The sequence below is a fragment of the Acidovorax sp. Leaf191 genome, assembly GCF_001424425.1.
In the GTDB taxonomy this organism is placed as follows: Bacteria; Pseudomonadota; Gammaproteobacteria; order Burkholderiales; family Burkholderiaceae_C; genus Acidovorax.
Window position 1 is genome coordinate 36,540 of sequence record NZ_LMPT01000019.1, and the last position, 225,528, is coordinate 262,067.

Here is a 225,528-nt window from a genome sequence, read left to right on the forward strand (position 1 = left end):
GAAGTGGCTGCCGAAGCCTCCACCGTTGCCCAGACCCGCAGCATCGAGCCTGCTGGTTCGCGCGTCGTGACCTACAAGTCCACGGCCGACCGCGCTGCTGTGCGTGCCCAGGCTGCTGAAGCCGTGCGCACCGGCACGATCCCTTCGGGCGAAATCAGCGCGATGTAATTCGGCTGACGGCCATCAAAAACGGGCTCCATTCGGAGCCCGTTTTTTTTGGCGCCGCACCTGCGGCGACCGGATGTTTTCCAGGGCGGCGCTGCGTTGAGCGAAGCCCTGCGATCACACCATCAAGCGATCAACGTCACACCCGTCTTGGCCTGCAGCGCCTCGAAGGTCACGCCCGGTGCCAGTTCGACCACCTTGAGCCCCTCGGGCGTCACATCCAGCACGGCCAGGTCGGTGATGATGCGGTCCACCACGCCCACGCCGGTCAATGGCAGCGTGCAGGCGGGCAGGATCTTGAGGTCTTCGGTGCCGTCCTTCTTCTTGGCCACATGCTCCATGAGCACGATCACGCGCTTGACGCCGGCCACCAGGTCCATCGCGCCGCCCATGCCCTTGACCATCTTGCCGGGGATCATCCAGTTGGCCAGGTCGCCCTTTTCGCTGACCTGCATCGCGCCCAGGATGGACAGGTTGATCTTGCCGCCGCGGATCATGGCGAACGACTGGTCGCTGCCGAAGATGGACGATCCCTTGATCGTCGTCACGGTCTGCTTGCCAGCGTTGATGAGGTCCGGGTCCACCTTGTCGTCGGTCGGGAAGGGGCCGATGCCCAGCATGCCGTTTTCGGACTGCAGCCACACTTCCTTGTCGCCCGTGAAGTTGGCCACCAGCGTGGGAATGCCGATGCCCAGGTTCACATAGAAGCCGTCTTCGAGTTCTTGGGCCGCGCGGGCGGCCATCTGGTCTTGGGTCCAGGGCATGGTTCAGGCTCCTTCTTTCTTTTCCGTGATCGTGCGCTTCTCGATGCGCTTTTCCGGGTTGGCATTGAGCACGATGCGGTGCACGTAGATGCCGGGCAGGTGGATGTCGTCGGGGGCCAGTTCGCCCACTTCCACGATCTTTTCCACCTCGACGATGCAGACCTTGCCGGCAGTGGCGGCTGCGGGGTTGAAGTTGCGCGCGGTGAGGTTGAAGCGCAGGTTGCCCGACTTGTCGGCCACGTCGGCCTTGACCAGGGAGACCTCGGGCACCAGGGCGCGCTCCATCACATAGGTTTCGCCATCGAACTCGCGCAGTTCCTTGCCGTCGGCCACGATGGTGCCCACGCCCGTTTTGGTGAAAAAGGCCGGAATGCCCGCGCCGCCCGCGCGCAGCTTTTCGGCCAGCGTGCCCTGGGGCGTGAATTCCAGTTCCAGCTCGCCGGCCAGGTACTGGCGCTCGAACTCCTTGTTCTCGCCCACGTACGACGAGATCATCTTCTTGATCTGGCGCGTCTCGAGCAGCTTGCCCAGGCCGAAGCCGTCCACGCCAGCGTTGTTGGAGATCACGGTGAGGTTCTTCGCGCCCGAATCGCGCAGCGCGTCGATCAAGGCCTCTGGAATACCGCACAAACCGAAGCCGCCAACGGCCATGAGCTGACCGTCTGCCACGACGCCCTGCAGGGCTTCGGCGGCCGAGGGGAATATCTTGTTCACCACGATCTCCTTATGAATTGGGATGCGCTACGATACTACGTATCTGCATAAGTAGTTTCTCGTAAAGACTTGTACCATGGACGTTGATTACCGGCTGGCTTTCGACATGGCGCCCGTGGGCCTGGTGCTGTCGCGCAACCGCACCATGGTGGACTGCAACCGGCATGTCTGCGAGATGTTCGGCGCCTCGCGCGAGGTGCTGATCGGCCAGTCGTTCCAGGTCCTGTACCCCAGCGCCGACGAGTACGAACGCCTGGGCGCGCACATGGAGCCCATCCTGAACGCCAAGGGCCACTACGCCGACAACCGCATCATGAAGCGCGCCAACGGCGAGGTCTTCTGGTGCCATGTGTCGGGCCGCGCCTTGAACCGCGCCGACCCGCATGCCTCGGGCATCTGGAGCTTCGAAGACCTGTCGGCCCAACGCCCGGTGAAGGCCGAACTGACCGGCCGCGAGCGCGAGGTGGCCGCCCGGCTGCTCGAAGGGCTCACGTCCAAGGAGATCGGCAAGGCGCTGGAGATCAGCCACCGCACGGTGGAGATCTACCGGGCGCGGCTCATGCGCAAGTACAACGCCTCCACCGCGGCCGACCTGGTGCAGAAACTCCTCGCTGGGAGTTAACAAGCCCCCCTGAGCCGCTTCGCGTCTTCCCCCAAGGGGGCCGCACCCGGTGGCCTGGCAAAGCCAGTTCCACGGGTGCACTGGCGTGGATCGCGCCAGTGGCAAAGGCCGCGTGCAGATCGCAGGACTCGGTTTTGAACCTCCTGTCCGTTACCCCTTCATGGGTCCGTCAACCACTTCGGCAGCCGTGCGGAATGCGTCCACGGCGCTGGGCAAGCCGCAATAGATGCTCGCGTGCAGCAGCAACTCCTGCAGCTCCTCGGCCGTCACACCGTTGTTGAGCGCGCCGCGCACGTGGGCCTTGAGTTCGTGCTGTTTGCCCATGGCGATCAGCATGGCCACGGTGATCATGCTGCGCGTGCGGCGGTCCAGCCCGGGCCGCTGCCACACGTCGCCCCAGGCGTTGCGCGTGATGAACTCCTGGATGGGCTGGGTGAACGCCGTGGCATTGCCCAGCGCGCGGTCCACGTAGTCGTCGCCCATGACCTGGCGACGGGTGGCCAGGCCTTGTTCGTAGTCCTTCGATGCGGGGGTCTGTGTCATGCGGTCTTCTCCTTCATGGTTTCGGAATGGTCGGTTCGGCAACCGATCAATGGTAGCGATGCCCACAAACACCAACGCCGCGCAAGCCATGGGCTGCGCGGCGTTGGTTTGTATTGAGTGAACAGCAGGCTACTAGCGCTCACTCAGCGGCGCTGGGCATCATCACGCCACGTCAAATCGATCAAGGTTCATCACCTTGGTCCAGGCTTTGACGAAGTCCTGCACGAACACCGCCTGCGCATCGCTGCTGCCATACACCTCAGCCAGGGCGCGCAGTTGCGAGTTGGAGCCGAACACCAGGTCGGCCACGGTGCCCGTCCACTTCGGGGTGCCGCCGCTGCGGTCCACGCCTTCCAGCACGCCGGGGGCCGAGGCAGACTTCTGCCACTTGGTGCGCATGTCCAGCAGGTTCACGAAGAAGTCGTTGCTCAGCGTCTGCGGGCGCTGCGTGAAGTTGCCGTGCGCCGACGCGGCCGCCACGTTGGCACCCAACACCCGCAGGCCGCCCACCAGCACCGTCATCTCGGGCCCGGTCAGCGTGAGCTGGTTGGCCCGGTCGATGAGCAGCTCGGCCACGGCGCCTTCCAGGCCGGGCTTCACATAGTTGCGGAAACCATCGGCCACAGGTTCCATGACCTCGAACGATGGCACATCGGTCTGCTCCTGCGATGCATCGGTGCGGCCTGGCGTGAACGGTACCGTCACGTCCTGCCCGGCCTTCTTCGCTGCGGCTTCCACCGCGGCGCCACCGGCCAGCACGATCAGGTCGGCCAGCGAGATCTTCTTGCCGCTGCCGCTGGTCTGCTGCGCAGCATTGAAGGCCTGCTGGATCGCTTCGAGCTGGCCCAGCACCTTGGCCAGCTGCGCGGGCTGGTTCACCTCCCAGTCCTTTTGCGGCGCCAGACGGATGCGGGCACCGTTGGCACCGCCGCGCTTGTCGCCACCCCGGAAGGTGGAGGCCGACGCCCAGGCGGTGGACACCAGCTCGGCGATCGACAGGCCCGATGCCAGCACCTGGGCCTTGAGCGCCGCCACGTCCTGTGCGTCGACCAGCGCATGGTCCACATCCGGCACCGGGTCTTGCCACACCAGCACCTCGGCCGGCACGTCTGCGCCCAGGTAGCGCGAGCGCGGGCCCATGTCGCGGTGGGTCAGCTTGAACCAGGCACGGGCAAACGCGTCGGCGAACTGGTCGGGGTTGTCGAGGAATCGGCGCGAGATCTTCTCGTAGGCCGGATCGAAGCGCAGCGACAAATCGGTGGTCAGCATGGTGGGCAGCAGCTTCTTGGACGGGTCGTGCGCATGCGGGATGGACGCCTCGGCATTCTTGGCCGTCCACTGGTGGGCGCCTGCGGGGCTCTTGGTCAGCTCCCACTCAAAGCCGAACAGGTTCTCGAAGAAGTTGTTGCTCCACTTCGTGGGTGTCGTCGTCCAGGTGACTTCCAGGCCGCTGGTGATGGCGTCGCCACCAAAGCCGCTGCCGTGCTTGCTGATCCAGCCGAAGCCCTGGTCCTCGATGCCGCCGCCTTCGGGCTCCAGGCCCACCAGGGCCGCGTCGCCCGCGCCGTGGGTCTTGCCGAAGGTGTGGCCGCCGGCGATCAGCGCCACGGTTTCTTCGTCGTCCATGGCCATGCGGGCAAAGGTGTCGCGGATGTCGCGCGCTGCGGCCAGGGGGTCGGGGTTGCCGTTCGGGCCTTCGGGGTTCACGTAGATCAGGCCCATCTGCACGGCGGCCAGGGGCTTGGCCAGGTCGCGCTCGCCGCTGTAGCGCTTGTCGCCGCCCAGCCAGGTGGTCTCTGCGCCCCAGTACACGTTTTCATCGGGTTCCCACACGTCGGGGCGGCCACCGGCAAAGCCGAAGGTCTTGAAGCCCATCGATTCCAGAGCCACGTTGCCCGTGAGGATCATCAGGTCCGCCCACGAGATCTTGCGGCCGTATTTCTGCTTGATGGGCCAGAGCAGGCGGCGGGCCTTGTCCAGGTTGGCGTTGTCGGGCCAGCTGTTCAGGGGCGCAAAACGCTGCTGCCCTGCCCCGGCGCCGCCGCGGCCATCGGCCAGGCGGTAGGTGCCGGCGCTGTGCCAGGCCATGCGCACGAAGAGTGGACCGTAGTGGCCGAAGTCGGCCGGCCACCAGTCCTGCGAGTCGGTCATCAGCGCGTGCAGGTCGGCCTTCACCGCGGCCAGGTCCAGGCTCTTGAACTCTTCGGCGTAGTTGAAGCCATCACCCATGGGGTCCACCAGGGGCGAGCTCTGGTTCAGGGGGCGCAGGTTGAGCTGGTTGGGCCACCAGTCCGCATTACCCCGGCCCTTGGGCGCGGCGGTTTGGTTGTGGTCGAACGGGCACTTGCTTTCTTGCGTCATGGGGCACTCCTTGTTGTGGCTGATGAGCGACCGATGCTAAGGAATGCAGACCCTCTTTAAAAGACAATCGTTTCGATTGATTCAATAGCTTTTATCTAATCAATCACGGCAAGCGCAGCGGGCTCCCGGCCTCCTCGCACCCGCAAGTGTCAAACAGCACGGAGCGCACCCAGCGGTGCCCTGGTGAGCGGTGGGTGCGCTCGTGCCAGGCGGCGGTTTTCACAAAGCCCGGAATCGCCACCGGTGGCTCCAGCACCACCAGCCCACGGGCATCGGCCACGACCCGCTGCGGCACCACCGCAATCATGTCGCTGTTGCGCAGGATCTCCGGCAGCACCAGAAAGCTGGTGATGGACAGCACCACCCGCCGCGACCGGCCCAGGCGTGCCAGCACCTCGTCCGTCACGCCGCAGAAGCTGCCGCCAGTGTACGAGATGAGCGCATGGTCCAGCGCGCAGAAGCGGTCCAGCGACAGCGCGCCGCCCCTGGCGTCCGGGTGTCCCTCGCGCATCACGCACACATAGCGCTCGTCGAACAGGTGGCGGGCATACAGGTCGGGAGCGGTGTTCTCCGGGCTGATCAGGGCCAGGTCGATATCGCCGCGCTCCAGCCGCTCGTACACCGGCAGGTGCTGGGCAGGCACCACGGCCACACGCACGCCGGGCGCATGCCGCCGCAGCAGGGCCAGAAACGGTACGACCACCGCCTGCAGCGCATAGTCGGTGGAAGCGAGGTGGACAGTCATCTGCGCCGTTGCCGGGTCGAACGCCCGGGGCTGCAGCAAGGACTCGATCCCGCCCAGCAATTCCTTGACGGGCGCGGCCAGCTCCTGCGCCCGCAAGGTGGGCGTGATGCCGCGCTGCGTGCGCACGAAAAGCGGGTCGTCGAAGCTTTCGCGCAGACGGGTCAGCATGCCGCTCACTGCCGGCTGTGTCAGGGACAGGCGCCGGGCGGCGCGGGTCACGCTGCGCTCGTCGAGCAAGGCATCCAGCGCCTTGAGCAGGTTCAGGTCCATGGCCCTGATATCGATCGCCATGATTTCAAGAATAAGAAATATCGATTTGGTTTATGGCTGCATCGTACCCACCATCCTCACCGTGTGTGGCCATGACTAGTTTTGGCCCTCCCGCTTCACCCCCTTTTCAGCCTCCCACAAGAAAGAAAGCTGCATGTCTGCCCTGTTCACCCCGTTCCAGCTCCAAAGCGTCACCCTGCGCAACCGCATCGCGGTCCCGCCGATGTGCCAGTACAGCGCCACCGACGGCCTGACCAATGAATGGCACCAGGCGCACTACGCCGGCCTTGCCCGTGGCGGCGCAGGCCTCGTGATCGTCGAGGCCACCGGCGTGTCGCCCGAAGGCCGCATCACCCCGGCCTGCACCGGCCTGTGGAACGACCAGCAGGTCGAAGGCCTGGCCCGCATCGCCGCCAACATCAAGGCCGCTGGCGCCGTGCCCGGCATTCAGATCGGCCACGCCGGGCGCAAGGCCAGCGCCCAGCGCCCGTGGGAAGGCGACGACCACATTCCCGAAAGCGACCCGCGTGCCTGGCAGCCCATCGCCCCGTCCGCCATTGCCTACGGCGGCGACCTGCCCCGCGTGCCCAAGGCCATGACGCTGGAGGACATTGCCCGCGTGCAGGCCGATTTCGTCGCCGCCGCCCGCCGTGCGCTGGCCGCGGGCTTTGAATGGCTGGAGCTGCACTTTGCCCACGGCTACCTCGCGCAGAGCTTCTTCTCGCCCCACAGCAACCAGCGCACCGACCAGTACGGCGGCAGCTTCGACAACCGCGCACGCTTTCTGCTGGAAACCGTGGAGGCCGTGCGCAAGGTCTGGCCCGCGCACCTGCCGCTCACGGCACGTTTCGGCGTGATCGAATACGACGGCCGCGACGAGGAAACCGTGGCCGCGTCCATCGAGCTGGTGCGCCAGATGCGCGAGCGCGGCCTGGACATGGTCAACGTCAGCGCCAATTTCGTGATCGCAGAGACGCAGATCCCCTGGGCCACGCCCGCCTTCCTGGCCCCGGTGGCCCAGCGCGTGCGCAGCGAGGCCGGCCTGCCCGTGGCCTCGTCATGGGGCATCGACGACCCGCACATTGCCGAACGCGCAGTGGCCGGCGGCCAGATGGACCTGGTGATGATCGGCCGCGCCCACCTGTCCAACCCGCACTACACCTACCACCTGGCACAGGTGCTGGGCGCGCCCAAGCCCGAATGGACCACGCTGCCCGCGCCGTATGCCCACTGGCTGTCGCGCTACCGTGGCGCGGCCAAGGTCGCTGCAGCGCAGTAAACCGACTCCAACCGCCGCTCAGCCCCGGCCGGGCGGTGCAGCGGCAGCCCCGGCGCATCCAGCCGGGCGCGCAGGATGCGGCCGTGGGTCGAATCGGTCACGAACACCGTCCGGCCGCCCTCCCCGCCCTCCCTGCCAAACGCCAGGTTCGTGGTCGACGCCCCCGCCGGCCCGCGCAGCACCAGCTCGGGCTCGGCCCGGTGGTTGAGCACCCAGACATAGCCCAGGCCCGGGTTGGCCACCAGCAGCCGGCCCGGCGCATCCACGGCCAGCCCATCGGGGCCGCTGGGCCCGTAGGACGTGAAGAACTGCCCCACCTTGGCCACGCTGCCGTCGGGCAACAGCGGCACGCGCCACACGCAGTTGCCGCGCGTGGCGGCCAGGTACAGCACGCGCCCGTCGGGCGACAGGGCCACGCCGTTGGGGCTGGGCACATTGGCCAGCAGCAGGTCGAGCTGGCCGTTCGGGCGCAGGCGGTACAGGCGGCCGCTCGGGTCGTGCAGGCCGCTCTGCCCCTGGTCGGTGAAATACAGGTTGCCGTCGGCGTCGAAGATCAAATCGTTCACGCCCTTGAAGCGCTCGCTATTGCGGCGCTCCAGGTGCGGCGTGACGGTGCCGGTGGCCACATCCAGGCGCATGAGGCCGTTCTTGTAGTCGGTGATCAGCAGCGTGCCGGCGTCCATGAACTTCATGCCGTTGGGCTCGCCGTCGTACTCGGCCACCAGCGTCCACGCGCCCTCTGGGCTGATGCGAAAGATGCGGCCCCACGGGATGTCGGTCACGTACAGGTGGCCTGCGTCGTCGAACACCGGGCCCTCCAGAAACGAATCGGTGACGGTGCCGCCCCGGTTGGCATCGGCCCACTCGCTGCGCTCGCGGCGGCGAAAGTGGTCGGGCATGGCGGTGAACACATCCAGGTCACGGACCTGGGGTGGTTGCAGCAGAAACATGGCGGTGTCTTTCTTGTCGTTCAGGCAGGAGCGCCGAAACCATACCGCCGCGCCGGGTTGTCGACGAGGCGGCCCCCACCGCATCCATGCGGCATGGCATCGCGCAACGGCAGGACCATGGGCGATCAGTCCAGCTTGATGTTGCCCTTGCGCACCACATCGCCCCACTTGCTGTCTTCCTTCTTGAGGAAGGCCGCGAACTCGGCGGGCGTGGAGCCCACGGGCTGCGCGCCCATGTCGGCCAGGCGCTGCTTGAGCTCGTCTTCCTTCATCACCTCCTGCACGGCCTCGCGCAGCTTGGCAGCGATGGGTTCGGGCGTGCCTGCGGGCAGGAACAGGCCGTTCCATTCATATGCTTCGTAGCCGGGGATCACCGTCTCGGCCACCGTGGGCACGTCGGGCAGGCGCTTGGACCGTTCGGGTGCCGACACGGCCAGTGCGCGCAGCTTGCCGCCCGACACGTGCGGGTAGGTGGCGGCCACGGTACCGAACATGAAGTCCACCTGGCCGGCCATCACGTCGGTGATGGCGGGGCCGCCGCTCTTGTAGGGCACGTGCACCATGTCCAGGTTCAGCTGCTGGCGCATCAGCTCGGCCGCCAGGCGCTGCACCGTCCCGCTGCCGCCCGAGGCGAAGTTGAGCTTGCCCGGCGCCGCCTTGGCCCGGGCGACCAGGTCGTTGATGTTCTTGAGCGGCGAGTCCGCCTTCACGATCAGCACGTTGGGCGCCAGCAGCACCAGCGACAGCGGCTGCAGCGCGTTGGCGGCATACGGCATCTTGGGGAACAGGTGCGGGTTGATGGAGTACGGCGTGGCGTCGTACAGCACCGTGTAGCCATCCGCATTGGCCTTTGCCACGTAGCTGGCGCCGATGGTGCCGCTGGCGCCGGCCTTGTTGTCCACGATCACGCTGGTGCCCAGCCTGGCACCCAGGCGCGTGGCCAGCACGCGGGCCACGGCGTCGGCCGCACCGCCGGGCGCATACGGCACGACGATGGTGATCGGGCCCTCGGGGAACGCGGCATGGGCCAGGCCCGTGGCCAGGGCGCAGGCGGTGATCAGGGGTTTGAGAAAACGCAACATGTCTTGTCTCCGATCCATCGTTCATGCGGGCATTCAGCCCAAATGCTATCAATAAAATAGCTATAACCGCTTGATGGACAAGCGGTAGAGGCCATTTTTTATTCAGAATCTTGTTCGCAGGGCTTTCCCTGCCATGCCTACGCGGCACGCATCGCTGGCGTCTCGCGGGCCAGCACTGCCAGCAGGTTCGTGGCCGCACCCACGCCCATGTTCACGTAGGCGTCGCTCGTCACGCCGCCGATGTGCGGGCTGAGGATGAAATTCTTCTCGCCCTGGAACGGGTGGCCGGCCACCATGGGCTCCACCGCAAAACTGTCCAGGCCCGCCGCCATCACCTGGCCCGAGCGCACGGCTGCGAGCAGCGCGGCTTCGTCGATGAGGCCGCCGCGCGCGGTGTTCACCACGATCACGCCGCGCTTGCACTGAGCGAGCGTGGCGGCGTTCAGCATGCCGCGGTTCTCGTCGGTCAGCGGGCAGTGCAGGGACACGGCGTCCGCTTCGCGCCAGATGGTCTCCAGGCTCACGCTCTGCACGTAGTCGGGCAGGTTCTTGGCGAATGGGTCGAAGCCGATCACGCGCATGCCCAACGCGTCGGCCATCTTGGCAAAGCGCATGCCGATGGCGCCCAGGCCCACCAGGCCCACCGTGCGGCCGCCGAGCTCCAGGCTCTTGTGCGTGGCCTTGTCCCAGTGGCCGGCATGCATGCGCGCATCCAGCTGCACCACCGACTTGGCGCAGGCCAGCAGCAGCGCCAGCGCCTGCTCGGCCACGGCCGCGGCATTGGCGCCCACGGCGGCCACCACCTCGATGCCGCGCGCCTGGGCCGCCACCTTGTCGATGGTGTCGGTGCCGCTGCCGTGCTTGGAGATCACCTTGAGCGAAGGCGCCGCGTCCATCACGGCCGGGCCCACCTTGCCGTAGCGCACGATGATGGCCACCGGGTCGTGTTGCCTGGCCAGGGCGACCAGGTCGTCTTCGGTCGGCGTCTTGCCGGCGTAGACGATGTCGTAGCCGGTGAGCAGGCCGAGCGCCTGCTGCGCCAGGTCGGCGCCCGTGACGATGATGGTGGGGTTGGTGCTCACAGCGATTCCCCTTCCGCCAGCACACCCGCCGCACGCAGCGCGGCGGGCAGCCACTTGGAGGCCGTGTCGCCACGGGCGATGGCCTCAATGCGGGCGGCCTCGTCGGCCACCTTCTTGTCGGCCAGGGCCATCATGCCGGGGGCCTTGGCGCGCTCGATCACGACCACGCCGTCGGCATCGCCCACCACCAGGTCGCCGGGGTTCACGGTGGCGCCGCCGGCAGAGATGGGGTGGTTGATGCGGCCGGGCACGTACTTGGTGGGGCCGGCGGGGTTGAAGCCCGCGCTGAACACGGGGAAGTCCAGCTCCAGGATCTCGAGCTTGTCGCGGATGGCGGCATCCACGATCACGCCGGCGAGGCCCCGCTTCTTGCAGGCGCTGAGCATCAGCGTGCCCATGAGCGCGGCGGTCAGGTCGCCCTTGCCGTCGATCACCAGCACGTCGCCCGGCTGGGCCAGCGCAATGGCAGCGTGGATCATCAGGTTGTCGCCGGGGCGCACTTCCACGGTGAAGGCCGGGCCTGCGACCTTCATGCCCTGGTGCACCGGGGTCACGCGGCCGTGCATGGTGCCGCGGCGGCCCGCCACGTCGGCCAGGATGGCGGCCTGGAAGGTCGCGGCTTTGCGCACGACGTCGGCGCTCACGCGGTCGATGTCACGGATGATGTCGGGGAGTTGGCTCATGGTGTTCTGTCCGTTTGAAAAATGAAGAAGGGGTGCGTGCAGGCAATGCCGGTGCAAAAGCCGTCTCACTCAGCTTTTATGTTTCCGTCTTTGATGACCTTGGCCCACTTGGCGGAGTCGGCCTTTTGCAGGTCGCCCAGCTGCTGGGGCGTGCCGCCCACCAGCGTCACGCCCAGCTTGTCGGCCAGGGCGACCACGGCGGGGTCCTTCAGGGCCTTGTTGATCTCCTGGTTCAGGCGCGACACGACGGCGGTGGGCGTCTTGGCCGGCGCGAACACGGCCTGCCACTGCTCCACCACGAAGTCCTTCATGCCCACCTCGGCCATCGTCGGCACGGCCGGCAGGGATTTGAGGCGCTGGGCCGAGGTGACGGCCAGCGCGCGCAGCTTGCCCGCCTGCACATGCGGCAGCGCGGCGGCCGCCGGCGCGAACATGAACTGCACCTGGCTGGCCAGCGTGTCCTGCAGCGCCGGGGTGTCGCCCTTGTAGGGCACGTGGATGAAGCGCGCGCCGGTCTGCTGCTGCAGCAGCTCGCCCTGCATCTGCAAGATGGTGCCGTTGCCGCCCGAGGCGAAGGCGAGCTTGCCCGGCTGGGCCTTGGCAGCGGCCAGCAGGTCAGCCACCGTCTTGAACGGCTGGTCCATGCCCACCACCAAAATGTGCGGAATGGTGCCGATGATGACCACGGGCTCGAACGCCGTGATGTGGTCGTACGGCAGCTTGCCCATCAGGTGCGGCGCGATCGCCTGCGGCCCGATGGAGGTGCCCAGCAGCGTGGTGCCATCGGGCGCCGCCTTGGCGACGAAGGCCGCGCCGATGGTGCCGGTGGCACCGGCCTTGTTGTCCACGATCACGTTGGTGGACAGCGCCGCGCCGATGCGCTGCGCCACATTGCGGCCCAGCACGTCGGTGCTGCCGCCCGGGGGGTACGGCACCACCCAGGTGATGACACGGCCGGCGGGCCAGTCACCCTGGGCTAGTGCCGGGGCGGCCAGCCAGGGGGCCAGCAGCGCGGCACCGCTGGCGGCGAGCACGCTGCGGCGCGGCAGGCCGGCCGATGGGGTGGGGGTTGCGGATTCGGTCATGGGCAGGTCTCCCGGTGTCGTCAAGGCAATGAAGAATTGGTCGGCGTGAAGCCGTAGAGCGCGGCCGGGTTGTCCACCAGCACGCGCTGCAGCGTGGCGCTGCTGTCGCCAGCCTCGCGCGCCCAGTCGGCCAGCCGGTCCACCTGGCGGGCGTCGTCGGGCAGGGGCTGCACGCCGGCCGATGCGGTGGCATGCGGCCAGTCGCTGCCCCACACCACGCGGTGGGGCGCGCAGCGCAGGTAGCTGGCAGCCAGGGTGTCGAGCGCGGGGTCTTCCACCGAGTGCTGCTCGCTCACGATGTAGCCGCCCGACAGCTTGACCCACGCCTGCCCGCCCTGCAGCAGCGCCAGCAGCAGCGCATGGGCGGGGTGCCGCCCCGCCTGCGCGGGAGCGATGCGGCCGAAGTGGTCGAACACCACCGGCACGGGCAACTGGCGCAGCACATCGGCCTGCGCGATCAGCACATCGGGCGCCATCAGCAGTTGCAGGTGCCAGCCCAGCGGCGCGATGCGGCGGGCCAGCGGCAGCAGCGAATCCGCCGTGCCCGACACGCCCAGCGACAGGTTCAGCCGCACGCCGCGCACGCCGGCGGCGTGCAGGCGCTGCAGCGCTGCATCGCTCTCGGTGCCGTCGATCACCGCCACGCCACGGGCTGGCACGCCCATGGCGCGCAGCGCGGTCAGGCCTTCCAGCATCGGGCGGTTGTCGGTGCCGTAGGTCGACGGCGTGACCAGCACCACCCGCGTGGTTCCGATGCGCTGCTGCAGCGCTGCATAGTCCAGCGCCGACGCATCGGGCGGCAGCAGCCTGGCCTGCGGCGCGGCCGGAAAGCGGCTGTCGTACACATGCACATGGCAGTCGCAGGCACCGGCCGGCACCAGGGTGCGCGGCACGGCAGTACCGGCTGAAAACCGCACGGCGTGGGCGGTACGCACAGGCGTGACAAGGCTGTCGCGGTGCATGGCGCGGACTCTTGGGGGGACGTGAAGCGGTCGCTGTGGCGGTGCTGCCGGTCAGTCCAGGCTGGCGCCCGAGTCCTTGACGATCTTGCCCCAGCGCGGCACTTCGGTGCGCAGCAGCTGGCCAAACTGGTCGGCCGATCCGCCCAGGATGTCGCCGCCTTCGGAGCGCAGCTTGTCGGCCACTTCGGCGTGCTGCAGTGCCTGGTTGATCGCCTTGTTGAGCTGCGCCACGATGGGCGCGGGCGTGCCAGCCGGCGCCAGGATGCCGAACCAGGTCACGGCCTCGAAGCCCTTGTAGCCCGACTCGGCCAGCGTGGGCACATCCGGCAACTGCGACGAGCGCTTGGCCGACGTGATGGCCAGCACCTTGAGCTTGCCGTTGCGCACCTGGCCCAGCAGCGTGGGCACGGAGGACATGTACAGATCGATCTGCCCGCCCACCAGGTCCGTCATGGCCTGGGCCGCGCCCTTGTAGGGGATGTGGCGCAGCTTGATGCCCGCCGCGTTCTCGGCCAGCTCGCCGGCCAGGTGGGCCACCGTGCCGTTGCCCGAGTAGCCCAGGGTGAGTGCGTCAGGCTTGCCCTTGGATGCGGCCACCACGTCGGCAAAGGTCTTGTACGGCGAATTGGCCGGCGCGGCGATCACGATGGGCGACGACGACACCAGTGCCACGGGCACCAGGTCCTTGATGGGGTCGTAGGGCAGCTTGGGGTACAGCGTGGGGTTGATCGCCAGATTGCTGGTCTGGCCCATGACCAGCGTGTAGCCGTCGGGGGCCGACTTGGCCGCGGCGTCCACGCCCAGGTTGCCGCCTGCGCCGGGGCGGTTGTCCACGATCACGTTCCACTTGTTCTGGTCCGTGAGCTTTTGCGCCACGGTGCGCGCGATCATGTCGGTGCCGCCACCGGGTGGGAACGGCACGATCAGGCGGATGGGTTTGTTGGGGTAGGCGGCCTGGGCCTGGGCGGCCACGGGCACGGCGGTTGCGGCAAGGCCCATCAAGGCTGCGCACAGGTGCGCGCCGACAGCACGCGAAAGCGATGAAAAAGCTGGCATGGATTTGTCTCCGTTTTATGGTGGGTCGTCACGCCGGTCCGCAGAACCTGCGAGGGCCCGGCGCCGTGGCCGCGACTTTACGCAGACGTTTCAACCCATACAATGGCGTTGCACACAATGAAACGAATGGCACCATGAGCAACAGCCCCAGCAAGCCAGCGCGCCCTGCCGCCCACCGTGCACCGGCGCCCGAGCCACCGGCTCCAACGCCAGCCCCAGAGGCCTCAGGGGCTGCAGACTCCGAGCCTGCGACGGGTGTGATCGCCGTCACCCGGGCCCTGCAGGTGCTGGAGGCTTTTGCCCTGGGCGAATCCAGCCTGCCACTGGCCGAGCTGAGCCGCCGCTGCGGCCTGCACAAGACCACGGTGCTGCGCCTGGCGCGCACGCTGGCGCAGTCGGGCTTCATGGTGCAGCGCGAGGATGGCGACTGGCGCCTGGGCCCCGCCGCGGGCTGGCTGGGCGCGCGCTACCAGGCGGGCTTTGACGTGCAGAACGTGCTGGAGCCCGCGCTGCGCGAGCTGACCCACGCCACGGGCGAAAGCGCGGCCTTTTACGTGCGCGAAGGCCAGGTGCGGACCTGCCTGGTACGCGTGGAGGGCCCGCAGGCACTGCGCCACCACGCCCGCATGGGCGAAGGGCTGCCGCTGGACAAAGGCTCCCCGGGCCGCGTGATCCTGGCGTTCTCGGGCGAGCCGGGCAAGGCCTACGAGGACATCCGCAAGAAGGGCTACCACTGGTCCATCGGCGAGCGCGAGCAAGGCGTGGCCACGGTGTCGGCGCCGGTGTTCGGCATGCACTGGCGCCTGATGGGGTCCGTGTGCATCTCGGGCCCCGCATCGCGCCTGCCCGCTGAAAAGCTCGAAGCGCTCGCCCAGACGGTGATTGCCGCGGCGACGCAGCTGTCGTATGCGCTGGCAGGCAACACGGCAGCGCCCGCGCAAAGCCCTGTGCGGGCCACGCACTGGCATCCTTGACCCCCCCCTGAGCCGCCTGGCGGCGTCTTCCCCCTAAGGGGGACGCACCCAGTGGACCGGCGGAGCCGGATCCACGGGTGCACTGGCATGGCCAGCGCCAGTTTCGGGGGGCGTGGGCGACGCATGCATCGCGGATACTGGCATCCACGACACAACACAACACAGCCAAGGAGACCTTCGTGAGCCGCTATCCCTTTCCCGACCTGAACACCCTGCCCGACGACATCCGCGCACGCATCGTGGAAGTGCAGGAAAAGGCCGGCTTCATCCCCAACGTGTTCCTGGCGTTTGCGCGCCGCCCTGCCGAGTGGCGCGCCTTCTTTGCGTACCACGATGCGCTCATGCTCAAGGAAGAAGGCAGCCTGACCAAGGGCGAGCGCGAGATGATCGTCACCACCACCAGCGCTGCCAACCAGTGCCTGTACTGCGTGGTGGCCCACGGCGCCATCCTGCGCATCTACGAGAAGAAGCCGCTGATTGCCGACCAGGTGGCGGTGAACCACCGCAAGGCCGACATCAGCCCGCGCGAGCGCGCCATGCTGGACTTTGCGATGAAGGTCTGCCAGCGCTCGCACGAGATCGAGGACGCCGACTTCGAGGCCCTGCACCCGCACGGCTTCGACGACGAGGACATCTGGGACATCGCGGCCATCACCGCGTTCTTCGGGCTGTCGAACCGCATGGCCAGCTTTGCCGGCATGCAGCCCAACCCCGAGTTCTATCTGATGGGCCGCCTGCCGCGCGAGAAGAACAAGTAGGTGCGGCCCCGGCAAGCCCGGGGGCCCTTACAACGTGGCCGATCCGGCCGCGGCGTCAGCCCGGCACGGCTGCGGTGGAGGCCCGCTCGATCAGCTCGAACCCCAGGTCGAACGTCGAGCGCTGCGGCTGCACGCCGCGGCAGCGGTCCATGATGAGCTGCGCTGCCAGGCGGCCGATCACGGGCCCGTCCACGTGCACGGTGGTGATGGGCGGCACCATGTGCGCGCTGAAGTCCGCATTGCCAAAGCCGGAGATCGCCAGGTCCTGCGGCACGCGCAGGCCGCGCGCCTGGGCCTCCACCAGAATGCCGTGGGCCAGCATGTCCGAGCTGCACACCACCGCCTGCAGGCCGGGCTCACGGGCGAGCAGCTCGCACAGCGCCCTGCGGCCCAGTTGCAGCGTGCTGGGCGCAGGCACCACGGCCGTGGGTACGTCGCGGCCCCAGGCGGCCAGAAAACCCTCGCGCCGCTCCATCGCGCGCTGGTCGCCGCCGGTGGCGATGCCCACGCGCTGGTAGCCCCGCGACAGGAAGTACCCCGCCAGCGCACTGCCGACCTTGAGGTGCGAAAACCCGATCACCATGTCCACCGGCCGGTCGCTGATGTCCCAGGTCTCCACCACCGGCACGCCCGCTTTGCGCAGGCGGTCGCGCGCGGCTTCGGACTGCACCAGGCCCATCATCACGATGCCGTCCGGCTGCCGGCTGACCATGGCGTTGAGCACATCGATCTCGCGCTGCGCGTCGTAGAACGTCTGGCCCAGCAGGAGTTGGTAGCCCTCTTCCGCCAGCGTGGCCGTGAGCGACTGCACCGTGGGCAGGAACTGCGACACCGACAGCGCCGGCACGATCCCCGCCACCATGCGGCTGCGCTTGGACTTGAGCCCGCCGGCCAGCAGATTGGGGATGTAGCCCGTGGCCTCCACCGCCTGCTGCACGCGCGCCCGCGTCTTCTCCGACACGATGCCGGGGTTGCCCAGCGCACGCGACGCCGTGATGGGCGAGACGCCGGCCGCCTGGGCGACGTCGTGCAGGGTGGCGGGCTTGCGGGGCGGTGGCAGGTTCATGAAGGGTACGGCGGAGACTGCGGAAAGAGCGGAAAGAGCGGAAGGGGCGGACAAGCGGATGTCGGTGCGAGAAGCGGCCGGTGGGGGCCACGGCCAGTGCAGTGGGCTCTGGCGGCCGTGCGCTTCAGGGCACAACCCACAGCGCGACTCGCCATGCGCGACTCGCCATGCGCGACGTTAGCAGATAGCGCAGCGGCCCCGCCCCCCTGCCCGCCTGCGCGAAGACCGCGCGCAGAGCCTGCCAAGCACCCCCGATGGACGCGCCCAGCCGGCGCCCTGGGCGCCGCACCCAGCGAAACATGCAGCAGATCACCCCGCATTGACTTTTGAAATGACAACGATATCATTTATCCGGCCAACAAAAAAACAGAGTTCATGGCGACAGAAATAAAACAGATGCTGGCATTCGCCCAAAAATGACAACGATGTCATTCAACCATCAAGGAGACAAGCATGAAGAAACTTTGGATCACCGCCGCGCTGGCCATGGCGGCGTGGAGCACCTCGGCCCTCGCCTGGCCCGACAAGGCCGTCACGCTGGTGGTGCCCTTCCCGCCCGGCGGCTCCACCGACCAGGTCGCCCGTGCCGTGAGCCCCCGCCTGACCGACAAGCTCAAGCAGCCGTTCACGGTCGACAACCGGGCCGGCGCCACCGGCACGATCGGCGCCACCTTCGTGCAGCGGGCTCCGGCCGATGGCTACACCTTCCTCGTCACGTCGCTCGGCCCGCTGGTCATCGTGCCGCACCTGCTCAAGAGCCTGCCCTACGACCCCACCAAGGACTTCGACTTCATCACCGTGGCCGTGGCCTCGCCCAACGTGCTGGTGGTGCCCGCCAACTCGCCCCACAAGAGCGTGGCCGACGTGATCGCGCACCTCAAGGCCAACCCCCACAAGATGAGCTTCGCGTCCGCCGGCAATGGCTCCAGCGACCACCTGACGGCCGAGCTGTTCTGGCAGCAGACGGGCACCCAGGGCGTGCACATCCCCTACAAGGGCGGCGCTCCCGCGCACACCGACCTGATCGGCGGCCAGGTGGACGCGTCGTTCCAGAACATCAACGCCGTGATCCAGTACATCAAGGGCGGCAAGATGCGCGCCCTGGCCGTGACCAGCCCCCAGCGCTCGCCCGTGCTGCCGGATCTGCCCACGCTGGCCGAGGCAGGCGTGAAGAACGTCGAAGTCGCATCCTGGCAAGCCATCGTCGCGCCCAAGGGCCTGCCGCCCGCCGTGCGCCAGAAGGCCCATGCCGCGTTCGTGGAAGCGCTGAACGACCCCAAGGTGAAGGAGCAATTCGTCTCCATCGGGTTCGAGATGGTGGCCAACACGCCGGAAGAATTCGCCGCCTTCCAGCGCAAGGAATACGACCGCTGGAAGACCGTGATCCAGGCCGGAAAGATCACCATCGACTGACCCCTGGCCGCCGGGAAACCCGCGCAGGCCGCCGCGGGTTTCCCTTGCACGCATCGCCCTGCTCCCAGTCCGTTTTTTGCCTTTCGTCCTTTCGTCGCCCCCCGCTTGAACGCCATGACCGCCCTCTCATCCGCCGACAACACCCCGCTGAGCCCCGACAGCATCGCCTGGATCCGCCTCTCGTCGTGCTACCTGCCGCTGGCCCACCCCATCAGCGACGCCAAGGTGCTGACCGGCCGTCAAAAACCCATGACCGAGATCGCGATGCTGTTCGCCGAGATCGAGACCCGCGACGGCCACCGGGGCCTGGGCCTGAGCTACTCCAAGCGCGCCGGCGGCCCCGGCCAGTTCGCGCATGCCAGGGAGATCGCCCCCGCGCTCATCGGCGAAGACCCGAACGACATCGCCCGCCTGTGGACCAAGCTGTGCTGGGCGGGCGCCTCGGTGGGCCGCAGCGGCATGGGCGTGCAGGCCATCGGCGCGTTCGACGTGGCGCTGTGGGACCTGAAGGCCCGCCGCGCCCACCTGTCGCTGTCCAAGCTGCTGGGTTCGCAGCGCGAGTCCGTGCGCTGCTACAACACCTCGGGCGGCTTCCTGCACACGCCGCTCGACCAGCTCAAGGTGAACGCCCGGGCCTCGCTGGACCGGGGCATCGGCGGCATCAAGCTCAAGGTGGGCCAGCCCGACTGCGCGCTGGACATCCAGCGGGTGCAGGCCATGCGCGAGCACCTGGGCGACGCCACCCCCATCATGGTCGACGCCAACCAGCAGTGGGACCGCCCCACCGCCCAGCGCATGTGCCGCATCTTCGAGCAGTACAACCTGATCTGGATCGAAGAGCCGCTGGACGCCTACGACTACGAAGGCCACGCCGCGCTGGCCGCACAGTTCGACACCCCCATCGCCACCGGCGAGATGCTGACCAGCGCCGCCGAGCATGGCGAGCTGATCCGCCACCGCAGCGCCGACTTCCTCATGCCCGACGGCCCGCGCCTGGGCGGCATCACGCCCTTCCTCAAGGTCGCGGCGCAGGCCGAGATGGCCAACGTGATGCTGGCCCCGCACTTCGCGATGGAGCTGCACGTGCACCTGGGCGCCGTGTACCCCAGCGAGCCCTGGGTCGAGCATTTCGACTGGCTGGAGCCTCTGTTCAACGAACGCCTGGAACTGAAAGACGGCCGCATGCTGGTGCCTACCCGCCCAGGCCTGGGCCTTTCGCTCACGGACCAGGCCCGCGCCTGGACGCGCGAGACCGCCGAGGTGGGCCCGTGCGCCTGACCGCCGTCCCTGCTCGCTCCCGCACCGACAGCAACCTGCCATCCCAATACCCACACGCCAGCGCATCCAACCCGCGGCACGCCCTGCGTGCCCAGGAGCCAGCCCCATGAACGCCAGAACCACTCCCTTGCGCCCTCCTCTGTGCATCCAGATGCACGAGGCCGACAACGTCGCGATCGTCGCCAACGACGGTGGCCTGCCCGCCGGCACCACCCTGCCTGCGGGCGTGACGCTGGTGGATGCCGTGCCCCAGGCGCACAAGGTGGCGCTCCAGGACATCCCCCAAGGCGGCGTGGTGCGGCGCTACAACATGCCCATCGGCTATGCCATCCGCGCCATCCCGGCCGGCAGCTGGGTGCATGAAAAGCTGCTGGACATGCCCGATGCGCGCTCGCTCGACGGCCTGCCCATCGCCACCGTGAAGCCGGCTGCGCCACCGCCGCTCACGGGCTACACCTTCGAGGGCTATCGCAACGCAGACGGCTCGGTGGGCACGCGCAACATCCTGGCCATCACCGAGACCGTGCAGTGCGTGGCCGGCGTGACCGATTTCGCGGTGCAGCGCATCAAGGCCGAGCTGCTGCCGAAGTACCCGAACGTGGACGACGTGGTCGCCCTGGCCCACACCTACGGCTGCGGCGTGGCCATCGACGCGCCCGACGCCGTGATCCCCATCCGCACGCTGCGCAACATCAGCCTGAACCCCAACTTCGGCGGCGAGGTGATGGTGGTGAGCCTGGGCTGCGAGAAGCTGCAACCCGAGCGCCTGCTGCCCCCCGGCACCATCCCGCTGGTGGACGAACGCACGCAGGCAGACACCCCGCTGGATGTGGTGTGCCTGCAGGACGAGGCGCATGTGGGCTTCATGTCCATGGTCGATTCGGTGATGCGCCAAGCCGAGCGGCACCTGCAGCGCCTGAACCAGCGCCGCCGCGAAACCGTGCCCGCCAGCGAACTCGTCGTGGGCGTGCAGTGCGGCGGCAGCGATGCCTTCAGCGGCGTCACCGCCAACCCGGCCGTGGGCTTTTGCACCGACCTGCTGGTGCGTGCGGGCGCCACCGTGATGTTCAGCGAAGTGACCGAGGTGCGCGACGGCATCGACCAGCTGACCGCGCGCGCCTCCACCCCCGAGGTGGCCGAGGCCATGATCCGCGAGATGGCCTGGTACGACGCCTACCTGCAGCGCGGCCGGGTGGACCGCAGCGCCAACACCACGCCGGGCAACAAGAAGGGCGGCCTGTCCAACATCGTGGAAAAGGCCATGGGCTCCATCGTCAAGAGCGGCAGCTCGCCCATCACCGGCGTGATCTCCCCGGGCGAAAAGCTCAAACATAAGGGCCTGATCTACGCCGCCACGCCCGCCAGCGACTTCATCTGCGGCACGCTGCAGGTGGCAGCCGGCATGAACCTGCACGTCTTCACCACCGGCCGCGGCACGCCCTACGGCCTGGCCGAGGTGCCCGTCATCAAGGTCGCCACGCGCGACGACCTGGCACGCCGCTGGCACGACCTGATGGACGTCAACGCCGGCACCATCGCCACCGGCGAGAAGACCATCGAAGACGTGGGCTGGGAGATGTTCCACCTCGTGCTGGAGGTGGCCAGCGGCCGCAAGAAGACCTGGGCCGAACACTGGAAGCTGCGCAATGCGCTGGTGCTGTTCAACCCGGCGCCGGTGACTTGAGCTGAGCTGAGCCCCAGCGGAATGCTACTATTTCAATAGCTGCTGGCGCTTTACCAGTGCGCGGTAGAGCACTATTTCGCTTGAATTTTCAATACCCCATCAGGCACTGACGAGCGCCCGCATCCAGTCGGGCAGATCCGTGGCCTTCTGCCGCGGAAAGTCCACCCAGATGGTGGTGGCGCCGCCTGCCGCGCACACCACGCCCGGCTGGTCCACGCGCTCCATGGTGCCCCAGGTCTCGAACGTGGTGCGGCCCGGGTCGCTCACGTAGAGCTTGAGCAGCACATCGGCCGGGTACTCCAGCTGCCGGTAGAAGTTGCAGAACGCGTTGACGATGACCGGCCCCTGGCCCTGCGGGTCGGGGTTGCAGCCCACCGACACCAGCCAGTCGATGCGCGCCGTCTCCAGGTACCTGAAGTACACCGTGTTGTTGACATGGCCCATCGCATCCATGTCGCCCTAACGCACGGGAAAGCGCATCTCAAAAACCAGCTTCTTGACTTCAGGAATTTCAATCTTCATCGATAGTCCAGTTTGGTGGTACCGCCCAGCGCTCTGCAACTGGCGCGCCCCCAGGCCAGTGCCACCGTGGAACTGGCTCCGCCAGGCCACCGGTGGCGTCCCCCTCGGAGGATGGCGCGCAGCGCCTCAGGGGGGCTCTTCTACACAGCGAAGCCGTCGTCGGCGGCGATGACGGCGCCGTTGATGAAATGGCTCTGGTCGCTGGCCAGCATGACCAGCAAGGCATCCAGGTCCTGCGGGCTGCCCACGCGTCTGCGGGGGAGCATGGCGATGAGCTTCTTGCCCTGCTCGGTGTCCCAGTGGTGGTGGTTGATCTCGGTGTCGATGTAGCCGGGGCAGATCGCGTTGGTGTTGATGCCGAACTTGCCCCATTCCATGGCCATGGCGCGGGTCATCTGCACCACGGCGGCCTTGCTCATGCAGTAGGCACCGATCTGCGGCAGCACCTTGAGGCCCGCCATCGAGGCGATGTTGATGATGCGCCCACCCGTGAAGCTGCCCGGCGCCGCACCGCGCGAGCGGGCCAGCATGCGCTTGCCGACCTCCTGCGCCACGAAGAACGCACCCTTCACGTTGGTGTCGAAGATGAAGTCGTAGTCCTCGGGCGTCACGTCCTGCAGGCGCTGCGTGGTACTCACGCCCGAGTTGTTGACCAGGATGTCGATGGAGCCCATTTCGGTCTCGGCGTGCGCCACGGCGGACTTGATGGAGTCGTGGTCAGTTACGTCGAGCTCGATCACGTGGGCGTCACCGCCCTCGCCTTCGATGCGCGCGCGCAGCTCCTTGAGCTTTTCCACCCGGCGGCTGGCCAGCACCACCCCGGCGCCGGCGCGGGCCAGCGTGCGGGCGAACTGTGCGCCCAGGCCGCTGGAGGCGCCGGTGATGAAGGCCACCCGGCCGGACAAGTCGATGCTGTAAGCCATTTAGAGTCTCTCCACTCAACAAAATAGAACGGTCGTTCGATTGTCGCTATTCCATGAATACAATCAGTCGCCAGCCAGACAGGGCATTGCATCCTGTACTGTTCAAAATATCCATTATCAAACGCCCGACGAGAAGCCCATGACAAACGAAGAAATCATCGCCCAGTATGGTCCCCGTGAATCGATGGAATACGACGTGGTGGTCGTTGGCGGCGGCCCTGGCGGCCTGGCCACCGCGATCCGCCTGAAGCAGCTGGCTGCCGAAAAGGGCCAGGATGTCTCGGTGGTGGTGCTGGAAAAAGGCTCCGAGCCCGGCGCGCACATCCTGTCGGGCGCCATCATGGACCCCAAGGCACTGACCGAGCTGATCCCCGACTGGAAAAAGCGCGGCGCACCCCTCAAGCAGCCCGTTACCGACGACGCCTACATCTTCCTGTCGGAAAAATCGGGCCTGCGCGTGCCCAATGTGTTCTTGCCCCCCTTCGCGCAGAACCACGGCAACTACATCGTGCGCCTGGGCGACGTGACCAAATGGATGGCCGAGCAGGCCGAGGCCCTGGGCGTGGAGATCTTCCCCGGCTTTGCGGCCGCCGAAGTGCTCTACAACGAGAATGGTTCGGTCAAGGGCGTGGCCACCGGCAACATGGGCGTGGGCAAGGACGGCGAGCCCACCGAGAACTTCCAGCTGGGCATGGAACTGCTGGGCAAGTACACCGTGTTCGCCGAAGGCGCGCGCGGCCACCTGGGCCGCCAGCTGATCGAGCGCTTTCACCTGTCCGAAGGGCGCGACCCGCAAAGCTTCGGCCTGGGCGTGAAGGAGCTGTGGGAGATCGACCCCAAGAAGCACCAGCCCGGCTTCGTGATGCACACCGCCGGCTGGCCGATGGAGAACGACACCTACGGCGGCGCATTCCTGTACCACCTGGACGACAACAAGGTTGCGCTCGGCTTCGTGACCGGCCTGGGCTACAAGAACCCCTACCTCAGCCCGTTCGAGGAATTCCAGCGCTGGAAAACCCACCCCAACGTCCGCTACTACTTCGAGAACGAAAAAGGCGAGATCACGGCGAAGCGCCTGTCGTATGGCGCGCGCGCCATCAACGCCAGCGGCATCAACGCCCTGCCCAAGACCATCTTCCCGGGTGGCGCACTCGTGGGCTGCAACGCAGGCTACCTGAACGTGGGCCGCATCAAGGGCAGCCACGCCGCCATCAAGACGGGCATGCTGGCCGCCGAGGCTGCGTACGACGCCGTCGTGGCCGGCCGCCAGCACGACGAACTCAAGGCCTACCCCAAGGCTTTCGAGGAAAGCTGGCTCTACACCGAGCTGAACAAGGACCGCAACTTCAAAAACTGGTTCAAGTACGGCCTGACCACGGCCACGGTGATGAACGGCTTCGAGCAGCTGATACTGCGCGGCCGCATGCCCTGGACGCTGCACCGCGACAAGCCCGACCACGCCTACCTCAAGCCCGCGGCCGAGTGCAAGCCCATCGTCTACCCCAAGCCCGATGGCAAGCTCACGTTCGACCGCCTGAGCAGCGTGTTCATCAGCAACACCAACCACGAAGAGAACCAGCCGGCGCATCTGACGCTCAAGGATGCCAGCGTGCCGGTCAACATCAACCTGGCCAAGTACGCCGGCCCCGAGGCGCGCTACTGCCCGGCGGGTGTGTACGAGTTCGTGCCCGATGTGGCCAAGGGCGGCGACGCGCAGCGCCTGCAGATCAACGCGCAAAACTGCGTGCACTGCAAGACCTGCGACATCAAGGACCCGACGCAGAACATCGTGTGGGTCACGCCCGAAGGTGGCGGCGGCCCGAACTACTCGGGCATGTGACCCGCGCTGGCGATACACCGCCAGCCACCCAGATCAAAGGGCCTGCCATGCAGGCCCTTTTTCATGGCGCGGGCCCGCAGGCCCGGTTCACTCAGCGGCCACGCATTCGCCGAACCCGCCACCGCCCGGGGTGGAGATCTCGAACACATCGCCCGGCTCCATCTGCGCGGCGCCGATGTGGCCCAGTTCCTCGACCTGGCCGTTCGCGCGCAGCACCCGGTTGGCGCCTGCGCGGCCCGGCTGGCCGCCCGCCATGCCGAAGGCGGGGTTGAGCCGCCCGTTGGACAGGATGCTGGCCGTCATGGCCTCCAGAAAGCGCACGCGCCGCACGCCGCCGTCACCACCGGCCCAGCGCCCCGCGCCGCCTGACCCACGCTGGATCTCGTAGCTGTCGAGCACCACCGGGAAGCGGAACTCCAGCACCTCGGGGTCCGTGAGGCGCGAGTTGGTCATGTGGGTCTGGACCACGCTCGTGCCGTCGAACCCGCGCACCGCGCGGCCTGATGCATCGAACACCGCACCCGCGCCGCTGCCGCCCGCGATGGTTTCGTAGTACTGGTACTGCGCGTTGCCGAAGGTGAAGTTGTTCATCGTGGGCTGGCTGCCCGCCATCACGCCCAGGGCGCCGAACAGCGCGTTGGTGATGCAGGTGGAGGTCTCCACATTGCCCGCCACCACCGAGGCCGGCGGGTTGGGGTTGAGCATGGAGCCCTGCGGGATGATGACCTGCAAGGGCTTCAAGCACCCGGCGTTGAGCGGAATATCGTCGTCCACCAGCGTGCGGAACACGTACAGCACCGCGGCCATGCACACCGCACGCGGCGCGTTGAAGTTGTTGGTCTGCTGCGCGCTGGTGCCCGCAAAGTCGATCACCGCGCTGCGCTCGGCCACGTTGACCTTGACCGACACGCTGATCTGCGCGCCGTTGTCGAGCGGCAGGGTGAACTGCCCGTCCTTGAGCTGCGTGATCACGCGGCGCACCGACTCTTCGGCGTTGTCCTGCACATGGCGCATGTAGGCCTGCACGACGGGCAGGCCGAACTGCTCCACCATCTTGGAGAGTTCCTGCACGCCCTTTTCGTTGGCCGCGATCTGCGCGCGCAGGTCGGCCAGGTTCTGCTGGGGGTTGCGGCTGGGGTACTGGGTGGTGCCGCCGCCCGTGGCCAGCAGCGTGCGCACCTCCTCTTCCAGGAAGATGCCGCGGTCCACCAGCTTCACGTTGTTGATCTGCACGCCCTCTTCGTCGATGCGCGTCGAAAACGGCGGCATGGAGCCCGGCGTGGTGCCGCCAATGTCCGCATGGTGGCCCCGGCTGCCGACGTAGAACGTGGGCTCTGCGCCTGCGGCCACGTAGACCGGCGTGATCACCGTCACATCGGGCAGATGGGTGCCGCCGTGGTAGGGGTCGTTGAGCATGAATACATCGCCCGGGTGCATCTTGCCGGTGTTCTCGCGGATCACGGTCTTGATGCTCTCGCCCATCGAACCCAGGTGCACCGGCATGTGCGGCGCGTTGGCAATGAGGTTGCCGGCAGCATCGAACAACGCGCAGCTGAAGTCCAGGCGCTCCTTGATGTTCACCGAATAGGCCGTGTTCTGCAGCTGCAGGCCCATCTGCTCGGCGATGTTCATGAACAGGTTGTTGAACACCTCCAGCAGCACCGGGTCCACCGTGGTGCCGGCGGCGTACTGGACCTTGCGCGCGGTCACGCGGTCCAGCACCAGGTGGTCCAGGTCGGTCAGGCGCGCCGACCAGCCTGGCTCCACCACGGTGGTGGTGTTCTTCTCGGCAATGATCGCGGGGCCCGGGACCACGTCGCCGGGGCGCAGGTCCTCGCGCACCACCAGGGCTGCGTCGTGCCACTCGCTGCCCGAATACATCTGCACCGTCTCGCGCAGCGGGTGCTTGCGGTGGGCGTGCACCGGCAGGCGCGGCTCGGCGGGCGCATCGCCGGCGATCACCGCCTCGACCGACACGGCTTCCACCACCAGGCCCTTGCCCACCATCAGGAAGGCAAAGCGCTGGCGGTACGCCGCTTCGAAGGCGGACTGGATGGTCGCCATGTCGCCGAAGGGCACGACCAGCGCGGAGTCGGTGCCCTCGTAGCGCACATGCACGTTGTGGCGCACCTGCACGGGGTTGGCGCTGACCTGCTGGCGCTCCAACTCGGCCTGGGCGGCAGAGCCCAGCGCGTCCAGCCGCTCGGCTATCAGGGGCAGCACCTCGGTGGCGAGCGGCATCTCCACCGCCTGCTCGCGGATCACGTTCTGGTCCGCCAGGCCCATGCCGTAGGCGCTGAGCACGCCCGCCAGCGGGTGCACGAACACCCGCGTCATGCCCAGGGCGTCGGCCACCAGGCAGGCGTGCTGGCCGCCCGCGCCGCCAAAGCACTGCAGCGTGTAGCGCGTGACGTCGTAGCCGCGCGCCACGCTGATCTTCTTGATGGCATTGGCCATCTGCTGCACGGCGATCTGGATGAAGCCTTCGGCCACTTCCTCGGGCTTGCGCTGGGTCTGCGTGGCGATGTCCTGAAAACGTGCGCGCACCGCGTCGGCATCCAGCGTCTCGTTGGCGGCAGGGCCGAACACGCTGGGGAAGTAGCGTGGCTGCACCTTGCCGACCATCACGTTCGCGTCCGTCACGGCCAGCGGGCCGCCGCGGCGGTAGCTGACGGGGCCGGGGTTGGCACCCGCGCTCTCCGGGCCCACCCGGAACCGCGATCCGTCGTACGCCAGCACCGATCCGCCGCCGGCTGCCACCGTATGGATGCTCATCATGGGTGCGCGCATGCGCACGCCGGCCACATGGGTTTCGAACTCGCGCTCGAACGCACCGGCGTAGTGGCTCACGTCGGTGGACGTGCCGCCCATGTCGAAGCCGATGACCTTCTCATGCCCCGCCAGCCCTGCCGTGCGCGCCATGCCCACGATGCCGCCTGCGGGGCCGGACAGGATGGCGTCCTTGCCCTGGAAGGTGCCCGCATCGGTGAGGCCACCGGACGACTGCATGAAGAACAGCTTGACGCCCGGCATCTCGCTGGCCACCTGGTCCACGTAGCGGCGCAGGATGGGCGAGAGGTATGCATCCACCACCGTGGTGTCGCCGCGGCTCACGAACTTCATCATGGGGCTGGTTTCGTGCGATGTGCTGATCTGCGTGAACCCGACCGATCGCGCGATGCGCTGCGCCGCCTTTTCGTGCTGCGCGTAGCGGTAGCCGTGCATGAACACGATGGCCACGCTGCGCAGGCCGCGCGCGTAGGCTGCCAGCAAATCGCCGCGCAGCGTGGGCTCGTCCAGGGGCAGCATCACGCTGCCGTGCGCACCCATGCGTTCGCGGGCCTCGATCACCTCGGTGTAGAGCAGCTCGGGCAACTGGATATGGCGGTCGAACAGGCGCGGACGGTTTTGGTACGCGATGCGCAGCGCATCGCGAAAGCCGCGCGTGGTGACCAGCAGCGTGGGCTCGCCCTTGCGCTCCAGCAGTGCATTGGTGGCCACGGTGGTGCCCATCTTCACGCACTCGACCTGGGCGGGCGTCACCGGCTCGCCGGGCTTGAGCCCCAGCAGGTGGCGTATGCCTGCCACCGCGGCGTCCTTGTACTGCTCGGGGTTTTCGGACAGCAGCTTGTGGGTGGTGAGCGAGCCATCGGGCCGCTTGGCCACGATGTCGGTGAAAGTGCCGCCCCGGTCGATCCAGAACTGCCAGCGGGGCGTGTGTGTTGGGGGTGTCAGGTTATTCATGGTGTGATGGTTCCGACAGTTGAGAAAGGGAAAAACGGAATGCCGCAGCGCCTTTCAGCGCTGCGTGTAGTACGGAATGAAAAGCTGGTTGGCCTCGCTGCCCACCGAGCGCACCCACTCGCGCGAGAAGCGTTCGCCCAGCCGCTTGAGTTCGGCGTTGAGCTCGGCGGTGGGGCGCTCCACCTTGATGCCCTTGCGCTGCAGTTCACCGACCGACTCCTGCGCGATGGCCTCGCTCATCGCCCAGCCGCGGGTCTCCGCCTCGGCTGCCGCCTTGGTGACGGCCTGGCGCACGGGTGGCGGCAGCGCATCGAACGCCTGCTGGTTGACGAACACGATGTTCTTGGGGAACCACGCGTCGATGCCGTAGTACTGGCGGATCTGGCCCCAGACCTGGTTCTCCACGCCGGTGAGGGCTGAGGTGATCATGGAGTCGAGCTGCCCGCCGGCCAGCGCCTTGTTGACCTCGACCATGGGCACGTCCACCGGCGTGGCGCCCAGCAGCTCGGCAATGCGAACGGTGGCGGGGTTGTAGGTGCGCATGCGGGTGCCCTTGAAGTCGGCGGACGACTTCACGGGCGCCACGGAGAACAACCCCTGCGGCGGCCACGGCACCGCGTACAGGGCCTTGAGCCCCTTGCGCGCGAAATGCCCCTCGATCAGCGGCCGCTGCAGTCCCCACATGCGCCGCGCGTCGGCATAGCTGTGCACCACGAAGGGCACGGCATCGGCCCCTGCGATGGGCATCTCGGCCACGAGGCTGGTCATGATCGTCTCGCCTGCCTGGACCTTGCCGCCCTGCACTGCCGCAGGAATGTCGGCCAGCTTGGCCAGCGTGTTGTTGGCGTGCACCTCGATGCGCAGCGCACCCGACGATGCGGCCTCGACGTCCTGCGCGAACTGCACCAGGTTGCGCGTGTGGAACGATTCGGCACGGTAGCCCGTGGCCAGCTTCCATTGCACCGGGGTCTGGGTCTGGGCCTGCAAACCGAAGGCGCAGCCCATCCCAGCCGCACACAGTGCGGTCATCCAAATAGTTTTCACAGGAACTCCTGGGAGGTGAAATGACCGGCTGGCTGGGCGTGGCAGGTCGGGCACGCGGGCGCGAAGGCTCAGAGGCCCAGGTACGCCTTCTTGACGCCTTCGTCGTGCAGCAGCGTCTGGGCCGGGCCTTCCATCGCAATGCGCCCGGTCTGTATGACGTAGCCGCGGTGTGCGATGGCCAGCGCCTTGTGCAGGTTCTGCTCCACCAGCAAGATGGAGACGCCCTTGGCGTTGATCTGCTGGATCACATCCAGCACCTTGGTCACGAACTTGGGCGCGATGCCCCACGAGGGTTCGTCCAGCATCAGCAGCTTGGGTCGCGCCATCAGCCCGCGGGCGATGGCCAGCATCTGCTGCTCGCCACCACTCATGGTGCCCGCGAGCTGCGTCGCGCGCTCCTTGAGGATGGGGAACAGCCCCAGCATCTCGTCGATGCTGCTGGCCACCTCGTGCTTGTCTCCTCGGGTGAAGGCGCCAAGCTCCAGGTTGCGCAGCACCGTGAGTCGCGGGAACAGCCGGCGCCCTTCGGGCACCAGGGACAGCCCCAGCGACACCCGCTTGTGGGCTGGCAGCCCGCCGATGGACTGGCCGTTGAAGGACACCTTGCCAGCCGCAGCCGCGTTGAGCCCTGCCACTGCGCGCAAGGTGGTGGACTTGCCGTTGCCGTTGCCGCCCACCAGGGCCACGATCTCGCCGGCCCCCACGGTAAGGCTCACGTCCGAGATGGCCAGCACGTCGTCGTAGCAGACCTTGAGGTTTTGGATGTCGAGCATTTTCATTCGTCTCCCAGGTAGGCGGAGATGACGTGCGGGTCGCTGGAGACCTGCTGCGGCGTGCCCTCCGCGATCTTCACGCCCCGGTCCAGCACCACGATCTTGTCGGCGATGGGCATGATGCCCTCGAGTACATGTTCCACGATCAGGCAGGCGATGCCGCGCTCGCGGATCTTGAGCACCACGTCCACGGCTTCGCGCACTTCGGACGGGTTCAATCCCGCCATCACTTCGTCCATCAGCAATATCTGCGGCTCGATGGCCAGCGCGCGGGCCACCGCCAGGCGGCGCTGCTCGCTGATGGTCATGCTGCCCGCAGGCTTGTCGGCAAAGCGGTGCAGGTTGACGAACGCCAGCCACTGCATCGCCGAAGCCCGGGCCTTGGCCACGTTGTGCTGCAGCAGCATGGCGCCGGTCATCACGTTCTCGCAGGCCGTCATGCTGGTGAAGCTGCGCGCCACCTGGAAGGTGCGGCCCACGCCGGCACGGGCACAGGCCTCGGGCGGCAGCCCGGCGATGTTGCGCCCGCCCAGCAGGATGCTGCCCTCGGTGGGCGCGAAGTAGCCCGCCACGCAGTTGAACATGGTGGTCTTGCCCGCGCCGTTGGGACCGATGAGCCCCACGACGGTGCCCTTGTCCACATCGAAAGAGACGTCCTGGTTGGCGGTCAGCCCGCCAAAGCGCTTGCTGACCTGTTTGACTTCGAGCAGTTTCATCAGACCTCTCCCTTTGCCGACTGCAGGGGCGCAGCGCCGGCTGCATGCTCGGCCACCTGGCGCGATGCGTCGGCCCGGGCCGCCCGCCGCTCTTTGAAGCTCTTGACCCATCCGAGAATGCCCATGGGGTAGTACACGGCGATCAGGATGATCATGGTGGCGTAGATGATCACGTCCGTGCCCCGGCCCGTGCCACCGAAGACGATGCGTGTGAACTCTTCGATGCTGGTGAGCACGATGGAACCCACCACCGGACCGAACAGCGTGCCCACCCCGCCCAGGATGGCCACCAGGGCCATCTTGATCGACAGCGCCGTGGACAGCACCGAGCCCGGGTCGATGAACAGCTCCTTCTGGGCATACAGGCTGCCCCCCAGCGCCGCAAAGAAGGCGCTCAGCGACAGGGCCACCTGCTTGTAGCGGGCGATGTTGATACCCACGCTCCGCGCAGCATCGGGCTCGTCCTTGATGGCCCGGAAGTAGTAGCCCAGGTAGCTGCGCTCCACCCACCAGTTGGCGGCCAGGGTCAGCACCAGCAGGCCCAGCGCCAGCCAGTAGTACGGCAGCTTGGTGGCGAAGTTCATCCACAGCCAGCCCTGCTTGTCCATGGGCACGTACAGGCCCACGGCGGCGCCGCCGTATTCCCACTCGTTGAAGAAGATCTGCACCAGCTCGGCCACGGCAATGGTGGCCATGGCAAAGTAGTGGCCTTTCAAGCGAAAGCACGACCAGCCGAACGCCAGGCTGAGCAAGGCCGACAGGGCGCCGCCGATCAGCGCGCCGATCCACGGGTTGACGCCGAACTTGAGCAGCAGCAGCGTGGAGGTGTAGGCCCCCAGCCCGAAGAACGCGGCATGGCCAAGGGACACTTGCCCGGCGTACCCGCCGAGCATGTTCCACGCCACGCCCAGCTGGGCGGCCATGAGCACGAGGATGGCCATGTTCAGGTGCGACGCATCCACGAAGGACGGCAGCGCCAGGGTGGCCAGCAGCAGCGCTGCGATAAGGATTGAGTTTTTCATGGTGATCACGCCTTGCCCATGAGGCCTTGCGGGCGGAACATGAGCACTCCGAGGAAGAGCACCAGCACCACCGCGGTCTTGTACTGGGGCCCGAGCAGCAGCCCCCCCATCACCTCGATCACGCCGACCAGGATCCCGGCCCAGAACGCACCGGTGATGCTGCCGAAGCCGCCCAGGTTCACCACCACGAAGGCCAGCAGGATGAAGTTCGCGCCGACGTCCGGAAAGATGGGAAAGAAGGTGGACAGCAGCACCCCGGCAGCGCCGGCGCAGGCAGCAGCAACACCCCAGGCCAGCGCAAACATCTTGTGCGAATCGATGCCCATGAGGCGCGCGGCTTCCTTGTCGGACGCGGTGGCTTCCAGCGCCGCCCCCAGGCGTGTCTTGTTGAGGAAGAAGTAGATGAGGCCGGTGATGACGATGGCCCCGATGCCCGCCACCAGCTGGGGCTGCCCGACTTGCACGCCGAAGCCCTTGACGGTGCCGCTGACCAGCGAGTTCTCGATGGAGCGGAAGTCAGGCTTCCAGAAGAACTGGGCCACCCCCCGCAGCAGGATCATGATTCCGAAGGTCGTGAAGATCTGCGAGAGCATGGGCGCATTGATGATGCGCACGATCACGAACTGGTACAGCAGCACCCCGAACGCGAACAGCATGAGCACCGTGAGCGGCAGGGTGTAGAGGGGGTCGAGCGCATACAGCGAGAACATCCAGAACGCCGAGTACATGCCCAGCATCAGGAACTCGCCGTGCGCGAAGTTCACGATGTCCATGACCCCGAAAATCATGGTCAATCCGATCGCAACCAGCGCATATATCAACCCGATCATCACGCCCGAGGCCAGCGTCTGAAACAGAATTTCCGCAGTCATGGTTTTCTTTCAGGATTCAGCCCGTGGGGCCTTCACTTGCGCTGGTCCCACTTGGGCATGGGCCACACCACTTCGCGGGTCGCCATGTTGAAGGGCCAGACCGTGTGGTACTTGCCGTCGATGATCTGCACCAGGATGCCGCGGCCCAGCGTGTTCTGGCCCGAGGTGTCGAACTTCACACCCTTCCACGGCATGATGATGTCGTCGGCCCGGATGTTGGTCTGCGTGAGCGCGGTGCGCACGGCCTCGGGCTCGGTGGAGCCCGCACGGTTGATCGCGTCGGCCATCACCATCAGACCGGTGAAGGTGCGCGAGCTGTTGCCGGTGAAGTTGATCTTGTAGCGCTTTTGAAAGAGGTCGTTGACCTCCTTGATCATCGGGTTGCGCGTGGCCAGGTCCAGCGCCCAGGTCTCGCGGGTGATGATGAAGTCGGCGTCCTTGCCCAGCGTGCGGATGAAGTCGGTGTCGGTGAAGCCCGCGTTGTTGGCCAGGATCATGTCCGGCGAGAAGCCCAGTTCCTTGTACGTCTTGATGGACATGATGGCGTCTGCCGTATAGGACGACTGCAGTACCAGATTGGGGTTGGCCGCCTTCAGGGTCTGCACCTCGGACGTGAGCTGCGTGGTCTTCGCCGGGTAGGACACCTGCTTGACGATGTTCTGGCCGAACTCTGTCGCCAGCTTGGTCTGCAGCTTGGTCGTCTCGGCGCCCCACAAGCCGTTCTCGTTGAGCGATGCGATCACCTTGGGTTTGATGCCGCGCTTGGCCTCGAACTCCTTCAAAAACTCGAACGCGTTGTGCACGAACAGGTCGTCATGCGGCGTGGTGCGGAAGAACCACTTGAAGTTGCGCTGCGTGAGCGAGGCCGAGGACGACTCGGGGTTCAGGAACGGAATGCCGGCCCGTTCGGCCACCTGGCTGGCCGTGGCCGTGACGTTGCTGTTGTACGAACCGATCAGGGCGACCACCTTTTCCTGGGTGATCAGGCGCTCGGCTTCCGTCGCGCCGATCTGCGGGTTGGACTGGTGGTCGGCGAACACGAGCTTGATCTTGGCGCCCTTGAGGTTGGGCAGGCCCTTGCCGGCCGCGAACGGCAGGTTGGGGACCGAGGGAGCACCGTTGTTGACGATGTCGGCGGCCAGCTCCAGCGCACTGCGCAGCTCGGCGCCCACGGCCGCGCCGGTGCCGGTCAGCGGGTAGATCACGCCGATCTTGACTTCCTGCTGCGCATGGGCGGCCAAGGTCATGCAGGCACCGCCGATAGCCGCGGCCACACGGGCCCAGAGGGTCTTTTTCATCTCAGATACTCCTTTGAAAGGTTGAAGGATTCGTCGCGGGGTGAAGAACTCAGAAAGACGCGAGGTGGTGGTTGAGCAACGAGGTCACCAACATGGCCCCGGGTGCGTGCGTGATGCAGAACGCAGGCTGCGCGGTCAGGATGGCCGACTGGGGGGTGACGCCACAGGCCCAGAAGACAGGGATGTCGCCGGGGGCCAGCTCCACCGCGTCGCCGTAGTCGGGCCGGGCCAGGTCCTTGATGCCGATGAGCGACGGGTCGCCGATGTGCACCGGCGCGCCGTGCACGTTGGGAAAGCGCGAGGTGACCTGCACCGCCCGGATGACGTCGGCCGCGGGCATGGGCCGCATGGACACGACCATGGCGCCGCTGAAGGGACCGGCAGGCTCGGTCGCGATGTTGGTGCGGTACATCGCCACGTTGCGGCTCTCGTCGATGTGGCGCAGGCGGATGCCGGCCTCCTGCAGCGCATGCTCGAACGAGAATGAGCAGCCCAGCACGAAAGTCACCAGGTCGGGGCGCCACAGGTCCGTGATGTCGGCGACTTCGTCCTTGAGCTCGCCGTGGCGCCAGACGCGGTACATCGGCACATCGCTGCGGATGTCGATGTCCTCGCCCAGGCTGGGCAGGCCCACCTGGCCCGGCTCGCCCACGGCCAGCACCGGGCAGGGCTTGGGGTTGCGCTGGCAAAAGCGCAGGAAGTCGCCGGCCAGTGCCTCGGGCAGGATGACGAGGTTGCCCTGCACATGGCCATGCGCCAGGCCACTGGTGTGCAGGGTCCACAGCCCTTTGCGAATGACGCCGCGCACATGGGCTGCGTCGCCGTGGCCCTCAGGGCCGAAGGCTGCCAGTGTGTTTTTTGCTTCCGGTTCCACCGTGTTTCCTCGCATCGAAAAATGTCAAATGCATGACGATGGGAGGATTGTGTTGGCGGGGTGCGAGCACTGGCAAATTCAAAAATTTTCTCTCACTTCATCGATTTTTTCGATGCACTACGCTGGAGCACAATTCACCCAACTTGGTGCTCAGTGAAAACCCTAGACCCCTGGAATCCGCACCGTCGCGCGCCTGGCCGATACCGCCGCAAGCCCCGTGCGGCGGGCTTTTGGGGCCCATGGTGATGGCGCGCCATCCAGACGATGCCGGCCGCACCCGGGCTTGTGCGTGCCGATGGCATGCACCAACAGCAGGCACTGGAACGCGATGGACACCGTTGGAGAGTGCGCGCGGCAGCCACGCAGCGCACCCCAAAGGCTTGCGCAGTGCGCAGGCCACCGCCGTGGCGACGCGGGAGACGCGCCGTCCGTCAGCTTGGCTTCAGGTTTTGGCGCGCACCTTGGTGCTTTCGGACTGCAGTTCGAGGAACGCCATGGCCGAGCGCACCACGCTGTCGACCGGGGTGGACGGGTCTTCGCGGTAGCTCAGGTGGATGGGCAAGGGCCGCAACTCCGTGTCGCAGGCCAGCGCCCGCAGGTCCGGAAACGCCAGCAGCCGCTGCACGGCGTGGCGCGGCAAGGTCGCGATGCCGAAGCCGCCCTGCACCAGCTGCACCATGGCCGAGATGGACGAGATGGTGTGCACGCGGCGCGGCTCCACCTGGGCCTGGCGCAGCGCATCCAGCAACGTTACGTGCGGGTGCGATCCGCGCTGGAAGGTCAGGATGTCCATCTCGGCGAAATCCGCCAGCGCGTAGCGCCGCTTGCGGTGCAGCTTGCTGTTGCCGACGAACACCATCTCCATGGGCGCCAGTGCCTGGGTGCGGATACCTTCGGCGGACGCCGGCAGCGCCGCGAACACCGTGTCCAGCGCGCCGCGGCGGATCTGGTCCAGCAGCACGGGCGTGGTTTCCATCGTGAGTTCAAGCTCCAGCGCCGGGTTGTCCTTGCGCAACTGCTCGATCCACGGGATCAGCCAGGAGTGCAGCACCGATTCGATCGCGCCCAAGCGGATGGACACCTCCATCGGCCCGCCCGACCCCATCTCGGCCTTGAGCTGGCGCTGCAATTCCAGCATGCGCTTCGCATAGGTCAGAAACCGCGTGCCCGCCACCGTGAGCTTGAAGCGCTTGTCGCTGCGGTCCAGCAGCAGCACGCCCAGCTCTTCCTCCAGCGCCGCCACGCGGCTGGACATGGCCGACTGGGTGAGGAACAGTTTTTCGGCGGCGCGCGTCACGCTGCGCAGGGAGGCGACCCAGTAGAAGGCTTCGACGAAACGCAGGTTCATGGTGTGTGGCGCGGTACTGGCGGTACTGGCGGTGTGGGCGGTGTGGCGCGGTACTGGCGGTGTGGGCGGTGTGGGCGGTGTGGGCGGTGTGTGCGGCGGCTGGATTCTGCGCCTGCGCCAACCCGCAGAGCAGCGAACGTGCCAGCGCCTTAGGCCTTAGTCCACGTAGAGCGGCATGTCGGCTTTTTTCAGGGTGCGCAGCACGAAGCTTGAGCGGCTGTGGCGTATGCCCTTGATCTTGTAGAGCTTCTCGCGCAGCAGGCGCTCGTAGTCGCGCGTGTCCTTGACGACCACGCGCAGCAGGTAGTCGTAGTCGCCTGAGACCAGGTGGGCTTCGATCACCTCCGGAATGCTGGCCAGCGTCTCGCCGAACTTCTCGAGCGTGTTGTCCGAGTGGCTGTCGAGCGTGACCTGCACCAGCACCGTGTCGGACAGGCCCAGCGCCTGCGGGTTGAGCCGCACGGTGTAGCCCTGGATGACACCGGCCTCTTCCATCTTCTTGATGCGACCCCAACACGGCGAAGGGCTCAGGCCGACGGCCTGCCCGATCTCCTGCAGACTGGCGCGCGCGTCGCCCTGCAGCACAGCGAGAATTTTTCTGTCTAAACGGTCCATGCTGCGGATTATTCCTTGAACTGCGCAAATGCAGAAGGATTTTCTGCAACAGCCGACTTTTGAAGCAAAGAACAGCAAGAACTACTGAGCCTTGCCGCGCATACTTCATCCATCAAGGCGTTCTTACCGGAGCGCACGAACTGACAGGGCCCCGGACCGGTTACCGCCGGACCGGGGCACTTGGCAAGACGGCAGTGGCGGCACACGCCCTTGCGCTTCACCGACTCACCGCGCCACGGGCACCCGCCGCGGAGTCTCACATCACGGGCCGGTGCCGCTCCATCAGAGCGGCACCTCGCCGCACGCCAGCCCGACTTCCATGGCGCCGCCCGCCTTCACCTGTCCTGTCGCCCGCGCGACGCGTGCACTGGTGCCGCGAAGCCCGTGGCGACTGCCTTGTTTAGTAAGCACGCTTACCAGCACAAACCCCGATGCCCTGCGGCATGTTGCAGCGCCATAATTTTTGAGTCCGTGGCACTGGCTGCGCGAAGCCTCCAGCGACAGGTACGCAGGCGACCACGGCAAGAACCACATATACAGGAGACACCATGCAACTGACTTCTCTCGCCGCGGGCCTGGGCCTTGCGTTCGGCTTGATCGCCACGGCCGGCGCGCAGACCACGACGCTCAAGATCGGCTACGCCACGGCGCCCGATTCGCACTATGGCGTGGGCTCCAAGGTGTTCTGCGATGAAGTCGAAAAAGGCACGCAGGGGCGCTACAAGTGCCAGTACTTTCCCAACTCGGCGCTGGGCGGAGAGCGCGAGCAGATCGAAGCCATCCAGCTGGGTACGCAGGACCTGGTGAACACATCTACCGGCCCTGTGGGCAACTTCGTGCCCGAAGTGAAGATCGTGGACATCCCGTTCCTGTTCCGCGACTACGACCATGCACGCAAGGTGATGGACGGCCCCATCGGCCAGGACATCCTGACCAAGTTCCCGAGCAAGGGCATCATCGCGCTGGCCTGGACGGAAAACGGTTTCCGCCACATGACCAACAGCAAGCGCGACATCGTCAAGCCCGAGGACGCCAAGGGCCTGAAGATGCGCACCATGGAGAACAAGGTGCACATGGACGGCTACCGCACCTTCGGCATCCTGCCCACGCCCATGGCCTTCCCCGAGTTGTTCGGTGCCATGCAGCAGGGCACGGTGGACGGCCAGGAGAACCCTATCCCGGTGATCCTGTCGGCCAAGTTCTCGCAGGTGCAAAAGCATTTGTCGCTGACCGGCCACGTGTACTCGCCGGCGCTTCTGCTGCTCTCGCCCAAGGTGTGGAACAAGCTCAATGACGCGGACAAGAAGGTCTTCACCGACGCCGCCAAGAGCGCGTCGGTGGCGCAGCGCAAGAAGGTCAACGACGATGAGAACAATGGCATCGCGCTGCTTGAATCGCAGGGAATGAAGGTCACCAAGACGGTGGACGGTGCGGCCTTCCGCGAAGCGCTCAAGCCGGCCTACGTGGGCTACGCCAAAGAGTTCGGCGCGGACAACATCAAGAAGATCCAGGACGTTCGTTAACCCGAGCAGACAAACTCCAACCGTTCACGCTGAGCCTGTCGAAGCGCCGCGCAAGGCTTCGACAAGCTCAGCCCGAACGGTTTTTTTTCGCTTTCAGCCAGAACCGAGAACAACACCGTGAAAGCCTTCGAACGCTATTTTCTGGCCGCCAACCGCTGGGCGCTGATCCTGCTGCTGGCGGCCATGTCGATCATCATCTTCACCAACGTGGTCATGCGCTATGTGACCCACAACTCGCTGGAGTGGGCTGAAGAGGTCTCTCGCCACATGATGATCTGGCTGACCTTCCTGGGCGCGGGCCCGGTGCTGCGCTACGGCGGCCACATTGCGGTGGAGAACCTGCAGGACGCCCTGCCCCGCGCCGGCGGCATTGCCATCCGCGCGGTGGTGGCCGGGCTGCTGTTCGCCTTCTTCGGCTTCATGGTCTGGTACGGCTGGCTGTACATGCAGCGCACCATGTTCCAGATGACTGCCGTGACGCAGGTGCCCTTCGCCTACATCTACAGCGCCATGCTGATCGGCGGGGTGTTGCTCATCGTGCACTTTGCGTTTGTCGTGCGTGGCTATGTGCTCGACCGCACCTTCGCGGCCGATGAGCACTTCGACGCGAATGCGAGTGCCTCCCTATGAGCGCGTCCATCATCCTCATCGTTTCGGCCTGCCTGTTCCTGGCCATCGGCGTGCCGGTGGCGTTTGCCCTGGGCCTGGCCACCGCGGCCACGCTGATCCTGGCCGAGAGCTACCCGCTGATGGTGCTGCTCAAGGAGACCTTCACCGGCATCGACAGCTTTCCGCTGATGGCCGTACCGTTCTTCATTTTGGCGGCCGAGCTCATGAGCGGCGGGTCGCTGACCGAGGTGCTGCTGCGCTTCGCCGGCCAGTTTGTGGGCCACAAGCGCGGCGGGCTGGGCTACACCAACGTGGTGTCGCTGACGTTCTTTTCGGGCATCTCGGGCTCGGCGCTGGCCGATGCGGCCGGCCCGGGCTCGATGCTGATCCGCATGATGGACAGGGCGGGCTACGACCGTTCGTATGCAGCGGCGCTCACCGCGTCCACCGCCATCGTGGGGCCCATCATTCCGCCGTCCATCATCATGATCATCTATGCGCTGCAGGATGAAACGGTGTCGGTGGGCGCGCTGTTCGTGGCCGGCCTGCTGCCGGGCCTGCTGATCGCGGTGGCCATGTGCATCGTGAACTTCCATGTGTCGAAGAAGCGCAACTACAAGGGAGACGGCAAGATGCCGCCCATGGCCGAAATCCTGACCACCACCTGGAAGGCGCTGCCCGCCATCTTGCTGCCCGTGGTGATCCTGGGCGGCATGCGCGCGGGCTGGTTCACGCCCACCGAGGCCTCGGTGGTGGCGGTGTTCTACGCGCTGGTGTGCGGCAAGTTCGTGTACCGCACGCTGCAGTGGAAGGCCCTGCCCGACATCCTCGCGCGCTCCGCCCTGCTGTCGGCCTCGGTGCTGATCATCATCGGGCTGTCGGCCGCATTCGCGTGGATTTTGACCATCGAGGGCATTCCGCAGCAGATGGCCGAGTGGCTCATCAGCATGAACCTGTCGCCCTGGATGTTCCTCATCATCGTGAACATCTTCCTGCTGCTGTTCGGCATCTTCATCGAGCCGCTGCCGGGGGTGATGGTGCTCGCGCCCATCCTCGCGCCAGTGGCCGTGAAGCTGGGCGTGGACCCGGTGCACTTTGCGATGATCGTGATCTACAACCTCACGCTCGGGATGATCACGCCTCCGGTGGGAGGGCTACTCTTCGTCACCTGCAACGTCTCGCGCGTGCCGATGTCGCAACTGGTGCGCGAGCTGGTGCCCTTCCTGTGGGCGCATGGCGTGGTGCTGGTGATGCTGACCTTCATCCCGCAACTGTCCACCTGGCTGCCGAAGGTGTGGGGGTTCATCAAGTAGCGGGGCTTTCCAGCGGGGGTGCCAGGCGCCAGCGGATATACTGGCGCCCGTCAGGAGAGAGCCCCCTTCGCGGGGGCCGCCGAAGGCGCAGGGACAACCCGAACGCTCAGGCAAAAGGACTGGCAACCGCCCGCAGTGATGCGGGCGTTTCCTTGCTGGAGAGAGATGGACCGCCGGTCACACCGCGCGCGGCACCCATCCACCGAAGGAGCAAGCCGCACGGCCAGCCAGGGCGCTGCGGTGAATCTCTCAGGTAAAGCGGACAGCAGGGCAAATACCGTGGCCTGGTACAGGCTGCGGCTTTCATTTGCCTTGTCCTGAGAAGCCCGCCATGTCCGCCACCGCTCCCCTGCTCACCACGCCCCTGAACGCACTGCACATCGAGCTGGGCGCCCGCATGGTGCCGTTTGCCGGCTATTCCATGCCCGTGCAGTACCCCGCTGGCCTCATGGCCGAGCACCTGCACACCCGCACCGCAGCGGGGCTGTTCGATGTCTCCCACATGGGCCAGCTCAAGCTCGTCGGCCCGGATGCTGCGGCCGCCTTCGAAACCCTGATGCCGGTCGATGTGATCGACCTGCCCGTGGGCAAGCAGCGCTACGGCCTGCTGCTGACCGATGAGGGCACGGTCATTGACGACCTGATGTTCTTCAACCAGGGCAACGATACGCTGTTCGTCATCGTGAACGGCGCCTGCAAGGTGGGCGACATCGCCCACATAGAGGCCCGCATCGGCCAGCGCTGCCGGGTGGTGCCGATGCCCGACCATGCGCTGCTGGCGCTGCAAGGCCCGCAGGCGGTCACCGCCCTTGCCCGCCTGGCGCCGGGTGTGGACCAGCTGGTGTTCATGACCGGCGGCGCGTTCGACATTGCGGGCTGCGACTGCTTCGTCACCCGCAGCGGCTACACCGGCGAAGACGGCTTTGAAATCTCGGTGCCCGCAGCCCAGGCCGACACCCTGGCACGCGCACTGCTGGCCCAGCCCGAAGTCAAACCCATCGGCCTGGGCGCGCGCAACTCGCTGCGCCTGGAAGCGGGCCTGTGCCTGTACGGCAACGACATCGACACCACCACCACACCGCCCGAAGCGGCCTTGAACTGGGCCATCCAGAAGGTGCGCCGCACCGGCGGCGCACGGGCGGGGGGCTTTCCAGGCGCGGACAAGGTCCTCGCGCAGATCGACAACCCCGCCACCCTGCGACGCAAGCGCGTCGGCCTCGTGGCGCTGGAGCGCGTGCCCGTGCGCGAGCACACCGAGCTGCAGAGTACCGACGGCCAGAAGATCGGCGAAGTCACGAGCGGCCTGCTCGGCCCCACGGTGAACGAGCCCGTGGCCATGGGCTACGTCGTCCCTGAATTCGCGGCCATCGGCACGCGCTTGAACGCCATCGTGCGCGGCAAGGCCGTGCCGATGGAGGTGCGTGCCATGCCGTTCACCCCCGCGCGCTACTACCGCGGCTGAACCACCGCATTCGTTTGCCGCGCATTGCATCGCCTGCGCCCCAGCCCGGCTACAGTGGCAGCTGGCATCGGCACTTTTTTAGACAACCCTTTTTTCTGGAGCCCCCATGACTGTCAAGTATTCCAAGGACCACGAGTGGATCGACATCTCCGACCACGAAGCCGCCACCGTCGGCATCACGCTGCATGCGCAGGACGCGCTGGGCGACGTGGTGTTCGTGGACCTGCCCGCCGTCGGCACCACCTTCACCCAGGGTGAAGTGGCCGGCGTGGTCGAGTCCGTCAAGGCCGCAGCCGACGTGTACATGCCCGTCACCGGCGAGATCGTCGAAGTGAACGAGGCGCTGCGCGCCGACCCGTCCCTGGCCAACAGCGACCCGATGGGCGCCGGCTGGTTCTTCAAGGTCCACGTGACCGACATGACGCAGTTCGACGCGCTCATGGACGAGCCGGCCTACGCCGAGTTCGCCAAGAACGCCTGATCGGACCGCCCCTCCCTTCGCGGCCCGGCAGCCACCTGCCGGGCCATGTGTCCCCGCCCTTGCCGCCGCCGCCGATGACCTCCCAAGCCCCCCTGCCCTCCCTCGCCGCGCTCGAGAACGCCACCGAATTCCTGCCCCGCCACATCGGCATCGACGCTGCGGATGAAACCCACATGCTGTCGGTGATCGGCGAGGCCTCGCGCAGCGCCCTCATCGAAAGCATCGTGCCGCGCTCCATCGCGCGCACCACGCCCATGGACCTGCCCCTGCCCGTCACCGAAGCGGCAGCGCTGGCCGAGCTCAAGGCGATTGCGGGCAAGAACAAGGTCCTGCGCAGCTTCATCGGCCAGGGCTACTACGGCACGCACACGCCGGGCGTCATCCTGCGCAACATTCTGGAAAACCCCGCCTGGTACACCGCCTACACGCCCTACCAGGCCGAGATCTCGCAAGGCCGCATGGAGGCCCTGGTCAACTTCCAGACCATGGTGTGCGACCTGACGGGCATGCCGATTGCCAACGCATCCATGCTGGACGAAGCCACTGCCGCGGCCGAAGCCATGACCCTGGCCAGGCGCTCGGTCAAATCCAAGAGCAATGTCTTCGTGGTGGCGGGCGACGCGCACCCGCAGACCATCGAAGTCATCCAGACCCGCGCCAAGCCCCTGGGCCTGGAAGTGCGCCTGGCCAACTCAGCCGAAGAGTGGAACGACCTGCTGGCCGGCGACTACTTCGCCGTGCTGGCCCAGTACCCCGCCACCAGCGGCCGCATCGAAGACCTGCGCGCCGATGTGGAAAAAGCCCACGCCAAGCAGGCCGCCTTCATTGTGGCCGCCGACCTGCTGGCGCTGACCCTGATCACGCCCCCCGGCGAGTACGGCGCCGACATCGTGGTCGGCACCACGCAGCGCTTTGGCATGCCCATGGGCGCGGGCGGCCCGCACGCTGCCTACATGGCCTGCCGCGACGAGTTCAAGCGCAGCCTGCCCGGCCGCCTGGTGGGAGTGAGTGTGGACGTGCACGGCAAACCCGCCTACCGTCTGGCCCTGCAGACGCGCGAGCAGCACATCCGCCGCGAGAAAGCCACGTCCAACATCTGCACTGCGCAGGTGCTGCCCGCCGTCATCGCCAGCATGTACGCCGTGTACCACGGCCCCGAAGGCCTGCAACGCATCGCCCAACGCGTGGCCAGCTACGCCGCCATCCTGGCCCAGGGCCTGGTGCAGCTGGGCGCGCCGGTGCGCCCCCAAGCCACCTTCGACACGCTCAGCCTGCATACCGGTGACGCTACCAAATCGATAGCTGCTCGCGCAATCCAGATGGGCGCCAACCTGCGAATCTACTTCGAAGAGTACCTGTGCATCTCGCTGGACGAGACCACCACGCGCGCCGACATCGAGCTGCTGTGGAAGGTCTTCGCCCAGGACGGCCAGGCCCTGCCCACCTTCGACGCGTTCGAGAACGGCGTGGAGCCGCTGATCCCCGCCGCGCTGCGCCGCACCAGCCGCTACCTTACGCACCCGGTGTTCAACACCCATCATTCCGAAACCGGCATGCTGCGCTACATCCGCCAGCTGTCCGACAAGGACCTGGCGCTGGACCGCAGCATGATTCCGCTGGGCAGCTGCACCATGAAGCTCAACGCCACCAGCGAGATGATCCCCATCACCTGGCCCGAGTTCGCGCACATGCACCCCTACGCGCCCGCCGACCAGCAGGCCGGCTACCGCGAGCTGGACGAGCAGTTGCGCGCCTGGCTGTGCCAGGCCACCGGCTACGCTGGCATCAGCCTGCAGCCCAACGCCGGCAGCCAGGGCGAATACGCGGGCCTGCTGGCCATCCAGGCCTACCACCGGGCGCAGGGCGAAGGCCACCGCAATATCTGCCTGATCCCCAGCAGCGCACATGGCACCAACCCCGCCAGCGCGCAGATGGTGGGCATGCAGGTGGTGGTCACGGCGTGCGACGCCGCCGGCAACGTGGACTTGGCCGACCTCAAGGCCAAGTGCGAGCAGCACAGCGGCAGCATTGCCTGCGTGATGATCACCTACCCCAGCACGCACGGCGTGTTCGAGACCCAGGTCAAGGAGCTGTGTGCCCTGGTGCACAGCCACGGCGGCCGTGTGTACGTGGACGGCGCCAACATGAACGCCCTGGTGGGCGTGGCCGCCCCCGGCGAGTTCGGCGGCGACGTGAGCCACCTGAACCTGCACAAGACCTTCTGCATCCCCCACGGCGGTGGCGGCCCGGGCGTCGGCCCGGTGTGCGTGGTCGAAGACCTCGTGCCCTACCTGCCCGGCCTGCCGGGCCAGGGTGACCAGCCGCTGGCCCCCGCCGACGGCAAGGTAGGCCCGGTCAGCGCCGCACCCCTGGGCAACGCCGCCGTGCTGCCCATCAGCTGGATGTACATCCGCATGATGGGCGCCGAAGGCCTGCAGGCCGCGACCGAGACGGCCATCCTGTCTGCCAACTACATCAGCGCGCGCCTGAAGGACCACTACCCCACGCTGTACGCCAGCGCCAACGGCCATGTGGCGCACGAGTGCATCCTGGACCTGCGCGGCCTGAAGGAGACCAGCGGCGTGATGGCCGAGGACGTCGCCAAGCGCCTGATCGACTACGGCTTTCATGCGCCCACGCTGAGCTTTCCCGTGCCCAACACGCTGATGGTGGAGCCCACGGAGAGCGAGACGCTGTTCGAGATCGACCGCTTCATCGACGCGATGATCGCCATCCGCGAAGAGATCCGCCAGATCGAGGCGGGCAAACTGCCGCAGGACAACAACCCGCTGAAGAATGCGCCGCACACGGCCGAGAATCTTTTGAGCGGCGAGTGGGCACGCCCGTACACGCGTGAGGCCGCGGCTTACCCGGTGGCTGCGCTGCGCCAGGCCAAATACTGGTCGCCGGTGGGACGGGTGGACAACGTCTGGGGCGACCGCAACCTGTCGTGCAGCTGCATCCCGGTCAGCGACTACGCGTAGAGCTTGCCAATCCAGCGCCGTGACGGCGCTGCCCCCTGAAAACAAACAAAGCGTCGAGCGGGCTCAAAATGCCGCGCCCGCCCTTGTTGAGCACATGCGTGTAAATCATGGTGTTGCTCACATCGGCGTGGCCAGCAGCTCTTGCACGGTGCGAATGTCGTAGCCAGCCTGCAGCAAATGCGTGGCAAACGAATCGCGCAGCACATGCGGCGACACGGGCTTGTTGATTTGTGTGCGCCGCGCCGCCTCGCGCACCGCACGCTGATCGGGGCGCGGATCGGTGGAGCGCACCGGCGACAGAAACACCCATTGCCAAGCCCAGCTGACATCGGCGTGGGGGTACTTGGCCGCCAGCGCATGTGGCAAGTACACCCTGCCCAACCCTGCGGCCAAATCCTTTTCGTGCAAGGCGCGGGCATTTTGCAATAGCGCCTGCAGCGGTGCGATCAAATTCTCGGGCAGCACCGTCACCCGGTCTTTATTGCCCTTGCCCTCGCGCACGATGATTTCGCGGCGTGCAAACTCCACGTCCTTCACACGCAGACGCAGCGTCTCCAGCTGGCGCATGCCGGTGCCATAGAGCAACTGCCCGATCAATCCCGTGGTGCCATCCATGTTCAGCAATAGCTTGTGCACCTCGGTAGGGATCAGCACCACGAACATGCGTTTAGGAAAAAATCCCCGCGTCAAAGTCGCCTTCACAAGAAATTAATAACCCAATTGCGCAGGTCAATTGCGTAGACTTGCTAGCATGATGGTTAATCCTGCGTTCCAGCAGACTCCTAATGACACCGCTATTTTTGAAAGTTCAGCCCGAAATGATTTTTGACCAACTCGTCGCGCTACTCGACAAACCCAACGACGAGGTGTGGGGTCTCATATGGTCGGATGATGCTCTGGCAATCTTAGAGCGCCATCATGAGTTATTGATCCCAGAAATTCTGATCGCCTGGAAACAATGGCCGATGAATCGGCAAGAACACCTCGCCTGCATACTCGGAGAAGTGGGTTCAGAGGATGAGCGCCTACTGATTATTGAGCTTATGTTGGCGCCAGACCCGGCAGTTCGACACAGAGCTGAAGAAGCGCTGAATGAGCACGTAATGACTGTTGATATCGCAAAGCGGGCGGTGCCTACGGCCACTGGATTCAAATTTTAGGACTTTCCATATGGCTAAGATGGAAGAAAAAGGAGCACTATTGGAAGGTGCTCGTGACCCTTCCATCGAGAGGGCGTCACAAGGGCTGCGCCGTCCCGCCTCCTCTCATATCACACACTTGGCGTCGCGACCGGCAACTCGCCAGTCAATTCAAATCGGTAATGGTCCGACTTAAACCGAACAGCCTCAGTGAATGACAAGTCGTTCACACGATGAAATTGGGATGTAATTTCTGACAGAGCTGTATGACTGCTCCCGCTGCTGACAACACCCGGACCGTTTCACCGGAACGAGGCCAGCAAACCGCGGGAGTTTGCGTGGTTCCAGATGTCCAAGCTTGCTGCAATCGACGTTCGCCCTGCGTTCATGATCGGCCTGCGGGCAGAACATGACTTCGCAATACGGCCAAAAAGCTGGTTGAGGAAATCGATTGCTGCAATGCCAAGTAAGATGCGTTTAGGCGTACTACCCGCAATCCACTCCCGTACTACGCACGATACGATCACCGAACGGCCCTAACATCGGGCCTTCTTTTTTTCAGGAGCCTGTTTTCATGCGCATTCTTTTTGCTCTGCTCGCCTCTCTTGCCCTTACCCCAGTTGCTCAGGCACAAACCGCCCAGCCCGTCACCACCGCCAGCGGCCTGGTGTTTGAATCCTTGAAGGAAGGCACAGGCGATTCCCCCAAAGCCACCGACACCGTGAAGGTGCACTACAAGGGCATGTTCCTCGACGGCAAGGAGTTCGACAGCTCCTACAAGCGTGGCGAACCCACCGAGTTTCCGCTCAACCGCGTGATCCCCTGCTGGACCGAAGGCGTGCAGCGCATGAAGCCCGGCGGCAAGGCCAAGCTGACCTGCCCCCCTGCAATCGCCTACGGCGCTGCGGGCGCAGGTGGCGTGATTCCGCCCAACAGCACGCTCAACTTCGAGATTGAACTGATCTCGGTGCGCAAGTAATAAGAAAACCCATGCTGCTGAAGGTCGGTGATCTCGCGCGGCGCACCGGCCTCACGGTGCGCACGCTGCACCATTACGACGAGATCGGGCTGCTCAAGCCCTCGGGCAGGTCGGATGCGGGCTACCGGCTGTACAGCCAGGCCGATGTGCAGCGGCTGCACGGCATCCAGACGATGCGGCAGATGGGCCTGCCGCTCAGCGACATCGGCGACCTGCTGGTGGGCGACACCATGGCGCCCGAACGCATCATCGGCCAGCAGATCCGCGCACTGGACCAGCAGATATCGCAGGCCACCGAACTGCGGGGGCGCTTGACCATGCTGCGCGACGGGCTCATGGCGGGGGCCGAGCCCGACATGGGCAACTGGCTCGAAGCGCTGGCGCTGATGACCACCTACGGCAAGTACTTCAGCTCGGCCGAGCTCAAGCAGATCTTCACTAAATGGAGCCTGATCGAGGCCGACTGGCTGGTGGTGAAGGATCTGGTGCAGAGCGCCATGGACCGCCGGTTGCCGCCCGATGCCCCTGAGGTGCAGGCGCTGGCGTACCGCTGGATGGCGCTGATGCTGCACTGGATGGGTGGCGACATGGACCTGCTGGAGCGCTGGGGCCACATGTTCCGCACCGAGCCCACCACCCATGGCCGCAACCATGCGCCGCCGGGCGAGATGATCGAGTACGTCGAAGTCGCCATCAAGCTGCGCATGAACCTGCTCGACAAGTACCTGACCCGCGACGACCTGCGCGCGCTGGGCCATGTGCCCCACACGCAGTGGGCGGCGCTGGAAGACTCGGTGCAGCAACTGCTGGCGCGCGGGGTGGCCCCGCAGCACGCTGACGCCGCGGCGGCTGCGCAGCGCTGGGATGCGCTGTTCGGCCAACTGACACGCAACGACGCGGCACTGCGGCACAAGCTGCTTACCGCGTCGATGCAGGAGCCCTTGCTGCAAGCGGGCTCGCCGCTGAGCGCACCCGTGCGCGCCTACCTGCACGCCGCCCAGGCCCACGCACAGGCTGCGTCCGCAGTCGCTGCCTCGCAACCCCAACGCAAAAAAGCAGTAAAAATCGCTTGACCCTCACGCAACGTGAGGCTTGACAGTCGGTCTCCTGATGGACCGACACATGACTGCTGCCCCCTCCCCCTCGCCCTCGCCCTCCCCTACCGCGGCCTCCGGGCGCCTGCACGCGCTGGACCACCTGCGCGCCACCATGATGTGGCTGGGCATCGTGCTGCACGCCTGCATTGCGTACATGGCAGCACCGTCGCCCTTGCCCTGGCACGACGACCTGTCCACGCCGGTGGCCGACCTGCTGGTGGCGGTGATCCATGCGTTTCGCATGCCGCTGTTCTTCATCCTGGCGGGGTTCTTCGTGGCGCTGCTGGTGCAGCAGCGCGGCCTGGCCGGCATGGCGCGCCACCGTGTGCGCCGCCTGGGCCTGCCGTTCGTGGTGTTCTGGCCGCCGCTGTTCATTGCGACGGCGCTGCTCGGGCTGATGTTCCTGCACCGCATGGCCCACGGTACCTGGGGGGTCTGGGGGTTGGACCGCAGCCTGCTGCCGCGCGGCCCCAATGTGCCGCAGGGACCGCCCACCATGCACCTGTGGTTCCTGTGGATGCTGCTGTGGCTGACCTTGCTCACCCCGCCGGTGTGGGCTGCGGCCCGTGCGCTGCCCCAGGCGGTGCAGCGCACGCTGCAGGCTGCGGGGGCATGGCTGTGCGCATCGCCGCTGGGTGGCGTGCTGCTCACGCTGCCGCTGGCGTGGATCGGTGCGCAGTACGACCACGGCATCGTCACGCCCAGCGGGTCGTTTCTGCCGCCGCTGGCGGAATGGGTGCACAACGGATTGTTCTATGCGTTCGGCCTGTGCCTGTACAGCCAGCGGCGGCTGCTGATGGCGCGCTATGAGCGGCATTGGCCGGTGTTCGCCGCTGCGGGGCTGGCGTGCTTCGTGGTGACGGGCGTCCTGTCGGAGGTATTGGCCCAGCCCGAAGCATCGGCCTTTGCGCTGGTGCTGCTGACGGGCGGCTTCACCGACGTGCTGGCCGCGCCCGTGTCGGCCACGCGGCATCTGCAGTTCTGGATGGCGCTGGCCTACAACGCCGCGTCGTGGCTGTGGAGCTTTGCGCTCATCGGCCTGTTTCTGCGGCATATGGCGCGGCCCCGGGCCTGGCTGGCCTACCTGGCGGACAGCGCGTACTGGGTGTATCTGGTGCACCTGCCGCTGACGGTGGGCTTTGGCGCGCTGCTGTATGGCGTGCCGATCCCTGCAGTTGCCAAGATTTTTCTCAACGTGCTGGCGACCACGGCCCTGTGCCTGGCCAGCTACCACCTGTGTGTTCGCTTTACCGCGGTGGGCCAGTTGCTCAACGGCCACCGCCATTCCCGTCCCTACCCTGGAGAACCTGCCCATGCCCACTGACACCCCCACCCGCGACAACCCGCCTCCGCGCACGGACCAAGCCCGGCCCGGACCGGCCAACCCAGCTGGCCCGAACCAGCGCGCCGCATTGTTCAAGGACCGCAACTTCCGCTGGCTGACCGGCGGCGCTTTCCTGTCGATGCTGGGCGACCAGTTCACGCTCATCGCCCTGCCCTGGCTGGTGCTGCAGATGACCGGCGACACGCTGGTGCTGGGCACCGTGCTCGCGCTCATCAGCGTGCCGCGCGCGCTGTTCATTTTGATCGGCGGTGCGCTGGTGGACCGCCATTCGCCCAAGCAGGTGCTGATGATCACCAAGTACATCAACCTGGTGCTGCTGGCCGTGCTGGCCGTCCTGGTGCTGGCCGGCAGCCTCACGCTGTGGATGGTGTATGCGCTGTCGCTGGGCATCGGCCTGGCCACGGCGTTCAGCATTCCCGCGGGCGTCGCGATGATGCCGCACGTGGTGGCGCGCCACCAGCTGCAGGCCGCCAACGGCGTGAACCTGGGCCTGCGCCAGCTCACGATGTTTCTCGGTCCGCTGCTGGCGGGCGTGCTGATCGCGCTGTTCGGCGATGCCACGGCGGTGCATGCCAGCGGCAGCGGAGAAGCGCGCGCCAATGCCACCGGCATCGGCCTGGCGTTTGCGCTCGATGCGCTGAGCTTTGCGGTGTCGGCCTGGACGCTGGCCCAGGTGCGCACGCTCGGCGGCGGCGGTGCACCGTCGGCTGCAGCACCCGCAGCCCCGCCGCAGGCGGTGCTGGCATCGGTGGCGCAGGGCCTGGTGCACTTCTGGCGCGACACCGAGCTGCGCACCTGCTTTCTCTACTGGAGCGCCATCGCCCTGTTCATCATGGGGCCCATCCACATCGCCATTCCGGTGCTGGCCAGCAGCGCGCCCGGGCTGGGCGCGGCCGCGTTCGGCATCATCGTGGGCGCGCACGGCGCGGGCACGCTGCTCGGCATGGTGGTGTCGGGCATGGTGCCGCGGCTGCGCATCGGCAGCCTGGGCATGACCATCCTGGCGTTCGACGCGGTCATCGGCGCGCTGTTCATGCCCATGGGCCTGATCACCGCTGTGTGGCAAGGGGCGGCGCTGATGCTGGCCATCGGCCTGCTGGGCGGCTTCATGCAGGTGAGCGTGTTCACCTGGATCCAGCAGCGCGTACCGCCCATGCTGCTGGGCCGCGCGATGAGTCTGTTCATGTTCATCTTCATGGGCCTGGCGCCCATCTCGGCCGCCGTCACCGGCTGGTTGATGAAGAGCGTCACGCTGACCCAGCTGTTCGTTGCCAGCGGCGGCACGCTGGTGGTGCTGGCTGCGCTGGCCCTGGTGCTGACGCCCATGCGCCGCGTGACGGATGCGGCACCCGTGGCCCGCTGAGCGCCGCTTCATGAAAAATGCCGGGCGTGTGCCCGGCATTTTTTTGTGGGTCGCCTGAAGCCTCCGGTTCAGACCTCGGTCACGAACTGTTCGCGGGGGCGGCGCACCTTCTTCAGGTTCACCAGCCAGTCGCCTTCTTCAGCGCGGTAGCCCAGTGGCAGGATCGACACGCTGCGCAGGCCGCGTGCCCGCAGGCCCAGGATCTCGTCCAGGGCGTTGGGGTCGAACCCTTCCATGGGGGTGGAGTCCACTTGCTCGAAAGCGGCGGCGATCAGGGCGGCGCTCAGGCCGATGTAGGCCTGGCGGGCCGCGTGCTGAAAGTTCACCTCGGCATCGCGCTGGGGGTAGCTGTTCAGCAGCATCTGGCGGTAGTTCTCCCAGCCTTCGTTCTTGAAGCCGCGCTGGTCGTTGGTCAGGTCGAACATCATGTTGATGCGATCGGCCGTGTAGTTGTCCCACGCCGCGAACACCAGCAGGTGCGAGCCGTCGGTGATCTGGGCCTGGTTCCAGGCGATGGGCTGGATCTTGGCGCGCACCGCGGGGTCGGTCACGACGATGATCTCGAACGGCTGCAGGCCGCTGGAGGTGGGGGCCAGGCGTGCGGCCTCCAGGATGCGCTCGACCTTGTCTTGCGGAACCTTCTTTTCGGGGTTCAGCTTCTTGGCGGCGTAGCGCCATTGCAGTTGGTCGAGCAGCGGCTGGGCAGCGGCGGTGGTGGTGGTGTTGGCAGTGGTCATGTTGGAATAGTCCTGTGATCTGGGCCGTGATGGGCGCGCGCGCCGTGCGGTACGGCGGCGGCATATCAAATGTATGCAGGCCTGCGCGCGCCGGTAAGCCGTCAAAGGGAAAAGGATTGTTCACGTTTGGCCAACAATCGCCGCTTTTGCAGCAGGCCGGTGCGGGGCCAGCGAACGCCCCGCGACCCCCGCCCACCTGCCAACATCCGCCCCCACCCACAGCAATCCACGCCAACCCACCTGGCGGGCTGTGGTCTTGCGCGCTGCGCCTGCCGCGGCGCAATCTGCGGGCGTACACTTCGGCGCATGCCTTGCGGCGCCCCCGCAAGCCCTGCACGGCGGCAGCGCACGGCCCTTGCGCTGCACAGCACCTGCGTGGAGTCCGCGCGGCCTTTTTCCCATGAGCGAACCCGACCTGTCTTTTCTGGACCCCTCCCGCCGCATGTCCGCGCAAGTGGCTGGCGCGCCGGGCACGCCGGTCGTGCGCACCGGCCCGCCGGCGCTGCCGCCCGGCGCACCTGCCGAGGGACTGGTGGCCGAGCTGCGCGCCTACCAGGCCGAGCTGGAAAGCCAGAACAAGGTGCTGCGCTACAGCCAGACCGTGGCAGAGAGCGCCTACGAGCGGTTCGAGACGCTGTTCGCCAGCCTGCCCCTGGCCCTGATGGTGGTGGACGAACACGACCTGGTGGTGCAGGCCAACTCCATGGCGCACCGATCTTTCCAGCCCACCGAGCGGGACCGGCCGCTGACGGCACTGCTGCCCTTCGTGCGCGAGCAGGACGCTCGGCGGGTGCGCGAGGCCTTCGCGCTGGCCAAGGACCTGGGCCACAGCGACGTCAAGGAGGTGGTGTTCGCGATCAATGACGACACCCGCATCAACGGCGACCTGCACATCGCCCATATCGAGGCACCGCAGGCCAGCGGGCCGCCGCTGCCGCAGTTCCTGTGCGCGGTGATCGACCAGGGCCCGCTGCTGGCCGAGCGCCAGGCGCTGCAGCACAGCGCGCTCACGCTGCAGCAGCGCAACCAGCAGCTCTACGCCAGCGAAAAGCGGCTGGAGGCCATCATCAATTCGGCGCTCGACGCCATCCTGTGCGTGGACCAGCACCAGCGCATCACCGTGTTCAACCCCACGGCCGCGGCGCTGTTCCAGTGCAGCGCGGGCGACGCGCTGGGCAGCACGCTCGACCGCTTTCTGCCCGACGCGGCGCAGGCCCTGGCGTTTGCGCAGCTCACCACGCAGGCCATGCTGGGCGAGATGACGGCGCTGACGGCCAGCGGCAAGGAGCTGGCGGTGGAAGTCAGCGTCTCGTTCGAGCGCCACGCGGAAGGCGAGACCACCACGGTGTTCGCGCGCGACCTCACCGGCCGCAAGAAGGCCGAGGCGCACCGCAACGAGCTGGAGGCGCAACTGCGCGAATCGCAAAAAATGCAGGCCGTGGGCACCATGGCCGGCGGCATCGCGCACGACTTCAACAATATCCTGGGCGCCATCCTGGGCAATGTGGAGCTGGCCAAGGCCGACTGCGCGCCCCACTCGCCGGTGCTGGAGAGCCTGCTGGAGATCGACAAGGCCGGACGCCGCGCGCGCGACCTGGTGCGCCAGATCCTCACCTTCAGCCGCAACGAGCCGCCGCGGCGCACCGCCGTATCGCTGGCCGAAGTGGTGCACGACACCGAGCGCCTGCTGCGCGTGACGCTGCCACCCGCGGTGGAGCTGCACATGCACCTGCAGCAGGGCCTGCCGCCCGTGCTGGGCGACGCCACGCAGGTGGAGCAGGCGCTGCTGAACCTGTGCACCAACGCCGTCCACGCCATTGGCACCGAGCGCGGCAGCATCCATGTCGAAGCGGCCGCCGTGCAGCCCGACCACCGGCTCAGCGAGCGGCTGGGCCTGGCCCCGATGGACTACGTGGCGCTGGCCGTGCGCGACACCGGCCCGGGCATGGACGCGGCCACGCTGGAGCGCATCTTCGAGCCCTTCTTCACCACCAAGCCCGTGGGCCAGGGCACGGGCCTGGGCCTGGCGGTGGTGCATGGCGTGATGCGCACGCACGAAGGCGGCGTGGACGTGCAAAGCGCGCCCGGCCAGGGCAGCCGGTTCACGCTGTACTTTCCGGTGGCACCGGCCAGCACCCTGCCCACCCCGCCCCCCGTGCCGCACACCCCGCCAGCCGCACCGCCCCCTGAGCCCGAGGTGGCCGACTGCGCACCGCCACCGCGCAAGCCGCATGTGATGTACGTGGACGACGACCAAGCCCTGGTGTTCCTGGTGCAGCGGCTGCTGCGCCGCCGGGGCTACGAAGTCAGCGGCTTCACCGACCCGCACGAGGCCACGGCCGCGCTGCGCGCCGCGCCCCAGTGCTACGACCTGCTGGTGACCGACTACAACATGCCCGGCTTCTGCGGCGTGGACCTGGTGCGCGAGGCCCGGCTCATCCGACCCGACCTGCCGGTGGCGCTGGCGTCGGGCTACGTGACGGCCGAGATCGAACAGGAAGCCCTGGCCGAAGGCGCGCGTGCCCTGATCCACAAGCCCAACGACGTGGAAGAACTCTGCGCCACCGTGCAGCGGCTCATTGCCGGCAGCGCAGCAGGCGATGACGCCGCCTGAGCCGGCTGAGCCCGCGGTGGGCGCCGGGCACGCGGTGGACGCTCTTCACGCCCCGCCCGCTGCGCAAGCCGCGCTCGCCGTGCAGGCGATGTACGAGGACGCCGATCTGCTGGTGCTGCAAAAGCCCTCCGGCCTGCTGTGCGTGCCCGGACGCGGGCCGGACAAGCAGGACTGCCTGAGCGCCCGCGCGCAAGAGCGCTGGCCCGGCGCGCTCATCGTGCACCGGCTGGACCAGGCGACGTCCGGCCTCGTGATCATGGCGCGCCACATCGACGCCCAGCGGCGCCTGAGCCACGCCTTTGCCGAGCGCCAGGTGCACAAGCGCTACCAGGCCGTGGTGCAGGGCCGCATGCAGCCCGACGGCCAGGCGACCGATGCCTGGCAGGACATCGACCTGCCGATCGCGGCCGACTGGGAGCGCCGCCCCCTGCGCGTGATCGACCCCGTGCTGGGCAAGCCCAGCCTGACGCGCTGGCGCGTGCGCCGCCACGACGCGGCCCAGGGCACTACCCATGTCGAGCTGGAGCCGGTGACCGGGCGCACCCACCAGCTGCGCGTGCACCTGGCGGCGTTGGGCCACCCCATTCTGGGCGACGCGCTGTATGCCGATGCCGCCACGCAAGCACAGGCCCCGCGGCTGCTGCTGCATGCGAGCCATCTGCGCCTCTTGCACCCGGCCACACGGGCCGAGGTGGCGCTGGAATGGCCGGCCGAATTTGAATAAAAACAGGGCCTACCGCTCTCTAGACAAGCGCTAGCAGCTATTATTTCAATAGCAACTGCCGGTGACCGCTCCGTGCAGCAGTGCAGTCAAACGCGCCCCAAGCTACACCGCCGCAGGCCGAGACATCGCCCACTGCACCGCCAGGATGCTGCCCAACACCACCAGCATGCCCACCAGCGAGATGCCCCGCATCGACTGCCCCAGCAACGCCCAGCCCAGCAGCACCGCCGTCACCGGGCTCAGTAGCCCCAGCGACGACACCGCCACCGAAGGCAGCCGCGCAATGCCGCGGAACCACAGCGCATAGGCCAGCAAGGCACCCGCCACGCTCAGGTACACATAGCCGGCCACGTTGACGGCGGTCAGCACGGGCAGCGGCGGGTCCACCAGCCAGGCCACGGGCGCCAGCATGAGGCCGCCCGCCAGCAGTTGCCAGCCGGTGAAGGCCAGCACCGGCAGGTCGGACCGCCAGCGGCGCGACCAGAACGTGCCCGCCGCCATGCACAGCGTGCCCACCAGCGCTGCGGCCACGCCCACCATGTCCCAGCGTGCGCCGGGCGACAGCAGCAGCGCCGCCATGCCCAACACGCCCAGGGCACCGGCCGCCAGGGCCACGGCGGGTGGGCGCCGGTGGTCCATCGCCCAGGTCAGCCCCATCACCACCAGCGGGCCGATGGCGCCCACCACGGCGGCCACGCCACCCGGCAGCCGGTACGCCGCCACGAACAGCAGCGCCTGGAACACGCCGATGTTCAGCGCCGCCAGCACCACCAGGCGCCGCCAGCCGGTCCAGTCGCCCCATGCCGGCCACCGGCGGCACCACAGCACCAGCAGCAGGCCGGCGGGCAACGTGCGCAGCAGCGCGGCGGTGAAGGGCCGGTCGGGCGGCAGCAGCTCGGTGGTGACGATGTAGGTGGAGCCCCAGATGACGGGGCCGAGCGCGGTGGTCAGCGCGTCGAGCCAGGGGGTGGAGCGGGTGTCTTGCATGGCTAATTATCTTCAATTCAAGATAAATAACTCTACCATACAATCTTGAAATCAAGATACTTTGAAGCCCGACACGATGGCCACACAACGCCAACCCGACGCCGTGGACGCCATCTTGGCCCAGTGGCACCGCGAGCGCCCCGACCTCGACGTCAGCCCCATGGGGCCGATCGGCCGCATCAAGCGCTGCACCGCCCTGCTGGAGCGCCGGCTGGACGAGACCTTTGCCGAGTTCGGCCTGAGCGTGTGGGAGTTCGACATGCTGGCCACGCTGCGCCGCTCTGGCGCGCCGCACTGCCTGGCGCCCACCACGCTGTTCTCCACCCTCATGGTCACGTCGGGCACGATGACGCACCGCATGGGCAAGCTCGAAGCCAGCGGCTGGATCACCCGGCTGCCCAACCCCGACGACGCGCGCAGCTCGCTGGTGCAGCTGACCCCCGCCGGGCTCGCGCTGATCGACCGGGCCGTGGAGGCCCATGTGGCCAACGAGCACCGCATCCTGGCGCCGCTCAAGGCCGCCGACCTGGCCGCGCTGGACGCCCGGCTGTCGCTGCTGCTGGCGGCGCTGGAGTCCCCCACGGGGCAGTAGTTAGCCACCGGCACGCGCTGCGGTGCGTACTGCGCAGTAACATGGCGGGATGCCTCAAAACCACCTCTACATCCTGACCGGCGCGTCGCGCGGCATGGGCCTGGCCATGGCCCAGCAGCTTTTGCGCAGCGGCAACACGCTGATCTGCATCGCCCGCAGCGCCAACACCGACCTGGCCACCGAAGCCAAGGCTTCAGGCGTCACCATCGAACAATGGCAGCTCGACCTGTCGCAGGGCGAGCAGGCCGCGCACAGGCTGCAGGCCTGGCTGGCAGCCCAGGGCCCGCAGGCGTTTGCCAGCGCCACGCTGATCAACAACGCCGGCATGATCCCGCGCATCGCCCCGCTGTCTGGCAGCGACGCCGCCGACCTGGCCACCGCCCTGCGCGTGGGGCTGGAGGCGCCCATGCAGCTGACCGCCGCCTTCCTGGGCGCCACCGATGCGTGGACGAGCGTGCCGCGCAAGGTGCTCAACATCTCCTCGGGCCTGGGCCGCCGCGCCATGGCCTCGCAAGCCGCGTACTGCGCGGCCAAGGCGGGCATGGACCATTTCACGCGCTGCGTGGCGCTGGACGAAGCCATCAAGCCCCACGGCGCCAAGGTGTGCTCGCTGGCGCCGGGCGTGATCGACACCGACATGCAGGTGCAGCTGCGCGGCGCTGCGCCCGATGCCTTCCCGGACCAGCAGAACTTTGCCAACCTCAAGACGGGTGGGCAGCTCACATCACCCGCTGACGCCGCAGCCCGCGTTCTGGCCTGGCTCGACCGCGCCGATTTCGGCACCAACCCGGTGGCTGACGTACGGGACGCGTGAACAGAAAGCTCCCATTTTGATAGCTGCTGGCGCTTGATGGACAAGCGGTAGCGGCCCATTTGATTCAAAACCTCTCTGAAAGGACCTCCCCATGACCCGTGAAGTCGTCGTCGTCAGCGCAGTGCGCACCGCCATCGGCACCTTTGGCGGCAGCCTCAAGGACATTCCTCCCACCGAGCTGGGCGCCCTGGTCGTCAAGGAATCGCTGGCGCGCGCCAACGTGGACGGCAAGGACGTGGGCCATGTGGTGTTCGGCCATGTGGTCAACACCGAACCCAAAGACATGTACCTGTCGCGCGTGGCGGCCATTAACGGCGGCTGCGGCGAGGGCACTCCTGCCTACAACGTCAACCGCCTGTGCGGCTCGGGCCTGCAGGCCATCGTGAACGCCAGCCAGTCCATCCTGCTGGGCGACACCGACGTCGCCATCGGCGCGGGTGCCGAGGTCATGAGCCGCGCACCGTTCGCGAGCCTGAACATGCGCTGGGGCGCCCGCATGGGCGACACCAAGATGGTGGACATGATGATCGGCGCGCTGCACGACCCCTTCCACAACATCCACATGGGCGTGACGGCCGAGAACATCGCCGCCAAGTGGGGCATCAGCCGCGAGCAGCAGGACCAGCTGGCGGTGGAGAGCCACAACCGCGCCGAGCGCGCCACGGCCGCTGGCTACTTCAAGGACCAGATCGTGCCCGTGACCTTGAAGAGCAAGAAGGGTGACGTGTCGTACGCGACCGATGAGCACTTTCGCCCCGGCGCCACGCTGGCCGACATGGCCAAGCTCAAGCCCGTGTTCGCCAAGGAAAACGGCACGGTGACGGCCGGAAACGCCTCGGGCATCAACGACGCCGCCGCCGCGCTGGTGCTGATGGAAGCCGGTGCCGCCAAGGCGCGCGGCGCCAAGCCCCTGGCCCGCCTGGTGGCCTACGCCCACGCGGGTGTGGACCCCAAGTACATGGGCATCGGCCCGGTGCCGGCCACGCAGGCGGCGCTGAAGAAGGCCGGCCTTACCGTGGCGGACCTGGACGTGATCGAGGCCAACGAAGCGTTTGCCGCGCAGGCCTGTGCCGTCACCCAAGACCTGGGCCTGGACCCGGCCAAGGTCAACCCGAACGGCTCGGGCATTTCGCTCGGCCACCCCATCGGCGCCACCGGCGCGCTGATCACCGTGAAGGCGCTGCACGAACTGCAGCGCGTGCAGGGCCGCTACGCGCTGGTGACCATGTGCATCGGCGGCGGCCAGGGCATCGCCGCGATCTTCGAGCGCATGTAGTCCATGCCTTCGCCGCCCGGTGAGGCAGCCATCGCCAGCGGCGATGCTGCCACCCTGCATTGGCAAGGCAGGCCCCCCGGCGGATCAGCGATCATCCCCGGGTGCTGGCACCAAGACCGGCAGAGCGGCGCGCGGCCCATGCACATGGGCAACGCCGCCCGCCCATTTCATTGAACCGACGGAGACATATCTGACCATGATTCGCACCCTGCTTTCTTCCTTCACCGCGCTCGCCCTGGCCATGGGCGCCACCGCCCAGGCCCAGACGGCCGCCACCCCGGCCGCGTCCGGCGCTTACCCCAACAAGCCCATCCGCCTGATCGTGCCCTTCCCGCCCGGCGGCGGCACCGACATCCTGTCGCGCCTGGTGGCCACCAAGCTCACCGAGAGCGCCAAGTGGACCGTGGTGGCCGACAACAAGGCCGGCGCCGGCGGCACCATCGGCATCGGCGAGGCTGTCAAGGCCGCCCCGACCGGCTACGACCTGGTGATGGGCCAGAAGGACAACCTGGTCATCGGCCCCTGGCTGTACAAGAACCTGCCCTGGGACCCCACCAAGGACCTGACGCCCGTGGCCCACGTGGCCTACACGCCCGTGGTCATCGCCACCAGCGTGAACTCCAAGTACAAGAGCCTGGCCGACGTGGTGGCCGCCGCCAAGGCCGCGCCCGGCACCGTGACCTACGGCTCGCCCGGCAACGGCACGTCCATCCACCTGGCGGGCGATCTGTTCGAGAAGGCCGCGGGCGTGAAGCTCAGCCACATCCCGTACAAGGGCTCCAACCCCGCGCTGATGGATGCGCTGGCGGGCAACGTGGACCTGCTGGTGTCGTCGCTGCCGTCGGCCATGGGCCAGATCAAGTCCGGCAAGCTGCGCCCGCTGGCGGTCACGTCGGCCAAGCGCAGCTCGTCGCTGCCTGATGTGCCCACCGTGGCCGAGTCGGGCTTCAAGGGCTTTGACGTGAGCACCTGGTACGGCGTGTTCGCACCCGCAGGCACGCCTGCCAACGTGGTGGCCGCGGTGAATGCCGAAGTCAACAAGCTGCTGGCCACCGCCGACATGAAGGCCGCCATCCACGCGCAAGGCGCGGAGCCCGAAGCCATGTCGCCAGCGCAACTGGGCACGCTGCTCAAGACCGAGTACGTGCAGTGGAAGGGGATCGTTGAAGCTTCTGGCGCGAAAATAGAGTAACCCCCTGAGTCGCTTCGCGCCTTCCCCCAAAGGGGGACGCACCCGGTGGCCTGGCGGAGCCAGTTCCACGGGTGCACTGGGCTTGGGGCGTGCTTGTTCTGCGGGCTGCTGGCAATGGGCAGTGGCGTCAAGAACTGCAATGAAAACGGCTCCCTGGGGAGCCGTTTGTCATGGGCGGTGCTGTTTGCAGTGATCAGGTGCGCACGACCAGCACGGGGATGTGCACCACGCCCAGCACGCGCTGGGTGACGCTGCCCAGGACCAGCTTTTCCAGGCCGCGGCGGCCGTGGGAGCCCATCACGATGAGGTCGGCGCCGGTGCTCTCCAGCGCACGCAGGATGCCGTCGTGCACGGCATGGCCTTCGCCGACCACGGTGGTCACCTGCACGCCCGCTTCGGCCATGGCCTTGCGGGCGGCTTCGAGCGCCGTGTTGGCCTCTGCGGTGGCGGCGTTGATGTACTGCGCCTGGCCGTAGGCGAAATCAGCGCCCACGCCGGTGAAGGGATAGGGGTCGACCACATACACCGCCGTCACTGCGCTGCCGAAGGTCTTGGCCAGGGCGGCGGCCTTGGACACCGCCAGTGCGGAGGTCTCCGAGCCGTCTACAGGAACCAGAATGTGCTTGAACATGGTGCTTCTCCTTGGAATGGATGGAAAGGGGGATGGGCCGGCTTGTGGCGGGCCCGTCTGACGCCAGTGTGAACGTCCACCATACCTTGCATCTTGATTCGCATCAAATGCGGCGCAGTCATTCCCGCGAGCCCGCAGGGTTTGACGCTGCGCCGGCCAGCATCCCGCAGGCCTGGCCGGGTCAGCCGCCCGCCGGCACCGTCCCCACCACGTCCGCACCCTGGAAGTTGCCGCGCCGGCAGGTGACGACGAGCGTGTCGCGGTGGCCCGCAGCGTCCACCGGCTGGATGGGGGTGGACTCATGGATCATGCGCGCGTCGTCCAGCAGCAGCAGCGACCATGGCTCGGTCAGGGTGAAGCGCTGGCCGCTCGGGCCATGGGCTTCAAACACCCGCGTCTCGCCGCCCTTGATGCCCGCACGCCCCACCAAAAACACGGCCACCAGGTCCACGCCGTCGCGGTGCGCGCCTTCGGGCGTGGGGCGGCCGATGCCGTCGGTGGTGTCGATGCGGAACTGGTGCGCCTCCACGAACCAGGGCTGTGGCGCATCGGCGTTGGTTGCAAACACGGCGTCGGAGACATTGGCCAGAGCCGCCAGCAACTGATGCCATACGGGCTGGGCCACGGTGGCGGGCTCCATGGGCGCGAACCAGCGCTCCATGCCGCCGTGCAGCGCGTTGTATTCCACCGGCTGCCAGTGGGCGCGGTGCGGCACCTGCTGCACCTGTCCGCCCTGCACCACGAAGCACGCGTGGCGACGGCGGCGGTAACGCCCGCCGTCTTTCAGAAATTCATCGGGCGGCAGGCTGTCCCAGTCGCGATTGAGCGCCATCAACGCCGGCAAGTCGCCGCCGATGAAGCGGGCCACATCGGCCGGGGACAGCACGGCATAGCCGCGCTGGCTCAGATGATTGGCAACGTCCGAAGGGGTGGTGAACGGGGGTGAGAAAGTGACTTGGGCCATAGAGGCCCGAGCTTAACCGCTGCCACCTTCGCAGCGTCTGCGCTGGCGCAAATGGCAGCGCCTTCCAGGCCTATAGGCTCAGGAAGGCGCGGGAGGCTGGAAAGGGCGCTGGGCGCTTCAGGCCGCCAGCTCAGCCCTCAATCGCGGTGGCCGTGCCCGTGGCCCTTGCCGTGGCCGCGTCCCCGGTCGTCGTCGCCGTGGCGATCACGTCCACGGTCCCGGTCGTGCTTGCCGCCATGGCGGTGGTCGTCGTCCCAGCGGCGGTCATCGCGCCCGTGCGGGCCGCGATGGTGGGGAGGACCCCGGCGCGGTGGGGGCTCCTGCACAAAGTAGACCGGCTGGTTGCAGGCGTTGTAGCGGCCGCAGTGCCTGCCCCAGTTCTTGGCATGGCCGGGCGGCACGTACATGTAGATGGGCGCGCGGGGCACCACGACCGCAGGGCGGTGGATGATCACGGGCTCGGCGTACAGCACGGGCGGCGGTGCCGCGTTGCCGATGTTGATGCGGCCATACACACCCGGTGCCAGTTCGCTGCCGACGGTGGCGTTGACGTAGCCCTGTGCCTGCGCACCGCCCGCCACAGCCATCAGCAGCGCAGCGGCGGCGCCAGAAAAGAAAAGGCGAAGACCGGAGGTCATCGTGGGGGTTGTGGTGTTTGTCATGCGGTGCTCCTTGTTGTTCAACGCGCCACGCACGCCAACCGTGCACCAGGGCCACCCATGGGCTGGACCGTCAAGCGCCCTTGACCCTACTGCATCGCGCCGCGCAGCGATGTCATCCAATGGCGACAGACGGGCCGACCGGCCGCAAGATGCCCAAGCCTGCAGATCGCGCATCCTCCCGCCATGCCGGCCGTGCGCGAGGCCTCCACCGCGAAGACAGGGGAAACGGGCGAAGATGGCGCAGACGACGTTCTCAGGCCAACACGATCTCGGGCACGGCGAGCAGTGCGCTGGCCGGGCCCGGCCTTCCGAACAGGTAGCCCTGCCACACGTGGCAGCCCAGGCTGGCCAGCATGTCGCGCTGCTCGGCGGTCTCCACGCCCTCGGCGATCACGCCCAGTTCCATGGTCTGCGCCAGGGTGACGATGGCGCGCGCGATGCTGGCGTCGTTGGCGTCGGTGAGCAGATCGCGCACGAAACCCTGATCGATCTTGAGCTGGTCCAGCGGCAGCCGCTTGAGGTACGCCAGGCTGGAATAGCCCGTGCCGAAGTCATCGAGCGAGAAGCGGATGCCCAATGCCCGCAGCGTGGTCATGCGCAGGATGGTGTCTTCCACGTCGTCCAGCAGCAAGGTCTCGGTCAGCTCCAGCTTCAGGCGCTGCGGGTCGGCGCCGGTCTCTTCGAGCATGGTCAGCACATCGTCGACGAAGTCGGGGTGGCGGAACTGGCGCGCGCTCACGTTCACGGCCAGGCTCCAGTGGGCAGTCAGCGGGCTTTGCGCCCACTGCACCAGCTGCACGCACGCGGTGCGCAAGATCCACGCGCCCAGCGGCACGATCATGCCCGACGCCTCCGCCACTGGGACGAACTCCCCCGGCGACACCAGGCCCCGCTCTGGGTGCTGCCAGCGCACCAGCGCCTCGGCCCCCACCATGCCGTCGAACTGGCTGATCTGCGCCTGGTAATGCAGCAGGAACTGGCCGTCGCGCAGGGCCTCGCGCAGGTCGGCCTCCAGCGCGGTGCGGGCCGACACGGCTGCCTGCGTGCGGGGGTCGAAGAACTGCAGCGTGTTGCGCCCTGCCGCCTTGGCCTGGTACATGGCCAGGTCCCCGCGCTTGAGCAGCTCGTCCACCGAGCCCTGCGCATCGGCATACAAGGCCACGCCGATGCTGCAGGAGCCGTGGTACATGCGCCCGCCCAGCGGGTAGCCCTGCCCCAGCGCCAGCAACACGGTGCGCGCCACCGCCTCGGCCTGCGCCGCGGCTTCCGCGGGCTGGGGGCTCAGCCCCTCGATCAGCAGGACGAACTCATCACCGCCCAGGCGCGCCACGGTCACGCCCTGGCGCACGCCGCCCAGCCTGGCCGCCACCTGGCACAGCAGTTGGTCGCCGATCTCGTGGCCCTGCGTGTCGTTCAGGTCCTTGAAGTTGTCCAGGTCCACGAACAGCAGCGCACCGCCGGTGCCCATGCGCGCCGCACTCGCGAGTCCATGCTGCAGGCGGTCGGCCATCAGGCGCCGGTTGGGCAGACCCGTCAGCGGGTCGTAGTACGCCAGCAGGCGGATCTCTTCCTCTGCCGCCTTGCGGGCCGAGATGTCGGTCTGCGTGCCCACGTAGTGCGTGATCTCGCCCTGCGGCGAGCGCACCGCGGTGACGGTGATCCACGCGGGGTACACCTCGCCGTTCTTGCGGCGGTTCCAGACCTCGCCCTGCCAGCCGCCGGTGGCGCTGAGCGCGTCCTTGAGCGCGGTATAGAAATGCGTGTCGTGGCGGCCCGATTGCAGCAGCCGCGGCGTCTCACCCACGAGCTCCTGCACCGAGTAGCCCGTCAGCCGCGCATACGACTGGTTGGCCGTCAGGATGCGCTGGTCCGGCCCGGTCACCACCATGCCTTCGAACGACTCGAACACCGTGGCGGCGATGCGCAGCGACTCTTCGGCCTTGCGCCGCTCGGTGATGTCGGTGGAGATGCCGCACAGCGCATGGATGCTGCCATCGGGCAGGCGCAGCGGGATCTTGACGGACAGGTACGCCCGTGTCTCGCCCGTGGCCAGGTGCGTGTTGACCTCCTCCACCTCCAGCAGCTCGCCCTGCTGCAGCACGCGCCGGTCGTTGGCCTGCAGCTGCGCGGTGGTGGCCTGGTCGAAGAAGGCGGAATCATCGAGCCCCACCACGTCCTGCGCCTGCCGGCCGAACAGGCCGAGGATGTGGTGGTTGGCGTATTCGTAGCGGAAGTCCTGTCCCTTGATGTAGATGAAGGCGCCCACGCTGTCCAGGATGGTGGCCAGCTTCTGCTCGCTGGCCTGCAGCTTGCGCGTGCGCTCGTCCACCTTGCGCCGCAGCGCCACCGCCGACACCGCCGCCAGCAGCGCGAACACCGCCAGCGCCACCATGGCCCAGCCCATGGCCGCCGACATCTGCGCCCCTGCTTCAGGCCCGGCCCACCGGCCCATCACCTGCGTGTAGCGCGGCTCCGCGCCGGAGCGCCAGCGCTGCACCGACTGGTCGATGGCCGCCAGCACATCGGCATTGCGGCCCGGGCCGGTGGCGAAATACAGCGACGAGGGCTGGAACACGATGCCCGCATCGACCAGGCCGAACTGCCCCGCCTGCAGGTTGCCGAACAGGTGGTTGGAGATCACCGCGTCCGCGTCGCCTCGCTGCACGAACTCGAAGGCTTCGACCAGCGTCGACGCGTCGATCAACAGCACGGCGATGCCGAAGCTGTCCATCATGCTCAGAAAGGTGGCGCGCTGCACCGAGCCCTTGAGCACCGCCACACGCTTGCCCGCCAGGTCGAACATCGACTGGATGGTGCTGCCGCGTGCGCGGTAGACCTGCGACCAGCTGTGCAGCACCGGCAGGGAATGGAAGTCGTACAGCCGCTCGCGCTCGCGAGTGCGGGCCACATCGGGCATCAGGTCGAGCTGACCCGCGGCCAGGGCATCCAGGCAGTCCTGCCATTCGCACGGCACATAGCGCAGCGTCCAGTGCTCGCGCTCGGCCACCAGCTGCAGCAGGTCGACAAAAATGCCCGACGCCCGGCCCTGCGCGTCGACAAACAGCTTGGGCTCGTTGGAGTACACCCCCACGCGCAACTCGCGGGGCGCAGCATGCGCACTGGTGCCGATGCATGCATACAGCAATGGCGCCAGCACCATCCAGCGCAGCCACACAGCGTACCGGGCTCTGAACAGGGATGCGCGTGAATTCAACAGCTGATCCCCTAAGAGAAAGCCACATGTTACCGAAAGGTTGCAAAAACATCCAAACGTAATAAACGACCGGCGCGCTTGGAGTAGCATGTACCCATCACCCCGCTTCGCCCAGGAGACAGCGATGCCCCATGAACGGCGCCACTTCGTCCGCGTTGGTTTCGACGCACCGGCCCTGCTGACCACCGCCACGGATGCCTTCAGCGTGCACGTGCTGGACTTGTCCCTCAAGGGCGCGCTGCTGGTGGCCCCCGCCCAGGCGGAGCTCGAAGCCGGCATGCTGTGCCAGCTCACCATCCCGCTGGCCGAGACGGGCAACCACATCGCCATGTCCACCGAAATCGCCCACGTCGAGGGCCAGCACGCCGGCCTGCTGTGCCGCGGCATCGACCTGGACAGCGTGACCCACCTGCGCCGCCTGATCGAACTGCAGCTGGGCGACCCGGCCCTGCTGGAGCGGGACCTGGGCGAGCTGACGCTGGCGGGGCCGCAGCACTGAGGGTGCTGATGCGGCCTTGCATGCGGCCCCCTCTCCCCAGCCCTCTCCCGCGAGGGGAGAGGGAGTGAAGGCAGCGGAGCCTGCGCGCGCCGAGTGGCCGCCGTCCTACTGCTGCGCTTCCTGCTCCTGCAGCGCCCGCCACATCACCTTGCCGCTGCCGCTCTTGGGCAATGCGCTCACAAACTGCACGATGCGAGGCACCTTGTAGACCGCCATGTTCTCGCGGCACCAGTCGATGATCTGCTGCTCGGTGGTGGTGTCCTTGTGCGATGCGCGCAGCACCACCACGGCCTTGACCGTCTCGCCGCGGTAGCTGTCCTTGGCGGCGATGATGCAGGCCTCCTGGATGGCGGGGTGGCGGAACATCAGCGCCTCGACCTCGGCCGGCCAGACCTTGAAGCCGCTGGCGTTGATCATGCGTTTCAAGCGGTCGGTCAGGAAGAAATAGCCGTCCTCGTCCATGCGGCCCAGGTCGCCCGAGCGGAAGAACCGCTTGCCCTCGAATTCGATGAAGGCCGAAGCCGTGGCGTCCGGGCGTTTCCAGTAGCCCTCGAACACCTCGGGGCCGTGGATGATGATCTCGCCCTGCTCACCCACGGGCATTTCCTGCAGGGTGTCGGGGTCGACCACGCGCGCATCGGTGCTCATGAACGGGATGCCCAGGCACTGCTGCTTGGGGTGGTCCGGCGGGTTGGAGTGCGACGGCGCGGCGGTCTCGGTCAGGCCGTAGCCTTCGGAATACCGCAGCCCGTACTGCTCCAGCAGGCGCTGCGCCACGGCCTGCGGCATGGCCGCGCCACCGCCGCCGATGTAGACCAGGCTGGAGAGGTCGTAGCTGGCAAAGTTGGGGCTGCCCAGCAGGTCGATGACCATGGTGGGGATGTTGGTCCAGTTGGTGACCTGGTAGCGCGAGATGAGGCGCCCGGCCAGGTCGCGGTCCCACCGGGGCATGATGACCAGCGTGGCGGCCGAGTAGATGGCCGTGTGCATCACGCTCACCATGCCGGTGATGTGGAACATGGGCACCACGGCCAGCGTGACGCTGTCGACCGACCCCGTGCCCCACAGCGCACTGGCGGCAGCGTTGTGCAGGATGCTCCGGTGCAGGTGCATGCAGCCCTTGGGCAGGCCGGTGGTGCCGCTGGTGTAGGGCAGCAGTGCCAGGTCGTCCGGGCCCACCAGCAGTTCGGGCGGCGCCTGCGCAATGTCGAGCGCGTCGGTCCACGCATGGGCCTGGCCGCCGTCGAGCACGGGCAGCGGGTGGCGTGTGCCCAGCCACTCTATCCAGGCTTCGGGCGGCGCATCCGCCCCGGTCACATTCACATCGAAGGCATCGGTGAACTGCGTCACCACCAGGTGCGCCAGTCGTTCAGCAGCGGGCAGCGCGTTGCTCGCCTTGGCCATCTCGGCGGCCAGGTCGCCGGTGGTCAGCGCCACCTTGGTGTCGGGGTCGGTGATGTAGTGCTTGAGCTCTTCGGCCCGGTTCATCGGGTTGACCGGCACCACCACCGCATTGGCGCGCAGGATGGCGAAGTGCGCCATGACGAGCTGCGGGCAGTTCTGCATGCACAGCACCACGCGGTCGCCGCGCTGCACGCCCAGGGCTGCGAGCCGTGCGGCCAGGCGCTCGGCGCCTTCCACCAGTTGCCGGTAGGTCAGCGTGCGGCCAAAAAAGACCAGCGCCGCCTTGTCCGGGTAGCGGCGCGCACTGATGGCCAGGTTGTCCCACAGCGAGGTGGACGGCAGCGTGATGGCCTTGGGCAGGCGGTGGGGCCAGAACTTGTAGTGAGGGCGCATGGAGCAGGGATTCCTTTGAAGAACGCAGCCTAGTTCGCATGGTGCCCGACGGCATTGGGGATGGCACTGATGCAGCGTCGCGCAGGTGACGCTCAGCCGTCGCGGCGGACCGGGCCCCGGCGGCGCTGTACTGCGGCTTCGGCAGCACCAGGGCACCGCAGGGCGTCGGCTACCATCGTCACCACGCCGCCTGTTCTTTTTTGCCCTGCTTCATTCAAGACCCGACGACATGCTGACCATCGCCTACTACGCACTGATGCTCCTGGTCGGATACTTCTTCTACCGGTACGGGCAGAAGCTGCTCCACCAGGGCCGGCGTGACGACAACGATGAGCTCACCAAGCCGCCTGTCGGGCCCATCAGCTTTCTGTTCGTGGCCGGCTTGGCGTGCTATCTCCTGTTCGAGGCCCTGCGCGCCGTGGTGCTGCAGCAGATTCCATGCGTCGGCAAAGGCTGCAAGGGGCAGCTCTACACCCTGGCGGAGCATTCCGGCCCGTACTGGGCGAACCTGTTCTTTGTGGTGTGGATGGTGCTGGCCCTGGGCTACACGATGTACGTGACGGTCAGGATCTGGACCAGGGACTGAAGACCGGGATGTATGCGCCGCACCGCATGGCCTGGCCCGCGCGGGACCTCATCCCCGTGGCCGCACGACGCCACCTCTGCCTGATCGTCGGGGATGGGCACCCCGTACTTCCCCAGCCCTACAGCCTCCGGACAATTCGGGCGCGGCAGGGCTGCGGCAAGCAGCCAGAGCGTCACGAAGATGAGCCCGCCAATACCGCGCAGCCCCGCATGCCGCCGGGGCATGCGCAACAGGCCCGCCACGAGAGCAGCGGACACCAGAAAGCAGACAGACAACGCGTCGCGGTAGTTGCCGTAGTACACCCACTCGGTGTAGTGGCCGCCCCACCGGTTCACCAGCCAGAACGACCACATCGGCAAAGTCGCCGCCAGCACCAGGGCCAACCACCAGGCCATCGCCCGGGGCCAGCCAGACCGCTGCGGCGTCAGCTCTGGATCTGCGCCCACAGCTTGTCCAGGCGCTTGACGCTCACCGGCTGCGGCGTGCGCAGCTCCTGCGCGAAAAAGCTCACGCGCAACTCTTCCAGCAGCCAGCGCAGCTCCTGCATGCGCGCATCCACCGCGCCCTTGCGCTCGGCCACCAGGCGCCAGTAGCGCTGCTCTTGCGGGCGCAGCTCGGCCAGCTTGGCGGCGTCGCGGGCGGGGTCGGCGCGGTACTTGTCCAGGCGCAGGGTGATGGCCTTGAGGTAGCGCGGAAAGTGCGCCAACTGGGCCCAGGGCGCCTGCGCGATGAACTGCTTGGGCACCAGGCGCTGCAATTGCTGCTGCGCGTCCTGCGTGGCATCGGGGGCGTTCTTGGTGTCCTTGATCTTGCGGGCGGCAGCGGCGTACTCGACCAGGATGCCGGAGGCCAGCCGCGCCACTTCGTTGGCGATCAGGGTCAGCCGGCCCCGGCCCTCTTCCACGCGGCGCTTGAAGGCGTACTCGTCGGTGGGCAGCGGGTCGAGCAGGAACGCGCGGTCCAGCGCCACGTCGATGATCTGGGCGCGCAGTTCTTCCTGCGTGCCGCCGCCGGTGCCGTCCGGCGACCGGCCGACCTGCATGTACGCCACCGCCATTTTCTGCAGGTCGGGGATGTTCTTTTCCAGGTACTTGAGCGCGTCCTTGATCTGCAGCGCAAACAGGCGGCGCAGCCCGGCGCGGTGCTTGGCGGCGGCCACTTCGGGCTCGTCGAAGACTTCGATGGTCACCGCATCGCCGCCATTGATCAGCGCCGGAAAGCCCACCAGGGTCTGGCCGCTCTTCTTGATTTCCATCAGCTCCGGCAGCTCGCCAAAGGTCCAGGCGGTGTAGCGCTGGCCCGCGGGCGCAGCCGGCGCAGACGATGGCGCTGCAGCCGGTGCGGCCTTGCCACCCGCCCCGCCCTTTGCTCCTGATTCGATAGCTGCTTGCGCTCGCCCAGCAATCGGTGGGGGCTGTTTTTGCTCAATGTTTGCACTATCTGCACTATCTGCAGCGCCACCACCGCTGCCTCCACCGAGCTTGAGCCCCGCCAGCGCCTGGAACGCGCCCCGCGCCTTGGCGCCCCATTCGGCCTTCAGGGCGCCCAGGTTGCGGCCATGGCCCAGTTGGCGGCCGTGCTCGTCCACCACGCGGAAGTTCATGAACAGGTGCGGGCTGAGCATGTCCAGCTTGAAGTCGGCGCGCTTCACATCGAGCGATGTCTCGTCGCGCACCTGCTTGAGCAGTGCGTCCGTGAGGCTGCCGGTACCAAACCGCTCGGGCGTGTTGAACAGCGCGGCCAGGCGCGTGGCCGACTCGGGCAGCGGCACGAAGCGGCTGCGCGGGCGCTGGTGCAGGCTCTTGAGCAGGGCCTGGATCTTGTCCTTGAGCATGCCGGGCACCAGCCACTCGCAGCGCTCGTCGTTCACCTGGTTGAGCACGAACAGCGGGATGGTCACGGTGATGCCGTCACGCGGGTCGCCAGGCTCGTGCAGGTAGGTGGCTGCGCAGTCCACCCCACCCAGGCGCACGGTCTTGGGAAACGCGTTGCTGGTGATGCCCGCGGCCTCGTGGCGCATGAGCTCTTCGCGCGTGAGCTTGAGCAGGTCGGGCTTGGCCTTCGACTCTTCGCGGTACCAGGCCTCGAAGCCGTGGCCGTTGCAGATGTCCGCTGGCAGCTGCTGGTCGTAGAAGGCGTAGATGAGCTCGTCGTCCACCAGCACGTCCTGCCGGCGCGACTTGTGTTCCAGCTCTTCGACCTTGGCGATGAGCTTCTGGTTGGCGGCCAAGAACGGCAGCCTGGTCTCCCAGTTGCCGCCCACCAGCGCTTCGCGGATGAAGATCTCGCGCGCAGCGTACGGGTCGATCTTGCCGAAGTTGATGCGCCGGCCGCTGTAGATCACGATGCCGTAGAGCGTGGCGCGCTCCAGCGCCGTCACCTCGGCGGACTTCTTCTCCCAGTGCGGGTCGAGCAGCTGCTTTTTCAGCAGATGGCCGCCTACCTGTTCGATCCATTGCGGCTCGATGGCGGCGATCCCCCGGCCGAACAGGCGCGTGGTCTCCACCAGTTCGGCCGCCACGATCCAGCGGCCGGGCTTCTTGGACAGGTGCGCGCCCGGGTGCTTGTAGAACTTGATGCCGCGCGCGCCCAGGTACCAGTCTTCCTCTTCGCTGCGCGCACCGATGTTGCCCAGCAGCCCGGCCAGCATGGACAGGTGCAGCTGCTCGTAGCTGGCAGGCTGCGTGTTGATGGGCCACTTGTGCTCGGTGACCACGGTGAGCAGCTGGGTGTGGATGTCGCGCCACTCGCGCAGGCGGCGGATGCTGATGAAGTTCTGGCGCAGCAACTGCTCGTACTGGCGGTTGCTCAGCTTGTGGGTGGGCGCCTGGGCCGAGACGCTGGCGACAGCGGGCGCGGGTGCCGCAGCGGCCACCAGCCGCTGGGCCACGGGCAGGTGGGCCTGCGACGGGGCGCGCTGGTGGGCCATGGCCTTCTGCGCGCGGGCCGAGGGCAGCGTGGGCGCGCCGCCGCGGGCCTCGTTGATCCACTTCCAGAGCTTGAGGTAGCCGCTGAATTCGCTCTTTTCGTCGTCGAACTTGGCATGCGCCTGGTCGGCCTGCTGCTGGGCTTCCATGGGCCGGTCGCGCACGTCCTGCACGCTCAGGGCGCTGGCGATGACCAGCACTTCGTCCAGCGCCTTGCGATCGCGCGCCTCCAGAATCATGCGGCCCACGCGCGGGTCCAGCGGCAGGCGCGACAGCTCCACGCCCATCGGCGTGAGTTCGTTGGACTCGTCCACCGCGCCCAGCTCGGCCAGCAGTTGGTAGCCGTCGGCAATGGCGCGGCCGGACGGGGCCTCGATGAACGGGAACTGCACCACGTCGCCCAGGTGCAGCGACTTCATGCGCAGGATGACGCCGGCCAGCGATGACCGCAGGATTTCGGGGTCGGTGAAGCGCGGGCGGGCGTTGAAGTCCGCCTCGTCGTACAGGCGGATGCAGATGCCGTTGGCCACGCGCCCGCAGCGGCCCGCGCGCTGGTTGGCTGCCGCCTGGCTGATGGGCTCGACCAGCAACTGCTCGACCTTGCTACGGAAAGAATAGCGCTTCACGCGCGCCGTGCCTGCGTCGATGACGTACCGGATGCCCGGCACGGTGAGCGAGGTCTCGGCCACGTTGGTTGCCAGCACCAGGCGGCGGCCGGTGTGGCCGTCGAAAATGCGGTCCTGCTCGGCCTGCGACAGGCGGGCGAACAGCGGCAGCACCTCGGCGTTGCGCATCACCGGCTGGTGGGCCAGGTGCTTGCGCAGGTGGTCGGCCGCCTCGCGGATCTCGCGCTCGCCGGGCAGGAAGATGAGGATGTCGCCACCGGCATTGCCCTGCCAGAGCTCGTCCACCCCATCGGCGATGGCTTCATTGAGGCCGTAGTCGCGCGTGTCCTCGAACGGGCGCCAGCGCTGCTCCACGGGAAAGGTGCGGCCCGACACATAAATGATGGGCGCAGGGCCTTTGGCGGATTCGAAATGCTTGGCAAACCGGTCCGCATCGATGGTGGCAGACGTGACGATGACCTTGAGATCCGGCCGGCGCGGCAGGATCTGGCGGATATAGCCCAGCAGGAAGTCGATGTTCAGGCTGCGCTCGTGCGCCTCGTCGATGATGATGGTGTCGTAGGCCTTGAGCAGCGGGTCGGTCTGCGTCTCGGCCAGCAAGATGCCGTCGGTCATCAGCTTGACCGACGCATCGCGCGACAGCCGGTCCTGAAAGCGCACCTTGAAGCCCACCACGTCACCGAGCGGCGTGTTCAGTTCTTCGGCGATGCGCTTGGCCACGCTGCTGGCGGCGATGCGGCGCGGCTGGGTGTGGCCGATGAGCTGGCCCTTCTGCCCGGGCTTGGCATTGCACTTGCCGCGGCCCAGCGCCAGCGCGATCTTGGGCAGCTGCGTGGTCTTGCCCGAGCCCGTCTCGCCGCACACGATCACGACCTGGTGCTTCTCGATGGCCGCCATGATCTCCTCGCGCCTGCCCGACACCGGCAGCGACTCCGGGAAGGTGATGCGCAGCGGCGCGGTTTTGGGGGCAGTGGGCGGGGCTGCTGCTGGCGGGGAGGTAGGAGGCGCGGATTCGGTCATGAAGGCACGCATTATCGGAGGCAGGCGTTGGCCCTGTGCAACACAGGCCATGCGCACCGCCGCGCCGCACCTCGCACGGCACCCGCGCAGGCCCCGCTCGGTGCCGTCTTTTTGCCGAGTGCTACTTTTTGATGGGGTGGATTTCAGGATGTAATGCGCACAACCCATTCCGCCCCGACGATGTCTGCGTGGCGGGTGCCCCTCAGGATTTTGACCGCATGCTCCCGCAGACATCAGCCACCCCTTTTTCACCGGACGACAGCGCCACGCCCGCGCAGCCCCCGCACCCCTCGCGCCGCGACTGGCTGGCGTGGGCCGGCGCCGCCGCCCTGGCGCCCCTGCTGCCGGCCTGTGGAGGCACCGGCAACCCCGGCCCCACGCTCGCGGCCACCATGGCCTGGGGCCGCAGCGAGATCCGCCAGGCCATGCAGCGCAGCGAGGCGCGGGCCGCCTCCGTCGCCCTGCTGCAGGGCGACCGGCTGGTGTGGCAGGAGGCCTTCGGCGTGCTGGACGACACCACCCGCGCGCTGGCGACGCCGGACACGCGCTTCAATGTGGGCTCCGTGAGCAAGGTGGTGGCGGCGCTGGCCGTGATGGTGCTGGTGGACCGGCAACTGGTGCAGCTCGATGCGCCGGTGGTGCGCTACCTGCCGCAGTTCACCATGCTGTCGCCGGGCTACCGCGACATCACCGTGCGCCACCTGCTCAGCCATGCATCGGGGCTGCCGGGCACGCACACGCACAACCTGTTCGCCACCGCGCCGCTGCCAGGCTATGCCGCCGAGCTGGAAGCAGCGCTGGCCGACGCCCACCTCAAGCACGCGCCCGGCGCGCTGGCGGTGTACTGCAACGACGGCTTCACGCTGATCGAGCGCATCGTGCTCGCAGTGACCGGGCAGACCTACCCGGCGTTCGTGCAGTCGGCCCTGCTCAACCCGCTGGGCATGGCCCGCTCGGGCTACACCCTGCTGCCGCTGCCCGAAGGCAGCTTCGCCCACGGCTACATCCGCAAGCAGCGCCAGGCCCAGGAGTTCGTGATGGGCTACGCCACCGGCGGGCTGTGCACCACGCCCGGCGACATGATGAAGCTGGCCACCATGCTGCTGCAAGGCGGCGAATACGACGGCCGGCGCGTCGTCTCCAGGGCTGGCGTGCTGGAGATGGGCCGCGGCCAGAACCCGGGCCTGCGCGCCGACCTGACACCCGACTGGCAGTGGGGCCTGGGGTGGGACAGCGCGCAGCAGCAGGGCCTGTCTGCCGCGGGCGTGCTGGCCTGGCAAAAGAGCGGCGGCACCATGTTCTATTCGAGCGATTTCTACGTGCTGCCGCAGGCGGGCATGGCGTTGCTGATCACCGGCAGCGCATCGGCCTTCAAGCCCGGGCCGGTGGCCGAAGGCATCCTGCTGCGGGCGCTGCAGGAGACCGGGCAACTGGCAGCGCTGCCGCCCAAGGTCTTGACGGCGGCCCCGTCACTGGCCACCTCATCGGCCAGCGCGGTCGATGCGGTGCTGGGCATCTACGGCCGGTCCGCCAAGCCCCTGAAAGCCACCTCGCCCGACAGCCAGCAGATCGACCTGTGGGTATGGTCGGCCGAGGCCAGGGGCTGGACGATGCTGAGCGCGGGGCTGCGCCTGCGCAGCGACGGCTGGTGGTGGTCCGACGCGCAGCCGCGCACCCAGTACCGCTGGGAGCAAGCCGACGGCCGCCGCTACCTGCTGTCGCGCGAGCCCGCCACCGCCGGGCACTACTGGGTGACCATGCCCATGGCGCAGCAGATGCCCCGCGCCGCAGCGCCCCTGCCCGCGCAGTGGGTGGCGCGCCTGGACAGCCATTGGGTACTGGCGAACGAGGCGCCCGAATCGATTCCGCTCGCGTTCGGCGTGCCGGCAGCGACGCTGCGGGAACTGCCCGAACTGCCCGGCTACCTGTTCTGGGACGACAGCCAGTTCTTGCTGCCGCTGTCGCCCGACCGCGCGGGCATGACCGTGCAGGTGCCCCTCAACGACGGCCGCGATCTCGTCGAGCTGGTGGTGCAGGCGCGCGACGAGCAGGAATGGCTGCACGCGGCCGGCTGGAGCTACCGCCGCCGGGCCTAGCCCGGCACGCACCTACCCCGCCCCGCCCCACGGCCACCAGCGCACACGCGCCCGCTGCAGCGCACTGTGCGTTTCATGCGACAGATGCAGGTTGCCAAAGCCCTGAGCGCTTGCCAAGCCGCAGAGCCCTCGCCACAATTCGCGCTTCTTTCTTTCAGCCACGGGCACACCGCCACGCAGCCGCTGAAACCACTGGAGGTCACCGCCATGTTTGTTCCTTTGTCCGCAATCACCTGACCACAGTCCACCGCCCCGGCTGGACTGTGCATTCACAAGTCCAGCCAAGGCCGACAAGCGCGCTATTGCACCCCGTGCAGCGCTCCACAAGCCCTGGCTACCTTGCCGGGGTTTTTTGTTTGTGGAGTGCACATGAGTGCTCAAAAAATCTCTCGGGCCTTTGCCCAGGGTCAAGTCAAGAAGCTGCGCCGCATGAAGCAGCCCCTGGTTCTGAAGCTCGAGGCCTCGGGCCCGCCCCGAAACCCTGTGGCCACTGCGCTGGCCCAGCGCAGCCTGTCGAGCGCGGCAGGCAAGCACATCCGAAGCGCCGGCGCCCAGCGCCGCGCGGACAAGGTCGCCCTGCGCAAGGCGACACGAACAGACTTTTCTTTCCATGACTGACAACAACCATCCCACCGCCGCACTGGCGGACACGCGGGCGCCGTGGGGCCCCGCCCAACCTGGGTACCCAGGACAACCCGGGCACCCAGGGCAACCTGCATCCAGGGCAACGCCCGACCCGGCGGAACCCCGCACGCTGAACGTGGACGCCACCGTGGCCCCGCACGGGCTGCCGCCCGCGCACAGTGCAGCGGCTGTGCCAACACACCGGCTGCCCACCGCCGCCGAACTGGCCCAGCGCCAGCAGCACCTGGCCGACACCGCGGCGCAACTCAAGACCGAGCTCGTCGGCATCGACGAGGTCATCGACCGCGTGATCGATGCGGTGCGCGCCTGGTACGTGCTGCCGCAGCTCATCCGCCGCCCGGTCATCGTCTGCCTGTGGGGCCTGACCGGCACGGGCAAGACGCAGCTCACGCGGCGCCTGGCCCAGCTGCTGGGCTTCTACGACCGCTTTGTCGAAGTGCAGATGGACGGCTTCAGCCACGGCGCGGGCTACCGCAGCTCCACCATCTCCGGCATGCTGGCGGACTCCGGCATCTCCGAAGGCGCGCCGGGCATGCTGGTGCTGGACGAGTTCCAGCGCTTTCGCACGGTGGACCGCAAGGGCGAAGAGGCCAAGGTGGAGCGCTACCAGGACGTGTGGTCCCTGCTGTCGGACGGGCGCCTGCCGCCCGCGCTGACGGCCCTGTCCAACATCGAACGCAAGCTGGCCGACAGCCACTACGAGGCCGAGCGCGCCGAGGACGACGAGAACGAACGCGCGGGCAAGAAGCCCTACCGCTTCCAGCTCGACGCATGGGACGCGCAAGAGCTCAAGCGCATGCTCAAGCTCTCCGAACCCCTGGCCGAGATCATGCAATGGCCTTCGGCCAAGGTGCTGGCGATGTACATGGAGTTCCAGCGCTCCAACCAGTCGTGGGAGACCGACTACAGCCGGCTGCTGGTCTTCGTGTGCGGCAACCTCGACGAGATGTACCACGAGACCGCGCAGCGCGTGGAAGACTGCGATACCGACGCCGACATCTTTCACCGCCTCACGCGCAAGCTCTCCATCATCGACGTGAAGAAGGCGCTGTCCGAGCGCTTCAAGCCCGAACAGATCGCGCGGCTGGGCAACGAGCATGTGATCTACCCGTCTTTCAGCCGCGCCACGTACGAGCTGCTGATCCGCCAGCTGTGCGACCGCTACGTGCAGGATGTGGCCGCCCAGTGCGGCGTGCACTTTGCCATCGGAGAGGACGTGCAGCGCGAGATCTATGCCAACGCGGTCTTCCCCGCCCAGGGCACGCGGCCGCTGTTCTCGTCGGTGCACGCCATCCTGAGCGCCAACTTGGTCAAGGCCACGCTGTGGGTCATGGAGCAATCGCTGCCGCTGTCGCAGGTGTTCGCCATCCACCTCGCGGCAGACCGCCGCCACCTGGCCGTGCAAGGCACCGACGCCCACGGCGGCACGCACGAGCGCCAGTTCGCGGTGGCGCTGGAGCTCAACCGCCTCAAGCAGCGCGCCAACGCGGATTTTCGCGCGCTGCTGGCGGTGCACGAGGCCGGGCATGCCTTGGTCTACTGCCTGCTGTTCGGCCAGGCCCCGCAGGAGGTGAAGATCAACATCGCCTCGTTCGAAGGCGGCTACAACAGCTTTGCGGGCCTGAAGGTCACCACGCGCCAAAACGCGCTGGACATGATGTGCGTGGGCCTGGCCGGCCGCGTGGCCGAAGAGCTGGTGTTCGGCGAGATGGCCTGCACCACGGGCGCCGAGCAGGACTACAAGCAGGTGACGGGCGAGGCCGCGCGCTACGTGCGCCACCACGGCTTTGGCGCGCGCATCAGCCGCACCGACGCCACGGTGGAGATGGACAACCACATCAACACCGACGTCGGCCCCAGCAATGCCGCCATCGAGGCCCTGCTGCAGTCGCAGTACCAGCGCACCCAGGCGCTGCTGCACGGCCACCAGACCGCGCTCAATGCCCTGGTGGGTGCGCTGATGGACCACGGCATGATCGCGCAGGACGAGATGCAGGCGCTGCTGGCGGCCCAGGGCCTGCCGCTCGCGGTGCGGCCCGGGTCGTCCGGCGGTGCGGAAGATTCGCTGGTTCTGGAGCCCTTTGCCGAGCGGCTGGCGCTGTTTCAGCGCCACGGCGCCACGCAATGAGGCGCGCGGTCACCACAAGGATGCCCTGCATGCTTATGATGCGCGCCTACAGCGGATTTACACCGCAGGCTTTCACACACCACCCGCCATGTCCGCCGTTTTCAATTTCACCTTCGTGCCCTGGTTCCGCTCGGTCGCGCCGTACATCCACAAGTTTCGCAACCAGACGTTCGTGATCGGCCTCACCGGCGAGGCGATTGCGGCGGGCAAGCTGCACAGCCTGGCGCAGGACCTGGCGCTGATCCAGGCCATGGGCGTGAAGATCGTGCTGGTGCACGGCTTTCGCCCGCAGGTGAACGAGCAACTGGCGGCCAAGGGGCATGCGGCCAAATACTCGCACGGCATCCGCATCACCGACTCGGTGGCGCTTGACTGCGCGCAGGAGGCCGCGGGCCAGTTGCGCTACGAGATCGAGGCCGCGTTCAGCCAGGGCCTGCCCAACACGCCCATGGCGGGCGCGACGGTGCGGGTGATCTCGGGCAACTTCCTCACGGCGCGGCCCGTGGGCATCGTGGACGGGGTGGACTTTCAGCACTCGGGCCTGGTGCGCAAGGTGGACGTGGCGGGCATCCAGCGCACGCTGGACATGGGGGCGCTGGTGCTGCTGTCGCCTTTCGGCTTCTCGCCCACGGGCGAGGCCTTCAACCTGAGCATGGAAGAAGTGGCCACCAGCGTGGCCATCGAGCTGCGCGCGGACAAGCTGATCTTCTTGACCGAGGTGCCCGGCATCCGCATGCAGCCGAACGAGCCCGAGAGCGAAGACAACCCCATCGACACCGAGCTGCCGCTGGCCGCCGCGCAGGCCCTGCTGGCCACGCTGCCCGAGGCGCAAACGCCCACCGACACGGGCTTTTACCTCCAGCACTGCGTGAAGGCCTGCAAGGCCGGCGTGGAGCGCAGCCACATCCTGCCGTTTGCGGTGGACGGGTCGCTGCTGCTGGAGGTGTACGTGCACGATGGTATCGGCACCATGGTCATCGACGAAAAGCTCGAAGAGCTGCGCGAAGCCACCATCGACGACGTGGGCGGCATCCTGCAACTGATCGAGCCGTTCGAAAAAGACGGCACGCTGGTCAAGCGCGACCGCACCGAGATCGAGCGCGACATCGCCACCTACACCATCATCGAACACGACGGCGTGATCTTTGGCTGCGCAGCGCTCTACCCCTACCCCGAATCCCGGACGGCCGAGATGGCTGCGGTGACCGTGTCGCCCCAGAGCCAGGGCACGGGCGACGGCGAGAAGCTGCTCAAGCGCATCGAGCAGCGTGCCCGCATCCTGGGGCTGGACAGCATCTTCGTGCTGACCACCCGCACCATGCACTGGTTCATCAAGCGTGGGTTCCAGCCGGTGGACCCGGACTGGCTGCCGGATGCCCGCAAGCGCAAGTACAACTGGGACCGCAGGAGCCAGGTGCTGGTGAAGAAGCTCTGAGTTTTTGGTTAGCGGTCTGCGGTATTCAGTTGGGGTGACCATAGAGCACGGCAGCTTCACATCCGTTCGCGCTGAGCTCCGTCGAAGCTCCGCGCAAGGCTTCGACAGGCTCAGCCCGAACGGTGGTGGGGTGGTCAGACCCAGCCCGAGCGGTCAGGGGTGATTGAGACCCAGCCCGAACGGTCCGTGGTAACTCAGACCCAGCCCGAACGGCCTGCCGTGACTGAGACCTATCCATGGTTCGCATGCCCAACCCCATCACCACAAACCGTTCACGCTGAGCTCCGTCGAAGCGCCGCGCAAGGCTTCGACAGGTTCAGCCCGAACGGTGGGGAGGTGATCAGGCTCAGCCCGAACGGTCGGTGGCGGCTGAGCCCAGCGCGAACGGTCGGTGGCGGCCTAGACCCAGCCCGAGCGATGGAGCTGTGGCTGAGGCTCGACCAAGACTGACAGCTACCCCTGCCTGGCCGCCACCACCGCACGCGCCACCTGCGCGATCGCCGCATCGCGCTGTTCAGCCGACGCTGTCGACGCGGTGACGTAGCAGGTCACCACCACCGGCGCACCTCCGCCCGGCGGCCACATCACAGCGATGTCGTTGGAGGTGCCGCTGTCGGTGGTGCCCGTCTTGTCCCCCACCTTCCAGCCCGGCACGCCGGCGCGCAGGCGCTTGTCGCCGGTGCTGGTCTCCACCAGCCAGCGCTGCAGCCAGGCGCGCGACCCGGGGGTGAGCACGTCGCCCAGCACCAGTTTCTGCAGGGTCTGCAGCATGGCCAGCGGCGTGGTGGTGTCGCGCGGGTCGCCCACCTTGGCTTCGTTCAGCGTGGGCTCGGTGCGGTCCAGCCGGGTGATGCCGTCCCCCAGCGACCGCACGAAGGCGGTCAACCCGGCCGGCCCGCCGTGGCGCGCCAGCAGCACGTTGGCGGCGGTGTTGTCGCTCAAGCTCACGGTGGCGGCGCACAGCTCGCCCACCGTCAGGCCGCCACCGTCGCCCGCGCGGGGGCCGCTGGCGGGTGAATACGCCACCACATCTGCCGCGGCGTAGTGCACGCGCGCATCCAGCCGCTCCTTGCCCTGGTCCACCAGCGCCAGCATCCAGCCCGCCAGCACCGCCTTGAAGGTGCTGGCCATGGCAAAACGCTCGTCCTGGCGCCAGCCCAGCGCCAGGCCCGTGCCGGTGTCGAGCATGGCCACACCGAGGCGGCCCTGGGCGGAGCGTTCGATACCGGCCAGGGTGTCGTTCCAGGCCCGCGCGGTCTGGCTGCCGGCAGCACTGCCCGGCCCGCCGGCGGCATTGCCGGCGCCGGCACAACCCCACAGAGGTACCGCTGCAGCGGCCATCAAGCCCAAGGAAAACTGTCGTCTTTGCATAAAAATGGGGAGTGAAGTGGAAACAAGGCCTGAACGATAAGGACTCCGGGCCCGCAGCACCATCGACAATAATTGCCGCCAGCCCCAACAAAAACTTGGAGCGGCACACACAACTCTTTCGGCGTCACTGCGGCGCCCGGGTCCCGGTACTACCGCACTGTCCGCATCGCAGCGACTGGCCCGACCCGTTGCGCCGAGTTGTGTGATCCGCTCTCAGCCTTCGCAATGCACCTGCCACTGAACGCCCTGCGCGCCTTCGAAGCCTCGGCGCGCCACCTGAACCTCACGCGCGCGGCCGAGGAGCTGCACGTCACCCAGACCGCGGTGAGCCAGCACATCCGCAAGCTCGAAGACCGCCTGGGCAAGCCGCTGTTTCGCCGCCTGCCGCGCGGCCTGGCGCTGACGGACGAGGGCCAGGCGCTGCTGCCCGTGGTGGTGGAGTCGTTCGCCAACCTGGCGCGGGCGCTGGAGAAGCTGGGCGACACCCGCCCGCGCGAGGTGCTGACCGTGGGCGCCGTGGGCACGTTCGCCGTCGGCTGGCTGCTGCCCCGGCTGCGCGACTTTCAGGCGGCGTGCCCGTTCGTGGACCTGCGCCTGCTCACCCACAACAACCGGGTGGACATGGCCGGCGAAGGGCTGGACCTAGCGATCCGGTTTGGCGACGGCGCTTGGCATGGCACGCACGCCGAACGCATCATGGACGCGCCGATGTCGGTGATGTGCACCCCCGCCCTGGCCCACGGCCTGCGCACCGCTGCCGACCTGGCGCGCCAGCCACTGCTGCGCAGCTATCGCGCCGACGAATGGGCGGCATGGTTCGACGCGGCGGGCGCGCCCTGCCCGGTGGTGCGCGGCGCCGTGTTCGACTCGTCGCTCACGCTGGCCGAGGCCGCTGCGCAGGGCGCAGGCATGGCCCTGCTGCCGGTGCGCATGTTCACGCGCGAGCTGCGCCAGGGGCGGCTGGTGCGGCCGTTCCCGCAGGAGCTGCAGCGCGGCTCTTACTGGATCACGCGGCTGCAGTCACGCCCGGCCACCGGCGCCATGGCGGCCTTCTGCGACTGGTTGATGGCCCAGGCGGGCAGCGAGACCGATGAATTGGAATAAAAAAGGCAGCTATCGCTCTCTGGACGGGCGCCAATAGCTATTAAAAATATAGCAAATAATTACCTTGCCAGAGGTGGAGACAAGCCCGAGGCGCGGGGGCGTTCAGACGTGCAGCGGCATTGGCAGCGGCATTGGCAGGGTGGCGCAGGCGTTCGTTCCACGGTCCACGGACGGGGTCAGGCGGCCAAGACGGCGCTACGCAAACCCCAGCGCCGCGATGTCCACCCCATCCACCTGCCCGGCGTCGAGAAATTCCTGGCCGTAGCGCAAGTACACCCCTTCGCGCACGAACACCTCGAACAGGTCCGGGTCGATGTGCCCGTTGTCCCGCATGCGGCACATGATCGCCAGCGCCTGCGACAGCGTCATGCCGCTTTTGTACGGCCTGTCGGCCGCGGTCAGTGCCTCGAAGATATCGGCGATGCCCATCATGCGGGCCTGCAGCGACATCTGATCGCGCGTCAGGCCGCGGGGGTAGCCCTTGCCGTCCATGCGCTCGTGGTGGCCGCCCGCGTACTCGGGCACGTTCTTCAGGTGCCGGGGCCAGGGCAGCGTCTCCAGCATCTTGATGGTGGCGACGATGTGGTAGTTGATGGTGTCGCGCTCGGCCTGGTTCAGGGTGCCGGAGCGGATGGTGAGGTTCTCCACCTCTTCGGCGGTCAGAAAGCTGGTCTGCACGCCCTGCGGGTTGCGCCAGTGCCGCAGGGCGGCGATGTCGCGCACGCGCTGCTGGTCTTCGGCCCGCATGGCTTCGCTGCCGGTGTTGCAGCGGCGCAGGAAGTCGCGGTCTTCTTCCAGCGCCTGGATCTCGTGCTGCAGGCCCAGCAGCTCCTGGCCCTCGGCGCGCGCGTCCACCACCGGGCGCAGCGCCAGCTGGCGGCGCAGCGCGGCCAGCTCGGCATCGCGCTTGAGCACCTCGAAGCGGGTGTCCACCACGCCGATGCGGTCGTACAGGGTCTGCAGCTTGGTGGCCTTGTCCACCACGTGCACGGGGGTGGTGATCTTGCCGCAGTCGTGCAGCAGGCCGGCCATCTTGAGCTCGTACCTGTCGCGGTCGCTCATGCTGAAGCCGGCCAGCGGGCCGCTCTGCGTGGCGTTCACGGCTTCGGCCAGCATCATGGTGAGCGCCGGCACGCGCTGGCAGTGGCCGCCGGTGTAGGGGGACTTTTCGTCGATGGCCAGGTTGATGAGGTTCACGAACGATTCGAACAGCCGCTCAAGCTGCGTGATGAGCAGCCGGTTGGTGAGCGCGATGGCAGCCTGCGATGCCAGCGACTCCGCCAGGCTCTGGTCGGCTTCCGAGAACGTGGTGACGTCGCCGGTGTCCGGGTCGTGCGGGTTGATGAGCTGCAGCACGCCGATGAGCTCATGGTCGTGGTTCTTCATCGGCACGGTCAGGAACGAGCGCGAGCGGTAGCCGGTGCGCGCATCGAACGCCCGCGTGCCCGAGAAGTCGAACCCCGCCGCGGCATACGCATCGGCAATGTTCACCGTGCGGTCGTGGATGGCGGCGTGCGCGGCCACCAGCGAATCATTGGGCGAGCCGTCGGCGTGGCGCAGCGGCAGGTGCGGAAAGTCGATGGGCTTGCCCGTGGTGCCGCCCAGGCGGATGCCCAGCGAGTCCGTGCGCAGGATCTCGAACTTGAGCGCCGTGCCGTCGTCCGTCACGCTGTAGAGCGTGCCGCCATCGGCGCCGGTGATGGCCTTGGCGGCCTCCAGGATGTTCTCCAGCAGCCGGTCGATGTCCCGCTCACGCGACAGCGCAGCGCCGATGCCGTTGAGCTGCTCCAGCCGGCGAAAGAGGTTGACTGTGGATTCCTTGCCCATAAAAGCCCTGCGTCCCGCGGTGGTGAGAGCGTGCCGTGCGCGCCCCAACGCACATCGTAACGAAAAGTGACCGCTATCATCAGCCCCCTGCCCCTTCCTTTTCCCATCCCTCCCGCTATTTTTGTGGACTCGGTCACACCCCGCTTTCTCACCGCCGCCCTCTACCAGTTCGTCGACCTGCCGGACTTTGCAGACCTGCGCGAGCCCTTGCAGTCCCTGTGCGACACACACGGCGTGCGCGGCATGCTGCTGCTGGCGCCCGAGGGCATCAATGGCACCATCGCGGGCGAACCGCAGGGCGTGTACGCCGTGCTGGCCTGGCTGCGCAGCGACCCGCGGTTCGCCGCCCTGCAGCACAAGGAGGCGCATGCGGAGCGCCTGCCGTTCTACCGCATGCGCGTGCGCTTGAAGCGCGAGATCGTCACCCTGGGCGTGCCGGGCCTGAACCCGGCGCGCAACGCGGGTACCTATGTGAAGCCCGAGGACTGGAACGCGCTCATCGACGACCCCAGCGTGGTGGTGGTCGACACGCGCAACGACTACGAGGTGGGCATCGGCACCTTCCAGGGCGCCGTCAACCCGCACACCAGCAGCTTTGCGGAGTTTCCGGCCTGGGTGGCCGCGCAGTCGCAACCGGGCGGCGTGCTGGCCGGCAAGCCGCGCGTGGCCATGTTCTGCACCGGCGGCATCCGCTGCGAGAAGTCCACCGCGCTGCTCAAGTCGCAGGGCTTCGAGGAGGTCTTCCACCTCGAAGGCGGCATCCTCAAATACCTGGAAACCGTGCCCGAAGACGCCAGCCGCTGGCAGGGCGACTGCTTCGTGTTCGACGAGCGCGTGTCGGTGGGCCACGGCCTGGTGCGCGGCCACCACCAGCTGTGCCGGTCGTGCCGCATGCCGCTGGGCGAGGCCGAATTGCAGTCCCCGCACTACGTGCGCGGCGTGAGTTGCCCCTACTGCCACGGCACCCGCACGCCAGAGCAGGAACGCGCCTTGGCCGAGCGCCAGCGCCAGATGGACCTGGCGGACCAACGCGGCCAAGCCCACCTGGGCGCACGCCAGCCGGGCAACCCGGCGCGGCGCCTCGTCGCGGACGAGCCGACTGGCGAAGTGACAGGTGGGGTGGCTGGCGAGGACAGCCCCCCGTGAGCGCCCTGCCCGTTCTCTACTCCTTTCGCCGCTGCCCGTATGCCATGCGCGCGCGGCTGGCGCTGGCCGTCAGCGGCCAGGTCTGCGAATTGCGCGAGGTGGTATTGCGCAGCAAGCCCCAGGGCCTGCTGCAGGCCTCGCCCAAAGCGACCGTGCCCGTGCTGGTGCTGGCGGACGGACAGGTGCTGGACCAGAGCCTGGACATCATGCTGTGGGCCCTGCAGCGGCGAGACCCCGGCGCCTGGCTGGCGCCCAGCGATGGCAATCTGCAAGACATGCTGGCGCTGATTGCAGAATGCGATGGCCCGTTCAAACACGCGCTCGACCGGTGCAAGTACCCCAGTCGCTACCCGGACACCGACATCGACGCCGAGCGTGCCAAAGCCACGGCTTGGCTGGGCCTGCTGGACGCGCGCCTGTCCGCCCAGCCCCACCTGTTCGGCACCCATGCGGCGCTGGCCGACATGGCCATCGGCCCGTTCGTGCGCCAGTTCGCGGCCATCGATGCGCCGTGGTGGGACGCCCAGCCCTGGCCCCATCTGCGGGCCTGGCTGGCGCACTGGCAGGCGGCGCCGCTGCTGGCCCGCGTGATGGACAAGCTGCCGGCGTGGGTGGACGGGACGCTGGGGGTGGTGTTTCCGGCAGAGCCAGCGCCCTAGCGCCGGACGACGGCACAGCGAGCGCGCGCAAGTCGATCACAACGCAGGGTGCTCCAGGATCTCCTGGCCCTCCAGTCAATCGCAGCACTGTTGCCCGAACCGCCTCTCAACCGCGCTATCGCCGCACTGCACGTCAACGTCCGGTTGTCCTACCCTTGGCGTTGCGTTGCGGCACAAGGATGGTGCTTCACCACAGAAAGCACCTTGATGACCGACCCTCGCAACATTGCCCACGACAAAAAAGTCCAGCAAGCCAAGAAGCACAACAACGAAGAGATCGCCCCCGGAGCCGACAAAACGCCGCAGCCCGGCAAGAAGACACCCATGGAACATCACGCCTCCGACACCCCCAAGGTGCCGGACGAGGCGGCTCCCGTGCCGACGGAAGAAAAGCCTTTGACCTAAAGCGCGAAGGCCAGGTCCATGCAAAAGGCGCTCCGAGGAGCGCCTTTTTTTCACGAGATCCGGTGCAACTGCAGCGGCATCACACCGTCGAGTAGGCGGACCCGCCGCGGCGACCGCCCTGAAGGCCGCGCACCAGCAACGCCAGCAACACCACCGCAAAGCCCACGAAGCAGACGAACGACCAGTTGGCAATCGATCCACCCAGGAAGGTCCAGTCGATGGCGGCGCAGTCGCCCGAGCCGCGGAAGATCATGGGGATGGCGCGGCTGATGGGGTAGTTTTCGATCATGCCGTAGAAGTCGCGGCCACAGGTGGCGACTTCGGGCGGGTACCACTGCAGCCAGCTCTGGCGGGCTGCCACGAAAGCGCCGAAGCCGGAGGCGACAAGGGCAATGCCCGCCATCGACATCCACCAGCCGCGCGAGTCACGCGCGGCGGCCAGGCCGGTGAAGATGGCAACGCCGATCAGTGCGTAGCGCTGCACGATGCACATGGGGCAAGGCTCCAGGCCCACCACATGCTGCAGGTACATGCCAAAAGCCAGCATGGCCACGCAGGCAGCGCTGATCAGTGCCAGCACACGGCGCGGGTTCGCGGTCAACCAGTTCATTTTTTATCCCTCATCCAATAAGCCGTTGCAAACGGTGCCGCCGGTGAAACGGGCACGGTCCGCGCCAGTGCACCCGTGGATCTGGCTCCGCCAGTCCACCGGGTGCGTCCCCCAGAGGGGGATGGCGCCGAAGGCGACTCAGGGGGGAATCAGATCCCCGCGGCGTGGTCCAGAAAAACGCGGGCGCGGCGCGGTGTCACCACCAGCGTTTCACCCTCTTTGAAACCCATCTCCTTGAACTGCTGCGCAGGGATCTGCGCTTCGATCAAGTGGTCCGGGGACGCATTGTCCGCTGGTTTGTGATCGTCGGATGGAATAAGTTCCAGCCGCGCGATGGGGCCCACCACGATGGCGCGGCTGAGTTGCGCCACGATGCCGCGCGGGCGGCCTTCGGCATCAAGCCCCGCGCCGGGCGAGTAGCGCTGCACATCCAGGTCGTGCGGGCGCACATAGGCAAAGGCCTTGGCGTTCTGCGCGGTCTGGTGTTCGGGCGAGTCGATCTGCATGCCGTCCAGGTGCACCAGGCCTTCGTGGGCACGGCCATGGAACAGGTTCACATCGCCCAGGAAGCCGTAGACGAAGGGGCTCGCGGGCTGGTCCCACACCTGCTGGGGGGAGCCGCTTTGCTCGATGCGGCCCTGGTTGATCACGACCACGCGGTCGGCCACCTCCAGTGCCTCTTCCTGGTCGTGCGTGACGAAGATGCTGGTCACGTGCAGCTCGTCGTGCAGGCGACGCAGCCAGCGGCGCAGCTCCTTGCGCACCTTGGCATCGAGCGCGCCGAAAGGCTCGTCGAGCAACAGCACCTTGGGCTCCACCGCCAGGGCGCGGGCCAGCGCGATGCGCTGACGCTGGCCGCCGGACAGCTGCGAGGGGTAACGGTCGGCCAGCCAGTCGAGCTGCACAAGCTTGAGCAGGTCGGTCACCTTCTGCTTGATCTGCGCCTCGCTCGGGCGCTCGCCGCGGGGCTTCACGCGCAGGCCGAAGGCCACGTTCTCGAACACGGTCATGTGGCGGAACAGCGCGTAGTGCTGGAACACAAAGCCCACGTTGCGCTCGCGCACGTGCACGTCGGTGGTGTCTTCGCCGCTGAAGTGGATGGTGCCGACATCGGCCGTCTCCAGGCCCGCGATGATGCGCAACAGCGTGGTCTTGCCGCAGCCCGAGGGGCCGAGCAGCGCGATGAGTTCGCCGGAGGCGATGTCCAGGCTCACGTCGCGCAGTGCGTGGAAGTCGCCGAACTGCTTGCTGACGTTACGGATTTCAATGCTCATGGTCTTGTTCCTTCAGCGGGCGGCGGGCGCAGGTGTGGGCCGCTCGGGGGGCAATTCGGCAGCCGCCTTCTGCGCCTGCTCGTTGCGGTGTTCGGCAATGGTCTTGATGACCAGCGTGACCAGGGCCAGCAAGGCCAGCAGCGATGCAGCAGCGAACGCGGCCACGGACTGGTACTCGTTGTAGAGAATTTCGACGTGCAGGGGAATGGTGTTGGTCTGCCCGCGGATGTGGCCCGACACGACGGACACCGCACCGAACTCGCCCATGGCACGTGCGTTGCACAGGATCACGCCATACAGGAGGCCCCACTTGATGTTGGGAAGCGTCACGTACCAGAAGGTCTGCCAGCCGGTGGCGCCCAGCACGATGGCGGCCTGCTCCTCGTCGTTGCCCTGGGCCTGCATCAGCGGGATCAGTTCGCGCGCGATGAACGGGAAGGTCACGAACACCGTGGCCAGCACGATGCCCGGCACGGCGAAGATGATCTTGATGTCATGCGCCTGCAGCCAGGGGCCGAACCAGCCCTGCGCGCCGAACATCAGCACGTAGATCAGGCCGGCCACCACGGGAGAGACGGAAAACGGCAGGTCCACCAGTGTGGTCAGGAACGCCTTGCCCCTGAACTCGTACTTGGCGATGCACCAGGCGGCCGCGACGCCGAACACCAGGTTCAGCGGCACTGCGATGGCGGCGGTGATCAGCGTGAGCTTGATGGCCGCCCAGGCGTCGGGCTCGCGCAGGCCTTCGAGGTAGGCCCCGAAGCCCTTGCGCAAGGCCTCTGCGAACACGGCGGCCAGCGGCAGCACCAGGAACAGCAGCATGAAGGCCAGCGCGATGGTGATCAGCGTGTAGCGGACCCAGGGCGCTTCGGTCGTGCCCGCCTGTGCGCGGCGGATGGTCCGGGAGTTGTTGCCGCTCATGCTGGAGCCCCTGCGTGGCGTCGCTGCCAGGCCTGCAGCGCATTGATGATGAGCAGCAGGATGAACGAGATGACCAGCATGACCACCGCCACGGCGGTGGCGCCGGCGTAGTCGTACTGCTCTAGCTTGCCGATGATGATGAGCGGCGTGATTTCAGACACCATGGGCATGTTGCCGGCGATGAAGATCACCGAGCCGTACTCCCCCACCGCCCGAGCGAACGCCATGGCAAAGCCGGTGAGCAGCGCGGGGGTGATGGAGGGCAGGATGACCTTGGTGAAGGTTTGAAGGCGCGTGGCCCCGAGGCAGGTGGCGGCTTCTTCCAGCTCTTTTTCAGCGTCTTCCAGCACCGGCTGCACGGTGCGCACCACGAACGGCAGGCCGATGAAGATCAGCGCGATCACGATGCCCGCAGGCTTGAACGCCAGCTGGATGCCCATGGGCTCCAGGATGCTGCCGACCCAGCCATTGCCGGCCAGCAAGGCGGTCAGCGAGATGCCGGCCACGGCGGTGGGCAGCGCGAACGGCAGGTCCACCAGCGCGTCCACAATCTTCTTGCCGGGAAACTTGTAGCGCACCAGCACCCAGGCGATCAGCAGGCCGAACACCAGGTTGACCAGCGCCGCCAGGAACGAGGCGCCGAAGGTAAGGCGGTACGAAGCCATCACGCGCGGCGCGCTGATGGCGGCCCAGAATTGCTCCCAGGTCAGGGTGAAGGTCTTGAAGATCAGTGCCGACAGCGGGATCAGCACGATGATGCTCAGATAGAAAAGCGTGTAGCCCAGGGTCAGCCCAAAGCCGGGCAGCACGCGTTTGGGCGCGTGCCGTCCGGCCGGGGCTGCGGCCACTGCAGTTGCGGTGGTCATAAGTGCGGAGGTAGAGACGAAACGCGCGGGCTTACTTGGCGCCGGGCGTGTAGATCTTGTCGAACTGGCCGCCGTCGTTGAAGTGCACCTTCTGCGCTTCGGTCAGCGAGCCGAAGTACTTGGCCACTGTGAACTGCTTGAGCGGCTTGAAGGTGTCGGCGTACTTCTTGAGCACGGCTTCCGAACGCGGGCGGATGGCGTGCTTGGCGGCGATTTCCTGGGCTTCGTCAGAGTACAGGTAGTCCAGGTACGCCTTGGCCAGCTGGGCTGTGCCCTTCTTGGCCACGGTGCGTTCGACCACGGCCACAGGGTTCTCGGCCACCACGCTCACCGACGGGTAGATCGCATCGACCTTGCCGGCACCGAACTCGCGGTCGATGGAGACCACTTCGGACTCGAACGTGATCAGCACGTCGCCCTGGTTGCGCTGCAGGAAGGTGGCGGTCGCATCGCGCCCGCCCTTGGCCAGCACGGGCACGTTCTTGTAGAGCTTGCCGACGAACTCGGCCGCCTGCGCTTCGGTGCCGCCCTTTTCGCGGATGGCGCCCCAGGCAGCCAGGTAGGCGTAGCGGCCGTTGCCGCCGGTCTTGGGGTTCACCACGATCACCTGCACGCCGGGCTTGATGAGGTCTTCCCAGTCCTTGATGCCCTTGGGGTTGCCGTTGCGCACCAGGAACAGCATGGTCGAGGTGGTGGGCGATGCGTCGTGCGGGAATTTCTTGGTCCAGTCCTTGGCCACCACGCCGTTGTCGGCCAGGAACTGCACGTCGGTGGTCGTGTTCATGGTGACCACGTCAGCCGCCAGGCCGTCGTTCACGGCGCGCGCCTGGGCGCTGGAGCCGGCGTGCGACTGGTCGATCTTGATGTCCTGGCCGGTCGTCTTCTTGTAGTGGGCGGTGAAGGCGGCGTTGTAGTCCTTGTAGAACTCGCGCGCCACGTCGTACGAGACATTGAGCAGCGAGTTCTGCGCGGCGGCCATGCCGCTGGCGGCCAGGGCCAGGGAGGCCAGGAGAGTCTTGAGTTTTAAAGAGGTCATGGTCGCTTCGCCCGAAGGTGCTGGTACTGGAGATGCTCCATTGTGCGGAGCAAGCACTTAAAACTCAAAAGAATATATTCTTGTTAAATAATCAGCTATTGGCATATAGATTTTCTATGGCCGGGCGGTGGACGCAAGCCGCTGCTGGTGCATGGCGGGCGCCAGGACTGCGCTCTCAGCCCAAAGCCCCTCTAGCGCTTGCGGGAAAAGCGACAGCAGCTACAAAATTGATAGCAATCAGTCTACTGCGCGGCCGAAGACGCCTGCGCGTGCTGCGGGGCCGGCTGGGCGGCCTGGGCCCGGAGCGCGGGTTCGCCCTCCAGCGACTGGAGCAGCGCCCAGCCCAAAGGCCATTCGCCATGGCCGGATTCGATGTTGATGTGCCCCGCGTTCTGCATGCGCACGAACTCGCTGCCCCAGGCCCGCGCATAGGCGCCCGCCAGGCGGATGGGGCAGTACGGGTCGTTGCTGCTCGCCACCACGATGCTGCGGTACGGCAGTGCCGCATACGGCACCGGCGCAAAGTCGCTGAGCACCGCGCGGCGCTCCGGGTCCGCCGGGGCCACGAGCAGTGCGCCGCACACGCGGGCTGCCGCCTCGGGGCCGATGTGGCTGGTGGCAATGCAGCCCAGGCTGTGCGCCACGATCACGACCGGGTGGGGCGCGGCGAGCACGGTTTTTTCCAGCTGGCCCACCCAGGCCGCGCGGGTCGGCGTGATCCAGTCGTCCTGCACCACGCGGCTGGCATGCGGCAGGCGCTCGGCCCACAGGCTCTGCCAGTGGCCGGGGCCCGAGTCGCGCCAGCCGGGAACGATGATGATGGAGGTCGTGGTCACGAAGATCAGGGGGCCTGCCGCAGCGTTGCGCCGCGGCCCTGCCCTGTGGTTGTGGTTTTTGTCTTCTGCCGCTTACTTGTTGGGCTGCGGCGTGATGCGCAGGTAGGGGCGCACGGCCTTGAAGCCCTTGGGGAAGCGCTGCGCGATCTCGGCCGGGTCCTGCAGGCTGGGCACGATGATCACGTCGTCGCCGTCCTTCCAGTTGGCGGGCGTGGCCACCTTGTGGCTGTCGGTCAGCTGCAGCGAGTCGATGACGCGCAGGATCTCGTCGAAGTTGCGGCCCGTGCTGGCGGGGTAGGTGAAAGTGGTGCGGATGACCTTCTTGGGGTCGATGATGAACACGCTGCGCACCGTGACCGTGGTCGATGCGTTGGGGTGGATCATGTCGTAGAGGTCTGCCACCTTCTTGTCCGCATCGGCCAGGATGGGGAAGTTCACGGTGGTGTTCTGCGTCTCGTTGATGTCGCCCACCCAGCGGTTGTGCGAATCGACCGGATCCACGCTCACGGCGATGGGCAAAACGCGGCGCTTGGCAAACTCGCCGCCCAGCGCGGCCGTCTTGCCCAGTTCGGTGGTGCAGACGGGCGTGAAGTCGGCGGGGTGCGAGAACAGCACCACCCACGAATCACCCGCCCATTCGTGAAAGCGGATGGTGCCGGCAGTGGATTCCTGGGTGAAGTCGGGGGCGGTATCGCCGAGTCGCAGGGTGGCCATGGAATGTGCTCCTTCAATGTCTGATGGAGCATTCTGCGAGTCGATCTTTAAAACCCAAACGAATATATAGCTCTTACTTAATCGCCAAAAGGTCTATAAAGCGGGCTCGCCAAAAGCCTGTCACCCTGCGAGCAGGCGCTGGAGCCGATCCCGATAGTTGTTCAAAAAGTCGTGTGTCACTACATAGTGCTCGGTCTCTTCGAATGCGACTTCGGACAAGCCGCCGCCGTCGAACTGGATGATCTTGGCGTTCGGGTAAGACAGCAGGATGGGCGAGTGCGTGGCGATGATGAACTGCGACTTGTCCTCGACCAACTGGTGGATGGCCGCCAGCGCGGCCAGCTGCCGATTGGGCGACAGCGCGGACTCGGGTTCGTCCAGCAGGTACAGGCCCTTGCCCTGGAATTTGTGGGTGAGCAGTGCCATGAACGCCTCGCCGTGCGAGCGGGCATGCAGCGACTTTCCGCCATAGGAGTCCAGGTAACCCACCTCGTCCATGTAGGTAGCGACGTTGAAGAAGCTCTCGGCCCGCAGAAAGTAGCCATCCTTCGGTGCGCGGTAGCTGCGCGCCAGCCGCAGCACCTCATGCAGGGACGACTCGGACCCCGCGGTGGCCAGCTGAAAGTTGCGGGTGCCGCCCTCCGGGCTATACCCGAGAGCCAGGGCAATGCCCTCCAGCAGCGTCGACTTTCCCGAACCGTTTTCGCCCACGAAGAACGTCACGTCCGGGTGAAACTCCAGCCGGCCCAGCTCGCGGATGGCGGGGATGTTGTAGGGGTAGGTGTCGTAGTCGATGGCGGCATCCGGGCGGATGCAGGCGCTCTGGAGGTAGGGTTTGGCAGACAGCATGCACCCCATGCTAACGGGCGCAATGACCGGCTGCGGCGGCGCCATCGCCTCGCCGCCCAGGCACACGCACAGGCACAAGCAGGCCCTGCATCCTGAACTTTGGAAAAAATTTTCAAATTTTTCAGCGCCGCTTAACCCCATTCGCCCGCCCCGTTCGTTTCACCCAGCACCAACAACCCCTTTGATGGAGCTGCCATGACAACCGGTGCATTCCCCCTTCCCGCAATCACCCACGCCGCAGTCGCGGCCCTGACTGCCGTGCTGACGCTGGCCAGCGCGCCGGCGCATGCCATAGGCCGCCTGGCCGACATCACCATCGTGGACCGCGACACCGGGGCCACGCTGCCGGTGCATTACGCCAAGGGCGAGTACTGGGTGGCGGGCCGCCCGGGGGCGCGCTATGCCGTCACGGTGCACAACCGCAGCGGGGAGCGCTTGCTGGCCGTGCCGTCGGTGGACGGTGTCAACGTGCTCAGCGGTGAGACCGCGGCCTGGGGCCAGCGCGGGTACGTGTTCTCGCCGTACGAGCGCTACCAGATCACCGGCTGGCGCAAAAGCAGCAGCGAGGTGGCAGCGTTCGAATTTTCGAGCATCGCCAATTCCTATGCCGGCCGCACGGGCCGTCCAGCCAACGTGGGCGTGATCGGGGTGGCCCTGTTCCGTGAACAGCAGCCGGTAGCCGTGCCGTCCATCACGCCCGAGCCCTACCGCCAGCGGCGCGAGGCACGCGACAGCGCCGAGCTGCAGCGCAGCATGCCCTCTGCCGGTGCCCTGCCCCCGCCGCCTGCAGCGGCGGCGCCTGCCCCGACCGCTGAGGCCGACTCCTCCGCTGCGGGGACATCCGCACTGTCGGAGCAGCGGTCCGCCAACAGCAGCGTGGCCAAGTCGATGCCGGCACCCTCGCTCCGGCTCGGCACCGCCCATGGCCAGCGCGAGACCTCGGTCGTGTCGCACACCACCTTCACGCGCCTGCAGGACCAGCCCAACGAGGTGATCAGCATCCGCTACGACAGCCGTGCCAACCTGGTGGCCAGCGGCGTGATCCGCGAGCAGCCAGCGCGCGTGCCATCGCCCCGCGCATTCCCGCAGTCGGACAACGTGTCGTATGTGCCCGACCCGCATTGAACGGCCCGCAGGCCGCAGCCTGCGCATGCCGGCCTGCTACGCGACGCGCCGACGGTGAATGGGCGCCTCGCATAATGCGCGGGTGCCAACCGCCCCCTCTTCCGACAACGCCGACGGCGCAGACGAAACGCTGATGCAGCGTTTTGCCGCCGGAGACATGGGCGCCTTCGACACGCTGTACGGTCGGCACGAGCTGGCGGTGTGGCGGTTCGTCTATCGCAGCGTCAAGGTCCAGGCGGTGGCCGACGACCTGCTGCAGGATGTCTGGTTTGCCGTGGCGCGCACTGCGGGCGGCTACCAGGCCACCGCCCGGTTCCGCACCTGGCTGTTCACCCTGGCGCACAACCGCCTGGTGGACCATCTCCGCACCGCCCGGCAGCATCTGAGCCTCGATGCCAACGACGACATGGAGCGCAGCCTGGCGGACACGCTGGCGGCCGACTCCGGCTTCGGACCCGTCCGCCAGCTGCAGTCCCGCGAGCAGGCCGCCGCCCTGATCGCTGCGGTGGAGCAGTTGCCCTTCGAGCAGCGCGAGGCCTTTTTGCTGCAGGCCGAAGGCGACCTGAGCGTGCAGGAGATTGCACAAGCCACCGGTGTCCATTTTGAAACGGCCAAGAGCCGCCTGCGCTATGCGCGGGCCAGCCTTCGCCAGCATCTGCAGGAGTTTGCATGAGCGCGCCGGACCACGACGAGCTGACCGAGCGGTACCGCCAAGCCAGCGCCCAGGACGATGCCCGCCCCGGCGCGCAGGTCCGCGATGCCGTGCGTGCGCATGCCCAGATGCTGGCGGCTGCTGCTGCGGCCTCAGGCTCGGCGTCTGCCGCTGCAGCGCCGTCGCCGACCACAGCCGCACCGGGGCGCGCCGCCGCGAACCAGTCGTACTGGAAGCTGTCGGCCCTGGCCACTGTGGCGGTGATGGGCCTGACCGGTTTGCTGCTGCTGCAGTTTCAGCGCGGAACGCCCGAAGAACGCGAAGTGGCATTCGGCGAGCGCCAGGTGGCCGCAACGCCCCCCGCGGAGTTACCCGCGCCTGAACCTGCAGCACCAACCACCTCGCCACCCACCTCGCCACCCACCGCGCCTTCTGCGGCGGCGGATGCCAACGTTGTCCCGGCGCCTCCACCGCCCACGGCAGCGCCCTCCCAGGCAACGCAGGACCGCGCTGTGGACCAGCAAAGACGTGCTGCCCAACGCGCAGCCCAAGAACGGGTGGACCCGGCAGAGACACCCCCTAGGCCGCAGGCCAAGTCGGCCCCTGCCCCTGCGGCCACCGAGGCCGAGTCCGCCCGGCGAGAGCCAGGCAGCAACGCAGCAGCACCCCGGCTGCACGCGCCCGCGCCGCTGGTGACCGATGGCGCTGTGGCACCGCAGACCGCGCCTGCGCCAGCACCCGTGCAGTCGCCGCAGCCGTCACCGTCGCCGCCTGCAGGTCCGCCCCACCCCTCCGCCGCGCCTGAAACATTGCGCGAGCGGGCCACCGCGCAACGCATGCCTGCCGCCCGGGATGCTGCGCGATCTGCCGAGGCACCTGCGCCGGCAAACGCGTCCGTGTCCGCACCGGCGCCTGCCGCCCAGGCAGCCCCCGAAGCGCCTCCTGCCCGTAGCCAGCAAAGCAACAATGCGGCTACCGCGGGCGTTGCGGCCGGTGCCGCAGCAGCCAAGCCCAGCGCCGCCGGCGAGCACCGCGACGCGTTGGCACAGGCATTGCTCTTGGCGGCGCGTGAGGGCCGTGCCCAGCGCGTAGAGCAACTGGTGCAGCAAGGCGCGCCCATCGACGCCCGCGACGGCACGGGCAAAACGGCGCTGATGCTGGCCGCCGCCAACGGCCAGGCGGAGACAGTTCAGCGGATCATGGCCCTGGGTGCCAATCGCGCACTGGCAGACCAGGCAGGCCTGACTGCCGCGCAGCAAGCACGGCGCCTGGGCCACATGCGCATCGCAGACCGGATCGACGCGGGGCCCTGACTGGCTCCTAGAACCGCACGGCCTCAAACGCTGGGTGCAGCTCGTCGATCCAGTGGTCCAGCTCTTCCGGCGGGACCGCCAGGTGGTCCATGCAGGCCTGGCCGTGATCCTGCCATTCCCGCGTGGGCGGCAGGTTGTCGTGGTGGTTGACCAGGTACTCGGCCAGCATCCCCAGCGCCACCAGATGGCGCACCGTGGGGTTGAAGCGCTCGTCGCCCAGGCACGCAAAGTCGTGGTGCAGCCAGATGGCCTGCGCCACGTCGCCGGGCAGATGCCAGGTGCGGGCCACGATCGCGCCCATCACCGCGTGGTCGGTGCGGTGGTTGGCGTTTTCGGTCTGGGTGAAGGTGCGGTCCCTGCGGGCCAGTGCTTCGGTCACGGTGGACCCGTAGCCGCGCACCGCCTTCACCAGCACCGGCATGCCCACATGGCAGAACAGCCCGAAGCTGTAGCCCAGGCCGGGGTCGAAGCTGTAGAGCTGGCGGCCGATGTGCTCGCAGGCGATGGCGCGGCGCTGCGAGCTCTCCCAGAAATGGTCGAGCAGCGGCGAGCGCACCAGCAGCGCGTTGCGGGTGATGAAGGCCGACAGCAGCTCCACCGACGGGTGCAAGCCCAGCACCGTGAGCGCCATGCCCACGGTTTGCACCGGCTGCGCCAGCGCGTGCAGCGGGCTGTTGGCCAGGCGGATCAACGCCGCCGCCATGGCCACGTCGGAAGAGGCCAGCTGATCGAGCGCATCGGCGTCGATCTCCGGCTCGGCCATGATGGCCTGCAGCCGCAGGAGCGACTCCGGGCACGGAGGAATCACGATGGCCCGCACGGACGGGTGCATGCGCACCTGCCGGATGTGCTGGTCGATGGGGTGGGCTGAAGTCAAGGCGCGTACCGGGCAGCGCGCACGGTTGTGCGCGGCGTCCCACTCAGTTTCAATTGGTTGCATTGTGGCGCCAAAACTGGGCGCTGGCACGAACCTCGGTGTCAGGCAGGCGCTGGACCGGGGGCGTGGCCCTATCGTGGCGCGGCTGCAGAAAGGTCCGCCGCACGCTGGTACAGCGCCGCGACATGGCCGCTGGCAAAAACCTGCTCGCCCACCCGCACGAAACCACACCGCTCGTAGTAGCGGCACAGGCCAGGGTTGCCTGCGGAGCAATCGAGCCGCAGCCAGCCCCTGCCTTGCGCCGACACATGGCGCAGCGCCCACTCGATGATCCCGTGGCCGATGCCTGCGCCGCGACAGGCGCTGTGGATGGCCAGGCCGTGCAGGTAACCCGCCACGGGCGGCTGGGGGCCCCAGTAGGTTGCATCGTCCCACTGGATGCACGCCGTGCCGATGTCCTGCCCCGCGTGGCTCACCACATGCATCTCACCACGCTCGATGGCGCCGGCCACGCGGCGGGCGGAGTCGCCGCGCGGCCCCCAGGCCAGGTCTCCACGCTCGACCTTGTAGAGCGTGGCGTCGTCCATGATGGCGATGAGCGATGCGGCGTCGCTACCGCACGCCTGGCGGACCGAGATGCCCGCCCAGTCCACCGCGCCGAGCCTTGCCTTTTCCAGGTCCACGTGCGCACCCATCAGATGTTGGAGCCGTCCACGCCGTCCATTGCCTGCCGTGTGACCTGACTGCTGCGGCCCGGCATGGCCTCGCCCAGGTAGTCCAGAAACCGGCGCACCGCGGGCGACAGGCCGCGGCGCGACGGAAAGACGGCATGCACGATGGCGGGCAGCGGTGCCCAGTCGGGCAGCACGCGCACCAGGCGGCGGGCACGGATCTCGTCGTAGCACATGTAGTCCGGCATCCAGCAGATGCCGGTGCCGGCCATGGCCGCGATCTTGAGCGTGAGCAGGTCGTCGGCGACGTAGCGCGGCGCGTGGTGCACCACCTGGTGCACGCCGCCGGGGCCGATCAGGTTCCAGGTGGAGCGCCCGTCGGGCGCCGACATGGCGATGCTGTCCAGGCGCGACAGGTCTTCCAGCGTTTCAGGGGTGCCCTGGCGGATGAGCTGCTCGGGGCTGGCCACGAGGATCTGCGTGGCGTGGTCCAGCCGCTTGACCACCATGCTGCCGCTGTCCTCCACCGACGGACGCACCCGCAGCGCCACGTCGACGCCCTCCTCCACCAGATTGACGGCGCGGTTGCTCACCATGATCTCCACGCGCACCTCCGGGTAGGTGGCCAGGAACTTGGGCATCAGTTCGGCCAGCACGGTCTGCGCCAGGGTCACCGGACAGCTCACGCGGATGGTGCCGCGCGGCGCTGTCTGCACCTGGGCCACGGTGTCCGCCGCCGCCTGCGCCGACTCGCGCATGGCCTGGCAATGGCGCAGGTAGGCCTCGCCGACTTCCGTCAAAGACAGCTTTCGGGTGGTGCGCTGCAGCAGGCGCACGCCCAGGTGGGTTTCCAGGTCCGACACGCGCCGCGACAGCCGGGACTTGGGAATGCCGAGGGCCCGGCCGGCGGCTGCAAAGCCCCCGCGCTCCACCACTTCAGCGAAATACAGCATGTCGTTGAGGTCTTGCATAAAGTTCATCGTTCCACTGATAGAACAATCTATCGCAAGTTCAGTACCTTATCAACATTTTGATGAATCCCCACAATTCATTCCATGGCCACACAGCGTGGCACCTACCCAACGGCGATCCAACACATTCCCAGGAGTTCTCTCATGCAACTGCTTCGCATCGACTCGGCCATCACCGGCGAACAATCCGTCTCCCGCGAGCTGACCGCCCGCACCGTGGCCGCCTGGAAGGCTGCCCACCCCGGCACCACCGTGCAATATCTGGACCTGGCAGCCCAGGCGCCTTCGCACCTGTCGGCCCAGTCGATGGGTTTTCGCACCGGCCAGGCCGCTGCCACCGACGTGGAGCGCCAGGAAAACGCGCTGTCCGAAGCGCTGGTGAGCCAGTTCCTGGCGGCTGACGTGGTCGTGATCGGTGCGCCGCTGTACAACTTTTCGATCCCCAGCCAGCTCAAGGCCTGGATCGACCGCCTCGCCCAGGCCGGCCGCACCTTCAAGTACACCGACAAGGGCCCTGTGGGCCTGGCCGGCGGCAAGACCGTGATCGTGGCATCGAGCCGCGGCGGCGTGTACTCCACCAGCGAAGGTGGCCAGGCCATGGAACACCAGGAGAGCTACCTGAAGGTGGTGTTCGGCTTCTTCGGCATCACCGACGTGCGCTTTGTGCGTGCCGAAGGCGTGGCCATGGGGCCTGACGCCAAGGCTGCAGCACTGGTCAACGCCGACCGCGATGTGCAGGCGCACACGGCCTCAGCGGCGAATCAGGCCCACGCCACACAAGCCGCCTGACGCGCCGCGCGTGGGCGTGCGCTGTCCGGTACCCGGCAGCGCCGATGCTCACACCCAAGAGGGCGGGCACTGGCCGCACCTGCGGCTTGCCGGATTGCTTGCGCCGCAGGCAGCCCTGAACGCATGGACCACAGACGCTCTCAAGCCATTGGCCAGAGCGTTCTGTGGCTACCTGGATCCACAGGCGGGTTTTGCCGTCACGCAGCCCCGCTGGTCACTGCATGAACCAGCCGTGGCTGACCACCAGCGACTGCCCGGTCAGCGCGTTCGTCGGGAAGCCCGCGAACATCAGCGCGACCTGCGCGACGTCATCGGTGGTGGTGAACTCGCCGTCCACGGTCTCCTTGAGCATCACGTTCTTCACGACTTCCTCTTCGGTGATGCCCAGGGTCTTGGCCTGCTCGGGGATCTGCTTTTCCACCAATGGCGTGCGAACGAAGCCGGGGCAGATCACGTTGGCGCGCACGCCGTGTTTCGCGCCTTCCTTGGCCACCGTCTTGCACAGGCCGATCAGGCCATGCTTGGCCGTGACGTAGGGCGCCTTGAGCATCGACGCCTCCTTGGAATGCACGGAGCCCATGTAGATCACGCTGCCGCCGCGGCCCTGCGCATACATGTGCTGGAGGCAAGCCTTGGTGGTGAGGAAGGCACCGTCCAGGTGGATCGCCAGCATTTTCTTCCAGTCAGCGAAGGTGAATTCCTCGACGGGATGCACGATCTGGATGCCGGCGTTGCTGATCAGGATGTCGATGCCGCCGAACGCAGTCGCCGCCTCTTCGACCGCTGCATTCACCTGCTCTTCGCTCGTCACGTCCACGCCGACACCGATGGCCTGTGCGCCCGTGGCCTTGAGTTCTGCCGCTGTCGCATCCGCAGCTTCCTTGTTCAGGTCGGCAATGACGATCTTGGCGCCCTCCTTCGCGAAGACGATGGCGATCTCCTTGCCGATACCGCTGGCCGAGCCGGTGATGAAAGCGACTTTGTCTTTGAGCTGCATGAGGTTTCCTTGTGTGGAGGTTAGGGAGAGGGAAAAAAGGGAAAAGGGACAAGCGGTAGATGAAGAAGCTACTGCTTCGCCGCCAGATAGTCGTATTCGACGGTACCCAGCGCCAATGTCATGTCTGCAATGAAATGCACGGCGGACTCGATGTTCAGCACCGGCAGGTCGGCCACGGGCGCCAGCGCATGCGGATGCAACGCGAGCGAGGCTGGTGCGGTCCAGGCGCCGTGCAGCGTGACGTCGACCATGTGGTAGCGCACCAGTTCGCAGATGCGGGCCGTGCCGTCCACGTGCGGAATGATCTTGAGCAGGAAGTTGGGCTGGGCAATGCCCGCGAGAACCGGGCCCGGCTCCAGCGCCTTGTGCTTGAACCCCATCGTCGCGCTGGCCACGCGCACCTTGCCGTAGTCCAGCGTGCCGACCACCACGTCGGTCTCGTAGGCGAATGCGGGCGACGCCAGCTTTTTCGGAAAGCCCCACAGCTCGCGCCCGCCAGCGATGGGCGGGTGGTCGTTGAGGTACATCGAATGCACGTAGGCACCCTGCTCCACGCCCGCGGCGGTGCGCAGTTGCACGGGGATGACCTGGCCGGATTCTGTGTAGTCGCCGAACCCGGTGGAGTCCGGCATGCGGATGAACTCGTACTTGACCAGCGGCTCGACCACCTCGAGCGGCTCGGGCACCACCGCACGCAGGGCATCGAGGTCGGTGCGGTAGGTGATGACCATGAACTCCCGTCGCATGAAGCGGTAGGGGCCCGGCGGAAATGCCGGGCTGGTCAGCGGCATGGCAAAAGCGCGTTGCCTGACGTCGTCGATCTTCATGGAGCGGATTCCTTGCTGTCGGTTGAAGGTCAGTTCAATGGGCACTGAGCGAGTCCCGCGTGCGCCATCGCCACGACATGGCCATCCGCGTTGCCGAGGACTCGTTCGTTCTGCGCCGTCTGGAGGCACTGCCAGTCTTTGCGCCAAGACTTAGGCCCCGCTTAAAGCGACCCGGCAAGCCCGCCCCCTCACAGCGGCCGCCTGGGTTTGCGTGGCGCACTGCCCTGCAGGTCCAGCGCGGGGCGGCGCACGCGCTGCACGCCGGGCTCGCCCAGGTCGAAGGTAGTCACGCCGTACTGGGTCTCGCTATGCAGCCATTCGGGGTGCGACAGCGTGTTGCGCATGTCGCGCATGCCGGCCTCCCAATGCTCCGCCACCGATGTGCGCGAGAACTCATAGTCTTTCGAGTCGAGCTCGTAGGGCTTGTTGCGGTAGATGAGGTGCACGATGTCGATGGGTTTGTGCGTCATCTGCGCGCACAGCGCCGTCACGCTGGGGTCGTCGTGCAGGTGCGGCGGCAGCTTTTCCATCAGGTCGGCCAGCGCCTGCTGCAGGTTCACGTTGGCCGACAGCGCATCGGTGTTCATCCGTGTGCGGCTGGAATACGTGATGTCCTTTTGCCGCTGTGACACCTCCGACAGTGTCTTGGGCATGGCACCGCGCGCACTGAACAGGTCGACCTGCAGCACCACCAGCGGCCGGGTGCGCGGATGGACATCCAGCACATACTGCAGCGGCGTGTTCGACACGATGCCGCCATCCCAGTAGTCCTCGCCGTCGATGTGCACCGCCGGAAAGCCCGGCGGCAGCGCGCCGCTGGCCATGATGTGCTCGGCACCGATCTTGTGCATCGTGTTGTCGAAGTAGACCGAATTGCCGGTGCGCACGTTCACAGCGCCCACGCTCAGGCGCATGCTGCGGTGATTGTTGATCCGGTCGAAGTCGATCAGCCGCTCCAGCGTCAGCTTGAGCGGGCCGGTGTCGTAGTAGCTGACCACCGGCGCCGCGCCTCCGAGCCACAGGGTCGGGTCCAGGCGCGGCTTGAAGAAACCCGGAATGCCGAACAGCACCGCCGTGGCCGCGCTCCATTGGTTGAGCGCCGTGCGGTCGCCCGCAATGCCGGGCACCTGCTGGCCAAAGCCCGAAGACACCTGCTGCCAGAACTCGCGCAGCCGCGCCACGCGGTGCTCCGGCGCATTGCCGGCGATCAGGGCCGCGTTGATGGCCCCGATCGACACGCCGGCCACCCAGTCCAGGTGCGGGAATTTATCGAACAGCACGTCATAGACGCCTGCCTGGTAAGAGCCCAGCGCCCCACCGCCTTGCAGTACCAGCGCCCGATCGGCGGAGGCCATGTCGATACCTGAAGCAAGCCGTGGGGTGGATGCCAACGCTGATGGGGACCGAGGTGAAGTCGTCGCCATGGTTATCCGTCTGAAAGGTTGCCAGTGTGCGGCCATTTCTGATGGCGGCCTTGTCAGCGGGCTTCGTTTTTCCACGGCGATTCCATCGCAAACCGCTGTTTGCGCACCGACCACGGCTGGGCTGCAGACACCCGGCAGGCTGGCCCGAGCCGAATGCGACGCCCAACGAAAAGGGCGGCAACTGCCGCCCTTCTTCGGTGTGTTGACCCGCCCGTTGCCCGCTTAGAAGCCCGGCAGCACCGAACCCTTGAACTCGGTCTGGATGAACTTCCTCACTTCTTCCGACTGGTAGGCCTTCACCAGCTTGGCCACCCAGGGCTTGTCCTTGTCGGCTTCGCGCACGGCGATCAGGTTGACGTAGGGGCTCTTGGCGTTCTCTTGTGCAATGGCGTCCTTGCCGGGGTTCAGGCCTGCGGACAGCGCGAAGTTGGTGTTGATGGCCGACGCGTCCAGGTCATCGAGCGAGCGGGGAAGCTGGGCCGCGTCGAGTTCGACGAACTTGAGCTTCTTGGGGTTGCTCACCACGTCCAGCGGCGTGGCCTTGAGGTCCGCACCGTCACGCAGCTTGATCAGGCCCTTGTCCTGCAGCACCAGCAGCACGCGGCCGCCGTTGGTGGGGTCGTTGGGGATGCCGAACTTGGCGCCTTCCTTCAGGTCTTCGAGCTTCTTGACCTTCTTGGAGTACAGGCCGATGGGGAAATTGACCGTGTAGCCCACGGGCACCAGCTTGTAGCCGCGGTCCTTGACCTGGGCATCCAGGTAGGGCTTGTGCTGGTAGCTGTTGGCGTCCAGGTCGCCAGCGGCCAGCGCGGCGTTGGGCTGCACGTAGTCGCTGAACTCGACGATCTGGATCTTCAGGCCGTCCTTCTCGGCGATCTTCTTGACCTGCTCGAAGATCTGGGCGTGGGGGCCGCCCGTGACGCCGATCTTCAGGGGCTTGTCTTGCGCCATCACGCCGGTGGAGAAACCTGCGGCCAGGGCCAGGGCGAGAGTGGTTTGCAGCAGCGAGCGCTTGTTCACGGGAATACCTTTTCGTTAAGAGATGTTTCGCATATTAGGGTTTACCCAATAAAACCGGAACGAATAGGTTCTTATTTTCTTAGAACCTGTGAGCATAAAGGAGCCGCGCATGCACCGACCCGCACGCGCACTGCGCACTCGTTCGACCCAAGGATGTCGGTGTCGCCCCGGGCTGAGGCGAGCGCAACGGCTGCCTAAGCTCTGAGCGCGACGTTGTTCAGCTTGTCCAGGCGCTCGGGCCAGGTGCCGCCTACCGTGGCGCCCTGCAGCAGGATGCGCGTCCAGGCTACCCAGGCGTCCCACTGCACGCGCTTGTCCCACGAATTGCCCCAGGCGCTGAAGAGCTGCAGCGCGCTCGCAGCGGCCACTCGCGCGTCGTCCTGCCGCCCGGCCGACAGGTACAACTGCGCCAGCACCATTTGCGGCTCCCCCACCCAGGGGTTGTGGCGCACGGCGCTTTCCAGCACGCCGGTGACCACGTCCAAGTCCACCAGCGGCTGGTCCTGCTGGATCACCGACCAGTACAGCGACGCGGCCGCCGCCTCGTCCGCGGGCGCCAGGGGCTGGGTGCAGCGGGCGAACACGGGCGGCATCGGCAGCAGGCCCTGCAGACCCGGGTGCTGCAGTGCGAGCGCGAGGCCATTGATCTGCGAGACCATGCGCCCAGTGGGCCGCATCGGGCCGGGCCACAGCGACGCCGCCCAGTGCACGGCTTGCGGGCGGTGCTGCACCGCCGGAAAGCGCGAGAAGATGTCGTCCTGCCAGCTGAACCACTGCTCGATGGTGTCGGCCATGCTCACGATGATGAACACCGCCACCTCGTAGGGCGTGAGCACGCGGTGCCCGCCGCCTTGGCTCGCGTTTTGCTCCAGCACCAGGCTACCGTCGCTCTCCAGCGCACCCGCCAGCACCTTCTGCACGAACTGCGTGCGCGACTGCGTGCAGAACAGGTACACCAGGTGCTCGGCCGACTCACCCGCGATCTCGCGCACGCGGGCCCGCTCCTTGGCGGGGTCGAACTTCACCAGGTCCACGAAGGCATTGCCGTACACGCTGTGCAGCAGGCCCAGCAGCCGCACATCGCGCGGCTGCCGCCACACCGTGAGCGACCGCGCCACGCCGACCAGGTGATGCCGGAAGGTGCCCGCCTTGTGCCAGTCCTGGCCCACATTGCGCGCGAGCACGGTGGGCAGCACCGGAGCGAGATCGGGGTCGCGCGCCAGCCACTCGTCGTCCAGCAGAGGTTGCACGCGGCTGAACAGGTCGGCGTCCAGCGGTTGGAAAGGCAGGTTCATGGCTTGGGTCTCCTGAAATTTTTATGGGGAATACAACGTGCACACAGTATCAGGCGTGGCGGCTTTGGAGCGGCCGCGGCCCCTGCATGCACGCGGGCAAGGCCCCTGGATCTGCCCATTCTTGCAAAGAAATGCCTGTACCGCTCTACTGTCAAGCGCGAGTAGCTATGAAATAAGGAGCAATCATGCCCAACGCCTGACGCCGTGTGGATGGGGGGAAGCGACATGCCGCACGACCATTAAGGGCAGCGACACAGGCCGTGACGCACTGATTTTCCATTTTAATGGACTAAATTTCCATTAAACTGCCACCATGGACATCAACACCCGCATCGCCCAGCGCCTGCGCGATCTGCGCACCGCACGCGGCTATTCGCTGGAGACCCTGGCGGAACGCAGTGGCGTGAGCCGCTCGAACATCTCGCTGATCGAGCGCGGCCAGAGCAGCCCCACGGCTGCCGTGCTCGACAAGCTGGCCATCGGCCTGAGCGTGGCGCTGGCGTCGTTCTTTGAAGACAGCAGCGACAACGCCGCAGCTCCCTCGCCCCTGATCCGAGCTGCCGACCAGCCGCGGTGGCAGGACCCGGCATCGGGCTACGTGCGCCGCCGGCTCTCGCCGCCCGCGCCTTCGCCGCTGCAACTGGTGGAGGTGGTGTTCCCGCCCGGCCAGCGCGTGTCGCTCGATTCCGCGGTGCATGACGCCGACATCCACCAGCAGGTCTGGCTGATCGAAGGCCGCATGGACCTGACCGTGGGCGAGACCACCTGGGCGCTGGCCGCGGGCGACTGCCTGGCCATGCAGCTCAGCCAGCCCATCGTCTTCCACAACCCCGGCGCGCAGGCCGCGCGCTACGTGGTCGCCTTGACCACCCTCCCCCCTTCTGCCCCCACGGCCCGGAGAAAGCCATGACCGACACCACCCTGCCGCCCTCCCCCGACACCGCCACCGCCGCCGAGGCGCCCGGCATCACCATCCGCCGCCTGGGTGCCGACGAGGCCGCCGCCTGCACTGAGGCCTTGGCCGAGGTGCTGATCGACTGCGTGCAAGGCGGTGCGTCGGTCAGCTTCATGTGGCCCCTGCCGCACGACAAGGCCCTGGCCTTCTGGCGCGGCGTGGCCGATGGCGTGGCGCGCAACGAGCGCGTGCTGCTGGTGGCCGAGGATGCACAGGGGTGCATCGTGGGCACGGTGCAGCTCATCACCGCCATGCCCGACAACCAGCCCCACCGCGCCGACGTGGCCAAGATGCTGGTCCACCGCCAGGCCCGCCGCCAGGGCGTGGCCCAGCGCCTGATGGCCGCCGTGGACGAGGCCGCGCGCGATGCGGGCAAGGCGGTGCTGGTGCTCGACACGGTGACGGGCGGCGACGCCGAGCGCCTGTACGAGCGCGCCGGCTGGCAGCGGGTGGGCGTGGTGCCCGACTACGCCCTCATGCCCGATGGCGCGTTCTGCGGCACTACCTTCTTTTGCAAGCGGGTCTGAGGGCCTCCGCCCCCGTGTCTACACGGCCAACCTGGCGCAGCGCAGGCCGAAAGAATTCGCCGGTCCCCATGCGACGGCCCACCGGCCACGGGCTTGCAGGCAGTGCCCGCCGGCTGACCTTTGGCCTCCGCCACCCGTGGCTGCTCAGCCGCTGGTACGGCCTTCAAGTGATATAGCCCTCGCGCTGCATGATCTTCTTCACGGCCTGGGCGGCATCGTTCAATGCGGCTTCGGCGGGTTGGCGCCCTGCGATCACGTCGTGGATGCTCTTGCCCAGCACATCGGTGTTGATCTCGTCCCACTGCGCAATGATGGGCCGCCAGTTGGGGTTGGCGTCGCCGATGCTGCGCGACAGCATCTGGAACTCCGGGTACTTCCTGCCCAGGCTCTCGTCCGCCAGGGTGGACATGCGGTGCGGCACGCCGCCCAGGTGGCACACCGCCTTGTCCTGGTTTTTCGCGGTGAGCCACTGCATCAGCAAGAACGCACTGTCGGCGTTCCTGGCGTTGGTGGGGATGGCGAGGCCCAGCCCCCCGGTCTGTGAGGCATACCTGCTGCCGCGCGGGTGCCTGGCAAACGCCACCTTGCCGTTGACCTTGGACAGCTTGGGGTCGCGCACCGCGCCGAAGATCAGGGTGGAGTCGAGGTACATGGCGGACTCGCCCTGCAGGAAGGCGTTGATCATCTCGCTCTGGCCGAAATTGAGCGCCCCTGCCGGGCCGGTGTCGATGATCTTCTTGAGCAACTGCGCCGCGCGCACGCCCGCCGCATCATTGAAGCGGGGCAGCCAGCTGTTCTCGAAGATGCCACCGTTGAGCGGGTTCAGGTGCAGCAGCCAGGCGTGCACGCACTGGTGCCCCTCTTTGCCCCGCGACGCGAGCGCTCCCATGCCCGCCTTGTCGTGGAGCACCGGCAGCATCTGTTCGAGCTCGAAGTACGACGTGGGCGCCTTGAGGTTGAGCTTGTCGAAGATGTCGCTGCGGTACGCCAGCACGGAGGTCTCGGCGCCATAGGGCAGTCCGTACAGCTTGGCGGCACCGCCCGCCAGGTAGCCCTTCCAGCCACCCACCAGCCCGATGTTTTCCAGAAAGCTGGGAATGACGTCCGGCAGGTCGAAATCACCGAGTGCCAGCTGCGGGTTATTGAGAAAGGGCTCGATCTCGCGGATGAAGTTCTTCTTGACGTACTCGCCCTTCCACATCACGACGTACGAAATCAGGTCGTAGCCGCCCTGGCCCTTGGCCATCTCCACCAACTGCTTCTTCTTCATCTCCGCAATCGGCAGCTGCTCGAACTCCACCAGGATGCCGGTCTCCTGGGTGAACTGCGGAAACAGCTTGATCGCAGCGTCGTAATGGTGGTGTTTGGGCAAGCACAGCACGACCTTCTGTCCACGGTAGCGCGCATAGATATCGGCGGCCCGCAAAGACGGTACAAAGGCTGCCGGGACGGCGGCGGCGCACGCCGACCGGATCAACAAGGCTCTTCGCTTCATACGGCATTCCCCCCATTTACCTGCTTGTCCATGAATCTGCTCACTCGATGTCCAGCACATAGACGCCGGACGAGACGAACGTGTCGCCCACCCGCTGCACATAGGCCTTCTTGACCATGACGCGCTGCGTGACGGGATTGAGGATGTGGTACGGCGCAGACCACCCGCTGTTGCGATCCCGGGCCAGATCGCGGGAGTTCTTGACGATGGGCACGCCGTTGAAGTCCTTCATGTCGATCAGCGTCTTGCCCACGTTGGCGGGGTTGGCGCCGTGGGCCAGGTTGCGGCCGCCGAAGTCGTACACCGTGATGTACAAATCCCGGTCCTTGAAATTGGTGCCGCGGGTGAACTCGGCGTAGGCCTTTTCCGGGCCCACCTGGTGGATGAGGGCCACGGCGCGCCGCACCTGCTCCTCGGCCTCGCGCGCCGACCCGTTCAGCGTGAAGACGTTGACGGACTCGACCAGGCGGGCCGCCTGCAGGCGCAGCTGCTGCGAGGCGGCGGCCGTCTGCTCCACCAGCGCGGCGTTCTGCTGCGTGGCCTGGTCGATCATCTCGATGGACTGGATCACCTCGCCGACGTTCTGGCGCTGGGTGCGGCTCGACTGCGCGATCTCCGTCATGATGCTGGTGGCGCTGTGGATGGCCTGCGTCATGCCGCTCAGCTGCCTGGCCGCGGTGTGCACGAGGTTCGCACCGGTGGCGATGCGGTCGCTGCTGCCGGTCAGCAGCTCCTTGATCTCCTTGGCCGCATCAGCGCTGCGCTGGGCCAGCGACCGCACCTCGCTGGCCACCACGGCAAAGCCCCGGCCCTGCTCCCCCGCGCGGGCCGCCTCGACCGCCGCGTTGAGCGCCAGGATGTTGGTCTGGAACGCAATGCCGTCGATCAGCGAGATGATGTCCGCGGCACGCGCCGAGTCCGACGCGATCTGCTGCATCGTCTGCTGCACCGAGGCAAAGGCCCGGTTGCCGTGTTCGCCCGCCTGGGCCGTCTGCTGCGCAATCGTGTTGCCGGAGTCGGACTTGGCCCCCACGAGCGAGGCGCTGCTGGCCAGCGCGTCGATGGCGTCGGAGGTCTGCCGCAGCGACATAGCCTGGCGCTCGGTGCGCTCCGACAGGTCGGTGTTGGCCTGCGATATTTCGTCGCTGGCGATGGAGACCTCTTGAGCGCCCGCCCGCACCTTGGTGACCACCTTGGTCAGCGACTCCTGCATCTCGCGCATCGCCGTCATGAGCGGCGAGAACTCGTCGGCCACCGGATCGTGGATCAGCGTGGTGAGGTTGCCCACCCGCACGTCGTCGGTGAACTTGCGCGCCAGCGCCACGCGCCGGCGCAGCACGCTGCCCACCCACCACGCCAAGGCCAGCAGACCGGCCACCACCAGCGCGACCGTGATGCCCAGCATCTGCTGCGCGGCCCCGACGCTGTCGGCGATGGCGCCGGCTTCGGCCGACGCCGCAGCCTTGCCGGCCACCGTACCGAGCCGGTCGGACACCTGCCATGCACCCAGCAGCACCAGCGCGGCGAGCGTGGTCGACAAGGCAAAAAGTTTCTGCGCAATGCTCAGCTTCTGCGTGATTCTCATAAGGTCTGTGCGGTGACTGGGGGAAAGGTTCGGCGTCAGGCAAGCGGAGCACGGCGATCCGGCGGGGCGTCAGCCCTTGACGGCGCCGGCCGTCAGCCCGGTGATGATCTGGCGGGCCGCGACGAAGGTGAAGATCAGCGGCGGAATGGCAATGAGGCTGCCCATGGCCATCACCCGACCCCAGTCCACTCCCATGTCGGTGATGAACAGCGATGCAGCCACGGGCAAGGTGCGGGTGTGGCGGTCGGTGAGCACCAGGGCGAGGATGAACTCGTTCCAGGCGATGCGGAAGGTGAAGATCGACGCCGCGGCCAGCCCCGGCGCCATCAGCGGCAGGAGCACCTTGGTGAACACCCGGATGGGGCCGCAGCCGTCGATGGCGGCGGCTTCTTCCAGCTCGACCGGCACCTGCAGCACGAAGCCGTACAGCAGCCAGATCGTGAACGGCAGGTTGACCGCCACGTACAGCAGGACCAGGCCCCACAGGCTGTTGACCAGATGCCATTCGTTCCAGATGAGGAACACCGGAATCGCCATCACGGCCAGCGGCACCGTTCGGAGCAGCAGCGTGGTGTAGGCCAGCGCATGCCGCCCGGGAAAGCGAAAGCGCGCCAGGCCATACGCCGCCATGCAGCCCAGGACCAGCGTCACGGCAGTGGAGATCACGCCGACGAACAGGCTGTTGTAGAGGTAGCGGTCGAACTTGTCTTCCTGCAGCACGGCGCGGTAGTTCTCCAGCGTGGGCGTGAAGAGAAAATTCAGCGGCTCGGAGAAGATGTTGACCTGCTGGCGCAGGCTGGTGGCGAAGATGACCGCGATGGGCGCGATGCACAGCAGGGCCAGGCCCACCAGCATGGCGTAGTGCGCGGTGACGAGGACGGGAGAGCGTTTCATGGACATGTCCGGCCTCGCTTACTTCTTGCCGTCCAGCGGGTTGGAAATGCGCAGCGCCGCAAACGACAGCCCGGCCACCACCACCAGCAGCAGCACGGAGATCGCCGCCGCCACACCGAGCTGTTGGCCCACGAAGGCGGTCTTGTAGATGTGAAGCGCCAGGATCTCGGTCGAATCGCCGGGCCCGCCGAAGGTCAGCACATAGATGACTTCCAGCACGCGGAAGGCATCGACCAGCCGCATCATCAAGGTGATGGCGATGACGTGCGCGATCATGGGCAGCTTCACCAGGGTGGTCATCTGCCACCAGTTGGCGCCGTCGATGCGCGACGCTTCGATCACGGCGCCATCCACGTTGGCCAGCGCCGCGACCATCATGATGAAAACGAACGGCGTCCACTGCCAGATGTCGGCAATCACGATCGCGGCGAACGCGAGTGTGGGGTCTGCCAGCCAGGTCAGGGGGGCGATCTTGAACAGGCCCAGCACGGCATTGATCAGGCCGAACTGCGCATCGAACATGTAGCGCCACGCCAGGCCCACCGCGATGGGCGCGATCATCATCGGCAGGATGAACAAGGTGCGGAAGATGGCCGTGCCGCGCACGGGCCGCTCCAGGGCCAGCGCCAGCGCGATGCCCAGCAGCATCTCGGCCGTGACGCAGACGCCGGCAAACAGCAGCGTCGTCCACAGCGACGACCACACCCGCGGGTTGGTGAAGGCCGCCACGAAGGCATCGAGGCCGACCCAGCGGGCTTCGCTCCACGGCGTGCCCATGCTCCAGTCGTACAGGCCCAGCTGAAAGGCCGAGAGGACCGGGTAGAGGCAGGCCGCGGCCATGATCAGCGCGGCCGGCCCCACATAGAGGAGAGGAACCCAGGAGGGGGTGCGCATGCCGTACGCTCCTCAGACCTTGTAGCCGGCTTCGCGCATGATCTGCGTGACCGGGGCCACCAGGTCGTTGAGCGCAGCCTCGGCGGTCTTCTTGCCGGTCAGCGCCTCCGAGATGCCCACCCCCAGGGCCTGCACGTTGATCTTGTCCCAGACGGGAATGATCGGGCGCCAGTCGGGGTTGGAGTACTTGAGGGCTTCCTTGAAGGTGATGAACTCGGGGTACTGCCGCACCAGGTCGGCGTCGGCCAGCGTCGAGTTGCGCGTGGGCGCACCGCCCGCCTTGGTCACGGCCTTGTCCTGCGCCTTGGAGGTAAGCCACTGCATGAGCAGAAAGCCTGCATCCGCGTTCTTGGCATTCTTCGCAATGGCCAGGCCCAGGCCGCCCGACTGCGATGCCCGGCGGGTGCCCATCGGATGCAGCGCCCAGCTCACCTTGCCCACGATCTTGGACTTGGCCGGATCGTTCACCAGGCCCGCGATGGACGTGGAGTCGAGGTACATCGCGGCCTGCCCCTGCAGGAACGCGGTGTTGCTCTCGCCCTGTCCGTACCCTGGAATGCCCGCCGGCCCGGTGGCGACCACCTCCTGCAGGAACTTGAGCGCCTCGACGCCCACCTTGTCGTTGAAGCGCACGCGCCACTGGTCGTCGAACACGCTGCCGCCCAGGGGGTTGAGGTGCAGCAGCCAGGCATGCACCGCCTGGTGGCCGGCCTGCCCGCGCGAGGCCAGCGCGCCGATGCCTTCCTTGTCCCTGATGACCCTGAGCAGCTGGCCGAGATCGGCATAGGTCTCGGGGACCTTGAGGTTGTGCTTGGCAAAGATGTCCTTGCGGTAGGCCAGCACCGACGTCTCCGCGCCGTACGGCAGGCCGTAGAGCTTGGCGCCCGGCCCTGCCAGGTAGCCTTTGGGGCCGCCCACCAAGCCCAGGTTTTCCAGGTAGACGGGGATGATGTCCTTGATGTCGTAGGCGGGGTCTGCGAGCGCGGGGTTCTGCAAGAAGGGATCGAGCGGCCGGATCAGGTTCTTGGCGACGTATTCGCCCTTCCACATCACCACATAGCAGCCCAGGTCATAGTCGCCCTGCGGCTTGGCCATCTCCAGCAGCTGCTTTTCCTTCATGCGGCCCATGGCCAGGCGGTCGGTCTCGACCTTGATGCCGGTTTCCTTGGTGAACTCCGGCAGGATCTTCATCATGGCGTCGTAGTGCGGGTGCGACGGCACGCTGAACGTGACGGTCTGACCCGCATACTTGGAATAGCGGCTCTGCGCACGGATGCCGCTGAAAGGCAGGCTGGCGCCGAACACGGTGGCACTGGCACGTTTGACGAAGTCGCGTCTTTGCATGGTTGTCTCCTGGGGCATAAGGGGTGGTGCGCGTCGAGATGGGGTGAAGCAGGTTCAAAGGTGCAGCGAGCGGCCGGATTCGGTGTCGAAGACATGCATGTCCGCGGTGTCGAAGCCCAGATCGATGCGCTGGTGCAACTGGCTCTGCGCATTGCCGGGCACCATTGCCGCCACGCGCTGCCCGGAGGGCGTGTTCATGTGGCCCACGACCTGGCTTTCGGTGCCCAGGTACTCCACGACATCCACCTGCAGGCTGAGCAGGCTGTTGTAGTCGCCCCGGGGCCGCAAGGCCTGGGGGCGCAAGCCCAGCGTGAGCGCCTGGTCGGGCCGCGGCTGCTTGGCCACCAGCCACTCGGGGGCCGCCCACGCGAACCCCTCCCCGCGCAGGATGCCCAGGCCCTGGTCCAGGGTGTAGCGCGCCTGAAAGAAATTCATGGTGGGCGTGCCGATGAAGCCCGCCACGAACAGGCTGGCGGGGCGCGTGAAAACCTCTGACGGTGTACCGACCTGCTGGATGCGCCCTTTGTCGAAGATCACGATGCGCGACGCCAGCGTCATCGCCTCCACCTGGTCGTGGGTGACGTACACCGTGGTCTTGGCCAGTCTTTCGTGCAGCAAGGCCAGTTCTGCGCGCATGTGGCCCCGCAGCTTGGCGTCCAGGTTGGACAGGGGCTCGTCGAACAGGAACACCTTGGGCTCCCGGACGATGGACCGGCCGATCGCCACACGCTGCCGCTGCCCGCCCGACAGCTCCTTGGGCTTGCGTTCGAGCAGATGCTCGATGTTGAGGATGCGTGCGGCTGCGTTCACCTTGTCGGCGATCTCGGCCTTGGACCGGCCCGAGAGCCGCAGTGCGAACGACATGTTCTCGGCCACGTTCATGTGCGGATACAGCGCGTAGTTCTGGAACACCATCGCGATGTCGCGGTCCATGGGGGCGGCGTGCGTCACGTCTCGGCCGCCGATCAGGATCTGCCCCTGCGTGACCTCCTCCAGCCCCGCGATCATCCGCAGCGTCGTGCTCTTGCCGCACCCCGATTCACCGAGCAGCACGATGAACTCGCCCTCTTGAATGGACAAATCCATCTGCTGCACGACCGTCACATCGCCGAAGCGCTTGACGACATTGCGTAGTTCCAGTCCTGCCATGTGTTCTCCTGATTGCCTATCGTTGTTGGTGGGGCATGCGCGGCGGCGGGGGCGGCCCGAACTTCTGTTGCCACTGGTCGGCGGTGTAGCGTTTGACGCCCCAGCCCACGGGCGGCCGCTGGCTGGCCGGCGTGCCCGTGTCAGGGCCCCAGATGGCCTGGTAGGTGTCCATGCAGCGACCGCGGTGCTGCAGGACGGCGAAAACTGCGCCCAGCACCAGCCACCACGCCACCAGCACGATCCACATCCACCGCGGGGCATCGACGGCAAAGAGGCCCAGCAAGATCGTGGCAACGGATGCCAGCAGTGCGATGTAGCCACCCGCCTTGTGGACATGCTCGAAGGTCACGCGCGTGGGCGTCATGTCGAAGTGGTCGCCGCGCATCTGCGCGCTGGTGGGCCCGCCCTTGGTGCCGCGCGCCCAGGCAGACGCTATCTGCACGATCACCAGGCCCAGCACGCCCCATCCCATGGCACCGTGCAAGGTCGCCACCGGGTGCGCCCCGCGGGCGTTGCCCCAGGCAAGCGCAACGCCCAGGAGCATCAACGCGAAGCCGGCGTACTGCAGCCCCCGGTGCGCGTGCCACCAGGCCTTGTTGTCGCGCACGGCAGGCCAGTTCTGGCCCGGCATGACCTTGAAGAAGCGCGCCACCAAAATGCCCAGGGGCAGCACGATGGCCCACGCCAGCACCATGACCCGCGCATGCCAGTAGGCCCAGGGGGCGATCTCGTGGTGCGTGGAGCCACTGATGGGCGTCAGCAGCCACTGCAGCAGTTCGTTCATGGCAAGCCTTCCGTGTTGCTATGCGCGCGAACGGCTGAGAACACGCGACACGTCGGGCTCGCGCTGCGTGGGCACGAAGCGCTCGAACTGCAGCGTCTCCATGTGGAAGTACCCGAGCAGGTCGTTGTCCTGGCTGACGAAGGCGATGGGGCGTGTGGGGTGAAAGCTCAACGCGATGGCCCGGGCGTCCATCTGCACGTGGGCCATCTCCTGCAAGGTCGCAGGGTCCACGATGGACAGGCTGCGGGCCCCGTAGTTGGTGACCACCAGGCGGCCGTCGCGGTACAGGTACAAGCGCGTGGCGTCGTCGCGCGACGGCGCCTGGTACTTGACCTGCATGGTGGCCGTGTCGATGGCGCACAGCGTGTTGCTCCAGCGGCATGTACGTACAGGGTCTTCTCGTCCTCGCTCAGCGCATAGCCCTCGGGCTTCTCGCCGGGTGCGCAGGCGACGGGTGCCACCGTGGCGTCGTGCGGGCGGATCTTGGTCACGGTATGCGACAGCAGGTTCATCGCGTACGCCGTCTGGCCGTCGCGCGTCAGCGCGAACAGGTGGCTCTTGATGCCGCCGGTGCTGACCGCGCGGCGCGGCGCGGTGTCGGTGGCGGGGTGGTCCAGCACGACAAGCTGCGCGCGGTCTTCGCTCAGTGCGTACAGCCGGTCCTGTGCGTCCATCTGCATGCCGTGCAGCCGGTTGAAGGGCGCGATGTCGATGGTCCGGGCCAACTCGCGGCGGGCGATGTCCACCTGGAAGATCTGCGTGCCGCCAAAACCCAGGTGGCCCGACGTCTCGACACCGTAGTGGCCGATGTACGCGTACCGCTCCTGCGAGTCGATCACGAACTCGTGGGGAAAGTCTGGCAACTGGATGCTGGCCAGGCGCTCACCGGTGTCGATGTCGTAGTAGCTCAGGCAGTGGCTGCATTTTTCCACCAGCAAAAGGATGTTGTCGGTCATGGTCGGATGGCTCCGCGGGTATTGAGGACGATGCTGTAGAGCGATGTGCTGGCGGCAATGAACAGCGTGTCGCCGCGCACGCCCCCGAAGGTGAGGTTGCCGACCTTTTCGGGCACCAGGATCTTTCCCAGCAGCGTTCCGTCGGGGTGGTACACCTGCACGCTGTCCAGGCTGCTGGTGTAGATCCAGCCGCAGTGGTCGACGCGAAATCCGTCCGGCAGGCCGGGGGATATCTCGGCGAAGACGCGCGGGTTCTGGAGTGTGTGGCCCTTCACGTCGAACACCACGATGTGGTGGTGGCCCGTGCCGTCGGCGCTCAGGGCTGCCGAGGTGTCGCTGACATACAGCAACTGCTCGTCCGGCGAGAACGCCAGGCCATTGGGCTCCTGCACGAAGTCGGAGGCCGCGTGCAGCGTTCCCGCAGCGGGGTCATAGCAAAACACATGGTTGTGCGGCTGCTCGCGCCGCGCCTGGTGGCCTTCGCGGTCGCTCAAAATGCCGTACGGCGGGTCGGTGAACCAGATGCAGCCATTGCTCTGCACCACGACATCGTTGGGGGAGTTCAGGCGCTTGCCCTGGAACTCGCGCACCAGCACCTCGTCGATGGTGTCGGCGCGGATCACGCCCTGTACCTGCGGGGTGCGGACAATGGCGCGCAGGCCGTGCGAGCAATGGAGCAGGTTGCCTTCGCGGTCCAGTGCATGTCCGTTCGTGAACTCCACCTGCTCGCGCCACACCGACATGCCGGACGCGGCGCTCCAGCGCAGGATACGGTTGTTGGGGATGTCGCTCCACAGCACGGATTGGTCCTGCGACAGCCAGATGGGCCCCTCGCTCCAGATGGCGCCCGTGCACAGCCGGCGCAGCGACGCGCCCGCAAACACCGGCGCCACGCGCGTGTCCAGGATCTGCAAGGAAGAAGTGGTGTCGTTCGCGGTCATGCGTGGATGTAGGTCGTCTTCACGGTGGTGAAAAATTCCTGGGCGTGCGAGCCCTGCTCGCGGGGGCCGTAGCTGCTGGCCTTGCGCCCGCCAAAGGGCACGTGGTAGTCCACGCCGGCGGTGGGCAGGTTCACCATCACCATGCCCGCCTGCGCGTGGCGTTTGAAATGCATGACGTGCTTGAGGCTCGCCGTGGCGATGCCGGCCGACAGGCCGAACGGGGTGTCGTTGGCCACCTGCAGGGCCTCTTCGTAGTCCTTCACGCGGATGACGCTGGCCACCGGGCCGAAGATCTCCTCGCAGTTGACGCGCATCGACGGCAGGCTGTCCACGAACAAGGTGGGCGCCATGAAGTAGCCCTTCTTCCCGCTGCCCGTGTGGCAGGCGACCGGATGCCCGCCCACCGCCAGCGCCGCGCCTTCGGAGCGGCCGATATCGACATACTCCAGGTCTTGCTCCAGCTGGCTCTGGCTGACCACCGGGCCCATGTCGGTGCCGATGGCGCGGGCGTCGCCGACCTTGATCTTCTGCACCCGCGCCTGCAGTGCGGCAATGAACGCGGGATAGATCCTGTCTGTCACGATGAGGCGGCTGGAGGCCGTGCAGCGCTGGCCCGTCGAGTAGAAGGCGCTTTGCGCACAGAGTTCGACGGCCTGGCCCAGGTCTGCGTCGTCCAGCACCACCTGGGGGTTCTTTCCGCCCATCTCCACCTGGATCTTCTTGCCCAGTTGCGCGCACACGGCGGAGATGCCGCGGCCCACGCCCACAGAGCCGGTGAAGCTGATGGCAGCGACGTCGGGGTGGCGCGTCAGGGCCTCGCCGACCAGGCGGCCCTGGCCCATGACCAGGTTGAACACACCGGCCGGAATGCCGCTGCGCAGGATGATGTCCGCGAGCGCCCAGGCGCAGCCGGGCGCCAGTTCGGCAGGCTTCAAGACCACGCAGTTGCCGAAGGCCAGCGCGGGCGCGATCTTCCACGCCGGAATGGCCATGGGAAAGTTCCAGGGCGTGATCAGGCCCACCACGCCCACCGGCTCGCGGGAGACCTCCACGCCCACGCCAGGGCGCACCGACGGGAGCATTTCTCCCGCCAGGCGCAGGCATTCGCCCGCGAAGAACTTGAAGATGTGGCCCGCGCGCGTGACCTCGCCAATGGCTTCGGGCAGCGTCTTGCCCTCTTCACGCGCAAGCAGGTTGCCCAGTGCCTCCTTGCGGGCATGGATCTCGGCCGCGATCTTTTCCAGCGCATCGTGCCGGGCCTGGACGCCCGACGTGCTCCATGCCGGGAATGCGGTTTTCGCCGCGAACACGGCAGCGTTCACGTCGCCGGTATCCCCCTGGGCGTATTCGCCGATCACGTCCGAGAGGTCGCTGGGATTCGTATTGGCCGCATAGGCAGCCGCGGGCGAGCGCTCGCCGTGGATGAAATTGTCGTAACGAAGCATGCAGTTCTTTCAGCGGGCCCAGCGCAAAACCAGGGGATCCAGGCGCCGCGCGATGTCCAGCAGTTGTGCGCGTACCTGGGGGTGCAGGGGTGGCCAGGGGTGGCGGGGGGCATCGCACGCGATCACGCCGCCCTCTTTCATCAAGGCCTTGGCGGCCAGGAAGCCGGCCTGGCGGTTCTCGTGGTTGATGAGCGGCAGCCAGCGCTGGTAGTGCGCAAACGCCGCGTCCTTGTCTCCGGCGCGGTGCGCCTGCAGGATGGGCCGGATACCGTCGGCAAAGCCCGCGCCCGTCATGGCACCGGTGGCGCCAGCCTCCAGGTCGGCCAGCAGGGTGATGGCCTCTTCCCCGTCCCAGGGGCCTTCGATGGCCTCGCCGCCCAAGGCGATCAGCTCGCGCAGTTTGTTGGCGGCACCGGCGGTTTCCATCTTGAAGTAGCAGACCTGCTCGATGTCCTGCGCCATGCGTGCGAGAAACGCGGGCGACAGCGGCGTGCCGGCCGCCGGCGCGTCCTGCACCATGATGGGAATGCCGATGGCGTCGGACACCTGGGCGTAGAACGCGTGGATCTGCGACTCGCTGAACCGGAAGGTGGCGCCGTGGTACGGCGGCATCACCATCACCATGGCGGCGCCCATGTCCTGCGCGCGGCGGCTGCGTGCGGCGCAGATCGCGGTGCCGGTGTGGGTGGTAGTGACGATGACCGGCACGCGGCCTGCCACATGCTCGAGCACGGTGCGCGTGAGGATCTCCCGCTCTTCATCCGAGATCAGGAACTGCTCTGAGAAGTTGGCGAGGATGCACAGGCCGTCCACGCCGGAGTCGATCATGAAGTCCACGCAGCGTTTCTGGCTCGCAAGGTCCAGGCTGCCGTCTTCATGGAAGGTGGTCGGCGCCACAGGGAAGATGCCGCGCAAGCGCGGGCTGGAGAGTCCGGGCATGCTGCTCACTCGGTGATGTCGAACTGGTCCAGGTAGTCCGTCTTGAGCGTCAGGCCCAGGCCCGGCACGTCGTCCTTGAGCTGGATGAAGCCGTTTTCCGCGATGGGCTCTCCGTCGAAGATGTACCAGAACAGCTCGTTGCCCACCTCGACGTCGAAGATGGGGAAGTACTCGGCCATGGGCGACGCCAGCGTGCTCATGGTCAGGTGGTAGTTGTGCATCTGCCCGGCGTGCGGGATGACAGGCACGCTGTAGGCCTCGCACAGCGCGTTGATCTTGTGGGCCGCAGTGATGCCGCCGACGCGGTTGGTGTCGTACTGCACGACGCTCACCGCCTTCTTGTCCAGCAGTTGCTTGAACCCGTAGAGGCTGAACTCGTGTTCCCCGCCCGAGATCGGGATGCTGGTGAGCTGGTTGAGCTCGGCATAGCCGTCGATGTCGTCCGCGATGACGGGCTCCTCCAGCCAGCGGGGCTCGAACTTTTCGAGCTTGGGCAGGATGCGCTTGGCGTACTCGACGTTCCAGCCCATGTAGCACTCGAGCATGAGATCGTTGTCATAACCGATCACCTCGCGCACGGCCTCGACGGACCGGAGGTTCTCCCTTACGCCCTGCTGCAGGTGCGCCGGGCCGTAGCCGAAACGCATCTTGAACGCCGTGAAGCCCTGGTCCAGGAACTTCTGCGCTTCCTGCTGCATGTCTTCGAGGTGGGTGCGGTACAGCTTGGAGTAGTAGCACGGGATTTTTTCCTTGGTACGCCCGCCCAGCAGCTTGAACACGGGCTTGTTCACGCTCTTGCCCAGGATGTCCCAGATGGCCAGGTCCACGGCCGAGATCGCGGCCATGGTGACGCCCTTGCGGCCCCAGGCATGGGTGGCGCGGTACATGCGCTGCCACAGGTATTCGTAGTCCCACGGGTCCTGGCCGATCACCAGCGGCGCCAGGTACTGGTCGATGATGGCTTTGGCGATGCTGGGCGCCAGGGCCACATTGCCCAGGCCCACGATGCCGTCGTCGGTCTCGATCTCGACCACCGTCCACGCATGGAAACGGAAGGTGCTCATGGTCTCCTGCGGCGCGTAGAGCAGGTCCATCGCGTTGGAGCAGAAGTTGCCTTGCGGCGGCACGGTCTTGCCCTTCCATTGGAAAACGCGGGCGCGGACGGATTTGATTTTCATGGTGCGCGGTGTCCTGGTGGTCAGTGGTTGGATGTGGCCTGGTCGCGGGCCTGCGACGCGCTGTGCCCCATGCGGGCGGCGATCTGAAACGCGTTGCGCGTGGCATTGACATCGGCCATGCCCTGGCCGGCAATGTCGAAAGCGGTGCCGTGCGCCGGGGTGGTGATGGGCACTGGCAGCCCGCCTTGCACCGTCACGCCCTTGCTGAATCCCATGAGCTTGATGGCGATCTGGCCCTGGTCGTGGTACATGGTCACGATCGCCTGGTAGAGGCCGTCGCGGGCCTTGAGGAAGATGGTGTCCGCCGGGAACGGGCCCTCCACCGGAAAGCCGCTGTCCCTGAGCTGCCGCACCGCGGGGGCGATGATGTCGATCTCTTCCCGCCCGCACATGCCGCCGTCGCCGCCATGCGGGTTGAACGCAGCCACCGCCACCCTGGGCTCGGGGTGGCCGCTGGCCTGCAGCGATTGGTAGATGAGCCGGGCGGCGCTGACAATGCGCTCCTGGCTCAGCATGCGGGCCGCATCCTTGAGCGGGATGTGCGAGGACACGCGCGACGTCCACAGGTCACCCAGGGTGTTGAATTCGCAGAAGTAGCCCTGCACGCCGAGGTACTCGGCGAAGTGGTGCAGCTCGTCTTCATGCGCCAGGCCGCCCAGCTTCATGGCGTGCTTGTTCAGGGGGGCGAAACAGATGGCATCCACCTCGCCCGCCTGCGCTCCATCCATGCACCGGTCCAGCACCTGCAGCACCGAGGCGCCGCAGTCGGCGCTGGCCTGGCCGAGCTGCACTTGCTCCGGCTTGATCGTGGCGACGCTCAGGAAAGCGGGGCGACTGCTGTCTGCGCGGCTTCGCACATCGGACAGGCCAGCGATTGCCTGCGTGGCGACGTTCACCCCCGCGACGCGCTGCCCCTCGAGCCACACCCAGTGGTCCCCCACCACGACGATGTTGGCCTGCTCTGTGACGCCGGGTGTGGCCAGCAGTTTGGCGATCAGTTCGGGGCCTATGCCTGCCGGGTCTCCGAGGGTGATGGCAACGACGGGCTTGGTGGACTTCATCATGTACGGCATGTACGGCATGTACGCAGGGGTTACAAAAAGCTTCAGTCAGCGGATGGGGGGCGAATATAAGAACAAATACTATTAACGTATATTGAAAAGTTGCACTCGACAGATAACCCATGGCTATCATTTATGATTTATATGTACTATTTGGTACATACAAACTTTTGTGCTGTCAGACATGCCTGAAACCACCCAGCTTCTGGTCTCCCAGATCCTCAACCGCCTGCGCATGCGCCAGGTGGCATTGCTGCTGAGCTTTGCGGACCACGGCACGCTGCGCCGTGCGGCCGCAGAGCTGGGCATGAGCCAGCCGGCGGCCACCAAGATGATTCAGGAACTGGAGTCGGCGCTGGGGCAGCGGCTCTTCGAGCGCGATGGCCGCGGCCAGAAGATGACGCAGGCCGGCGAGAAGGTGCTGGGCTTCTTCCAGGGCATGCGCGGCTCGCTGGAGTCGATGGTGCGCGAGCTCGACGAGCTGCAGCTGGGCAGCTCCGGGCGGGTGTCGGTCGGCTGCATCATGGCCCCGCTGCCTACGCTGCTCAACCAGGCCATCATCGCGCTCAACAAGACCTACCCGCTGATCACGATCCACGTGACGCTGGACACCAGCGACCGGCTGGTGGAGATGCTCAAGGACGGCTCCATCGACATCGCCGTGGGCCGGGTGGCGCCCGAGCACCGGGCCGACTTCATCTTTCAGCCCCTGGAAAACGAAACGCTGTCGGTGGTGGTGGGCGTGGACCACCCGCTGTCCACCAAGAAGCATGTTCCGTTCGACAGCCTGCTCGAATACTCCTGGATCCTGCAGCCCTCCGGCAGCCCCATGCGGGAGGTGCTGGAGCAGGAGTTCCGCGCCATCCATGCTCCATTGCCGCGCGGGCTGGTCGAGACCGCATCCATCCTGACCACCATGCGCCTGATCGCGGACACCACGATGATTGCGGTGATTCCCCTGTCGATCGCCGACATCTATGCACGGCACAATCTGCTGTGCATCCTGCCCTGCCACATCAAGCACAAGATGGGCGCCTTCGGCTCCATCATTCGCAAGGACAGACCGCTGCCGGAGGCGGCGCGCTACTTTCTTTCAGGCCTGCACAACACGGTGTGAGGGCGGCGGCGGTGCCGCCACGTTGGCAAACGTGTCCAGCGCGCGCCACACCGCCAGGATGGCCGGGTCCTGCGCGTCGGCGGACCGGCGGGCGAGCCCCAGTTCGCGCAGCAAGGGCGGGTGCAGCGGGCGCACCTGCAGGCCCGCGGTGTCCTGCTCGCCATGGATGCCCGCCACGCCCGGCTGCTCCAGCGGCAGCACGGCCACGCCATGGCCAGCCACCACCAGGCTGCGCAGCGCCAGCGGGTGGTTCAACTCCATGCGGGGCCGCGGGTTCAGGCCGGCCTGGGCGAACCAGCCGGCCGTGAGACGGTACATCTGCGTGGCCGGGCCGAACGACATCCAGCGCTGATCCGCCAGCCACTGGGGCGTGACCTGCGGCGGCGCGGGCCACGCCGCAGGCACCAGCGCCACCATGGGGTCGCTGCGCCAGGCGTCCACCTGCACCCCGCTGCCCGACGCCTGCGGCAGGGCCACGATGGCCAGGTCGAGCGTGCCTGCCACCAGGCGGGCCATCGACTCGGCAGAACTGAGCACATCCAGCTTCACGTCCACCCCGGGGCTCTGCTGGGCCAGCCACTGCATCAGCGGCGGCAGCAGGCCCGCGCTGACGCCGGCCGTGGTGGCCAGGCGCACCACGCCCTGCAGCCCCTGCGCACGCCGGTGCACCTGCTCCACCGCCTCGTCCGCAGCGGCCAGCAGCCGGCGCCCCGCGTCGACCATCACCTGGCCCGCGGCAGTCAGGCTGGCCTGCCGCCGGCCGCGCACCACCAACGTGGCCCCCAGGCGCGACTCCAGCTCACTGATGTGCAGGCTCACGGTGGGGGGCGCCAGGTGCAGGGCCTGGGCCGCCGCGGCCAGCGTTTTCAGGTCGGCGATCGCTATCAGCGTCTGCACTTGGTCGAGGTTGAGGTTTCGCATCAGAAATCCTGAATTCAATCATTATTGAACTCAACTTTACAGAAGTCTGCTTCAAAAAGATCATCACGCATCCAAACAAAATGCTGCGCCCTCATGCTCACCAACGACATTTTCTTCGTCGTGCTGCTGTCCGCGGCACTCAATGCCGGGTGGAACAGCGCCATCAAGGTGGGCGGCGACCGGATCACCGCCATGGCGATCACCACGCTGATGGGCAGCGGGTTGTCGCTGCTGGCGCTGCCGTGGGTGGACCTGCCGGCGTCGGCCAGTTGGGCGCTGCTGGCCCTGTCGATCGCGGTGCACACGGCCTACCACTTCGCCCTGCCCGTGGCCTACAACCACGGGGACATGGGGCAGGTGTACCCCATCGCCCGGGGCTCCGCGCCGCTGATGGTGATGCTGGGCGCCGCAGTGTTTGCGGGCGAATGGCCCGGCGTGGGCGCGGTGTGGGGCGTGACGTGCCTGTGCACAGGCGTGCTGTCGCTAGCGCTCATCCGCAGCGGCACGGGGAGCGGCCGCGCCCAGCGCAAGGCTGTGGGCTATCCACTGCTGACGGGGGTGCTGATCGCCGCCTACACGGTGATCGACGCCATGGGTGCGCGCCAGGCGGGTTCGGCCATCGGCTTTGCAGTCATCCTCACGCTAGGCGACGGCATTGCCACGGCGCTCATCGTGCTGCTGTGGAAGGGGCCCCGCACCTTCTGCGTGGACCGCGCCATGCTCTGGCGCTGTAGCGCCGCGGGCACCATGCAGATGGGGGCGTATTGGATTGCGGTGTGGGCGCTGGCACGGGCCCCCATGGGCGCGGTGTCGGCCCTGCGCGAGACCAGCGTGCTGCTGGTGGCGCTGATCTCCACCTGGCTGCTCAAGGAGCGCATGGGCCCGGCGCGCATCATGTCGGCCGTGCTGGTGTGCGCAGGGCTGCTCATGGTGCGGCTGTCGTCCTGAGCCACCAACTCCAGGCCCGCTGCGGCCTCACGGACTGCTGGCCGGGCGCTTTGCCGCCGCATCCCTGGCGCCCGGTTTCGTACCAGCCCTGGCCGCTTTCTTCGCACCAGGCCCGGGCCCTGCGCCGTCTCCCACGTCCACCCCCGCCAGCGTGCCCGACTTCGCCAACGCCTCAGCCAGAAACTTCACGAAGGTCTGCACCCGCGTCGAGAACTGGTGGCGCTGGGGGTACACCGCGTACACGTCGGCCGCAGGCGTCTGGTAGTGCGGCAGCACGGGCTCCAGCAGGCCCTGCGCCAGGTGCCTGTTCACGTCCCACTCGGCACGCATCACGATGCCGTGCCCCTGCAACGCCCACAGCACGGCGATCTCGCCGTCGTTCGTGGTCAGGTTGCCGGTGATCTTGATGGACTCGGTGTGGGCCTTGCTGCCCCGCCCGGTGGTCAGCCGCCACAGGCCGTAGGCCTCGTCGCCCTGGCGGATGCCGATGCACTGGTGGGCCATCAGGTCGCGCGGCACGCGGGGCCGGCCGTGGCGCTCCAGGTAGGCCGGCGCCGCGCACAGCACGCGCCGGTTGGGTGCGATGCGCCGGGCGATCACGCGGCCGTCGGGTGGCTCGCCGAACCGCACGCACACGTCGTAGGCGTCGTCGGTGATGGGTGGCGGGTGAACCGACAGCTGCAACTGCACATCCACCTCAGGGTACAGCCGCACGAAGTCGGAGATAGCCGGCGCGATGTGCATGCGCCCGAAGCCCAGCGTGGCGTTCACGCGCAGCAGGCCCTTGGGGCTGGCGCGGGACTGCACGATGAGCTCGTCCAGCGCATCGATCTCGCGCAGGATGCGGCGCGCGTGCTCCAGCAGCAGTTCGCCCTCGGGCGTGAGGCTCATGCGGCGCGTGGACCGGTTCACCAGCACCACGCCCAGGCGCCGCTCCATCTGCGCCAGGTGCTTGCTGACAGCGGCGGTGGAGACGCCCATCTCGCGCCCGGCGGCACTCAGGCTGGGGCTGGCGGCCAGGGTGGAGAAAAAACCCAGTTCGGCGGGCTGGATGGTGCTGGAACTCATCGGCTAAATCTTCAACCCAGGGTTAACGATGGATTCACTTTATCGCCGTTCCTGCGCCGCGTCCAGGCCTACAGTCCGCTCCATCCCTTCAGCCACCCACCGCGTTCAACGCCCTACCACCATGACCACCTACGCAATAGCCACCATTCCCGGAGACGGCATCGGCAAGGAAGTGATTCCCGCCGGCCAGCGCGTGCTCGAAGCCCTGTCCACCCAGCACCCCGGCCTGCAGTTCGAGTTCGAAAACTTCGGCTGGGGCGGCGACTGGTACCGCGCCCATGGCGTGATGATGCCGGCCGATGGGCTCGATGCCCTGCGCGGCAAGGACGCCATCCTGTTCGGCTCGGCCGGCGACCCGGACATCCCGGACCACATCACGCTGTGGGGACTGCGCCTGAAAATCTGCCAAGGGTTCGACCAGTACGCCAACGTGCGGCCCACGCGCATCCTGCCGGGCATCGACGCACCGCTCAAGCGCTGCGCCCCCAAGGACCTGGACTGGGTCATCGTGCGCGAAAACTCCGAAGGCGAATACTCCGGCGTGGGCGGCCGCGTGCACCAGGGCCACCCGATCGAGGCCGCCACCGACGTCTCCATGATGACCCGGGTGGGCGTGGAGCGCATCCTGCGCTTTGCCTTCCGCCTGGCGCAGTCGCGGCCCCGCAAGCTGCTCACCGTCATCACCAAGAGCAACGCCCAGCGCCATGCGATGGTGATGTGGGACGAGATCGCCGCGCAGGTCAGCCAGGAGTTCCCCGACGTGAAGTGGGACAAGGAACTGGTGGACGCCGCCACGGCCCGCATGGTCAACCGCCCCGCCACGCTGGACACCATCGTCGCCACCAACCTGCATGCCGACATCCTCTCGGACCTGGCCGCCGCGCTGGCTGGCAGCCTGGGCATCGCGCCCACCGGCAACATCGACCCGGAGCGCCGCTACCCGAGCATGTTCGAGCCCATCCACGGCTCGGCCTTCGACATCATGGGCAAGGGCCTGGCCAACCCCATCGGCACCTTCTGGTCGGTGGTGATGCTGCTGGAGCACCTGGGCGAGACCGAGGCCGCCCGGCAGGTGATGCAGGCCATCGAGCAGGTCACCGCCAACCCGGCCCTGCACACCCGCGACCTGGGCGGCTCTGCCACCACGGCGCAGGTGACCGACGCGGTCTGCGACCTGCTGGCGCGGGCACCGCTGCGGCACGCGGCCTGAGGCGCGGCACGCCGTAGAGCCCCTGGCAAGGCGACCGTGGGTCACCACCCGCCAGGGGCCACGTCGTTGCAGGCGGAACGTTCATCAGAGCGCCAGCCGCACTCGCGCAGACATGGCCAGCGAAGCCATGCGCGCCCCACAGGCCCTGCCACAAAAAACACAACGGAGACAACCATGAACCCCATCGCCCTTCCCCGTTCCACCACCACGCACCGGCAAGCCCGGGCTGCACAGCCGCACGCCCTGCCCGCACGCCGCAGCCTCATGGCCGGCGTCGCCATCGCGGCAGCCGTCTGGTGCTTGTCGGGCACCCAGGCCAGGGCGCAAACGCCAGCGTGGCCGACCAAGCCCGTCACGCTCGTCGTGCCGTTTGCCGCAGGCGGCACCACCGATGTGCTGGCGCGCGCACTGGGCGAAAAGCTGGGCGCGGCCCTGGGCCAGCCGGTGATCGTGGAAAACCGCGGCGGCGCGGGCGCCACCATCGGCGCCGACTACGTGGCCAAGGCCGCGCCCGACGGCCACACGCTGCTGATGGGCGCGGTGCACCACACCATCGCCACCAGCGTGTACAAGAAGCTCGGCTACGACTTTCAAAAGAGCTTTGCGCCCATCACCACCGTGGCCCTGGTGCCCAACGTGCTCGCCGTGGCCGCCACCACGCCCGCCAAGGATGTGAAGGAACTGGCGGCCTTGATCAAGGCCGCGCCCGACAAGTTCTCGTACGGCTCCAACGGTGCTGGTACCGCGCAACATTTGATCGGCACGCAGTTCGCCGCCGCCATCGGACAGCCGCTGCTGCACGTGCCCTACAAGGGCAGCGGCCCGCTGACCACCGACCTGCTGGGCGGCCAGGTGTCGATGTCGTTCGACACGGTGACCCCCGTGCTGCCCCACATCAAGGCCGGCAAGCTGCGCGCGCTGGCGGTGACCACGGCCAGGCGGTCTTCGTCGCTGCCCGACGTGCCCACGCTGGCGGAAAGCGGCTTTCCGGGGTTTGACATCGGCACCTGGTTCGGCGTGCTGGCCCCCGCCCGCACACCGCCCGAGGTGGTGGAGCGACTCAACGCCGAGATGGTCAAGGTGATCCAGTCGGCCGACTTCAAAAAGCGCATGCAGGACATCGGCGCCGAGCCCATCGGCAACACCCCGGCGCAAATGGCGCAGCAGATCGCGACCGACACCGCGCGCTTTGGCAGGCTGGTGACGGAACACAAGATATCGACGGACTGATGCGCTGAGGCCTGGGGGCGCCCGTTGGCGGGTGCCAGGGCGGCAACCATGCACTGCGCCAACCCGCTCCGCCGTGCCGTGCCGTGCAGTGCAGTGCAGTGCAGTGCAGTGCAGTGCAGTGCTGCACGCTCGTAGCGAGAGGTCGCGCGGCGCGAAACGGTTTCGGCGAGGCTGCTTGCGGACCCCAACAGATGCGCCTGCCGCTGCATAGCGCGGCAAGTTAGCGGTTCAGCGATTCAACGCACGCAGCAGTCGAGCGTGCTCCACCGCCAGGTCGGGCGACTGGTCGAAGTGGTGAAGGTACCGCGCACCAAACTCTCCAGGCTGATCCCGGTCGAGCCGCAGCAGGTCGCGCACCCGCTGAGCGACCACTGTGGGGGCGACGCTGTCAATGCCCTTGCCTTGCGCATCCAGCGCCTCGTCCAGCATCACGATCAACCGGCTCAACGGCTCCAGCCACCGCATGGACTCGTCGTACGCCATGAGCTGCAGAAACTGCCCCGCAGACTGCTGGCCGTGTTGCTTCTCATAGTCGCGCCGCTCCAGTTCCACCAGGGTGCGGTGCAAGCCCAGCAGGGCTGTGCGCAACTGGGCGCATTCGTCGGACGGGGCGTGGTTGGGGGTGGTCATGGGCTGGCGATCAGGAGTCGAGGGATGGGCGATGGTAGTGGCTCGGAAACGGTCTGGGAGAGAAGCAGCAGCCCTTCTGCCTAAAAATGCCTCTACCGCACTCAGCGAAAGCGCCACCAGCTATAAAAACCATAGCGAGCGTGCCGGGACCAGAGTTGGGCCTGCCCCCACCTGTCAGTCCCAACGGCGTCTTCAAATCGCCAAGTGTTGCTGCCCGGCCCAAAACCGGCTTTCAGCATTTTTTGCGCACGGCCCTCCCCTAGAATCGCCCCGCGAGTTTCGGCAGGTCAGCTGTCACTCGCAAGCAAGTAAGCAAGCAAGCAAGAGGGAGGCAGGAACGGGCCGTGCCCGCCGTCGGCGGAGACTGGCACGCACTCCTGCCTGGGATTTTCAATTTCAACATCAAGACATATGAAAAATAGAAACCGTTCGTGGTTATCCAGGGGCGCAAGTGCTCTGTTCATGGCGGCTACCGTCTTCCTGACGGGTTGCGCATCCGTCTACGTCGATACCGCCACCAAGGAAGTTGCGGATGCGGACATCAAGCGCCCAGCCACCGCGATACCCGCCACGCTGGTCTTCGACTACCAGAACAGCGGCGCGCCCAACACGCGGGCCACGCAACTTTTGAAGGACCAGGTCACCGCCCAGGTGAAGAAAACAGGCATCTTCGAGATCGCCGCTGGCGAAGCCACAGGCAAAACAGCCTTGCTGACCATCACCATCAACAACGTGCCCATCACCAAGGATGCGGCGCAGCAAGGCTTTGTGACGGGCCTCACATTCGGCCTGGCAGGCAGCGCGGTCACAGACGGCTTTGTCTGCACCGTGACCTACGTGCCCGCCGACGGAAGCTCCACACTGGTCAGCACAGCGCGGCACGCCGTTCACACCACGATCGGCAATGCCTCGGCGCCGGCCAACGCCGTCAAGTCCGCCAGCATCGAAGAAGGCCTGCGCACCATGACCCGGCAGATCGTAGCCAACGCATTGCGGGACCTGTCCACCAACCCACAGCTCAAGTAACAGCCCAAGGCACCACCATGAAAACCACACTCATCAAGCTCTTCGCTCTGGCATCCGTCGTCCTGTTCACAGGGTGCGCCCAACTCACCATGGGCGCTCCGCAACCCACGGCCGAAAACACCGCCAACCTGCGCCGCGCAGACCTGGCTGAAACGCGCGTGGGCTCGTTCACGCTGGACGCGGCCAAGCCTGCGACCATCGATAAGGGCCACTCGATGCGCGGTGTCAACACCTTGCAAGCCCCCACCAATAGCTCCTTCGCCGAGTACGTTCGCGAAAGCCTGAGGGTGGAGCTGGCAGCCGCCGGACTGCTCAACCCCCAAGCCGCCGCCGTCATCTCCGGCGTGCTGCTGGACACCCAGCTGGAGCCCGACATCGGCACCGGCAAGGGCTTGATCAAGGTGCGCTTCACCGTCATGCGGGGCACCGAAAAGCGCTACGAGAAGGACCTGACCGCCAAGGCTGAATGGGAATCCTCCTTCGTCGGCGCCATCGCCATTCCTGCGGCAGCGCAGAACTACGAAGGCCTGTACCGCAAGCTCGTCGGCCAGCTGATCGCTGACCCGGATTTCCGCAAGGCACTGGCCAAGTAACCAGCGCGCGGTGGCGCCAACGACCGCCACCGCCCCCCACTGAAAAGGCCTTCTCTGCCACAAGCGGAGAAGGCCTTTTCTGTTGGCAAGGCAGAGCGTCGGACGGGCGAGCGCGTGGCCCGGACACCCACCGCGGAGAGGCCCCGTGACTGCGCCGGCATGTGCCGGGCCAGAAACCGCAGCACCGTGTCCTCATACGCAGCGGGCCCGAACGCTGCAGGTCCACATGCCCGACCCCTTCCACGCGCCACAGCTCCTTGGGTTCAGAAACCGCGCGCGGGCCAGCATCTGCGTTCTGTCTGCCCGCACGCCGTGCAGCAGCAGCACGGCCCCCTTGCCGGGCCGTCCTGTGGCCAGCCACCCCGCCACTGCCTGCCCGGACGGGGTGTACGACAGAAACGACCGCGTCGGAAAACCATGCGGGGCGGGGCCGATCTCCCGCTGGGCAGGGTGACTGTGCAGTTCGCCCACAACCATGGCTCCCAGAGCGAAAACCGCTACTCAAGCGACGCAGGCGAAGCCAATCCGCCGGATCAGCACGCCTGGATGCGCCAATGCCTACCAGCTGGCCGGCACCTGTCCCGCTCTCACCGGTGGCTCAGCCTGCGCACCGCCCAATCGCCCAGGCTCTGCACCGCCTGCACGAAGAAGATCAGCACCAGCACCACGGCCAGCATGATCTCGGGCAAGAAGCGCTGGTAGCCGTAGCGGATGCCCAGGTCGCCCAGGCCGCCGCCGCCGATGGCGCCGGCCATGGCGGAGTAGCCCGTCAGGCTCACGAAGGTAATGGTCAGGCCGGCGACGATGCCGGGCAGTGCCTCGGGCAGCAGCACCTTCCAGACGATCTGGCTGGTGGTGGCGCCCATGGCCTGGGCGGCTTCGACCAGGCCGTGGTCGACCTCGCGCAAGGCCGCTTCCACCAAGCGCGCCACGAACGGCGCGGCGGCGATGGTCAGGGGCACCACGGCCGCTGCCGTGCCGATGGACGAGCCGGTGATGAAGCGCGTGAACGGAATGATGGCCACCAGCAAGATGATGAATGGCGTGGACCGCACGGCATTGACCAGCCAGCCCACGAGCTTGTTGGTGGGGCCGTTTTCCAGCACGCCGCCGTGGTCGGTCAAGCGCAGAAAGACGCCCAGCGGCACACCGATGAGGCCGCCGACGATGCCGGAGATGCCCACCATGATGAGCGTCTCCCACAGCGAGGACGCGAACAGGTCAAGCATGGCGGGGGTGAAGTTGTTGAACATGGGTCGTAGTCCTTTGCTGTTCACGCCGCCACGGCGACTTCTTCGACCTCGACACCGCCCGCGCGCAGGTGCGCCACGGCGCCCGACAGGCGCTCTGCCTCGCCGCTCGCGTACACGGCCAGCGAGCCGAAGGTCTCGTCCTGGATCTCGTCCACCTGGCCGTGCAGGATGCTCATGTCCACGCCGAACTCGCGGATCAGCTGCGACAGGATGGGCTGGTAGGCGCTCTCCCCCGCGTACGACAGGCGCAGCAGCCGGCCCGTGCGCCCGGCGCCCAGCTGGCTGGCGAGCTTGCGCACGTGGCCGAGCACGCTCGCGGGCAGCTCTTGCGGCAAGATCTCGTCGATCAGGCTTTGGGTGATGGGCTGCTGCGGGCGGGTGAAGACCTCCAGCACGCGGCCCTGCTCCACGATTCGGCCGGCCTCGATCACGGCCACGCGGTCGGCCACCTGCTTGATGACCTGCATCTGGTGCGTGATGAGCACGACGGTGAGGCCCAGCTCGCGGTTGACCTGGCGCAGCAGGTCGAGGATGGAGCGTGTGGTCTCCGGGTCCAGCGCCGATGTAGCCTCGTCGCTCAGCAGCACCTTGGGCCGGCTGGCCAGCGCCCGCGCAATGCCCACGCGCTGCTTCTGGCCGCCGCTGATCTGCGCGGGGTAGCGGTCTGCCAGGGCCGACAGGCCCACCAGCTCCAGCAGCGGGTTCACGCGCTCGCGGATGGCCGCCTTGTCCATGCCGGCGAGCTCCAGCGGCAGCGCGGCGTTGTCGAACACAGTGCGCGACGACAGCAGGTTGAAATGCTGGAACACCATGCCGATGTCCCGGCGGGCTTCGCGCAGTTGCGCATCGTTCAGCTGGGTCAGGTCGCGGCCGTCCACGATGACCTGGCCGGTGGTCGGGCGGTTGAGCAGGTTGATGACGCGCACCAGCGAGCTTTTGCCGGCGCCGCTCTTGCCGATGATGCCGAACACTTCGCCGGACGTGATGTGCAGGTCGATGCCCTTCAAGGCCTCGACCGGGCCTTGTGAGCCCTGGTAGGTTTGGGTGATACCCCGTAAGTCGATCATGAAAACGCCGGAGCGCCGCACAGGCTGTTGTCAACCCGCCGCGGCGCCCATGTCAGTGAAAAAAGGGATGCAGGAAATGTATCGGCGAAGCCTCATATCTCAAACGATCAAAAAATCGATTGGTTAGACCTGCTGCTTATATAGTGAGTGGTAAGGACCCCATCACGCTATCTAATCGATAGCACCTACCGCTGACCAGACGCGCGGCAGCGGCCATTTTTACCCCACTACCCCTGCTTGCCGCCTTGGCGCGGTAGCGGGCAACGCCCCTACTTTGGCGCCTGTTCGCTGGACCCCATCACCGCCAGCACCTTGGTCACGAGCGCCTGGGCATCAAACGGCTTGACCAGCAGTTCCATCTGCGCTCCCAGGAACTGCGGATTCATCGCGGCCTGCTCGGCGTAGCCGGTCATGAGAATGACCTTGATGGCCGGCAGCTTCTCGCGCGCGTAGTCGGCCACCTGTCGGCCGTTGGGCCCGGGCAGCCCCACGTCGGACAGCAGCAAATCGAAGTGCACGGCACCCGACAGCAAGGCCATGGCCGCGCTGCCCGATGCGGCCTCCATCACGTAAAAGCCGTTGTCGCGCAGCAGCTCCACGGCCAGTGCGCGCACGGTGTCGTCGTCTTCCACCACCAGGGCCGAGTCCGGGCGGCGCGGGCTGGTGAGCGGGGTGGGCGGCTCTGCACGCTCGGCCGCCACTTCGTCGCGGGACCGGCAAAAGTACAGCGACACGCGCGTGCCCTGCCCCACGGTGCTCTCCAGCACCGCCATGCCGCCGGACTGCCGCATGAAGCCGTAGATCATCGACAGCCCCAGACCCGTGCCCTGCCCCAGCGGCTTGGTCGTGAAGAACGGGTCGAACGCGCGGGCCATCACATCGGCCGGCATGCCGGTGCCGGTGTCGCTCACCGCCACGCGCACGTAGTCGCCAGCGTCCAGCCCCGGCACCGACGGCTCGCCCGAATCGCCCGAAACGCCCAGGTGCACGTTGTCGGCTGCAATGCGCAGGGTGCCGCGGTCGGGCATGGCGTCGCGGGCATTGATGCACAGGTTCAGCACCGCGTTGTCGAACTGGTGCACATCCGTGTAGGCCGGCCACAGGTCCGGCTGCAGCGACATCTGCAGCGTGATGTTCTCGCCGCAGGTGCTGCGCACGATGGTCTCCAGGCTGCTCAGCGACTCCGAGAGGTCCACCGCGCGTGAGTCGAGCGGCTGGCGGCGCGAGAACGCCAGCAGCCGCTGCGTGAGCGCCGCTGCGCGCTTGGCGGCGGCCAGGCCGGCGTCGATGTACTTGCCCGCCTCTTCCTCGCGGCCCTGGGCAATGCGCTGGCGGATGATCTGCAGCGGCAGGACGATGCCCTGCAGCATGTTGTTCAGGTCGTGCGCAATGCCGCCCGTGAGCTGCCCCAGCGCCTCCATCTTCTGGCTCTGGCGCAGTTGTTCTTCGGCGCTGCGCAAGGCCTCGGCCTGGGCGCGCTCCTCGGTCACGTCGCGGCCCACGGCCTGCACGAAGCCATCGGCCGGCGCGGCGGTCCAGGCCACCCAGCGGTCGGTGCCGTCACGGTGGCGGTAGCGCAGCGTGCCCTGGCGCTTGGGCGCGCCCTTTTGCAGCGAATGGAGCTCGCGCACCAACGTGGGCTCGTCCTCCGGGTGGGCAAAGGCCTGCACGGGCCGGCCCACGGTTTCTTGCTCCGTCCAGCCCAGCACCGAGGTCCAGGCCGGGTTCACCGCCACGATGTGGCCGTCGAAGCGCGTCACCATCAGCAGCGCATCCGATCCCAGCCACAGCCGGTTGCGGTCGGCCGTGCGTTCGGCCACCTGCTGCTCCAGCGACGCAGCGGCCTCGCGCAGGCGCCGCTCTGCCGCCACCTTGCCGGTGGTTTCGATCACGGTGTCCATCATGGCGACCACGGCGCCGTTGTCGTCGCGCACCGGGCTGTAGCAGAAGGTGAAGTACGCCTCTTCGCTGTAGCCGTGGCGGTTGATGGTGAGCGGAAAGTCCTCCACAAACGTGGACTCGCCCTGGAACGCCTTGTCCACGATGGGGGCGATCACGTCCCACACCTCGCTCCACACCTCCTGCACCGGGCGACCCAGCGCGTCGGGCTTGTCGCCCAGGATGGTGCGGAATGCATCGTTGTAGAAGCAGTAGCGGTGCTCGCCCCACATCAGGCACTTGGGAAAGTCCGACGCCAGCACCATTTCCACCGCAAACAGCAAGGCACGCGGCCAGCCTTGCACCGGGCCGAGCGGATGGCCCGACCAGTCATGGCGCCGGATCTGAGCGCTCATCACGCCCGAGGCGCGCGGGAAGCCAACGGGTGCAGGCAAAAGGGAATCGGTCATGGCAAAAAGATGGCGGCCCGGTGTCTGACTCTTGGTGGGGTATCCATGGTGGTACGGGGGGCGTGCGGGCTGCGTTCAGGGGCGCCGCAGGCACGCCGCGTCGGGCGGGCAACCCGCCGCACGCGGCTTCTTGGGAGTCTACAAGCGAAACCGCTCCGGGCAGAAGTCCCTGGAAAGCCTGCCCGAACGCGAGGCTCAAGCCGGCGCGAGCCGCCCTTCGGACGCCTCAGGCGCCCGCAGCCGCCGCGCCCCGTGCCTGCACCCGGCGCGACACCAGCAGCCCCAGCACGAACACTCCCAGGGCCGCCACCGAGAACACGGGCGGCAGCCAGCCCCGGTCGACGCTGAACGCCACGATCAAGACACCCGTGGACTGGCCCAGGAAGAGCAGGCACGCGAACATGGTCACCGCTGTGCCCCGCGCCTGCGGTGCCATCTGCGTGGCCTGCACCTGCAGCGTGTTGTGCAGCATGTAAAAGCCGATGCCCGCCATGAAGCAACCCAGCATCGCCCAGCCCACCGCCGGGGCCCAGGCCAGCGACAGCAGGCCCACGGCGATCAGCGTGGCGCCCGTGAGGGCCAGGCCCCGCTCACCCAGCGCGGCCAGCCAGCGGCGCGCGAACACGCTGTAGATCAGGCCGCCCACGCCGTACAGCACCATCACGCCCCCGGCTGCGGCGGCCGACAGGCCAAAGCCGTCGACCATGCGCGCGGGCACGAAGGCCAGCGTGCCGAACGCGAGCGCCCCCTCGATGGCCACCACCGCCAGTACCCATCGCACACGCTCGATCCGCAGCAGGGCCAGGGTGCCCGCCAGGTAGTTGGCCAGCGAGAAGGCGGGTGCGCCTGGCACCGCAGCAGGCCGCAGCGCCCCGCTGGCCCGCGCGTGGCGCAGCAGCAACGTGGCGGCGGCAAAGAACAGCACGGCCAATGCGCCCAGCGCGGCGCGCCAGCCCAGGGTTTCGGTGGCAAAGCCGCCAAACCACTGGCCCGCCATCATCCCGGTGACGGTGGCCACCATGAGGCGCGCCAGGGTCTCCTGGCGCTGCTCGTAGGCCACCTCGTCACCGATCCAGGCCATCGACAACGGGATGATCCCCGCCGCCGCCGCCCCCATAGCGGCGCGCGCCACCACCAGCAGCGTGAAGCTTTGCGCCAGTGCGGTGACGGCACTGAACACCGCGCAGGCCGCCGTGGCGCCGATGATCACGCGCACCTTGCCGATGCGGTCGCCCAGCGGGCCGTACACCAACTGCAGCACGCCGTACGCCACGGCGAACGCCGCGATCACGGCCGATGCATCGCCGGTGGTGATTTGGTATTCGAGGGACAGTGCGACCAGCATCGGGTCGCACACGCGCATGGACGCCATGCTGCAAAAGGCCGCCAGGCTGATCAGCCGCAGCATCGTCGAGGAAGAGGTCATGGGACCCGATTGTGGTGCGGCTGGCGCGAGTGCGCTGGTTCAAGGCGCTATGCACCCCAGGGCTTGAAGGTCGGGACCGCGGCTTGATCGATGGCTTGAACCCTTCGCGGAGCGGGTGCGCTCGGAGCGGCGCTGCGACAGGCTCATCGCGAACGGGCGGGGATGGCCCTCGGCCGATGACCACTGACCCCCGACCCTTCACCGTTCGGGCTGAGCTTGTCGAAGCCTCGCAGTGCGCCCCACCAAGCCCCCCCGAAAAGCGAGGAGGCCTGCTTCACGACGAAAGCGTCGCAGACGTCTCGCTCAGCCCTTGCCCACATTGAAGCTCGTATCGAACGTGCCCCGCACATCGAGCCGCTGCTTGATGAGCCCGGCCGCCAGGTAGAAGTCGGCCGTCTTCTGCTGGTCCGCCAGCACCTGCGCGTCGATGTCCTGCCAGCGGGTGGCACGGCGGTCGAACTGTAGCTGCGCGGCGTCCGCCGGGATGCCGATGATGCGGGCGAGCGACTGGCCAAAAGACTTGGAATTCTGGTAGGACCAGACCTGCGCCCTTGCCACGCGCTCCTTGAAGTCCTGCAGCACGGCGCGCTTTTCGGCCAGCGCCGCGTCGGTGGCGGCCAGGAAAGACAGGCCCGTCCACAGCCCCCGGCCGCTGACCAGCACGCGCGCATGGCCGTTGGTTTCGGCCAGTGCGGTGTAAGGCTCCCACGTGGCCCAGGCGTCCACCGAGCCCTGCGTGAGCGCGAGCTTGGCGTCCGGTGGCGGGATGAAGCGCAGTTGAACGTCGTCGGCCTTGAGCCCGGCGGATTCCAGCACTTTGAGCGTGACGAAGTGGCCGATGGAGCCGCGGTTGGTGGCGATGCTCTTGCCCTTGAGGTCGGCCGCCGTCTTGAGCGGCGAATTGGGTGCCACCAGCACGGCGGTGCCGTAAGCGTCCGACCGGTTGGCCGCAAACGCCTTGACCCGGCTGCCCGCGGCCAGGGTGAACAGCAGCGGCGCATCGCCGATGGGTCCGAAATCCACGGCGTTGGCGTTGAGCGCTTCGGCCAGCGGCGCGGCGGCCGGGAACTCGCTCCACTTGATGTCGTAGGGCAGGTTCTTCAGTTCGCCCGCAGCGTCGAGCAGGGCCTGCAGCCCGCCCTTCTGGTCGCCAGCGCGCAGCAACACGCGCTGCTGGGCGTGGGTGAGAACGGGCGAGAGGAACGAACTGGCGGCAACGGAGGCGGTCAGCAGATGGTGGAATTGGCGGCGCTGCATGGTGTGAGTGATGGGAAGGGTTGCAATATCGAAAAGACGCTTGCGGCCATTGCACCACCCGGCCCCCGCATCGCCAACGAAGCCTTGCGACCATCCATATGCGGTTTTCGCATGCAGGCACTGGCCGCGTGCGGACCCTGCCCGCCCGCGCGACCTGGCATCAGTACCCGCGCGCCCCGTCCACCACGTCTTGCAGCGGCTCCCCCGCCACATGGCGCGCCAGGTTGGCCACGAATTTGCGGGCCGTGAACTGCGCCGCGCCCTGCGCCGCCCACGACACATGGGGCGTGAGCCGCACGCGCGGGTGGGTGTACAGCGGGTGGCCGTCGGGCAGCGGCTCGGGGTCCGTCACGTCCAGCGTGGCGCCCGCCAGGCGGCCGCTGTCCAGCGCATGCAGCAGCGCCTGCTGGTCCACGAGCGCTCCGCGCGCAATGTTCACCAGGTGCAGCCCGGGTCTGGCATGCGCCAGGGTGGCGGCGTTGATGAGGTGGTAGGTCTGCGCGGTGATCGGCAGGGCCAGCACCAGGTGGTCCGAGGCCGCGAGCAGCTGCTCGATGGAGGGGGCGGTGCGCACACCATCATCGCCCTGCACATCCGCCCCGCCGCGGCGCAGCACCGTGACCTGCATGCCGAAGGCCTGCGCCAGCCGCGCCACCTCGCGCCCGATGGCTCCGTAGCCCGCGATGCCCAGCGCCCGGCCCTGCAGCGTGCCGGGCAGGTGCTGGTCCACCCGCGCAAAGGTCTCGCGCCACGGCCCGGCGCCCGACACCTGCAGCGTGTCCCATGCGCGCTGGTGCGTCAGCAGCGCGGTCAGCACGTACTCGGCAATGGGCACGGCCGCCACGCCGCGCGAGCAGGTCACCTGCGGCACCTGCAGCAGCCAGGGCGGAAAGAAGTCGATGCCGGCGGACGCCACGTGCACCCATTTCAGCCGCCCGGGCCAGCCTGCGGGGGCGGTGGCCGGCGCATGGCGCCAGCCGTTGCGCGGGCCGGTGAAGAGGATGTCCACGTCGGCAGCGCGCTCCCAGGCGGGCACGTCGGCGTCGTCGGCGGCCAGCACCACGGGCAGGCCCGCGCCCGCCACCAGCGCGTCGGCCTCGGGCCCTGTCTGGTTGAGAACGACCCAGCGGTCGGCATCGGCCTTTTCGTCACGTGCATCGACGTTCCCGCTGCCAGGGTCATGCGCAGCCAGCACCGCGCTCATGCAGCCCCCACGGCCAGCGCCCGGCGGCCCGCGGCAACATAGGCGCTGTCGTCCTGCGGCGTGTGCACGCGGCCGCACAGCACATCGCGCAGGTGGCGCTCCAACGGGTTTTTGCGGGCCAGGCCGTGGTTGCTGGTCAGCTCCAGCGCGGCCTGCACGGCCTCGATGGCGTTGCGCGTGGCCTGGGCCTTCACCACACCGCTGTCCACGGTGGGCACCAGCGTGCCGGCATCCAGGTCGTGGGCCAGGCTGGCGATCAGGCGGTCGTTGGTGAGCAGCAGGCCTTCGATGCGGCCCACGGCCTCTTGCGCGCGGGGCAAGGTCGCCAGCGGCGCGCCCAGGCTGGCGGGCACGCGCTCCCGCAGAAACTGCACCAGCCAGTCGCGCGCGGCGCGTGCCACGCCGGTGTACAGCGCGGCCAGCATGACCGTCATCTCGGCCTGCATGGCGGGCTCGCCGCGGGCCCAGTCCTGCGGCAGGCGCAGGTCCAGCGCGTGTGCGTGGGGGATCAGCACATCGTGCAGATGCACATCGTGGCTGCCGCTGGCGCGCAGGCCCAGGTGGTCCCAGGTTTCCTCGATGCGGATGCCGGGCAGCCCCGCTCGCACCAGGAAGGCGCCGGTGCGCGGCGCGTCCTCGTCCGTGCGGGCCCACACCACGTACCAACGCAGGATGGGCGCGCCGGTGGAATACACCTTGTGCCCGCTGATGCGCCAGCCCTCGGCCGTGTGCCGCGCCACCGTGGCCGGCAGGCCGCCGCGCGCGGGCGAGCCCAGCTCGGGCTCCACGCGCAGTGCGTTGATCAGCGACACCTCCTGCACCGATTCATTCACCAGTTGCTGCGCCAGTGCCGGCGGCCAGGGCGAGCCGGGGCGGCCCATGCCGCGCTGCTGGATGTACTGCATGGTCAGCACCAGCGCCGTGGCCGGGCAGCCCTGGCCGATGGCGCCGATCACCTCGGCCAGCTGCGCGGCCGACGCGCCCTGCCCGCCCAGCGACCGCGGCGCGGCCAGGGCCAGCAGGCCGGCCTGCTGCAGCCCGTAAAAGTTGGCGTGCGGAAAGCTCGCATCGCGGTCGTGCACCGCGGCGCGCGCACCGAACTCCACCGCCAGCGCGCGTGCGGCCTGCCCCCAGGTCAGTGGCGCATTCACTGCAGCACCTCGGGCTGGTCGCGCACGATGATGTCGAACAGGCTCTTGAACGCGAACTGCGCACCACCCGGCCCGCCGATCTGCGAATGCGTGCGCTGCGCGATCTCGTGCGGGATGGGCTTGGGGGTGCCGGCGGCTTCGGCCAGCAGCTGGGCCTGGCAGGCGTTCTCCAGCGCGATGTACCACCACGCGGCGGCCTCCACCGAGGGGCCTGCGGTCAGGATGCCGTGGTTCTGCAGGATCACGGCCTTTTGCGCGCCCAGGGCTTCGCCGATGCGAAAACCTTCATCGGTCTCCAGCACCACGCCGGTGAAGTCGTCGAACAGCGCGTGGTCTTCATAGAAGATGCACGAGTCCTGCGTGAGCGGATCGAGCTTGCGGCCCAGCGACGACCAGGCCTTGCCGTAGGTCGAATGCGTGTGCGCGGCGGCCACGATGTCGGGCCGCGTCTCGTGCAGCGCGGCGTGGATGGCAAAAGCTGCGCGGTTCAGCGGGCCCTGGCCCACCACGATCTCGCCGGCAGCGTTGACCAGCAGCAGGTCGGACACCTTGATCTGCGAGAAATGCAGGCCCAGCGGGTTCACCCAGAAGTGGTCGGTCCACTCCGGGTCGCGCGCGGTGATGTGGCCTGCCAGCCCGTAGTTGAAGCCCTGCTGCGCAAACAGCCGGAAGGCCACGGCCAGCGTCTCCTGCCGGTGGCGGCGCTCGGCCTCCACCGTGGGGCGCGCCACCGGGGCGTCGAACCAGTCCTTGCGCTGGGGCGCGGGGTTGAGGGCGAGCTGGGCGGTGGGCAGGGGTTTGAGGACGGCGGACATGGCGGTGGCTTTCGGTATCGGTGGGGGTTGGAATGCACGGACCCGCCCACCTTAGAAGCGCCCCGCCGCCATGCCAACGAAGAAATCCGCGTGACCACATACGGTTTTGTCATGAACCAGCGCCGTGCCGCGACCACCGCGACAACCCCGTGCACCGCGTGCATGCATGCACCCCGCTGGGTGCTGCGTTTCACGCATAACGATGCTACGCAAAGGTCTTTGCGCGCAGGCCGGGCTTGGCGGAATCTCGCTGCCCAAGCACGCAACCCCTCTGCTGCTGCCCATGGACTCATAAAAGGCCCGACCACCATGCATCGCAACTGCACCCCCACACTCAACCGCCGCCACCTCATCCAGGCCGGCCTGGGCGCCGCCGCCTGGGCCGCCACGGCGGGCGTGCCCGCGCTGGCCGCCCCTCCAGCCCCCGACCTCTCCAGAGTGACCCTGCGCATCGGCACCTACAAGGGCCTGTGGCGCGCCCTCATCGCTGCGTCCGGCCAGGGCAACACGCCCTACCGCATCGAATGGCGCGAGCTGAACAACGGCGTGTTGCACATCGAGGCCCTGAACGGCGACGCGCTGGACCTGGGCTCGGGCAGCGAGATCCCGGCGCTGTTCGCCGCGCGGCAAAAAGCCCAGGTGCGCTTCATCGCCGTGGTGCGCGAAGACCTCAACAACCAGGTCACGCTGGCCCGCAAGGACGCACCCATCCAGCGCATCGCCGACCTCAAGGGCAAGCGCGTGGGCTACGTGCGCGCCACCACCTCGCACTACTACCTGAGCCGACAGCTGGCCGAGGCGGGCCTGTCGTTCGCCGACATCAACGCCATCAACCTCACGCCGGCCGACGGGCTGTCGGCCTTCGACCGGGGCGACTTGGATGCATGGGCCATCTACGGCTACAACGGCCAGCTGGCGCGGCTGCGCTACGGCGCACGCGTGCTCAAGACGGGCCAGGGGTACCTGTCGGGCAACTTCCCCATCTACGCCAACCCGCGCGCGGTGGAAGACCCCGCCCGCCACGCCGCCATCAGCGACTACCTGCAGCGCCTGCGCCGCGCCTACCTGTGGGCCAACGGCAACTACCTCGACTACGCCCGCGCCCAGTCTGCCGAAACCCGTGTGCCGGTGGGCGACCTGATCGAGCTGTGGAACAACCGCAGCAGCGACTACGACCTGCGCCCCGTGGACGACGGCGTGGTCAAGGGTCACCAGGCCGTGGCCGATACCTTCCTGCAGCTGGGCGTGCTGGACGGCCCCGCGCAGGTCGCGCCCCTGTGGGACCGCAGCTTCAAGACCGTGCTGCAGCCCCTGGCCGCAGACAAGGCGGCGTGAGCCTGGGCGGTGGTGGCCCCGGCGTATGGAGCGACGGCCCCAGCGTGCCATTTTTTGCGTGGCGTGGGCACCGGTTGCGCTTAGGATGCGCCCCTCATTTGCACCGAGGAGCCCATCCACATGAACAAACGCCACTTCATCACCGCCACTTTGGGCACCGCCAGCCTGTGGTCTGCCACCGGCGGCAGCAGCCACGCCGCACCGCCAGTCAAGGCCGCCACCGGCCCCACGCTGCTGACTATCAGCGGCGCCATCGCCAAGCCCAACCGCGGCGCGCTCGACCCCGCCATCGACCAGATGATGGGCAAGCATGGCATCCAGTTCAGCAACGCCCATGCGCTGGACGCCGCCGCCCTGCAGCGCATGCCCGCCGTCACCATCAAGCCCACGCTGGAGTACGACAGCAAACCCCACACCCTGACAGGCCCCCTGCTCACCACCGTGCTCGCCGGAGCCGGCGTGGCCGCAGGCAGCCCGGTGCAGCTGGTGCTGCGCGCGGTGGACGGCTACAACGTCACCCTCAGCATGGCCGACGCGCAGGCGTACCGCATGATCGTTGCCACCCACATCGACGGCCAGCCCATGGCCCTGGGCGGCCTGGGCCCGCAGTGGGCGGTGTACGACGCCGACGTGCTGCCCGCCTTCAAGGACAAGCCGGTGAAGGAACGCTTTGGCCTGTGCCCCTGGGGCCTGTATCACATCGAGGTGAAAAAGGCTTGATGCCTGAGGCCTGGCGACTGGGGCCACCGACCGCTTGGCCAGCGTGGCGCAGTCCAGAAGAAAGAGCGGCTCCATGGCCGCTCTTTTTGATAGCTACTAGCGCTTATCCAGCAAGCGGTAAAGGCAATTTTTATCCAAAAATCAGCGCGCACGCCCTGCCATCCGCACCGCCAGTGCAGCCAGCGACCCCACGGTAGCCAACGCCACGACGCCCAGCCAGCCCCACTGCGCCAGCGCCAGGCTGCCCAGCGCGGCACCGGCCGACATGCCGATGAACATGCCGGTGAACAGCAGCGCATTGAGCCGGCTGCGCGCGGCGGGGTCGATGCCGTACACGATGGTCTGGTGCGCCACCAGCGTGGCCTGCACGCCGAAGTCAAAGCCGATGGCACTCACCACGATCAACGCCAGCTGCGCCTGGGCGGGCAGCAAGGGTGCCAGCGCCATCGCGGCAAATGATGCTGCCGCCAACCCGGCGCCATAGCGGGTCACGACCTCGGGCCCGCGCTTGTCGGCCAGCCGCCCGGCCAGCGGGGCAGCCAGGGCACCCGCCGCCCCCGCCAGTCCAAACGCCCCGGCTGCGGCCGTACCCAGGTGGAACTGGCTGTGCAACATGACGGCCAGCGTGGACCAGAACGCGCTGAAGCCCACGGCCAGCAGCCCCTGCGCCCAGGCCGCCCGGCGCAGCGCACCGTGCTGGCGCCACAAGGCCACCATCGAGCCGATCAGCGCGCCATAGCCCAGCTGCGTGGTGGGCGCAAAGCGCGGCAGCCCGCGCCACACCGCCACCGTCAGCAGCGCAATCGCCACAGCCGCCGCCACATACACCGTGCGCCAGCCCCACTGCTGCGCCACAAAGCCGCTGACCACGCGCGACAGCAAAATGCCCAGCAGAAGCCCCGTCATCACCGTGCCCACCATGCGCCCGCGCTGCGCGGCCGGGGCCAGCGTGGCGGCAGCGGGCACCACGTCCTGCGCCACCGTGGCCGCCAGGCCCACGGCCAGGCTGGCCGCCAGCAGCGCGCCCATGCCGGGCGCCAGGCCGCTGAGCAACAGTGCCAGCATCAGCGCCACCGACTTGATGACGATGATGCGGCGCCGGTCGTACCGGTCGCCCAGCGGGGCCAGCAGCAAGATGCCCAGCGCGTAGCCCAGCTGCGTGAGCGTGGGCACCAGGCCCACCACGCGGCTGTCGGCCTGCATGTCGGGCCCCAGCACGCCCAGCATGGGCTGGCTGTAGTACAGCGACGCCACGCTCAGCCCCGCCGTGGTGGCCAGCAGCAGCAACAGCGGCGCGCTCACCGTTGCCTCGGCCGGCGGCTGCCCCGGCGCGGTGCCGATGGCAGGGCTTGCATGCACGTTTTGAATGGAAGACATCTCGACACCTGTTCGACTAAAGGAATGGTGCGATTGTTCTTGGGTTGCAACGCACTGGGTAGTGGGTTGGGCTGCAGATTTGTTATACGCTTGGCGTATGACCATCGCCCTGCCACCAGGCGCCGACCGCATCGAGCTGATGCAGACCTTCATCCGCATCGTCGAAACCGGCAGCCTGTCTGCCGCCGCCCAGCAGTTGGGCACCAGCCAGCCCACCGTGAGCCGTCGCCTTCAGGCGCTGGAGCGCAGCCTGGGCATCAAGCTGCTGCAGCGGTCCACCCATGTGATGAAGCTCACCAAGGATGGCGAGCGCTGCTTTGACCACGCCAAGGCCCTGCTGGAAGACTGGCGCGCCATGGAGGACGACGTGCGCGGCACGGCCGACACCCCGCGCGGCACCCTGCGCGTGCTGGCGCCGCACGCCTTCGGGCAAGACCAGTTCATTGCTCCGCTGATGGCCTACCTGCGCCGCTACCCCGAGGTGGATGTGGAATGGATGCTGCACGACCGGCGCCCGAACTTCATCGCCGAAGGCATCGACTGCGCGATCCAGGTCGGCGCGGTGGACGACCCCTCCGTCGTGGCCGTGCGCCTGGCCGAGGTACCGCGCATCGTGCTGGCGTCCCCCGCCCTCATGGCCGGGCGCGCCACGCCAGAGCACGCGCAGGACCTGCAGCCGCTGCCCTGGCTGGCGCTGAGCACCTTCTACCGGCGCGACGTGACGCTGACCCACGAGCCCAGCGGCGAGGCCCACACCTTCGGCATCACGCCGCGCCTGGCCACCGACAGCCTGTACGCCCTGCGCAGCGCAGCACTGGCCGGGCTGGGGGCGTGCATTTCATCGGCATGGATCGTGGACGGCGATGTGCGCCGCGGAGACCTGCTGCACCTGGTGCCTACCTGGCACGCGTCACCGTTGCCGGTGTACCTGGTGTACCCGTATGCGCGGTTTTATCCGGCGCGGTTGCGGCTGTTTCTGGAGGCGATGCGCGGGGCGATGCCGGGGCTCGTGGGGATGCGGGCGGTGGGGGTTGGAGTGCAAGACCCTCATCGGCCACGATGAGGCGTCCAGGCAGGTGTCGGCAGGCGCTGGTGTGTCCGGCAGGCGCTCAGGGTTCGCTGGCTTCGTTTTTTTTCTTCTTCTTGTCTTGGTCGTAATGCCACTTGATGGCGAAAAACATGCCCGTGCCGAACACGAGAACCTTGAACACGATGAAGACTACAGGGACCCAATCCATCTTTGATCACTTCCTGGCGGTTAACTCACACTATGGGTCGTGATCGTAGCAAGCCAGGCAGCCATTGGGTTGGGACATTTTGTCTCACCGAGACTCGCTCACGCAGCGCCTTTCCACACCCCCACATCCGTGATCCCCGCCACATCCACCCGCACCGGCAAGATTCCATCCCGCGCCGACCGGTCCGCCACCGTCTGCAGCGCAGTCACATCCGCCTGCGTCACCGGCCGCGCCGCGATGGCTGCACGCCCCGTGATGATGCGCGAGGCCTCGATGGGCAAACGCGTGAGCTGTGTGTAGACCTGCGCATACGCCTCGCGGTTGGCCAGGGCCCAGTCGCCGGCGCGGGCCAGGCGGTCCAGGTACTGCACGATGGCTGCGCGCTTGGCGGGGTCGGCCAGCGCGGCATCGGTGGCGGTGATGAAGCCCAGGGCAGTGTTGATGCCGCGCCCGTCGCGCAGGATGCGGCCGCCCTGCTGCAAGGCGATGGTGTAGTAGGGGTCGAAGATGGCCCAGGCGTCGATCTGTTTGGATGCAAAGGCGGCGGCCGCGTCGGTGGGCAGCACGAACTTGACCGTCACCTCCTCGCGCTTGACGCCCGCCTCTTCCAGCGCACCGTACAGCTGGTACTGCGAGATGCTGCCACGGGCGGACGAGACGATCACCGTCTTGCCCCGCAGGTCGGCCACGCTGCGCAGGGGCGAGTTGCCCTGCACCACGATGCCCAGCGAGTCGGGCTGGCCGACGCGGGTGGCCACGATCTTGAGCGGGGTCTTGCCCACAGCGGCGGCCAGCACAGGCAGGTCGCCTGCCATGGCGGTGTCGACCGCGCCGCTGCGGTGCGCTTCGAACAGCGGCGCGGCGCCCTGGAAGTTGGCCCAGCGCCAGGCAAAGGGCGCGCCGTCCAGCGTCTTGGCGGCTTCGAACAGGGCACGCAAACCGCCCGCCTGGTCGCCCAGCACCAGCGATGCGGCCGGTGCCGGAGCCGGTGCCTGCGCCTGTGCATGCGCGGCCGAGCCCAGGCCCAGGATGCCGGTGGCGCCCACCGACAGCGCTGCCGCCTGCTGCAGCCATTGGCGGCGCGATGTGCCCGGGAGGCAGGGGTGGCCGGCGCTGCCTGCGTCGTCACTGCCGATGCCGTGAAGGTTGCCCTCTGCGTGGTCGATGCGGCCGCTCATCACGCCGCCTTGCGCAGGGTGTGCGCCGCGTGCTCGCCGTCGCGTTCGGCGACTTTGGCGCGCACCAGGGGCAGCAGCTCGCGGCCGTAGTCGATGGCATCCACCAGCGGGTCGAAGCCCCGGATCAGGAAGGTGGTGATGCCCAGGTCGTAGTACTTGAGCAGCGCGTCGGCCACCTGCTCGGGCGTGCCGACCAGGGACGTGGAGTTGGACCGCCCGCCGATCTCGCGCGCCACCGCCGTCCACAGGCGTTCGTCCACGCGGTCGCCGTTGGCAGCATCGGCCAGCAGGCGCTGCGCGCCCTCGCTCTGCTGCGGGCCGACACCGCGTGCGTAGCCCTGCTGCACGCGCAGGCGGCGGGTGTCGTCCAGAATGCGGTCGGCCTTGGCCCAGGCCTCTTCTTCGGTCTTGCCCAGGATGGGGCGGAACGAGATGCTGAAGTCCACGTGCCGGCCATTGAGCGTGGCCTCCGCACGCACGCGGCGCACCAGGTCGCCGGCCTGGGCCAGCGATTCGCCCCATAGCGCGTACACGTCGGCGTGCTTGCCCGCCACCTGCAATGCGGGTGCCGATGCGCCGCCAAAGTAGATGGGCACGCGCTGGCCCTGCAGGGGCTTCACTTCGGACACGGCGCCCTTGGCGCGGTAGTAGGTGCCTTTGTGGTCGAAGGGCTTGTCTTCGGCCCACACGCGGCGCAGGATGGTGAGGTACTCGTCGGTGCGCGCATAGCGCTCGTCATGGCTCAGGAAGTCGCCGTCGCGCTGCTGGTCTTCGTCCGAGCCGCCGCTGATGTAGTGCACCGCCAGGCGGCCGCCGGTGTAGTGGTCCAGCGTGGCCAACTGGCGCGCGGCCAGCGTGGGCGCCACAAAGCCGGGGCGGTGGGCCAGCAGCAGGCCGATCTTCTCTGTGACCGACGCCGCATAGGTGGCCGTGAGCAGCGTGTCGGGGCTGGACGAGCTGGCAGGCACCAGGATGCGGTCAAAGCCCGCATGCTCGTGCGCCTGGGCGAACGCACGCACGTAGGCCGGGTCGATCGCCGGGCCCTTGCGCGGGATGGTTTCAGAGACTTCGTGCGGCTGGATCATGCCGATGAACTGGACGGGCATAGCGGGCTCCTGGGCGTTGGATGGGAAACGGTTTGGGTGTGGGTTGCAGCCCATGATCTGCGCGGGGGAGCAGTGCACCAACGAAGAAAAACGCGTTTGCAAAGTCGCAGGCTGCATACAGGGCGTCTGTTGCGGTACGACGGGAGCGACGGGCGGTTAGAGTGGCGGACAGGTTGCCCGGTGGCCTCAGACCGTCCGTGATCAGTCGCGGCCCTGATGGCTTGCATCGCACCCGCTTTCCATGAAGTTGCTAGAACCCGCGCAGTACCAGACCAAGGCCGCAGCCGTGTTTGCGGATGTGGCCGCCCAAGTGGCGGCCATCCTTCCGCTCGCCCGCATCGAACACATCGGTGCGTCGTCGATTGCAGGCGCCATCTCCAAGGGCGACCTGGACATCTGCGTGCTGGTAGCACTGCAGGACCACGCACGCAGCGTCACCACGTTGGAAGCTGCAGGTTATGTCGTCAAGACAGACACGCTGCGCACGCCCGCGCTGTGCATGTTGCTGGCGCCCAGCGCGCCCATGGACGTTGCTCTGCAGGTGGTGGCCGTCGGGTCGGAGTTCGAATTCTTCCTGCACTTTCGCGATGCCTTGCGCGCCAACCCTGACCTGGTGGCGCAGTACAACCAGCTCAAACAACGTTTTGCAACCGAGGGCATGGATCGCTATCGCGAGGAAAAGTCGCGGTTCATCGCTGGAGTCCTCCAGGGCGCGGGCACGACCGCCACGCCGAGCTGATCCGCCGCCGTCGCACGATCACTGCGCCACAGGAGACACGCACATGCCGTCCAGACCCACCACAACCACCCAGCCCGCATCGACCCTCATCGACCAGCGCATCGCCGACCTCGCCGACTGGCGCGGCCCGGTGCTGGCCCGCATGCGCGCGCTCATCCACGAAGCGGCGCCCGATGTGGTGGAAGAGTGGAAGTGGATGGGCACGCCCGTGTGGTCATTGGGCGGCATCCTGTGCACTGGCGAGAGCTACAAGGCGGCCGTCAAGCTCACCTTCCTCAAAGGCGCGTCGCTGCCCGACCCGGCGCAGCTGTTCAACGCCAGCCTGGATGGCAATGCGCGGCGTGCCATCGACATCCACGAGGGCGACACCGTGGACGCTGACGCTTTCAAGGCGCTCATCCGCGCTGCGGTGGCACTCAACGCCGCCAAGCCCGCAGGCAGGAAATCTTCTGCCGGCGCAAAGGCAAAGTGAAGGCGCGTGTACAGCGCCTGGGGAAAGCCGATGAGCTGACAGCCCGTCGCAGCCTGCAACGCCCCGCGCAGTAAATGCTACGTTTTCGATAGCGCCTTGCGCTTTCTGGACAAGCGGTAGCTGGCAATTTCTTCTGTTTTTTTGGTGCTTGCCCTGCGTTGTTGTTGCGAGAAAACGGGTCTGTCAGGGTTGATCCCATAGCCGTGCCTGCCCAAATAACTGTACATTTATACAGTCATTCAACCAGGAGAACGCCATGGACACCATTGAAGCCTGCTACACGGTCACTCTGCGCGACTACCCCGAAGAGTTGCCAGCCCAGCAGCGCGCCAACGCCGAGCGGCGCTATGCCAAAGAGCTGGAAAAGCAGTTCGGCGGCCCCGAGCAAGTAGCTGCAGCCCTCGACACCATGTCGAGCCTGGAAGAGTCCCCCCCAGAGATCGTCTCGCCCGGCGACCTCACCCTGCTCAAGCAATGGGGCCGCGCCAGCGTCGCCGCCAAGCAGGCGGGTTTTCGGGACCTGGGCGAAGCTGATGGTGCGTACTTTGAAGTGCGCGTGGCTTGACCTGCGCCGACAGCGACGACCGCAGTGGCAACGCTGATGGGCCCGGCAGTTGCAGTCGCATCCTTAACTTGCGTCACCTTCAGCCGCGTCTTTAATTCGGTCGCGCGGACGGGCACTTTTTAGGCTGCGATGCAGGGGCCGCACAGCCCCACAGAATCGACCCCGTTGGTGCCTGCGTCGATTCGTGTCCAGCCTTGTTTCGACTCCCGCTGCAGCCCTGTTCCAGCCTTGTTCTTGACCGCGGTCAAGACCTAGCGGCGCTACAGGCTTTTGTCCGACAGGCCAGCGAATGGATGGATGGCGAATCAGGTGTGCAGGCGGCTCAAGAATTTGTTCAGCGGGCCCTGACCCGCCTGTTCAAAGACATGACAAGGAGCACCTCATGAACCCCATCCTCCACCCTGCCGCCGACACTACGGCACATCCTGCGGCCTCCAGCACCGACACGCACATGGCGGTCGACGCAGACCTGGCAGCCCAGGCCGTCCCTGGCCACGGTGTTCCATCACAAGACCCCGACCCCGCCGCGCAGCACGCGCTGACCGACAGCGAGTCCCGCCGCGAATCGAAATCTGCCCTGATGGGAGGCGGCGTGATGGCAGGCGCCGCTGCAGGTGCTGCCGTAGGTGTCGCCGTGGCCGGGCCGGTGGGCGTGTTCGTTGGTGGTACGGCGGGCGCGATTGCCGGTGCCCTTGGCGGCGCTGCCGTGGGGCAAGTGGTGGAACCTCAGCCACCCGTTGGGACCGACTATGAGGCAGCGCAGCCACGGTCCATCGAAAGGCCCTGAACACGGCACCGGTCCACGAGCCGGCCCCTGTAAAGCCCGCGCAACGCGGGCTTTTTTATGCGCACTGCTGAAGGCTCAAGCAGGACGAATGCGGCACATGGCAAAGAATCCTTACGCGCTGCAGGGCACTACCGGGCCGATGACATGCAACCAACGTTGGAGCTTCAATCCAACAAATCCAAGGCGCAGTTGAGCGCCGACAAGCACTGCTGGTATGCGGCCTCTGGCTGACTTGGCCCACCGTGCCTACTTCTTCGTCTGCTCATACAACGGTCCGAAGCTCAGCTTGGTCGCCGTGCTGCCCTTGCGCGCCGACACTTCCGGCGCCAGCTCCCGGGCAGCATCGTCAATGGATTTCATGATCTTGACGGCCTGCACCAGTTCATCGGCGCTTCCTGTGCGCTCCGCGGCACGGAACATGCCAAACGCCATGTTCAAGGCTTTCTGCTTCTCGCTCAGGTCGGTGTGGGCGGTGCGGCTCACGTCGTAGGCCGTGCTGTCCGCGAGCCCTTCGATCAGATGGGCAACGTCGCTTTTCATCAAGGTGAAGCAAGACTCTTTGCGGGTGGGGTCGGTTGCTGCCTGATAGGCATCAAGCGTGGGCAGAGAGGCCAGGATGCGGGTCGCCAATTCCTCCTGCAACGCTTTTTTTGCGGTGTCGTAAGTCTTTTCCACCAGCTTCGGGTCTTCGCCGGATTTCGGCTCGGGCCTCGGCCCGGCCGCCGGAAGGCCATAGGCCTGCAGTGTGGTGTCCAGGATGGGACCACTCAGGCTCCCCGTGGCCTGGCGAAGCACGGCGGTGATCCCGGCCTCGCCAGTGGCCGAACTGAGTTGCTGCAGCCGCTGATCTTCTGTGTGGTGCAGTGCCGCCGTGGAGGAGCCCGCGCGCTGGTTCTCCAACGCGTCGCCCAGAAAGAAGTTGCCTTTGCAGACGAACAAGAAATTGTTGAGCTTGCCTGCTGTGGCCAAGCCACGCTGGTGGTCGTCCTTGATGGGCGAGACGTCGCCCATGGCGTCAGCGAGCCGGTCCAGGGTGGCGTAGTTCTGTTGATCGGTCTTGGAGATTCGCAACACGGCCTGCACGGAGGACTGCATGGTTTCGTAGGCCACCACGTGGCGCAGGTCCTGCGCGTGGCCTTCGCCGTCCTTGCGGGAAATGACTCTGCCGGTCAGGGGCGTATCCCACCTGGGCCGTTCGAGCCTGCCGCAAAGCTCTTCGGTCTTGGGCTTGTCGCGCAAAGGCGTGGCCCGGGTGGCGTCCAGCGACTCGCGCAGGGCCCATTGCAGCGCTGCACTGCTGCTCATGGGGTCGGTGGATGCCTTGACCGCACTGCCGGACGAGGACATGAGCAGCGCTTTCTTGGTGCTGGCTTCGGTGGTGGGATCGCCCCCCTCGTCTCCCCGGGCACGCTTGGTGCCTTGCGCAGTAGACGCAGTAGGCGCAGCGCCGTCGTCCGCAGGCAGTGGCGGAAAGCCATCTGGCACAACGAGCGCCATGTGGAACACCGTTGTCGACGCGGTCAACCCAGGGTCGGCCAGGTCGCCGCCCAGTTGCGTGCCGGGCATGTCGTGCGGCAACGTGCCCGGCGTGAACAGGCTGGGCACGCCCTGGGGCAAACCGCCCTGCGACGGCGACAGCGGCGCGATGAAAGGCTGGCTGATGGAGGGGAAATGGCTGGACATGGTCAGCGTCTCGATGGCTGTGCGTGAATGGGATCAGGCCCGCAGGTTCATGAACTGGCTCGACAGTGCGGGCGCGGGCACCTCGGCGGCAGCGCCTGCCCTGGCAGCCGTGGCCTCCAAGCCCCACAGTCGCTGGGCGAGCGGGCCCGCGCGGGCCGCCAGATTGGCGATGACGTTGGCCAGCAACGTGCCGTCCAGGCCGTGGAGCGGAAGCCGGTAGCACAGGTACAGGCTGCCGTCGCCATTGGGGTGCGCGGCCACCGCGGCACCGTCGCCCTCGGCCAGGAACATGTTGTACTGCAGCGCGGCCATCACAACGGATTGGCGGGCCGCTGGGTCGGATGGCAGCGAGCCCAGGCCCGTACTGCAGACCACGTGGCGTGCATGCGCGGGCACGTCCACCACCACGGTGGCCTCCCCCGCGGTGAGCACGCCCCGGCCTTCGGCGGTGAGTGCGAAAGCTGCGTGGCCCACCAGCTCTCGCAGCTCGGCCTCCACGCGTTGTTGCTCCGGCGTCAAAAGGGTCATGCGGTGAGGCTCCAGGGTGGCGAATGGTTAAGGTGGCCGCAGTGGCAAGGCATACATCACGCCCCCCCAACGGAGGGCCTTGCCGCCAATATAGGCGCGCCTGCCCAAGCAGCCCAGCAAAGAATTGCAACGTGGAATCGCGCCGCGAAGCCACCTCCGCACCGATGGCCGCCTGCAGGACGCGGGCCTGTGCGCGTGCAGGCAAGTGCACGATCGCGGTGCGAGGGCCAGACCATGGAGAATCGGCCACCGCTCCCATCATCAACCACCCGGCCGAGCACCATGGACCATAAAACGATCAAGCAACCGCCCCTGGAACACACCCGGCACGACCCATCGACATCGGGCGAGCCGATGTCCGTGCTGATGGTCTGCATGGGCAACATCTGCCGCAGCCCCACGGCCCACGGCGTGCTGCAGAAAATGGTGGCCGACGCAGGCCTGGCGGACCGCATCCGCGTGGACTCTGCCGGCACGCACGGCTACCACGTGGGCGAGCCGCCCGACCAGCGCGCCCAGGCCCACGCGGCGCGCCGCGGGTACGACCTGTCAGCCCAGCGCGCGCGCAAGCTCACCCGGCGCGACTTCAGCGACTACGACCTGGTACTGGTGATGGACGACCACAACGAACACGCCGCCCGCGCGCTGTGCCCGCCCGGCAGCGAAGACCGGCTGCGCAGGCTGACGGACTTCTGCACCAGGCTTGAAGCCCACGAGGTGCCCGACCCATACTACGGCGGCGCCGACGGGTTTGAGCATGTGCTGGATGTGGTGGAGGATGGGTGCGAGGGTGTGATGCGCTGGTGGATGGACAAGCGCTGAAGAGAAGGTCTGCACAGGCAGCCAATTCGCAACCCCATCACACGCAGAGACACCTACATGCCCCACGACGTCGATGTAAGCCCATTCGCCGCGCTCGCGCGGCAGTTTGTTGCCTGGTGCCATGCGCCCCACGGCGAAAAGTCCGCGGGACTGATGGCACAGGAAGCGCTTGAACAACTGGTTGCGGTTTACGCAGCCGGACTACAGCTACAGGCTGTAGATTTTCACCCCGCACCCGACCTACCCGACAGAAGCCCCGAACAGAACAGCAGGCTCACGAAGAACCTGTCCGCCCTTCCGTTCCAGTTCTATTGGGAAGTACTTGAGCCGCTGAGTCCTGACTGCCGCCAGGAGCCGGGATGCGGCGACTTGCAGGATGATTTTCTGGACATCTGCAACGATCTGTCGGAGGGGCTATGGCTGTTCGACCATGGTCACGCGACGGCGGCGGCTTTCCATTGGCACCAAATGTTTTTCCACTGGGGCCAACATGCTGCGAATGCGATGCGCGTGCTGCAGTGCTTCCGACTCACGCACCAAGCCGTGTCATCGCCGTCCTGAGGATCAGCCAGCCGCCGCAAACCCGCTGACCCGGGCCACCTCGCGCAGGGCCTGCCGCGCGGCCGGCTGGCCGCTGATGCTGTCGGCCAGCACCACGCTGGCGCCGCCGTGCAGTTGGGCGTACAAGGTGTAGATCTCTTCGCGCGGACCGTTGCCCAGGCTCTGGGTGTAAGCCAGGCGGATGGCCAATTGCTGCACCTGGTCCGCAGGCACCTGCTGGAACGACGTGCGCAGGCCCAGCAGCCTACGCTCCGTGCGAATGCCCTGCTGCGCGTTCAGATAGCTGCTGCGCCGGTTGCCCACCGCGAAGAGCGCCCACGCCACCGCCATACCGGTCGCCAGAAAAGCCGCCAACCGCAGGGCGGGCGGCGCTGTCGCGGACACGGCCAGCAGCAACGGCACGCCGACAAGGCACACCGTGAGGATGAGGATGCGCTGCGCGCGCCACATGCGGCCTGCAGGCTGCTCCAGCTGCGCACCGCCCCCCGCGACGGCCTGCATGGAGCAGACGGCACCGAAAGGATCGGCGCCGGGCATCCGCCCTTCATCGTCCGCCAGCGCATGCGTGCCTTGACTCTGGCCGGCGGGTGCAGGGCCTCGGTCGGCCGCATCGTCCGCATCGACCATCGGCAGCAGAAACAGCGCACGGTATCCCTGGGCCTCGTGCTCGTCGTGGATTTCAAGCCGCCACAGGATGCCCGGCTCGGTCGATGCAGGCAGGCCGTGCGGCACCTGCAGGCGCCATTGCAGGCGCAGCATGCCACTGCCCTCGTCGCTCACCCGGGCCCGCGCGCTGGCGCTCCACTCGACCTGCTCGGTGGTGTGCACTTCGTCGTTGATGCGCGTGGTGCGGTTGCGCAGGCATTGCAGCCGCGCCGCATAGCGCAGGCTGGGCCGGTAAGCGGCCCGGATATCGACATGGGCCGTGAATGGCTCGCCCGGGCGGGCCGGCAGCGGGCTGAGGACCAACTGCGCATCGCCAAAGCGCTGGCGCATGCGGGCGCGCTTGTACAGCGCCCGCAGCAGGCCCGCGGTGACCAGCGGAAACATCAGCACGACCCAGGCGGCAGGTTCGCCTTGCCAGGCCCGGGGCAGCACCCGCAGGCACATCCACACGCTCAGCGGCAGCGCGATGGCCGCAAAACCCGCCAGCAGCATCGTCTCCAGCTTCTGGTGGGCGGAGATGGGCCCACCCGGGCGGTCTTCTACCGGCGCAAGGCCTTGTATGGCGCCGCCGGCCACCGTCGTGGCGTAAGTGCTGGCGTTGGCGCCCCTGCGGTAGTTGCGCAGCGCCCAGGCCATCAGCGCGCCGCCCACGCCACCGAAGGCGGCGACAAAAATCATCCAGAAACCAAGCAGGTTCCAGCGAATGGTGCGGTCCAGCACCGATTGGGCCGGCTGCGCCAGGTTCACGTATGCGGTGACGGGCTCGCCCGCCTGCAGAGCCTGCTGCAACCGCACGCCCAGGCCGTAGTGGAAGTGGCCGATATCGTCGGCGCCACCGTTGATGGCGGGCCGCGATCCGGTACGGCGCACACCACCCACTTCGTAGACGTACTCGGCGCGCACGCTGTAGGTGGTCTTGCGCCGGGCGCTGCCATGGGTTTCGATGGCCGCGTCCACCAGCCTTGCGGGCACCGGCTGCCAGGACCGCATGCGCCAGCCGTCATACAGCGTGGGCACGATGGCCACGAACACAAACACCAGCGCCACGGCGGCCAGCGACAGCCCGAACAGTGCCAGCACCAGCCAGGCACGGGGCGATGCATTCTCGCGGTTCGAGGTGATCGTCTGCGGCATGGCGGTGTACCCGGTGCGTGGATGGGGTGGTGTGGACAAGCGCAGTGTAGAAAATACCCATCCGTACCGGCGGGCATTTCCACACGGCCCGCCGGGGGTCATGTGGCACGGTTACCACGCAGCGCACGCAGGTTGGCGCATGCATACTGCCTTCGGACCCTGCCCTGCCGACCCTGCCCGCTTTGCCCGCCTTGCGCGGCATGGCAATTGCATGCTTTGAAAGCCGATGAACCAAGAGCCCAACTTTCTTGCGAATGTCCGTGAAGAACTGAAGAACGGCCGGCGCTGGCTGGACCGCACCATCGTGCTGGCCTGTGCGTGCGCGGCCGGGCTCTGCGTGGTGGCCTTCACGCTGATGGCCGATGCCGCGTTCGAGCTGTTCATGCACATCTACCACTGGCGCGGCGGCTGGGCTGTGCTGGTGTGGATGCCGGCCGTCACCGTCGCGGTCGTGTGGGCCACGCGGCGCTGGGCGCCGGGTGCGGCGGGCTCGGGCATCCCGCAGGTGATGACGGCCCTGGAGCCTGCGCTCGACGCGAACCAGCGCGGGCGCTTTGTCTCGCTGTGGCTGTCGTTCGCCAAGATCGTGCTGGCCAGCGCCGGTTTTCTGGCGGGCCTGTCCATCGGGCGCGAGGGGCCGTCGGTGCAGGTGGCAGCGGGCGTGATGCACCATGCGCGGCGGTGGTTCGACCCGCGCTCGGGCATCACGGCCCATGCGCTGCTGGTGGCGGGCGGGGCCGCCGGCATTGCGGCGGCGTTCAATGCGCCGCTGGCGGGCGTGGTGTTCGCCATCGAGGAGCTGTCGCGCAAGATGGAATCGCGCAGCAGCGGCGTGATCATCACGGCCATCGTGCTGGCGGGGCTGATGGGCGTCTCGGTGTTCGGCAACCTGAGCTACTTCGGCCGCATCCAGGTCCCGCGCCTGGATTGGGACGCGCTGGTGCCCGGCCTGGCCGTCGCCCTGGCCTGCGGCGTGCTGGGCGGTCTGTTCGCCAAGCTGCTGGCGGCCTCGCTCACCGGCCGCACCGAGCGCATGTCCCGGCTGCGGGCGCGCTTTCCGCTGCGTTTTGCCGCGTGCGGCGCCCTGGTGGTGGCCGTCATCGGCCTGGTCACCGGGGGCGCCACCTTCGGCGCCGGGTCCGAGGCGGTCAAGCACATGCTGGCCGGACAGGCCGACGTACCGGCTCTCTACGTCACCCTCAAGTTCATCGCCACGTGGCTGTCGGCCTGGCTGGGCGTGCCGGGCGGCATCTTCGCGCCGTCACTGTCCATCGGCGCGGGCGTGGGGCACAACGTGTCGGTGCTGCTGGGCTCGGACATCGGCCCTGCCCTCATCGCGATGGGCATGGCAGCCTTCCTCGCGGCAGTCACGCAGGCCCCGCTCACGGCGTTCATCATCGTCATGGAGATGGTGGACGGCCACGCCATGGTGCTCAGCCTCATGGCTGCGGCGATGCTGGCCAGCCTGGTCTCGCGCATGCTGGCGCGGCCTTTGTACGAAACGCTGGCGATGGCAATGCTTCACAACCTGGCACCACCTCCGCCTGCAGTGGACCCGGCACCGCCTGCGCCTCGGTAACCTGGCCGCAGGACGCGCATCCAGAAGTCAGCCCGCAGCCCAGAGGCGCAGGCCGCGCCGACGCAGCAGCAGCACCAGCCGCTGCGCCACCACAGGTCAATGCGGAAAACCGCCCCGCAGCAGCCGCACCGGCTCTGCATCCATGCGGCGAATGAGTGCCTGCAGTCCATCCGCCGCTGGCGCCGCAGCGCTGCCGCCACGGCTTGCCGGCGAACCGTCACCAGGCGCTGCCGCCGCGCTGGAGCGGCAGACCAGGTCGTCTTCCGACCACGCCGCCTGGCCGGGCGCACCCCGGGCGCGCAGCCAGCCTGCGCGGTCGACGATGAGCTGGTAGCCCGGCAGTTCTGCGGTCGGCACGCCCAGCACCAGGGCCAGTGCCTGCTGGGCGGCAGCCACCGCATCTGTGCCGCCCTGCGGCTGGCATTCGGCATCGCCCCCCGCGGGCAGACCCGCGACCAGCGTGACCAGGCGCGGGTCATCGGCCACGGCCGGCGCACCCTGCGATGCGGCCACCACGCGCACGCGCTGGCCTGACAGGTCACGGCTGTGGCGCACCCGCCCCTGGCGGCATGCCACGGCCATGGCGGGCAGGCGCACAGGGCGGTCCCAGGTGCCAGACTCTCGCAGCATCTGTCCGGCCGCATGGGCCTGCAGGTAGTCCAGCACCTCCCAGATCTGATCGTCGCGCAGCGCATCGCCCACGCCGGGCATGGTCACCACACCGGCGCGGTTGTGCATGCCTTCGCGCACACGCCAGAAGAGTTCTCCGTCCAGCCGCTTCCACAGCAGCGCGCCGTTCAGGTTGGGCGGCCACTGCGCCAGTCGTGCGGCGTCCGGGCCTTCGCCGCGCCCATCGGTGCCGTGGCAGCGCACGCAGTGCTGCTGGTACACCGCCTGCCCGCGCACGATGCCGGTGGCTTCAAAGCCGGTGGGTGACTGGTGCAGGCTGGTGGGCACGGCAGGCGCCAGCAGCAGGTGTGCCTGCGGCCACGGGGCCAGCACCAAGAGCGCGATGGCAGCGGCCCACAGCGGCATGCGGGCTCGCCGCCAGGGCAGCGACAGCCCCAGGGCCAACACCGCGGTGCCCGCGCACAGCAGCGACAGCAGCACGCGCCGGGCATGGCCGGCGTCCACCACCAGCATCTCCGCGGCGATGCGGTGGGCGAGCGGCCAGGCCGGCTGGCCATGGACATCGGGCGCCAGGCCCAGCAGGTGCAGCAGCGCGCGCAGGCCCTGCTGCGCGGCATGCAGGCCTTCGAGCAGGCCGTTCAACAGATCGGGAGACAATGGAGAAAACCGGCGCTCCGTGGTTACCAGCTCGCGTCCAGCCCCAGCAACGCCAGCGCCTCGTGGCGCAGTGCGGCCAGGCGCGCGTCGCCGCGGTGGCGCGGGTACGGCAGGTCGTTGACCAGCACCTGCTTCACACGGGCCGGCCGGTCGGAGAAGACCACCACGCGCTGCGCCATGAAGAGCGCCTCTTCCACATCGTGCGTGACCAGCAGGGCCGAGAACCCCGTGCGCTGCCACAGCTGCACCAGCTCGGTCTGCATCGTCAGCCGCGTGAGCGAGTCGAGCTTGCCCAGGGGTTCATCCAGCACCAGCAGGCTGGGGTCGTTGACCAGCGCACGCGCCAGCGCCACGCGCTGCGCCATGCCGCCCGACAGCTGGTGCGGAAAAGCCTTGGCAAAGTCCTGCAGGCCGACCAGGGCCAGCGCCTCGTCCACCCGGTGGCGCTGCGCCTTGAGGATGCCCCGCGCCTGCAGGCCCAGGGCCACGTTGTCCCACACCGTGCGCCACGGGAAGAGCGTGGGGTCCTGGAACACCACGATGCGCGACGGGTCGGGCTCGGTGATGGGTGCGCCGTCCTGCAGCAGCTCGCCGGTGGTGGCGGGCTCCAGACCCGCCACCAGGCGCAGCAGCGTGCTCTTGCCGCAGCCGCTGGGGCCCAGCAGCGCGACGAATTCGCCGGGCGCAATCGACAAGTCCAGCTCGTCGATGACATGCAGCGGGCCGGCGGGCAGGTCGAACCAGTGGCTGACATTGCGCACGTCTATCCGTGCTCCTTTACTTTCGGGCACATCGATGCGTGCGCCTTGACCTGCAGGCACGTCGATGCGTGCACCCTCCGGCACGGTGGGGGTTGCCACGGAACTCACCATTTCACCACCCCCTTTTGCCACGACAGCACGCGGTCGCGCAGCACGAACAGCAGCGTGATCACGCCCGAGAACAGCAGCGCCATCACGATGAGCGCCGCATACATGTTGGGGTACGCCGCCCAGCCCTGCGCCCAGGTCAGGTACCAGCCCAGGCCCGCCTTCACGCCCAGCATCTCAGCCACCACCAGGGTGGAGAACGCGGCCCCGAGGCCCATGAACAGGCCCACGAACACCTGCGGCAGCGCTGCCGGAATGGCCACGCGCAGCACCAGGAACCAGGGCGATGCGCCCAGGGTGCGTGCCACGTCGTAGTAGTTCTTGTGCACCCCCGCCACGCCCGACCAGGTGAGGATGGCCACCGGAAAGGCCGTGCCCAGTGCGATCAGAAAGATGGCGGTAGACCAGCTGGACGGAAAGAAATAGAAGCTCACTGGCAACAGCGCAGTGGTGGGCACCGGGCCCAGGATGCGCAGCACCGGGTGGATCCAGTAGCTGGCCTGGCGCGACCAGCCGATCAGCACACCAGTGACGAAGCCCGCCACAGCGCCAATGGCGATGCCCAGCGCCAGCAGACGAACCGAGGCCACGGCGCTCTCCAGCAGCCGCGCCCAGTCGGTCACGTACACCTCGACCAGGCTTTGCGGCGGCGCAAAGAATGGCGGCGGCAGCGTGCCCAGCTTGGCGGTGAACACCTCCCACACCGCCAGACCGACGGCAATGGCCACCAGCCAAGGGCCTGCAGGCCGCAGCCGCTGGCCCACCGCACCCAGCACGCGGGGCGCCAAAGCCACCACCGCCAGCGCCAACGCAATGACTGCCGCACCGGCTGCGAACTCTTCGGTAAACGCCCATTCGCTGAAACCCGCCGGCTTGTTGGGCCAGACATAGGTCAGCACGGCCAGCGCCCCCCAGGCCATGGCGGCGGCCAGCCCTGTCCACCAGAAACGCTGGAAGGCATGGGCCGCCTTGAAGTCGGGCACGGCGGCAGGCCGGGCACTGATGGAGGCACGCGATGATGCGCCGGGCGCAGGCAGGGGTGGTGGCGATGGCTTGGGGCTGATGCCCGGTGGCGCGCCCAGGATTTGGTCGGCAACAGTGCTCATGTCAGGTCCAGTGGTGTGGGTTCATCACGGTGAATGCTTCTTCGCTGCAGCGGTGCGTAGCGGTGCGATGGGGGCGCGGCCCATGCCAGGGCAGCCGGGCAAGGGCCGCCCCGCAGCGAGGGCTGCGTTCCCCTGCCCGCAGTGCAACGCACTGCGAGAGCGGGGGGATGGCGCGCAGCGACTCAGCGGGGTGCTCCCTGCTAAGCCAGCACGTCTGCGTGCACGTGCGCCGCAAAGCGTGCCGGGTCGGTCGAGGGCTTGAGCACGTTCACCAGCTTGAAGTCGCGCGCGTAGAACTCGATCTCCTGGCGTAGCGCCGTGCCCACCGGGTGGCTGCGGTGCGTGAGCGTGCCCAGCACGGCGCGCAGGTCTTCCTGCGGCACTTTGGAATACGGACTGAAAATGCGCGCGGTCTCGTTGGGGTTGTCGGCCACGAAGTCCGACGCCTCGATGATGGCGCGCGTGAGCGCCGCTGCCGTGCCCTTGTCGTTGCGCACCATGGCGCCGCTCACGCCCAGCACGCAGCAGGTCTTGGCGGCGTACTCGCCCGACAGGTTCGAGGCCAGGTCCACCAAGCCCTTGGTGCGGCGCTGGATGAGCAGCAGGTTGGGGTCCCCGTCGGCAATGGCCTGGGCCTCGCCTTTTTCCACGGCCAGGCCCAGCATGTCGCCGGGGAACTGGCGCCAGGTCACGTCTTTGTCGGGGTGGAGGCCGGCCTTGGTCAGCAGCACGGCAAAGAAGTTCTTGCCCGGGCTGTTGAGGTCCGACACGGCAATGGTCTTGCCCTTGAGCTTTTGCAGGCTGGTCACGCCCGCCGCCTCATACCCCACCAGGCGCGAGCAGCCGCCGTGCGAGCTGCCCACCAGCTTCACATCGAAGCCCGACTCCAGCGGCTTGATCCAGCGGTGGATCATGCCCACGCCGGCATCGGCCTTGGACGTGGCGATGGTCTCCAGCAACTGGTCGGTGGAGCCCGCAAAATTGATGAGCTCGACCTTGAGGCCGTGCTTTTCAAAAATGCCGCGCTCCACCGCCACGGGCGCGGCCGACAGGCAGATCGCGTTGGCGTTCCAGGCCAGCTTCACCTCGCGCAGCTTGCCGGCCGCCAGCACCTGGCTGCCCACCACGCCGGACGCTGCCACCACGCTGGCGCCACCGGCCACGCGCAGCAACTGCCGGCGCGACCACTGCGTGCCTGCTCCCCCCAGAATAGGGCCCTTGTCGTTCATGCTCTGCACCTCGTGTAATGAATAAGACCACGGTGATCCGCACCGCACTGCCCGCATTGAAGACGGCGCGGCCCGCGAAGAGAACGAAGAAAAACGGAGATGCATATGCAAAAGATTCCACACACCCCCATGCCCGACGCTGGTGCAATAGACCCCATGAATGCCGTCGCCTCTACCGCCCTGCCGCTGCCCGCGTCCACCGCGACGCCCGCAGCACCCGACACCGCCCGCCTGCGCCACTTCGTGCAGCAACTGGCCGCCCTGGTGGACAGCGCGCCGCCCGAGCCCGAGCTGCTGGCACGCGGCGGCGCGCTGCTGGGCGCACTGGTGGCACACGACGACTGGCTGCCCGCTGCCTATGCGCAGCCCAGCCCCGAGCGCTACCAGCAGTACCTGTTGCATGCCGATGCGCTCGGCCGCTTCTCGGTGGTGAGCTTTGTGTGGGGCCCCGGCCAGGCCACGCCCATCCACGACCACACGGTGTGGGGCCTGATCGGCATGCTGCGCGGGTCCGAGGACTCGCAGGCGTTTGCCCGCACCGCCGACGGCCGCTGGGCGCCCCAGGGCTCGCCGCACCGCCTGCATCCCGGTGACGTGGATGCCGTGTCCCCCACCATCGGCGACGTGCACCGGGTGAACAACGCGTGGGAGGGCCAGACGTCCATCAGCATCCACGTGTATGGCGCCAACATCGGCGCCGTGCAGCGCAGCGTGTACCTGGAAGACGGCTCGGCCAAGCCGTTCATCTCCGGCTACAGCAACGCCACGCTGCCCAATATCTGTGACCTGTCCCGCAACCCCGCCGCTGCTGCCTGACCTTCCAGCACAGATCCAGCCTTCCAAGACTTCGCCCATGACCGCTCCCGCCCTGCCCCAGACATCCGTCCTCCAGGTCCGCGAGGCCCTGCTCGCCCGCCATGAAATCGCCTTGCTCGACGTGCGCGAGGAAGACCCCTTCGCCCAAGGCCACCCGCTGTTCGCCGCCAACCTGCCCGCCAGCAAGATCGAGCTGGAGGCGTTCGCGCGCATACCGCGCCGCGACACCTTCATCGTGGTCTACGACGATGGCGAGGGCCTGGCCGAACCTGCCGCGCGCACGCTGCAGGCGCTGGGCTACACCGAGGTGAGCCTGCTCGCGCGCGGCCTGCAGGGCTGGCGCGATGCGGGGGGCGAGCTGTTCATCGACGTGAACGTGCCCAGCAAGTCCTTCGGCGAACTGGTGGAGGCCGAGCGCCACACGCCCTCGCTGGCGGCTGAAGAAGTGCAGGCGCTCATCGACGCCCAGGCCGACGTGGTGGTGCTGGACGCGCGCCGCTACGACGAGTACCACACCATGAACATTCCCACCGGCGTGAGCGTGCCCGGCGCCGAGCTGGTGCTGCGCGCGCAGGCGCTCGCGCCCAACCCGGCCACGCAGATCATCGTGAACTGCGCGGGCCGCACGCGCAGCATCATCGGCACGCAGTCGCTGGTGAACGCGGGCATCCCCAACCCCGTGGCCGCATTGCGCAACGGCACCATCGGCTGGCTGCTGGCCGGACAAACGCTGGAGCGCGGCGCCACGCGCCGCTTCGACCCCGCCGTGCATGCCGACCGCACCCGCGCCCCCGCACAGGCCCGGAACGTGGCCGACCGCGCCCGTGTGCAGCGCGCGCAGGCCGCCGACCTGGCCCGCTTTGCGGCCGAGGCCCGGCGCACCACCTACCTGCTGGACGTGCGCACACCCGAAGAGTTTGCCGCGGGTCACCTGCCGGGCTTTCGCAACGCCCCCGGCGGCCAGCTGGTGCAGGAGACCGACCACACGGCCGCGGTGCGCGGCGCGCGGCTGGTGCTGGTGGACGACGACGGCGTGCGCGCCAACATGAGCGCATCGTGGCTGGCGCAGATGGGCTGGGAGGTGTGGGTGCTGGACGGCGCGCAGCCTGCCGACTTCACTGAAACCGGTGCCGTGGCCAACGCCGTGCCCGAGCCCGAAGGCCCCATCCGCTGGACCACGCCCGCGCAACTGGCCGCCTGGCTGAAAGACGAAAGCCCCGGCCACACCGCCGTGCTGGACCTGACCACCAGCGCCAACTACACGCTGCGCCACATCCCGGGCGCGTGGTTCGTGATCCGATCGCAACTGGCGCAGGCCTTGCAGTCCATTCCGAAGGCGCAGCGCTACGTGCTGACCTGCGGCAGCAGCCTGCTGGCCAAGTTCGCGGCGAAGGACCTGGAGCGTTTGACGGGCGGTGCCGAGGTCTTGGTGCTGGAAGGCGGCACGCTGGCCTGGATCGCCCAGGGCCTGCCGCTCGAACACGGCGAGACGCGCCTGGCCTCGCCCCGCATCGACCGCTACCGCCGGCCGTATGAAGGCACGGAGAGCCCGCGCGAAGCCATGCAGGCATATCTGGATTGGGAGTTCGGCCTGGTCGCGCAACTGGGGCGCGATGGCACCCATGGGTTTCAGGTGCTGTGAGGGTGACGGTAACGGTGACCGAGCACGTTTGCTACAAAATCAATAGCTGCCAGCGCTTTCTGGTCAAGCGGTAGCAGGCAATTTTGATCTGAACTTCGGGTTGCAGCCCCGCTTCAACCCGGCATCGATTCGTAGCGCCACTGCACCTTCAACTCCAGCGACTCCCCCTGCGCCAGCGTGCGCAGCCCCGGCTGCCCGGGCTGGTGGAACGCGTCGATGGGCTGGGTGATCGGCTCGAAGCAGAACGCCGCGCCCTGCGGCGGGCGGTAGATCAGGCAGTAGTGTTCCGACGCGCCACCGTCACGTTCGAAGTCCGGCATGCGGGCCGTCAGTTGCAAACCGCGCTCGGGCCACTCGATGCGGGCCGTGCCGCCCCAGCCGGTGTAGGCGTTGTCGATCAGGCTGCCGTTCGCAGGGATGCCCTCGCTCAGGTTCCAGCTGTCGGGAAACTGCGTGGTGTGCTGGGTCGGTATCGGGTCGCTGCCGCTGAGCCATACGGCCTCCACCGGCGCAGTGATGCGAGTGGACGGTGTGCGCGGGAACCACGGGTGCAGGCCCAGGCCATAGGGCATCGGCTGGGTGCCCAGGTGCCGCACCCGCAGGCTCTGGTCCAGGCCCCCATCCACCAGGCGGAAGGTCTGCACGCAGTCGTAGTCATACGGGTTGCCGTCGAAGCGCTCAGAGCGCAGCGCCATCTCCAGCGTGTCGCTGGCCGGCTGGCTGATGGCCCAGGGCTGCAGCCAGCCATCGCCATGGATGGGGTACGGCTCGCCAGCGCGGTTGGGCTGCATGGCATGGAACTGCCCGCCGTGCGAGAACCCGCCGCCGCTGATGCGGTTGGACCAGGGCACCATCGCGAACGACGCCAGCTTGTACAGGTCGGGCGTCTGGCCATCCCAGGGCCGCCACAGGTCAATGCGCTCGGGCGAGCCGCGCGGGTCATCGACCTGCCAGGCCGCGACGCTGCCGCCCAGGGTGGGAACCAGCCCCAGGTGCTGGTTGGCGTGGTGGAGCCAGACGATGGGGTGCGTGGCTTCGGTCATGGGCAGGCTTTCTTGAAATGGAGACGTTGAAGGGTGCACAAGGCAAGGCAGGGGAACTGCGGCCCGCTTGCCATGCTGCGCGATGCGATGCGGTGCGATGCGGTGGGGTGCAGGGCTGCACGCCGCCGCCTCGGTCAACCGCCGAACAGGTGGGCGGGCAAGCCCGCGCTGTCCACGGACACGGCGAACAGCGCCCCGGCCAGCGGCTCGGCCGCCAGCTGCGCAGGCGTCAGGCCCCCGCGCGCGGAGGTGATGAACAGCGTGCGCAAGTCGGCCCCGCCGAAGGCGCAGTTGGTGACCTGGCTCACCGGCAAGGCCACGCGGCCCAGCTCGGCCCCCGTCACCGGGTCGTGGCAGGTCACGCACGAGCCGCCCCAGTGCGCAATCCACAGCCGCCCCTGCGCATCCGTGGTCATGCCGTCGGGCACGCCGTCCTCGGGCAGCCAGCGCATCCACAGCATCTTGTTCGTCAAGGTGCCCGTGGCGGGGTCGGTGTCGTAGCGGTAGGTGCAGCCTTGCACGGTGTCGTTGAAGTACATCGCCAGGCCCTGCCCCGTGCCCGACCACGTGGGGCCATTCGTCACGGCAAAACCGTCGTCATGGCGGGTGCAGCGGCCATCGGGGTCGTAGCGGTACAGGGCGCCGGTGGGGGCCTCGCACGCAAAGTCCATGGAGCCCGCCCAGAAGCGCCCTTGCGCATCGCACTTGCCGTCGTTGAAGCGGTTGCCCGCGCGCTCCAGTTCGGGCTGGTGCACGTAGCGGGGCTGTTCATCGGAGGCCGGGTCGAAGAGCGCGAAACCCCGGCGCAGCGTCACGATGAGGCCCGGCGCATGGGCCCGCTCGGCCAGGGCAGAGATTTCTTCGGCAAAGGTCCAGCGCCGGTATGCGTCGCTCGCCGGGTCCCAGCGGTGCAGGTGCCGCGCGAGGATGTCCACCCAGTACAGCGCCTGTTCGCGCACGGACCACATCAGGCCCTCGCCCAGTTCCGACTCCAGCGCCTGCACGCAGCGCACCGTGCCGATGGTGGGCACTGGGAAAGCCGCAGCCTGTGGCGCGGCGGTGGACATATTGAGCTGGCTCACGCGTTGTCTCCGGTGATTGTTTTTGGCCCTGTCTGCTGCAGGGCTCTTGACGGTCGGCATCTTATCAACGCAAACTGATGCCTGTAATTTATATTTTTATCATCCATCGATACCAATATTGATATGTCATCAAATTCGACCCCCACAGCCGCCGTCCCGGGGGCATCGGCCCTGCTGCCCGACGGCCTGTCGCTCTTTCCCAGCCTGCGCGGGCGCTCGGTGTTTGTCACCGGCGGCGGCAGCGGCATCGGCGCCGCCATCGTGGCCGCGTTCGCCCAGCAGGGCGCGCGCGTGGCCTTCGTCGACGTGGCCCGGCAGGCCAGCGCAGACTTGGCGCAGCAACTGGCAGACGCCGGATTCGCTAGGCCCTGGTGGCGCGTGTGCGACGTGCGCGACATCGACGCCCTGCGCGCCGCCATCCAGGACGCCGCCACGGAGCTGGGCGACTTCCACACGCTGGTGAACAACGTGGCCAGCGACGACCGCCACACGCTCGAGTCGGTGACGCCCGCGTACTACGACGAGCGCATGGCCATCAACGAACGGCCCGCGTTCTTTGCCATCCAGGCAGCGGTGCCGGGCATGCGCAGGCTGGGGGGTGGTTCGGTGATCAATCTGGGCTCTACCGGTTGGCAGGGCAAGGGCACGGGCTACCCTTGCTATGCGATTGCAAAGTCGTCGGTGAACGGCCTCACGCGCGGGCTGGCCAAGAGCCTGGGGCCGGACCGGATCCGCATCAATACGGTGTCGCCGGGGTGGGTGATGACGGAGCGGCAGATCAAGCTGTGGCTGGACGCGAAGGGCGAGGAGGAGATTGCGCGGAATCAGTGTTTGCCGGACAAGCTGCGGCCGCATGACATTGCGCGGATGGTGTTGTTTCTGGCGTCGGATGATGCGGCGATGTGTACGGCGCAGGAGTTCAAGGTGGATGCTGGGTGGGTCTAGGGTCACCCTCGCCCGTTCAGGTTGAGCTTGTCGAAACCGGGGCGCAGCGACCCACAGCCGTTCGGGTTGAGCTTGTCGAAACCTGGGCGCTGCTCGCAGGCTCGCTGATGGGCAGCATGCCTTTGTTGAGGGCGGAGGCCGGGAGTCGCCCGGCGTGCGAGTAACTTTCTTTCGCTACGCTCAAACATCCGCAGCGAGTCAGTTCACGATGCGTGTGTCCTTCGGCACACGCTCACCCCACGCCCTGCGCTCCTCGGCGCATCCTGAAGGGCTAGGGGAGCCAACATCCACACGGGCCATTGCTGCGCTCGGCCTGGCGGTCGCGGCGCGAAGCGCCTGCGCGTTCGGGGCCGAGCAACGCGATGGCCCGTGTGGCTGTTCGGCTGYCCACCCCCTGTGGCTGCGCCTGCGGCGGGGCGGTTGCGGGGTGGCATGCGCGTCGSAGCGCGCATGCTTCGTGCTCTAGCTCGCSGCAGTTGTTTGAACGTAGCTGCAAAGCAGCGCAGTGAGTTCTGCGGCGCACCCCGCAACCGCCCCGACGCAGGTTTGCCCCGTAGCGCAGCGAAGGGGTCGCAGACTGGGGGTCGCCTTCTCTTTGGTGACTTTCTCTTGGCGAANTGAACGTAGCTGCAAAGCAGCGCAGTGAGTTCTGCGGCGCACCCCGCAACCGCCCCGACGCAGGTTTGCCCCGTAGCGCAGCGAAGGGGTCGCAGACTTGGGGTCGCCTTCTCTTTGGTGACTTTCTCTTGGCGAACCAAGAGAAAGTTACCGCGCCGCCGGGCGCGCACCCCGGCTCCCGCCCTCAACACAGGCATGCTGCCGAATCAGCGAGCNCCCCGACGCAGGTTTGCCCCGTAGCGCAGCGAAGGGGTCGCAGACTKGGGGTCGCCTTCTCTTTGGTGACTTTCTCTTGGCGAACCAAGAGAAAGTTACCGCGCCGCCGGGCGCGCACCCCGGCTCCCGCCCTCAACACAGGCATGCTGCCGAATCAGCGAGCTCGCGAGCAGCGCCCAGGTTTCCACAAGCTCAACCCGAAGGGATGGCGTTGCGGACGGGCAAGGTTCCGACAGGCTCAACCCGAACGGGCGTGGATCGATGCGCTCAGGTTTCGACAAACAAGCTCAACCCGACCGGACAGTGATGACGGACAAAAAAGGCTTCGACAGGCTCAGCCCGAACGGCCGGTGAGCGCACACAACGCCTCTCACTCACCCACCTCCAGCTTCCTCCCATACTGCACCAGACTCGTCTGCTTCAACGCCCTCATCATCACCTTCGCCGCTGGTGACAACAACCGATCCGTCCGCGTGATGATCCCGAACGCATCCATATGGCAAGGCATCGCCATCGGCAAGACCGCCACGATCCCATGCGACGCGTAGTAATGCGCCACATCCGCCCCCACCACCGCCACCATGTCGCTCTGCTGCAGCATCCGCGTCATGAACAACAGGGCCGCTGTCTCCACCACATTCACCGGCGGCGCCAGGCCATCCTGCTGGAACATCAGGTCGAACCGGTGCCGCAGCACACTCCCCGCGGGCGGCACGATCCAGCTGGCCGACAGCACATCGCGCAGCGTCAGCCCGCTCATGCTCGACAACGGATGCCCCGGCCGGGTAATGGCGCAGACCAGCTCCTCGGTCAGCGGCTCATAGCGCAGGTTGCTCTTGTCGTGCTCTTCATACAGGCGCCCCACCACGATGTCGAGCTTGCCCTGGTCCAGGCGCTCCAGCAGCACCGGGCTGGTTTCGATGTCCAGCGAAATGCGCAGGCTCGGGTGCTCCTGCTTGACCAGCGCTACCGCCGCCGGCAGCAGGCTCAGGCCCGGCGAAGTGATCGCGCCGATGCCCACCTGGCCGTAGTGGCCCCGCTTGAGCGCGCCGATCTCGTCGTGCGCCTGGTTCAAATTGGCCAATGCCATGCGCGCGTGGCGGATCATGGTCTCGCCGTACCAGGTGGGGCGCATGCCGCGGGGCAGGCGCTCGAACAGGGGCACCTCCAGCACATCCTCCAGGTCCTTGAGCAGCTTGGACGCCGCAGGCTGCGTCATGCTCAGCACCTGGGCCGCGCGGTGGATGTTGCCCTCCTCGGCCAGGGCGACTAGCAGCAGCAGCTGGCGCGTCTTGAGGCGGGCGCGGATGAACCAGTGGTTGTAGGTACTCATGGGGAGGGGGCGCCGCGAGGCGTAATGGCTGGGGTTTTCCAGAATGCGGTTATCGATATGTATTTTGACGAAAAAATGATTGGATTGATATCAAAATCATCCATAGACTTCGCCGCAACAGTCACAACGGCTCTTAAAGACCCCCATGAAGTTCGGCGACATGCAGCAGAACCCCCGGCACCTGATCAACGGCCGCTGGGAAATCGGCACCACCACCGGCGTCAGCACCAACCCTTCGGACACCCGCGAAGTGGTGGCCGAATACGCCCGTGCAGACCGCAACCAGACCGAACTCGCCGTACGCGCCGCCGCCGATGCCCTGCCCAGCTGGAGCCAGAGCAACCCGCAGCGCCGCGCCGACGTGCTGGACATGATCGGCAGCGAACTGCTGGCCCGCAAGGAGGCCCTGGGCACGCTGCTGGCCCGCGAAGAAGGCAAGACCCTGCCCGAGGCCATCGCCGAGGTCGCGCGCAGCGGGCAGATCTTCAAGTTCTTCGCTGGCGAGGCACTGCGCATCCAGGGTGAGCTGATGGCGTCCGTGCGCCAAGGCGTGCAGGTGGACGTCACCCGCGAACCCGTGGGCGTGGTGGGCATCATCGCGCCGTGGAACTTTCCGTTCGCCATTCCGGCCTGGAAGATCGCCCCGGCCCTGGCCTACGGCAACACGGTGGTCTTCAAGCCGGCCGAGCTAGTACCCGCCTGTGGCTGGGCGCTGGCCGAGATCATCAGCCGCAGCGGCCTGCCCGCCGGTGCCTTCAACCTCGTCATGGGCAGCGGCCGCGAGGTCGGCCAGACCATGGTGGACCACCCGCTGGTCAACGCGCTGAGCTTCACCGGCTCGGTGGCCACCGGCGACCGCATCCTGCGCTCGGCCTCGGCACGGCGCGCCAAGGTGCAACTGGAGATGGGCGGCAAGAACCCGCTGATCGTGCTGGCCGATGCCGACCTGGAGCAGGCCGTGGACTGCGCGCTGCAGGGCTCGTACTTCTCCACCGGCCAGCGCTGCACGGCGTCAAGCCGCCTGATCGTGGAAGCCCGCGTGCACGACGCCTTCGTGGCCCGCCTGCGCGAGCGGCTCACCGCGCTCAAGGTCGGCAATGCGCTGGAGCGCGGCATTGAAATGGGCCCGGTGGTGGACAGCACCCAGCTGGACCAGAACCTCAGCTACGTCGATATCGCCCGCACCGAAGGGGCCGAGCATGTGTGGGGCGGCGAGCGCATCGAGCGCGCCACGCCCGGCCACTACATGAGCCCCGCCCTCTTCCTGGCGCGGCCCGAGCACCGCATCGCCCGCGAGGAAATCTTCGGCCCCGTGGCCTGCGTGCTGCGCGCCGACGACTACGACCACGCGCTGTCGCTGGCCAACGACACGCCTTACGGCCTGTGCGCGGGCATCTGCACCACATCGCTCAAGCACGCCATGCATTTCAAGCGCAACGCGGCGGTGGGCATGACCATGGTCAACCTGCCCACGGCGGGCGTGGACTTTCACGTGCCCTTCGGCGGGCGCAAGGAGTCGAGCTACGGAGCGCGCGAGCAGGGCCGCTACGCCGCCGAGTTCTACACCACCGTCAAGACCGGCTACATGCTGGCCTGAACGAATCAAACAGAGTCAAAGAAGAGTCAAAGAAGAGTCACCGAAGAGTCAAGAGAGACGAGAAAAAGACGCACGATCGATCCCGCAACGCTGTCATCAACCAACCATTAAAGAAACCAGGAGACAAGTGATGATGAAACTGAACCGCCGCACCCTTGCCATAGCCCTCGCAGCCACCCCCGTGGCCGCCATGCTGCCATCGGCCGCCTGGGCACAAAAGCCCATCGTCTTGGGCTTCAGCCAGGTCGGCGCCGAAAGCGAATGGCGCACCGCCAACACCGAATCCATCAAGTCGGCCGCCAAGGAGGCCGGCATCGAACTGAAGTTCTCGGACGCCCAGCAAAAGCAGGAGAACCAGATCAAGGCCATTCGCTCGTTCATCGCGCAGAAGGTGGACGTGATCGCGTTCTCGCCCGTGGTCGAGTCCGGCTGGGAGCCCGTGCTGCGCGAAGCCAAGGCCGCGAAGATCCCCGTGGTGCTGACCGACCGCTCCGTCAACGTCAAGGACACCTCGCTGTACGTGACCTTCATGGGCTCGGACTTCGTGGAAGAAGGCCGCAAGGCCGGCCGCTGGCTGGTCGAGAAGATGAAGGACCAAAAGGGCGACGTCAACATCGTCGAGCTGCAGGGCACCGTGGGCTCGGCTCCCGCCATCGACCGCAAGAAGGGCTTTGAGGAAGTCATCAAGGCCGACCCCAAGTTCAAGATCCTGCGCTCGCAGACCGGCGACTTCACCCGCGCCAAGGGCAAGGAAGTGATGGAAGCCTTCCTGAAAGCCGAGGGCAAGAAGATCAACGTGCTGTACGCGCACAACGACGACATGGCCATCGGCGCGATCCAGGCCATCGAAGAGGCCGGCATGAAGCCCGCCAAGGACATCACCATCATCTCCATCGACGCGGTCAAGGGCGCCTTCGAAGCCATGATCGCCGGCAAGCTCAACGTGAGCGTGGAGTGCAGCCCCCTGCTGGGCCCGCAGCTGATGAGCGCGGTCAAGGACATCAAGGCCGGCAAGACGGTGCAAAAGCGCATCGTGACGGAAGAAGGCATCTTCCCGATGGAGGTCGCGGCGAAAGAATTTCCTAACCGCAAGTATTGACCCCCCTGAGCCGCCTGCGGCGTCTTCCCCCTGAGGGGGACGCCACCAGCGCCCGCAAGTGAAACGCAGCGTTCGCTGCGTGGCGGCCCTTGCGCGGTGGCACTGGCCTTGGGCCGCGCCAGTTGCAAAGGCCATGACGCCACTGGCATCCCTCAAAGCAAAAGATTCACAACAGGAGACGACAACAAATGAAGCGTGCAATTTTCAAGGCCGCGCTGGCCACCGTGGCGCTCGCAGCCATCGGCGCCACGTCGGTGGCATCGGCCCAGGACAAGGGCAGCATCGGCATCTCGATGCCCACCAAGTCCTCGTCGCGCTGGATCGCCGACGGCGACAACATGGTCAAGGTGCTCAAGGAGCGCGGCTACAAGACCGACCTGCAGTACGCGGACGACGACATCCCCAACCAGCTGGCGCAGATCGAGAACATGATCACCAAGGGCGCCAAGGTGCTGGTGATCGCCTCCATCGACGGCACCACGCTCTCGCGCGTGCTGCAGAACGCAGCGGACAAGGGCGTGAAGGTCATCGCGTACGACCGCCTGATCAAGGGCTCGAAGAACGTGGACTACTACGCCACGTTCGACAACTTCCAGGTCGGCGTGCTGCAGGCCACGTCCATCGTGGACAAGCTGGGCGTCAAGCAAGGCAAGGGCCCGTTCAACATCGAACTCTTCGGCGGTTCGCCCGACGACAACAACGCCTTCTTCTTCTACGACGGCGCGATGAGCGTGCTGCAGCCGTACATCGACAGCGGCAAGCTGGTGGTGCGCAGCAAGCAGACGGGCATGAACAAGGTGGGCACGCTGCGCTGGGACGGCTCGGTCGCCCAGGCGCGCATGGACAACCTGCTGTCGGCCTACTACGGCAAGGACAAGGTGCATGCGGTGCTGTCGCCCTACGACGGCCTGTCCATCGGCATCCTGTCGTCCTTGAAGGGCGTGGGCTACTGCACCGCGCAGCAGCCCTGCCCCGTGGTCAGCGGCCAGGACGCCGAGGTGCCTTCGGTCAAGTCCATCCTGAAGGGCGAGCAGTACTCCACCGTGTTCAAGGACACGCGCGAGCTGGCCAAGGTGGCCGCCAACATGGTGGACGCCACGCTGTCGGGCAAGCAGCCCGAGATCAACGACACCAAGACCTACAACAACGGCGTGAAGGTGGTGCCCTCGTACCTGCTCAAGCCGGTGTCGGTCGATGCATCCAACTGGAACGCCATCCTGGTGGGTAGCGGCTACTACAAGGAATCGCAGATCAAGTAGTGCAGAGCGTCTCAAAAACTCTTCTGGCGTCGTTGCCGGGTCTTGTCGTACTGGCGTACTGCCTGCGACCCGGCGCCTAGCCAGAACCGCTGCGACGAGTTTTGTGAAACGCTCCACGCCATGCCTCGCTGCCGGGACACCACCCGGCAGCAAGACTTTCAGGGCCCCAGACGGCCCCCTGTACGAGCCTAGTCAGTCCATGCTTCTTGAAATGCGGAACATCCGCAAAACCTTCCCCGGTGTAGTGGCCCTGAACCAGGTGAACCTGCGCGTGAAGGCCGGGGAGATCCATGCCATCGTCGGCGAGAACGGCGCTGGCAAGTCCACGCTGATGAAGGTGCTGTCCGGCGTATACCCGCACGGCAGCTACAGCGGCGAGATCGTCTACGACAGCGAGGAACGCCAGTTCGGCGGCATCCGCGACAGCGAACACCTGGGCGTGATCATCATCCACCAGGAGCTGGCGCTGGTGCCTTTGCTCTCCATCGCCGAAAACATCTTCCTGGGCAACGAGACCGCGCGCTACGGCGTCATCGACTGGATGGCCGCGCACAGCAAGACGCAGGCGCTGCTGCACAAGGTGGGCCTGCGCGAATCGCCCGAGACGCTGGTCACCCACCTGGGCGTGGGCAAGCAGCAGCTGGTGGAGATCGCCAAGGCGCTGTCGCGCCAGGTGCGCCTGTTGATCCTGGACGAGCCCACCGCCAGCCTGAACGAGAACGACAGCCAGGCGCTGCTGGACCTGCTGCTGGAGCTCAAGGCCCAGGGCATCACCTGCATCCTGATCTCGCACAAGCTCAACGAAATCTCGCGCGTGGCCGACTCCATCACCGTGCTGCGCGACGGCAGCACGGTGGAGACGATGGACTGCCGCGCAGCGCCGGTCAGCGAAGACCGCGTGATCAAGGCCATGGTCGGCCGCGAGATGGCCGACCGCTACCCGCCGCGCGAGCCCCGCATCGGCGAGACCGTGTTCGAAGTGCGCGACTGGCACGCCTGGCACCCCCAGCGCCCCGACCGTGCCTTCATCAAGGGCGTGAACCTGCAGGTGCGCAAGGGCGAGATCGTGGGCATTGCCGGCCTGATGGGCGCAGGCCGCACCGAGCTGGCCATGAGCATCTTCGGCCGCTCGTGGGGAGAGCGCATCAGCGGCCAGGTGCTGCTGCACGGCCGGCCCATCGATGTGAGCACTGTGGAAAAGGCCGTGGCCCACGGCCTGGCCTACGTGACCGAAGACCGCAAGGGCAATGGACTGGTGCTGAGCGAGGACATCCAGTTCAACGTGTCGCTGGCCAACCTGGGCGGCGTGTCCACCGCCACCGTGATCGACGGCGGGCAGGAGCACCGCGTGGCGCAGGACTACCGCGAGAAGCTGCGCATCCGCTGCTCGGGCGTGGACCAGAAGACGCTGAATCTCTCGGGCGGCAACCAGCAGAAGGTGGTGCTGAGCAAATGGCTCTTCACCAACCCCGAGGTGCTCATCCTCGACGAGCCCACCCGCGGCATCGACGTGGGCGCCAAGTACGAGATCTACACCCTGATCGCCCAACTGGCGGCCGAGGGCAAGTGCGTGATCGTGATCTCGTCGGAGATGCCCGAGCTGCTGGGCATCACCGACCGCCTGTACGTGATGAACGAGGGGCGCTTCGTGGCCGAGATGCCGACCGCCGAAGCATCGCAGGAAAAGATCATGCGCGTGATTGTCCGATGAAGCACCCCCTGAGTCGCTTCGCGCCTTCCCCCTCTCTCGCCTCGCTGCGCGATGCGGGAGGGGGACGCACCCGGTGGCCTGGCAAAGCCAGTTCCACGGGCGCACTGGCCTGGATCGCGCCAGTCTCAGAGGCCCAGAGCCAAAAACAGCGAAACGAGCGCAACAGATAAACGATATGAGCCAGACAACCACTTCCTCCCCCACTGCCTCCGCTGCGGCCGCGCCTGCACCGGGTGCGCCCGCGCGCCCCACCCGTTCGCTGCTGGACCACGCCAAGCACAACCTGCGCGAGTACGGCATGTTGATCACGCTGGTCGCCATCATGGGCTTCTTCCAGTACATGACGGACGGCACGCTGATGCAGCCGCTCAACCTCACCAACCTGGTGCTGCAAAACAGCTACATCGTCATCATGGCGCTGGGCATGCTGCTGGTGATCGTGGCGGGGCACATCGACCTGTCGGTGGGCTCCGTGTGCGGCTTCATCGGCGCGCTGGCTGCGGTGCTGATGGTGCAGTACCAGTGGCACTTCGTGCCCGCCACGCTGGCCTGCCTGGCCTGCGGCGGCCTCATCGGTGCGGTGCAGGGCTGGTTCGTGGCGTTCTCGCGCATTCCTTCGTTCATCGTCACGCTGGCCGGCATGCTGGTCTTCAAGGGCCTGGCGCTGGCGCTGCTGGCCGGGCAGTCGGTGGGTCCCTTTCCTGAAGCGTTCCAGATGCTGAGCTCGGGCTTCATGCCCGACCTGTTCAGCGTGGAGGGGCTCAAGCTCACATCGCTGCTGCTGGGCGTGGCCGTGGCGGCCGCGCTGGTGGTGGCCGGCCTGCGCGCCCGGGCCAACCGGCTGCGCCACGGCGTGCATGTGGAGCCCACCGCATTCTTCCTGGCACGCACCGCGGTGTTTGCCGCACTGCTCATCTACTTCAGCTACCTGCTGGCCTCGTACAAGGGCCTGCCCAATGTGCTCATCGTGATGGCGCTGCTGATCGTGCTGTTCGACTTCATCACCAGCCGCACCACCATCGGCCGGCGCATCTACGCCATGGGCGGCAACGAAAAGGCGGCCAAGCTCTCGGGCATCAAGACCGAACGGCTGTCGTTCTACGCCTTCGTCAACATGGGCGTGCTGGCGGCGCTGGCGGGCCTGGTGTTCGCCGCGCGTCTGAACACCGCCACGCCCAAGGCGGGCCTGGGCTTCGAGCTCGATGTGATCGCGGCCTGCTTCATCGGCGGTGCGTCTGCCTCGGGCGGTGTGGGCAAGGTGATGGGTGCGGTGATCGGCGCGTTCGTGATGGGCGTGATGAACAACGGCATGTCCATCCTGGGCATCGGCATCGACTACCAGCAGGTGATCAAGGGTGTGGTGCTGCTGGCTGCCGTGCTCGTTGACGTCTACAACAAGAACAAAGCCTGACATGAAGCTCCCCCTGAGTCGCTTCGCGCCTTCCCCCTCTCTCGTCTCGCTACGCGAGTCGGGAGGGGGACGCCCCCAGCGCGGCGGGGCGGCCCTTGCGCGGGGGCGCTGGCCTGCGCCGCGCCCATATCGCCGGCTGTCGGCCTGACCACGACATCGCAAATCCCCATGAATACGCCTCCCCTTCCCGTGCTCGAACTCACGGGCATCCACAAGCAGTTCGCGGGCATCCCCGTTCTGCGCGATGTGCAGTTGCGCCTGTACCCCGGCGAGATCCATGCGCTGATGGGGCAGAACGGTGCGGGCAAGTCCACGCTCATCAAGGTGTTGACGGGCGTGATCAAGCCCAGCGGCGGGCAGATGCGGCTGGGGGATGATGCGGTGTGGCCCGACTCGCCGCTGGCCGCGCAGCGCCTGGGCATCAGCACCGTGTACCAGGAGGTCAACCTCTGCCCCAACCTCTCGGTGGCCGAGAACATCTTTGCGGGCCGCTACCCGCGCTGCGGCATCGCGCAGGGCTTTCGCATCGACTGGGCGCTGATGCACCAGCGCTCGCGCGAGCTGGTGGCGCGCATTGGGCTGAACATCGACGTGACGCGCCTGCTGTCGGACTACCCCGTGGCCGTGCAGCAGCTGGTGGCCATTGCCCGCGCGTTGAGCATCGAAGCGCGCGTGCTCATCCTGGACGAGCCCACCTCCAGCCTGGACGACGACGAGGTGCAAAAGCTCTTCGAGGTGCTGCGCCGGCTGCGTGGCGAGGGCCTGTCGATCGTGTTCGTGACGCACTTCCTGAACCAGGTGTATGCCGTGTCGGACCGCATCACCGTGCTACGCAACGGCACCTGGGTGGGCGAATGGGCCGTCAACGACCTGGGCCCCCAGGCCCTGATCGCCGCCATGCTGGGCCGCGACCTGGCTGCGCAGGCCGCGCAGACATCGCCGCCCCCCGTGGCGAACGCATCGGACACCGCGCTGCTGCAGACCGAAGGCCTGGGGCAGACCGGCCAGCTGCAGCCGCTGGACCTGCAGATCCGCGCGGGCGAAGTGGTGGGCCTGGCGGGCCTGCTGGGCGCGGGCCGCACCGAGCTGGCGCGCCTGCTGTTCGGGCTGGAGCAGCCCGACCGCGGCATGCTGCGCATCGACGGCAAGGCGGTGAGCTTTTCCAACCCCATGGACGCCATCCGCCAGGGCCTGGCGCTGTGCCCCGAAGAGCGCAAGACGGACGGCATCGTGGCCGAGCTGTCGGTGCGCGAGAACATCGCCCTGGCGCTGCAGGCGCGCATGGGCGTGGGCAAGTTCCTCTCGCGCGCCGAGCAGACGGCCATCGCCGACCGCTACGTGCAGCTGCTGGGCATCAAGACCGCGAGCGTGGACACGCCCATCGGCCTGCTGTCGGGCGGCAACCAGCAAAAGGCCATCCTCGCGCGCTGGATGGCGATCGAACCGCGCCTGTTGATTCTGGACGAGCCCACCCGCGGCATCGACGTGGCGGCCAAGCAGGAAATCATGGACCAGATCCTGCGCCTGGCGCAGGCCGGCATGGCCGTGCTGTTCATCTCGTCCGAGATGAGCGAGGTGGTGCGCGTGGCGCACCGCATCGTGGTGCTGCGCGACCGCCGCAAGGTCGGCGAGCTGCCCGCCGGCAGCACCGAAGACGCCGTGTACGAACTCATCGCTGCCGAACATGCTTGAAGAACGCAATACCCCTTCCCCATTTGCAGCGCTGATGCGCCACCGCCTGGCCTGGCCCATCATCACGCTGCTGCTGTTGCTGGCCGTCAACACGGCCTTCAACGCCAGCTTCTTGCGCATCGAATGGCGCGACGGGCATCTGTACGGCAGCCTGATCGACATCCTCAACCGCGCGGCGCCGCTGGTGCTGGTGTCGCTGGGCATGACGATGGTCATTGCCACGCGCGGCATCGACATCTCGGTGGGTGCGGTGGTGGCCATTGCCGCCGCCGTGGCGGCCTGGATGATCGGCGGCTCGGTGTCGGGCACCGAGAGCCGCTTTCCGCTGCCCGTGGCCATCCTGGGCGCCATTGGCGTGGCCCTGCTCTGCGGGCTGTGGAACGGCGTGCTCGTGGCGCGCGTGGGCATGCAGCCCATCATCGCCACGCTGATCCTCATGGTGGCGGGCCGGGGCATCGCCCAGCTGATCACCGACGGGCAGATCATCACCATCTACTACACGCCCTACTTCTTCATCGGCGGGGGGTACCTGGCCGGGCTGCCGTTCTCGCTGTTCATCGTGGCGGCCGTGTTTGCCGTGCTGTACCTGGCCGTCACGCGCACGGCGCTGGGCCTGTTCGTGCAGGCGGTGGGCATCAACCCCACAGCGGCGCGCGTGGCGGGCGTTCAGGCGGGACGCCTGACCGTGGCGGCCTACGTCCTCTGCGGCGTGTGCGCGGGCATCGCGGGCCTGTTGATCAGCTCCAATGTGAAGAGCGCGGACGGCAACAACGCCGGCCAGCTGCTGGAGCTCGATGCCATCCTGGCCGTGACGCTGGGCGGCACCGCCCTGACCGGCGGGCGATTCAGCCTGGTGGGCAGCGTGATCGGCGCGCTCATCATCCAGACGCTGACCTATGCCATCTACTCGCTGGGCGTGCCGCCCGAGGTCAACCTGGTGGTCAAGGCTGTGGTGGTGTTCATCGTGATGCTGCTGCAGTCGCCCGAGTTTCGCGCGCAGGTCGGCGCCATCGCACGCCGACCAGGCGCGGGGGCCCTGTCATGAGCGCCGTTCCGAAGACCGCAGGCTTGAGCACCATGGCCTCCTCATCCGCGCCCCAGGCCGCCGGCACACGCTCGCGGCTCAACCCCAAGTACCTGCCGCTGGCCGCCACCATCTCGCTGTTCATGGCCATGGCGACGCTGGGCTCGGTGATGTACACCGGGTTCTTCTCGGCCCAGGTGTTCCTCAACCTGCTGATCGACAACGCTTTTCTCATCATCGTGGCGGTGGGCATGACGTTCGTGATCCTGTCGGGCGGCATCGACCTGTCGGTGGGCTCGGTGGTGGCGCTGACCACCATGGTGCTGGCCGCGCTGGTGGAGCACAAGGGCTGGAGCCCGCTGGTGGCCGTGCCGGTGGTGCTGCTGATGGGCACGCTGTTCGGCGCTTTCATGGGCTTCCTGATCGAGCGGTTTCGGCTGCAGCCGTTCATCGTGACGCTGGCGGGCATGTTCCTCGCGCGGGGGCTGTGCTACCTCATCAGCATCGACTCGATCAGCATCACGCACGAGGCGTATTCCGAGATCTCGCAGTGGCGCCTGCCGCTGTGGGAGGGTGTCTCGCTGTCGCTGGGCGCGCTGATCGCCATCGCGGTGCTGCTGGCGGCGCTGTTCGTCGCGCACTGCACGCCGTTCGGCCGCGCTGTGTATGCCGTGGGTGGCAGCGAGAACTCCGCCGTGCTGATGGGCCTGCCCGTGCGCGCCACGCTGATCGGGGTGTACACGCTCTCGGGCTTTTGCTCGGCGCTGGCGGGCGTGGTGTTCACGTTCTACATGCTCTCGGGCTACGGCCTGCATGCCGTGGGCATGGAGCTTGACGCCATCGCCGCCGTGGTGATCGGCGGCACCCTGCTCACCGGTGGCGTCGGCTACGTGGTGGGCACGCTGTTCGGCGTGCTGATGCTCGGAATCATCCAGACCCTGATCTCGTTCGACGGCACGCTCAGCTCGTGGTGGACCCGCATCGTCGTCGGCGTGCTGCTGTTCGTCTTCTGCCTGCTGCAGCGCCTGCTCACGCGCCGCTCCGGCAAGCGGTCCTGACCTTTACCCATCTTCTCCCTGATCCGCATCCACAATGACCAACACCCCGCGCAAACTCCGCTCCGCCGAATGGTTCGGCACCGCCGACAAGAACGGCTTCATGTACCGCAGCTGGATGAAGAACCAGGGCATTCCGGACCATGAGTTCGACGGCCGCCCGATCATCGGCATCTGCAACACCTGGTCAGAGCTCACGCCCTGCAACGCGCACTTTCGCAAGATCGCCGAGCACGTCAAGCGCGGCATCTACGAGGCGGGCGGCTTTCCGGTCGAGTTCCCGGTGTTCTCCAACGGCGAATCCAACTTGCGCCCCACGGCCATGCTCACGCGCAACTTGGCCAGCATGGACGTGGAAGAAGCCATTCGCGGCAACCCCATCGACGCAGTGGTGCTGCTGGTGGGCTGCGACAAGACCACGCCCGCGCTGCTGATGGGCGCGGCCAGCTGCGACGTGCCGGCCATCGTGGTCACGGGCGGGCCCATGCTCAACGGCAAGCTCGACGGCAAGGACATCGGCTCGGGCACGGCCGTGTGGCGCCTGCACGAATCGCTGAAGGCCGGCGAGATCAACGAGCACCAGTTCTTCGCGGCCGAGGCCGGCATGTCCCGCTCCGCCGGCACCTGCAACACCATGGGCACGGCCAGCACCATGGCCTGCATGGCCGAGTCGCTGGGCACATCGCTGCCGCACAACGCGGCCATACCCGCGGTGGACTCGCGCCGCTACGTGCTGGCCCACATGTCGGGCCGCCGCATCGTGGAGATGGCGCACGAAGGGCTCACGCTCTCCAAGATCCTGACGCGCGAAGCGTTCGAGAACGCGATCCGCACCAACGCGGCCATCGGCGGCTCGACCAACGCGGTCATCCACCTGAAGGCCATCGCGGGCCGCATCGGCGTGCAGCTGGACCTGGAGGACTGGACGCGCATCGGCCGCGGCACGCCCACGCTGGTGGACCTGCAGCCCTCGGGCCGCTTCCTGATGGAAGAGTTCTACTACGCCGGGGGCCTGCCGGCGGTGCTGCGCCGCCTGGGCGAAAACAACCTGCTGCCCCACCCCGACGCACTGACCGTCAACGGCAAGACGCTGTGGGACAACGTGCGCGAGGCGCCCCAGTACAACGACGAGGTGATCCGCACCATCGACAACCCGCTGATCGCCGACGGCGGCATCTGCATCCTGCGCGGCAACCTGTCGCCGCGTGGCGCGGTGCTGAAGCCCTCTGCCGCGTCGCCCGAACTGCTCAAGCACCGGGGCCGCGCCGTGGTGTTCGAGAACCTGGAGCACTACAAGGAGCGCATCGTCGATGAGGACCTGGACATCGACGCCAGCAGCGTGATGGTGATGAAGAACTGCGGCCCCAAGGGCTACCCCGGCATGGCCGAGGTGGGCAACATGGGCCTGCCGCCGAAGCTGCTGCGCCAGGGCGTGAAGGACATGGTGCGCATCTCCGACGCGCGCATGAGCGGCACGGCGTACGGCACCGTGGTGCTGCATGTGGCGCCCGAGGCCGCCGCGGGTGGCCCGCTGGCCGCCGTGCGCGATGGCGATTTCATCGAGCTGGACTGCGAGCAAGGCCGCCTGCACCTCGATATCAGCGACGAGGAACTGGCCGCGCGCCTGGCCGCGTTGGCCAGCACCGACATGGGCGGGCGCGGTGGCTACCAGCGCCTGTATGTGGACCACGTGCTGCAGGCCGACGACGGCTGCGACTTCGACTTCCTCGTCGGCTGCCGCGGCGCCGCCGTCCCTCGCCACTCTCACTGATACCGGTGGCCCATCCGCTACAGGACGCGCTACATATTTCATAGCTTTTAGCGCTTTCCAGACAAGCGCCAGAGCCGCATTTCATTCAAATTTCACCCATCCTCCGCCATGCCAGCCACGCCTTCCCTCCAGAGCCCACGCTACCGCGGCATCTTCCCGGTGGTGCCCACCACGTTCCATGAAGACGGCACCCTGGACATCGAGAGCCAAAAGCGCTGCCTCGACTTCATGATCGACGCCGGTGTGGACGGCGTCTGCATCCTGGCCAACTTCTCCGAGCAGTTCTCGCTGTCCGACGCCGAGCGCGAGACGCTGACCCGCGTCTCGCTGGAGCACGTGGCCGGCCGCGTGCCGGTCATCGTCACCACCACCCACTACGGCACCCGCGTGTGCGCCGAGCGCAGCCGCGCCGCGCAGGACATGGGCGCCGCCATGGTGATGATCATGCCGCCCTACCACGGTGCTACCTTCCGCGTGCCCGAAGCGCAGATCCACGAGTTCTATGCCCGCGTGTCCGATGCGATCCGCATTCCGATCATGGTGCAGGACGCACCCGCGAGCGGCACCGTGCTGTCGGCCCCGTTCCTGGCCCGCATGGCGCAGGAGATCGAGCACCTGGCCTACTTCAAGATCGAAGTGCCCGGCGCCGCCAGCAAGCTGCGCGAGCTGATCCGCCTGGGCGGCGCGGCCATCGAAGGCCCGTGGGACGGCGAAGAAGCCATCACCCTGCTGGCCGATCTGGATGCCGGCGCCACCGGCGCGATGACGGGCGGCGCCTTCCCCGACGGCATCCGCCCCATCATCGAAGCCCACCGCCAGGGCGACATGGACCAGGCTTTCGCGCTGTACCAGCGCTGGCTGCCCCTCATCAACCACGAAAACCGCCAGGGCGGCATCCTGACCGCCAAGGCGCTGATGAAGGAAGGCGGCGTGATCGCCTGCGAGGCGGGCCGCCACCCCTTTCCGGCCATGCACCCTGAGGTGCGCCGGGGCCTCATCGACATCGCACGCCGGCTGGACCCGCTGGTGCTGCGCTGGGGCCGGTAAACACGCCATGGCCGACACCGCCAACCTCTCGGACACCCGCCTGGTGGCCCTGGACTGGGGCACCAGCTCGCTGCGCGCCTTTCGCCTGGGTGCCCACGGGCAGGTGCTGGAGCAACGCAACCGACTCTGGGGCATCATGAACCTGCCCCCGGCCCCTGCGGGCCAGGCCGACTCCACCGAGCCTGGCGCAGCCTTCGAGCGTGCGTTGCAGGACGCCTGCGGCGACTGGCTGGCCACCCTGCCCTCGGTGCCGGTGCTGGCCTGCGGCATGGTGGGCAGCGCCCAGGGCTGGCGCGAAGCCCAATACCTGGACACCCCCACCTCGCTGGACGACCTCGCGCGCGGTCTGACCGTGGTGCAGCGTGGCAGCGGCACCCCCCTGCACATCGTGCCCGGGCTGCTGCAGCGCACCGGCCTGCCCAACGTGATGCGCGGTGAGGAAACGCAGGTGCTGGGTGTCTTGGCCGACACATCCGTCGCCAGCCCAGGCCCCGTGCTGGTCGGCCTGCCGGGCACGCACAGCAAGTGGGTGGTGGCGCAGGGCGACAGTGCGCGGCGCAGCATCCAGGGGTTCCACACCTTTATGACCGGCGAAGTGTTTGCCGCACTGCGCGGCCACACCATCCTGGGCAAGACGATGCAAATACCCGCCGCGCCTGACGACGCCGCCTTTGCGCAGGGCCTGCAGGTGGCGCGCGGCAGCGATGCGGCGCTGGGCCTGCTGTCGCACATCTTCAGCACCCGCACGCTGGGCCTGACGGGCGCGTTGCCCGCCACGGCGCAGGCGGACTACCTGTCGGGCATCCTCATCGGGCACGAGATCGCCAGCCTGGCGCGCCTGCACCCGCCCACTGGCGCCGCCCCCATCCCGCTGGTGCTGTGCGGCGAGGCCGACCTGTGCCGCCGCTACGCCATCGCCCTGCAGGCCTATGGATTTACACAGCCCACCATCGCTGCGCAGGCCACCGTCACGGGCCTGTGGCAGATCGCCATCGCTGCTGGGCTCGCCGCCGGGCTGCCAGCAGCAACGGACGCAGAACGCACCCCATTCCCCAGGAGCCACGCCGCATGAACCCCATCGACAAGAACCTGTTCAGCACCATGCAGGCCTGCGGCCTGATCGCCATCCTGCGCGGCGTGCAGCCGCACGAGGTGGTGGCCATCGGCCACGTGCTGTACGACGCGGGGTTTCGCATCATCGAGGTGCCGCTGAACTCCCCACAGCCCCTGGCCAGCATCCGCGCCCTGCGCAATGCGCTGCCCGCCGACTGCCTGGTGGGCGCCGGCACGGTGCTCACGCCCGAGGCCTGTGCCGATGTGGCCGCCGCGGGCGGGCAGATCATCGTCATGCCCCACAGCGACCCCGCGGTGATCCGCACCGCCCGCGCGGCCGGCATGGCCTGCGCACCCGGCGTGGCCACGCTGACCGAGGCCTATGCCGCGCTGGCGGCGGGCGCCAACATGCTCAAGCTCTTTCCGGCCGAGGCGCTGCCGCCGCATGTGCTCAAAGCCTGGCGCGCGGTCATCACCCCGCCCATGGCGCTGGTGCCGGTGGGCGGCATCGTGCCCGAGAGCATCGCCACCTACGCAGCGGCCGGGGCCAGCGGCTTCGGCCTGGGCTCGGCCCTGTACCGCCCGGGCGACAGCGCAGGCGACGTGGCCGCCAAGGCCGTTGCGTTCGTCACCGCGTGGCAGGACGCCTACAGCCCGGCACACGGTGCGCACCCCAATGCCGCCACGGGCCCGGCTGCCTAGACGTCCTATTGCTGCGTTGCCGCTCATCACCCGCATCCGCATTCCCACGGCTTCCTTTCCATCCGCCCTCCCATGAAGATCACCCGACTGACCACATTCCTGGTGCCCCCGCGCTGGTGCTTTCTGAAAATCGAAACCGACGAAGGCATCGTCGGCTGGGGCGAGCCCATCCTGGAAGGCCGCGCGCAGACCGTGGCCGCCGCGGTCGAAGAGCTGGGCGACTACCTCATCGGCAAGGACCCGCGCCACATCGAAGACCACTGGACGGTGCTGTACCGCGGCGGCTTCTACCGGGGTGGCGGCGTGCACATGAGCGCCCTGGCCGGCATCGACCAGGCGCTGTGGGACATCAAGGGCAAGGCCCTGGGCGTGCCCGTGTCCGAGCTGCTGGGCGGCAACGTGCGCGACCGCATCCGCGTGTACAGCTGGATCGGCGGCGACCGCCCCAGCGAAACCGCCCAGCAGGCACGGGACGCCGTGGCCCGGGGTTTCACCGCCGTGAAGATGAACGGCACCGAAGAAATGCAGTTTGTGGACACCTACGACAAGGTGGAGCGCTGCCTGCAGAACGTGGCCGCGGTGCGCGAGGCCGTGGGCCCCTATGTGGGCATCGGCGTGGACTTCCATGGCCGCGTGCACCGCCCCATGGCCAAGGTGCTGATCAAGGAGCTGGAGCCCTACCGCCTGATGTTCATCGAGGAGCCCGTGCTCAGCGAGCACGAAGAGGCGCTGAAAGAGATCGCGCGTATCTCGTCCACCCCCATCGCCCTGGGCGAGCGCCTGTACTCCCGCTGGGACTTCAAGCGCGTGCTGCAGGAGGGGTATGCCGACATCATCCAGCCCGACCCCTCGCACTCCGGCGGCATCACCGAAACCCGCAAGATCGCCACCATGGCAGAGGCCTACGACGTGGCCCTGGCCCTGCACTGCCCCCTGGGCCCCATCGCGCTGGCCGCCAACCTGCAGCTGGACGCGGTCTGCTACAACGCCTTCATCCAGGAGCAAAGCCTGGGCATCCACTACAACCAGGACAACGACCTGATGGACTACGTGTCCAACCCGCAAGTGTTTGCGTACGAGGACGGGATGGTGGCCATCCCCAACGGGCCGGGGTTGGGCATCGAGGTGAACGAGGAGTACGTGCGCGAACGTGCGCAGCAGGGGCACCGGTGGCGCAACCCGGTGTGGCGGCACAAGGACGGGAGCTTTGCGGAGTGGTGAGCGGGCGCATCCGGGGCGCATCCTTGGCGCCCTGTGACGCCCTCTTCCCGCGCACCCGGCCCGCACAGCCCCCGTCACCGCGGGGGGCGCGCCGCGCGGCTCAGACCTTCAACGACCGCTCGATGTCGGTGAGCTTGTAGCGGGCCAGGGCCAGATTGCCCTTGGCCTTGTCCAGCACCAGGTACAGGAACAGCCCGTCGTTGTTGGGCACCAGGCGGATCAGGTGGTACTGGTCGGCCAGGGTGATGAGGATGTCCTCGATGCCGCGCTTGATGCCCAGGGCCTCCATGGTCTTGAGCTTGGCCTGCACCACCCGGGTGTTGCCGGCCGCCGCAAGGTCCAGGTTCATGCCGCCCCCCGCCTGGGCCAGGCACATGCCGCTGCGGTAGTCGACCAGGGCGACCGCCTGTGCGCCGTCGATGGTCATCGCGGCATCCATGGAACTCTTCAGATTCGAACTCATATCGTCAGGCCTTCTGTCTTCGTTGAAATAATCGTTGACGCGCGGGATCTTTCCCATCTGCTCCATCAGCACGAACCACAGCGTCTGCGGGTCGCTGTTGGGCAACTGGTACTTGTGCACGCCGGCACGCCGTTGGGCGCCCAGGAACCTGGTGATTTCGATGTCTTCCATCACCGCGTTGGGCAAGAGAACGAACCAGACCGCGGGCGCGGAACGCACGGTGCCAAGCGCCAGGATGGCCGGCAGCATGGTGAAGACGCCGGGCCCGACCAGGACGGCCAGTGCGTCGGGCTGCGCAGGCAGTTTCTTCAGGTCGGCCAGGGCTGCCGGCCGGTACCAGCTGATCTCGGGGGCGCCCGCAACCTCCCCCAGCGGCAGGCGTTCCCAGGCGCCATGGCCCGATGCGCCCGCCACGCCCAGGTGGGCCAGTGCGTATCCGCCGATGCGCGAGGTCAGGTCCAGCACTGCGAGTTCAGGGGTGCGCATCGACGGTGGGTGTCCTTGTGGTGGTTCTTGCGCCTCCCGCCGCTGCGCGAGCGCAGGGTGGCTGCGCGGCACGTCGGCAAAGCTCTGGCAAAAAACGCGGTGATCGTGGGTGGTGGGGTGGATGCAGGGCGTGTGGCTGTGGGGGCCACTGCGTCAGCGGGCTGCGCTGGCCCGGCCTGGGCGGCACGCCAGCGTGGGGTTGCCGCATCGGTGGGGCTGCGTTGCGGCGGATTCTAGGGACGTGCATCGGCATTCAACCGCTTGTTGAATGCATTCAACAGTTCATCCCGTCGCAACGATTTTTTTGCTGCAATCGCCATGGCTGGCGGCCGCATTCCGCAGATAGCTCTGCGCCAACGCAGGTCACACCGCGGCCCCGGTATGTGCTGCGGTGCCAGGTGCCTTGACCATAGCCAGAGCCATCAGGCGCCACGCGAAACGGGCGCACTGACTGCGATAGCGCTGGTTGACCGGCGCGATGCACGCGCTCTGCTTTGCATCGCCTGCCTCGGTCGCGGCCAATACCGTGCAGGGCGAATCGGTGCGGTGGTGCACCCGGTCACCGGGCATTGCCGAACGCCATCGTGGCGCGAGGAGGAGATTCGGAACCCCCTCAGTCCCTCTCGCAAGGCACTATATTTTTTATAGCATTTACCGCTTATGCAGTGAGCGATGGAGTCCAAAAATACCCCCCCCAAACCCCTCGCCCCCCATGATCACGGCCCCGTGTTGAGCATCTGCAGGTACTGTGATTAAAATCAGTGCCCAGCCTGCCGACCCCACCACCCCATGACGGCTCTGTCCTCCCCCGCATCGGCCCCTGCGCCCGCCATCCAGCTCACCCGCTTTCACCGCACGCGCCTCATGCAAATCTGGCGCTCGGCGGGTTGGCCGTGCAAGGACGCGCTGGAGATCGACCTGCTGGCCGCGCAACTGGTGGTGCTGCAGGTGTCGCCCGAGGGGTTCGAGTCCCTGCGGCTCACCGACGAGGGCATCCGCACGCTGGCCGTGGCACGCCAGCGCAGCGTGCGGGCGCTGAGCACGCACGACCGGCTGGCCGCCAGGTTCGCCGAGCACCTGCTGGCGGCGGGGCGCATCGTGTGGCGCGAGCTGTCACTGCGCGCGGTGGTGGACGGGCCGGCGCCGCAGACGCTCCCCGCGGCGGACGCCGCCCTGCCGACCGTCCCCACCCCCATCGGCCATGGCCGCAGCACCCCGCTGTGGAGCGAAGACACCGATTCGCCCGCAGCCCGCGCCGCCGCCAACGTGTGGCGCATGGCGCGGCCCGACCTGTTTTCGGTGCGCAACACGTCCGTGCCGGCCTACCTGCAGCCCATGGTGCACGAGGTCAAAGCGAGCCGGGCCGACCTGCTGTCGGACCTGCGGCACGACGCCAAGCGCCAGGCCTACCAGTGGCTGTGCGAGGAGTGCTACTACGTGTTCCCGGCAGGCATCGCCCAGCCGGAGGAGATCCCGGAGCACTTCGGTATCTGGGTGCTGCACGGCAAGCTGGACGATGGCGCGCACAGCCGGTTCGAGCTGCTGCGGCCCGCGCGGCATGCCAGCTGCGCCCTGCCCTTCGCAGTGTGGATGGCGCTGTGCAAGGCCACGCCGATGCGCAGCGAGGCCGAGCTGGCACAGGCCCACCTGGGCGAGGCCGCAGAAGCTGCGGAGCAGACGGCGGGGCATGCGGCAGGGCAGACCGCGGTGCCTGCCAACGATGCATCGGCCAACGACGCCTCGGCCACCGGCGACACGCTGGCCGGCGACCTCCCCGCCCCACCCTGCGCCGAGCCCCCGCCATGACCTACACCGTGGCGGTGCGCGAGCTGTGCGAGTTCACCGCCAAGCAGGGCGACCTCGACCTGCGCTTCACCCCGGCGCCCACGGCGCTGGAGGGCATCGCGGGCCATGCCACCGTGGCCACGCGCCGGGGCGCTGGCTACCGCGCCGAAGTGGCATTGGCGGGCCAGTACAAGACGCTGCGCGTGCGCGGCCGGGCCGATGGCGTCGATGCGGCGCAGCAGCGCCTGGACGAGGTCAAGACCTTCAAGGGCCGCCTGGACCGTCAACCCGCATCGCACCGCGCGCTGCACTGGGCGCAGGCGCGCATCTACGGCTGGCTGCTGTGCCAGCAGGAGGGCTGGAGCCACATCGACCTGGCACTGGTGTACTTCGACATCGGCACGCAAAAGGAAACCGTGTTCACCGACCGCCACACCGCGGCCGACCTGCAGCAGCACTTCGAGGCGCAGTGCGAGCGGTTCCTCGCCTGGGCCGATGCCCAGGTGGCGCACCGTGCGGTGCGCGATGCGGCCCTGGGTGCGCTGGCGTTTCCGTTCGGCACCTTTCGCGCCGGGCAGCGCCCGCTGGCCGAGGCGGTGTACAAGGCCGCTGCGTCGGGCCGCTGCCTGCTGGCCCAGGCGCCCACGGGCATCGGCAAGACCATGGGCACGCTGTTCCCGCTGCTCAAGGCCATGCCGGGGCAGCAGATCGACAAGGTGTTCTTTCTGGCCGCCAAGACCTCCGGCCGGCAGATGGCGCTGGATGCGCTGCAACGCCTGGCCCCACCTGCCACCGCGGCCCCCGGCCTGCCGCTGCGCGTGCTGGAGCTGGTGGCGCGCGACAAGTCCTGCGAACACCCCGACAAGGCCTGCCACGGCGAGTCGTGCCCGCTGGCGCAGGGCTTCTACGACCGGCTGCCTGCGGCCCGCGCCGCCGCCGTGGCCCCAGCCACCGAAGGCGGCAGCCAGGCCCCGGCCCCGCTGCTGCAGGCCCGCGTGCGCGAGGTGGCGCTGGCCCACCAGGTCTGCCCCTACTACCTGAGCCAGGAACTCGCGCGCTGGGCCGATGTGGTGGTGGGCGACTACAACTACTACTTCGACCTGGGCGGCCTGCTGCATGGCCTGACGCAGGCCAACCAGTGGCGCGCCGCGCTGCTGGTGGACGAGGCCCACAACCTGGTGGAACGCGGCCGCAAGATGTACACCGCCGAGCTGCGCCCGGACAGCCTGGCGCTGGCCCGCCAGTCGCCCGCCGCCACGCGCCACCCCGCCGTGAAAAATGCGCTGGACAAGGTGCGCCGCTGCTGGGTCGCGCTGGACAAAGAACAAACCGCGGCTGGCGCCCACTACGCGGTCTTCGATGCCTTCCCCGACAAGCTGCTGGCCGTGCTGCAGCAGTGCGGCAGCACGCTGTCGGACCACTTTGCCGACCACCCGGCCGAGCCCGATGCGGCGCTGCAGGCCTTCTACTTCGATGCGCTGCACCTGGTGCGCATGGCGGAGCTGCTGGACACGCATTCGCTGGTGGACATCACCCAGCCCCACCAGCCCACGCAGCGCCCGCATCACCCGCAGCGCACAGCCGGCAAGGCACCGGCGCCGGGCGGCTCCACGCTGTGCATCCGCAACGTGGTGCCCGCGCCCTTCCTGCAGCCGCGCCTGCAGGCTGCGCACACCAGCACGCTGTTTTCGGCCACGCTGCAGCCCGCGCGCTACTACGGCGACCTGCTGGGCCTGCCCGACCAGCATGTGTGGGTGGATGTGGAGTCGCCTTTTGCCAGCGCGCAGCTGCAGGTGCAGGTGGCCCGCCACATCTCCACCCGCTACCCGGACCGCAATGCGTCGCTGGCGCCCATTGCCGACCTGATGGCGCGGCAGTTCACCGCGCGGCCGGGCAACTACCTCGCGTTCTTCAGCAGCTACGAGTATCTGCAGCAGGTGGCCGATGTGTTCGAGCGCAACCACCCGCACCTGCCGCACTGGCGCCAGTCGCGCCGCATGCTGGAGGCCGAGCAGCGGCAGTTCCTGGACCGCTTCACCGACACCAGCGAAGGCATTGCGTTCGCGGTGCTGGGCGGCGCGTTTGCAGAAGGCATCGACCTGCCCGGGCGCCGGCTGATCGGCGCCTTCCTGGCCACGCTGGGCCTGCCGCAGGTCAACCCGGTCAACGAACAGATCCGCCAGCGCATGCAGGCCCTGTTCGGCGACGGATACGACTACACCTACCTGTACCCCGGCCTGCAGAAGGTGGTGCAGGCGGCGGGCCGCGTGATCCGCACGCCCAGCGACGAGGGCGTGGTGCACCTGATGGACGACCGGTTCGGGCGCAGCGAGGTGCGGGCGTTGCTGCCGACGTGGTGGCAAGCGTGAGAAATGACCCCCACGCTCCCCACCTCGTGTGGTCGCTGCCCCCCGAGGGGGCCGCTTTTCATTTTGGGGCGACACAGCGATAAAAAAAAGGCCGGTCACGCAGGGTGACCGGCCTTGTCAAGGCTGCCGGGGCAGCTTACAGAGAGTCAATCTGTCAGGTCGTTGAGGTGGTCTCTTCAGGTGGCGTCAGGTCGCAGCCGGTGCCACCACCTCCAGTTCTTTGGCCTTTCCGCGCTGGCGGAAGAAGCCGAATGTCTGCCAGGCGATGAACAGCACGATCAGGCCGATGAGCGTGCCGCTGATGGGGCGGTTGACGAACACATCGAAGCTGCCGCGCGACAGCAGCATGGAGCGGCGGAAGTTCTCCTCCAGCATGGGGCCCAGGATGAAGCCCAGCATGAGCGGCGACGGGTCCATCTCGAGCCGCATGAACAGGTATCCCAGTGCACCGAAGGCCACGGTGATGAACACGTCGTCCAGGTTGTTGTTGATGCTGTACGTGCCGATGCAGCAGAAGAACAAAATGGCCGGGAACAGCACGTTGTACGGGATCTTGAACACCGACAGCCAGTAGCGCACCAGCGGCACGTTCAGGATCAGCAGGAAGCAGTTACCGATCCACATGCTGGCGACCAGGCCCCAGAACAGCTCGGGGTGGCCGGCGATCATGTTGGGGCCGGGCTGGATGCCCTTGATGATGAACGCGGCCATCATCAGCGCCATCACGGCGTTCTCGGGGATGCCGATGCTCATCAGCGGGATGAAGCTGGTGCGGGCGGCAGCCTCGTCGGCAGCGGCCTGGCCGGCCACGCCTTCGATGGAGCCGTTGCCGATCTCGTGCTTGTACTTGCTGACCTTCTTGTCGAGCGCGTAGGCTGCGAACTGGGCGATCGTCGGGCCGCCGCCGGGCAGGATGCCCAGGATGGAGCCCACCACGCTGCCCCGCAGCGCGCTGGGGATGATGCGCTTGAATTCGGGCCAGGTGGGGATGAGCTTGATCGTGCCGTTGAAGGGCGAGCGCTCTTCACGCGCATCCAGGTTCTTGGTGATCTCGGCGATGCCGAAGCACCCGAGCGCAATGCTCACGATCCCCACGCCGTCGGCCAGGAAGGGCATGTCCAGCGTGAAGCGGGCCGTGCCGCTGTTCACGTCGGTCCCGATCGAGCCCAGCAGCACGCCCACCATGCACATGGCCAGGCCGTTGAGCAGGCTGCCGGTGGTCACGAAGCTCACGCACACGAAGCCCACCAGCATCAGCGCGCAGTAGTCCGCAGGGCCGAACAGGAAGGCCACCTCGCCCAGGCTGGGCGCGAGGAAGGTCAGCACCAGGATGGCCACCGTGCCGCCGATGAAGCTCGACACCCCCGCCGTGAACAGCGCCAGGCCCGTCTTGCCTTTCAAGGTCATCTGGTACCCGTCGATGCACGCCACGATGGAACTGGCGTGCGGGATCTTCATGGTGATGGCGCTCACGCTGTCGCCGTACTGCGCCCCGTAGTAGATGCCGGCCAGCATGATGAGCGCGCCGGTGGTGTCGATGGAATAGGTCAGCGGCAGCAGCAGGCTGATGGTGGCCAGCGGGCCGAGGCCCGGCAGCAGGCCCACCAGGGTGCCCACGGTGCAGCCGAGGGCGCAGAACATCAGGTTCTGCAGCGTGAGCGCGTGGCCGAAGCCGAACGCGAGGTTGTGGAGGACTTCCATGGTGGTGCTCTCAGAACAGCGGCAGGTTGACGCCCAGAAGCTTCTGGAACATGAAGGCGATGCCCACCAGCACCGCGGCGATCTTGAGGTTGCGCACCACCGAGTACGACGTGCCCGCAAACCCCGAGCAGAACACCAGGAACACGATGCCCGCGATCATGTTCACGTAGTGCGACAGCGCCGCAAAGCCGCACAGGCTGCCCAGGATGATCGAGATGTTGCGCACCTGGAAATTCAGCGGCGCCGGCGCCACCAGCCGCGAGCGCACCACGGTGATCACGCCGATGGCGAACAGCATGCAGCTCACGATGAACGGGAACAGGCCGGGCCCGGCGTGGCTGAGCTTGCCCAGCGAATAGCCCACCGACGGCAGGCCAAAGCCCAGCGCCAGCGCCATGAGGACGACGCCCCTGGCTAAGTTGCGGTTGACCATGAAATGTTGTCTCCAGAAAAGCTTGTGGGGGACACCCCGGCGAGCCGGTCCGCACCGGTGGCTGGGGTATGCTGACGGCGCAACTATCCCCACCGAACCTGATCGCTGGCTGATCTGGGCCATGCGTAATTCCACGTAGAACTTTGAACCGACCATGCGCCTCCTTCTGGTGGAAGACGACCCGGTGCTCAGCCGCACCATGGCCCGGGGCCTTGAAAACGCAGGCCACCGCGTCGAGCTGGCCCACACGGTGGAAGAGGCCCAGCACTGGTGGGCCGTGCAGGCGTTCGACGCCGTGCTGCTGGACCTGAACCTGCCCCATGCAGCGCACGCGCGCAGCGGCCTGGGCAGCGGCCTCACCGCCCTGCGCAGCGCCCGCGCCCGCGGCGACCGCACGCCGGTGCTGGTGCTCAGCGCGCGCGACAGCACCGAAGAGCGCATCGCCGGCCTGGACGCCGGGGCCGACGACTACCTGGGCAAGCCCTACGAACTCAAGGAAGTTGAAGCCCGCCTGCGCGCCCTGCTGCGCCGCGCCAGCGGCACGGCCGACCTGGTGACCGTGGGCCAGCTGGCGCTGGACCGGCAGGCCCGCCGCGTGAGCGTGGCCGGGCAGCCGCTGGAGTTGCCCGCGCGCGAGTTCGACCTGCTGTGGGAGCTGATGACCCCGCCCGGCCGCGTGCTGAGCAAGAGCGATCTGTCGTCGCGCCTGTCCGATGCCGGCGAGGCGCTGGGCGAGAACGCGCTGGAGGCGTCGTTCTCGCGCCTGCGCCGCAAGATCGCGGGCAGCGGCGCGGCCATCCGCACGCTGCGCGGGCTGGGCTACCTGCTGGAGGAAGAATGAGGCACCGCCCCGCCGAGGCCCTTGCGCGGCGCCGGCCTCGTGCATCGCAGGTGGAGCGCAGTGCCACGCCCCGCTGACACGACGCCCGCGCGCCAGCGCCCCGCCCTGCGCGAGCGCATCGGGCGGCACGTGCTGCTGTCGCTGGTGCTGATCTGGGGCCTGGGCAGCACCGTGGTGCTGGGCGTGGGCAACCATTTCGTGGCGGAGGCCTTCGACCGCGCGCTGCTGGACGACGCGCATGCACTGGCGGCGCACGTGCGCGGCGGCGACGCGGCACCCGGCACGGCGCCGCTGCAGCTGGACCTGACACAGCGCGAGGTCGGGCTGCTGCGGTTCGACCAGAGCGAGACCGTGTGGTTTGCGGTGTATGGCGACGGCGGCGCGCTGGTGGCGGGCGAGGCGGACCTGGCCCCCGACGGCGTTGCGCCCGGCAGCACGCACACCTTCTCGCCGCTGCGGCGCGACGGCCGGGAGCTGCGCCGGGTGAGCCTGCGCATCGACGGGCCGCAGCCCTTCACCGTGGTGATGGCGCAGACCACGGCGGAACGCACGCAGCTGCTGCGCCGGCTGCTGGTGTATTCGGGCCTGGCGCAGCTGTGGCTGCTGGTGGCGCTGGGCTCGTGGCTGCTGCGCGGCATCGAGCGCGACCTGCGGCCGCTGAGCGACCTGCAGGACGCCATGGACCGCCGCGACGCGGCCGACCTGCAGCCGCTGCCCCAGGCCCTGACGCAGGGCGCCGCCACCAGCGACGTCCAGCGCCTGGGCGAGGCGCTGGACGGCCTGCTGGCCCGCGTGCAGCAAAGCCTGCATGCGCAGCGCGAATTTGCCGGCAACGTGGCGCACGAGCTGCGCACGCCGCTGGCCGGCATCCGCACCCAGGCGGCGCACGCGCTGGCGCACAGTGACCCCGCCGTGTGGCGCAGTGAACTGGAAGGCATCGCGGCCGCCGAGCAGCGCGCGAGCCGCACCGTGGACCAACTGCTGGCCCTGGCCCGGGCGACCGAAGGCGGCATCGCGCTGGCGCTGCAGCCCCTGGCACTGAACACCGCCGTGCGTGAGGTCGTGCTGCGCTACCTGCCGCGCGCCGATGCGCTGGGCGTGGACCTGGGTGCCGAGGGGCTGGACCACGCCGTGGCAGTGCAAGCCAACCTGGCGCTGGTGGAGGGCATCCTGCACAACCTGCTCGACAACGCGCTGCGCTACGGCCGCGGCCAGCCGCCGCGCATCACCGTGTCGCTGCACCTACAGGCCGAGCACGCCGTGCTGTGCGTGGCCGACAACGGCCCCGGCGTGGGCCCCGACCTGGCCGGGCAGCTGCAGCAGCGCTGGGCGCAGGGCGACCCGGGCCTGCAACTGGGCCAGGGCGCGGGCCTGGGGCTGTCCATCGTGGCGCGTTATGCGCAGCTGATGGGCGGACGGCTGGAGCTGCGCGAAGCAGAACCCGGTGCGCAGGCCACGGGGCTGGCCGCCAGCGTGTGGCTGCCCCTGGCGGTGCGCGGCGCGCGGGACGGCGGCCCCGCGAACGACAGGACCGACGGAACCAGCGGCAACACGCACGCTTGATGCAGGTCAAGGCAGCTGCGGGCAGCCCGGCCACAATGGGCCGGTGCCAAACCTCCTGAACCCGTCTTCCCGCTCCCCCACATCAACCGTGACCAGCATCACCGACCGCAGACTGCAGCGTGCCGCGCGCTGCGTGGCCGTGGTGGCCGCTGGGGTGGCACTGGCGGCCTGCGACAGGGTGGGTGGTGGCCTGGGCAGCCAGGCTGCCGTGCCTGCAGTTGCCAGCACGACCGAGGCAGACTTCGACACGCTGGTGGCCGCCTGCACGCAGTCGCTGGCAGGCCGGGAGCGCACGGTGCAGCCCGACAACGAAGGTCAGTGGACGCAGACCGGCTACAGCCCCGCACAGGTGCAGCGCGAGGTCACGCGCACCGAGTCGCCCATCACGCCGTACGTGGGCAAGATCGTTGTCAAGGACAACGTGGCGCAGGCCAGCGCCGGGTCGCAGGCCCAGGCGGCGGCCATTACGCTGACGCCCGCGCACCTGCGCTCCAACCGCACCCACACCTTCGTCTACAGCTTCGATGGCCAGCGGTGGCGCTGGAACAACGGCGTGCGGCTGACCAAGACGCCGCCGCACAACGACGAGACCACGCCGTTGGCGCTGGCCGATGTGGCGGCGGACAAGGGCCTGGCGGGCTGCCTGCCGCGGTGATGCGCCAGCGGCGGGCGCCAGGCCATCGCTATCATTTCAATAGCTGTCAGCGCTTGCCCATCAAGCGATAGAGACCATTTTCATTCAGAACTAGCAGCCCCTGTGCTGCCAGGCGCGGGCTGGCTGCCCACTCCTTCACGGACCCCGGGGCGTCAATCACCCACCGGGGTGCCGATCACTGGCCGGATCAAGCCCTGTCGCGGCTGCGGCCAGCGTCATGCAGGCACGGCGTCCTGAGCGCTGGGCACCGTCGACGCGGACGGGGCGTCGGGTGCAGCAGCCGCCCGCGCCGCCCCGTTGCGCCGTGCGGTGTACCGGTTCTCCGGCACCGGCAGGCTCAGATTGCCGCGCAGGGTCTCGGCAGCGTACTCGGTGCGCAGCAGCCCGCGCGCCTGCAGCACCGGCACGGCCAGCTCGACAAAGGCCTTGAGCGAGGTGTTGGGCAGCGCCTCGAAGAAGTTGAAGCCATCGGCCGCGCCGCCCTCGAACCAGCGCTGGATTTCATCGGCGACCTGCTCCGCCGTGCCGACGAAGGTGCGCTTGGGCCGGGCGTGCCACAGCGCCACCTCGCGCAGCGTCAGGCCGTGCTCGCGGGCGTGCTGCTTGATGCGGTCGCTCGCGCTTTGCTGGCTGTTGCGGCCCAGGTCGCCCAGGTCCGGGAAGGGTTCGTCCAGCGGGTACTGCGTGAAGTCGTGGTCGCTGAACGGACGCGCCAGCGCGGCGATGGCGTTCTCGATGGGCACGAGCGCAGCCAGCTCTTCGTAACGCTGCTCCGCCTCCTGCTCCGTGCGGCCGACGATGGGCCGAAAGCCAGGCAGCAGAAACACCTCGTCGGGGTTGCGCCCCTCGGCCCGTACACGGGCCTTCACGTCCCGGTAGTAGGCCTGGGCGTCCTCGAACGTGTCGGCATGGAAGAAGATGGCGTCGGCCCGCTGCGCGGCAAAGGTCTTGCCGTCGTGCGAGGCGCCGGCCTGAAAGATCACGGGCTGCCCCTGGCGAGAGCGGGCGATGTTCAGCGGCCCTTCCACCGCAAAGAACTCGCCCTGGTGGTCCAGCTTGTGCAGCTTGCCTTCGTCGAAGAACTGGCCGGTGGCCTTGTCGTGCACCAGGGCGTCGTCCTCCCACGAGTCCCACAGGCCCTGCACCACATCCAGGTGCTCGCCCGCCAGGCGGTAGCGCACGTCGTGGGCGTAGTGCTCCTGGCGGCTGTAGTTGCGCGCGCTGCCGTCCAGCCACGACGTGACCACGTTCCAGCCCGCGCGCCCGCCGCTGATGTGGTCGAGCGAGGCGAACTGCCGCGCCACCGTGAAGGGCTCGCTGTAGCTGGCGGTGAGCGTGGCCACCAGGCCGATGTGCGAGGTGACGGCCGCCAGGGCCGACAGGATGGTGATGGGCTCGAAGCGGTTGAGGTAGTGCGGGCTGGAGCGCGGCGTGATGTGCACGCTGTCGGCCACGAACAGGAAGGTGAACCGCGCCTGCTCGGCCAGCTGCGCCTGGGCCTTGTAGAACGCGAAATTGGTGCTGGCGTCGGTCACCGCGTCCGGGTGGCGCCAGTCGCCCCAACCGGCACCCACGCCGTGCAGCACCAGGCCGAGTTGAAGGGTGCGCGGCGCGCGTGGCGCCGGCGTGGCGGGTGCGGAAGATGAGGTCATGGTGGGGTCCCGAAACAAAGGCCCGAAGGCAGGTCACAAACCCCCCAGCGTAGAAACCTCGGCCCGCCGCGCCAACGAAGAAATTCAGATATCGGTATGCCCCGGGGCCACCCCCGCCACATCCACTGCCGCATCGCCCCCGCCCTGCCCCAACCCGTGCGCGCTTTGCTGCACCGCCTTCTCCACCGCGTCGCGGGTGAGCGTGGGCACGAAGCTTTCGATGAAGTGGTACGCATAGCCGCGCAGCCAGGCCCCGCGGCGCAGGCCCAGGCGCGTGAGGTTCACCTCGAACAGGTGGCCCGCGTCGATCAGGCGCAGGTGGCGGTCGCGCTCGGCATCCACGGCGATGGACGCGACGATGCCCACGCCCATGCCCAGCTCCACGTAGGTCTTGATCACGTCGGCGTCCATGGCGGTGAGCACGATGTCGGGCGCGATGCCTTCGCGTGCAAAGGCCTCGTCGATGTGCGCGCGGCCGGTGTAGCCCAGCTCGTAGGTGATGATGGGGTGCTCCGCCAGCTGCTCCAGCGTCACGGGGCCCGCCAGGTCCAGCAGTGGGTGGCCCGGGGGCACGACGATGCTGTGCGTCCAGCGGTAGCAGGGCAGCGTGACCAGCCCGTCGTAGCTGGCCAGCGCCTCGGTGGCCACGCCGATGTCGGCCTCGCCGGACATCAGCATCTCGGCCACCTGGCGCGGCGAGCCCTGGTGCAGGTGCAGCGACACCTGCGGGAACATCGCCCGGAAGTCGCGCACCACCTGCGGCAGCGCGTAGCGCGCCTGCGAGTGGGTGGCCGCCACCGACAGGCGCCCCTGCGCGCTGGCGCTGAAGTCCTGGCCGGCGCGCTTCAAATTGTCGGCTTCGAGCAGCAGGCGCTCCACCGTGGGCAGCAGCGCCTCGCCCGGTGGGGTCAGGCCCGTGAGGCGCTTGCCGGCGCGCACGAAGATCTCCACACCCAGCTCTTCCTCCAGCTCGCGGATCTGGCGGCTGACGCCCGGCTGCGAGGTGTGCAGCATGTTGGCCACCTCGGTCAGGTTGAAGCCGCGCCGGACGGCTTCGCGCACGGAGCGCAGTTGTTGGAAGTTCATGGCTGGCTCCTGGCGGGAAGCGAGCGTGGCGCGTTAAGGGCGCGCACAGCCAGGCGATAGGTCGGGTGGGCGAAGAAGGTCACAGGCTGTATGTTGTAGTTCAAATAACCTGTCAATCTTAAAATAACGAATTTAAAACGATAAACAATATATAGAGATAACTTTCCGCCCAAAATGTCTATGTGGGACTGGCTGCAGCGCGAGCAGGAGGCGAACGCAAGCGCCGCCCGAAGCGGCTCCCAAGGTGCCAACTCTTTTGGGGGAAGTGAATCGATGGCCGTTGGACGGCCGGGTACCTGGGCCCAGCCTTAGCGCACCGCGATGCGCCGCAGCCAGAGCATCACGAACACGGCGCCCAGCCCCGCGGTGACGACACCCACGGGCAGCTCCTGCGCGCCCAGCACCGTGCGGGCCAGCAGGTCGCTGCCCAGCAACAGCGTGGCGCCCAGCAAGGCGGCGCACGGCACGAACGCCGCATGCAGCGGGCCCACAAAGCGCCGCGCCACGTGCGGCACCATCAGCCCCACAAAGCCGATCACCCCTGTCAGCGCCACGCAGCAGGCGGCCGCCACGGCAGCGACGAGAAAGACCTGCACCCGCAGCCGCTCGGGCGCCACGCCCACGCTGTGCGCGGTGTCGTCGCCCGCCAGCAGCGCGTCGAGCGCGCGGTGCCGCAGCGCCACGAAGGCCGCCACCACCAGCAGGCCCGCCAGTGCCAGCCACAGGTTGTCCCACCGCGCCAAGCCAAGGCCGCCCATGGACCAGAACACCACGGCATGCGCCGCACGCTGGTCGCCGGCAAACACCAGCGCGTGCGTCAGCGCGCCGAACAGGAAAGACACCGACAACCCCGCTAGCACCGTCTGCGCCGGGCCCTGCCCCACCGCACGGCGCACCAGCAGCAGCACGGCCGCCGCGGCCACCATGGCCCCGGCGAAGGTGGCCAGCGGCAAGGTCCAGGCGCCCAGCGAATCACCCGCCCAGGCCAGCACTGCCACCGCACCCGCCGATGCGCCCGACGACAGCCCGAACAGAAACGGGTCGGCCAGGTCGTTGCGGGTGACGGTCTGCAACAGGCTGCCCACCATGGCCAGCGTGGCGCCCACCAGCAGCGCCAGCAGCACGCGCGGCAGCCGCAGGTCGCGCACGATGGCCTGGGCCATGGCGTCGTCCGCGCCCCTACCCCCGGGGGGCGCCAGCGCAGCCAGGGCCTCGTGCCACGCGACCGGGGTGCTGCCCATCGTTAGCGACAGCAGGGCCAGCACCAGCAGCACGGCCCCGGCGGCCAGCGGCAGGGCCCAGCGCGGTAGCGTCATGGCACGGCCCGCAGCGCGCGGGCAATCTTCTCGATGGCGCCGATGTTGGCCGGGCCGGGCGTGAGCTCGGCATAGCGCAGCGGGATGAAGCGGCCGTTGCGCACCGCGTCGGTGAGCCGCATGGCCGGGTGCGACTGCAGCACCTGGCGCAGGTGGTCGGGGCCCTGGCCGTTCTGGTAGTCGAGCAGCACGATGAACTGCGGGTTGCTGGCCGCCACGGCCTCCCACGACGCGGTGCCCCAGCTCATGGGCAGGCCGTCCATCACGTTGCGGCCACCCGCGGCGTCGATCAGCGCCGTGGGCATGGCGGCGCGCCCGGCGGTGAAGGGCTTGTCCTCGCCCGAGTCGTAGACGAACACGCGCGGTACCGCCGGCAGCGCGGGCCGTGCCGCGGCCCGCACGCGCGCCTGCCACTGGGCCACCAGCCGCTCGGCGGCATCGCGGCGGCCGAACACGGTGCCCAGGCGCAGCATGTCGCCGTAGAGCAGGTCCAGGGTGGCACGGGGCTTGTCGCGCAGCGTGTGCGAGCAGCTTTCGGTGAGCACCAGGGTCTTGATGCCGTGGCGCGCCAGCGTGGTGGGCGTGACCTCGCCCCCGGGCTGCATGCCGTAGTACCAGCCCGCCATGAAAAGGTCGGGCCGCGCGGCGAGCAGGTTCTCGAGCGTGGGGTACTTGGGCGCGAGCTCGGGCACGTCGCCCAGGGTCTCGCGCAGCGATGCATCGGACTTGTACCAGCCGGTGATGCCCGTCACGCCCACCAGTTGCGGGCGCAAGCCCAGGGCGAGCGCCATCTCGGTCATGTTGAGGTCGTGCACCACCAGGCGTTGCGGCGGGGCATCGAAGCGCAAGGTGTCGCCGCAGTTGGAGACGGTGACGGGAAAGCCCGAAGCACCAATACCAGCACCTGCAGGGCCTGCTGCAGCCACAGGGCCCGCAAAAGCCAGCAGCAGCGATGCGGACGACAACCAGGATTGCAGCACTGCCTTCATCACGCGGCCTCTCTTTCAAACGACCACAGCGTGCCGCCGTGCCGTGGGTGCCGGGTGTGCACCAGCTCCATGCCGAACACGCTGGCCACGCGCTGCGCGCTCAGCGCCTCGCGCGGGGGGCCGTCGGCCACCAGGCGGCCGGCCTGCAGCATCCACACCCGGTCGGCAAAGGATGGCACCAGCCCCAGTTCATGCAATGCCGCCACCACCGTGATGCCCAGGCCGCGCACCAGCGCCAGCAGGTCGGCGCGGGCCGCCAGGTCCAGGTGGTTGGTGGGTTCGTCCAGCAGCAGCAGCGTGGGCTCTTGCGCCAGCGCCCGCGCCAGGTGCGCGCGCTGGCGCTCGCCGCCCGACAAGGTGGAGAGCCTGCGCGCGGCCAGGGTGTCGATCCGGCAGGTGCGCAGCGCGGCGTCCACCACCCGCGCGTGTTCGGCGCGGGCCACGCGGTGCTGGTGCGGCAGCCGGCCGATGGCCACGTAGTCGCGCACCAGCAGGCCCAGGTCCACCGATTCGGACTGCGCCAGCACCGCCACGTGGCGTGCGCGGTCCGGCGCGGGCCAGCCGGCCAGGTCGTGCCCCTGCACCCGCACCGTGCCCTGCGTGGCCGCGATGCGTGCGCACAGCATTTTCAGCAGCGTGCTTTTGCCCGCGCCGTTGGGCCCCACCAGGGCCACGCATTCACCACGGTGCACGGTGGCATCGATGGGCGTCAGCAGCTCGCGGCCGCCATCGGTGCAAAAGCCTGCGGCTTGCAGTTGCAGCACGGGGGTGGTCGTGGCCAGGGGTGGAGACATGCGGCGAGCTTATAGCGCCCAGCGCACGGCCAGCTCGACGCTGCGCGGCGCGCCCAACAGGATCTGGTCGGGGTAGAACGGGTCCGACCACGCCGCGTACACGCGGTTGGCCAGGTTGCGGCCCCGCAGCGTGACCTGCACGCCGCGCGCCACGTCCACCGTCAAAGCCGCATCCAGCGCGGTGTAGGCTGCAAGGCGCACGGTGTTAGCGTCGCTGTGAAAGCGCTCGCCCACGTGCCGCACCGAGGCCGACAGCTGCATCGGCACGCCCGCCACAAAGCGGTATCCCACGCCCGCATTGGCCACCACGCGCGGCCCGTTGGGCGGCGTGTGGCCCGACAGCGACCCGCCGCCGGCCAGCGCGTAGTCCTGGTAGCGCGCGCGGTTGAGCGCCAGGTTGCCCCACACGCTCCACTGCGCATCGGGCCGCAACGCGACCGAGGCCTCGGCCCCGCGCGACTGCAGGGCGCCGGCGCGCGCCAGCGTCTGACCGCCCTGCCCGGCGTACACGTTGCGGCGCTTGGTGTCGTACAGCGCGAAGGTCCACTCGCCACGGTCCTGCCAGAAGCCCTGCTTCACGCCCACCTCGGCGTTGCGGGTGCGGGTGAGGTCCAGCGGCTGCGTGCCGCTGAGCAGGAAGATGTTGTTGGCCGCCACGTCGGCGCCCGTGCCGTACTGGCCGTACACGGTGGTGCCCGCCGCAGCTTCCCAGGTGAAGCCCAGGCGCCCGGTGGTGGGGTGCCAGGTCTTGTCGAACGGAAAGCCGTTGCGCTGCACGCCCTGGGCGTTGGCCGAGGTACGCGAAAGCTCGATGGACTCGTGCCGCACGCCGCCGATGAGCGCCACGGTGGGCGTGAGCTTGAGGCGGTCTTCCAGCGCCAGCACGGTGTTGCGGATGCCGGTGGTCTGCCGCTGCTGGGTGAGCGGACCGTAGGTGCCTCGCGCGGGGTTCACCAGGCTCACACTGTCGCCGGGGAAGTTGGCCGCACCGGGGCGGATGAAGTCGAGGTCGCTGTACTCGAACGCCGCCACCAGGCGGTTGTCGCGGCCCGCCACCTGGCTGTCCCACTGCAGCTCGGTCTTGTTGCCCACCGATGTCTGGTCGTGCGCCAGGAAGAAGCGCTCGCGGTCCACCAGGCCCGTGGTGGCGTTGAACGCGGCGATCTCGTTGTTGAACCAGGTGCGGTCGGCGGTGTAGCGGTAGAACTGGGTGCGCAGCGTGAAGGCGCTGTCGATGCGCCAGTCGGCGCCCGCGCGCAGCCAGGTCTCGCGCGCCTCGTTGCGGTTATCGAGCACGTTGTAGTTGGTGCGCAGCGTGCGGCGGTCGATGGCCACCGGGCCCAGGTTCGTGCCGTTGTAATTGGAGGTGTAGGTGCCCGACACCACACCGCCCACCGGCTGGATGCCCGGGGCGTTGGCCGACACCAGCGGCGTGCCCCAGTAGCTGCTGCCGTTGTCGCGCTTGGCCTCGCCGGCCACGAAGAGCTTGACGCCCGGCGCCACGTGCCAGTCGAGCCCGCCCGAGATGTGGCGGTTGCGCTGGCCGGTGTCGTGGACGAAGCCGTCGCTGTTCGAGCCGCTCACGTCGATGCGGTAGTCCAGGTCCTTCCAGGCCGTGGTGCCGCCCGAGCCGAAGGCCACGCGCCGCTCGCCGAACGAGCCGACCGCACCGGTCACTTCGCTCTGCACCGCGCCGCGGTGCGGCGCGCGGGTGACGAAGTTGACGGCACCGCCCACGGCGCCCTCGCCCGACATCAGCGATGCCGCGCCCTTCAAGAACTCGATGCGCTCCAGATTGGCCGCGTCCATCACACGCGATGTCATGTTGGGCGGACCGATCTTGATGCCGTTGTACAGCGTGTTGATCTGGCTGTTGGCAAAGCCGCGCATCGAGAACGCGCTGGGCTCTGCCGGAAAGTCCCCGGCCGTCACCCCGACTGCGGCCTGGGCGGCTTCGGTCACCGTGCGCAGGCCGCGCTCGGCCAGCACCTCGCGCGGCACCACGTCGATGGACGCGGGTGTCTCACGCACCGTGAGGCCCAGGCGCGATGCGCCGTCGGCTCGCTGATCGAGCAGCGGGCCGGGCGTGGCGGACTCCTTCACGACGACATCGGGCAAGGTGCCTGCGGTCTGGGCATGCGAAGGGAATGCAGCGGCCAGTGCCCACGGCAGGACGGCCATCCGCAGGGGATGAAAAGAGTGGCTCATACGATGATGGAAAACAAATAGGCCCGGCGCCGGCCTCCCGCCAGCGCTTGAGCGTTATGGCAGCGCTCCATAGGAGCTCCACCCACTTGTTGGCCGGTATCCGGGCTGGCGGAAGAATCCCCCAAAGCCTTCCCAGGTGCTTGTTCAAGGCAACCCAGTGGCTGTGCGTAAGGGGAGCGGGCTGCCGAGGTGGCGACCCATCCGTTGACCGTTGCGGGGGCAGCGCAGGCGCGGCACGGTCCTGTTCGGTGGTGCCTCCCTGCTTCCCGTTGAACTGCGGCATGCGAACCATGCTGCGAGCACCAACGGGGCGATTCTAGGGGCACGGTAAAGCCCTCGCGTCAGAAGTCATACCGGGCAGACAGCTCGAAGGTGCGCTGCGGCGCGATCAGCACCTGGCTCGTGGCCCGGCCTGCGAAGCTGGCATAGAGCTTGTCGGTGAGGTTGCGCACACGGAAGGTCAGCAGCACCGGCTTGATGCGCCAGCTGGCCGCCACGTCGGCCGTGGTGTGGCCGTTGATGCGGATCTGGTTGGCGTTGTCGGTGTACATCTTGCCGGTGTGGTTGACGGACAGGAACAGATCGAGCGGCAGATCCTTGAACCGGTAGTTGGCGAACAGGTTCACGATGCGCTCGGGCACATTGGGCGGCGTGTTGCCCACGCGCGATACGCCGCCCGCCTCGGTCAGCGTGTCGAAGCGCGCATCCAGCGCCGCCACGTTGCCCGACAGCGTGAGCTGCCGGGTCGCGCGCCAGGCGGCGGCCAACTCCACCCCGCGCGACGACTGCCGGCCGTTGTTGATGGTGACGTTGGCGTTGTTCGGGTCGCGGGAAAGCACGTTGTCGAGCGCGATGTGATAGGCCGCCGCCGTCCATTCCACGCTGGCCAGGCTTTGCTTGAAGCCCACTTCCAGCTGTTGGCCCTTGGACTGTGGAAACGCCGCATTGCCCGCCGACAGCAGGAAGAGCGAGCCCACCGGAATGGTGGCGTTGGTGTACTGCGCGTAGACGGACGATGCCGCGCTGAGGTCGAACACCGTGCCCAGCCGCGCGGAGTTGGAAGAGTACTGTGTGCCGAAGGCGCTGAACGTGCCGAGGTTGAGGTCGGCCACGCTGCGGTCCACATCCACGCGGTCGTGGCGCAGGCCGCCCACCAGCGTCCAGGCCGGGGTGAGCTTGAGCGAGTCTTCGGCAAACACCGAGGTGCTGCGCACGTCCGAGGTGAAGTTGGTGCGGTTGCCGCCGCCCGCCATCAGCGCCGGGTCGTCGTTGTAGGTGCCCACGGCCGGGTCGAACAGCGGCACGCGCAGGCTGGCAGCAGTGGCCGCCGAGCCGTTGGAAAAGCGCCGCGTGTTGTCGAATTCGGTCTTGCTGATCTCGCCGCCCACCACGAACCTGTTCGCCATGCCCGCCAGGCGCCCTGTGTGCGAGGCATCCAGCCGGTTGGACAGGTAGCGCTGGTCGTGCGCGATGGTGGTCTGGTCGCGCGTGATGGACGCGGGGGCGGTGAACACCGCGCTTTCCGAATTGCGCCACAGGCGGTCGACCTGGTTGGCCGTGAGCTCGTTGCGCAGCGTCCACTCGGGTGTCAGGCGGTGGGTGATGCGCGCGCGCAGCCAGTAGGCCTCGGACTGGTTCTTGTCGTCCAGGATGTTGTAGTTGTTGCGTGCGATGCGCCGGTCCACCACCCGGCCGTCGGGCGTGCTGACCACGCCGGTGGGCTGGGTCGCCAGGCTGCCGGGAATGAGCGGCGTACCCCAGTAGGCGTGGCCTTCGTCGCGGGCATAGTCGAACGACACATCGAGCCGGGTGGCGCGCGCCAGCTCGAACGACACGCCGGTGGTCAGGTGCTCGAGCCTTTCGCTGTTGCGGTCGATGGTGCCCACGCGGGTGTCGTTGCGGCTGTAGTCGATGCGGTAGGCGCCTGTCTCCCCCACGGCGCCGCCCAGGCCCACCGCCGCCCGGGTGGAGCCGTAGCTGCCGTAGGACAGCAGGGCCTCGCGCCCGGGGTTGTTGCGGTCAGGCCGCTTGGTCTGGAAGTTGACGATGCCGCCGATGGCGCTGTCGCCCTGCAGCACCGACGCCGGGCCCTTGAGCACCTCGATGCGCTCGTAGTTCCAGGTGTCTTGCACCCGGTTGGTCACGCCCGCGCCGGACATGCGCACGCCGTCGTACAGGTACAGCACGTTGGTGAAGCCGCGCATCGACAGCGTGGTGGGTGCGGCGGGCGTGCCCCCGCCCGCCATGCCGGCCGCACCGCGCAATGCCTCGCTCAGGGTGCGTGCGCCGCGCTCCTGGATCACGTCCTGCGAAAGGATCTCCACCGACGCGGGGGTTTCGCGCAGCGTGAGGCCCAGGCGGGATGCGCTGGTGCTGCGCTGGTCCAGCTGCAGGCTGTCGCGGTCCTGCCCGCCCACGATGCTGACCGCGGGCAACTCGCGGTCGGGCTCTGGCGTCTGGGCCCAGCTGGCGTGCGTGGCAGCGGCCACCGCCAGCGCCACGGCGGTGCGGGTGAAGGGGGTCATGGATTTTTCCTCTCGGGTTTGTTGTTCGGTGTTGGATGGATGCGCTAGACGACGCGGTAGCGGCGCAGCCGCCAGAGCGCTACGCCCAACAGAACGAGCGTGGGCAGCAGCAGCTGCAGCACGGCCCGTGCGGCCTGGGCCTGCACGGTGCCCGGCGCTTCGTCGCGCCATGCAAACGCGGGGATGCGCGCGAAGTCCGCCTCGGTGATGGCCAGGCCGCCGTCGATGCGGGGAAAGAAGAAGTCCTTCCACGCCTGGTGGTAGGCCGTGATCTGCGCCATGAACCAGGCGTTGCGGCTGTGCCCCGTGCCCGCCAGCGCGGTGATGCCCTCGTACGCCACGGCCGCAGGCGACACGGCGCTCCAGCGCGCCACCAGTGCCTGTTGCTGCGCCTGCTGCGCATCGAAGCGGTCCAGCTCGGGCTGCAGCGTGTCGTCCACCTGGCGCTGGATGCGGTAGTTGGCCATGGCCCGCCCGCTCATGGCCAGACGGCCGTCCTTGGGCACCAGCACGTCGGGCTTGTCCACATGCTCGTAGTCGGTGGCCAGCAGCGCGGCGTTCTGCGACATGGCCTGCGCGGTGACCACGCGGGTGCGGGTGGCCAGCTCAGCGCGCGAGGGCGCCGGGCTGGTGTGCGTGACCGCGATGTTCAGCAGCACCGGCACCACCAGCACCAGCACCACCCAGCCGATGATGAGCACCATCGCATTGGTGGCCGAAGACCGGCCGAAGGCATTGACCGCCACCACCGCCGTGAACCAGAAGAGCGCATACGCCCCCACCACCAGCGCCCACCACAGCGTGGCGCCGGGCATGGCCAGGGCCTGGGGGCGGGCCACCAGCAGCACCGCCAGCGGCACCAGCACGGCGGCGCCCAGCAGCACCGCGGCGCGCAACGCGATCTTGCCGGCAATCAGCGTCGGCAAGGCCAGCGGCTGCGAGAGCAGCAGGCGCAGGGTGCCGTCTTCCTTCTCGCCGGACAGCAGGTTGTAGCTCAGCGCGAAGATCAGCAGCGGCAGCAGGTACACCACCACGAACGCCAGGTCGAAGTGCCCACTGAGCAGGTGCCAGGGGTTCTCGATGTCGTTGTGGTGCAGGAAGTTGACCTTGCTCTGGTGCGTGACCTTGAACTGCGACGGGAACAGGTCGGTCTGCCCCAGGGCCACCGGCGCCAGCGCGGCGCTGGGCATGACGGCGTAGTGCGCGCCCAGCCCGCCGGCCATGTTGGCGGGGTTGGCCGGGTTGCCGAACGGCGTGGGGGTTTCGGTGCCCGCCATGATGCGCTGGAGCTGCGCCAGTTGGCCAGCGCGCGCCTGCGCATCGGCCGCCACCAGGGCCGCCTGCGCGCTGTCGCGCTGCGTGGTCTGCAGCACGCCGTTGAAGAGCGCATAGCCGATGAGCAGCAGGAACAGGCCGCCCACCCACCAGAGGCTGCGCTCCTTGAGCAGCAGGCGCAGCTCCTGCCGGGCGACCATGCGAAATCGTTGGAACTGAAATGCTTGCACGGGGTTTTCCTTACAGCGCCCGTTGGCGCGCCACGGCAGCCCAGGCGAAGGCCACGGCGAGCGCCAGGCTGGCGCACAGCACCGCCAGGCTCGCACCGCTGCGGGCCAGCGCCCAGCCCACGGAGGGCGCGTGGTATTCAAAAGCCGGCACCCGCGCCCACAGCGACGGGCTGGCCTGGTAGGCGAAGTGCTGGTGGCCCAGCGGGTCGGCGTGCTCCACCAGGTCCTGGCTCACGATGTCCTGGATGACGCGGCGGTGGCGCTCCGCAGCGGTGGTGAAGTCACGGTGGTGCACGAAGTCGGTGCCCGCCATGGCGGTGGAGAAGGTGCGTATGGCCAGCAGCGGCATCAGCAGGCCACCGGCTTCCTGCACCGCCTGCTGGTTCTCCCAGGTGTCCCACAGCCGGCCGAAGTGGCGGTCGTACACGGCATAGCTGAACTGGTCGTCGAGCTTGAGCGCAATGCCCCATTTGTTCAGGGGCACATCGCGGCTCCAGCGCTCGGTGGTGCCGAAGGCCTGCATCCATACCTTGTCAGAAGTCGCCTTGCGGTCGGCGTCCAGCGCCTGGTTGAATGCGAGCCGCGTCGGGCTGGGGAACACGGCGCGCGACAGCTCGGACATCACGCGCGGCGCCACCACGGTGTTGGCGATCCACAGCGCCAGCAGCACGGTGATGGCCACGCGCGAGGTGCGCGATGCGGCCGACACACCGAGCGTGGCGAACACGAAGATCGCCAGGTACAGCGCATAGCCCAGCGCGAGGGCCGCAAAGCGCAGCAAGGCGTCGCCGCGCTCGCCACTGGCGGCAGACAGGGCCACCACCGCCGCCGCGATCAAGGCGGCCGGCAGCAGCAGCGCCGCCAGGCCCAGGCCCAAAGCGGCCGCCTTGCCCCACAACAGGCGCAGCGGCGGCACGCCCAGGCTCAGCGTCTGGCGCAGGATGCCCTGCTCGCGCTCGCCCGCAAAGGCGTTGAAGCCCAGCACCACCACCAGCAAGGGGCCCAGCACCTGCAGGATCCAGCCCACCGACAAATCGCCGAAGCGCTGCAGGCCGGTGGCGTCCTGCGCGGGGCGGAACTTCACCTCGCTTTGCCGGTGCGCCTGCAGCCACACGGTGCTGCCGATGTAGGGGTTGATGCCGGGGTCGAGCAGCGCCAGCGCCGCGTCGGGCTTGAAGGCGTGCATGCCCTGGTGCGCCGCGTCGTGCGGGTGGCGCGCGCCCTGCCGCAGCCAGTCCTGGTAGTCGGAGTTCTGGGCCGCGGCCTGCTCTGCGCGTGCCTCCTTCTGGTGGCCGTAGCCCACCACCAGCGCGGTGAACAGCAGCAGCATGACCATGCCGCCGGCCCAGTACAGCCGCCCGTCGCGCAGGCGCTCGCGCAGGTCCTTGAACGCGATCAGCCAGATCATTGGCCGCCCCGCATGTGCCGCAGGTACAGGGCCTGCAGGTCGGTGTCGCTGATCTGCTGGCTGTCCAGGCTCTCGACCAGGCGCCCCTGCTTCATGATGCCGATGCGCGTGGCCGTCTGCTTGGCGTGGAACAGGTCGTGCGTGGTGGCCAGGATGGCCACGCCCGCGTCGCTCGCGCGCTGCAGCAGCGTGGTGAACTCGGCCGCGGCATGCGGGTCCAGGCCCGAGGTGGGCTCGTCCAGCAGCAGCGCCTTGGCGTCCTTGGCCAGTGCCACGGCGATCCAGATCTTCTGGCGCATGCCTTTGGAATACGCGGCCACCCGCTTGTCGGCCGCGCCGGCGTCGAGCCCCACCTGGGCCATCAGCTCCAGCAAGCGCGTGCGCGGCGGCGGCTCGCCCAGGGCCAGCGCCGCGAAGTAGCGCAGGTTCTCCAGCCCGGTCAGCGTGCCGTACAGGTTCACCTGCTCGGGGATGTAGGCCAGGCACTGCTTGGTGGCCACAGGCTCGCGCGTCACGTCCACGCCGTGGATCAGCGCCTGCCCTCCGTCGGGGTCGATGAAATTGAGGAACAGGTTGACGGTGGTCGTCTTGCCCGCGCCATTGGCGCCCAGCAGGCAATAGATTTCGCCCGGGCGAATGCACAGGTCGAGCGGGTGCAGGGCGGTGTGGTCGCCGTAGCGTTTGGTCAGGCCGATGGCTTCGAGCACGGGGAGGTTCTCCAGTCAGGCGCGGGAAAAGGGGCAAGCTGGCTACTGCACCGAGGCACAGGGGCACAAGGGCAACCAGCGATCGGCGCAAAAACCTGGCGACGCCAGATCAGCCTTTAATGATAATGCATTATCGATATCAAAAAGAACCCATCCGGTGGCCCGCAGAAGAAACCACACGCCCGGCATCGCGGGCCGCAGGGAGTGCAGTCACCGATAATTCGCATTCCTCTGCCCCACGCCACCCTGTCTTCGCCGATGGAACGATCCACCAAGCAACGCACCGCCATCCACGCCGCCATTGCGGACGCACACCGCCCGCTGACACCGCAAGAGGTGCTGGACAGTGCGAGGGAGAGCGTGCAGGGCCTGGGCTTGGCGACGGTCTATCGCAACATCAAGGCGCTGGTGGAAGACGGGTCGGTGCAGGTGGTGAACCTGCCGGGCGAGAGCCCGCGGTACGAGTCCTCCGCGCACGACCACCACCATCACTTTCAATGCACGGTGTGCTCGCGGGTGTTCGACGTGCACGAGTGCCCCGGCGATCTGCGCAACTTGGCGCCCAAGGGCTTCACCGTGGAGCGGCACGAGCTGACGCTGTACGGGCGGTGTGCGGATTGCGCGCCCGTGCCTGCGCGGGCGCGTGCCAAGCGGTAGGCAGCGGGCGGTAGGCGTTTGGTGCGTACCGGGCTGCCGACCAGAACGCAAAAAGGCGAGCCGTGGCTCGCCTTTTCTTCTGGCACCACCGCAACGCGTGAGGCTGCGCTGCGACCTGAGGCTATCCCCGCGTGAGCCGGTGCGGCACGTAGCGGTCGGCCTGGATGTCGGGCGTCACGCCATGGGTGTAGACGTCGTCGGTGATGGGCAAGAACTGCGCGTCCCACGCGGCCCACTGCGTCTTCAGGCGCGCGAAGACCGCGGGCTCAAGATCGCGCAGGTTGGCGCGTTCGCGTTCGTCCTCGGCCACGTCGAACAAAAACTCGTTGTCATTGACCTTGAGGTATTTCCAGTCGCCGTCGCGCACCGCGCGCTGGGCCTGCGCCTTGTAGCGCCAGTACAGCGTGCGCGAGTGCACGGGCGCAGCGCCTTGCAGCACCGGCAGGATGTTCTCGCCATCGCTCGGGTAGTCCGCATGCGGCGACAACCCAGCAGCGGCCAGCAGCGTGGGCAGCCAGTCCATCGATGCGGTGACCTGGTGCTGCACCTGCGGCGCGATGCGTGCGGACCAGCGCAAGAGCGTGGGCACGCGCAGGCCGCCTTCGAGCAGCTCGGTCTTCTGGCCGGTGAAGGGCCAAGTCTTGGAGAAGCGCTCGCCGCCGTTGTCGCTGGTGAAGACGACGATGGTGCTGTCGGCCTCGCCCACATCATGGAGCGCCGCGAGCACCTGGCCCACCGCGGCATCGAGCGCCTCGACGATCTCGCCGTATTTGCGCAGGCTGCCGCCGTCGTAGTGGAACAGGCTCTTGATCTGGTGCGCCACGGCCTCGTCGCCCGGCCCTTCCCAGGGCCAGTGCGGCGCGGTGAAGTGCAACGACAGGAAGAACGGCTTGCGCTCGTCGGCACCCTGCCCTGCGCGGGCGTTGATGTACGCCGTGGCCTCGTCGGCCAGCACCTGGGTGTAGTAGCCGGCGCGCTCCACGGGCACCTCGTTCTCCCACAGGTCGCGCGCCACGTCGTCGCCCACGCCGGGCTTGTGCGTGAAGTAGTCGATGGCACCGTGCAGGTTGCCGAAGAAGCGGTCGTAGCCGCTCTGCAGCGGCCCGTACTGCGGCGGCAGGCCCAGGTGCCACTTGCCGATGAGGGCCGTGTCGTAGCCCGCGGCTTTGAGCAGCGACGGCAGCGTAGGGTGCTCGGGCGGCAAGCCCAGGCCGGTGTCGCGCAAGGCGATGGGCTCTTCGAGCCCCGCGCGCAGCCGGTACTGGTAGCGGCCGGTGATGAGCGCGATGCGCGTGGCCGAGCAAACCGCCGAATTGGCGTACGCCTGCGTGAACCGCACGCCCTGCCCGGCCAGGCGGTCCAGGTGGGGCGTGGCGAAGTCCGTGGCGCCGTAGACGCCCAGGTCCGCCCAGCCCAGGTCGTCGGCCAGGATGAAAACGATGTTGGGAGCCTGGGCCACGGTCAATCCGCCCAGAACCCGGACGACTCGATCACCGGCCGCCATTTGGCGATCTCGGCCACGCGCAGCTGCTCCAGGGCTTGCGGCGTGCGCGGGTCCGGGTCGAGCGCGATCTCGTCGAACCGTGCCTTGACCACCGGGTCTGCCAGCGCCTTGTTGAGCGCACGGTTGAAAGCGGTGACGGTGGCTGCCGGCGTGCCGCTGCGGGCCCACAGGCTGTACCAGCCGCTGCCCACGGCCTTGGGGTAGCCGGACTCGGCGAAGGTGGGCACGTCGGGCAGTTCGCGCGTGCGCTTTTCCGAGAAGGTGCCCAGGATGCGGATCTTGCCCTGCTTGTGCAGCGGCAGCAGCTCGGTGGTGGTCTGGATGGCCGAGCTGATCTGCCCGCCCGCCAGGTCCGACAGCATGGGCCCGCCGCCCTTGTAGGCGATGTGCACGATGTCGATCTGCGCCGCGCCGCCCAGCAGCAGTCCGAAGAAATGCGGCAGGCTGCCCGCCGCCGGGCTGCCGAAGTTGGCGCGGTCAGGGTGCGCCTTGAGCCAGGCCACGAACTCGGCCACGTTGCGTGCCGGGTGGTTGGCGGGCACGGCCAGCGCGAACTGGAAGTGCGCGAGCAGTCCCACCGGCGTGAAATCCTTGGCGGGGTCGTAGCCCGGCTTCTTGTAGACGATCTGCGAGAGCACCGGCGTGATCAGCGGAGCAATCAGGAAGGTGCTGCCGTCCGCAGGCGCCGACAGCAGCGCCTGCGCCGCGATCTGGCCGCCGGCACCGGGCCGGTTGTCCACGATGATGTTGTGCTTGCCGCCCAGGTGCGCGGGGATGCGCTCGGCCAGCACGCGGGCCAGCAGGTCGATGCCGCCGCCCGCGCCAAAGCCGACCAGGATGCGCGAAGACTCGGGCACCGCCGTCGCCTGGGCCCACGCGGCCGGGGCACCGCCCACACCGCAGGCCAGCGCGCACACGCTGGCCGCAGCGCGGCCCAGCAGCGTGCGCCGCTGGCGCGACAACTCTGTCGACGATGGCGAAGTCCGTGTCTCGGTCATGGCTGCTTCCGGGTCAGAGCTTGGCGATGGAGACTTCGGTGGACTTGACGAGCGCCACCACATCGGAGCCCACGACCAGGGCCAGGTCGTCCACCGAGCGGGTGGTGATGACCGACGTGACGATGCCCCAGGGGGTTTCGACATCGACTTCGGAGACGACGTCGCCGCGAATGATCTCGCGCACTTTGCCCTTGAACTGGTTGCGGACGTTGATGGCTTGGATGGACATGAAAAGGCTCCTGGAAGATAGGAAAAAAATGGGCGGATGCTGGGGCGGAGGCCCGTGTCGACAACGATCTGTCGCACCGGGCCACCCGCTGTGCACCCACAAAACTAAACAACCAGAAGCAATGTAAATTAAGTTTCTTATACGAATAAATGGTCATTATTCATAAGCTTTGACTTAGATGTATGGGGCATGAGTTGCAGCCACCACGGCATAAGCGCGGGCCGTGGAAGTGCCCCGGCATCCAGGCCGCACCACCCGATGGCCGCTGCCAAACTCAGCCGCCCCGCCAGACCTTTCGATCTGGCGGGGCGAATGGAAGCGGCCGGTTCAGCCGGGGAAGTCGGTGGTGTCTCAGGCGGGCTGCGGCAGGTAGCTCGGCCGCGTGGCCGTCATCGACAGCTTGACGTGCTGCGTGAGCTCATCGGCCAGCACTTCGTCCGCACCGGCGGCCAGGCCGTCCAGCGCGCGCTGCACGATCTGCTCCGGGCTCGACTTGGGGACGTCGAAGCCGCGCGTCAGGTCGGTATCGACATAGGCCATGTGCAGGCCCAGCACCTGCGTCTTTTGCGCCGCCAGTTCGTGGCGCAGCGCGTTGGTCAGCGACCAGGCGGCGGACTTGCTGGCCGAATACGCCGCCAGCTCGCCGCCGTTGACCCACGATGCCACCGACAGCACGTTGAGCAGCGCCCCACCGCCGTTAGTTGCGAGGATGGGTGCAAAGGCCTTGCTCACGCGCAGCACGGCAAAGACGTTGGTGTCGAAGATGCGGCGGGCCACCTCTTCGCTGTCGGCGTCCATGAAGCCGCCGGGCTGGGCGATGCCGGCGTTGTTGATGACCAGCGTCACATCGGGCGCGGCGGCGGCCGCAGCGGCCACGTCGGCAGGGTTGTTGACGTCCAGGCGCAGGGCCTGCACCCCAGGCTGGGGCGCGACGGTGGCAGGGTCGCGCGCACCGGCGTAGACCTTGCGTGCGCCGCGGGCGAGCAGCTCGCGGGCAAATGCCAAGCCGATGCCGCGGTTGGCACCGGTGATGAGGACGACAGCGTTTTCGATCTTCATGAAAATCTCCAGAGGGACAGGTGGAACGGATGGAAGGTTGGGTGGGGACTGACGGCGTGAGAAAAAGGATGTGCAGCGGCCTGCTGGCTCACACCACCTGGATGACGACCTTGCCCTTGGCACGGCCCGCTTCCACATAGGCCAGGGCGTCGTTGGTGGCGCTGAACGGAAAGACTTTGTCGACCACCGGGCGGATGGCGCCCGCTTCGACAAGGCGCGTGATCTCCTGCAGCTGCGCGCCGTGCGCCCGCATGAAGAGGAACGAGTAGCCCACGCCCAGCGCCTTGGCGCGCCGCCGGGTGCCGGCGCTCAGCAGGCGCATCACCAGCCGCACAAAGCCGGGGGCGCGAATGGCCTGGCCGAATGCCGGGTCGGGCGGGCCGGAGATCGAGACGACCTGGCCGCCGGGCTTGAGCACGCGCAGCGACTTCGCCAGCGCCTTGCCGTCCTGGCTGTGCAGCACGACGTCGTAGTCGCGCAGCACCGCTTCGAAGTCCTGCGTCTTGTAGTCGATGACGACATCGGCGCCCAGGCTGTGGACCAGCGCCGCATTGCCCGCGCTGGCCGTGGTGGCGACGGTGGCGCCCAGGTGCTTGGCCAGCTGGATGGCAAAGGTGCCCACGCCGCCCGACCCGGCCTGGATGAAGACCTTCTGGCCTTTTCGCAACTGCGCCTTTTCCACCAGCGCCTGCCAGGCCGTGAGCCCCACCAGCGGGATCGATGCGGCCTCTTCCATCGTCAGGCCGCGGGGCATGCGGGCCAGCGACGATGCCTTGACGGCGATGAGTTCTGCAAAGGTGCCGATGCGGAAATCGTCTGCCCGGGCGTAGACCTCGTCGCCCGGCTGGAACTGCTGCACACGCGGCCCCACCCGCACCACCACGCCCGCCACGTCGTGCCCTAGCACCAGCGGCATGGCGTACGGCAGGATGAGCTTGAACTCGCCGCTGCGGATCTTGGCGTCGAGCAGGTTCACGCCGGCGGCATGCACCGCCACCAGCACCTCGTCGTCGCGCAGGTCCGGCGCGGGGACATCGGCGTGCCGCAGTGGGCCCTGCTTGGCGTAGCGGTCGAGGACAAAGGCTTTCATGGGGCTTCCTGGGTAAAGGACACAGCGCTAGTCGGTGCAGATCGCAAGCAAATTCGCATGATGATCGTCATATGTAAAGGCAAAAAAAAGCGCGCCGCTGGGGAAGTCAGCCGGGCGCGCCGGGCGGCGTGGCAGGTGCAGCGTCTGCAGCGTGCGTCGAGTTCGTCAGCTGCATCAGGTGCTTGAGCGCGGCCTCGCGCAGGCTGTCCGACAGCGCGGGCTCGTCCACCGCGCGGGACAGCACCAGCGCACCCACCATCGTGGCCATGGTGACGAGCGCCTGTTCGTGGGCTGCGGGCTGGCCCCACTGCGGCGACTGGCGCCCGATGAGATCGACCATTTCCTTGATATGCCGGGTGGTCACGCGGCGCACCTCGGGTGCCTGGCGCGATGTCTCCGAGCCCAGGGCCGCCAGGGGGCAGCCCATCTCGACACTCTCGACATGTTGGCGCGACAAGTAGGCCGAGAGCATGGCGGCCAGCGCGCGGGGCGACGGCTCGCCGGCCGCGGCACCGGCCGCCAGCGCTGCGGATTCGGTGCATGCCTTGGCAGCGGCCTCGGCCAGCATGGCCTCGCGGGAGTCGAAGTGCGCATAGAAGGCGCCGTGCGTCAGGCCCGCCTCTTTCATGATGTCCGCCACGCCCGTGCCGTGGTAGCCCTCGCGCCGGATCGCGCGCGAGGCCACCGACACGATGCGCTCGTGCGTGGCCTCCTTGGCGGCGGCTCTGGAATGGGGCGTGAACTTTGGCATGATGCGCATCATACGACATAGCGCCGTGTGTCGCAACCCCGGCCGTCTGCGCCGCTGCTTCTGCGAGGCCCCATCCACCGGAGCCCCGGCCCCCTCGATACCAGAGATTCAGGCCCTGCAAAAAGGCCTGTCTGCAAACACTACTATTTTCATAGCGCCTTGCGCCCTACCAGCAAGCGGTAGGGGCATTTTTCCTCTCTCACCCGCTCACAGTTTGGCGATGGACACCTCGGTCGACTTGACCAGCGCGACCACGTCGGAGCCCACGACCAGCGCCAGCTCGTCCACCGAGCGCGTGGTGATGACCGACGTGACGATGCCCCAGGGCGTTTCGACATCGACTTCGGAGACGACATCGCCGCGCACGATCTCGCGGACTTTGCCCTTGAACTGGTTGCGCACGTTGATGGCTTGGATGGACATGGGGTTCTCCTTGATGGGGCCTTTGGGCGAAGAAAGGAATGACAGAAGACAGGAAGAAAGCAACGGAAGGCAGCGGGCGCCAAAAACGGCTACACCGCCCAGCGCAGACCATGCGCAGGCACGCCGGGCCACGGCGCTTCGTGCGCCGGCTCGCCGTCGGGCTTTTGCAGCACGCGGTCCAGGATGCGCTTTTCGATGGCGGCAAAGGCGGCGTCACCGTGCGACCGGGGACGCGGCAGGTCGATGCGCTGGTCCAGCGCGATCTGGCCGTCCTCGATCAGGATCACGCGGTCGGCCAGGGCCACGGCTTCTTGCACATCGTGGGTCACCAGCAGTGCGGTGAAGCCGCTGCTGCGCCACAGGCCTTCGATGAGGCGGTGCATCTCGATCCGTGTCAGCGCATCCAGCGCGCCCAGGGGCTCGTCGAGCAGCAGCAGGCGCGGGTTGTGCACCAGGGCACGGGCCAGGGCCACGCGCTGGCGCTGGCCGCCGGACAGGCGCGCGGGCCACTCGGTCAAGCGGTCGCCCAGGCCCACGCGGGCCAGCACATCGGCGGCGGCGCCGCGCCGCGTGGGCGGCAGGCCCAGGGCCACGTTGTCGGCCACGCGCTTCCAGGGCAAGAGGCGCGAGTCCTGGAACATGATGCGGGTGTCGTCGCTCAGGCCGGCCACGTCCTTGCCGTCCAGGCGGATCGCGCCGCCCGAGACGGATTCGAGGCCTGCCACCAGGCGCAGCAGCGTGCTCTTGCCGCAGCCGCTGCGGCCCACGATGGCCACGAACTGGCCGGGCTCGATCACGAGTTCGGTCTTCTTGAGCACGTCGCGCGCGCCATAGCGCTTGTCCACGCCGCGCACTTCCAGGCGCACGCCTTGCGCGGCGGGGGTATTGGTCGTCTGGGTCATGGTGTCAGGCTCCAGTCTTGAACAGCGGCACGTCCAGCGCGTTCACGCGCTTGGGCAGCAGCTTTTCGGCAAAGAAGGCATCGGCGATGCGTTGTTGTTCGGTCAGTGCGGCGGGCACCACCGCCCGCACCTCGTAGCTGCGGCGGCTGTTGGCCAGCTCGATCACACCCGCATCCAGCCCCCACACGGGCGCCAGCAGCGCGGCCGCGTCCTTGGGGCTTTGCTTGACCCACACGCCGGCCTTCTGCAGCTCGTTGAAGAACACGCGCAGCACATCGGGCCGTGCCTGGGCGTACGGCGTTCCGGCCAGGTAGTAGCGCTGGTACGAAGCCAGGTCGCGCCCGTCTGCCAGCACGCGCACGGCCGACTGCTTTTGCACGGCGGCGAGGAACGGGTCCCACACCACCCATGCGTCGATGGCGCCGCGCTCGAAGGCGGCGCGGCCATCCGCGGGGGTCAGGTACGCGGGCTCGATGTCCTTGAACGACAGGCCGGACTTTTCCAGCGCAGCGATCAGCAGGAAGTGCACGCCGGCTGCCTTGGCAAAACCGATCTTCTTGCCCTTGAGGTCGGCCACCGTCTTGATGGGCGAATCGGCGCGCACCACGATGGCCTGGGCCGATGGCGATGGAGACTCCTGCGCCACGAAGGTGAGGTTGGCGCCCGCTGCCTGGGCGAACACCGGCACGGTGTCGGCCACGTCGGCGCTCACATCGATGTTGCCCAGATTCAGGGCTTCGAGCAGCGGCAGGCCGCTGGTGAACTCGTGCCACGTCACCTTGACGTTGAGCGGCGCGAGCAATTGCTCCAGGGTGCCGCGCGTGCGCAGGATGGTGGTGAGGGTGGAGGACTTCTGCAAGCCAATGCGTAAAGTCTCAGGCTTGCCCTGCGCGGCGGCCAAACCGCTCGACAACGCGGCGATGGCACCGAGCACAGTGCGCCGGTGAATGTGGAAAGGATTGGTCATGGTGGTCCGCAATTCTTGGAATGGAGGGTCGGGCTGCAGTGCGCCTTACGGCGTCTGGTAGCCGGGATGCCAACGCAGCCAGTAGCGCTCCAGGCCCTTGGCGAACAGGTCGGCCAGCTTGCCCAGCAGTGCGTACAGCAGGATGCCGACCAGCACGATGTCGGTCTGCAAAAACTCGCGGGCGTTCATCGTGAGGTAGCCGATGCCCGCCTGCGCGGAGATGGTCTCGGCCACGATCAGAATCACCCACATCAGGCCCAGCGAGAAGCGCAGGCCCACCAAAATGCTGGAGAGCGCGCCGGGCAGGATGATCTGTTTGTACAGCTGCCAACGGCCGAGGCCATAGGTGCGCCCCATCTCGATCAGACCCGGGTCCACATTGCGGATGCCGTGGAAGGTGTTGAGGTAGATCGGGAAGAACACCGACACGCTGATGAGGAACAGCTTGGCCGATTCGTCGATGCCGAACCACAGGATCACCAGCGGAATCAGCGCCAGCGCCGGGATGTTGCGCACCATCTGGATGGTGGAGTCGAGCAGGGTCTCGAACAAGCGCACCGAGCCGGTGAGCAGGCCCAGCAGCAGGCCCAGCCCGCCGCCAATGGCCAGGCCTGCCAGCGCGCGGCCGGCGCTCACCTTGACGTGGGTCCACAGCTCGCCCGACAAGGTGAGCGTCCACGCGGCCTTGATGACTTCGAGCGGCGCTGGCAGCACGCGGGTGGACAGCCAGCCCTGCGACGATGCGATCTGCCACAGCACGATGAGCCCCACGGGCACGGCCCAGGGCAGCAGGCGCTGCAGCAGGCCGGACAGGAAGCGGGAGAGCGCTGCAGGCAGCACGGGCTTGTCGATCGGCAGATCGACGGAATCGGCCACAGGCGATACCTGCAGTTCGCGGACGGTCTGGGTTGGGGTCATGGGGTGATTTCCTGTTCGTGATCGGGTTCCAGGAACTCCAGCTGGTTACCGGCCGGGTCCTTGACGTAAAAGCGCAGATAGCCGGGCAGCGCGCGGTTCTCCACCAGCGGCAGGTCGGCCTGCAGCAGGCGGTGGCGCAGGGCCGGCAGGTCCTGCACTTCGAATGCCAGGTGCGACACCGCGGGCGCGGGCTGCCAGTGCTCGGTGGGCACCAGGTCGATGCGCTGGGTGCCCGCGGCAAAGCGCAGCGTGTTGCCCGCCTGCAGGCGCACCTCGGGCAGGCCCAGCAGGCTGGCGTAAAAGCGCCGGATGGGCGCCTCGGCACCGGCCGGAAAGGCCAGCTGCACGTGGTTGATGGACTGGATGCTCATGGCGTGGCTCCTCGTCGGTGCGGTCAGCTTTGCGAAGCGCGTGGCACGAAGTCGTTGGCCACGGTTTCGCCGAACGGACCCAGCGGATTGCCGCCGGTGAGCTTCTCGCGCACGCCCATCGGCAGCAGCGGGAACACCAGCTCGGCAAAGCGGTAGGTTTCTTCGAGATGGGGGTAACCCGACAGCACGAAGTGGTCGAGCCCCAGGTCTGCGTATTCCTTGATGCGGGCAGCCACGGTCTCAGGGTCGCCCACCAGGGCCGTGCCCGCGCCACCGCGCACCAGGCCCACGCCCGCCCACAGGTTGGGGCTGATCTCGAGGTCAGCGCGGCTGCGCTTCACGCCACCGGCATGCAGCGCGGCCATGCGGCGCTGGCCTTCGGAGTCCATGCGCGCAAAGACCGACTGCGCGCGCGCCACGGTCTCGTCGTCCACATGGCTGATGAGCTCTTCGGCTGCGGACCAGGCCTGCGCCTCGGTCTCGCGCACGATGACGTGCAGGCGGATGCCGAAGTTGACGGTGCGGCCGTGCCTGGCCGCACGGGCGCGCACGTCGGCCACCTTCTTGGCGACCTCGGCCGGGGGCTCGCCCCAGGTGAGGTAGGTCTCGACCTGCTCAGCCGCCAGGTCGTGCGCAGCGTCGGACGAGCCGCCGAAGTACACGGGCGGGTGCGGCTCCTGCAGCGGCGGGAACAGCAGCTTGGCGCCCTTGACGGACAGGTGCTTGCCCTCGTAGTCGAAGGTCTCGCCCCGGTGGCTGCGTGTGAGGATCTCGCGCCAGATGCGGATGAACTCGGCCGACTGCTCGTAGCGCGTGGCGTGGTCCAGGAACACGCCGTCGCCCTCCAGCTCCGCGCGGTCACCACCGGTCACCAGGTTGATGAGCAAGCGCCCGCCCGACAGGCGGTCGAAGGTGGCGGCCATGCGGGCGGCCAGCGCGGGCTGGTGCAGGCCGGGGCGCACCGCGACCAGGAACTTGAGCTTTTTGGTGACCGCCAGCAGGCTCGATGCGATCACCCATGGGTCTTCGCAGGAACGGCCGGTGGGAATGAGCACGCCTTCGTAGCCCAGGCTGTCGGCGGCCACTGCCACCTGCTGCAGATACTCGAGGCTGAGTTGGCGTGCGCCCTTGGCCGTGCCAAGGTAACGGCTGTCGCCGTGGGTAGGGATGAACCAGTAGATTTTCATGGTGTCGCTTTGCCGTGTGGGGGTCATCAATAGGAGAAGGCCAGGCCGTAGCCCGCCAGCGAAAAGCCGAAACGCAATGGACAGGCCCGCATGCCTCCCGCCGCCACATCGGCACGCACACCGGCCTGCACACGCCTGCGCGTGCGGACCAGCCTGCGCGCCGGCGCCTTCAGGCGCCAGGCGTTGGCCGTGGTGCGCAGCACGCGGCGTGCTGCATCGTGGACAGGGCTTGCGGAAGCGGTGGGCATGTCAGGGCTCCTTGGTTTCAATTGCGGCGGACTGTGTGACCCGAGACCGTAAAAACTGGCGCTGCCAAGGCCAGTGCCAACGTGGAACCGGCTTTGCCGGGCCACCGGTGGCGTCCCCCTCCCGCGCAGCAAGAGAGGGGGAAGGCGCGAAGCGACTCAGGGGGTGCACCCTCTACCACGGCGAGCGCGCCACATCGCGCACCTGGATGCGCTGGGGGATCAGCTTCAGGTTGAAGAAGGTGTCGGCGATCTTTTGCTGCTCGGCCAGGATCTCGGGCGTCACCGGGCCGGTGCCGTACTCGGCACGCGACGTGGACAGATCGAGCACGGACTTGGGGATGCCGAAGAGCGGGGCCAGTTCGGCCGCCAGCAGGTCGCGGTTGACCTTGGCCCAGATGTCGATCTTGTTGAGCTCTTCGATGGCGATGCGCAGTACGTCGGTGTTCTTGTCGGCGTACTGCAGCGACGAGAAGTAGTACGCGCGGTTGCCCACCACGCCCGTGGCGTCGGCCAGCAGGCGGGCGTCCAGCGTCTTTTCGGCCGCGGCGGCGAACGGGTCCCAGATCACCCAGGCGTCCACAGAGCCCTTCTCGAAAGCGGCGCGCGCATCCGCGGGCGGCAGGAAGGCCACGTTCACGTCGCTGTACTTCAGGCCGTGCTTTTCCAACAGCTTGACCAGGAAGTAGTGCACGTTGCTGCCCTTGTTGAGCGCGATCTTCTTGCCCTTGAGGTCGGCCACGGTCTTGATCGGCGAGCCCTTGGGCAGCAGCACGCTCTCGGCCTTGGGGCGGGGCACGGTGGCGGCCACGTAGGCCAACGGGGCGCCTGCAGCCTGCGCAAAGATCGGAGGGGCTTCGCCCACGTCGCCGAAGTCGATGGAGCCGACGTTCAGTGCTTCGAGCTGCACGGGGCCTGCGGTGAACTCGGTCCACTTGATGGAGACACCCAGCGGGGTCAAGCGCTTTTCCAGCGTGCCGCGGCCCTTGAGCAGGCTCAGGAAGCCCTTCTGGTGGCCGATGCGGAACTCACGCGCCGGGGTTGTTTGCGCCAATGCGCCGAAGGCCGGCAGCGCCACAGCGCTGGCCGCACCCTGGACGAGGCGGCGGCGGGACAGGGAGATCGAAGTCGTCATGGTGTTCTTCTGAAAATGGATGCGTGTGCAACAGGCCGGGGCATCAGGGCTGTGCGCCGAGCACCACGGCGTCGCTCACCTTGATGGCCTTGGGGATCAGCTTCAGCTCGAAGAACGTGTCGGCGATCTTTTGCTGGTCGGCCGCCACCGCAGGCGTGATGGGCTTGACGTTGAATTCATAGCGCTGCAGCGCCAGCTCGACCACGTCCACCGGCAGACCTTGCAGCGGCGCGATCAGCTCTGCGGCCTGGCGCAGGTTCTTCTTGAGCCAGATGCCTTGCGCCACCGAGTCTTCGAACAGCGCCGCGATCACCTTGGGGTTCTTGGTGACGAAGTCGCGCGCACCCAGGTAGTACTGGTAGTTGTTGACCACACCGCCCGTGCCGTCGGCCAGCACGCGGGCGCCGGTGGCTTTTTCAGCCGCGGCCTGGAACGGGTCCCAGATCACCCAGGCATCCACGTTCTTGCTTTCGAACGCGGCACGGCCGTCGGCCGGGGCGAGGTACACAGGCGTGATGTCGGACAGCTTGAGGCCGTTCTTCTCCAGCTGCTTGACCAGCAGGTAGTGCACGTTGCTGCCCTTGTTGAGCGCGATCTTCTTTCCCTTGAGGTCGGCCACCGACTTGATGGGCGAGTCCTTGGCGACCAGGATGGCCTCGGCGCGCGGTGCGGCGGGGTCGTGGCCGAAGTAGACGAACTTGGCACCGGCGGCCTGGCCGAAGATGGGAGGCGCCTCGCCGACATAGCCGACGTCTACCGCACCCACGTTCAGGCCTTCCAGCAGTTGGGGGCCCGCCGGGAACTCGACCCACTTCACGCCGAAGCCCAGGGGCGCGAGCTTCTTCTCCAGCGTGCCCGTGGCCTTTTGCAGCACGAACAGGCTGGCGGCCTTTTGGTAGCCGATGCGCAGCTCGCCCTTGGTCTGGGCCTGCACCGGCTGTGCCAGCAGGAAGGCGGCGATCAGCACGAAGGCCGTGAAGACCACGAAGCCGATGAACATGTTGCGCAGGGCGGCCAGGCCGCCGGCGCGCGGGGCATGTTGCGCGCGGTCTGAACTGGCTGCGCCGTCGCGTGTCAATGTGCTCATGGTGAATGTCCTTTGAATCATGGAAAAAAGTGGCGTCTGTCTGAACCCGGGCAGTGCTCCGCCCAGCCCACCGCTCGGGGCAGCGGGCCTGTAAAAAAAGGGGAACGAGAAATGCGGGAGCCCGGCCGCGCCGCAACACCCCCACGGTGGGGTGCGCGCAGGGCGGGCGGCGCCCGTCAGACGCTACATCGCACCTGCGAGAAGTGCACCGGCGCAAAACGCGTGGCCTGGGCGGGCGAGGGGCGCAGGGTTTCCGTGACGAGCACGTTCACGGCGTCGTCCAGCCGTGTGGCGATGTCTTCGTTCACGTGGTAGGCGCCTTCGGGCGTCAGCGTGACCTGGGCGTCGGTGGCATAGATGCCGGGCAGGATGCTCTTGGCACCCAGCGACTGCAGCACGGGGCGCAGCGCATAGTCCAGCGCCAGCATGTGGTGCGGACTGCCGCCGGTGGCCAGGGGCAGCACGATCTTGCCCTTGAGCGCCGTCTGCGGCAGCAGGTCCAGAAAGACCTTGAGCACGCCGCTGTACGCGGCCTTGTAGACCGGCGTGGCCACCACCAGCACGCTGGCCTGGGCCACTTGGTCCACGGCACCCACGACAGTGGGATGGCCGAAGTCAGCCAGCAGCAGGGCCTGGGGCGACAGGTCGCGGATGTGGATACGGTCCACCAGCGCACCGCGCACCGTCAGGCGCTGGGCGACAGCGTCCAGCAGAGCGGCGGAGCGGGAACGCTCGGAGGGGCTGCCGGCGATGAGAAGAGCGGACATGAGAGAGGATTCCAGAGGGCGTGGTCAGACCAGCGCCACCGTGGATCCGGCTTCGCCGGGCCACGGGTGGCGCCCCTTGAGGGGAGGCGGCCGCAGGGCCGCTTCGGGGTGAAATTACTTCTTGGTGTAGATCTGGTCGAAGCTGGCGTTGTCGGCAAAGTGCTCCTTGGCCGCCTTGTCCCAGCCACCGAACGCGTCGTTGATGGTGAACAGGTTCAACTTGGGGAACTGCTTGGCGTACTTGGCCTTGGCCTTGTCGGACACGGCCGGGCGGTAAAAGTGCTTGCCGGCGATGTCCTGGCCTTCTTCGGTGTACAGGTACTGCAGGTAGGCCTCGGCCACGGCGCGCGTGCCCTTCTTGTCCACGTTCTTGTCCACCACCGTCACGGCGGGCTCGGCCAGGATGGAGATCGAGGGGGCGATCACGTCGAACTTGGTGCCGAATTCCTTTTCCAGCAGGTAGGCCTCGTTCTCCCAGGCGATCAACACGTCGCCCTGGTTGCGCTGGGCAAACGTGATGGTGGAGCCGCGCGCGCCGGTGTCCAGCACGGGCACGTTGCCGTACAGCTTGGCCACGAAGTCCTTGGCCTTGGCGTCGCCGCCGTACTTGCGCTTGGCGAATTCCCACGCGGCCAGGTAGTTCCAGCGGGCGCCGCCCGAGGTTTTGGGGTTGGGCGTGATCACGCTGATGCCGGGCTTGACGAGGTCGTCCCAGTCCTTGATGCCCTTGGGGTTGCCCTGGCGCACCACCAGCACGATGGTCGAGGTGTAGGGCGAGCTGTTGTGGGGCAGGCGCTTTTGCCAGTCCTTGGGGATCCAGCCGCCGTTGGTGTGCAGCGCGTCGGTGTCGCCGGCC

The 225,528-nt window shown here is 67.7% G+C and carries 199 protein-coding genes, 3 pseudogenes and 3 riboswitches (1 of these 205 cut by a window edge); of the genes and pseudogenes, 80 read left to right on the forward strand and 122 right to left on the reverse strand.

Translation table 11 applies throughout. From position 1 onward, the window contains the following. A pseudogene (locus ASG27_RS27620) lies at positions 1-168 on the forward strand (DUF4148 domain-containing protein); the annotation flags it as partial. Between the two features lie 122 nt (positions 169-290). Here ASG27_RS27620 and ASG27_RS14260 read toward each other — a convergent pair. Together ASG27_RS14260 and ASG27_RS14265 are read right to left on the reverse strand one after the other, a co-directional pair. After that, the gene (locus tag ASG27_RS14260) at positions 291-929 is read right to left on the reverse strand and encodes a 3-oxoacid CoA-transferase subunit B (protein WP_056412384.1); all 639 of its coding nucleotides are present in this window, start codon (positions 927-929) and stop codon (positions 291-293) included. Between the two features lie 3 nt (positions 930-932). Next, on the reverse strand, positions 933-1,643 hold the full coding sequence (locus ASG27_RS14265) for a CoA transferase subunit A (protein WP_056412733.1): 711 nt from the start codon (positions 1,641-1,643) through the stop codon (positions 933-935). 76 nt (positions 1,644-1,719) lie between these two features. Here ASG27_RS14265 and ASG27_RS14270 point away from each other — a divergent pair, with 76 nt between their 5' ends. Beyond that, positions 1,720-2,265: a PAS and helix-turn-helix domain-containing protein gene (locus ASG27_RS14270; protein WP_056168618.1), complete on the forward strand. Its 546-nt coding sequence runs from the start codon at positions 1,720-1,722 to the stop codon at positions 2,263-2,265. A gap of 150 nt (positions 2,266-2,415) precedes the next feature. Here ASG27_RS14270 and pcaC read toward each other — a convergent pair whose 3' ends face one another. The 3 genes from pcaC to ASG27_RS14285 form a co-directional block, all read right to left on the reverse strand. Then, the gene (pcaC, locus tag ASG27_RS14275; protein ID WP_056412387.1) at positions 2,416-2,808 is read right to left on the reverse strand and encodes a 4-carboxymuconolactone decarboxylase; all 393 of its coding nucleotides are present in this window, start codon (positions 2,806-2,808) and stop codon (positions 2,416-2,418) included. Between the two features lie 162 nt (positions 2,809-2,970). After that, the gene (gene katG / locus ASG27_RS14280) at positions 2,971-5,169 is read right to left on the reverse strand and encodes a catalase/peroxidase HPI (protein ID WP_056412389.1); all 2,199 of its coding nucleotides are present in this window, start codon (positions 5,167-5,169) and stop codon (positions 2,971-2,973) included. A gap of 103 nt (positions 5,170-5,272) precedes the next feature. Next, positions 5,273-6,205: a LysR family transcriptional regulator gene (locus tag ASG27_RS14285; RefSeq protein WP_056412392.1), complete on the reverse strand. Its 933-nt coding sequence runs from the start codon at positions 6,203-6,205 to the stop codon at positions 5,273-5,275. Positions 6,206-6,338: 133 nt separating this feature from the next. Between ASG27_RS14285 and ASG27_RS14290 the strand changes: the two genes are divergently transcribed. Next, entirely contained in the window at positions 6,339-7,463 is a 1,125-nt protein-coding gene (locus ASG27_RS14290) for an NADH:flavin oxidoreductase/NADH oxidase (protein ID WP_056412396.1), read from the forward strand. On the opposite strand, the gene ASG27_RS14295 is transcribed toward ASG27_RS14290, so the two are convergent. The 7 genes from ASG27_RS14295 to ASG27_RS14325 form a co-directional block, all read right to left on the reverse strand. Then, positions 7,427-8,413 carry an SMP-30/gluconolactonase/LRE family protein gene (locus ASG27_RS14295; RefSeq protein ID WP_235503916.1) on the reverse strand — a complete coding sequence of 329 codons (987 nt, stop codon included), beginning with the start codon at positions 8,411-8,413 and terminating at the stop codon, positions 7,427-7,429. The two genes, ASG27_RS14290 and ASG27_RS14295, sit on opposite strands and share 37 nt — an antisense overlap. A 125-nt stretch (positions 8,414-8,538) precedes the next feature. After that, a complete protein-coding gene (locus ASG27_RS14300; RefSeq protein ID WP_056412399.1) occupies positions 8,539-9,495 on the reverse strand; it encodes a Bug family tripartite tricarboxylate transporter substrate binding protein in 957 nt (318 codons plus the stop codon). A gap of 137 nt (positions 9,496-9,632) precedes the next feature. Further along, positions 9,633-10,577, reverse strand: a complete 945-nt coding sequence (locus tag ASG27_RS14305) for an NAD(P)-dependent oxidoreductase (protein ID WP_056412402.1) — start codon at positions 10,575-10,577, stop codon at positions 9,633-9,635. Further along, positions 10,574-11,260, reverse strand: coding sequence for a diguanylate cyclase (locus ASG27_RS14310; RefSeq protein WP_056412403.1), 687 nt, complete (start codon positions 11,258-11,260; stop codon positions 10,574-10,576). The genes ASG27_RS14305 and ASG27_RS14310 overlap by 4 nt, the downstream gene beginning before the upstream one ends. 65 nt (positions 11,261-11,325) lie before the next feature. Further along, on the reverse strand, positions 11,326-12,345 hold the full coding sequence (locus ASG27_RS14315) for a Bug family tripartite tricarboxylate transporter substrate binding protein (RefSeq protein WP_056412408.1): 1,020 nt from the start codon (positions 12,343-12,345) through the stop codon (positions 11,326-11,328). Between the two features lie 20 nt (positions 12,346-12,365). Next, positions 12,366-13,307 (reverse strand): amidohydrolase family protein, encoded by a 942-nt coding sequence (locus ASG27_RS14320; protein WP_056412410.1) that lies wholly within the window; start codon positions 13,305-13,307, stop codon positions 12,366-12,368. A 51-nt stretch (positions 13,308-13,358) separates the two neighbouring features. Further along, a complete protein-coding gene (locus ASG27_RS14325; protein WP_056412413.1) occupies positions 13,359-14,363 on the reverse strand; it encodes a Bug family tripartite tricarboxylate transporter substrate binding protein in 1,005 nt (334 codons plus the stop codon). 134 nt (positions 14,364-14,497) lie between these two features. Here ASG27_RS14325 and ASG27_RS14330 point away from each other — a divergent pair, with 134 nt between their 5' ends. Further along, positions 14,498-15,337 (forward strand): IclR family transcriptional regulator, encoded by an 840-nt coding sequence (locus ASG27_RS14330; RefSeq protein ID WP_056412416.1) that lies wholly within the window; start codon positions 14,498-14,500, stop codon positions 15,335-15,337. A gap of 179 nt (positions 15,338-15,516) precedes the next feature. Further along, positions 15,517-16,095 (forward strand): peroxidase-related enzyme, encoded by a 579-nt coding sequence (locus tag ASG27_RS14335; protein ID WP_056412419.1) that lies wholly within the window; start codon positions 15,517-15,519, stop codon positions 16,093-16,095. Between the two features lie 55 nt (positions 16,096-16,150). Here the strand turns inward: ASG27_RS14335 and ASG27_RS14340 are convergent, their stop codons facing one another. Beyond that, entirely contained in the window at positions 16,151-17,161 is a 1,011-nt protein-coding gene (locus ASG27_RS14340; RefSeq protein ID WP_056412421.1) for a LacI family DNA-binding transcriptional regulator, read from the reverse strand. Positions 17,162-17,614: 453 nt separating this feature from the next. Here ASG27_RS14340 and ASG27_RS14345 point away from each other — a divergent pair, with 453 nt between their 5' ends. From ASG27_RS14345 to garD, 3 genes are all read left to right on the forward strand, one after another. After that, a complete protein-coding gene (locus ASG27_RS14345) occupies positions 17,615-18,574 on the forward strand; it encodes a Bug family tripartite tricarboxylate transporter substrate binding protein (RefSeq protein ID WP_056412424.1) in 960 nt (319 codons plus the stop codon). Positions 18,575-18,688: 114 nt separating this feature from the next. Further along, positions 18,689-19,852, forward strand: a complete 1,164-nt coding sequence (locus tag ASG27_RS14350; protein ID WP_056412427.1) for an L-talarate/galactarate dehydratase — start codon at positions 18,689-18,691, stop codon at positions 19,850-19,852. A 106-nt stretch (positions 19,853-19,958) separates the two neighbouring features. Then, positions 19,959-21,536 (forward strand): galactarate dehydratase, encoded by a 1,578-nt coding sequence (gene garD / locus ASG27_RS14355; protein ID WP_056412429.1) that lies wholly within the window; start codon positions 19,959-19,961, stop codon positions 21,534-21,536. Positions 21,537-21,635: 99 nt separating this feature from the next. On the opposite strand, the pseudogene ASG27_RS14360 reads toward garD, so the two are convergent. After that, positions 21,636-22,058: pseudogene (locus tag ASG27_RS14360) on the reverse strand (acyl-CoA thioesterase). Between the two features lie 140 nt (positions 22,059-22,198). Continuing rightward, on the reverse strand, positions 22,199-22,981 hold the full coding sequence (locus ASG27_RS14365; RefSeq protein WP_056412432.1) for an SDR family oxidoreductase: 783 nt from the start codon (positions 22,979-22,981) through the stop codon (positions 22,199-22,201). Positions 22,982-23,120: 139 nt separating this feature from the next. Here ASG27_RS14365 and ASG27_RS14370 point away from each other — a divergent pair, with 139 nt between their 5' ends. Continuing rightward, complete coding sequence (locus ASG27_RS14370) at positions 23,121-24,821, forward strand: electron transfer flavoprotein-ubiquinone oxidoreductase (protein WP_056412435.1); 1,701 nt, start codon at positions 23,121-23,123, stop codon at positions 24,819-24,821. Between the two features lie 87 nt (positions 24,822-24,908). Here the strand turns inward: ASG27_RS14370 and ASG27_RS14375 are convergent, their stop codons facing one another. The 10 genes from ASG27_RS14375 to ASG27_RS14420 form a co-directional block, all read right to left on the reverse strand. Next, positions 24,909-28,565 carry a hydantoinase B/oxoprolinase family protein gene (locus ASG27_RS14375; protein ID WP_056412439.1) on the reverse strand — a complete coding sequence of 1,219 codons (3,657 nt, stop codon included), beginning with the start codon at positions 28,563-28,565 and terminating at the stop codon, positions 24,909-24,911. 54 nt (positions 28,566-28,619) lie between these two features. Further along, complete coding sequence (locus tag ASG27_RS14380; protein ID WP_235503917.1) at positions 28,620-29,609, reverse strand: TRAP transporter substrate-binding protein; 990 nt, start codon at positions 29,607-29,609, stop codon at positions 28,620-28,622. A 68-nt stretch (positions 29,610-29,677) separates the two neighbouring features. Next, positions 29,678-30,382: an ABC transporter ATP-binding protein gene (locus ASG27_RS14385; RefSeq protein ID WP_056412445.1), complete on the reverse strand. Its 705-nt coding sequence runs from the start codon at positions 30,380-30,382 to the stop codon at positions 29,678-29,680. Positions 30,383-30,384: 2 nt separating this feature from the next. Next, positions 30,385-31,098, reverse strand: coding sequence for an ABC transporter ATP-binding protein (locus tag ASG27_RS14390; protein ID WP_056412448.1), 714 nt, complete (start codon positions 31,096-31,098; stop codon positions 30,385-30,387). Next, positions 31,098-32,120, reverse strand: a complete 1,023-nt coding sequence (locus ASG27_RS14395; RefSeq protein WP_056412736.1) for a branched-chain amino acid ABC transporter permease — start codon at positions 32,118-32,120, stop codon at positions 31,098-31,100. Before ASG27_RS14395 ends, ASG27_RS14390 begins: the two co-directional genes overlap by 1 nt. Before the next feature lie 5 nt (positions 32,121-32,125). Beyond that, positions 32,126-32,992 carry a branched-chain amino acid ABC transporter permease gene (locus ASG27_RS14400; RefSeq protein ID WP_056168550.1) on the reverse strand — a complete coding sequence of 289 codons (867 nt, stop codon included), beginning with the start codon at positions 32,990-32,992 and terminating at the stop codon, positions 32,126-32,128. 32 nt (positions 32,993-33,024) lie between these two features. Further along, positions 33,025-34,290 (reverse strand): ABC transporter substrate-binding protein, encoded by a 1,266-nt coding sequence (locus ASG27_RS14405; RefSeq protein ID WP_056168547.1) that lies wholly within the window; start codon positions 34,288-34,290, stop codon positions 33,025-33,027. Between the two features lie 49 nt (positions 34,291-34,339). After that, positions 34,340-35,098, reverse strand: coding sequence for a putative hydro-lyase (locus ASG27_RS14410; protein ID WP_056169316.1), 759 nt, complete (start codon positions 35,096-35,098; stop codon positions 34,340-34,342). 508 nt (positions 35,099-35,606) lie between these two features. Continuing rightward, positions 35,607-36,512 (reverse strand): LysR family transcriptional regulator, encoded by a 906-nt coding sequence (locus ASG27_RS14415; RefSeq protein WP_056412450.1) that lies wholly within the window; start codon positions 36,510-36,512, stop codon positions 35,607-35,609. A 156-nt stretch (positions 36,513-36,668) separates the two neighbouring features. Next, positions 36,669-37,127, reverse strand: coding sequence for an Lrp/AsnC family transcriptional regulator (locus tag ASG27_RS14420; RefSeq protein WP_056168542.1), 459 nt, complete (start codon positions 37,125-37,127; stop codon positions 36,669-36,671). Positions 37,128-37,675: 548 nt separating this feature from the next. On the opposite strand from ASG27_RS14420, the gene ASG27_RS14425 reads away from it, so the two are divergent. From ASG27_RS14425 to gcvP, 6 genes are all read left to right on the forward strand, one after another. Continuing rightward, a complete protein-coding gene (locus tag ASG27_RS14425) occupies positions 37,676-38,650 on the forward strand; it encodes a TRAP transporter substrate-binding protein (RefSeq protein WP_056168540.1) in 975 nt (324 codons plus the stop codon). Between the two features lie 117 nt (positions 38,651-38,767). Next, a complete protein-coding gene (locus ASG27_RS14430; protein ID WP_056412453.1) occupies positions 38,768-39,280 on the forward strand; it encodes a TRAP transporter small permease in 513 nt (170 codons plus the stop codon). Continuing rightward, complete coding sequence (locus tag ASG27_RS14435) at positions 39,277-40,572, forward strand: TRAP transporter large permease (RefSeq protein ID WP_056168535.1); 1,296 nt, start codon at positions 39,277-39,279, stop codon at positions 40,570-40,572. The genes ASG27_RS14430 and ASG27_RS14435 overlap by 4 nt, the downstream gene beginning before the upstream one ends. 41 nt (positions 40,573-40,613) lie before the next feature. Then, positions 40,614-40,704, forward strand: a riboswitch (glycine riboswitch). 13 nt (positions 40,705-40,717) lie between these two features. Next, positions 40,718-40,848: riboswitch (glycine riboswitch) on the forward strand. Between the two features lie 55 nt (positions 40,849-40,903). Continuing rightward, on the forward strand, positions 40,904-42,034 hold the full coding sequence (gene gcvT / locus ASG27_RS14440; protein WP_056412456.1) for a glycine cleavage system aminomethyltransferase GcvT: 1,131 nt from the start codon (positions 40,904-40,906) through the stop codon (positions 42,032-42,034). 106 nt (positions 42,035-42,140) lie between these two features. After that, positions 42,141-42,515, forward strand: coding sequence for a glycine cleavage system protein GcvH (gene gcvH / locus ASG27_RS14445; protein WP_056168529.1), 375 nt, complete (start codon positions 42,141-42,143; stop codon positions 42,513-42,515). A gap of 74 nt (positions 42,516-42,589) precedes the next feature. Then, the gene (gene gcvP, locus ASG27_RS14450; RefSeq protein ID WP_056412458.1) at positions 42,590-45,499 is read left to right on the forward strand and encodes an aminomethyl-transferring glycine dehydrogenase; all 2,910 of its coding nucleotides are present in this window, start codon (positions 42,590-42,592) and stop codon (positions 45,497-45,499) included. 117 nt (positions 45,500-45,616) lie between these two features. Here gcvP and ASG27_RS14455 read toward each other — a convergent pair whose 3' ends face one another. Continuing rightward, entirely contained in the window at positions 45,617-46,156 is a 540-nt protein-coding gene (locus ASG27_RS14455; RefSeq protein ID WP_235503918.1) for a tyrosine-type recombinase/integrase, read from the reverse strand. 128 nt (positions 46,157-46,284) lie between these two features. On the opposite strand from ASG27_RS14455, the gene ASG27_RS14460 reads away from it, so the two are divergent. From ASG27_RS14460 to ASG27_RS14480, 5 genes are all read left to right on the forward strand, one after another. Then, a complete protein-coding gene (locus ASG27_RS14460) occupies positions 46,285-46,659 on the forward strand; it encodes a hypothetical protein (RefSeq protein ID WP_156370902.1) in 375 nt (124 codons plus the stop codon). 553 nt (positions 46,660-47,212) lie between these two features. Next, positions 47,213-47,617 (forward strand): FKBP-type peptidyl-prolyl cis-trans isomerase, encoded by a 405-nt coding sequence (locus ASG27_RS14465; protein WP_056412467.1) that lies wholly within the window; start codon positions 47,213-47,215, stop codon positions 47,615-47,617. Between the two features lie 11 nt (positions 47,618-47,628). After that, positions 47,629-48,690 (forward strand): MerR family transcriptional regulator, encoded by a 1,062-nt coding sequence (locus ASG27_RS14470; protein ID WP_056412470.1) that lies wholly within the window; start codon positions 47,629-47,631, stop codon positions 48,688-48,690. A gap of 49 nt (positions 48,691-48,739) precedes the next feature. After that, a complete protein-coding gene (locus ASG27_RS14475; protein ID WP_056412473.1) occupies positions 48,740-50,038 on the forward strand; it encodes an acyltransferase family protein in 1,299 nt (432 codons plus the stop codon). Further along, entirely contained in the window at positions 50,028-51,422 is a 1,395-nt protein-coding gene (locus ASG27_RS14480; RefSeq protein WP_082486106.1) for an MFS transporter, read from the forward strand. Before ASG27_RS14475 ends, ASG27_RS14480 begins: the two co-directional genes overlap by 11 nt. 68 nt (positions 51,423-51,490) lie before the next feature. On the opposite strand, the gene ASG27_RS14485 is transcribed toward ASG27_RS14480, so the two are convergent. After that, positions 51,491-52,159, reverse strand: coding sequence for an NAD(P)H-dependent oxidoreductase (locus ASG27_RS14485; protein WP_056412475.1), 669 nt, complete (start codon positions 52,157-52,159; stop codon positions 51,491-51,493). A 400-nt stretch (positions 52,160-52,559) separates the two neighbouring features. Here ASG27_RS14485 and ASG27_RS14490 point away from each other — a divergent pair, with 400 nt between their 5' ends. Both ASG27_RS14490 and ASG27_RS14495 read left to right on the forward strand, forming a co-directional pair. Then, complete coding sequence (locus ASG27_RS14490; RefSeq protein ID WP_056412478.1) at positions 52,560-54,773, forward strand: hybrid sensor histidine kinase/response regulator; 2,214 nt, start codon at positions 52,560-52,562, stop codon at positions 54,771-54,773. A gap of 88 nt (positions 54,774-54,861) precedes the next feature. After that, complete coding sequence (locus ASG27_RS14495) at positions 54,862-55,497, forward strand: RluA family pseudouridine synthase (RefSeq protein ID WP_056412743.1); 636 nt, start codon at positions 54,862-54,864, stop codon at positions 55,495-55,497. A 102-nt stretch (positions 55,498-55,599) separates the two neighbouring features. On the opposite strand, the gene ASG27_RS14500 is transcribed toward ASG27_RS14495, so the two are convergent. Beyond that, the gene (locus tag ASG27_RS14500) at positions 55,600-56,484 is read right to left on the reverse strand and encodes an EamA family transporter (protein WP_056412481.1); all 885 of its coding nucleotides are present in this window, start codon (positions 56,482-56,484) and stop codon (positions 55,600-55,602) included. Positions 56,485-56,560: 76 nt separating this feature from the next. On the opposite strand from ASG27_RS14500, the gene ASG27_RS14505 reads away from it, so the two are divergent. The 4 genes from ASG27_RS14505 (at position 56,561) to ASG27_RS14520 (ending at position 60,358) form a co-directional block, all read left to right on the forward strand. After that, positions 56,561-57,076, forward strand: a complete 516-nt coding sequence (locus tag ASG27_RS14505; protein ID WP_056412484.1) for a MarR family winged helix-turn-helix transcriptional regulator — start codon at positions 56,561-56,563, stop codon at positions 57,074-57,076. Positions 57,077-57,125: 49 nt separating this feature from the next. Beyond that, positions 57,126-57,890 (forward strand): SDR family NAD(P)-dependent oxidoreductase, encoded by a 765-nt coding sequence (locus ASG27_RS14510; protein ID WP_056412488.1) that lies wholly within the window; start codon positions 57,126-57,128, stop codon positions 57,888-57,890. A gap of 91 nt (positions 57,891-57,981) precedes the next feature. Beyond that, entirely contained in the window at positions 57,982-59,166 is a 1,185-nt protein-coding gene (gene bktB, locus ASG27_RS14515; protein WP_056412493.1) for a beta-ketothiolase BktB, read from the forward strand. A gap of 196 nt (positions 59,167-59,362) precedes the next feature. Continuing rightward, positions 59,363-60,358 carry a tripartite tricarboxylate transporter substrate binding protein gene (locus ASG27_RS14520; protein ID WP_056412496.1) on the forward strand — a complete coding sequence of 332 codons (996 nt, stop codon included), beginning with the start codon at positions 59,363-59,365 and terminating at the stop codon, positions 60,356-60,358. Between the two features lie 193 nt (positions 60,359-60,551). On the opposite strand, the gene ASG27_RS14525 is transcribed toward ASG27_RS14520, so the two are convergent. The 4 genes from ASG27_RS14525 to ASG27_RS27885 form a co-directional block, all read right to left on the reverse strand. Then, positions 60,552-60,989 carry a universal stress protein gene (locus tag ASG27_RS14525; RefSeq protein ID WP_056412499.1) on the reverse strand — a complete coding sequence of 146 codons (438 nt, stop codon included), beginning with the start codon at positions 60,987-60,989 and terminating at the stop codon, positions 60,552-60,554. A 181-nt stretch (positions 60,990-61,170) separates the two neighbouring features. Then, positions 61,171-61,953: a 2OG-Fe dioxygenase family protein gene (locus tag ASG27_RS14530; protein ID WP_056412502.1), complete on the reverse strand. Its 783-nt coding sequence runs from the start codon at positions 61,951-61,953 to the stop codon at positions 61,171-61,173. A gap of 137 nt (positions 61,954-62,090) precedes the next feature. After that, entirely contained in the window at positions 62,091-62,615 is a 525-nt protein-coding gene (locus ASG27_RS14535) for a hypothetical protein (protein ID WP_156370900.1), read from the reverse strand. Positions 62,616-62,868: 253 nt separating this feature from the next. Continuing rightward, positions 62,869-65,829 (reverse strand): EAL domain-containing protein, encoded by a 2,961-nt coding sequence (locus tag ASG27_RS27885; protein WP_326938671.1) that lies wholly within the window; start codon positions 65,827-65,829, stop codon positions 62,869-62,871. Positions 65,830-65,953: 124 nt separating this feature from the next. Between ASG27_RS27885 and ASG27_RS14545 the strand changes: the two genes are divergently transcribed. Then, entirely contained in the window at positions 65,954-66,328 is a 375-nt protein-coding gene (locus ASG27_RS14545; protein WP_056412506.1) for a PilZ domain-containing protein, read from the forward strand. A 105-nt stretch (positions 66,329-66,433) separates the two neighbouring features. Here the strand turns inward: ASG27_RS14545 and ASG27_RS14550 are convergent, their stop codons facing one another. Then, positions 66,434-68,125, reverse strand: a complete 1,692-nt coding sequence (locus tag ASG27_RS14550) for a long-chain fatty acid--CoA ligase (protein ID WP_056412509.1) — start codon at positions 68,123-68,125, stop codon at positions 66,434-66,436. Positions 68,126-68,354: 229 nt separating this feature from the next. Between ASG27_RS14550 and ASG27_RS14555 the strand changes: the two genes are divergently transcribed. After that, the gene (locus ASG27_RS14555; RefSeq protein WP_056412512.1) at positions 68,355-68,711 is read left to right on the forward strand and encodes a hypothetical protein; all 357 of its coding nucleotides are present in this window, start codon (positions 68,355-68,357) and stop codon (positions 68,709-68,711) included. Here ASG27_RS14555 and ASG27_RS14560 read toward each other — a convergent pair. After that, complete coding sequence (locus tag ASG27_RS14560; protein WP_056412515.1) at positions 68,669-69,106, reverse strand: hypothetical protein; 438 nt, start codon at positions 69,104-69,106, stop codon at positions 68,669-68,671. The genes ASG27_RS14555 and ASG27_RS14560 overlap by 43 nt on opposite strands. Before the next feature lie 29 nt (positions 69,107-69,135). Then, positions 69,136-73,284, reverse strand: coding sequence for an ATP-dependent RNA helicase HrpA (gene hrpA, locus ASG27_RS14565; RefSeq protein ID WP_056412747.1), 4,149 nt, complete (start codon positions 73,282-73,284; stop codon positions 69,136-69,138). A 218-nt stretch (positions 73,285-73,502) separates the two neighbouring features. On the opposite strand from hrpA, the gene ASG27_RS14570 reads away from it, so the two are divergent. From ASG27_RS14570 to argA, 4 genes are all read left to right on the forward strand, one after another. Beyond that, complete coding sequence (locus tag ASG27_RS14570) at positions 73,503-75,380, forward strand: serine hydrolase domain-containing protein (RefSeq protein WP_056412518.1); 1,878 nt, start codon at positions 73,503-73,505, stop codon at positions 75,378-75,380. A 369-nt stretch (positions 75,381-75,749) separates the two neighbouring features. Next, positions 75,750-75,998 (forward strand): hypothetical protein, encoded by a 249-nt coding sequence (locus tag ASG27_RS14575; protein ID WP_056168481.1) that lies wholly within the window; start codon positions 75,750-75,752, stop codon positions 75,996-75,998. Beyond that, the gene (locus ASG27_RS14580; RefSeq protein ID WP_235503919.1) at positions 75,991-78,153 is read left to right on the forward strand and encodes an AAA family ATPase; all 2,163 of its coding nucleotides are present in this window, start codon (positions 75,991-75,993) and stop codon (positions 78,151-78,153) included. Before ASG27_RS14575 ends, ASG27_RS14580 begins: the two co-directional genes overlap by 8 nt. A gap of 88 nt (positions 78,154-78,241) precedes the next feature. Next, a complete protein-coding gene (gene argA, locus ASG27_RS14585; protein WP_056412521.1) occupies positions 78,242-79,588 on the forward strand; it encodes an amino-acid N-acetyltransferase in 1,347 nt (448 codons plus the stop codon). A gap of 453 nt (positions 79,589-80,041) precedes the next feature. Here the strand turns inward: argA and blaACA are convergent, their stop codons facing one another. Continuing rightward, positions 80,042-80,959 (reverse strand): ACA family class A beta-lactamase, encoded by a 918-nt coding sequence (blaACA, locus tag ASG27_RS14590; RefSeq protein ID WP_056412524.1) that lies wholly within the window; start codon positions 80,957-80,959, stop codon positions 80,042-80,044. Positions 80,960-81,184: 225 nt separating this feature from the next. On the opposite strand from blaACA, the gene ASG27_RS14595 reads away from it, so the two are divergent. Then, positions 81,185-82,063, forward strand: a complete 879-nt coding sequence (locus ASG27_RS14595) for a LysR family transcriptional regulator (RefSeq protein ID WP_056412527.1) — start codon at positions 81,185-81,187, stop codon at positions 82,061-82,063. A 195-nt stretch (positions 82,064-82,258) separates the two neighbouring features. On the opposite strand, the gene ASG27_RS14600 is transcribed toward ASG27_RS14595, so the two are convergent. Next, on the reverse strand, positions 82,259-83,890 hold the full coding sequence (locus ASG27_RS14600) for an HD family phosphohydrolase (RefSeq protein ID WP_056412529.1): 1,632 nt from the start codon (positions 83,888-83,890) through the stop codon (positions 82,259-82,261). A 123-nt stretch (positions 83,891-84,013) separates the two neighbouring features. Between ASG27_RS14600 and trhO the strand changes: the two genes are divergently transcribed. The 3 genes from trhO to ASG27_RS14615 all read left to right on the forward strand — a co-directional run bounded on the left by trhO (position 84,014) and on the right by ASG27_RS14615 (position 86,100). Continuing rightward, complete coding sequence (gene trhO / locus ASG27_RS14605) at positions 84,014-85,036, forward strand: oxygen-dependent tRNA uridine(34) hydroxylase TrhO (RefSeq protein WP_056412533.1); 1,023 nt, start codon at positions 84,014-84,016, stop codon at positions 85,034-85,036. Next, entirely contained in the window at positions 85,033-85,695 is a 663-nt protein-coding gene (locus ASG27_RS14610; RefSeq protein WP_235503920.1) for a glutathione S-transferase, read from the forward strand. Before trhO ends, ASG27_RS14610 begins: the two co-directional genes overlap by 4 nt. Positions 85,696-85,902: 207 nt before the next feature. Continuing rightward, entirely contained in the window at positions 85,903-86,100 is a 198-nt protein-coding gene (locus ASG27_RS14615) for a hypothetical protein (protein WP_056412539.1), read from the forward strand. Positions 86,101-86,179: 79 nt separating this feature from the next. On the opposite strand, the gene ASG27_RS14620 is transcribed toward ASG27_RS14615, so the two are convergent. The 8 genes from ASG27_RS14620 to ASG27_RS14655 all read right to left on the reverse strand — a co-directional run bounded on the left by ASG27_RS14620 (position 86,180) and on the right by ASG27_RS14655 (position 93,206). Further along, a complete protein-coding gene (locus ASG27_RS14620; protein WP_056412542.1) occupies positions 86,180-86,710 on the reverse strand; it encodes a disulfide bond formation protein B in 531 nt (176 codons plus the stop codon). Positions 86,711-86,859: 149 nt separating this feature from the next. Further along, positions 86,860-87,984, reverse strand: a complete 1,125-nt coding sequence (locus ASG27_RS14625; protein ID WP_056412545.1) for a sulfate/molybdate ABC transporter ATP-binding protein — start codon at positions 87,982-87,984, stop codon at positions 86,860-86,862. A 12-nt stretch (positions 87,985-87,996) separates the two neighbouring features. Beyond that, on the reverse strand, positions 87,997-88,905 hold the full coding sequence (gene cysW / locus ASG27_RS14630) for a sulfate ABC transporter permease subunit CysW (protein WP_056412549.1): 909 nt from the start codon (positions 88,903-88,905) through the stop codon (positions 87,997-87,999). Continuing rightward, positions 88,902-89,771, reverse strand: a complete 870-nt coding sequence (gene cysT / locus ASG27_RS14635; protein ID WP_056412552.1) for a sulfate ABC transporter permease subunit CysT — start codon at positions 89,769-89,771, stop codon at positions 88,902-88,904. Before cysT ends, cysW begins: the two co-directional genes overlap by 4 nt. A 31-nt stretch (positions 89,772-89,802) precedes the next feature. After that, positions 89,803-90,807, reverse strand: a complete 1,005-nt coding sequence (locus ASG27_RS14640; RefSeq protein WP_056412555.1) for a sulfate ABC transporter substrate-binding protein — start codon at positions 90,805-90,807, stop codon at positions 89,803-89,805. 242 nt (positions 90,808-91,049) lie between these two features. Next, positions 91,050-91,643 carry an RBBP9/YdeN family alpha/beta hydrolase gene (locus ASG27_RS14645; protein ID WP_056412558.1) on the reverse strand — a complete coding sequence of 198 codons (594 nt, stop codon included), beginning with the start codon at positions 91,641-91,643 and terminating at the stop codon, positions 91,050-91,052. Positions 91,644-91,715: 72 nt separating this feature from the next. Further along, a complete protein-coding gene (locus ASG27_RS14650) occupies positions 91,716-92,357 on the reverse strand; it encodes a peroxiredoxin (protein ID WP_056412561.1) in 642 nt (213 codons plus the stop codon). Positions 92,358-92,477: 120 nt separating this feature from the next. Next, complete coding sequence (locus ASG27_RS14655; protein ID WP_056412563.1) at positions 92,478-93,206, reverse strand: AAA family ATPase; 729 nt, start codon at positions 93,204-93,206, stop codon at positions 92,478-92,480. A gap of 195 nt (positions 93,207-93,401) precedes the next feature. Between ASG27_RS14655 and ASG27_RS14660 the strand changes: the two genes are divergently transcribed. From ASG27_RS14660 to ASG27_RS14670, 3 genes are read left to right on the forward strand one after another with little or no spacing between them, the layout of a single operon-like run. Further along, positions 93,402-94,331 carry a hypothetical protein gene (locus ASG27_RS14660; RefSeq protein WP_056412564.1) on the forward strand — a complete coding sequence of 310 codons (930 nt, stop codon included), beginning with the start codon at positions 93,402-93,404 and terminating at the stop codon, positions 94,329-94,331. Positions 94,332-94,389: 58 nt separating this feature from the next. Then, a complete protein-coding gene (locus ASG27_RS14665) occupies positions 94,390-95,004 on the forward strand; it encodes a sigma-70 family RNA polymerase sigma factor (protein ID WP_056412568.1) in 615 nt (204 codons plus the stop codon). Next, complete coding sequence (locus ASG27_RS14670; RefSeq protein ID WP_056412572.1) at positions 95,001-96,296, forward strand: ankyrin repeat domain-containing protein; 1,296 nt, start codon at positions 95,001-95,003, stop codon at positions 96,294-96,296. Before ASG27_RS14665 ends, ASG27_RS14670 begins: the two co-directional genes overlap by 4 nt. A 7-nt stretch (positions 96,297-96,303) precedes the next feature. Here ASG27_RS14670 and ASG27_RS14675 read toward each other — a convergent pair whose 3' ends face one another. From ASG27_RS14675 to ASG27_RS14685, 3 genes are all read right to left on the reverse strand, one after another. Next, positions 96,304-97,173 carry an HDOD domain-containing protein gene (locus ASG27_RS14675; protein WP_056412575.1) on the reverse strand — a complete coding sequence of 290 codons (870 nt, stop codon included), beginning with the start codon at positions 97,171-97,173 and terminating at the stop codon, positions 96,304-96,306. Positions 97,174-97,304: 131 nt separating this feature from the next. Next, complete coding sequence (locus tag ASG27_RS14680) at positions 97,305-97,868, reverse strand: GNAT family N-acetyltransferase (protein WP_056412577.1); 564 nt, start codon at positions 97,866-97,868, stop codon at positions 97,305-97,307. Continuing rightward, positions 97,868-98,815, reverse strand: a complete 948-nt coding sequence (locus ASG27_RS14685) for a LysR family transcriptional regulator (RefSeq protein ID WP_056412580.1) — start codon at positions 98,813-98,815, stop codon at positions 97,868-97,870. Before ASG27_RS14685 ends, ASG27_RS14680 begins: the two co-directional genes overlap by 1 nt. A gap of 144 nt (positions 98,816-98,959) precedes the next feature. On the opposite strand from ASG27_RS14685, the gene ASG27_RS14690 reads away from it, so the two are divergent. Next, positions 98,960-99,604 carry an FMN-dependent NADH-azoreductase gene (locus tag ASG27_RS14690; protein WP_056412583.1) on the forward strand — a complete coding sequence of 215 codons (645 nt, stop codon included), beginning with the start codon at positions 98,960-98,962 and terminating at the stop codon, positions 99,602-99,604. A 214-nt stretch (positions 99,605-99,818) separates the two neighbouring features. Here ASG27_RS14690 and ASG27_RS14695 read toward each other — a convergent pair whose 3' ends face one another. The 5 genes from ASG27_RS14695 to ASG27_RS14715 form a co-directional block, all read right to left on the reverse strand. Next, on the reverse strand, positions 99,819-100,601 hold the full coding sequence (locus ASG27_RS14695; RefSeq protein ID WP_056412585.1) for a 3-hydroxybutyrate dehydrogenase: 783 nt from the start codon (positions 100,599-100,601) through the stop codon (positions 99,819-99,821). Between the two features lie 68 nt (positions 100,602-100,669). After that, positions 100,670-101,428: an acetoacetate decarboxylase gene (locus ASG27_RS14700; RefSeq protein WP_056412588.1), complete on the reverse strand. Its 759-nt coding sequence runs from the start codon at positions 101,426-101,428 to the stop codon at positions 100,670-100,672. 188 nt (positions 101,429-101,616) lie between these two features. Continuing rightward, complete coding sequence (locus tag ASG27_RS14705; RefSeq protein ID WP_235503921.1) at positions 101,617-102,783, reverse strand: DUF3734 domain-containing protein; 1,167 nt, start codon at positions 102,781-102,783, stop codon at positions 101,617-101,619. Between the two features lie 291 nt (positions 102,784-103,074). Then, a complete protein-coding gene (locus tag ASG27_RS14710) occupies positions 103,075-103,872 on the reverse strand; it encodes a MetQ/NlpA family ABC transporter substrate-binding protein (RefSeq protein ID WP_056412594.1) in 798 nt (265 codons plus the stop codon). A 194-nt stretch (positions 103,873-104,066) separates the two neighbouring features. Then, positions 104,067-105,167, reverse strand: a complete 1,101-nt coding sequence (locus ASG27_RS14715; protein ID WP_056412596.1) for a DUF6817 domain-containing protein — start codon at positions 105,165-105,167, stop codon at positions 104,067-104,069. A gap of 313 nt (positions 105,168-105,480) precedes the next feature. Here ASG27_RS14715 and ASG27_RS14720 point away from each other — a divergent pair, with 313 nt between their 5' ends. Further along, positions 105,481-106,077, forward strand: a complete 597-nt coding sequence (locus ASG27_RS14720) for a helix-turn-helix domain-containing protein (RefSeq protein ID WP_056412598.1) — start codon at positions 105,481-105,483, stop codon at positions 106,075-106,077. Then, on the forward strand, positions 106,074-106,649 hold the full coding sequence (locus tag ASG27_RS14725; protein ID WP_056412600.1) for a GNAT family N-acetyltransferase: 576 nt from the start codon (positions 106,074-106,076) through the stop codon (positions 106,647-106,649). Before ASG27_RS14720 ends, ASG27_RS14725 begins: the two co-directional genes overlap by 4 nt. Before the next feature lie 163 nt (positions 106,650-106,812). On the opposite strand, the gene ASG27_RS14730 is transcribed toward ASG27_RS14725, so the two are convergent. The 15 genes and pseudogenes from ASG27_RS14730 to ASG27_RS14790 all read right to left on the reverse strand — a co-directional run bounded on the left by ASG27_RS14730 (position 106,813) and on the right by ASG27_RS14790 (position 121,317). Beyond that, positions 106,813-108,030, reverse strand: coding sequence for an ABC transporter substrate-binding protein (locus ASG27_RS14730; RefSeq protein WP_235503930.1), 1,218 nt, complete (start codon positions 108,028-108,030; stop codon positions 106,813-106,815). Between the two features lie 154 nt (positions 108,031-108,184). Then, entirely contained in the window at positions 108,185-108,766 is a 582-nt protein-coding gene (locus ASG27_RS27995; protein WP_442854072.1) for a cache domain-containing protein, read from the reverse strand. After that, positions 108,743-109,729: pseudogene (locus ASG27_RS28000) on the reverse strand (methyl-accepting chemotaxis protein); the annotation flags it as partial. The pseudogene ASG27_RS28000 and the gene ASG27_RS27995, both read right to left, overlap by 24 nt. Before the next feature lie 69 nt (positions 109,730-109,798). Beyond that, positions 109,799-110,623 carry a carbohydrate ABC transporter permease gene (locus tag ASG27_RS14740; protein WP_056412611.1) on the reverse strand — a complete coding sequence of 275 codons (825 nt, stop codon included), beginning with the start codon at positions 110,621-110,623 and terminating at the stop codon, positions 109,799-109,801. A gap of 18 nt (positions 110,624-110,641) precedes the next feature. Further along, complete coding sequence (locus tag ASG27_RS14745; protein WP_056412613.1) at positions 110,642-111,517, reverse strand: carbohydrate ABC transporter permease; 876 nt, start codon at positions 111,515-111,517, stop codon at positions 110,642-110,644. A 12-nt stretch (positions 111,518-111,529) separates the two neighbouring features. Next, the gene (locus ASG27_RS14750) at positions 111,530-112,861 is read right to left on the reverse strand and encodes an extracellular solute-binding protein (protein WP_056412752.1); all 1,332 of its coding nucleotides are present in this window, start codon (positions 112,859-112,861) and stop codon (positions 111,530-111,532) included. Between the two features lie 54 nt (positions 112,862-112,915). Continuing rightward, positions 112,916-114,010, reverse strand: a complete 1,095-nt coding sequence (locus ASG27_RS14755; RefSeq protein ID WP_056412616.1) for an ABC transporter ATP-binding protein — start codon at positions 114,008-114,010, stop codon at positions 112,916-112,918. A gap of 16 nt (positions 114,011-114,026) precedes the next feature. Beyond that, complete coding sequence (locus tag ASG27_RS14760) at positions 114,027-114,794, reverse strand: cytochrome b561 domain-containing protein (protein WP_056412619.1); 768 nt, start codon at positions 114,792-114,794, stop codon at positions 114,027-114,029. Positions 114,795-114,812: 18 nt separating this feature from the next. Continuing rightward, the gene (locus ASG27_RS27640) at positions 114,813-114,992 is read right to left on the reverse strand and encodes a hypothetical protein (protein WP_235503922.1); all 180 of its coding nucleotides are present in this window, start codon (positions 114,990-114,992) and stop codon (positions 114,813-114,815) included. Continuing rightward, a complete protein-coding gene (locus ASG27_RS14765; protein WP_235503923.1) occupies positions 114,962-115,750 on the reverse strand; it encodes a YncE family protein in 789 nt (262 codons plus the stop codon). Before ASG27_RS14765 ends, ASG27_RS27640 begins: the two co-directional genes overlap by 31 nt. Next, positions 115,747-116,691: an SMP-30/gluconolactonase/LRE family protein gene (locus tag ASG27_RS14770; RefSeq protein WP_056412622.1), complete on the reverse strand. Its 945-nt coding sequence runs from the start codon at positions 116,689-116,691 to the stop codon at positions 115,747-115,749. The genes ASG27_RS14765 and ASG27_RS14770 overlap by 4 nt, the downstream gene beginning before the upstream one ends. Beyond that, positions 116,688-118,136, reverse strand: coding sequence for an aldehyde dehydrogenase family protein (locus tag ASG27_RS14775; protein ID WP_056412626.1), 1,449 nt, complete (start codon positions 118,134-118,136; stop codon positions 116,688-116,690). The genes ASG27_RS14770 and ASG27_RS14775 overlap by 4 nt, the downstream gene beginning before the upstream one ends. Before the next feature lie 9 nt (positions 118,137-118,145). Then, the gene (locus ASG27_RS14780; RefSeq protein WP_056412754.1) at positions 118,146-119,075 is read right to left on the reverse strand and encodes a dihydrodipicolinate synthase family protein; all 930 of its coding nucleotides are present in this window, start codon (positions 119,073-119,075) and stop codon (positions 118,146-118,148) included. Between the two features lie 5 nt (positions 119,076-119,080). Continuing rightward, positions 119,081-120,253: an L-rhamnonate dehydratase gene (locus ASG27_RS14785; RefSeq protein ID WP_056412629.1), complete on the reverse strand. Its 1,173-nt coding sequence runs from the start codon at positions 120,251-120,253 to the stop codon at positions 119,081-119,083. Between the two features lie 20 nt (positions 120,254-120,273). Further along, on the reverse strand, positions 120,274-121,317 hold the full coding sequence (locus ASG27_RS14790) for a 4-hydroxythreonine-4-phosphate dehydrogenase PdxA (RefSeq protein ID WP_056412757.1): 1,044 nt from the start codon (positions 121,315-121,317) through the stop codon (positions 120,274-120,276). Between the two features lie 181 nt (positions 121,318-121,498). Here ASG27_RS14790 and ASG27_RS14795 point away from each other — a divergent pair, with 181 nt between their 5' ends. Further along, positions 121,499-122,431, forward strand: a complete 933-nt coding sequence (locus ASG27_RS14795) for a LysR family transcriptional regulator (RefSeq protein ID WP_056412632.1) — start codon at positions 121,499-121,501, stop codon at positions 122,429-122,431. On the opposite strand, the gene ASG27_RS14800 is transcribed toward ASG27_RS14795, so the two are convergent. Continuing rightward, positions 122,408-123,352 carry a LysR family transcriptional regulator gene (locus ASG27_RS14800; RefSeq protein ID WP_056412635.1) on the reverse strand — a complete coding sequence of 315 codons (945 nt, stop codon included), beginning with the start codon at positions 123,350-123,352 and terminating at the stop codon, positions 122,408-122,410. The genes ASG27_RS14795 and ASG27_RS14800 overlap by 24 nt on opposite strands. 93 nt (positions 123,353-123,445) lie before the next feature. On the opposite strand from ASG27_RS14800, the gene ASG27_RS14805 reads away from it, so the two are divergent. Next, positions 123,446-124,300 (forward strand): DMT family transporter, encoded by an 855-nt coding sequence (locus tag ASG27_RS14805; protein ID WP_056412638.1) that lies wholly within the window; start codon positions 123,446-123,448, stop codon positions 124,298-124,300. Between the two features lie 27 nt (positions 124,301-124,327). On the opposite strand, the gene ASG27_RS14810 is transcribed toward ASG27_RS14805, so the two are convergent. Beyond that, the gene (locus ASG27_RS14810) at positions 124,328-125,368 is read right to left on the reverse strand and encodes a LysR family transcriptional regulator (protein WP_235503924.1); all 1,041 of its coding nucleotides are present in this window, start codon (positions 125,366-125,368) and stop codon (positions 124,328-124,330) included. A 121-nt stretch (positions 125,369-125,489) separates the two neighbouring features. Between ASG27_RS14810 and ASG27_RS14815 the strand changes: the two genes are divergently transcribed. Both ASG27_RS14815 and ASG27_RS14820 read left to right on the forward strand, forming a co-directional pair. Beyond that, complete coding sequence (locus ASG27_RS14815; protein WP_056412641.1) at positions 125,490-126,578, forward strand: tartrate dehydrogenase; 1,089 nt, start codon at positions 125,490-125,492, stop codon at positions 126,576-126,578. 264 nt (positions 126,579-126,842) lie between these two features. After that, positions 126,843-127,808, forward strand: coding sequence for a Bug family tripartite tricarboxylate transporter substrate binding protein (locus ASG27_RS14820; RefSeq protein ID WP_056412760.1), 966 nt, complete (start codon positions 126,843-126,845; stop codon positions 127,806-127,808). A 228-nt stretch (positions 127,809-128,036) separates the two neighbouring features. Here ASG27_RS14820 and ASG27_RS14825 read toward each other — a convergent pair whose 3' ends face one another. Further along, positions 128,037-128,438, reverse strand: coding sequence for a hypothetical protein (locus tag ASG27_RS14825; RefSeq protein WP_056412644.1), 402 nt, complete (start codon positions 128,436-128,438; stop codon positions 128,037-128,039). A gap of 462 nt (positions 128,439-128,900) precedes the next feature. On the opposite strand from ASG27_RS14825, the gene ASG27_RS14830 reads away from it, so the two are divergent. After that, a complete protein-coding gene (locus tag ASG27_RS14830; protein WP_156371493.1) occupies positions 128,901-129,464 on the forward strand; it encodes a hypothetical protein in 564 nt (187 codons plus the stop codon). Between the two features lie 17 nt (positions 129,465-129,481). Next, on the forward strand, positions 129,482-130,057 hold the full coding sequence (locus tag ASG27_RS14835) for a hypothetical protein (protein WP_056412650.1): 576 nt from the start codon (positions 129,482-129,484) through the stop codon (positions 130,055-130,057). A gap of 587 nt (positions 130,058-130,644) precedes the next feature. Here ASG27_RS14835 and ASG27_RS14840 read toward each other — a convergent pair. From ASG27_RS14840 to ASG27_RS14875, 8 genes are all read right to left on the reverse strand, one after another. Further along, positions 130,645-131,310: a methionine ABC transporter permease gene (locus tag ASG27_RS14840; RefSeq protein ID WP_056168360.1), complete on the reverse strand. Its 666-nt coding sequence runs from the start codon at positions 131,308-131,310 to the stop codon at positions 130,645-130,647. 20 nt (positions 131,311-131,330) lie between these two features. After that, positions 131,331-132,377: a methionine ABC transporter ATP-binding protein gene (locus ASG27_RS14845; RefSeq protein ID WP_056412653.1), complete on the reverse strand. Its 1,047-nt coding sequence runs from the start codon at positions 132,375-132,377 to the stop codon at positions 131,331-131,333. A 269-nt stretch (positions 132,378-132,646) separates the two neighbouring features. Beyond that, positions 132,647-134,725 carry a hybrid sensor histidine kinase/response regulator gene (locus tag ASG27_RS14850; RefSeq protein ID WP_056412654.1) on the reverse strand — a complete coding sequence of 693 codons (2,079 nt, stop codon included), beginning with the start codon at positions 134,723-134,725 and terminating at the stop codon, positions 132,647-132,649. 226 nt (positions 134,726-134,951) lie between these two features. Next, the gene (locus tag ASG27_RS14855; protein ID WP_235503925.1) at positions 134,952-136,151 is read right to left on the reverse strand and encodes an MFS transporter; all 1,200 of its coding nucleotides are present in this window, start codon (positions 136,149-136,151) and stop codon (positions 134,952-134,954) included. 303 nt (positions 136,152-136,454) lie between these two features. Beyond that, a complete protein-coding gene (locus ASG27_RS14860) occupies positions 136,455-137,408 on the reverse strand; it encodes an ABC transporter substrate-binding protein (protein WP_056412661.1) in 954 nt (317 codons plus the stop codon). A gap of 160 nt (positions 137,409-137,568) precedes the next feature. After that, positions 137,569-138,612 carry an NAD(P)-dependent oxidoreductase gene (locus ASG27_RS14865; protein ID WP_082486103.1) on the reverse strand — a complete coding sequence of 348 codons (1,044 nt, stop codon included), beginning with the start codon at positions 138,610-138,612 and terminating at the stop codon, positions 137,569-137,571. Continuing rightward, the gene (locus ASG27_RS14870; protein ID WP_056412665.1) at positions 138,609-139,763 is read right to left on the reverse strand and encodes an acyl-CoA dehydrogenase family protein; all 1,155 of its coding nucleotides are present in this window, start codon (positions 139,761-139,763) and stop codon (positions 138,609-138,611) included. The genes ASG27_RS14865 and ASG27_RS14870 overlap by 4 nt, the downstream gene beginning before the upstream one ends. Then, positions 139,760-140,578 (reverse strand): class II aldolase/adducin family protein, encoded by an 819-nt coding sequence (locus ASG27_RS14875; RefSeq protein ID WP_056412668.1) that lies wholly within the window; start codon positions 140,576-140,578, stop codon positions 139,760-139,762. The genes ASG27_RS14870 and ASG27_RS14875 overlap by 4 nt, the downstream gene beginning before the upstream one ends. A gap of 309 nt (positions 140,579-140,887) precedes the next feature. Between ASG27_RS14875 and ASG27_RS14880 the strand changes: the two genes are divergently transcribed. Both ASG27_RS14880 and ASG27_RS14885 read left to right on the forward strand, forming a co-directional pair. Then, positions 140,888-141,913 carry an ABC transporter substrate-binding protein gene (locus tag ASG27_RS14880; protein ID WP_056412670.1) on the forward strand — a complete coding sequence of 342 codons (1,026 nt, stop codon included), beginning with the start codon at positions 140,888-140,890 and terminating at the stop codon, positions 141,911-141,913. Positions 141,914-142,033: 120 nt separating this feature from the next. Then, the gene (locus ASG27_RS14885; RefSeq protein ID WP_056412674.1) at positions 142,034-142,633 is read left to right on the forward strand and encodes a hypothetical protein; all 600 of its coding nucleotides are present in this window, start codon (positions 142,034-142,036) and stop codon (positions 142,631-142,633) included. A gap of 141 nt (positions 142,634-142,774) precedes the next feature. On the opposite strand, the gene ASG27_RS14890 is transcribed toward ASG27_RS14885, so the two are convergent. After that, on the reverse strand, positions 142,775-144,010 hold the full coding sequence (locus ASG27_RS14890) for an MFS transporter (RefSeq protein WP_056412677.1): 1,236 nt from the start codon (positions 144,008-144,010) through the stop codon (positions 142,775-142,777). Between the two features lie 97 nt (positions 144,011-144,107). Between ASG27_RS14890 and ASG27_RS14895 the strand changes: the two genes are divergently transcribed. Further along, entirely contained in the window at positions 144,108-145,073 is a 966-nt protein-coding gene (locus tag ASG27_RS14895; protein WP_056412679.1) for a LysR family transcriptional regulator, read from the forward strand. 273 nt (positions 145,074-145,346) lie between these two features. Here the strand turns inward: ASG27_RS14895 and ASG27_RS14900 are convergent, their stop codons facing one another. Both ASG27_RS14900 and ASG27_RS14905 read right to left on the reverse strand, forming a co-directional pair. Further along, positions 145,347-146,426 carry an ABC transporter substrate-binding protein gene (locus tag ASG27_RS14900; protein ID WP_082486102.1) on the reverse strand — a complete coding sequence of 360 codons (1,080 nt, stop codon included), beginning with the start codon at positions 146,424-146,426 and terminating at the stop codon, positions 145,347-145,349. Continuing rightward, the gene (locus tag ASG27_RS14905; RefSeq protein WP_056412682.1) at positions 146,426-147,532 is read right to left on the reverse strand and encodes an LLM class flavin-dependent oxidoreductase; all 1,107 of its coding nucleotides are present in this window, start codon (positions 147,530-147,532) and stop codon (positions 146,426-146,428) included. The genes ASG27_RS14900 and ASG27_RS14905 overlap by 1 nt, the downstream gene beginning before the upstream one ends. Positions 147,533-147,773: 241 nt before the next feature. Here ASG27_RS14905 and ASG27_RS14910 point away from each other — a divergent pair, with 241 nt between their 5' ends. The 4 genes from ASG27_RS14910 to ASG27_RS14925 all read left to right on the forward strand — a co-directional run bounded on the left by ASG27_RS14910 (position 147,774) and on the right by ASG27_RS14925 (position 150,095). Beyond that, complete coding sequence (locus tag ASG27_RS14910) at positions 147,774-148,271, forward strand: GrpB family protein (protein WP_056412685.1); 498 nt, start codon at positions 147,774-147,776, stop codon at positions 148,269-148,271. Between the two features lie 43 nt (positions 148,272-148,314). Further along, positions 148,315-148,743, forward strand: a complete 429-nt coding sequence (locus ASG27_RS14915) for a DUF1801 domain-containing protein (protein WP_056412688.1) — start codon at positions 148,315-148,317, stop codon at positions 148,741-148,743. Between the two features lie 256 nt (positions 148,744-148,999). After that, positions 149,000-149,308 carry a hypothetical protein gene (locus ASG27_RS14920; protein WP_056412690.1) on the forward strand — a complete coding sequence of 103 codons (309 nt, stop codon included), beginning with the start codon at positions 149,000-149,002 and terminating at the stop codon, positions 149,306-149,308. 451 nt (positions 149,309-149,759) lie between these two features. After that, complete coding sequence (locus tag ASG27_RS14925) at positions 149,760-150,095, forward strand: hypothetical protein (protein ID WP_056412769.1); 336 nt, start codon at positions 149,760-149,762, stop codon at positions 150,093-150,095. Between the two features lie 246 nt (positions 150,096-150,341). On the opposite strand, the gene ASG27_RS14930 is transcribed toward ASG27_RS14925, so the two are convergent. Next, positions 150,342-151,700: a hypothetical protein gene (locus ASG27_RS14930; RefSeq protein WP_156370896.1), complete on the reverse strand. Its 1,359-nt coding sequence runs from the start codon at positions 151,698-151,700 to the stop codon at positions 150,342-150,344. Positions 151,701-151,811: 111 nt separating this feature from the next. Further along, positions 151,812-152,306: a type III secretion system chaperone gene (locus ASG27_RS14935; RefSeq protein ID WP_082486101.1), complete on the reverse strand. Its 495-nt coding sequence runs from the start codon at positions 152,304-152,306 to the stop codon at positions 151,812-151,814. A 354-nt stretch (positions 152,307-152,660) separates the two neighbouring features. Between ASG27_RS14935 and ASG27_RS14940 the strand changes: the two genes are divergently transcribed. Then, on the forward strand, positions 152,661-153,128 hold the full coding sequence (locus ASG27_RS14940) for a low molecular weight protein-tyrosine-phosphatase (RefSeq protein WP_442854073.1): 468 nt from the start codon (positions 152,661-152,663) through the stop codon (positions 153,126-153,128). A gap of 57 nt (positions 153,129-153,185) precedes the next feature. Further along, positions 153,186-153,689 (forward strand): DUF5063 domain-containing protein, encoded by a 504-nt coding sequence (locus ASG27_RS14945; RefSeq protein ID WP_056412699.1) that lies wholly within the window; start codon positions 153,186-153,188, stop codon positions 153,687-153,689. 3 nt (positions 153,690-153,692) lie between these two features. On the opposite strand, the gene ASG27_RS14950 is transcribed toward ASG27_RS14945, so the two are convergent. Then, positions 153,693-155,489: a DUF3592 domain-containing protein gene (locus ASG27_RS14950; protein ID WP_056412702.1), complete on the reverse strand. Its 1,797-nt coding sequence runs from the start codon at positions 155,487-155,489 to the stop codon at positions 153,693-153,695. 226 nt (positions 155,490-155,715) lie between these two features. On the opposite strand from ASG27_RS14950, the gene ASG27_RS14955 reads away from it, so the two are divergent. Further along, complete coding sequence (locus ASG27_RS14955) at positions 155,716-157,068, forward strand: chloride channel protein (protein ID WP_056412705.1); 1,353 nt, start codon at positions 155,716-155,718, stop codon at positions 157,066-157,068. A 96-nt stretch (positions 157,069-157,164) separates the two neighbouring features. Here the strand turns inward: ASG27_RS14955 and ASG27_RS14960 are convergent, their stop codons facing one another. The 4 genes from ASG27_RS14960 to ASG27_RS14975 form a co-directional block, all read right to left on the reverse strand. Then, on the reverse strand, positions 157,165-158,355 hold the full coding sequence (locus tag ASG27_RS14960) for a c-type cytochrome (RefSeq protein WP_056412708.1): 1,191 nt from the start codon (positions 158,353-158,355) through the stop codon (positions 157,165-157,167). A gap of 23 nt (positions 158,356-158,378) precedes the next feature. Then, entirely contained in the window at positions 158,379-159,227 is an 849-nt protein-coding gene (locus ASG27_RS14965) for an ABC transporter ATP-binding protein (RefSeq protein WP_442854071.1), read from the reverse strand. Next, positions 159,221-160,330 carry an ABC transporter permease subunit gene (locus ASG27_RS14970; RefSeq protein WP_082486099.1) on the reverse strand — a complete coding sequence of 370 codons (1,110 nt, stop codon included), beginning with the start codon at positions 160,328-160,330 and terminating at the stop codon, positions 159,221-159,223. Before ASG27_RS14970 ends, ASG27_RS14965 begins: the two co-directional genes overlap by 7 nt. Positions 160,331-160,530: 200 nt before the next feature. Then, positions 160,531-161,559 (reverse strand): ABC transporter substrate-binding protein, encoded by a 1,029-nt coding sequence (locus ASG27_RS14975; RefSeq protein WP_056412710.1) that lies wholly within the window; start codon positions 161,557-161,559, stop codon positions 160,531-160,533. A 105-nt stretch (positions 161,560-161,664) separates the two neighbouring features. On the opposite strand from ASG27_RS14975, the gene ASG27_RS14980 reads away from it, so the two are divergent. Continuing rightward, positions 161,665-162,375, forward strand: a complete 711-nt coding sequence (locus ASG27_RS14980) for a cysteine dioxygenase (protein ID WP_082493119.1) — start codon at positions 161,665-161,667, stop codon at positions 162,373-162,375. A 37-nt stretch (positions 162,376-162,412) separates the two neighbouring features. Next, on the forward strand, positions 162,413-164,017 hold the full coding sequence (locus ASG27_RS14985) for a rhodanese homology domain-containing protein (protein ID WP_056412714.1): 1,605 nt from the start codon (positions 162,413-162,415) through the stop codon (positions 164,015-164,017). Between the two features lie 113 nt (positions 164,018-164,130). Here ASG27_RS14985 and ASG27_RS14990 read toward each other — a convergent pair whose 3' ends face one another. Both ASG27_RS14990 and ASG27_RS14995 read right to left on the reverse strand, forming a co-directional pair. After that, positions 164,131-165,060, reverse strand: a complete 930-nt coding sequence (locus ASG27_RS14990) for an aldose 1-epimerase (RefSeq protein ID WP_056412717.1) — start codon at positions 165,058-165,060, stop codon at positions 164,131-164,133. Between the two features lie 134 nt (positions 165,061-165,194). Then, entirely contained in the window at positions 165,195-166,127 is a 933-nt protein-coding gene (locus ASG27_RS14995) for an SMP-30/gluconolactonase/LRE family protein (protein ID WP_056412723.1), read from the reverse strand. Positions 166,128-166,265: 138 nt separating this feature from the next. On the opposite strand from ASG27_RS14995, the gene ASG27_RS15000 reads away from it, so the two are divergent. Next, the gene (locus ASG27_RS15000) at positions 166,266-167,087 is read left to right on the forward strand and encodes an SDR family NAD(P)-dependent oxidoreductase (RefSeq protein ID WP_056412727.1); all 822 of its coding nucleotides are present in this window, start codon (positions 166,266-166,268) and stop codon (positions 167,085-167,087) included. A 1,204-nt stretch (positions 167,088-168,291) separates the two neighbouring features. On the opposite strand, the gene ASG27_RS15005 is transcribed toward ASG27_RS15000, so the two are convergent. Further along, on the reverse strand, positions 168,292-169,254 hold the full coding sequence (locus ASG27_RS15005; RefSeq protein WP_056168290.1) for a LysR family transcriptional regulator: 963 nt from the start codon (positions 169,252-169,254) through the stop codon (positions 168,292-168,294). A 145-nt stretch (positions 169,255-169,399) separates the two neighbouring features. On the opposite strand from ASG27_RS15005, the gene ASG27_RS15010 reads away from it, so the two are divergent. The 13 genes from ASG27_RS15010 (at position 169,400) to dgoD (ending at position 185,896) form a co-directional block, all read left to right on the forward strand. Next, positions 169,400-170,851, forward strand: coding sequence for an aldehyde dehydrogenase family protein (locus ASG27_RS15010; protein ID WP_056421300.1), 1,452 nt, complete (start codon positions 169,400-169,402; stop codon positions 170,849-170,851). A gap of 133 nt (positions 170,852-170,984) precedes the next feature. Then, a complete protein-coding gene (locus ASG27_RS15015) occupies positions 170,985-171,950 on the forward strand; it encodes an ABC transporter substrate-binding protein (protein ID WP_056421334.1) in 966 nt (321 codons plus the stop codon). 188 nt (positions 171,951-172,138) lie between these two features. Then, positions 172,139-173,209: a multiple monosaccharide ABC transporter substrate-binding protein gene (chvE, locus tag ASG27_RS15020; protein ID WP_056421299.1), complete on the forward strand. Its 1,071-nt coding sequence runs from the start codon at positions 172,139-172,141 to the stop codon at positions 173,207-173,209. 199 nt (positions 173,210-173,408) lie between these two features. Beyond that, complete coding sequence (mmsA, locus tag ASG27_RS15025; protein ID WP_056421298.1) at positions 173,409-174,920, forward strand: multiple monosaccharide ABC transporter ATP-binding protein; 1,512 nt, start codon at positions 173,409-173,411, stop codon at positions 174,918-174,920. 175 nt (positions 174,921-175,095) lie between these two features. Next, the gene (mmsB, locus tag ASG27_RS15030; RefSeq protein WP_056421297.1) at positions 175,096-176,331 is read left to right on the forward strand and encodes a multiple monosaccharide ABC transporter permease; all 1,236 of its coding nucleotides are present in this window, start codon (positions 175,096-175,098) and stop codon (positions 176,329-176,331) included. A gap of 168 nt (positions 176,332-176,499) precedes the next feature. Then, entirely contained in the window at positions 176,500-178,023 is a 1,524-nt protein-coding gene (locus ASG27_RS15035) for a sugar ABC transporter ATP-binding protein (RefSeq protein ID WP_056421296.1), read from the forward strand. Next, positions 178,016-179,068, forward strand: a complete 1,053-nt coding sequence (locus tag ASG27_RS15040; RefSeq protein ID WP_056421295.1) for an ABC transporter permease — start codon at positions 178,016-178,018, stop codon at positions 179,066-179,068. Before ASG27_RS15035 ends, ASG27_RS15040 begins: the two co-directional genes overlap by 8 nt. Beyond that, positions 179,065-180,105: a galactofuranose ABC transporter, permease protein YjfF gene (gene yjfF, locus ASG27_RS15045; RefSeq protein ID WP_156370894.1), complete on the forward strand. Its 1,041-nt coding sequence runs from the start codon at positions 179,065-179,067 to the stop codon at positions 180,103-180,105. The genes ASG27_RS15040 and yjfF overlap by 4 nt, the downstream gene beginning before the upstream one ends. 34 nt (positions 180,106-180,139) lie before the next feature. Next, positions 180,140-181,873, forward strand: coding sequence for an IlvD/Edd family dehydratase (locus ASG27_RS15050; RefSeq protein ID WP_056421294.1), 1,734 nt, complete (start codon positions 180,140-180,142; stop codon positions 181,871-181,873). Between the two features lie 108 nt (positions 181,874-181,981). Further along, positions 181,982-182,920: a dihydrodipicolinate synthase family protein gene (locus tag ASG27_RS15055; protein ID WP_056421293.1), complete on the forward strand. Its 939-nt coding sequence runs from the start codon at positions 181,982-181,984 to the stop codon at positions 182,918-182,920. A 7-nt stretch (positions 182,921-182,927) separates the two neighbouring features. Then, positions 182,928-183,992 carry a 2-dehydro-3-deoxygalactonokinase gene (locus tag ASG27_RS15060; protein ID WP_056421292.1) on the forward strand — a complete coding sequence of 355 codons (1,065 nt, stop codon included), beginning with the start codon at positions 182,928-182,930 and terminating at the stop codon, positions 183,990-183,992. Then, positions 183,989-184,675 (forward strand): 2-dehydro-3-deoxy-6-phosphogalactonate aldolase, encoded by a 687-nt coding sequence (locus ASG27_RS15065; RefSeq protein WP_056421291.1) that lies wholly within the window; start codon positions 183,989-183,991, stop codon positions 184,673-184,675. The genes ASG27_RS15060 and ASG27_RS15065 overlap by 4 nt, the downstream gene beginning before the upstream one ends. Positions 184,676-184,747: 72 nt before the next feature. After that, positions 184,748-185,896 carry a galactonate dehydratase gene (gene dgoD, locus ASG27_RS15070; protein WP_056421290.1) on the forward strand — a complete coding sequence of 383 codons (1,149 nt, stop codon included), beginning with the start codon at positions 184,748-184,750 and terminating at the stop codon, positions 185,894-185,896. 100 nt (positions 185,897-185,996) lie between these two features. Here the strand turns inward: dgoD and ASG27_RS28005 are convergent, their stop codons facing one another. Further along, positions 185,997-186,845, reverse strand: a complete 849-nt coding sequence (locus ASG27_RS28005) for a hypothetical protein (RefSeq protein ID WP_396505513.1) — start codon at positions 186,843-186,845, stop codon at positions 185,997-185,999. Positions 186,846-187,634: 789 nt separating this feature from the next. Between ASG27_RS28005 and ASG27_RS15080 the strand changes: the two genes are divergently transcribed. Together ASG27_RS15080 and ASG27_RS15085 are read left to right on the forward strand one after the other, a co-directional pair. Next, positions 187,635-188,651: a hypothetical protein gene (locus tag ASG27_RS15080; RefSeq protein ID WP_442854107.1), complete on the forward strand. Its 1,017-nt coding sequence runs from the start codon at positions 187,635-187,637 to the stop codon at positions 188,649-188,651. Further along, complete coding sequence (locus ASG27_RS15085; RefSeq protein WP_056421289.1) at positions 188,648-190,999, forward strand: helicase C-terminal domain-containing protein; 2,352 nt, start codon at positions 188,648-188,650, stop codon at positions 190,997-190,999. The genes ASG27_RS15080 and ASG27_RS15085 overlap by 4 nt, the downstream gene beginning before the upstream one ends. Before the next feature lie 186 nt (positions 191,000-191,185). On the opposite strand, the gene ASG27_RS15090 is transcribed toward ASG27_RS15085, so the two are convergent. Continuing rightward, positions 191,186-192,700 (reverse strand): tripartite tricarboxylate transporter permease, encoded by a 1,515-nt coding sequence (locus ASG27_RS15090; protein WP_056421288.1) that lies wholly within the window; start codon positions 192,698-192,700, stop codon positions 191,186-191,188. A 10-nt stretch (positions 192,701-192,710) separates the two neighbouring features. Continuing rightward, positions 192,711-193,133 (reverse strand): tripartite tricarboxylate transporter TctB family protein, encoded by a 423-nt coding sequence (locus ASG27_RS15095; RefSeq protein WP_056168236.1) that lies wholly within the window; start codon positions 193,131-193,133, stop codon positions 192,711-192,713. 154 nt (positions 193,134-193,287) lie between these two features. Here ASG27_RS15095 and ASG27_RS15100 point away from each other — a divergent pair, with 154 nt between their 5' ends. From ASG27_RS15100 to ASG27_RS15110, 3 genes are all read left to right on the forward strand, one after another. Next, on the forward strand, positions 193,288-193,974 hold the full coding sequence (locus ASG27_RS15100) for a response regulator transcription factor (RefSeq protein ID WP_056421287.1): 687 nt from the start codon (positions 193,288-193,290) through the stop codon (positions 193,972-193,974). Between the two features lie 60 nt (positions 193,975-194,034). Beyond that, positions 194,035-195,537, forward strand: coding sequence for a sensor histidine kinase (locus tag ASG27_RS15105; RefSeq protein WP_056421286.1), 1,503 nt, complete (start codon positions 194,035-194,037; stop codon positions 195,535-195,537). An 88-nt stretch (positions 195,538-195,625) separates the two neighbouring features. Continuing rightward, a complete protein-coding gene (locus tag ASG27_RS15110) occupies positions 195,626-196,192 on the forward strand; it encodes a hypothetical protein (protein WP_235504134.1) in 567 nt (188 codons plus the stop codon). A 215-nt stretch (positions 196,193-196,407) separates the two neighbouring features. Here ASG27_RS15110 and ASG27_RS15115 read toward each other — a convergent pair whose 3' ends face one another. The 10 genes from ASG27_RS15115 to ASG27_RS15160 form a co-directional block, all read right to left on the reverse strand. Then, a complete protein-coding gene (locus tag ASG27_RS15115; protein WP_082486097.1) occupies positions 196,408-197,844 on the reverse strand; it encodes an LLM class flavin-dependent oxidoreductase in 1,437 nt (478 codons plus the stop codon). An 84-nt stretch (positions 197,845-197,928) separates the two neighbouring features. Next, positions 197,929-198,930, reverse strand: a complete 1,002-nt coding sequence (locus ASG27_RS15120) for a CysB family HTH-type transcriptional regulator (RefSeq protein ID WP_235504133.1) — start codon at positions 198,928-198,930, stop codon at positions 197,929-197,931. Between the two features lie 308 nt (positions 198,931-199,238). Next, the gene (locus tag ASG27_RS15125) at positions 199,239-200,246 is read right to left on the reverse strand and encodes a FecCD family ABC transporter permease (RefSeq protein ID WP_056421285.1); all 1,008 of its coding nucleotides are present in this window, start codon (positions 200,244-200,246) and stop codon (positions 199,239-199,241) included. Then, positions 200,243-201,235 carry an ABC transporter substrate-binding protein gene (locus ASG27_RS15130; RefSeq protein ID WP_082486096.1) on the reverse strand — a complete coding sequence of 331 codons (993 nt, stop codon included), beginning with the start codon at positions 201,233-201,235 and terminating at the stop codon, positions 200,243-200,245. The genes ASG27_RS15125 and ASG27_RS15130 overlap by 4 nt, the downstream gene beginning before the upstream one ends. Next, positions 201,235-202,029: an ABC transporter ATP-binding protein gene (locus ASG27_RS15135; protein WP_056421284.1), complete on the reverse strand. Its 795-nt coding sequence runs from the start codon at positions 202,027-202,029 to the stop codon at positions 201,235-201,237. The genes ASG27_RS15130 and ASG27_RS15135 overlap by 1 nt, the downstream gene beginning before the upstream one ends. Positions 202,030-202,038: 9 nt before the next feature. Next, on the reverse strand, positions 202,039-204,237 hold the full coding sequence (locus ASG27_RS15140; RefSeq protein WP_082486095.1) for a TonB-dependent receptor: 2,199 nt from the start codon (positions 204,235-204,237) through the stop codon (positions 202,039-202,041). Positions 204,238-204,311: 74 nt separating this feature from the next. Then, a riboswitch (cobalamin riboswitch) is annotated at positions 204,312-204,556 on the reverse strand. Between the two features lie 22 nt (positions 204,557-204,578). Then, on the reverse strand, positions 204,579-206,762 hold the full coding sequence (locus tag ASG27_RS15145; protein ID WP_056421283.1) for a TonB-dependent receptor: 2,184 nt from the start codon (positions 206,760-206,762) through the stop codon (positions 204,579-204,581). 44 nt (positions 206,763-206,806) lie between these two features. Beyond that, entirely contained in the window at positions 206,807-208,237 is a 1,431-nt protein-coding gene (locus ASG27_RS15150) for an ABC transporter permease subunit (protein WP_056421282.1), read from the reverse strand. Between the two features lie 40 nt (positions 208,238-208,277). Beyond that, complete coding sequence (locus tag ASG27_RS15155; protein ID WP_056421281.1) at positions 208,278-209,675, reverse strand: ABC transporter permease subunit; 1,398 nt, start codon at positions 209,673-209,675, stop codon at positions 208,278-208,280. Beyond that, entirely contained in the window at positions 209,672-210,382 is a 711-nt protein-coding gene (locus ASG27_RS15160; RefSeq protein WP_056421280.1) for an ABC transporter ATP-binding protein, read from the reverse strand. The genes ASG27_RS15155 and ASG27_RS15160 overlap by 4 nt, the downstream gene beginning before the upstream one ends. 258 nt (positions 210,383-210,640) lie before the next feature. Between ASG27_RS15160 and ASG27_RS15165 the strand changes: the two genes are divergently transcribed. After that, positions 210,641-211,039, forward strand: coding sequence for a Fur family transcriptional regulator (locus ASG27_RS15165; RefSeq protein ID WP_056421279.1), 399 nt, complete (start codon positions 210,641-210,643; stop codon positions 211,037-211,039). 121 nt (positions 211,040-211,160) lie between these two features. On the opposite strand, the gene ASG27_RS15170 is transcribed toward ASG27_RS15165, so the two are convergent. The 17 genes from ASG27_RS15170 to ASG27_RS15250 form a co-directional block, all read right to left on the reverse strand. Then, positions 211,161-212,543: a sulfatase family protein gene (locus ASG27_RS15170; RefSeq protein ID WP_056421329.1), complete on the reverse strand. Its 1,383-nt coding sequence runs from the start codon at positions 212,541-212,543 to the stop codon at positions 211,161-211,163. Beyond that, positions 212,501-213,541, reverse strand: coding sequence for a Bug family tripartite tricarboxylate transporter substrate binding protein (locus tag ASG27_RS15175; RefSeq protein WP_082486094.1), 1,041 nt, complete (start codon positions 213,539-213,541; stop codon positions 212,501-212,503). Before ASG27_RS15175 ends, ASG27_RS15170 begins: the two co-directional genes overlap by 43 nt. Positions 213,542-213,554: 13 nt before the next feature. Next, complete coding sequence (locus ASG27_RS15180) at positions 213,555-213,770, reverse strand: TOBE domain-containing protein (protein WP_056168199.1); 216 nt, start codon at positions 213,768-213,770, stop codon at positions 213,555-213,557. A 351-nt stretch (positions 213,771-214,121) separates the two neighbouring features. Continuing rightward, positions 214,122-214,829: an SDR family oxidoreductase gene (locus tag ASG27_RS15185; protein ID WP_056421278.1), complete on the reverse strand. Its 708-nt coding sequence runs from the start codon at positions 214,827-214,829 to the stop codon at positions 214,122-214,124. 88 nt (positions 214,830-214,917) lie between these two features. Further along, on the reverse strand, positions 214,918-215,919 hold the full coding sequence (locus ASG27_RS15190) for an NADP-dependent oxidoreductase (protein ID WP_056421277.1): 1,002 nt from the start codon (positions 215,917-215,919) through the stop codon (positions 214,918-214,920). Between the two features lie 106 nt (positions 215,920-216,025). Then, on the reverse strand, positions 216,026-216,682 hold the full coding sequence (locus tag ASG27_RS15195) for a TetR/AcrR family transcriptional regulator (RefSeq protein WP_082486093.1): 657 nt from the start codon (positions 216,680-216,682) through the stop codon (positions 216,026-216,028). A gap of 195 nt (positions 216,683-216,877) precedes the next feature. Continuing rightward, a complete protein-coding gene (locus ASG27_RS15200; RefSeq protein WP_007857120.1) occupies positions 216,878-217,093 on the reverse strand; it encodes a TOBE domain-containing protein in 216 nt (71 codons plus the stop codon). Between the two features lie 89 nt (positions 217,094-217,182). Further along, positions 217,183-217,995, reverse strand: coding sequence for an ATP-binding cassette domain-containing protein (locus tag ASG27_RS15205; RefSeq protein WP_056421276.1), 813 nt, complete (start codon positions 217,993-217,995; stop codon positions 217,183-217,185). A 4-nt stretch (positions 217,996-217,999) separates the two neighbouring features. Beyond that, positions 218,000-218,962, reverse strand: a complete 963-nt coding sequence (locus ASG27_RS15210) for an aliphatic sulfonate ABC transporter substrate-binding protein (protein ID WP_056421275.1) — start codon at positions 218,960-218,962, stop codon at positions 218,000-218,002. 45 nt (positions 218,963-219,007) lie between these two features. Further along, entirely contained in the window at positions 219,008-219,880 is an 873-nt protein-coding gene (gene ssuC, locus ASG27_RS15215) for an aliphatic sulfonate ABC transporter permease SsuC (RefSeq protein WP_056421274.1), read from the reverse strand. Next, positions 219,877-220,251, reverse strand: coding sequence for a VOC family protein (locus tag ASG27_RS15220; RefSeq protein WP_056168179.1), 375 nt, complete (start codon positions 220,249-220,251; stop codon positions 219,877-219,879). Before ASG27_RS15220 ends, ssuC begins: the two co-directional genes overlap by 4 nt. Positions 220,252-220,274: 23 nt before the next feature. After that, positions 220,275-221,438 (reverse strand): FMNH2-dependent alkanesulfonate monooxygenase, encoded by a 1,164-nt coding sequence (ssuD, locus tag ASG27_RS15225; RefSeq protein WP_056421326.1) that lies wholly within the window; start codon positions 221,436-221,438, stop codon positions 220,275-220,277. Positions 221,439-221,464: 26 nt separating this feature from the next. Then, positions 221,465-221,686 (reverse strand): hypothetical protein, encoded by a 222-nt coding sequence (locus ASG27_RS15230; protein ID WP_056421273.1) that lies wholly within the window; start codon positions 221,684-221,686, stop codon positions 221,465-221,467. A 172-nt stretch (positions 221,687-221,858) separates the two neighbouring features. Further along, positions 221,859-222,818, reverse strand: coding sequence for a sulfonate ABC transporter substrate-binding protein (locus ASG27_RS15235; RefSeq protein WP_056421272.1), 960 nt, complete (start codon positions 222,816-222,818; stop codon positions 221,859-221,861). 43 nt (positions 222,819-222,861) lie between these two features. Beyond that, positions 222,862-223,905, reverse strand: a complete 1,044-nt coding sequence (locus ASG27_RS15240; RefSeq protein ID WP_442854106.1) for a sulfonate ABC transporter substrate-binding protein — start codon at positions 223,903-223,905, stop codon at positions 222,862-222,864. Positions 223,906-224,081: 176 nt separating this feature from the next. Next, positions 224,082-224,672, reverse strand: a complete 591-nt coding sequence (gene ssuE, locus ASG27_RS15245; protein WP_056421271.1) for an NADPH-dependent FMN reductase — start codon at positions 224,670-224,672, stop codon at positions 224,082-224,084. Between the two features lie 114 nt (positions 224,673-224,786). Further along, positions 224,787-225,528 carry the 3' portion of a sulfate ABC transporter substrate-binding protein gene (locus ASG27_RS15250; protein ID WP_056421270.1) on the reverse strand. It continues 281 nt past the right edge of the window, so 742 of the gene's 1,023 nt are visible here — the last part of the coding sequence; its start codon lies beyond the right edge, outside the window; it ends in the stop codon at positions 224,787-224,789.

Bases quoted from the DNA above. Each gene is read 5' to 3' on its own strand.
- ASG27_RS27995 (WP_442854072.1), bottom strand. From the start codon at position 108,766: ATGACGGAGATCGCGCAGTCGAGCCGCACCCAGCGCCAGAACGTCGGC.
- ASG27_RS15035 (WP_056421296.1), top strand. From the start codon at position 176,500: ATGAATACGCCTCCCCTTCCCGTGCTCGAACTCACGGGCATCCACAAG.
- chvE (WP_056421299.1), top strand. From the start codon at position 172,139: ATGAAGCGTGCAATTTTCAAGGCCGCGCTGGCCACCGTGGCGCTCGCA.
- gcvH (WP_056168529.1), top strand. From the start codon at position 42,141: ATGACTGTCAAGTATTCCAAGGACCACGAGTGGATCGACATCTCCGAC.
- ASG27_RS15100 (WP_056421287.1), top strand. From the start codon at position 193,288: ATGCGCCTCCTTCTGGTGGAAGACGACCCGGTGCTCAGCCGCACCATG.
- ASG27_RS14915 (WP_056412688.1), top strand. From the start codon at position 148,315: ATGCCGTCCAGACCCACCACAACCACCCAGCCCGCATCGACCCTCATC.
- ASG27_RS14685 (WP_056412580.1), bottom strand. From the start codon at position 98,815: ATGCAAGACCTCAACGACATGCTGTATTTCGCTGAAGTGGTGGAGCGC.
- ASG27_RS14750 (WP_056412752.1), bottom strand. From the start codon at position 112,861: ATGCAAAGACGCGACTTCGTCAAACGTGCCAGTGCCACCGTGTTCGGC.
- ASG27_RS15235 (WP_056421272.1), bottom strand. From the start codon at position 222,818: ATGACGACTTCGATCTCCCTGTCCCGCCGCCGCCTCGTCCAGGGTGCG.
- ASG27_RS14260 (WP_056412384.1), bottom strand. From the start codon at position 929: ATGCCCTGGACCCAAGACCAGATGGCCGCCCGCGCGGCCCAAGAACTC.
- ASG27_RS15005 (WP_056168290.1), bottom strand. From the start codon at position 169,254: ATGAGTACCTACAACCACTGGTTCATCCGCGCCCGCCTCAAGACGCGC.
- ASG27_RS14465 (WP_056412467.1), top strand. From the start codon at position 47,213: ATGCGCATTCTTTTTGCTCTGCTCGCCTCTCTTGCCCTTACCCCAGTT.
- ASG27_RS14435 (WP_056168535.1), top strand. From the start codon at position 39,277: ATGAGCGCGTCCATCATCCTCATCGTTTCGGCCTGCCTGTTCCTGGCC.
- ASG27_RS14965 (WP_442854071.1), bottom strand. From the start codon at position 159,227: ATGGTGAGTTCCGTGGCAACCCCCACCGTGCCGGAGGGTGCACGCATC.
- ASG27_RS15130 (WP_082486096.1), bottom strand. From the start codon at position 201,235: ATGAAGGCAGTGCTGCAATCCTGGTTGTCGTCCGCATCGCTGCTGCTG.
- ASG27_RS15055 (WP_056421293.1), top strand. From the start codon at position 181,982: ATGCCAGCCACGCCTTCCCTCCAGAGCCCACGCTACCGCGGCATCTTC.
- ASG27_RS14900 (WP_082486102.1), bottom strand. From the start codon at position 146,426: ATGAGCGGCCGCATCGACCACGCAGAGGGCAACCTTCACGGCATCGGC.
- ASG27_RS14320 (WP_056412410.1), bottom strand. From the start codon at position 13,307: ATGCACCGCGACAGCCTTGTCACGCCTGTGCGTACCGCCCACGCCGTG.
- ASG27_RS15015 (WP_056421334.1), top strand. From the start codon at position 170,985: ATGAAACTGAACCGCCGCACCCTTGCCATAGCCCTCGCAGCCACCCCC.
- ASG27_RS14650 (WP_056412561.1), bottom strand. From the start codon at position 92,357: ATGGCCACCCTGCGACTCGGCGATACCGCCCCCGACTTCACCCAGGAA.
- ASG27_RS14415 (WP_056412450.1), bottom strand. From the start codon at position 36,512: ATGAACCTGCGTTTCGTCGAAGCCTTCTACTGGGTCGCCTCCCTGCGC.
- ASG27_RS15175 (WP_082486094.1), bottom strand. From the start codon at position 213,541: ATGACCGAGACACGGACTTCGCCATCGTCGACAGAGTTGTCGCGCCAG.
- ASG27_RS14495 (WP_056412743.1), top strand. From the start codon at position 54,862: ATGTACGAGGACGCCGATCTGCTGGTGCTGCAAAAGCCCTCCGGCCTG.
- ASG27_RS15135 (WP_056421284.1), bottom strand. From the start codon at position 202,029: ATGTCTCCACCCCTGGCCACGACCACCCCCGTGCTGCAACTGCAAGCC.
- ASG27_RS14330 (WP_056412416.1), top strand. From the start codon at position 14,498: ATGAGCAACAGCCCCAGCAAGCCAGCGCGCCCTGCCGCCCACCGTGCA.
- ASG27_RS14295 (WP_235503916.1), bottom strand. From the start codon at position 8,413: ATGTTTCTGCTGCAACCACCCCAGGTCCGTGACCTGGATGTGTTCACC.
- ASG27_RS14940 (WP_442854073.1), top strand. From the start codon at position 152,661: ATGTCCGTGCTGATGGTCTGCATGGGCAACATCTGCCGCAGCCCCACG.
- ASG27_RS14475 (WP_056412473.1), top strand. From the start codon at position 48,740: ATGACTGCTGCCCCCTCCCCCTCGCCCTCGCCCTCCCCTACCGCGGCC.
- ASG27_RS15205 (WP_056421276.1), bottom strand. From the start codon at position 217,995: ATGACCCAGACGACCAATACCCCCGCCGCGCAAGGCGTGCGCCTGGAA.
- ASG27_RS14300 (WP_056412399.1), bottom strand. From the start codon at position 9,495: ATGTTGCGTTTTCTCAAACCCCTGATCACCGCCTGCGCCCTGGCCACG.
- bktB (WP_056412493.1), top strand. From the start codon at position 57,982: ATGACCCGTGAAGTCGTCGTCGTCAGCGCAGTGCGCACCGCCATCGGC.
- ASG27_RS14945 (WP_056412699.1), top strand. From the start codon at position 153,186: ATGCCCCACGACGTCGATGTAAGCCCATTCGCCGCGCTCGCGCGGCAG.
- ASG27_RS14460 (WP_156370902.1), top strand. From the start codon at position 46,285: ATGACACCGCTATTTTTGAAAGTTCAGCCCGAAATGATTTTTGACCAA.
- ASG27_RS14850 (WP_056412654.1), bottom strand. From the start codon at position 134,725: ATGACCGATTCCCTTTTGCCTGCACCCGTTGGCTTCCCGCGCGCCTCG.
- ASG27_RS14855 (WP_235503925.1), bottom strand. From the start codon at position 136,151: ATGACCTCTTCCTCGACGATGCTGCGGCTGATCAGCCTGGCGGCCTTT.
- ASG27_RS14875 (WP_056412668.1), bottom strand. From the start codon at position 140,578: ATGTCCGCCGTCCTCAAACCCCTGCCCACCGCCCAGCTCGCCCTCAAC.
- hrpA (WP_056412747.1), bottom strand. From the start codon at position 73,284: ATGACCGAATCCGCGCCTCCTACCTCCCCGCCAGCAGCAGCCCCGCCC.
- ASG27_RS14770 (WP_056412622.1), bottom strand. From the start codon at position 116,691: ATGACCGCGAACGACACCACTTCTTCCTTGCAGATCCTGGACACGCGC.
- ASG27_RS14705 (WP_235503921.1), bottom strand. From the start codon at position 102,783: ATGGCCTCCGCCGATCGGGCGCTGGTACTGCAAGGCGGTGGGGCGCTG.
- ASG27_RS14890 (WP_056412677.1), bottom strand. From the start codon at position 144,010: ATGTCTTCCATTCAAAACGTGCATGCAAGCCCTGCCATCGGCACCGCG.
- gcvT (WP_056412456.1), top strand. From the start codon at position 40,904: ATGTCCGCCACCGCTCCCCTGCTCACCACGCCCCTGAACGCACTGCAC.
- ssuC (WP_056421274.1), bottom strand. From the start codon at position 219,880: ATGACCCCAACCCAGACCGTCCGCGAACTGCAGGTATCGCCTGTGGCC.
- ASG27_RS14755 (WP_056412616.1), bottom strand. From the start codon at position 114,010: ATGGCAGGACTGGAACTACGCAATGTCGTCAAGCGCTTCGGCGATGTG.
- ASG27_RS15165 (WP_056421279.1), top strand. From the start codon at position 210,641: ATGGAACGATCCACCAAGCAACGCACCGCCATCCACGCCGCCATTGCG.
- gcvP (WP_056412458.1), top strand. From the start codon at position 42,590: ATGACCTCCCAAGCCCCCCTGCCCTCCCTCGCCGCGCTCGAGAACGCC.
- ASG27_RS15220 (WP_056168179.1), bottom strand. From the start codon at position 220,251: ATGAGCATCCAGTCCATCAACCACGTGCAGCTGGCCTTTCCGGCCGGT.
- ASG27_RS14340 (WP_056412421.1), bottom strand. From the start codon at position 17,161: ATGAACCTGCCACCGCCCCGCAAGCCCGCCACCCTGCACGACGTCGCC.
- ASG27_RS14310 (WP_056412403.1), bottom strand. From the start codon at position 11,260: ATGAGCCAACTCCCCGACATCATCCGTGACATCGACCGCGTGAGCGCC.
- ASG27_RS14545 (WP_056412506.1), top strand. From the start codon at position 65,954: ATGCCCCATGAACGGCGCCACTTCGTCCGCGTTGGTTTCGACGCACCG.
- ASG27_RS14625 (WP_056412545.1), bottom strand. From the start codon at position 87,984: ATGAGCATTGAAATCCGTAACGTCAGCAAGCAGTTCGGCGACTTCCAC.
- ASG27_RS15090 (WP_056421288.1), bottom strand. From the start codon at position 192,700: ATGGAAGTCCTCCACAACCTCGCGTTCGGCTTCGGCCACGCGCTCACG.
- ASG27_RS14270 (WP_056168618.1), top strand. From the start codon at position 1,720: ATGGACGTTGATTACCGGCTGGCTTTCGACATGGCGCCCGTGGGCCTG.
- ASG27_RS14975 (WP_056412710.1), bottom strand. From the start codon at position 161,559: ATGAACGACAAGGGCCCTATTCTGGGGGGAGCAGGCACGCAGTGGTCG.
- ssuD (WP_056421326.1), bottom strand. From the start codon at position 221,438: ATGAAAATCTACTGGTTCATCCCTACCCACGGCGACAGCCGTTACCTT.
- ASG27_RS14325 (WP_056412413.1), bottom strand. From the start codon at position 14,363: ATGCCAGCTTTTTCATCGCTTTCGCGTGCTGTCGGCGCGCACCTGTGC.
- ASG27_RS14575 (WP_056168481.1), top strand. From the start codon at position 75,750: ATGAGTGCTCAAAAAATCTCTCGGGCCTTTGCCCAGGGTCAAGTCAAG.
- ASG27_RS14385 (WP_056412445.1), bottom strand. From the start codon at position 30,382: ATGCTCGACATCCAAAACCTCAAGGTCTGCTACGACGACGTGCTGGCC.
- ASG27_RS14595 (WP_056412527.1), top strand. From the start codon at position 81,185: ATGCACCTGCCACTGAACGCCCTGCGCGCCTTCGAAGCCTCGGCGCGC.
- ASG27_RS14820 (WP_056412760.1), top strand. From the start codon at position 126,843: ATGGCCGGCGTCGCCATCGCGGCAGCCGTCTGGTGCTTGTCGGGCACC.
- ASG27_RS14420 (WP_056168542.1), bottom strand. From the start codon at position 37,127: ATGGACCGTTTAGACAGAAAAATTCTCGCTGTGCTGCAGGGCGACGCG.
- ASG27_RS14350 (WP_056412427.1), top strand. From the start codon at position 18,689: ATGACCGCCCTCTCATCCGCCGACAACACCCCGCTGAGCCCCGACAGC.
- ASG27_RS14955 (WP_056412705.1), top strand. From the start codon at position 155,716: ATGAACCAAGAGCCCAACTTTCTTGCGAATGTCCGTGAAGAACTGAAG.
- ASG27_RS14505 (WP_056412484.1), top strand. From the start codon at position 56,561: ATGGCCACACAACGCCAACCCGACGCCGTGGACGCCATCTTGGCCCAG.
- katG (WP_056412389.1), bottom strand. From the start codon at position 5,169: ATGACGCAAGAAAGCAAGTGCCCGTTCGACCACAACCAAACCGCCGCG.
- ASG27_RS14990 (WP_056412717.1), bottom strand. From the start codon at position 165,060: ATGACCGAAGCCACGCACCCCATCGTCTGGCTCCACCACGCCAACCAG.
- ASG27_RS14905 (WP_056412682.1), bottom strand. From the start codon at position 147,532: ATGCCCGTCCAGTTCATCGGCATGATCCAGCCGCACGAAGTCTCTGAA.
- ASG27_RS15180 (WP_056168199.1), bottom strand. From the start codon at position 213,770: ATGTCCATCCAAGCCATCAACGTCCGCAACCAGTTCAAGGGCAAAGTG.
- ASG27_RS15190 (WP_056421277.1), bottom strand. From the start codon at position 215,919: ATGAAAGCCTTTGTCCTCGACCGCTACGCCAAGCAGGGCCCACTGCGG.
- ASG27_RS14600 (WP_056412529.1), bottom strand. From the start codon at position 83,890: ATGGGCAAGGAATCCACAGTCAACCTCTTTCGCCGGCTGGAGCAGCTC.
- ASG27_RS15115 (WP_082486097.1), bottom strand. From the start codon at position 197,844: ATGACCTCATCTTCCGCACCCGCCACGCCGGCGCCACGCGCGCCGCGC.
- ASG27_RS14895 (WP_056412679.1), top strand. From the start codon at position 144,108: ATGACCATCGCCCTGCCACCAGGCGCCGACCGCATCGAGCTGATGCAG.
- ASG27_RS14485 (WP_056412475.1), bottom strand. From the start codon at position 52,159: ATGACCACTGCCAACACCACCACCACCGCCGCTGCCCAGCCGCTGCTC.
- ASG27_RS14660 (WP_056412564.1), top strand. From the start codon at position 93,402: ATGACAACCGGTGCATTCCCCCTTCCCGCAATCACCCACGCCGCAGTC.
- ASG27_RS15240 (WP_442854106.1), bottom strand. From the start codon at position 223,905: ATGAGCACATTGACACGCGACGGCGCAGCCAGTTCAGACCGCGCGCAA.
- ASG27_RS14525 (WP_056412499.1), bottom strand. From the start codon at position 60,989: ATGTTCAAGCACATTCTGGTTCCTGTAGACGGCTCGGAGACCTCCGCA.
- ASG27_RS14785 (WP_056412629.1), bottom strand. From the start codon at position 120,253: ATGAAAATCAAATCCGTCCGCGCCCGCGTTTTCCAATGGAAGGGCAAG.
- ASG27_RS14490 (WP_056412478.1), top strand. From the start codon at position 52,560: ATGAGCGAACCCGACCTGTCTTTTCTGGACCCCTCCCGCCGCATGTCC.
- ASG27_RS14835 (WP_056412650.1), top strand. From the start codon at position 129,482: ATGAAAACCACACTCATCAAGCTCTTCGCTCTGGCATCCGTCGTCCTG.
- ASG27_RS14830 (WP_156371493.1), top strand. From the start codon at position 128,901: ATGGCGGCTACCGTCTTCCTGACGGGTTGCGCATCCGTCTACGTCGAT.
- ASG27_RS14950 (WP_056412702.1), bottom strand. From the start codon at position 155,489: ATGCCGCAGACGATCACCTCGAACCGCGAGAATGCATCGCCCCGTGCC.
- cysT (WP_056412552.1), bottom strand. From the start codon at position 89,771: ATGACCACCGCAACTGCAGTGGCCGCAGCCCCGGCCGGACGGCACGCG.
- ASG27_RS14935 (WP_082486101.1), bottom strand. From the start codon at position 152,306: ATGACCCTTTTGACGCCGGAGCAACAACGCGTGGAGGCCGAGCTGCGA.
- ASG27_RS14925 (WP_056412769.1), top strand. From the start codon at position 149,760: ATGGCGGTCGACGCAGACCTGGCAGCCCAGGCCGTCCCTGGCCACGGT.
- ASG27_RS14725 (WP_056412600.1), top strand. From the start codon at position 106,074: ATGACCGACACCACCCTGCCGCCCTCCCCCGACACCGCCACCGCCGCC.
- ASG27_RS14920 (WP_056412690.1), top strand. From the start codon at position 149,000: ATGGACACCATTGAAGCCTGCTACACGGTCACTCTGCGCGACTACCCC.
- ASG27_RS14690 (WP_056412583.1), top strand. From the start codon at position 98,960: ATGCAACTGCTTCGCATCGACTCGGCCATCACCGGCGAACAATCCGTC.
- ASG27_RS14795 (WP_056412632.1), top strand. From the start codon at position 121,499: ATGCCTGAAACCACCCAGCTTCTGGTCTCCCAGATCCTCAACCGCCTG.
- ASG27_RS15170 (WP_056421329.1), bottom strand. From the start codon at position 212,543: ATGGCGGCCGGTGATCGAGTCGTCCGGGTTCTGGGCGGATTGACCGTG.
- ASG27_RS14815 (WP_056412641.1), top strand. From the start codon at position 125,490: ATGACCACCTACGCAATAGCCACCATTCCCGGAGACGGCATCGGCAAG.
- ASG27_RS14715 (WP_056412596.1), bottom strand. From the start codon at position 105,167: ATGAACCTGCCTTTCCAACCGCTGGACGCCGACCTGTTCAGCCGCGTG.
- ASG27_RS15155 (WP_056421281.1), bottom strand. From the start codon at position 209,675: ATGATCTGGCTGATCGCGTTCAAGGACCTGCGCGAGCGCCTGCGCGAC.
- ASG27_RS15040 (WP_056421295.1), top strand. From the start codon at position 178,016: ATGCTTGAAGAACGCAATACCCCTTCCCCATTTGCAGCGCTGATGCGC.
- ASG27_RS15085 (WP_056421289.1), top strand. From the start codon at position 188,648: ATGACCTACACCGTGGCGGTGCGCGAGCTGTGCGAGTTCACCGCCAAG.
- ASG27_RS14760 (WP_056412619.1), bottom strand. From the start codon at position 114,794: ATGAACGAACTGCTGCAGTGGCTGCTGACGCCCATCAGTGGCTCCACG.
- ASG27_RS14985 (WP_056412714.1), top strand. From the start codon at position 162,413: ATGACCGCTCCCGCCCTGCCCCAGACATCCGTCCTCCAGGTCCGCGAG.
- ASG27_RS14885 (WP_056412674.1), top strand. From the start codon at position 142,034: ATGAACAAACGCCACTTCATCACCGCCACTTTGGGCACCGCCAGCCTG.
- blaACA (WP_056412524.1), bottom strand. From the start codon at position 80,959: ATGCAAAGACGACAGTTTTCCTTGGGCTTGATGGCCGCTGCAGCGGTA.
- ASG27_RS14805 (WP_056412638.1), top strand. From the start codon at position 123,446: ATGCTCACCAACGACATTTTCTTCGTCGTGCTGCTGTCCGCGGCACTC.
- ASG27_RS14640 (WP_056412555.1), bottom strand. From the start codon at position 90,807: ATGACCTCTTTAAAACTCAAGACTCTCCTGGCCTCCCTGGCCCTGGCC.
- ASG27_RS15230 (WP_056421273.1), bottom strand. From the start codon at position 221,686: ATGCCCACCGCTTCCGCAAGCCCTGTCCACGATGCAGCACGCCGCGTG.
- ASG27_RS15010 (WP_056421300.1), top strand. From the start codon at position 169,400: ATGAAGTTCGGCGACATGCAGCAGAACCCCCGGCACCTGATCAACGGC.
- ASG27_RS15050 (WP_056421294.1), top strand. From the start codon at position 180,140: ATGACCAACACCCCGCGCAAACTCCGCTCCGCCGAATGGTTCGGCACC.
- ASG27_RS15120 (WP_235504133.1), bottom strand. From the start codon at position 198,930: ATGAACTTCCAACAACTGCGCTCCGTGCGCGAAGCCGTCCGGCGCGGC.
- ASG27_RS14765 (WP_235503923.1), bottom strand. From the start codon at position 115,750: ATGACCGACAACATCCTTTTGCTGGTGGAAAAATGCAGCCACTGCCTG.
- ASG27_RS15200 (WP_007857120.1), bottom strand. From the start codon at position 217,093: ATGTCCATCCAAGCCATCAACGTGCGCAACCAGTTCAAGGGCAAAGTC.
- ASG27_RS14665 (WP_056412568.1), top strand. From the start codon at position 94,390: ATGGGCGCCTCGCATAATGCGCGGGTGCCAACCGCCCCCTCTTCCGAC.
- ASG27_RS14550 (WP_056412509.1), bottom strand. From the start codon at position 68,125: ATGCGCCCTCACTACAAGTTCTGGCCCCACCGCCTGCCCAAGGCCATC.
- ASG27_RS14720 (WP_056412598.1), top strand. From the start codon at position 105,481: ATGGACATCAACACCCGCATCGCCCAGCGCCTGCGCGATCTGCGCACC.
- mmsA (WP_056421298.1), top strand. From the start codon at position 173,409: ATGCTTCTTGAAATGCGGAACATCCGCAAAACCTTCCCCGGTGTAGTG.
- ssuE (WP_056421271.1), bottom strand. From the start codon at position 224,672: ATGTCCGCTCTTCTCATCGCCGGCAGCCCCTCCGAGCGTTCCCGCTCC.
- ASG27_RS14860 (WP_056412661.1), bottom strand. From the start codon at position 137,408: ATGCAGCGCCGCCAATTCCACCATCTGCTGACCGCCTCCGTTGCCGCC.
- ASG27_RS14880 (WP_056412670.1), top strand. From the start codon at position 140,888: ATGCATCGCAACTGCACCCCCACACTCAACCGCCGCCACCTCATCCAG.
- ASG27_RS15145 (WP_056421283.1), bottom strand. From the start codon at position 206,762: ATGACCCCCTTCACCCGCACCGCCGTGGCGCTGGCGGTGGCCGCTGCC.
- ASG27_RS14285 (WP_056412392.1), bottom strand. From the start codon at position 6,205: ATGGCGATCGATATCAGGGCCATGGACCTGAACCTGCTCAAGGCGCTG.
- ASG27_RS14470 (WP_056412470.1), top strand. From the start codon at position 47,629: ATGCTGCTGAAGGTCGGTGATCTCGCGCGGCGCACCGGCCTCACGGTG.
- mmsB (WP_056421297.1), top strand. From the start codon at position 175,096: ATGAGCCAGACAACCACTTCCTCCCCCACTGCCTCCGCTGCGGCCGCG.
- ASG27_RS15095 (WP_056168236.1), bottom strand. From the start codon at position 193,133: ATGGTCAACCGCAACTTAGCCAGGGGCGTCGTCCTCATGGCGCTGGCG.
- ASG27_RS15150 (WP_056421282.1), bottom strand. From the start codon at position 208,237: ATGGTCGCCCGGCAGGAGCTGCGCCTGCTGCTCAAGGAGCGCAGCCTC.
- ASG27_RS14670 (WP_056412572.1), top strand. From the start codon at position 95,001: ATGAGCGCGCCGGACCACGACGAGCTGACCGAGCGGTACCGCCAAGCC.
- ASG27_RS14425 (WP_056168540.1), top strand. From the start codon at position 37,676: ATGCAACTGACTTCTCTCGCCGCGGGCCTGGGCCTTGCGTTCGGCTTG.
- ASG27_RS14560 (WP_056412515.1), bottom strand. From the start codon at position 69,106: ATGGCCTGGTGGTTGGCCCTGGTGCTGGCGGCGACTTTGCCGATGTGG.
- ASG27_RS14845 (WP_056412653.1), bottom strand. From the start codon at position 132,377: ATGATCGACTTACGGGGTATCACCCAAACCTACCAGGGCTCACAAGGC.
- ASG27_RS14390 (WP_056412448.1), bottom strand. From the start codon at position 31,098: ATGAAACTGCTCGAAGTCAAACAGGTCAGCAAGCGCTTTGGCGGGCTG.
- ASG27_RS14570 (WP_056412518.1), top strand. From the start codon at position 73,503: ATGCTCCCGCAGACATCAGCCACCCCTTTTTCACCGGACGACAGCGCC.
- ASG27_RS14780 (WP_056412754.1), bottom strand. From the start codon at position 119,075: ATGCCCGGACTCTCCAGCCCGCGCTTGCGCGGCATCTTCCCTGTGGCG.
- ASG27_RS14700 (WP_056412588.1), bottom strand. From the start codon at position 101,428: ATGAAGATCGACGACGTCAGGCAACGCGCTTTTGCCATGCCGCTGACC.
- ASG27_RS14615 (WP_056412539.1), top strand. From the start codon at position 85,903: ATGACCGACCCTCGCAACATTGCCCACGACAAAAAAGTCCAGCAAGCC.
- ASG27_RS14375 (WP_056412439.1), bottom strand. From the start codon at position 28,565: ATGAATAACCTGACACCCCCAACACACACGCCCCGCTGGCAGTTCTGG.
- ASG27_RS14865 (WP_082486103.1), bottom strand. From the start codon at position 138,612: ATGAGCGCGGTGCTGGCTGCGCATGACCCTGGCAGCGGGAACGTCGAT.
- ASG27_RS14810 (WP_235503924.1), bottom strand. From the start codon at position 125,368: ATGAGTTCCAGCACCATCCAGCCCGCCGAACTGGGTTTTTTCTCCACC.
- ASG27_RS14345 (WP_056412424.1), top strand. From the start codon at position 17,615: ATGAAGAAACTTTGGATCACCGCCGCGCTGGCCATGGCGGCGTGGAGC.
- ASG27_RS14980 (WP_082493119.1), top strand. From the start codon at position 161,665: ATGCAAAAGATTCCACACACCCCCATGCCCGACGCTGGTGCAATAGAC.
- ASG27_RS14405 (WP_056168547.1), bottom strand. From the start codon at position 34,290: ATGAAAAAGACCCTCTGGGCCCGTGTGGCCGCGGCTATCGGCGGTGCC.
- ASG27_RS14825 (WP_056412644.1), bottom strand. From the start codon at position 128,438: ATGACCACCCCCAACCACGCCCCGTCCGACGAATGCGCCCAGTTGCGC.
- ASG27_RS14395 (WP_056412736.1), bottom strand. From the start codon at position 32,120: ATGAAAAACTCAATCCTTATCGCAGCGCTGCTGCTGGCCACCCTGGCG.
- argA (WP_056412521.1), top strand. From the start codon at position 78,242: ATGTCCGCCGTTTTCAATTTCACCTTCGTGCCCTGGTTCCGCTCGGTC.
- ASG27_RS14745 (WP_056412613.1), bottom strand. From the start codon at position 111,517: ATGCGCACCCCCTCCTGGGTTCCTCTCCTCTATGTGGGGCCGGCCGCG.
- ASG27_RS14400 (WP_056168550.1), bottom strand. From the start codon at position 32,992: ATGACTGCGGAAATTCTGTTTCAGACGCTGGCCTCGGGCGTGATGATC.
- ASG27_RS14370 (WP_056412435.1), top strand. From the start codon at position 23,121: ATGACAAACGAAGAAATCATCGCCCAGTATGGTCCCCGTGAATCGATG.
- ASG27_RS14530 (WP_056412502.1), bottom strand. From the start codon at position 61,953: ATGGCCCAAGTCACTTTCTCACCCCCGTTCACCACCCCTTCGGACGTT.
- pcaC (WP_056412387.1), bottom strand. From the start codon at position 2,808: ATGACACAGACCCCCGCATCGAAGGACTACGAACAAGGCCTGGCCACC.
- ASG27_RS14510 (WP_056412488.1), top strand. From the start codon at position 57,126: ATGCCTCAAAACCACCTCTACATCCTGACCGGCGCGTCGCGCGGCATG.
- ASG27_RS14480 (WP_082486106.1), top strand. From the start codon at position 50,028: ATGCCCACTGACACCCCCACCCGCGACAACCCGCCTCCGCGCACGGAC.
- ASG27_RS14365 (WP_056412432.1), bottom strand. From the start codon at position 22,981: ATGGCTTACAGCATCGACTTGTCCGGCCGGGTGGCCTTCATCACCGGC.
- ASG27_RS14290 (WP_056412396.1), top strand. From the start codon at position 6,339: ATGTCTGCCCTGTTCACCCCGTTCCAGCTCCAAAGCGTCACCCTGCGC.
- ASG27_RS14535 (WP_156370900.1), bottom strand. From the start codon at position 62,615: ATGACAAACACCACAACCCCCACGATGACCTCCGGTCTTCGCCTTTTC.
- ASG27_RS14910 (WP_056412685.1), top strand. From the start codon at position 147,774: ATGAAGTTGCTAGAACCCGCGCAGTACCAGACCAAGGCCGCAGCCGTG.
- ASG27_RS15080 (WP_442854107.1), top strand. From the start codon at position 187,635: ATGACGGCTCTGTCCTCCCCCGCATCGGCCCCTGCGCCCGCCATCCAG.
- ASG27_RS14555 (WP_056412512.1), top strand. From the start codon at position 68,355: ATGCTGACCATCGCCTACTACGCACTGATGCTCCTGGTCGGATACTTC.
- ASG27_RS28005 (WP_396505513.1), bottom strand. From the start codon at position 186,845: ATGCGCACCCCTGAACTCGCAGTGCTGGACCTGACCTCGCGCATCGGC.
- ASG27_RS15185 (WP_056421278.1), bottom strand. From the start codon at position 214,829: ATGAAGATCGAAAACGCTGTCGTCCTCATCACCGGTGCCAACCGCGGC.
- ASG27_RS14620 (WP_056412542.1), bottom strand. From the start codon at position 86,710: ATGAACTGGTTGACCGCGAACCCGCGCCGTGTGCTGGCACTGATCAGC.
- ASG27_RS14840 (WP_056168360.1), bottom strand. From the start codon at position 131,310: ATGTTCAACAACTTCACCCCCGCCATGCTTGACCTGTTCGCGTCCTCG.
- ASG27_RS15140 (WP_082486095.1), bottom strand. From the start codon at position 204,237: ATGAGCCACTCTTTTCATCCCCTGCGGATGGCCGTCCTGCCGTGGGCA.
- ASG27_RS15125 (WP_056421285.1), bottom strand. From the start codon at position 200,246: ATGACGCTACCGCGCTGGGCCCTGCCGCTGGCCGCCGGGGCCGTGCTG.
- ASG27_RS14500 (WP_056412481.1), bottom strand. From the start codon at position 56,484: ATGCAAGACACCCGCTCCACCCCCTGGCTCGACGCGCTGACCACCGCG.
- ASG27_RS14315 (WP_056412408.1), bottom strand. From the start codon at position 12,345: ATGACCGAATCCGCAACCCCCACCCCATCGGCCGGCCTGCCGCGCCGC.
- ASG27_RS14800 (WP_056412635.1), bottom strand. From the start codon at position 123,352: ATGCGAAACCTCAACCTCGACCAAGTGCAGACGCTGATAGCGATCGCC.
- ASG27_RS14790 (WP_056412757.1), bottom strand. From the start codon at position 121,317: ATGATGAAGTCCACCAAGCCCGTCGTTGCCATCACCCTCGGAGACCCG.
- ASG27_RS14580 (WP_235503919.1), top strand. From the start codon at position 75,991: ATGACTGACAACAACCATCCCACCGCCGCACTGGCGGACACGCGGGCG.
- ASG27_RS15060 (WP_056421292.1), top strand. From the start codon at position 182,928: ATGGCCGACACCGCCAACCTCTCGGACACCCGCCTGGTGGCCCTGGAC.
- cysW (WP_056412549.1), bottom strand. From the start codon at position 88,905: ATGAGCGGCAACAACTCCCGGACCATCCGCCGCGCACAGGCGGGCACG.
- dgoD (WP_056421290.1), top strand. From the start codon at position 184,748: ATGAAGATCACCCGACTGACCACATTCCTGGTGCCCCCGCGCTGGTGC.
- yjfF (WP_156370894.1), top strand. From the start codon at position 179,065: ATGAGCGCCGTTCCGAAGACCGCAGGCTTGAGCACCATGGCCTCCTCA.
- ASG27_RS14995 (WP_056412723.1), bottom strand. From the start codon at position 166,127: ATGTCCACCGCCGCGCCACAGGCTGCGGCTTTCCCAGTGCCCACCATC.
- ASG27_RS15065 (WP_056421291.1), top strand. From the start codon at position 183,989: ATGAACCCCATCGACAAGAACCTGTTCAGCACCATGCAGGCCTGCGGC.
- ASG27_RS14680 (WP_056412577.1), bottom strand. From the start codon at position 97,868: ATGGGTGCGCACGTGGACCTGGAAAAGGCAAGGCTCGGCGCGGTGGAC.
- ASG27_RS14655 (WP_056412563.1), bottom strand. From the start codon at position 93,206: ATGCTGTCTGCCAAACCCTACCTCCAGAGCGCCTGCATCCGCCCGGAT.
- ASG27_RS15210 (WP_056421275.1), bottom strand. From the start codon at position 218,962: ATGACCAATCCTTTCCACATTCACCGGCGCACTGTGCTCGGTGCCATC.
- ASG27_RS14740 (WP_056412611.1), bottom strand. From the start codon at position 110,623: ATGAAACGCTCTCCCGTCCTCGTCACCGCGCACTACGCCATGCTGGTG.
- ASG27_RS14520 (WP_056412496.1), top strand. From the start codon at position 59,363: ATGATTCGCACCCTGCTTTCTTCCTTCACCGCGCTCGCCCTGGCCATG.
- ASG27_RS14775 (WP_056412626.1), bottom strand. From the start codon at position 118,136: ATGCTTCGTTACGACAATTTCATCCACGGCGAGCGCTCGCCCGCGGCT.
- ASG27_RS15000 (WP_056412727.1), top strand. From the start codon at position 166,266: ATGTCATCAAATTCGACCCCCACAGCCGCCGTCCCGGGGGCATCGGCC.
- ASG27_RS15195 (WP_082486093.1), bottom strand. From the start codon at position 216,682: ATGATGCGCATCATGCCAAAGTTCACGCCCCATTCCAGAGCCGCCGCC.
- garD (WP_056412429.1), top strand. From the start codon at position 19,959: ATGAACGCCAGAACCACTCCCTTGCGCCCTCCTCTGTGCATCCAGATG.
- ASG27_RS14695 (WP_056412585.1), bottom strand. From the start codon at position 100,601: ATGCAGCTCAAAGACAAAGTCGCTTTCATCACCGGCTCGGCCAGCGGT.
- ASG27_RS14970 (WP_082486099.1), bottom strand. From the start codon at position 160,330: ATGAGCACTGTTGCCGACCAAATCCTGGGCGCGCCACCGGGCATCAGC.